This is a genomic window from Rhizobium leguminosarum (assembly GCF_004123835.1).
Classification (GTDB): domain Bacteria; phylum Pseudomonadota; class Alphaproteobacteria; order Rhizobiales; family Rhizobiaceae; genus Rhizobium; species Rhizobium leguminosarum_M.
Genome location: NZ_MZMU01000019.1, coordinates 1 through 227,673, shown reverse-complemented (window position 1 = coordinate 227,673; position 227,673 = coordinate 1). Strand labels below are relative to the sequence as shown.

The window sequence follows — 227,673 nt, the reverse complement described above, 5'->3', positions numbered from 1 at the left end:
CCCGTGAACTTTTATTGTCCTGACGCCGCGGAGCATAATCCGCGGCGTTTGGTTTTGAGCATGACGCCGAAAAGTGTAGGCGTTTTCGGACGACACCGCTTGCCGATCTAGCCGATTTAGAGGATTCCGACCCGCGTCCCCTTTATCGTCAGCACGGTCAGCCGGCCCGTCGCCGAAACCGCAGTGTCGATGCCGATGCGTTGCGGACCGAATGTCGGGATTCGCGCCGGGGTGTGGCCGTGGATCACAAGGACAGGAAGCTGCGGCCCTTCATCCAGGAAGGGCTGACGGATCCACATAAGGTCGCTGTCTTTCTGCCTCTTGAGGTCGATGCCCGGCTTGATGCCCGCATGAACGAAGAGGATCCTTCCCATCCGCAGCATGACCGGCAGCGATTCCAGAAATTGGATATGCCGTTCGGGTATCATGTTGCGAATGACGCGGGCAATTGTTTCGCTTCCGGCCGCCGACTGCAGCAGATGCTCGATATCGATACCGTATGAGTGCAGCGTCTCCGTCCCGGCAAAGCCGAGCCATTCAAGAATGCGCGCCGGTTTGCGATAGAGCTTCACCAGCTCCGCGTCATGATTGCCGCACAGGACGAAACGTTGAAACCCCGGCGGCGGGGTCTTGCTCAGGAACTCCAGCACCGCGCTCGAATCAGGCCCGCGATCGACATAATCGCCGAGCATGACGATGAGCTTCGGCCCCGGAATGCGCGCGGCATCCTCCTCGATGCGGCGATGTGCCTCGACGAGTTCTTTATAACATCCGTGAACATCGCTCATCGCGTAGACTGCAGCGAATTCGCCTTCGGCAAACGTCAGCCGAGCGCGTCTTTTACGGTTGCCGGACAGTATCGGTATCTGTTGTCGCCACGGCGCTAGATAGTTAAACATCGAACCCATTTATGAGACCCGACCGAATGGCGGGTTGTCGGAAATAATCCATCTCTTATCCATCGCTGCAACGGCATGAGGCTCAGTGTCATAAGAATTTGGCCTGATCGCGGCCCCACCGAAGTTGTACCCGAACCTGCCATATTCAGAGTGACATAGTCCTTCGCCGAATGACGGCGAGATCGAACCACTGAGAGTGATGCTCGGATAAAGCTGCGACTCGGCAACGCCGATATTGGCCGTTGCAGCGGCGAGGTCACGCTCCGCCTTGCGGATGTAATCATTCATACTTGGGAGGGTGCTGCGGTTAATAATACGCTATAGTTTGCTATATGACGGTTAATCCGGCGTTAAACCGCCGATTATTGCGTTTCTCGCGACGTTATCGGCTAATATTCCCCAAATGGAGGAGCCACAGGTATCGGATTTCCACAGGCGAGACCTTCGAAAAAGCTGTAAAAATCAACTATAACGAGAGTCATCAGGAAAAAATGAACGTTAAAGAAGATGATGCTTGACGCCCCCGCGGCGCAGCATAATGATGGCGCGTTGCGAGTGTGAATGACATTTCTTGATCAGGAATCTCAGATCCAAAATTGCGGGGTGCAAAGTGGAAACTGCGGTTGATTCGAAACTTATCGAGGCGATCACCTACGACGAAGACAGCCGGCATCTACGGGTCTATCTGACCAACGGTCAGAGGCGAGAATATGAAGGCGTTCCCAAGGGCGTCGTCGTCGGGTTGACGATGGCGGAATCACCGGGAAATTTCTACATGAAGGCAATCAGGGGCAAATATCCTCCTCGCCCCTAATGTCCTATCGATCACGACGATAGGATCGTTGTCCCAGCAAAGATGCGGGACCGGCATTCCCGGTCCCGCAATCATTTTCCCGCCGAGCGGCGGTGCACACGTCAATAACCGCCGAGGAAATCGCGAACCGCATTGATCTCGAGCGGCGCAATCTCGTGACCGCCGGGATGCCAGACCACCCTGATCTCCGCCCCTCGGTTTTTCAGATGTTCGGACAGCGCCTCTGTCATGGAGACGGGCGCGATCGGGTCTCGTTGCCCGGCCGTCATCAGCACCTTTCTTCCCGCGAGCGTCGACTGGGCTTCGGGTTGAAACGGAATGAGCGGGTGCATGAGAACCGCGGCATCGAAGATACCCTTCTCGATCAGGACATTGGCAAGAATATTTGCGCCGTTCGAAAAACCCAGGCCGAGAATATGGGAAGCCTGGTACTCGTCAGCGAATGCCTTGACGTAGGCGGCCATCTTCTCCGTCGCTCGGGAAAGGTCGGCCATGTCGTAGACCCCCTCCCCGGTGCGGCGAAAGAACCGCGCCGCGCCGTGTTCGGAAACATCGCCGCGCGGCGAGAGAATCGTCGCTTCGGGCAGCAGGCGCCGACCGAAGTCGAAAAACTGGTTCTCGTCGCCGCCGGTGCCGTGCAGCACCAGCAGGATGGGTTTATCAGGTGCACCGGCATGCAGCCGGTGCCCATATCCGGTTTCGGTCATATCGCCTCTCCTCACACTTCGAGCGGCTGCAGATGCTGCTCGAGCAGCGCGCGAAGGTGGGCGTGCTGTTGCGGCAGTTTCAGGGCTTCGCCAAGATGGGCCGTATCCTCGTCGCGGTCGAAGCCGGGCTCATTGGTCGCGACCTCGAACAGCACGCCGCCCGGCGTGCGGAAATAGATCGCCCAGAAATAATCGCGGTCGATCACCGGCGTGACCTGATAGCCGGTGTCCATCAGCGCTTTGCGCACTTCGAGTTGCTTCTCGCGGTTTTCGACGGCGAAGGCGACATGGTGGACGGAGCCGGCGCCCGGAAGGGCACGGGCAATGTTTGGCATGGTCTCGAGATCGATGAGATGTGCGCCATTGCCGGAGGGCTTGATCAGCCGCTTGACGCCGTCCCTTTCCTCGGCGACCTCGTAACCCATGAACTTCAGGAGTTCGGCCGTAGCGCCTTCGTCCCTCAGCCGCATGGCGACGGAGTGGAAGCCGCGAATGGCATGATCCTCGTTGATGCCGCCATGTGTCCAGGACTGGCGGGCGTCATCCTTGACCTCGACGAGCGCGAAGCCATCGCCATCGGGGCCGGAGAAGTTCAGCCGTTTTTCGCCGAAACTTTCCTCAGCCTTGAGGCCGTCGACACCAAGCGCGGCAAAGCGATCGCTCCAGAAGCCGAGCGAGCCTTGCGGAACGGAAAACACCGTCGTGCCGACTTCGCCGGTACCGGGACGGCCCTGCGCCATCTTCGGGAACGGGAAATAGGTCATGACCGTGCCGGGCGCACCGGTCTCGTCACCATAATAGAGGTGATAGACATCGGGCGCGTCGAAATTCACCGTCTTCTTGACGCGTCGCAGGCCGAGCGCATTGGTGAAAAACTGGTTGTTGGTGCGGGCATCCTGCGCCATCGACGTGACGTGGTGCAGACCCTTGATCTGATCGAGCATGTCAAACCCCTTTCATACCCGCCGTTGCGGGCTTTCGATGAGGCTAAGATGCGCGCTGAAACTCCCGTAGAACAGACCCGTAGACCAAAACGCATTGTCTTCTTTTAGTGAACGAACGACAAAGTCCGTTCACACCTACGCCCCATGGGGATCGGCCGGCAATTGCCAGTCGATCGGCGCACGTCCGCGCGACTGCAAGAAGGCATTCGCCTTCGAAAAATGCCCGCAGCCAAAAAAACCGTTATGGGCCGAAAGCGGCGAGGGATGCGGCGCCCGGAGCACGAGATGCCGCGTCGTATCGACAAAGGCGGCCTTGCGTTGGGCATAGGAACCCCACAGCATGAAGACTACGGATTCGCATTCATCGTTGACCTTGCGGATGACGGCGTCGGTGAAGCGTTCCCACCCCTTTCCCTGATGAGCAGCCGCCTGCCCTTCCTCGACTGTCAGCACGCTGTTCAGCAGGAGTACGCCCTGCTTTGCCCAATGTTCGAGAAAACCGTGACGTGCCGGCGCTATGCCAAGATCCGTCTCCATCTCCTTGTAGATATTGACCAGGGAGGGCGGTATGCGCACGCCCGGGCGGACACTGAAACACAGCCCATGGGCTTGCCCGAGTCCATGATACGGGTCTTGGCCGAGGATGACGGTCTTGACGTTGGAGATCGGCGTCAGATCGAGGGCGCGGAAATATTCGCTGCCCTTGGGGAAAATCCGCTTGCCGACCTGCTTCTGCGCGACGAGGAAGGATTTGAGCTGTTGCATGTAGGGGCTTGAAAACTCCCCCTCCAGCGCGGCCTTCCAGCTCTCGTCGAGACTGACGGATGTATCGCTCATCTAGGAAAATCCTTCGCATATGACGAAACAACGGACACACGGTTCTAACAAAATCGATCTACGCTGCAATGCCTGCCGGCGCGGCAATGGGTCTACACCTTCAGAATTCGGTGAGAAAAGACTGCGAGAGGCTGTCCGAGGCATCATCGTCCGTATTTAACTATATGATGGCTTTGGTATTTACGCCGGCAGGCGGCCTGAGTAGAACTTTGATCGTGAAATCGGAGCCATGTCTTCCCATGAAATTCGGCACGAGCGGCCTTCGCGGACTTTCAGTCGACCTCAAGGGACGCGCCTCCGCCCTCTACGCCACCGCGTTCGGCAAATATCTGCTGCAGACCGGCAAGGCGCGGGCCGGCGACGTCATTCTGATCGGCCGCGATTTTCGCGATTCAAGCCCTGAAATCTCGGGGAATTGTGCCGGTGCGCTTGCCGCGCTTGGCTTCCGGATCTTCGACTGCGGCACCGTCCCCACACCCGCCCTTGCCCTCTATGGCATCGAGAGCAACGCCGCATGCCTGATGGTTACGGGCTCGCATATTCCGGCGGACCGCAACGGCATCAAATTCTATCGCCCGGATGGCGAGATCGACAAATCGGACGAGGCGGCGATTACCGCATTGGCCGCCGAGATCGAACGAAACGGCGAAACGGTCGTACAAGCACCGGCCGAGACGGAAGACCACGAGGCCGCTTGCCGGCAGCTCTTTTTTGAACGCAATACAGCTCTGCTTCCGCAAGGTGCGCTGTCCGGACTGAAGATCGGCGTCTACCAGCACAGCACCGTCGCTCGCGACTTGCTGGTTGACGTTTTCGCCCATTACGGCGCCGAGATCACCGCTCTCGGACGTTCGGAGGGTTTTATTCCCGTCGACACCGAAGCCGTTTCCGACGAGACGATCACGCTGATGAAGCGCTGGGTGTCCGAGCACAAGTTCGACGCGATCGTCTCGACCGATGGCGACGGCGACCGCCCGCTGGTCGCAGACGAAACCGGTACACCGCTGCGCGGTGACCTTCTCGGCCTTGTGGCAGCCAATTTCCTCGGGGCCGGCACGGTGGTGACACCGGTTACCTCCAATTCGGGCATCGAGGCCGCTGGCTCTTTCGCCGTCAGGCGCACCCGCGTCGGCTCGCCCTTCGTCATCGCGGGCATGGAAGAGGCCGTAGCGGCCGGCGAAGATCAAGTCATGGGCTTTGAAGCCAATGGCGGGCTGTTGACTGCAACCCCATTCGATATCAACGGCAGAGCCGTGCGCGCCCTGCCGACGCGCGATTGTTTTATCCCGATGCTCGCGATCCTGTCGCTCGCTGCCATTCGCAGGCAGCCGCTTTCTGCCGTTGCTGCCTCCTATCACCTGCCCTTTGCCGCGGCCGATCGCCTGGAGAATTTTCCGCTGGAGACGAGTGCCGCGCTGATGGAGCATCTGCGCGCCTCGGAAGATAATCTCTCGGCTTTCCTGCAGCCGATCGGTGACGTGGCGACGAAATCCGACATCGACGGACTTCGCGTGACGCTAAGGGATGGCGGGATCATTCATTTCCGCCCGTCCGGCAATGCGCCGGAAATGCGCTGCTACACGGAGGCCGGCAGCGAAGCTGCAGCCCTGGATCTGCTGAATACAGGGCTCAATCGAATAAGAGACTGGGCAGGTGCCCGGTAACATGCGACGAACAAGCCGTTTATTTCAAGGAACCCGCCTATGACGCAGAAAATCGTTCCCGTGATCATGGCCGGCGGCAAAGGCACGCGGCTCTGGCCGCTTTCCCGTGCCACCGCACCAAAACAATTCATCCAGTTCGTCGGCGACAAGACGCTATTTCAGGAAACTCTCGAACGCGTTTCCGATCCCGAGCTCTATGAAGCCCCGATCGTCGTCACCAATGAAGAATTCCGCTTCCTGGTCGCCGAACAGGCTCGCGAACTCGCCATTCCGCTCGCAGCGGTCCTACTCGAACCGGTCGCCCGCAACACCGCTGCAGCGGTGGCCGCAGCCGCAACGCTTGCCGCCGACCTCTTTGGCAAGCACACCATCATCCAGATGCTCGCCTCGGATCACGAGATCCTTGCCGACAAGAGCTATTTCGATTGCATCCGCATCGCCCGCGATGCCGCCGCCGACGGCAAGCTCGTAACCTTCGGCATCAACCCGACGGAGCCGGCGACGGGCTACGGCTATATCGAGATCGGCGATGCCCTCGAAAACGGTGCACACAAGGTCAAGCGCTTTGTCGAAAAGCCGGCACTTGAGAAGGCCGAGCAGATGCTCGCCGACGGCGGCTTCTACTGGAACTCAGGCATCTTCATGTTCCCGGTGACGGAACTCATCGCCGAACTGCAGGAATATGCGCCCGATGTGCTGAAGGCGGCCAGCAAGGCCGTTTCGAAAGCAAGCCGCGACCTCGATTTCACCCGCCTCGACGCCGACCATTTCGCCAAGAGCCCCGATATCTCCATCGACTACGCGATCATGGAAAAAACGTCCAAGGCCGCCGTTGTCCCCTCGCCGTTCAAATGGTCGGACATGGGTAGCTGGGATGCCGTCTGGAAATCAGGCGCACGCGACGACAACGGCAACGTTGCCGCCGCCAACACTACCGTCGTCAATACCCGCAACTCGCTCGTCATGACCCATGGCGTGCATCTTGCCGTCCAGGGCATGGATGATGTCGCCGTCATCGCCAGCGAAGACGCAGTCTATGTCGGACCGCTCAAAGACAGCCAGAATGTCGGACAATTGGTCAAGATGCTGGCCTCTACGTCCGCCACGGCGAAATTCGCCGAAACCCATCCGACATCTTATCGCCCCTGGGGAGGCTATACCTCCATCTTCAACGGCGATCGTTTCCAGGTGAAGCGCATCTTCGTCACGCCGGGCAAGAAGCTATCGCTGCAAAAACACCACCATCGCTCCGAACACTGGATCGTCGTCAAGGGAACGGCTGAGGTGACGGTCGGCGAGAATGTGCGTATGCTGCGCGAGAACGAAAGCGTCTACATTCCGCTGGGCGAAGTCCACCGCCTCGCCAATCCCGGAAAGATTCTTCTCGAGCTCATCGAGGTTCAGACGGGCTCCTATCTCGGCGAGGACGACATCATCCGTATCGTCGATGAGTTTGGAAGAACGTAAAATCGCAGCCGGAGCGATGGTCGGGCCTTTTCCGGCGCGACCATCCTCGCTGTTGAATTTCCTCTTGGGGTTCTCGTAGAATGGATGTACCGACAGACATGACCGGAGATATCTCCCTGATGCGTACCTTGCCCGTCCTCGCCGGATTTCTTGCAATCATGGTGCCGGGAATGGCGTTTGCCGAAACGGCAAGCATGCGAACCGCACGCGAGTCGGAAATTCGCCAGCACCTGCCCGGTACGTCCGAACTGAAAGAAGCCAAGAACGGCTACGAATATCGCGACGGCAATAAGAATGGCTACAAGATAACCAATGGCCAGGTGTGCGTCCTGTTCCCCAGCAAGAAGACCGATTGCGTCAACGTGAAGACCGACGGCAAGACGTTTCAGATGATCGACAAAAAAGGCGGCCGAACCAGGTTCTGATTTGTAGCCCCGGCAAGATTTCCTTGCCCAGGCAAAGTCATTTTACCGGTGAAGTTTCGCCGGCCTTGTCGAGAACGAAGTCGGCGACCAGGCCCGAATGGTTCGAGCCGAGATTATCATTGAGACGTTTCAGCGATGTCAGACGAAGCGGCGCGCGCGCAAATATGTGGTCGATGGCGATCCCGAGCGCGCCGGCGCCGATCGGCCATGTTGCCGGTTCTGGCGTGATCGTTTTCAGCTTCTGCTCACGCAGGAAAGCTTGGATGCTCGGGGCGATCGCCGAGGAGTTGAAATCACCTGACAGCACCAGAGGGCCGTCGATCGAGCCAAGCGCTTTGCCGAGATCTTCCAATTCAGCCATCTGGAAATCATCGAAGTATGGTTTGGTCAGGTGCGCCGAAACCAGATTGATGGTCTCGCCTCCGAAGTCGACGCTTGCTATAACGAGCCTGTTTTTTCGCAAGCTGCCCATACTTGCGACCTGCCGGCTGACGAACGGGCGTTTGGAGAGCACCAGCGTATCGCATGTATCCTTCCCGGTATCGCAGCCGATATGGTAGGGATAGGCCTTGAACAATTGCTGCAGGTGAAACGTCAGCGGCTTGGCTTCGAGCAGATTGACGACGTCGGCATTCGACGCGATCACCATGTCGGTGATTTCAGTCGAGTTTTTCCAGTTGTCGATCGCGATGTTGAACGACATCAGACGAAAAAGCGGCGGCCTCTGGGTGCCTCTGTCGCCCTCCGAGAACTCGCGCAGCATGATGACGCCGTGAGCGATGAGAAGAAGCGAGGCAAGCAGAAGGATGAAGCTGTAAATCTGTCTCTTGATGGCCAGAATGACGAGGCTGGCGGCGACAAACACGATACCGAGGTGAACCTGAAAGCTGTAGACGAAGGACAGAAGCCAAAAGTTCGTGACATAGCGTAACGACACGATCGCGATAGCAACGGTCAGAAACGCGCAGAGAATCCAATAAATTATATCTCTCATCGATCCTGACCTGCTTGCAGACGGCCGGCCGGCCATAACATGCAAGCAATCATGTTGCAATGCAGCATAACGGCCGAGAGTTGCGGCTGACCGGCAGACGATATCGATAGTCTCGCCCTCATACGGCAAGGCAGCGACGGACAGGCCGCCGACAGTAGGGACAGTGCTGTGGCCTTCTCTTTCAAAGGCCTATCGACTCGGCCTCTTCTTATCTTGTAAGTGGGGTCACTTGATACGGAATCGGCTCTTTGCCGTCGGCAGGGAGCCGAGAAAAGGTGGGAATGCGCTACTTCATTACAGGGACTGCCGGCTTTATCGGTTTTCATCTGGCCAGGCGCCTGCTGCAGGAAGGGCATGACGTCACAGGCTTTGATGGCCTCACTCCCTATTACAACGTCAAGCTCAAGGAGATGCGCCATGCCGCACTCTCCCAGTTTCCGGCCTTCAGACCCGTGATCGCAATGCTTGAGGACCGGCCAGCGCTGGAAGCGGCTGTTCTGGCGGCCAAGCCCGATATCCTGATTCATCTCGCCGCACAGGCCGGCGTGCGCTACAGCCTGGAAAATCCAGAGGCCTATCTTCGTTCGAACGTCGAAGGCTCGTGGAACATCTTGGAAATCGCGCGACGCGTCGAAATCCGCCATCTGATGCTGGCCTCGACATCATCGATCTATGGCGCCAATGCGACCGTCCCCTTTCACGAGACCGATCGCGCCGACGAGCCGCTGACCATCTATGCGGCGACGAAGAAATCGATGGAACTGATGGCGCACAGTTACGCCCATCTTCACAAGATTCCGACCACGGCTTTTCGCTTTTTCACCGTTTATGGCCCATGGGGCCGGCCCGACATGGCGCTGTTCAAATTCACCAAGAACATGCTTGAAGGCCAGCCGATCGAGATCTACGGCGAAGGCAACATGAGCCGTGATTTCACCTATATAGACGATCTCATCGAGGCGATCGTCAGGCTATCGGCGGTCGTCCCGTCCGAGGAAAATCGCCTCGAAAACACGGCTGTCGAAACGCTCTCGCGCCAGGCGCCCTTCCGTGTCGTCAATATTGGCGGAGGCCAGCCGGTCAGCCTGATGGATTTCGTCGAAACGGTGGAAAAGGCGCTCGGCCGTCCTGCAATTCGCAAGATGCTGGCGATGCAGAAGGGTGATGTGCCGCGTACCTTCGCGGCCCCCGATCTGCTCGTCGCGCTGACGGGCTACAAGCCGGATACCACCCTGGAGGTCGGCGTCAAGGCCTTCGTCGACTGGTATCTCGATGTGCGTGGCGAACTCGACGCCTAGCTTATTTGCTGAACTGTTTCCAGTCGATTCTGTCAGCGAAGAAACGTCACCGCGTTCACGACGTTGACCGCCTTTGAAAACACATAGTCGACGACAACGGTAAGGCTCTGCGAATAGGCCTTGAGTCGATAGCCCTCACCCTCGACCGGAGCGGGGCTGCGCAGGACGAGGGGAATGCCGGGGCGCACGAAACCCGCGCGTGTCGTCAACGGAACTTCGGGCGCATGCCCGATGGCGGAGGTGTACATCAGATCGCGGGCAAGGCTGGCGGGGCCCATCGCGAATGCCGGCTCGGCGGCGGCAGTGATGGTCAGGGTCAAGGCGATGGCGGCAAGAATTCTGTGCATGTTGAAGTCCCCGTTTGCGGATCGGCGGGCTTTCGGTTTGCCCGGCTCCAAACGATCGATGCGTCTGTCCACGCTTCGGTCGCTTTCATGAGACCACTCTACACATCAGTATTTTCAGGGCTTTTAAGCGGATCGGTCAAATTTTACGAAATTTGATTTTCTGTCCGGAAGGGCTTGAGTCGCACAAAAAATGAGGCCCCGGCCCGCGGTCCGAGTGCGCAACATCGGCAATGACCTGGATGCTGTATCGCAGTCTACAAAATGCGATCCAGCTTCTTGTTGATATGCAGATTCGGCATCACGCCCGCGCTTTGCGCGGCATGATAGGATTCGCGCGCCGCATCGAACGAGATCGACCACATGATGGCGCTGAGCAGCAGCGCGATAATATAAATCTGAATACGCATCGAACCGGCGATACGGAAAGAGCAAGGCAGTTTTGTGTCAAAACATAGCCACTGGGATCACGAAAAGTGGCGGGCTTTTTTGTTTTGCACCCGGTCGGCACCAGACATATTAGTGTCGTGAAAATTAGCGATATTGTATCGCTACCTGTTAGCAGCCGACCCCGAGGCTTGGTTCCTCTTCCCACCCCGAGAACCCTGAGAGGTCCGTTCTCCACGGGCCTCTTTGCTTTCTCTCCGGTCGTTTTCCAGAACAGCCGAGATCGCCTGATCCGATCGATGCTGAACCGCTGAACGGCACATCTCGATCAAATCCCGCCACGCATCTGCCACGAGCGATGTCACGTTCCTGCCTTGCCTTTGCACCAGCGAAGTTATAAGCCGCCAACTCAGCTGCAAAAAATATATCAATCGATTGACTTACTTTTCTGTCGATGTTATAAAATTGTCATGACCCAAGAACACGACAACGAGCCACCGGCCTCCGCCCGTGCCGAGATCGCGCGTCAGAAGATGCTGTCCGCCGCCCTCGATGTCTTCGGCCGCTATGGCTTCGACGGCGCTTCGACACGCCAACTCGCGGAAGCGGCCGGCGTCAACCTGCAGGCAATCCCCTATTATTTCGGCAGCAAGGAAGGTCTCTACATCGCCACCGCCGAATATCTGATGATGCGGATCAATACGCATGTCGGTGACATGAGGGCGCGCGTCGGCGCGCATCTGCTGGCGCTCGACGCTGCGGGCAAACCGCTTGGTGAAGCGGAGGCTCGCCATTTCCTGACCGAGATTTTACAGACCATGGTGACGCTGTTCGTCGGCAGGGAATCCGAATCCTGGGCGCGCTTCCTGATCCGCGAGCAGATGGAGCCGACCGAAGCCTTCACACGGGTCTATCAGGGCCTCATGCGGCCGATGATCGAGATGGGCCGGCGGCTGATCGGCGCCATCCTTCATGAGGATGCCGCCTCGGAACATGTGCGCCTGCGCACCTTCACCCTTCTCGGCAGCATCCTCGTCTTTCGTGTCGCCCATGCAGCCGTGCTCGCCCAGATGGAGTGGAATGGCGTCGGCCCGGAACAGGTGGAAACCGTGCGGGGCCTTGCCGCAGAGCTGGTCGATGCCATCGGCGCATCGAAAGGAAGTGCAGCATGAAACGCGTCCTTCCCCTCGTCATTCTTCTTCTCGTTGCGGCGGGTGCTGCTGCCTGGTGGTACGGCCTGCCCGAAAAGCTCGGCTGGTTGCCCGAGGCCCGCCGCGAGTTCGTCCTTTACGGCAATGTCGATATCCGCCAGGTCTCGCTCGGTTTCCGTGTCAGCGGCCGCCTCGCCGACCTCCATGCCGACGAAGGCGACGTCGTCAAAACTGGAACGGTTCTGGCAAAGCTCGATGCAGCACCCTATGAATTCGCGGTCCGCTCGGGCGAGGCCAATGTCGCAGCCCTCCAGGCGAAGCTCGACAAGCTCAAGGCCGGTCCGCGGCCGACCGAGATCGCCCAGGCGCGCGCCGCCTATGACGAAAGTGTCGCAGATCTCCGCAATGCCAACCTCGCCTATGACCGCGCCCGCCAATTGCGCCCGCAGGGCACGATTTCCGAGGCAAGCCTTGATCAGGCGACCGCTGCAAGGGCCATGGCCGCCGCACGCTCCGACTCCGCCAACGAGGCGTTGAAACTGCTGCTGGAAGGTTCCCGTGTCGAGGATATCGCCGCTGCCGACGCCCAGCTGAAGGCGGCTCAGGCAACGCTCGCCTCGGCCCGCACCTCGCTAGAGGATACCCAATTGCGCGCGCCAAACGACGGCGTCATCCTCTCCCGTGTGCGGGAGAACGGCGCCATCGTTTCCCCCGCCGACACTGTCTTCGTGTTGTCGCTGACAGAACCCGTCTGGGTGCGCACCTATGTCGCTGAACCCGATCTCGGCCGCATCCATCCCGGCATGAAGGTTGCCGTCACCTCCGATACGGCGCCCGACAAACCCTATGAAGGCACGATCGGCTTCATCTCGCCGGTTGCCGAATTCACTCCGAAATCGGTGGAAACGCCGGAACTGAGGACCGACCTCGTCTATCGCCTGCGGATCGTCATTGACAAACCCGGCCCGGATCTGCGCCAGGGCATGCCGGTCACCGTGCGTTTTCCGACGCCGACGGCAGGCGGACAATGACCGCCCCCGAAACCGGCCCCCAGACAGGTTGGGGCGACAAGCCGCTCGTCCGGATCGACGGCGTCACCAAGCGCTTCGGCGACGTGCCAGCCGCCCTTGACGCCGTCTCCGGCATGATCGGCGGCGGTGCGATCACCGGTCTCGTCGGCCCTGATGGCGCCGGCAAGACGACGCTGATCCGTCTGATGACCGGCCTGATGATGCCCGACACGGGAACGATGGAGGTTCTCGGCTTCGACACGCGCAAGAACCCCGCCGGCATCCAGGCGGCGATCGGCTACATGCCACAGCGCTTCGGTCTCTATGAGGACCTTTCGGTGCAGGAAAATCTCGATCTCTATGCCGATCTACGCGGCCTGCCGAAGAGCGAACGCGCAAGCGCCTTCGACGAGCTGCTCACCTTTACCGACCTCAAGCGTTTCACCGGCAGGCTCGCTGGAAAGCTTTCCGGCGGCATGAAGCAAAAGCTTGGCCTTGCCTGCGCGCTTCTGAAGAAGCCGCGCCTGCTTCTGCTCGACGAGCCGGGCGTCGGCGTTGACCCGATCTCGCGCCGCGACCTTTGGAAGATGGTCGAGAACCTGACGAAGGAAGGCATCGGCGTCCTTTGGTCGACCGCCTATCTCGACGAGGCTGAAGCTTGCGACCATGTGCTGCTTTTGAACCAGGGAAAGCTGCTCTTTTCGGGAAAACCGACTGACATGACCGGCCGCGTCAGCGACCGGGTTTTTCGCGTCTCGGGCATGACAGGGCGCCGCCGGCAGGTGCTTGCCGGGCTTCTGCAGGCCGATGGCGTCATCGACGGCGTGATCCAGGGCGAAGCGATCCGCCTCGTCGCCGCCAAGGACAAGAAACCGGATATCGGCTCGGCCGGCGATGGCGCAACCCTCGCCCCTGCCCCGCCGCGCTTCGAAGATGCTTTTATCGACATGCTGGGTGGTGGTCCTGGCGGCCGCTCGAGGCTGGCCGAGGCGCAAGAACCGACGAAGGGCGATGACGACCGGCCGGTGATCGAGGCCAAGGGGCTGACCAAGCGCTTCGGCGATTTCACCGCTGCCGACAATATCAGCTTCGATATTCGCCGCGGCGAGATCTTCGGCCTGCTCGGCCCGAACGGCGCCGGCAAATCCACCACCTTCAAGATGCTCTGCGGCCTGCTGAAGCCGACCGGCGGCGAAGGCCGCGTTGCCGGTTTCGACCTTCGCCGCGATGCCGCCGAGGCCCGCAACCAGCTTGGCTATATGGCGCAGAAATTCTCGCTCTACGGCGATCTGACCGTCATGCAGAACCTCGAATTCTTCTCCGGCGTCTATGGCCTTCGCGGAAGACACCGGCGCGAGCGCATCGATCTCATGGCCGGCATCTTCGATTTCGGCCGCCATGTCAGCCAGCCGGCCAAGGACCTGCCGCTTGGCCTGAAACAGCGGTTGGCGCTCGCCTGCGCCGTCATGCACGAGCCGCGCGCCCTCTTCCTCGACGAACCGACCTCCGGCGTCGATCCGATCACCCGGCGCGAATTCTGGACGCATATCAACGCGCTGGTCGAAAAAGGCGTCACCGTGCTCGTCACCACGCATTTCATGGACGAGGCCGAATATTGCGACCGCATCTCGCTGATCTATCGCGGCCGCTCGATCGCACTTGGCTCGCCTGACGAATTGAAGGCCAAGGTCGCAACCAGCGAGCTGCCGGACCCGACGATGGAGGACGCCTTCATCGCCCTGGTACAGCAATCCGAGAAGGAGGATGCAGCATGAGCACCTCCTCCGGCCGGATGCGACGTCTCTTGGCCCTCGTGCGCAAGGAAAGTTTTCAGGCGATCCGCGATCCGAGCAGTATCCTCATCGCCTTCGTGCTGCCGCTGATTCTGCTCTTTCTTTTCGGCTACGGCGTCTCGCTCGATACCAGCCGCACCCGCATCGGCCTCGTGACCGAGGAGATGACGCCGCTGACGCAGGATCTGTCGGCCAGTTTCCAGGCCTCGCGCTATTTCGATGTGGCCATCGGCCGCGACCGGCGTCTGTTCGAGGAAGACCTCGTACTCGGCAAGCTGCGCGGCATCGTCGTCATCCCCGCCGATTTCACCACGCGCTACACCGCCGGCAACCGGCCCGGTATCCAGGTGATCGTCGATGGCTCCGAACCGAACACGGCGAATTTTGTGCAGAATTATGCCCAAGGCACTGTTGCCAACTGGGAGCGGCAGAGGCAGGCGGACGTCGCCTCCCACAGTCCCGCCATTTCGGTCGAGCAGCGCTTCTGGTTCAACCCCGAACTGACCAGCCGCAATTTCCTCGTGCCCGGCTCGATCGCCATCGTCATGACGCTGGTCGGCACGCTTCTGACCTCGCTCGTCGTCGCCCGCGAATGGGAGCGGGGCACAATGGAGGCGATGATGGCGACACCGGTGACGGCGGTCGAACTGCTCGCCGGCAAGATCCTGCCCTATTTCCTGCTTGGCCTCACCTCGATGACGCTCTGCGTGCTGCTTGCGGTCTTCCTCTTCGGCGTGCCGTTCCGCGGCTCCGTCGCCGCCCTCTATGCACTGTCGGCCGCCTTCCTGATCCCGGCGCTCGGCCAGGGCCTGTTGATCTCGACGGCCACGAAGAACCAATTCCTTGCCTCGCAGCTGGCGCTGATCTCGGCCTTCCTCCCGGCCTTCCTGCTGTCTGGCTTCCTCTTCGAGATCAATTCCATGCCGACCGTGATCCAGTGGATCACCTTCATCGTGCCGGCGCGCTACCTGATCCCCAGCCTGCAGACGGTGTTCCTGGCCGGCGACATCTGGCCGATGTTTCTGCAGGCGATCGGGGTGATGCTGACGATCGGCGCCATCATGTTCGTGCTGGCGGCCCGCAGCACCAGAAAGAGGATCGGTTGAGATGTGGACAAGGCTCTACGCCCTGATCGTCAAGGAACTGCTCGCCGTCCTGCGTGATCCGAAGGGCCGCGCTATCCTGATCGGCCCGCCGATCGTCCAGCTTCTCGTCTTCTCCTATGCGGCGACGCTCGAAGTCCGCAATGTCGACGTGATGATCCTCAACCGCGACAGCGGTCACTGGGGCCAGGAACTGATCGAGCGTATCGATGGCTCGCCGACCTTCCGGAGAATCGAGATTGCAGGAAGCCAGGCGGAGGTCCGGGTGGCGATCGACAACCAGACGGCCATTGCCGCCGTTGAGATCGGCCCGGACTTTTCCCGCAATATCGAGGCGGGAGCGCCGGCCGACCTGCAGGTGGTGCTCGACGGCCGCCGCTCCAACGCCTCGCAGATCGTCGCGGGCTATCTCTCGCAGATCGGCGCCGCCCTCGCCGCCGAGACGCCGGCCGGCAAACGCGCCGGTGCCGACATCGTCTCGACAGTGCCGCGCAACTGGTTCAACCCGAACCTCACCTATCAATGGTTCATGGTGCCGAACCTGATCGCCAGCATCGCGCTGCTGATCGGCCTCATCGTCACGGCGCTGTCGATCGCTCGCGAGCGCGAGCTCGGCACCTTCGACCAGTTGATGGTCTCGCCGCTGCGCATCCACGAGATCCTGATTGGCAAACTGATCCCGCCGATGATGATCGGCCTCTTCCACATCACCGTCTATGTCCTGGCCGCCGTCTTCCTGTTCGAGGTGCCGCTGCGCGGCTCGCTCTTTCTGCTGTACGGCAGCGCAATCTTCTATCTCGGCTCGGTTGCCGGCCTCGGCCTGTTCATCTCGGCGCTGTCGATGACACAGCAGCAGGCGATCCTCGGCGCCTTCCTGTTCATGGTGCCAGCCATGCTGCTCTCCGGCTTCGCGACGCCGATCGAGAACATGCCGGGCTGGCTGCAGCCGGTAACGCTCGTTAATCCGCTGCGCTACTTCCTGGTGATCGTCAAAGGCGTCTTCCTCAAGGATATTCCGCTGAGCGAGGTGGTGAACCAGACGATCCCGCTGGCGCTGATTGCTGCCGTCACCCTCAGCGCCGCCGCCTGGCTCTTCCGCCGGCGGCTGGAATAATACCTCCCAACCCAGGCTTCAGCCGCCTCACAGAATGTGAACCAGCCTTCCAAAGCGTGACTCTCTCCTGCTGGAACCTCGGATTGGCGCGGTCGTTACCCAAGCGCAACCCCAGCAAAGGAGAAGCAAAATGTACAAGATTCTACTTGTCTCCAGCGCCCTTGCGCTGTCGTCGCTCGCCACCAATGCGCTGGCTGACGGAGCCGTCACCGGTGCAGCCGGTGGCGCCATCACCGGCGCAATCGTCGGCGGCCCCGTGGGTGCTGCCATTGGCGGCGTGGCCGGCGGTGTCGCCGGTGCCGTAGTCGATCCGCCGCCGCGCGAGGTCGTCACCTATGTCCAGCAGCAGCCGGCCCCGACCGCCTCTGTGGTCGTCCAGGAACCAATTGTCGTCGGCAAGCCGCTTCCGGCTGATGTCGTCGTGACGCCGGTGCCTGACAATCCGAAATATGCCTATACGGTCATCAACAATCGCCATGTGATCGTCGAACCCCGCACCCACCGCGTGGTGCAGGTGATTGAATAATCAACCTGCCGAAGCCGCATGCTGCGGCTCGGCTACCTCCGGCCCCGCCCTGGCGGGGCCTTTTTCGTGCCTTTGCGAAAACCCATTATGCTTGTCGCCGGTTAAGCCCTGTAGGCGACGAGCACGGCGCCTCCCGCAATGAGAATGACGCCAAGCCAGTTCGGAAGCGTTAGGCGTTCGCCGAGAAACAGCACCGCATAGACGGACACGAAGACGACGGACAGCTTGTCGATCGGCGCGACGCGGGCGGCATCGCCGAGCTTCAGGGCTCGAAAATAGCAAATCCAGGATGCGCCGGTGGCAAGGCCTGAGAGCACCAGGAAGAGCCAGCTCCTGCTCGACACCGAGGACGGCTCCTGCCAGCTGCCTGAGATATGGACCATCATTCCCGCCGCCAGCAGGATGACGATGGTGCGAATGAAGGTCGCGAAGTCGGAATTCACGTTCTCGACGCCGACTTTGGCAAAAATCGCCGTGAGCGCAGCAAAGCCGGCGGAAAGAAGCGCCCAAAGCGGCCAGCTTGTCAGAAGGCTTTTCATGCGGCTTGCCCTGTTATGCCCCAAACCTACCAGAGGCAGGAAAAACAAGAATATAGAATGCCTTACGAAGATATGCGGCGAGGAAACCGTTCACGACGTTCCTATCGTGAGCGGTTCGATATCTCGGTCAGACCTTCAACTCGCGCCGCTCGCGCTCGGCCACCATCGCAAGGTCGAGCACCTTCTGCAGGTTGGCAGCGTGGCGGAAGTTCGGGTCCGGCTGGATGCCGCTTGCCACGGCCTCGGCAAAACGCTGGTAGTTGGTCGCCACCGGTTCAACCTCGATCTTCGACCAGGTGGCGGTTTCGACATCCTCGCCGAGGCAGCCGTGCAGCTCGGAACCGCTCGGACGATGGATGACCTCGAGGCTGCCCCTCTCGCCATAAATGCGCAGCTTCAACTCGTTCAGATGCCCTGTCGCCCAGCGACTGGCATGGATGACGCCGAGCGCGCCGTTGGCGAAATCGACAGACATCGTGAAGCTGTCATTGGCATCGAGCAGATATTCGCCGATCTGGCCGCCCGGCGCCTTGTTGAAGGTCTTCAGCCGCGCAAAGACGTGGTCGATGTCGGTCGCCGCGCCATAGGCGGCGAAATCCAGAATATGGATGCCGACGTCGCCGAGCACACCGTTCGAACCGTGACCGGTGGAAAGCCGCCACAGCCAGGTCGATTCCGTGCGCCAGTCGCCCCAGGCGCGCGACACGAGCCAGCTCTGGAGATAGGAGGCTTCCACATGTCTGATCGTGCCGAGCTCGCCGGCGAGCACCATCTCACGGGCGCGCTGCAGCGGCGCGACGTTGCGATAGGTGAGGTTGACCATGTTGATGACGCCAGCCTTTTCGGCCGCCTCCGTCATCTCCAGCGCTTTCGCATAGTTCTCCGCCAGCGGCTTCTCGCAGAACACATGCTTGCCCGCGGCAATCAGCGCCATCGTCGTCGGGTGATGGATGCGGTCGGGCGTGACATTTGTTGCCGCATCGAATTCACCCCAGGCGATCGCCTCCTCCAGCGAAAGAAACCGCTTTTCGATGTTGAACTTGTCGGCGAAGGCCGAAAGCCGCTCAGGATCGGTGTCGACGGCACCGACCACTGTCACGCCGTCGATGAGGGGGAAGCGGGCGAGTTGGTTTTTTGCCATCACCCCCGTGCCAAGAACGAGTAGACGCATGGATGCTCCTCAGCGGTAACCGGCTTCGCCGGCCTGGTGCAGTCTCGGGCCGCGTTCGACGATCGGCTCCAGTGCTTTTTCTACCGGGACATTTGGAGCATCGGTAATGCTCGTCAACGACCCCTCAGGGTTATAGGCCCACTTCACGCCGTTGATCAGCACCTTCTGGACATTGACGTCGTGATAGGTCGGATAGGTCTCGTGGCCGGGGCGGAAATAGAAGATGTTACCGGCGCCGCGGCGCCAGGTCAGGCCCGAGCGGAACACTTCACCGCCCTGGAACCAGGAGATGAACACCGTTTCGAGCGGTTCCGGCACCGAGAACTGCTCGCCGTACATTTCTTCGTTCTCAAGCTCGAAATGCTCGCCGATGCCGGCGGCGATCGGATGGCGCTGGTTGATCGTCCACAAACGCTCGCGCTCACCCGCCTCGCGCCATTTCAGCGCGCAGGGCGTGCCCATCAGCCGCTTGAAGATCTTGGAGAAATGGCCGGAATGCAGCACGAGCAGGCCCATGCCTTCCCAGACGCGCTTGGCAACACGCTCGACGACAACGTCGGAGACCGCGCCGTGATCCTTGTGGCCCCACCAGGTCAAGACGTCGGTTTCGGCAAGGCGGGCTTCGCTGAGGCCGTGTTCCGGCTCCTGCAGCGTCGCTGTCGTCGCCGAGATACCGGGATCGGTGTTCAGCGCATTGGCGATCGTCGTGTGCATGCCTTCGGGATAGATCCCCCGGACGACCGCATTGGTTTTCTCGTGGATATTCTCTCCCCAGACGACGGTGCGAATGGCCATGATGTGCTCCTGTAGAACCTGGAAGTATCGATAGGCGGGAAGGCAGGATTCAAAGCGCTTTGGAAAACGTCGCTGGCTGCGCCTCGTCTCCTCCACGTCCAAGGAACACATAGACCTTTGTCAGTATTTTGACAAAGGGGAAAATTTACCGGCCGAAGACGAAAAAACCGCCCGGCAATATCACAGCAATATCAATGAGAAACCGATTTAGAAAATAGATTGACGACCAAAACGCCGGACATGATCAGCCCGAGCCCGACGATTGCCGGCAGGTCGAGGCGCTGCTTGAAGAACACCAAACCGACCGAGGAAATCAGCACAATTCCCAAAGCGCTCCAAATTGCATAAGCGATACCGACGGGGATGCTTTTCAGCGTCAGCGACAGGCAATAGAAGGCGGCCGCATAACAGGCGACGACGAGTGCCGTCGGCCCGATGCGGGTGAACTGCTGCGACAGTTGCAGCGCGGTCGTGCCGATGACCTCAAGCACGATGGCTGCAAACAGCAGCCCGTAGACGGCGGCGTGGCTCATGGCAAATTCCTTTTCGAATTACCTGCCGGTCAGTTCGACAAGGCGATCGATGAGATCCCGCCTCAGAACGCCGTTGATATCATGGCTTTCCAACGTATCTGCGAACCAAAGTCCGTCGGCGGCGAAACGCACGACTTGTGCATCGAGGGAGGAATCGGTGCCGATATATTCCTCGGCCCGCGCCTGCACCCATTGGCGCCAGCGAAGACGCAGCCGGGGTTCGGCAAGAAGCGCGATCGTTACCTGCGTCCAACTCCTGGAATCGTCGGGACGTTCCTTGAGACCGGATACCGCCCTGAGATAGGCGCGGGTGAAGCGGCCCTGCGGCAGCGGATCGCCGCGCATCAGTTCCTCTATATCGGCGTCGAACTTTTCGAGCAGGCTCTCGAACAGGGCATCGAGCAACGCATTCTTCGTTGGGAAGTGATGCAGCAGCCCGCCCTTGCTGACGCTGGACGCGGCGGAAACCGCATCGAGCGTGACGGCCGCCATGCCGTCGCTGGCAGCAAGGCGCGCGGCGACCTCCAGCAACTGCTGGCGCACGAGTACGGGCTGTTTCTTGCGATGATGAGCGTTCGACATGCAGCTAAAAGATACCGTCCGGACGGTTTTGTCAAGAAGAATCGGCCGAACCCCCTGCCGTCTCGGCATTATGCGCGAAATGCCGCGGCACCTTGATGACAGTTGCGATCATTTTCCGCCCGGTGCATGAAGAGGCCGGGGAATGTCGAGTAATGGCGATGGGATCGGGGATGGTTTCGTGACGGAGAAGGTCACCACCTTATATCAGGCGATCGGCGGCGATCCTGTCGTGCGGGTGCTCACCCACCGCTTCTACGGGCTGATGGACACGCTGCCGGAGGCGAGAAACGTGCGCGCCGTGCATCCGCCGAGCCTTGTGGGCAGCGAAGAGAAATTCTACGAATATATGACCGGTTATCTCGGCGGCCCGCCGCTCTATACCGATAAGCGCGGCCATCCGCGCCTGCGCAGCCGCCATTTCGTCGCCGAGATCGGCCCTGTCGAGCGCGACGAATGGCTGCTCTGCTTCCGCCGCGCCATGGACGAGACGATCTCAAGCCAAGCGTTGCGCGATCTCATTTGGGCGCCGGTGGAGCGGCTCGCCTATCACATGCAGAACAAGGAATAGCCGATGCGCCTCAACGACCGTTTCGTGCCGCTGTTTTATCTGTTGTCCGGCCTGTTCGGTTTTGCCGGCGTGGCGCTCGCGGCCGCCGCCGCGCATGGCGGCGGCAATGCCCACCTGCTCGCCTCGGCATCGGCCATGTGCCTTGCCCATGCGCCTGCCTTACTGGCATTGGCGTTCGGCGTTGACAAGATCAAAACCGCCTGGCTGGCCGGTTTGCTGATCGGCATCGGCACGCTGCTCTTTTCAGCCGATCTCGTCTCTCTGCGTTTTGCCGGTTCCGGCTTGTTCCCGATGGCAGCCCCGACCGGCGGGTTCGCCATGATGTTCGGCTGGCTGGCCGTTGCGGCTGGGGCTGTTTTCCGCGTCCGGCCCTGAGGACCAATCCGCGATCAGCGTTGCGGTATGCGGCCGAAACGCAGGAGATTGCCGTGCGGATCGTGAATGTAGAATTCTTCCATGTTCCACGGCCGCACTTCCATGTCGGTCAGCCGCTCGACGCCCCTTTCGCGATATTCCGTGTGAAGGGCACCGATGCCGCCGCCACGAAGATAGACGGAGGTCTTCTCGCAGAGCGCCGCATCCTCGGTGCGCCAGAAGTGCAGTTCCATGTCGTCGCGCCGCAGGATCAGGTAATCCGGTGCGCGATGCACGATCTCGGCAAAGCCGAGCTTGTCGCGATAAAAGGCCAGCGTCTCATCGATATCGAGCGACGGCAGAACCGGCAGAACCTCAATGCGATCAGGCCCGTGGTTCATATCCCATCGACCACATTGAAGCCTTCGAAAACAGGCGGCCCCTTGTAGATCGCCTTGTGATCGCCGGCATTGCGGTGCGCCGCGCGAAAGCTCTCGGACTTCGTCCAGTTCTGAAAATCCACTTCGCTTTTCCAGACCGTGTGCGAGGAATAGAGCGTATAGCCCTCCTCGTCGTTGACCTTGCCGCGCAGCAGGCGGAATTCGACGAAACCGGGCACCTCGGGCAGGCCGGAATCGCGTTTACGCCAGACCGTCTCGAAATCGCCTTCGCTCCCGGTTGCAACCTTGAAGCGGTTCATTGCGATATACATGGAATCTCCTTACGCCTTCCTTTTGCCCGCCCTTGCCACACGCGAGGGAAAGGCGAGAACATTATCGCCGTTTGCCGCCGCCAGGCCAAGCGGTCTTGTTGCCGCTTCTCCGGGCATGCGCGCTTCCCAGGTGGGAAAGAACATCACATTCTGGTAGATCTGCTGGCGTTCGGCATGCTGCTGGAAAAGTTCGTAGAGTTCGGGCACGAGGCCCTCGCCTGTCTGCGCGGCGAGCTTATGCAGGCCGATCATGGTGAAGCCGTCGGGACGCTGGTCGTTCATCGGGAATTGTCTCGTTCGTTCATCGTCTGCAGCGCACGCTCCAGGCTGGACTTGCTGCCGTTGCGAAGCGGGATGAAGGTCTTGCTGAACTTCTTGCAGCCGGTCTTCACACGCAGGCAGGCATCGTGGCTGATACAGTCGATCGGGCAGAACACGCAGTCGACCGAGGGAAGCAGAGTATCGATGCGGGAAACCGCTTCGCGCAGACCGCCATCATGGTGGATGAGCTCAGCGCCGAAATTGCTGGCGATCTGGCGAAGATGCGCCACCTGGCAGTCACGGCCGCCGACATAAAGGAAACTGCGGCCATCCAGTTTGGACCGTCCGAGGGATGCCTGACCAGCGTCCTCGCCCGCGCTATCGCGGACCTCCCGGTTAGAACCCTTCTTGCCCTTGCGAGCCATATGCCACCCGTTCGCTCGTTGATCGTCACACGATTCCTGCGTGTGCGGGTGGACCTTATTAAACTTGATTTTTAGAGTAAAGTATAAAGTTGATTGTTTTTATCATATTTATTTCCTCCCGATCTCGAAGACCTGCGTGAAGCTCATCGAGATTCCGCCTGGAGGCGGACTGAAGGGTGATGCACGCCGCACAGCGTCGGCAGCCGCCTGATCGATCTCCGGAACGCCCGAGCTTCTGGAGATGACAGCAGAGACAAGATTACCGCTTCCAGTGATGGTCAGCCTCACTCCGGCCGTCCCACTAACATTCTTCGGCTCGCGAAGGGCGCGCCGGATGCGTGCACGAACCTTTCCGCCATAGTTGGCGCGGGCAGCTGTGCCTACCCCGTTATTATTGCTGGCGGCTTGCGAATTACGGTCTGACTGGGCTGACGGATCGCCTTCGGCAATGCCGCGCTCCGAATTCTGTTGCTGCTCGCCATTCCTGCCCGCTGCCTTCTGCGGCGGCCGCTTCTTCTCGACCGATTTCGGCTTCTCCTGCGTCGTCACCTTGGGCTTCGGTGTCGGCGTGACAACTTCCTCAGGCTGTTCCGGCTCCGGCTGGACTTCGGCGGTTTCGACAGGCTTCACCTCTTGCGGGGTCTCCGCGACTTCCGGCTGGGTTTCCGCGGGCTGCACTTCGGTCGGTTGGACCGCAGTCGGCTGTACTTCAGGCGAAACCGTATCGACCGGCACCTGCTGCTGTTCGGGAACGACCGTCGACATCGGCTGTGCGACGGACTCCTCCGCCGGCACTTCGGACACCAGGATCTCAGGCTCGACAGCCGCAGCCGTTTCCGGCGAAACACGCGTCACTTCCGGCGCAGGAGGCTGCTGAATGGGATCCTGCGTCTCGACAGGGGCGACCTCGGTCGGCTGCACGGCTTCCGGCTGCACTTCCGCCGTTTCCGTCGGCTGGATCGTCTCAGGCTGCACAGGCTCCGGAATAATTTCCTGCTGCACAGTCGTTTCGGTCTCGCCGGCTGCCGTCTGATCGACATTGAAATCACCGTACATGACGACGCTCATCGCCTGACCGGCTTCTTCGACCGCCTCCTCCGGCGCCTTGAGGAAGGCAATGAGCAATACAGCGGCCAGCGTCGCGTGGAAAATCAGCGAACCAATGCACGTCAGCGCCACCCGTCGCCGCGCCGGTGCCTTCTCGTCTTCCTGCTTTTCCACCGCCGCATCCATCGGCGGCGCGGGAACGGAGGCTATCGGCTCGGCTTCCGGATGATCGGGAAAGGAGGAGATCTGTGCGAAGCGCGAGTAGTGGACCACCGCCTCGCCGGCCGGCTGCCGCTGCACATTGCGCAGGTCGGAAAGCTCGTGGCCGGGATGCATGTTGTTATCGTTCAGACCGCCGTCAGCGTCCGGCTCCCCGATGAGCACCTGTCTCGATCTGGTCTTCGCTGAAATTGCCATTTGTATGCCTCGGACAGCCTGAAACATGTCCGCCGGGAATCATTCCCAGCGTATCTTAGCCCTCGAAGGGAACCGAAATCTGAGAGCGGGTGACGAGACCCTTCATGCATTCGCCCGCCGCCGGACCGTCGCAGACCGGCGTGTCGTTGATGATGATGCGGGTGACCGTCTCGCACTTCACATTCGGCATATCGAACTGGCGCACGCGCTTCTTGCCCTGCGGCAGATCGCGGAAGTCGAGCACGGTGATGCGGTCGACCGCATTCTTGTCGTTGAAAAAGGCGAGCTCGAAGGAGATCTTGTTGATCGGGGTCTGGAGATTGTTCTCGGCGACGAAAGTCATCATGCAGCCCTTTTGCGATGGCGCCAGAGCGTTGAGTTCGACATCCAGCTTGGCGGTTGCCGCATCCTGCGCCTGGCATACACTTGAAACCACCATCACCATGCCGGCCGCAACAGCCGCAAACCTACCCGTCATCATCTTCTCCGCCATTGTCGCGAACCGCCGCAAGGCGGCCTCATATCAGCAATCTCAAAAACTTGACTGTATTAGTCTCCTATTGCGTCTTTAAAAAACTATGAGTAAGAAAGTCAAGATAATTGTCATCACAACCGGGGACCTGATCACCGGCCTCACGGAATTGCCAACCGAAATGATGGTTGAAAAGCCAGATAACTTTAAGCACGTGCCTCTGCAAAGCGAGCCTGCGGCGCAGCACCGGATCGTCGAAAGCACGGATCTTTTCCGCGGCACGAAGGAGATCATGATTAGACACGACGGCTTGGTCTATCGCCTGAAGATCACCCGTCAGGGCAAGCTCATTCTCAATAAGTAGGGTAGGACATGACCGAACAGACAAGACCGGCGCCAGCCGAAATCCGTGCGTTTCGCGCCGAGAAACCGAAGATGCGCGAGCGTGATATCGCCGCCCAGCTGAAGATTTCCGAAGCAGCCCTCGTCGCCGCCGAAACCGGCATCAGCGTGACCCGCATCGATGGCAGTGCGCTGAAGCTTCTCGAGCGCGTCGCCGGCCTCGGCGAAGTGATGGCGCTGTCGCGCAACGAAAGTGCCGTTCACGAGAAGATCGGTGTCTTCGAAAACATCAAGAGCGGCGCGCAGGCCGCGATCGTTCTCGGCGAGAATATCGATCTGCGCATCTTCCCGAGCCGCTGGGAGCATGGTTTCGCCGTATCCAAGAAGGATGGCGATCAGGAGCGCCTCAGCCTGCAATATTTCGACAAGGCGGGCAACGCCGTGCATAAGGTGCACCTGCGTCCGAGCTCGAATGTCGAGGCCTATCACGCGATCGTCGCCGAGTTGAAGCTGGCAGACCAGTCGCAGCAATTTGTCGAGGCTGAGACCCTAAATGCCGTCGATGAAACCGCCGACGTCAGCCGCGACGAATTGCGCGACAACTGGAGCAAGCTCACCGATACGCACGAGTTCTTCGGCATGCTGAAGCGCCTGAAGATCGGCCGCCAGGCGGCCGTGCGCACCGTCGGCGACGACTATGCCTGGAAGCTCGACAACAGCGCCACGGCAGACATGATGCATGCCTCCGTGAAATCCGGCCTGCCGATCATGTGCTTCGTCGCCAATAACGGTATCGTCCAGATCCATTCCGGCCCGATCTTCAACGTGCAGCCGATGGGTCCGTGGATCAATATCATGGACCCGACCTTTCATCTGCATCTGCGCCAGGATCACATCGCCGAGACCTGGGCCGTACGCAAGCCGACCACGGACGGCCACGTCACCTCGCTGGAGGCTTACAATGCCGAAGGCGAGATGATCATCCAGTTCTTCGGCAAGCGGAAGGAAGGTTCCGACGAACGCGCCGAGTGGCGCGAGATCATGGAAAACCTGCCGCGGGCAGCAAGCGTGGCCGCATAAGGATCGCAACGATGACGATGCGTAACAATCTGCGCCGGATCCGCACCTGGGAACTGGCCCTGACGGCGGCGGTCATGGCGCTGCCGCTGATCCCGACGGCGCCGACAGTCGAAGGCTTCGCCTTCATCCGCGCCGCCCACGCTGAGGAAAAGAAGCTCGACACGTCGCGCCTGGTTTCGGTCGGCGGCGACATCACCGAGATCGTCTATGCGCTCGGCGAGGAAAGCCGGCTCATCGCCCGCGACACGACGAGCATGTATCCTGAGGCGGCGCTGAAGCTGCCCAACGTCGGTTACATGCGCGCGCTCTCGCCGGAAGGCATCCTCGCCATGGACCCGACGGCGATCATCGCCGTCGAGGGTTCGGGTCCGCAGGAGGCGCTGACCGTCCTGAAGAATGCCAGCGTGCCTTTCGAGACCGTGCCGAGCGCCTTTACCCGCGACGGCATCATCGCCAAGATCGACCGTGTCGGCACGCTGCTGGGTGTGCCCGACAAGGCGAAGGCGCTTGAGGAAAAGGTCGCGGCCGATCTCGACGCGGCGATCGCCGATGCCGAAAAGCGCCCGGAGGCCGAGCGCAAGCGCGTTCTCTTCATCCTCAGCGCCCAGAACGGCCGGATCATGGCATCGGGCACCGGCACGGCCGCCGATGGCATCGTCAAGCTCGCCGGCGCCATCAACGCCGTCGGCGCATTCCCGGGCTACAAGCCGCTGACGGACGAGGCGATCATCGAAGCCAAGCCCGACATCATCCTGATGATGAACCGCGGCGACGGCGCCGGCACCAAGAACGAGGACCTGCTGGCTCAGCCGGCGATCGCGCTGACGCCGGCAGGCGAGAAAAAAGCGATCATCCGAATGGATGGCATCTACCTGCTCGGCTTCGGCCCGCGCACCGCAGCCGCCGCGCGTGAGCTCAACACGGCGATCTACGGGGGCTGATCATGGCCCTGCCGCAAGCCATGATCGAACAAAGGCGACGATTCCCGATGGCGGACATCCGCGAAATCAGGCAGGCGGGCGACAGGACGCGGCTCGCCTTGCTGGCAATCGCGCTGCTCGTCGTCGGCTCGGTCTTTTCGATGCTGTTTTCGGTGACGACAGGCGCCTCGGATGCCTCGATCCTCGACGTCATCAGCAACATGGCCGGCTCCGAGGCGGCGCTCAGCACGCGTGACCGGATCATCATCTTCGATATCCGCCTGCCCAGGGCGATCCTCGGTTTCCTGATCGGCGCCTCGCTGGCCGTCTCCGGCACGGTGATGCAGGGCCTGTTCCGCAATCCGCTGGCCGATCCCGGCCTCGTCGGCGTCTCCTCCGGCGCAAGCCTCGGCGCGGTCGCGATGATCGTGCTCGGCGGCGGCCTCGCAGCTCCGCTCGAAGCGCTTCTCGGTATCTACGCTCTGCCGGCGGCGGCCTTCGGCGGCGGCCTCGTCACGACGCTGCTGCTCTACAGGATCGCCACCCGTCACGGACAAACCTCGGTGGCGACGATGCTGCTTGCGGGCATCGCGCTCGGCGCCCTCGCCCTCGCCATCACGGGACTGCTGATCTACATGGCCAACGACCAACAGCTGCGCGACCTGACCTTCTGGAGCATGGGCTCGCTTGCCGGCGCCACATGGACGAAGATCGCCGCCGCCAGCCCGATCATCCTCTTGTCCTTCACCGCCCTGCCCTTTATGGCTCGCGGCCTCAATGCCATCACGCTCGGCGAGGCGGCCGCCTTTCATATGGGCGTTCCGGTGCAGCGGCTGAAGAATGTCGCGATCGTCGGTGTCGCCGCGGCGACCGGCGCGTCCGTCGCCGTCAGCGGCGGCATCGGTTTCGTCGGGATCGTCGTACCGCATATCCTGCGCATGGCGATCGGCCCCGACCATCGTTTCCTGCTGCCGGCCGCAGCTCTGCTCGGCGGCTCCCTGCTGATCTTCGCGGATGTCCTGGCGCGCACCCTGGTTGCCCCGGCCGAGCTGCCGATCGGTATCATCACCGCGGCGGTCGGCGGCCCGTTTTTCCTGTGGATCCTGCTGAAGCAAGGTTCGCGCCTTGCCCTGTGAGTGCCCCTGTGAGTGACCCGCGTGAGTGACCCCTATGAGTGACATTGCGATGATCGAAGTTTCCGGCGTCTCCGTGCGCCTTTCCGGCAAGACCATCATCAGCGACGTCACTTTTACGGCAAAGGCCGGCCAGCTGACGGCGATTGCCGGGCCGAACGGCTCCGGCAAGACGACGACAATGAAAGCCATCTCCGGCGAACTTGCCTATGGTGGCTCGGTGCGCATCGGCGGCGAGGAGGTGAAGGGGCTGAAACCCTGGCAGCTTGCCGCCATTCGTGGCGTGCTGCCGCAGGCAAGCACGATCTTCTTTCCCTTTACCGTGCGCGAGATCGTCCGCATGGGCCTGACATCAGGCCTGAACCTCCATCCCGACAAGGCCGAGCAGACGGCGGCCGCAGCGCTTGCCTCCGTCGACTTGACCGGTTTCGAAGGCCGTTTCTATCAGGAACTCTCCGGCGGCGAGCAGCAGCGTGTACAGCTTGCCCGCGTGCTATGCCAGATCGCCGAGCCCATCGTCGACGGCAAGCCCTGCTGGCTGCTGCTCGACGAGCCGGTCTCGAGCCTCGACATCAGCCACCAGTTGACCATCATGACGCTCGCCCGCAATTTCTGCGAACGCGGCGGCGGTGTCATCGCCGTCATGCACGATCTCAACCTGACGGCGCTCTTTGCCGACCGCATCGTGCTGATGAAATCCGGCCGCCTCGCCGCCGCCGGCGGCATCGGTGAAGTGCTGACGAACGAAACGATGCTCTCGGTATTCGGCTGCGCGCTGCGGATCAACCAGGTGCCGGCCGACGGTACACCCTTCGTGCTCGCCCACAGCGCCATTTCCCGCCCCTGACCGCCGCGCGAGCGGAACTTTTGATCGTCCGGTACGTTTCCGGCAGTGATCTGGGTCAATGCCGGGCGATATCATTCATGCAACGGACGGTGGTGACCCTCGTACGAAACAGGCGGGCTTGCGCGCGCCCCAGCCAATGGAGACAGCCATGAGCTATTCTATCTTCCAGTCCGGCCGCAGCCGCCGCAACGGCACCTTCCACAATTTGGAATCCGGCATCGAGGAGCAGGTCGAGGCGCTTCGCGACGAACTCGCGGAACTGACGCGCCTCGTCGGCAAGAGCTCCCGCCACCAGGGCGAAAAAATCCGCAGCCAGGCCGGCGCCGGCTATGAGGAACTTCTCGGCCGCAGCGAGGATCTGCTACGCGAATTGCAGCGCGGCTATGAGCGCGGCGCGACCGAAATGCGCGATACCGTGCGCAAGCATCCGCTGGCAACCATCGGCGCCGCAGCCGTTTTCGGCCTTGCCATCGCCTTCCTCGCCCGGCGCTGAGGAAGCGCGATGCTGTTTTCGATCCTCAGCCTGCTGACGGGCGCAAGCGTGCACCGAACCGTTGCGCGCGCCAAGCGCAATAGCATCTTCATTGCGCTTGCCGTGCTCTTCCTTCTCACCGCCTATGCGCTGGCCGTCACCGCCGGCGCGATCTGGCTCGCCGGCATCTACGGCCCGGTCGGCGCTGCCCTCTTCCTGGCCGCCTGCGCGCTGCTGATCGCCATCATCGCCCTGGTGGCGATGTCGATCATCAACACCCGGGAAGCACGCCGCGCCCGTGAACGCCGTGCTGCGGTGGAATCGCTGGCAACGGTCGGGCTCGGCCTTATCCGCGCCCAGCCGCTCCTGACCGCCGGCGTTCTGGCGGCAATCGTCGCGGCCAATCTGGTGGGCTCGAAGCGCGAGGACTGATTGATCAGACGTGCAGCAAGCGGCTGCCCCTCACCCTAACCCTCTCCCCGTAAAAAACGGGAAGAGGGGACGTGCCTGCGAGAGCGAGGTGGGAACGGTATGGGCGCGGCATTTCCCTTCGCCCCGCTTGCGGGGAGAAGGTGGCGGCAGCCGGATGAGGGGCGGATACACAATCATATCAATGGCATAACAAAGCAAAAAAAGCCGGCGCCCGAAGGCGGCCGGCTTTCCTCCCGGATATAACTCTTGTCAGAACGCGAAAGCCTTCGATGTCAGCGGCGCCGAGGTGGCGTCGGGGCCGAAATCAGCCTCGCCTGATATCTGCAGCAACTCCTGCAACCGCTGACGGGCCCGGTTGACGCGGCTCTTGATGGTGCCCACGGCGCAACCGCAGATTTCGGCCGCCTCCTCGTAGGAAAAACCCGAGGCACCGACGAGGATGATCGCCTCGCGTTGATCCGGCGGCAGCTGGTCGAGCGCCTTCTTGAAGTCCTGCAGATCGAGCGCGCCATATTGCGAAGGGTGCATCGCCATCGATTCGGTGAACAGCCCGTCGCTGTCCTGCACTTCGCGGCCGCTCTTGCGCATCTGGCTGTAGAGTTCGTTGCGCAGGATCGTAAAGAGCCAGGCCTTCATATTGGTGCCCATCTCGAAATGATCCTGTTTGGCCCAGGCTTTCATGATGGTGTCCTGGACGAGATCGTCGGCGCGGTCGTGCCGCCCGATGAGCGAGATTGCGAAGGCGCGAAGACTTGGGAGTGCCGCCAGCAGTTCCCGCTTAAAGCTGGGTTGCGATTTATCTTCCATGCGAGCGATCCTATTCGGCTATCTTGGCAGAAGCCATCATTTCAGCATGGTCGAGCTTTTCGAGAAGGTCGAGAAAACGATCGGGGATCGCCTCATCCTGTGCAGCCGCATAAAGCGACCGCAGCCTGACGCCGATCTGATTGTTCGGGTCCAGGATGTCACTTGCCTGCAGCTCCAGCTTTCGCTGATCGGCTGCTTCTTTCTTGCGTGTAGTCATCAATTCGTCTTCTCGCCGGTTGTCTGTTCGAGGGGCGGGGATGGGATCAATCACGATTTCAACCATCGACATCGAACCTTGCATTGTCGATGTCGCTGGGATTTGCCGCTGCATGGGTCAAAACGCTACGCCCTTTCTTCGTCGGCTGGAACAATGCGGCGCAACGAAAAAAGTTCCTGCCATTCCGGAACTTTTTTATGAAAGCGACGTTAACCGCTCATTGAAGCCAATGCCGGCCTGTATGCAGGAGCCATTAATGACACTTTCTACTCGGATTGCGCCGCACCTTCCTTATCTGCGTCGCTATTCCCGCGCCCTTACCGGCACTCAGACTTCGGGCGACGCTTATGTCGCCGCGGTTCTCGAAGCCATCATCGCCGATCTGTCGATTTTCCCGGATACGGCGAATGACCGGGTCGCACTTTACAAACTGTTCACGCAACTGTTTGGTTCCACCGCAGTCCAGATTCCAGAGCCGACTTCGCCCTATGCCTGGGAGCAACGCGCCACGCTGAACCTTTCCAAGGTTTCGCCGCGCGCCCGTCAGGCCTTCCTGCTCGCCTCCGTGGAGAATTTTCGCGTCGCCGAAATCGCCGAGATCCTGGAAACCGGGGAACAGGATGTCATGCATCTGCTCGACGTAGCGTCGCAGGAGATTTCCCGTCAGGTCGCAACAGATATCATGATCATCGAGGACGAACCGCTGATCGCCATGGATATCGAGCAGATGGTCGAAAGCCTCGGCCATCGCGTCACCGGCATTGCCCGTACGCATGCCGAGGCCGTGGCGCTTTACAACAAGACCAAGCCGAGCATGGTGCTGGCCGACATCCAGCTTGCCGACGGCAGCTCCGGTATCGACGCAGTCAACGACATCCTCAAGACGTCGAGCGTACCGGTGATCTTCATCACCGCTTTCCCGGAACGGCTGTTGACCGGCGAGCGCCCGGAACCGACTTTCCTTGTCACCAAGCCCTTCAATCCCGACATGGTCAAGGCATTGATCAGCCAGGCTCTTTTCTTCAACGAATCGACCAGAGTGGCCGCCTGAGACGCAATTTTCCGGCCTTCGGAACCAAATCGCCAAAGCAGGCGTTCCGGTGCTACCGGGACGCTCCGGTGGCTTTAACGGTTTTTGCAGCGCTTTGTTCTAGAGTTGACAGGCGGTGTCTGGAAGGGCGCTCCCTTCAGCGACGTTCAAGATGTCACAAGGAAAGGCGGCCGAGTGAATACGACTGAACCATTGTCCGGCATGCCTTTCACGTTCGAAGGCAAAGCCGCAATGATGGAACGCGCGCTCGGCAGCGCCGGGATTTCAATCCTCTGCCAAGACGCCCGACTTTCGATCTTCTACGCCGAAAATCTGCCGCCGCATTTTGCAGCGCTCTTTGTGCCTGGCGGCAGCGACGCTGTCCTCTTTGGCGATGCACACGGCCGATATCTAACAGCGCTGAAGCACAAGGTGCTGGAAACCGGCATCCCCAACAATGCCGAGGTCGAGATCGACGTCGACGGCGAAAGGCGCACGTATGAACTGAAGATCCAGCGTACCGGCGAACGTGGCGCACATGGACTTCTGTCCGTCATGGCTGAAGTCACCGAGAGCCGGCATCGTGAAAAAGTTCTGAAATCGCTGCTGCGCGAACTCTCGCACCGCTCCAAGAACCTTCTCGCCATCATACAGGGCATTGCCACGCAGACGGCCCGTAACACGCTCTCTCTCGACAGTTTCCTCCTCAAATTCCGCGGACGGCTGCAATCGCTTTCCAACTCGCAGGACCTGATCACGGATTCGAGCTGGCGCGGCGCCTATCTCTTCGAACTCGCTGAAAAGCAGTTTGCCCCCTATTGGCCGGAGACGGCCGGCTCGATGCCGATCTATGGCATCAACGCTCATCTGACGCCGAATGCCGCCGTGCATCTCGGGCTCGCTCTCCACGAACTCATCGTCAACTCCGCCTCTTTTGGCGCGATTGCCGGCGGCGCCGCCTCCATCACGCTGAATTGCCGCGAATCCATGATCAACGACAGGAAGGCGATCGAAATCGCCTGGGCGGAAGTGCTGCATGATCAGTCGGAAATCCACGAATTCAGCGACAACAGCTTCGGACGCACCGTGCTGGAGCGTGTCGTGCCCTCGTCGGTCAATGGCAGGGCGGAGTTGAACCTCATTCCCGGTCGCATCGAATATCGTTTGACCATTCCGGAAAGCGAATTCGAGATCTTCAAGCGCGTGTGAAAAGCCGGGAGGCAGCCGAAAACGAAAAACAGCCGGTGCGAGGGCGGCGCACCAGCTGTCTTCACTCACCGGGAGGGGACCGTGAGTACGTCCGGACAGTGGGTTGGGGGCGCGCATGTTGGGTCGATGCGATCACCATCCGGATATCGCAATAACGACGACATCAAACTTTGGTTCCCTGCCACCAACAAAAAAATCGACTTTTTTGAATCTTTTTTCGGATGCCTTTCTCCTGCCGCACGCCCAGTCATTTCATCGACGAGGGTCGGGTAAATTCTCCTAACGAAAACAGTGCATTACTTGGGAGGCCAGAAGAGAAAATCGTAAAAATTTTACCGTTTGATAAATTTTTAAACCTGAGTTACGCTTTCCCTCACAGGCCGTTTACCAATAATGAGGGAACTTCAATGGAACGACTGGAAACCGGGATTCATGCCGGCCGGCTTTCACCCGCCGAGTATGAGGCTAATTTTTCCGATCTTCATCCGCGCCTCGACAATCACGAGGCGCTGGTCGCCGCCGACCGCTGTTATTTCTGTTATGACGCGCCATGCATGACGGCCTGTCCCACCTCGATCGACATTCCGCTGTTCATCCGCCAGATTTCGACCGGCAATCCGATCGGTTCGGCAAAGACGATCTTCGACCAGAACATCCTCGGCGGCATGTGTGCCCGCGTCTGTCCCACCGAAGAACTCTGCGAACAGGCCTGTGTGCGCAACACGGCTGAAGAGCGGCCCGTCGAGATCGGCCGCCTGCAGCGTTATGCGACCGATGCCGCCATGCACGCCGGGCGGCAGTTCTATGCCAGGGCCGAACCGAGCGGAAAGACGATCGCCGTCGTCGGCGCAGGCCCAGCCGGACTTGCCGCCGCCCATCGCCTGGCCGTCAACGGCCACTCGGTCGTCATCTATGACGCCAGGGAAAAATCCGGCGGTCTCAACGAATACGGGATCGCCACTTACAAGACCGTCGACGACTTCGCCCAGAAGGAAGTCGATTACGTCCTTTCGATCGGCGGCATCGAGGTTCGGCATGGGCAGCGTCTCGGCCGCGATTTCTCGCTTTCCGATCTGCAGGCGCAATATGACGGCGTCTTCCTCGGTATCGGCCTTGCAGGCGTCAACGCGCTGCGCATCGAGGGCGAAAACCTTGCGGGCGTCGACGATGCCGTCGATTTCATCGCGGCCCTCCGCCAGGCCGAAGACAAAAGCGAAATCGCCATCGGCCGCCGCGTCGTCGTCCTTGGCGGCGGCATGACGGCGATCGACGCTGCCGTGCAGGCAAAGCTGCTCGGCGCCGAGGAGGTGACGATCTGTTACCGTCGTGGCAAGGAACAGATGAACGCCTCCGAATTCGAGCAGGATCTGGCAAGCTCTAAGGGCGTCATCATCCGCCACTGGCTGGCGCCGAAATCGATCCTGTCGCAGGACGGCAAAGTCGCCGCCATCGAGGTGGAATATACGAGGATTCTCGAAGGCCGCCTGGTCGGCGCCGGCGAAACCGGTGTCATTGCCGCCGACCAGATCTTCAAGGCGATCGGCCAGAGCTTTGACGCCTCTAGTCTCGGTTCGCTGCGCATGGAATCCGGCCGCATCGCTGTCGATGACCAAGGCCATACCTCGCTCGACGGCGTCTGGGCCGGCGGCGACTGTGTCTTCGGCGGCGACGATCTCACGGTTTCGGCCGTCGCCCACGGTCGCGACGCCGCTGAATCCATCCATCGTGCCCTCACCGCAGCAGCCGCTCCGGCTGTCGCGGTTGCTTGAAGGGGAGAATGAACAATGGCTGATCTCCGCAATAATTTCGTCGGCATCAAATCCCCGAACCCGTTCTGGCTGGCGTCTGCGCCGCCGACCGACAAGGCCTACAACGTCGAGCGCGCCTTCAAGGCCGGCTGGGGCGGCGTGGTCTGGAAGACGCTGGGCGAGGAAGGCCCGCCCGTCGTCAACGTCAACGGCCCGCGCTACGGCGCGATCTGGGGCGCCGACCGCCGCCTGCTCGGCTTGAACAATATCGAGCTCATCACCGACCGCGACCTCTACACCAACCTGCGCGAAATGAAGCAGGTGAAGATGAACTGGCCGGACCGGGCGCTGATCGCCTCGATCATGGTGCCTTGCGAGGAAGAGGCCTGGAAGGCGATCCTGCCCTTGGTCGAAGAGACCGGCGCCGACGGCATCGAACTCAATTTCGGCTGTCCGCACGGCATGTCCGAGCGCGGCATGGGCTCGGCGGTCGGCCAGGTGCCGGAATATATCGAGATGGTCGTGCGCTGGTGCAAGCAGTACACCCGCATGCCCGTCATCACCAAGCTGACGCCCAACATCACCGATGTCCGCCGCCCCGCCCGCGCCGCCAAGGCCGGCGGTACCGATGCCGTCTCGCTGATCAACACGATCAATTCGATCGTCTCCGTCGATCTCGACAACTTCGCCCCCAACCCGACTGTCGGCGGCAAGGGCAGCCATGGCGGTTATTGCGGCCCGGCGGTAAAGCCGATCGCGCTCAACATGGTGGCCGAGATCGCCCGCGATCCAGAAACCTACGGCCTGCCGATCTCGGGCATCGGCGGCATCACCACCTGGCGCGACGCGGCCGAATTCCTCGTCCTCGGCGCCAGCAACGTCCAGGTCTGCACGGCGGCGATGACCTACGGCTTCAAGATCGTCCAGGAGATGATCACTGGCCTCTCCGACTGGATGGACGAAAAGGGCCACCGCAACCTCGACGACATTACCGGCCGTGCCGTCCCCAACGTCACCGACTGGCAATATCTGAACCTCAACTACATCGCCAAGGCGAAGATCGACCAGGACGCCTGCATCAAATGCGGCCGCTGCTACATCGCCTGCGAGGATACCTCGCACCAGGCGATCACCAACTTCGTCGACGGCGCTCGCCATTTCGAGGTGATGGACGAGGAATGCGTCGGCTGCAATCTCTGCGTCAGCGTCTGCCCCGTCGAGAACTGCATCACCATGGAGCAGCTTCCCGCCGGCACCCTCGACAAGCGCACCGGTCGCGTCGTTGACCCCAACTACGCCAACTGGACGACGCACCCGAACAACCCGATGGCGCGCCAGGCGGCGGAGTAAGAATTCGCAACGCCGCGGAGAAGATCGATCCGCGGCGTCACATCCTGCCGGCAACGTTCGAAGTGCCAAGTCAGTCTAATCACCGAATGACTTCCGATAGGCACTCGGGCTCGTTCCGAGCCGCCTGCGGAAATGATGCCGCATCGTCGCCAGTGTTCCAAAGCCGCTGGCGGCGGCGATGTCGTCGAGCGAAACAGCAAGTTCCTTCTCCAGCAGGTCGCGGGCATGCCGCAGCCGCTCCTTCAGCAGCCATTCGCCGACGCTGAGACCCGTCGTCGCTTCGAAGCGCCGCTGGAAGGTGCGCATGCTCATGCCCGCTCTTTTGGCAAGCAGGCTGATCGGCTGATCTTCGGAAAGGCTCTCGCGCATCCATTCGATCAGCGGGCCCAAGCGGATACCCTCGCGTTCCTCGGGAACCGGTGCATGAATGAACTGCGCCTGTCCGCCTTCGCGGTGCGGCGGCACGACGAGACGTCTTGCCACGCTGTTTGCGGCCTTCGAACCGAAATCGCCGCGCACCACATGCAGGCAGAGATCGATCCCGGCGGCACTCCCCGCCGCCGTCAGTAGGCTACCCTCGTCCATGTAGAGAACGTCGGCATCGAGCGTGATGTCGGGATAACGTGCAGCGATCGAGGCGACATAGCGCCAATGTGTCGTCGCCCTGCGGTTGGCAAGCAGCCCGGATCCGGCAAGAACCGCAACGCCCGAGCAGAGCGACATGATGCGCGCGCCGCGCTGATGCGCTGCCCTGAGCGCTACGGCGAGCGGTGCCGGCACCGTCGCATCGATCGCCCGCCAGCCGGGCACGACGATCAGGTCCGCCTCATCAAGCACCTCCAGTCCCTTGTCGACCGCGACCGTCAGCCCTCCCGCAGCGCGAAGCGGCCCTGGTTCGATGCCGCAGACCGAGAAACGATACCAATCCGCCCCCATCTCCGGGCGTGGCAGGCCGAAGACCTCGTAGGCGATACCGAATTCGAAGGTGCAGAGCCCGTCATAGGCAAGTGCGGCGACCAGCGGTCCTTGGGTCTGCTGCGGCGATGAGTTTGGCATGATCTTTACGCTGTCGGTCATGATGGCCAATTTCGCTCAGCTCTAGCATCGGCGATACCGGGCGGCAACTTCAGAAAAAAGGAAATCACAAATGCCAAGCCCCGTCGCAGAAATCCCCGCCGCAGCCGCTGATATCGCCGCTGCCCATTATGCAGCCAAGCTTACCTTCGAGACCGATTGCTCCGATGTTCACGCCGCCTTTGCGTCGGGCAAGGTCGATTTCGTACTTCTCGACGCGCGCTCGCCAACGCTCTTCGCACAGGCCCATGTTCCCGGCGCCATCAACCTGCCACATGGCAAGATGACGGCGCACCGCATGTCGACCTGGCCCGCCGAAACGCTGTTCGTCGTCTATTGCGCCGGCCCGCATTGCAACGGGGCGGACAAGGCCGCACTTCGCCTCTCCCGTCTCGGCCTGTCCGTGAAGCTGATGATCGGCGGCATGACCGGTTGGGCCGATGAAGGCTTCTCCCTCGAACAGGGCGTTTCCACTGCCGCCTGACGACAGGGCCGCGCGTCTTTTTAGACGCGCGGTGCTGTAACACATTGAATCGCGATCATCAGAACTCGACGACCACTTTGCCGAAAGGCCCGCGATAGAGATGATCGAGCGCCTCAAGGAACTCGTCGAAGGCATAACGCTTGTCGATCACAGGCTTCAGCCCGGTCTGGTCGATTGCCCGCACCAGATCTTCAAGCGCACGGCGGTGGCCGACGGAAATGCCCTGCACAACCGGCGCCTTGAGCAGCAGCGGGCCGGCCGGGCCGGAAACCTCGAACCCCTCGAACACGCCGATGACGGAAATGCGGCCATTGATCGCCACCGCCTTCAACGCCTGGCCGAGATGCGGGCCGCCGACGATCTCGAGCACGTGGTCGGCGCCATAGCCGCCGGTCAACCGATAGAGTTGCTCAACCCAGTCGCCCTCATGGCGGTTGATCGCGTGATCGGCGCCGAGGGCAACGGCGCGTTCGAGCTTCTCTGCGCTGCCCGATGTGATGAAGACCTCCGCGCCATGCGCCTTAGCGATCTGCAGACCGAACAGCGCCACCCCGCCGGTGCCTTGCACCAGCACCTTGTCGCCGGCTTTCAGACCGCCGCGTTCGATCAGTGCGAACCAGGCAGTCAGCCCGGCGCAGGGCAAGGTGCTTGCCTGCGCGGCATCGAGCGTATCGGGCGCGCGTGAATACCATTCCTCCGACAGCACGGTGTATTGGGAGAGGACGCCAGGATAAAAGCCACCGCGCGTCTTATAGGGTGGTGTGCGCGCATCGCCCAACCCGCGTCCGTCGATCCAGTCAGGCGAAAAGGTCGAGATGACCCGATCGCCCGGCTTGAAACGGCTGACCTCGGGTCCGACTGCCTCGACGACCCCCGCCATATCGGAAGCCGGCACGAAGGGAAATTGCAGCGGCAACCCCATGCCGCTCTCCATCACCAGCCGGTCGCGGAAATTGAGCGAGACGGCTTCCGTCCGCACTAGGACGCTATTTCCCGAAACCGGTTCAAGCCTCCGCTCGCCGATCGTCAGCTGGCGGTCCGGCCCAACCGCGTCGATCTGCCATTGCCGTGTTGTCTGCATTGTCTTGCTCCTTGTTCATTGCAGGGAGGACAAGGATATCGTTGAATATTTCGCACCAGTTGCGATATTAATTCTCCAGAATGGTTCCAAGAAGGAAACAAATGGAACAGCTGAAAGGTATCTCGATCTTTGTCGAAGCCGTCGAGGCAGGTGGCTTTTCGGCCGCCGCCGAGCGGCTCCATCTCACGCGTTCGGCGGTCGGCAAGACCATCGCACGGCTGGAACAGCGTCTCGGCGTGCGGCTTTTCAACCGTACGACACGCATGCAGAGCCTTACCGAGGAAGGCCGTTTCTTCTACGAGCGCTGCCTGCGGGCGGTGGAGGAAATTCGCCTCGGGGAAGCCATGCTGGAATCCGGTCGGCGTGACGTGCGCGGCCGACTGCGTATCTCGATGCCTGTGCTTTTCGGCCGCCATTGCATCGCGCCGGTCCTGGCACGCCTGCTCGATGAACATCCGGACCTCGAACTCGACCTTTCCTTCAACGACCGTATCGTCGACCTGCTCGAGGACGGCTTCGATCTTGTCATTCGCAACGGGCCGTTGAAGGACAATCCGGATCTGATGGCCCGGGCAATCGCCCGCCAGCGCATGACCGTCTGCGCATCGCCCGCCTATCTGGAAAAACATGGCGCGCCGCAGACAGTCTTCGATATTCCCCAGCATGAGGGCATCGTCTACAGGCGGGGCGATGACGACAAGGGTTGGATTTTTCCGACTGCGACCGATCCCGGGCGGCGGATGCCGCCAAAGGCGCGACTGCGGCTCGACGACCTCGCTTCGATCTCCGATGCCGCCGTCGCCGGGCGCGGTCTTGCCTGGCTCCCCTGCTGGCTGATCCGCGAGGAGGTGCTTGCAGGCCGGCTCATTCAGGTGTTGAAGCAGGAACCGGCCAATGTCTTCGATGCCCATGCCGTTTGGCTGCGCTCTCCGGTCATGCTGCCGAAGGTGCGGCTCGCGATCGATACACTCGCCGCCGGACTGCCGGCAATGATGGGCTGAAGCGCTCGCCGCGCGTCTGCGAGCGACGAGAAACCCATGTTTTTCCTAGACGTTTCCCTGGAAATCACTCGTTGCCGCAGTATATCCGCTAGTTCACCGTCCGTTGTGGACGGCCGCCATATCACTCGGAATACGGTCAGCATGTCACTTCGCAGCGCCCTCCGCGCACAAACTGCAGATTGCCACGCCGCGGTCGACGCTCTCTTCGGCAGTTTCAACCTCTCACGCACGCAGGATTACAAGGCATTCCTGCGCGCGCATGCCCGGGTCGTACCATCAGTCGAACATGCGCTTGAGAATGGAGGAATCGGCAGTCTGCTGCCAGACTGGCCGGAACGAAGACGTGCGCACCTGCTGGCCGCCGACATCCGGGAACTCGATGATCGATTGCCCGTACCGCTTCCGCAACCGGCATTGCGCTGCGAAGCAGCGGTCTGGGGCGCCGCCTATGTCCTTGAAGGCTCCAAGCTCGGCGGCGTGCTGCTCGCCGAGGCCGTGCCCGACCACTTGCCCAGCAATTACCTGAGCCCGCAAGGCCCGAAGGGCGCCATGCGGCTTTTCATGGATCGTCTTGACGCGAGCAAGGTGGACGACCCCATTCTTGCCGCCGCCGCAGCCCGCGATGTTTTCGAGCTCTTCCTCAAAGCAGGGCAAGCCGAACTGGAAGCCGTCCCATGAGCGGCACGCACGAACCCGTCGATCTCACCAACTGCGACCGTGAGCCCATCCACCAGCTCGGCTCGGTCCAGCCCTTCGGCTTTCTCATGGCGGTATCATCAGATTGGATCGTCATGCGCGCCTCCGCAAATCTGGCGGAGTTTCTCGGAGTGACACAGGCCGAAGCGCTCGGCCGTCCCGTTGTCTCTCTGATCACACCTGAAGCACTCCACGCCATCCGCAACAAGCTTACCACGCTGCGCGGTTCCGACGTCGTCGAGCGCATTTTCGGCATTGCCCTGATGCCCGGTCAAAACAGGTTCGACCTTGCCGTGCACCTGAACGGAGCTGAGGTCATCATCGAAGGCGAGCGCTGCCGGGAAGACAGGCACGACGCCGCCTCACTCTCCATGCGCAGCATGATGTCGCGCCTCGACCACACGGAAACACTGGAAGCTTTCTTCCGTGAAGGTGCAAGACAGGCGCGGGCGCTCACCGGTTTCGATCGGGTCTTGGTCTATCGTTTCGACGAAGGCGGTTCCGGCGAAGTGGTGGCGGAAGCCGCCCGGGCCGGCATCGGCTCCTTTCTCGGGCTGCACTATCCGGCTTCCGACATTCCGGTACAGGCGCGCGCGCTTTATCTGCGCAACCTGTTCCGCATCATTGCCGATGTCGACGCCGTCCCGGTCCCGATCCTGCCGCAGCTCGACGAGCACGGCCAGCCGCTCGACCTCTCCATGTCGGTATTGCGTTCGGTCTCGCCGATCCACATCGAATATTTGAAAAACATGGGCGTTGGCGCTTCACTCTCCATATCGATCGTTGTGGATGGTAGGCTCTGGGGCCTGTTTGCCTGCCATCACTACGGCCCGCGTCTGCCTTCGGCCCAAAGCCGCTCCACCGCCGAACTCTTCGGCCAGATGTTTGCGTCGCGCCTTGAAAGCCGCGAACGGCGACTGGCTCTGGACTACGAGACCAAGGCGCGCCGCATTGCCGACCGGCTTCTCACCTCCGTCGCAGACAATGCGAGCCTGCTCGACGATCCGGCCTGGCTGATCGAGGCGCTCGCCGACGCCATTCCTGCCGACGGGATCGGCGTCTGGATCAACGGCCGGCTGGCCCTTGCCGGCATCGGGCCGAATGAGAGAGGCTTCGCAGCTGTCGTCCGCCATCTCAACCGCAGCGCCGCCGGCCGTGTCTATGCCGTGGACAGGCTCGCGGAAGCCTATCCGGATCTTGAGGTCGACGATGCGGTGGCAGGCATGCTTGCCATCCCGATCTCGCGTTCGCCGCGCGATTATGTCGTGCTTTTCCGTCAGGAATTGGTGCGCACCGTCCGCTGGGGCGGCGACCCGCACAAGCCGGTGGAATACGGGCCGAATGGCCCGAGGCTGACGCCGCGCAAGAGTTTCGAAGCCTGGTCGGAACTGGTGCGCGGCCGCTCCCTTCCTTTCACGGAGGCCGAGCGCCGTGTCGCCGAAACCATCCGCGTCACACTGATCGAGGTGGTGTTGCGCCTCACCGACGAGGTCAGCATGGCGCGCCAGGTGGCAAACGAGCGCCAGGAACTGCTGATTGCCGAGCTGAACCACCGCGTCCGCAACATATTGAGCCTCATCACCGGCATCATCCGGCAGTCACAGGCAACGTCGGTCGGCCTTGGCGACTACATCCGCCAGCTCGAGGGCCGCATCCAGTCGCTCGCCCGCGCCCATGACCAGATCACCCGCGATCACTGGGCACCTGCTTCGCTCCGGCAATTGCTGCTGGCAGAGACCGCCGCCTATCTCGGGAAAAATGCGCAACGCATCCAGATGAGCGGCGAGGACGTGCTGCTGGAACCGCACGCCTTTTCCACCGCCGCCCTTGTTTTCCATGAGCTGATGACCAACAGCGCCAAATATGGCAGCCTTTCCGGCACCCGCAGCGGCACGGTCCAGCTTGGCTGGCATCGCGACGACGAGCGCAATCTGCGCATTGGCTGGCGCGAAAAGGATGGTCCGCCCGTTGTTGAACCCAAACGTCATGGCTTCGGTTCGACGATCATCCGCCGCTCGATCCCCTATGACCTCGGCGGCAAGGCCGAGGTCCGCTACGTCAAGGATGGGCTCGAGGCGGATTTCTGCATTCCGGCGCGACATGTCGTCGGCCCGACGAGCGAACCGTCAAAGCCGGCCCCGGTCGGAGCGGCCGGTCGCAAGACGATTGCCGACGATCAGCCACTCTCCGGCCTGAACGTGCTGCTGGTGGAAAACAACCTGATCATCGCCATGGATGGGGAGGACATCCTGCGCCGGCTCGGCGCCCAGGTGGCAACGGCGCCAAGTGTCACTGAGGCGATGGAAATTCTGGCTGGCCAGTCCTTCGATCTGGCGCTTCTCGATGTCAATCTCGGCGATGAGACGAGTTTCGGGATTGCCGACCGGCTGGCAGCTGACGGCGTGCCCTTCGTTTTTGCCACGGGCTATGGGGAGGGCATCGCCCAGGCAAACAGCCACTCGGACGCGCCCGTGCTACAGAAGCCTTATACGATGGAAGGCATGACGGATATTCTTGCCCGGGTGCCGCTTCCAAGAAGAGGGTAAACCCTCACGCCTCAAGGGGATCCGGTCGCAGGCCGCCGATGAAGAGCTGTTCCAAAAACCGCGCCGCATCCTCGAAGCGCCCTTCGCCCGAATGTTCCTGCCCCAGCACGGCACGCACCTGAACGTCGAAATCCGCGTAATGCTGCGTCGTCGACCAGATGGAGAAGATCAGGTGATAGGGATCGCATGTGACGATCTTGCCTGATTTCGCCCAGGCGCGGATGACCTCCGCCTTCTCGTCGACCAATTCCTTCAGCGGCCCCTTCAGCTCGTCCTCGATATGCGGCGCGCCCTGTAGCACCTCGTTGGCGAAAAGCCGGCTCTCACGCGGAAAATCGCGGGCCATCTCCAGCTTGCGGCGGATGTAGCTGCGGATTTCCGTCTCTGGATTGCCTTCGGCATCGAAGGCCCGCAGCGGCTCAAGCCAGGTGTAGAGCACCCGGTCGATCAGCGCCCGGTGCATGGCTTCCTTGGTGCGGAAATAATAGAGCAGGTTGGGTTTCGACATGCCGGCCACTTCGGCGATCTGGTCGATGGTCGAGCCGCGAAAGCCGCTTGCCGAAAACACGTCGAGGGCCGCTTCCAGGATCTGCTCTTCCTTTTCCTCCTGGATTCGCGTCCGCCTCAGGGTTTTCGCTGCTCTCGGTATGGTCACAGACTGTTATTTCCCCTTGAAATTCAACTTCTTCGCTCAAGTTTTGTTGGAAACGATCCCCGCCGCTTCCTTGAGCAACTGCCCGTATTTTTATCGGCAATTTTCGTGATTTTCGTCTTGAGCCCGGCGGTGGAAGTTGTAATGTTTACCAATCGGTCAAATTATCCGCCAGATGCAAAACAAAGGCAACTGGCGATTTTCCGGCGCTCGACAAAACCAATAAGGCGGCGCAGGAAAGGACCACGGGAACAGGCGGGCATGCGCTTTGCATGACTGCCGCAAACAGGTGAGGGCATACAAAATGGTGGCAGCACCAGGCGAGAACATGCGCGTCAATGGCGACCGTCTCTGGGACAGTCTCATGGAGATGGCGAAGATCGGCCCCGGCATAGCCGGCGGCAACAACCGCCAGACGCTGACGGACGCCGATGCGCAGGGCCGCAGCCTTTTCAAAAAATGGTGCGACGATGCCGGTTTGACCATGGGTGTCGACCGCATGGGCACGATGTTCGCCACCCGCCCCGGTACCGATCCCGATGCTCTGCCCGTCTATGTCGGCTCGCATCTCGACACCCAGCCGACCGGCGGCAAATATGACGGTGTGCTCGGCGTGCTTGCGGCGCTTGAAGTCGTGCGCACGATGAACGATCTCGGCATCAAGACCAAACATCCGATCGTCGTGACCAACTGGACCAACGAGGAAGGGGCGCGTTTTGCCCCTGCCATGCTGGCGTCAGGCGTCTTCGCCGGGGTGCACAGCCTGGACTTTGCCTATAATCGCAGGGACCCTGAGGGCAATCTGTTCGGCGACGAACTGAAGCGCATCGGTTGGGTCGGCGACGAAGAGGTCGGCGCCCGCAAGATGCACGCCTATTTCGAATATCACATCGAGCAGGGACCGATCCTCGAAGCCGAGGAAAAGCAGATCGGCGTCGTCACCCATTGCCAGGGCCTCTGGTGGCTGGAATTCACGCTAACCGGCAAGGAAGCCCACACCGGCTCGACGCCGATGAACCTGCGCGTCAATGCCGGTCTCGCCATGGCCCGCATCCTGGAGATGGTCCAGGGCGTGGCGATGGGCGAACAGCCGGGCGCCGTCGGCGGCGTCGGCCAGGTGTTTTTCTCGCCAAACTCCCGCAACGTGCTGCCGGGCAAGGTCGTCTTCACCGTCGACATCCGCTCGCCCGACAAGGAGAAGCTCGATCGCATGCGGGCAAAGATCGAGGCGAAAGCGCCTGAGATCACCGATGCACTCGGCGTCGGCTGTTCCATCGAGGCGATCGGCCACTTCGAGCCGATCACCTTCGATCCGAAACTGGTCACGTCGGTGCGCGACGCCGCCGAGCGGCTTGGCTACAGCCACATGAACATCATCTCCGGCGCCGGCCACGACGCCTGCTGGGCCGCCAAGGTCGCACCGGCAACGATGGTCATGTGCCCCTGCGTCGGCGGGCTCTCGCACAATGAGGCGGAAGAGATCTCCAAGGAATGGGCGATGGCGGGAGCCGATGTGCTGTTCCATGCGGTGGTCGAGACGGCGGAGATTGTGGTGTGATGGCTAACGTCGCGCCTGCAGCCCCCTCATCCGACCCTTCGGGCCACCTTCTCCCCGCCGGGGAGAAGGGAACGGCGGACGTTGCGGCTTCCCCCTTCTCCCCTCGGGGAGAAGGTGCCCGAAGGGCGGATGAGGGGGCTCCGGGCGCGACGAAAATTATCAAGCAGGATATCCGGAAGCATCGTACCAACAAGACCGACCAGGCCAGGGTTCTTCGCAGCAATGAAACTGAAGAGGAATACCATCTGTGGAGCGACCTGCGCGCACGCCGCCTGAACGGCTACAAATTCGCACGGCAGGTTCCACTCGGTCCATTCATTGTCGATTTCCTCTGTCGTGAACAACGACTGATTGTTGAAGTCGACGGCTTTCAGCATGCCGAAAGCGCGTCCGATCAGCGCCGAACTGAATGGCTCAATGTGAATGGCTATTCCGTCCTGCGCTTCTGGAATCGGGAAATCTCGCGCGAACGTCGCTCAGTACTCGAAACGATTCTAGCCGCCTTGCAGGGCCGGATCGAGATCAGCTCAGAACTGCTCGGCTTCTATTCGCCGGCCCAATCTGCAGACAAGAACGGGGAATGATCATGACCACAGTCATCAAGAACGGCACCATCGTCACCGCCGACCTCACCTACAAGGCGGACGTCAAGATCGACGGCGGCAAGATCATCGAGATTGGTCCGAACCTCTCGGGCGACGAGACGCTGGATGCGACCGGCTGTTATGTCATGCCCGGCGGCATCGATCCGCACACCCACCTCGAAATGCCCTTCATGGGCACCTATTCTTCCGACGATTTCGAGAGCGGCACGCGCGCCGCCCTTTCCGGCGGCACGACGATGGTGGTCGATTTCGCCCTGCCCGCCCCCGGCCAGTCGTTGCTCGAAGCACTGACCATGTGGGACAACAAATCGACCCGCGCCAATTGCGACTATTCCTTCCACATGGCGGTCACATGGTGGAGCGAGCAGGTCTTCAAGGAGATGGAGACCATCGTCCGCGACAAGGGCATCAACACCTTCAAGCACTTCATGGCCTATAAGGGCGCGCTGATGGTCGACGATGACGAGATGTTCGCCTCCTTCCAGCGCTGCGCCGAACTCGGCGCGCTGCCGCTGGTGCACGCCGAAAACGGCGACGTCGTCGCCTCGATGTCCGCCAAGCTGCTGGCCGACGGCAATAACGGCCCCGAGGCGCATGCCTATTCCCGGCCGGCCGAAGTGGAAGGTGAGGCCACCAACCGCGCCATCATGATCGCCGACATGGCCGGCTGCCCGGTCTATATCGTCCACACCTCCTGCGAACAGGCGCACGAGGCGATCCGCCGCGCCCGCGCCAAGGGCATGCGCGTCTACGGCGAACCGCTGATCCAGCACCTGACGCTCGACGAAAGCGAATATTCCAATCCCGACTGGGATCATGCGGCCCGCCGGGTGATGTCGCCGCCCTTCCGCAACAAGCAGCATCAGGATTCACTCTGGGCGGGGCTTGCCTCCGGCTCGCTGCAGGTCGTTGCCACCGACCATTGCGCCTTCACCACGGCGCAGAAGCGCTTCGGGCTCAGTGATTTCACCAAGATCCCGAACGGCACCGGCGGCCTCGAAGACCGCATGCCCATGCTTTGGACCCATGGCGTCAACACCGGGCGGCTGACGATGAACGAATTCGTCGCCGTCACCTCGACCAACATCGCCAAGATCCTCAACATCTATCCGAAGAAGGGCGCGATCCTTGTCGGCGCCGATGCCGACATCGTCGTCTGGGACCCGCAACGTTCCAAGACCATTTCGTCCAAAGCCCAGCAGTCGGCGATCGACTACAACGTCTTCGAAGGCAAGGAAGTAACCGGCCTGCCCCGCTACACGCTGACACGCGGCGTCGTGGCGATCGAGGAAAACACCATCAAGACCCGCGAGGGCCACGGCGAATTTGTCAGGCGCGAGCCGGTCACGGCTGTCAGCAAGGCGCTTTCCCAGTGGAAGGACATCACCGCGCCGCGCAAGGTGACGCGTAGCGGCATTCCGGCAAGCGGCGTATGACGATGGCGCATGACGATACGGCCATCAACCGGGGACCGCTGCCTCTATGCCAATGACCTCACGCCGGTACCAAAGCGTCCAACTCCGGCAGAAGCACGACGCTTTCCTGCTCGTTCGGATCGGTGCGGGCGATGATCGCCGTGCACGGCGTGCTGCTGAGGTTTGCCGGCAGGTGCGGCACACCGGCCGGGATATAGAAAAGTTCGCCGGCATGGACGATGACGTGATGCTCGAGCCGGTCTCCGTACCAGGTATGGGCCTCGCCGGAGAGCATGTAGATCGCCGTCTCGTGCGCCTCGTGCAGATGCGCCTTGGCGCGGACGCCCGGCGGGATCGTCAGGAGGTGCATGCAGATGCCCTTGGCGCCGACCGTCTCGGCGGCGACCCCTTGGAAATAGCTGAGCCCCTGCTTGCCGTCATAGGCATGATTGGGGCGAACGATGTGGCAGGTGGGCTTTGATGTCACGTCCATCCTCATCCTCCATGGAGTGTCTCGCCGATAAAACCGGCAGTAATGATAACACGCAAACCGCGTTCCCGCGGCGAAAACAAGACTGGTCGCATTGATGCAAGCACCCTCCGTCGTATCCGCCAAGGATCTCTGTCTCACCTACCAGGCGAATGACGGCCCGGTGCGTGCACTGAGCAATGTCAATCTCGATGTCCGCAAGGGGGATTTCGTCTCTTTCATCGGTCCCTCGGGCTGCGGCAAGACCACTTTCCTGCGTGTCATCGCCGATCTCGAGAAGAGCACGTCGGGCGAGATCTCAATCAACGGCATGACACCGGAAGAGGCTCGCAAGGCCCGTGCCTATGGCTATGTCTTCCAGGCGCCGGCGCTCTATCCCTGGCGCACCATCGAAAACAACATCGCCCTGCCGCTGGAGATCATGGGGTATTCTAGCGCCGACCGGACGCGGCGCATCGCCGAAGCGCTCGATCTCGTCAGTCTTTCGGGCTTTGAGAAGAAATTCCCCTGGCAGCTTTCCGGCGGCATGCAGCAGCGCGCCTCGATCGCCCGCGCGCTCGCCTTCGACGCCGACCTGCTGTTGATGGACGAGCCCTTCGGCGCCCTGGACGAGATCGTCCGCGACCATCTGAACGAAGAGCTGCTGAAACTCTGGACCCGTACCAACAAAACGATCTGCTTCGTTACCCATTCCATCCCCGAGGCGGTCTATCTCTCGACCAAGATCGTGGTCATGTCTCCGCGCCCGGGCCGCGTGACCGATGTGATCGACTCGACCCTGCCGGCCGAACGCCCGCTCGACATTCGCGAAACCCCCGAGTTCCTGGAAATCGCCCATCGCGTCCGTGAAGGGCTGAGGACGGGGCATAGCCATGAGGTTTAGGCGGTTGAGTTCTAGGGTTACCCGTAGCGGCACGCTCAACGCCAATATCTGGGGGCAGTCGCTGTGAAACCCGACACATTCAAGGACAAGATCGTCCCCGTCACCACAATCCTGCTTGCCCTCGTCGTCATCTGGTATGTCGCCGCCATCCTGATGAACGCGCCGTTCCAGCGCGACATGGACGGCCGCGCCGGGGCCACACCCACCACCCTCGAATTCATCGGCAAGACGCTGGCGCAGCCGAAGCCGATCCTGCCCTCGCCGCATCAGGTGGCGCAGAACGTCTACGAGAACACCTTTCTGCGCAGCCTTTCGAGCAATCGCAGCCTCGTCTATCACAGCTGGGTAACGCTCTCCTCCACCCTGCTCGGATTCGGCTTCGGCATGCTGCTCGGCATCCTTCTCGCCGTGCTGATCGTCCATAACCGCGCCATGGACCGCTCGCTGATGCCCTGGCTGGTGGCGAGCCAGACCATACCGATCCTCGCCATCGCGCCGATGATCGTCATCATCTCCTACAACGTCCTGACCGGCGACAATGCCGTTGCGCATCTGTTGAACCTCGATTCCGACGCCTCGCGCCTCGTCTCCAAGGCGCTGATCTCCACCTACCTCTCCTTCTTTCCGGTCGCCGTCGGCATGGTGAAGGGGTTGCGTTCGCCTGAAATCATGCATCTCGACCTGATGCGCACCTATTATGCCAGCCCGATGCAGACGTTCTGGAAGCTGCGCGTTCCAGCCTCGATCCCATTCCTCTTCACCTCGATGAAGGTCGCGATCGCCGCCAGCCTCGTCGGCGCCATCGTCGGCGAGCTGCCGACGGGTGCTGTCGCCGGCATCGGTTCGAAGCTGCTCGCCGGCTCCTATTATAGCCAGACTATTGATATCTGGGCCGCCCTCGTCGCCGGATCGCTGCTGGCGGGCATCCTGGTTGCGATTGTCGGCGTTGGGGCGAAGATCGTCGACCGCGCCATGGGCGGGAGGCCGGCATGAGACATCTGACCTTCTCCTGGCAAGGCGTGGTCGCCCTCCTCCTCTGCGTCGGGGCGCTGACGGCCCTGCCGCTTCTGGCCGAGGGCGCGGCGCGCCCCCTCACCAACGGCACGGCAAGCCTCATTTTCACCATCGTCATCGCGGCTGCCCTGCTGTCATTCGCACCGCAGCCGCCGGCCTATCGGGCCACCGTACTGTTTATCGGCGCGCATGGTGCCGCCTGGATGCTGCTTTCGGCTCTTTCCGGCAACGAGGGCGCGGCGACGCGGGCTTTCTTCCTGCTGCTCTTCGCCTGCTGGCTGCTTGCCTGGCGATGCGTCACCGAGCTGTCGAAACTGCAGCCCGTCACCACTTTCGGCAAGTCGGCGCTCCAGCTCCTGATCCCGGCGATCTTCGGCGCCTGGATCCTCATTCTCTGGGAGGCGGTCACGCGTGGCGCCGGCGTTCCCTTCATCCTGCTGCCGCCGCCGAGCGCCATCGGCGCGCGGTTCATGGCGTCGCTGCCCATCCTCGGCGCGGACGTCAGGCAGACGATCTTCAAGGCGGTGCTGATCGGTTATACCGTCGGCTGCCTCAGTGGCTTCGTCGTCGCGGTGCTCGCCGACCGCATCGCCTTCCTGCGCCGCGGCCTTCTGCCGATCGGCAACATGGTTTCGGCCCTGCCGATCATCGGGGTCGCCCCTGTCATGGTCATGTGGTTCGGCTTCGACTGGCCGTCGAAGGCCGCCGTCGTCATCATCATGACCTTCTTCCCGATGCTGGTGAATACCGTCGCCGGCCTTGCCGCCTCCGGCAGCATGGAGCGCGACCTGATGCGCACCTATGCCTCCGGCTATTGGCAGACGCTGCTGAAGCTCAGGCTTCCGGCGGCAATGCCCTTCATTTTCAACGCACTGAAGATCAACTCGACGCTGGCGCTGATTGGTGCCATCGTTGCGGAATTCTTCGGAACGCCGATCGTCGGCATGGGCTTCCGCATCTCCACCGAGATCGGCCGCATGAATGTCGACATGGTCTGGGCGGAAATCGCCGTCGCGGCGCTGGCCGGCTCGATCTTCTATGGCATCATCGCCCTGACCGAACGGGCGGTGACGTTCTGGCATCCGTCTATCCGTGGTGGCTAGGCGCGCGCGGGCTCCAGAAAAGAGTCCGGGCATAACTTCAGAGGGTAAGGATAAGAAAATGAGAAAGTTGATGGTTGCAATGATGGCAAGCGCGATGTCGCTTGCATCGGCCCACGCCATGGCCGCCGACAAGGTGGTGCTGCAGCTGAAATGGGTCACGCAGAGCCAGTTCGGCGGTTATTACGTCGCCAAGGACAAGGGCTTCTATAAGGAAGAAGGACTCGATGTCGAGATCAAGCCGGGCGGCCCCGATATCGCCCCCGAGCAGGTAATTGCCGGCGGCGGCGCCGATGTCATCGTCGACTGGATGGGCGGTGCCCTGGTTGCCCGCGAAAAGGGCGTTCCACTCGTCAACATCGCCCAGCCCTATCAGAAGTCGGGCCTGGAAATGGTCTGCCGCAAGGACGGCCCGGTCAAGACCGAAGCCGACTTCAAGGGCCACACGCTCGGCGTCTGGTTCTTCGGCAACGAGTATCCTTTCTTCGCCTGGATGAACAAGCTCGGCCTTTCGACCGAAGGCGGTCCGAACGGCGTCACCGTACTGAAGCAGAGCTTCGACGTGCAGCCGCTCGTCCAGAAGCAGGCCGACTGCATCTCCGTCATGACCTATAACGAATACTGGCAGGCGATCGATGCCGGCTTCAAGCCGGAAGAACTGACGGTCTTCAACTATACTGAAATGGGCAACGACCTGCTCGAAGACGGCCTCTATGCGATGGAAGACAAGTTGAAAGACCCGGCTTTCAAGGAGAAGATGGTCAAGTTCGTCCGCGCTTCGATGAAGGGCTGGAAATATGCCACCGACAATCCCGACGAAGCCGCCGAGATCGTCATGGACAATGGCGGCCAGGACGACAACCATCAGAAGCGCATGATGGGCGAAGTCGCCAAGCTGGTCGGCGACAGCTCCGGCAAGCTGGACGAGGCGCTCTATGCCCGCACGGCAAAGGCGCTGCTCGACCAGAAGATCATCAGCAAGGAGCCGTCGGGCGCCTGGACGCACGACATCACCGACGCCGCTTCCAAATAAATTCGGCAAGATTGCGAAGCGAAACGCGCGGGAAATTTCCCGCGCGTTTCGTCTATTTCTAGAGCATGATGCCGAAAAGTGTACGCGGTTTTCGGACGACATCATGCTCTATTTATTGATTTAGATGCTGATTCAGATTTTTAGGCCAGTCGGCTTACATCATCAGCATCTAGCAACCGAAAAAAGTACCTTGCAACTGTCGCATTTATCGGGCGTCAAACGTCTTAGGGATGAGCGCGATCAATCTTCGTAATGTTGACATAACCTTGCGGTGATTGATTGACGTCGGAATGGTAATTATTATCGCCGAATGGGGAATTGTTTTCTGCCGGACTTGTAGATCGAGCAAATCGATACCACCTACAAGCCGAATTTGCCGGCGAGGGATGAAGACGGCAAAGGATCGGCGGATACCTCTGAGAATGCAGGAAGGGCAGTGGCCTGATCGCGCGCTGAGTGGCAGACGCTCGAGTTCGGCCAACCTTATCATAAGATTGGACGACGACGCATGGCACGCAAGCCGATTGGAATTCTAGGCGCCTCTACTCTTTTTGCAGCGGCACTTGCTGCATCCACCGCATTTTCGCAGGAAGCGCCGGTCGCAAAACCGCAGCAGAACCTGCCGGCGATCGTCGTCACCACGGCGGTGAATCGCACCCTCGTCGACCGTGTCATCGGCACCGGAACGGTCAAGCCCGTCGAGGAAGTCTATATCCAGCCGCAGGTCGAAGGCCTCTCGATTCGCACGCTGAAAGCCGATGTCGGCGACAAGGTTCAGGCCGAAAGCACGCTGGCAACGCTCAACGATGACGCGCTGGTTCTGGAAAAGAGCCAGATGATGGCGACGAAGGCCAAGGGCGAGGCAAGCCTCGCCCAGCTGCGCGCCCAGCTCATCGAGGCGCAGGCCAATGCCGAACAGGCAAGGCAGCAGCAGGCCCGCGCCCAGGAAATGGGCAAGAAGGGCACGGTTTCCACCGCCCAGGTCGAGCAGGCCGATGCGACCGCCGCCGCAGCCAATGCCCGCGTCGTCTCCGCCGAACAGGCGATCGAGGTCTCCGAAGCCGATCTCAAGGTCTTCGACAGCCAGATTGCCGATGCCGATCTGAAGCTGGCGCGCACAGATGTGAAGACACCGGTCGCCGGCACGGTCTCGGCGAAGAACGCAAAGGTCGGCGCCATCGCCGCCGGCAACGGCGATCCACTGTTCACCATCATCCGCGACGGCGATATCGAGCTTGTCGCTGAGGTCGCCGAAAGCGATATTGTCAGGGTCATGGCCGGCCAGAAGGCGACGATTTCGCTTTCCGGCAGCCGTGAGAAGCTTTCCGGCGCCGTACGCCTGGTTTCACCGACCGTCGATCCGGTCACCCGCCTCGGCCTCATTCATATCTCTATCGATGATGACAGCAAGGCGCGTTCCGGCATGTATGGCAGCGCCGAGATCATCGTGCGCGAGACTGAAGGCGTAGCGCTTCCCCTGACCGCGGTACTCACCGGCAACGAAGGCTCCTCCGCCCGCAAAGTCGAGGACGGCGTGGTGAAATTCGCCAAGATAGAGACCGGCATCCAGGACGGCGCCTATGTCGAGGTCATCGATGGATTGAAGACCGGCGACGAAGTCGTGGCCAAGGCGGGCGCTTACGTCCGCGACGGCGACCACATCACGCCGGTGCGTGAACAGCCCCCGGCTTCCAACTAAAGAGACCACCCGATGAATTTTTCAGCCTGGTCCATCCGAAATCCCATCGCGCCGCTGCTGGCCTTCTGCCTGCTGGTGTTCATCGGCATGCAGTCCTTCAACACGCTGCCGATCACACGCTTTCCAAATATCGATGTGCCGCTCGTCTCGATCAGCGTGACGCAGAGCGGCGCTTCGCCGGCCGAACTCGAAATGCAGGTGACGAAGGAGATCGAAGACGCGGTCGCCTCCATCACCGGCATCGACGAAATCCAGTCGACGGTGACCGACGGCAGCTCGCAAACCAACGTCATGTTCCGGATGGAAGTGCCGACCGAACAGGCCGTACAGGACACCAAGGATGCGATCGACCGCATCCGCAGCGATCTTCCGGCGACGGCCGAAGCACCGATCGTCTCCAAGGTCGATGTCGAGGGACAGGCGATCCAGACCTTCGCCGTTTCCTCGCCCGCCATGTCGCTGGAAGAACTTTCCTGGTTCGTCGACGATACGATCAAGCGTTCGCTGCAGGGTCAGGCCGGCATCGGCCGTGTCGACCGTTACGGCGGCGCAGAGCGCGAAGTGCGCATCGAACTCACCCCTGACAAGCTCAATGCCTACGGCATCACCGCTGCGAGCGTGAACCAGCAGCTACGCGGCACCAACATCGACCTCGGCTCAGGCCGCGGCCAGGTGGCGGGCAGCGAACAGGCTATCCGTGTTCTCGGCGACGCCCGCAACGTCGCCGACCTCGCCAACACCACGATCGGCCTGCCGAACGGCCGCTTCGTCAAACTATCCGATCTCGGTGTCATCAAGGACACCTATGAGGAGCCGAAATCCTTCTCGCGCTTCAACGACACTCCGGTCGTTACCTTCGGCGTTTTCCGCTCCAAGGGCGCCAGCGAGGTCAGCGTCGCCGAAACCGTGGCGCAGAACCTCGACAAGGTGCGGGCCGAAAACCCCAATGTGAAGATCGAACTGATCGACGATTCGGTCTATTTCACCTACGGCAACTACGAAGCCGCCATTCATACGCTGCTCGAAGGCGCGCTGCTCGCCGTCATCGTCGTCTTCCTGTTCCTCAGGAACTGGCGCGCGACGCTGATTTCGGCAATCGCCCTACCCTTGTCCGCGATCCCGACCTTCTGGATCATGGACATGATGGGCTTCTCGCTGAACCTCGTCAGCTTCCTCGCCTTGACACTCGCGACCGGCATTCTCGTCGACGATGCGATCGTCGAAATCGAGAACATCGCCCGCCATATCAAGATGGGCAAGACCCCCTATCGGGCGGCGATCGAGGCGGCGGATGAAATCGGCCTTGCCGTCATCGCCACTACCTTCACCATCATCGCCGTCTTCGTGCCCGTTTCCTTCATGCCGGGGATTCCGGGCCAGTACTTCATCCAGTTCGGCCTGACCGTCGCCTTCTCTGTGTTCTTCTCGCTGATGGTGGCGCGCCTTATCACCCCGATGATGGCCGCCTATCTGATGCGCGCCGAAGACGCGATGGAAGACCATCACGACAATGACGGCCTGCTGATGCGCGGCTACACCCGTCTCATACGTGGCACGACCGGACGCTGGTACACGCGTTATGCGACGCTGATTGTCGCGTTCGCTTTCCTGGTCGGCTCCGTTTTGCTGCTGATGCAGGTTCCCGGCAGTTTCCTGCCGCCGGAAGATTCTTCACGCATCGTTCTCTCCGTCGAGCTGCCGCCCAATGCACGGCTTGACGATACCGAGAAGACGACGGATGCGATCTATGACAGGGTCAAGGACATCAATGGCGTCGAAAGCGTCTTCGTCCTCGGCGGCGCATCGCCGAAGGGCGATCTCGAACTGCGTCGTGCGACCATCACGCTGGCACTTGACAAGCTCGACCAATCGCTGGTCAAGAAGGTGGTCAACGACGTGCTCGGCGATATCCCGGTCGTCGGCCCGATGCTGCCGAAAGTGGAAGTCCACGGCCGTGAACGCCCGCAATGGGATATCGAAAAGGAAGTCTTCGCCAAGCTGCGCGACATTCCCGACGTCCGGATCCTGAAGCTCAATGACCGCGGAGAACGGGACCTCTCCTTCAACTTCCTCTCCAAAAACGACAAGGACCTGAACGACGCCGTCGGCATTCTGGAATCCAAGCTCCGCGCCGACCCGCTGCTTGCCAATGTCAGCGCCGACGGCTCCCTGCCCCGCCCGGAACTGCAGGTTCATCCGCGCATGGATGAAGCCGCTCGCCTCGGCATCACGCCGCAGCAGATCTCCGAGACGATCCGCGTCGCCACCATCGGCGATGTCGATGCCGCCCTTGCCAAGATCTCGCTCGACGATCGCCAGATCCCGATCCGGGTCCAGGCTGCGGTCGACATGCGTCGCGATCTCGCGGCCATCCGGACATTGAAGATCCAGACCGCCAGCGGCGGCACCGTTCCGCTCGCGAGCGTCGCCAATATCGACTATTCGGAAGGCGTAAGCTCGATCAAGCGCAACAACCGCTACCGCGTCGTCTCGATCGGTTCGGACCTGCCCCAGGGCGTCGCACTCGACACAGCGTCCGCCCGCTTCCGCGAGATCGTCAATGGGGCCAATATTCCGGCTTCCGTGCGACTTGCAGAAAGCGGCGACACCAAGGTGCAGACCGAGATGCAGCAGAGTTTCGTCAACGCCATGTTGATGGGCCTTCTGCTGGTGCTGACGGTGCTGATCCTGCTCTTCAAGGACGTGATCCAGCCCTTCACCATCCTGTTCTCGCTGCCGCTCGCCATCGGCGGTGTCGCGGCGGGCCTGATCCTCACCAGCAATCCGCTGTCGATGCCCGTCATGATCGGCATCCTGATGCTGATGGGTATCGTCACCAAGAACGCCATCCTGCTCGTCGATTTCGCAATCGAGATGCGCCACCAGGGCATGTCGCGCGTCGAGGCCATGGTCGAAGCCGGCCGCAAACGCGCCCGGCCTATCATCATGACCTCGATCGCCATGTCGGCAGGCATGCTGCCTTCCGCTCTCGGTGTCGGCGAAGGCGGCTCGTTCCGCGCGCCGATGGCGATCGCAGTGATCGGCGGCATCATCGTTTCGACCGTGCTCTCGCTCGTCGTCGTGCCCTCCTTCTTCCTGATCATGGACGACCTCTCCCGCCTGCTCGGCTGGGCTTTCGGCCGCCTGGTCGGCAGGAAGGACAATGAGGAGCTGCCCCTGTCGCGCGAGGATCTCACCCGCGTCACCCGAGAGAACCGCGACGACATCGACTCGCTGGAGGAGCGCCTGACCGCGATCGAAAAGCCGGAAAGCAAACGCAAGACCGCCAACGGCAACGACACCAACGTGCTGCGCCTGCCGCCCTTCGCGGCGGAATAAGCAAAACCCAGGAATTGAACGGGCCGGGAGCGATCTCCCGGCCCGTTTCGTTTTTGCTGTTCACTTCTGGCGATTGACCGAAATCAAACCCGCCGCCATCTCCTTCCCGTATTTTGCCCGGCATGCACATGGAATTGGAAAGACCGGCCATATCAGGAGACCGGGAGATGAACAGGACGCTGTCATTCAACCGCCACGAGGCCGTTGTGCTCGCCAAGGCCGAATTCATGGCCGGGCTCGACCACAACGAGGCTGAAGCCCTGCGCGCCTGCGCCACCGCTCTCCTCTGCGACCCGCACGACGTTCTCTTCGAGGAGGGCGACAAGGCGGCCTATTTCTATTGCGTGCTCAGCGGTTATGTCAGGCTCTATCGTCACAATGGCGACGGCAGACAGGCCGATATCCGCATCTGCGAGCCCGGCGACAGTTTCGCCGAATGCCTGATCCACGCCGACGAAACCTATCGCACCGGCGCGCAGGCGATGGATCATGCCGTGCTGGCGTGCTTCCACATTCCCGAGGTCCGGCTGTTGCTGGACGAGCGGCCGCGGATCGGCAAGGCGATCATGCGCAGCCTGTCGCTGCATCTGATCTCGACGATGGAATGCCTGGCAAGCGACCGCATGCAGACCGCGCCGCAGCGCCTGGCAAACTATCTGCTGACCCATTGCGTCGAGGACGGTGCGGCCGCTTCACTGCGGCTGCCCTTTCCGAAAAATCTGCTTGCCCGCAAGCTCGGTCTCGCGCCGGAGGCGCTTTCGCGCGCCTTCTCGACGCTGAAGACGAAAGGTGTCACGGTCCGCGGCCGGGCGATCGCCATCAGCGACATCACCGTGCTGCGGCAGATCTGACCGTCAGAGCATGATGCCGAAAGGCTCTGTTGCGCAAAACTGTGCAGCGGTTTCGTGACGCGGTTTAGAGCCCGCCCTGCTCCCTGAGGAAGCTGACGATCGAGCTGACGCCGTCGCCGCGCTTCATGTCGGAGAAGACGAAGGGGCGGCTCGCGCGCATGCGCGTCGCATCCCGGTCCATCACCTCGAGATCGGCGCCGACATAGGGCGCCAGATCCTTCTTGTTGATGACAAGCAGGTCCGATCGGGTGATGCCAGGCCCGCCTTTCCGCGGGATTTCCTCGCCCTGGCAGACGGAGATGACATAGATGGTGATATCGGCAAGATCGGGCGAAAAGGTCGCCGCCAGATTGTCGCCGCCGGATTCGATGAAGACGACGTCGAGATCGGGGATTCGCTGGTTGAGGCCGGCGATCGCCTGCAAATTGATCGTCGCATCCTCGCGAATGGCGGTATGCGGGCAGCCGCCTGTCTCGACGCCGACGATGCGGTCCGAAGTCAATGCCTGCATCCGTACCAGCGCCTCGGCATCCTCGGTCGTGTAGATATCGTTGGTGACGACGGCGACGGAATAGTCGTCGCGCATCGCCTTGCAGAGCTTTTCGGTCAGCGCCGTCTTGCCCGAGCCGACCGGCCCGCCAATGCCGACACGCAAAGGTCCGTTTCTTGATTTCATGTGCCTTACTCCAATCCAACCCCGATGATAACGAAGCCGCCCGCCTGCGCCACCGTCAAATGACTTAGAGCGCTTGCTTTTCTTCGAATCACGGAAGCGCTCTATCTCTTTGTTTTCACGCAATTCCGGACGCAAAACCGCTGCGCACTTTTGCTGGAATTGCTCTCGCCGCAGCGATATTTCGGACAATCACGAGCGGAACAGCCGCGTCGCCTGCGTCTCGTGGCGGAGGCTGGCAATATCGGCCTGCACCGTCGCTGAACCCAGATCGTCGAGCGTCGAGGCTGCCGCCCGCCGGGCGACCTCCGCGATATGGTCTTCCAGACCGGCAAGAACGGCGACGCCATCCCTTTGCCCGGCGACACCGAGGCGGATGCCCGATGAAACCGCTTGTGAGGCATAGGCGTGCAGGAAGGCGGCCAGCGCCTTCTCGGGCTCTATGCCATGGGCGCCAGTCACCGCCCCGACCGCAACGGGATAAGCGACCTTGTCAGGTAGCCGCTCGAACACCCCGTCCGGCCAGGCCCGCGCCGCTGCGAGAAAAGCCTCGCCGAGCAGCAACGTTTCCTGATGGCGCTCGCGTGATCCGGCAAGCGCCTCGGCGAGCGCGGCGATCTCGGCAAGGCGTACGGCTTCCACTTGGTGCCTGTGGCTTTCAGCCAGAAGCACCGCATCGTTCCAGACCGAACCGTTGCCGATCAGCGTGCCTGTCCAGGCCGCAAGCGAGGCCGCATCCGCAACGAGCCCGTCGGCAACCGCCCGCTCCAGCCCACCCGAATAGGCAAAGCTGCCGATCGGAAAGGCCGGTGAAAGCCATGCCGTCAGACGCAACAATGCCTGCAGCTCGCGATCCCTGGTCATCAAGGCTCAATCGTGCTTGTGGTCGTGATCATGACCGCGATCGTGGCGGTGCTCATGCTCATGCTCGTAACCATGTTCGTGATCATGGTCATGGCCGTGATCATGCCCGTGGTCGTGATTGTGATCGTGATCATGCCCATGCGAATGCCCGCCTTGGGAATGATAGGCGCCGCGCGCCGGCTGGAACGGCTCGTCGATCTCGAGGACGACGGCGCCGAGGCCCTGCAGCATGGTGCGAATAACATGATCGCGCAGGATGACGATGCGGTCTTCCTCGATCTGGGCCGCAAGATGCCGGTTGCCAAGATGCCAGGCGAGCTCGACCAGATGCGTGCGGTCGCGTCCGCGAACCTCGAAGAGCTTCTCGTCGGCGGCGAGGATCTCGATCAGTTCGCCGTCGTCGCGCACCAACAGGTCGCCATTGGCGAAAAGCACCGGATCCTTGAGATCGAGCATGACCATTTCGCCATTTTCCAGATGCAGCAGCTTGCGGCGCAGATGGCGCAGATCATGCGGCAGCTTGACCTGGGCGATCGGATGGGAGGAAGGGGTTCCGGCGGGAAGATAGGAGGTGACGCGCTGCATGATATGTCCGTTTTGCTGAGAGGACGACCATGCAAAATAGCTCTTCCCGATGCAAGCACCAATGGCCTTTCGTCTAAATCAAAAAATAGAGCATGATGTCGTCCGAAAACCGCAAACACTTTTCGGCATCATGCTCCAGGCCCGGCTTTTATATTCCGTAAGCCTGCATCACATTGTCGCTGTCCGGTCCTCTATTCTCGCCATCGACGCCGTTTTCGACGAGCCCGTGCCAGGCGTGATGCAGACCTTCCCGTTCATGTACGACGCGATTGCGCCCAAGCGCCTTGGCGAGATAGAGCGCCCGGTCGGCGGAGGCATAGACCGCCTGCTTGTTGCGCCCGGCGACCAGATCGGCAACGCCGCCGGAAACAGTGATGCGGATATCGTGCCCCTCAGCCCTGATGGCGCCGCCGGCGATCCGGGCTCGGACGCTTTCGATGCGCTCCATCCGCGCCTCCAGCGGCTCCCCGGAGACGATGACACCGAACTCCTCCCCACCCAGCCGTGCGACGACGGACATCTCATCGAAGGCGGATGTGAGCATGCCCGAAACGGCGACGATAACGGTATCGCCGCAGCCATGGCCGAAACGGTCGTTGATCGCCTTGAAACGGTCGACGTCAAAAATGACCAGGGACGCGTTTCCATCGGTATTCTCAAGCGCCTCGGTAAAGGCGCGCCGGTTGAGCAGCCCGGAAAGCGTATCCGTGCGGCTGAGCTTTTCGAACTCCGCCCGCGAGAGCGCGAGGTCGCGCATGGCAAAGCCGGCAAACAGCGACAGCATGCCGGAAACGGTACCGCCGATCAGCCAGGAAAAGATCGCGCTGAAGCCGATTGCATGGGCGAGCGTCACCGGCAGGAGCCCGAGAAGATCGAGCGACGGCATCGTCAATGCGATAATGACTCCTGAAAGAATAACGGCAAGAAAAGCCATCTTCAAGGCGAAGACATAGACGTTCCTGCGGTATTGAAGATCGCCGAAATCGGCCTGCAGCGAAATCCAGTTCCTCATGAGAATCAACCTTCCTGCTCGGCGTTTCCAGGCATTGATAAGAGCCCAATTGCTGTGGGTGTCTTAATTGACTCGTTAAAATTCGAACGGTTTCGGACGTTTCGGCGGACAGAATTTTTCTAGCAGGGGATGCAGCTTTCCAATCCCTGAATCGAACAGAGCGGAGAGACAGCTAAACATTTGATATAAAAGGGATTTATCAAGCTTTACGATGCGGCTGTTCCAGAATGGCTTAGCTTCAGAAAATACCGGTTTTTCCACCGATTTTTACAACCACATGGAGAGCGCTATTCACAATTCACTTTAAGAGCGGACTGGCCCGACAGCCGCTTCAATTGTAGACAGAAACAGACAATCGCAATGCTTGTGGAAGCGGGTTCCATATGCCGGTTCGAAGCCCAGCCGAGCGCAGGGCAGCGGCAGTCCAGGTGTTGCAGCCGAAGAGGGCGTTGAAGTATCCCCTGGCCTCGAAGAACCGGTCGATCTCGCCGTAACCCGCATCCGGAATCGGCACCACCGCGCCCCCGTCACGGACGAAGCTGTCCGAGATAAAATCGCGCAGCTGCGCCAATTGATCCTCACTGACATTGAATGCCGTAACGGTGGGTTGCGGCTCGGTGATAGGACCGGCAAGGTCCACATGCAGCACTGAACGGTCGATCGTCAGCGCGCGCAACACCGGCAACGGCTTCAGCTCCGCCCATGTGGGCGTTTCCAGATAGAAGGCACGACCGCCCCAGCCGATAATGAGCCACTCCGCGTTCGGATGGCCGAGCGGAAAATCGGTATCGTCGAGGAAGGAAAAGGCAGCCCGCGTTTCCGCGTCGAGCGGAATGGCAATATCGGTATGGATCGGGCCTGACAGCAGCAGAATCCGATGCGTCACCGCCGCAGATGACGCCTTGACCGGGGCAATCAATGGCCGGGGAATGAAGGTTCCGCAAGCCACCGAGAGCACAAGCAGGAATACGATCCGCAGCAACCAGCGGATACCTGTCCTCATCGCAGCCGTCCGTCACACATCCGACGTGGGCCTAGAACAGGAAATAGCGCTGCGCCATCGGCAGCACCGTCGCCGGCTCGCAAGTCAGCAGCTCACCGTTCGCCCTGACCTCGTAGGTCTCGGGATCAACCTCGATCTCGGGTGTCAGGTCGTTGTGGATCATCGACGCCTTGGAGATACCGCCGCGCGTATTCTTCACCGCGACCAGTTCCTTGGCGACGCCGAGCCGGCCCTTCAGGCCGGCATCGAGCGCGGCCTGGCTGACGAAGGTAACGGAGGAATTGGTGAGGCTCTTGCCGTAGGAGGCAAACATCGGCCGGTAATGTACCGGTTGCGGCGTCGGGATCGAGGCGTTCGGATCGCCCATCGGGGCGGCCGCGATCGAGCCACCGAGCAGCACCATATCGGGCTTCACGCCGAAGAAGGCTGGATTCCACAGCACGAGGTCGGCGCGCTTGCCGACTTCGACCGAGCCGATCTCACGGCTGAGACCATGGGCGATCGCCGGGTTGATCGTATATTTGGCAATATAGCGGCGGACACGGAAATTGTCGTTGTCGCCCTTTTCCTCCTTCAGCCGGCCGCGCTGGCGCTTCATCTTGTCGGCCGTCTGCCAGGTGCGGATCGCCACCTCGCCGACACGGCCCATGGCCTGGCTATCGGACGAGATGATCGAGAAAGCGCCGATATCGTGCAGGATGTCTTCCGCCGCGATCGTCTCCTTGCGGATCCGGCTTTCGGCAAAAGCGATATCCTCAGGGATCGACGGCGACAAATGGTGGCAGACCATCAGCATGTCGAGATGCTCGGCGATGGTATTGACCGTATAGGGACGCGTCGGATTGGTCGACGACGGAATGACGTTCGGCTGGCCGCAGATCTTGATGATGTCAGGCGCATGCCCGCCGCCGGCTCCTTCCGTGTGGAAGGCATGGATGGTGCGGCCCTTGATGGCGCCGATCGTATCCTCGACGAAGCCGCTTTCGTTCAGCGTATCGGTGTGGATCATCACCTGCACGTCGTATTCGTCGGCAACCGATAGGCAGCAGTCGATGGCGCCTGGTGTTGTGCCCCAATCCTCGTGCAGCTTCAGAGAGGTGGCGCCGGCCAGCACCATTTCGGTCAGCGCGCCCGGCAGCGAGGCATTGCCCTTGCCGGCAAAGGCGAGGTTCATCGGAAAGGCGTCGGCCGCTTCGATCATGCGCGCGAGATGCCAGGGACCGGGCGTGCAGGTGGTGGCGAGCGTGCCGTGTGCAGGACCGGTGCCGCCGCCAAGCATGCAGGTCATGCCGCTCATCAGCGCTTCCTCGATCTGCTGTGGCGCGATGAAATGGATATGGCTGTCCATGCCGCCAGCGGTGACGATCTTGCCTTCAGCGGCGATCGCCTCCGTGCCGGGGCCGACAATGATGTTGACACCCGGCTGCATGTCGGGATTACCGGCCTTGCCGATCGCAACGATGCGCCCGTCCTTGAGGCCGATATCGGCTTTGTAGATGCCCGAATGATCGACGATCACCGCATTGGTGATGACCGTATCGACCGCGCCATCGGCCCGCGTCACCTGGCTTTGGCCCATGCCGTCGCGGATCACCTTGCCGCCGCCGAACTTCACCTCCTCGCCATAGGTGGTGAAATCCTTCTCGATCTCGATGAAAAGCTCCGTATCGGCAAGGCGCACCTTGTCTCCAGTGGTCGGTCCGAACATGCCGGCATAGGCGGCGCGCGAGATCTTGTAGGGCATATTCTGGTTCTACCTCTGGAGTTCCGAAAAATTGGGAGATTTCGATGCGGCCCTGTCGAAAGTCAGGGTAGTGCGGCAACCGTTTCGCTTGTTGATTTCGCCGATCAGATGGTCAGAAAAATCGCCCGGATATGCGATGAAGCTGCTCAACGATGCCTCCACGGTCGCAGCGTCCTGGACCATTACATTTGACATGTGCAGCAGCCTTGTCATGACCCCGGCAATGATCTCCTTGCTGTATTTCAGCTGCTGCCGAAGTACCCAGATCGTCTCGACAACAACCACATGATTGACGAAGAACGGTTCGCGGTTCCCCACAACGGCATCGCGAACCAGGGCGAACTGGTCCGGCGTGTGGTCCCCCTCGGAAAGATCGGTGAGAAAGATCCTGAGCAGGATATTCGTATCAATCCCCAGCATTCCACGATCCCGTCGCCATTGCACCGCGCGCCTCGGCGATCCATTTTTCAATGTCATCGCCCGAAACCGGTTCGTCGCTCTTCAGAACTCCTATCAAGTCGGCAAGACTTTCTCTCAGCACACGAACCTCGAAAACGCCGTCGGAATTCGCGACGAAATCGATCCGGTCGCCGGCATGAATGTCCAACGACTTGCGCAACCCTGCAGGCAGCGTGATCTGATTTTTGGATGTGACCTTTGCCGATGTCGCCATAACAGGTCTCCTTACCTTTTGTTAAAAATGTAAGGCGTTTTGCCGGATGCCGCAATGTCTGTCCCAAGCCGCCGAAGCCGTCCCTCGTCGATATACCGGTCCACCAGCTGCCGCTCGGCGGCGAACGGATGCCATTCCCAGCCGACATGGCCGAAGCCAGCAAGCATCACCTCGGCCTCGTCATGTCTCTCCAGCACCTCGCCGATCACGATCATGCCGCTGCTCGGCACCACGTATGGCTGAGGATCAAAAGCCGAAATCGCTGCATCGACGGCATCGTGAATCGACTTGCCGATGACGACGTGCGTCTTGCCGGTGTCTGCGCAGAAGGCGCTGAACTCAGCGGTATAGTCGTCGCAGAAATCGTCGAGTTCCGGATGCGAGATGGCAAGCGGCTCCCGCATCGCGGCGAATTTTTCCGGGTCGCGCACGCTCCAGATTTCGCCGGCCGACACGACGCCCGGATGGGCGCGCCACTCACGCGAACCAAGCATCGCCTTTGCCGGCCTGCCGGTGTTGCAGACCGCGACGGCATCCGTGCGGCTGCCGCCGGCGCCATAGGAGCGGCAATCATTGAAGCGGATGACAATATCGGCGGCATCGATGATGCCAGCCCCGCCCTCCTCAATGTCGCCATTGCCGACGATCATGATTTTCCTGATCACCCTAGTTGCTCATCGTATCTTCGAGCTCTTTCAGCTCTTTCGTGCGTTTGTCCGTAATGTTGGCGAGACACCCGGCGACCAGCATCGGCTCCATCGTGCCGCCACGGGCCTGAAATCCAAAGGCGTCGCATTCGGCGTCGCGATAGTCGATCCAGGCGCGCTGCGCCTTGACCAGCGCCTGCTCCGCGCCCTTCATATCGCCATCCAGGTCCTTGTCGATCGCCGCCAGGGCGGCGCGCGTCTTCTTATATTGCGTATTCAGCGCCTTGTCGGCAGTCTCGTGGCGCGCCGCCTCGCAGCCAGTCATGTCCGATTGCGTCTTGGGATTGTTGCAATCGATATCCTGAGCAGAGGCAGCACCTGCCGTCAGCAGCATCGCCGCCCCGACGAGGCAGATATTCAAGCGCATGCACTTCTCCCGAATTTTGTTCTTAAAGCTTGCCCATCACCAGCTGACGGAAACCGTAGACCTCGCGCTTGCCGGAAAGCGGGATCAGCGTCACCAAGCGAGTCTGCCCCGGCTCGAAGCGCACCGCCGTCCCCGCCGGGATATCGAGCCGCTTGCCATGAGCCGCCGCGCGGTCGAAGGAAAGCCCGGCATTGGTCTCGGCGAAGTGATAATGGCTGCCGACCTGCACCGGCCGGTCGCCGGTGTTGGAAACCTCCAGCGTCACCGTCGGCGCACCGGCATTCAGTTCGATGTCGCCGCTTGCGGTCATGATCTCGCCCGGAATCATCTCATTCTCCTTAAGCCGCCTTGGGCGCGCAGCCCTCGGCCTTCAGCACACGTTTCGTCGACCCCGGATTTTTGGCGAGCATCGCTGCCGGCCGGATCGGCCTGGCGACGAGATTGCCACCGCAATTCGGGCAGACACCCTTCAGCACGCCGTCCACACAATCGGCGCAGAAGGTGCATTCATAGGTACAGATCCGTGCTTCTGCGCTGTCAGGCGGCAGATCCTTGTCGCAGCATTCGCAATTGGGCCTCAGCTCCAGCATATCAAGCCCTCACCGGATCGGTTCGTGCACGGTGACGAGCTTGGTCCCATCGGGGAATGTCGCCTCCACCTGCACGTCGTGGATCATCTCGGCAATGCCTTCCATCACCTGGGAGCGGCCGATCACATGGGCGCCGGCTTCCATCAGCTCGGCAACCGGGCGGCCGTCGCGAGCACCTTCGACGACGAAATCGCTGATCAGCGCGATCGCTTCGGGATAGTTCAGCTTGACGCCGCGCTCCAGCCGCCGCCGCGCCACCATCGCCGCCATGGAAATCAACAGCTTGTCTTTTTCTCTCGGAGTGAGGTTCATCGCTTGTCCATCTGCTTGACCGAATGCTTAAGTTCATAGATTCCAGACTTTCGGCACAGGCGCACCATTGCGCAAGGCGGAAATGACGGGGATCAGGATTTTTCTGAGTGAGAAGCCGTCGGCTGCGGCAAGGCGGACGACGAGTTTGCCATTCCAAGCGCTCGCACCGCCCATCGATCCTTCGACGAGCGGCCGGACTTTGCCAAGATAGGCTTCTGAAAGCGGCCCGGCATAAAGCAGCGTCGCAAAGGCCACCTGCCCGCCGAGCACGGCCTGCCGCGCCGCGAGTGCCGCCACGCCTTCGGAAAGTCTGAGTTCCTCGGCATGGATCAGTTGACCCGACCGGCGGATGCGCCAGCGGTCGTGGAACAGCCCTGATACCACCGTCTCACCCATCGCCTTGCGGCCGAGCAACACGGCTTCGACGGCGAGAAATTCGGCATCCTCGTCGAGATCGACATCCAGCCGGCGGAACAGCGAGGCGCGGTCGAAAAGGATCGTCTCCTGCGGCAGCCAGTCCACACGGGCGCCGGCGCCGACCTCGATGCTGGTCGAAACCTCCGCCGTGCCGGCCGAAGCCTTGTAGATCTTCTCGCAAGCCTGGGTGGTGACGTCGATGCGCGTACCGGCGCCGGCAACGACGCTCCAGGCCATGCGGTCACCGCCCGTCAGCCCGCCAGCGGTGTTGATGATGACGGCTTCCATCGAAGCATCGAATGTATCGGGCAGGCGGATCTTCGCTGCCCCCTCCTGATAGAGCTCACGGATGCGCGTGCGGCCATCGAACAGCTTTGCCGCCAGATGCCCACGCCCTTCCGCTCTTTGCGGTCTCGTGCCTGCCGCCGCGATCGTCATATCGTCCCTTTCGGTCGCGCCCCTGGTTTTCATTCAAGCGCGCGGATAGCGGAAAGCAAGCAATTCCTATGCCGCCCCGAGCAGACCCTTGGCGGCGGCGGAAGGTTTTCCAGGCGCCGCACCCTCTGCTGCAAAATGCGGCATCTGCCAGTTAGACAGTCAGACAGTCAGGTGGCGGCGGGCCTCCGGCGTATCCAGCGTCTCGGCAAGCCCTTCATGCACGATTTCGCCGCGGTCCATGATGTAGACATAGTCGGCCAGCTCGCGGCAGAAATCGAGATACTGCTCGACGAGCAGGATCGCCATGCCTGTGGAGTCACGCAGGTAGCGGATCGCCCGGCCGATATCCTTGATGATCGATGGCTGAATGCCCTCGGTCGGCTCGTCGAGCACGAGAATCCTCGGCCGTGTCACCATGGCGCGCCCGATCGCCAGCTGCTGCTGCTGCCCGCCGGAAAGATCGCCGCCGCGACGCGACAACATCGACTTCAGCACCGGGAAGAGACTGAAGATGTCATCGGGGATGTTGCGGTCGCGGCGGCCAAGCGGAGCAAAGCCGGTTTCGAGATTTTCCTTGACGGTGAGCAGCGGGAAGATTTCGCGCCCCTGCGGCACATAGCCGATGCCCTGCTTGGCGCGGGCAAAGGGCGGCAGACCGTTGAGCTTGGTATCGTTGAAGGTGACGGTACCGGCCGACAGCGGATGCTGGCCGGTAACGGCGCGCAGAAGAGAACTCTTCCCCACGCCGTTACGCCCCAGCACGCAGGTGATCTTGCCCATCTCCGCTTTGATCGAGATGCCGCGCAGCGCCTGAGCGGCGCCATAATGCAGGTTTGCGTTTTCGACTGTCAGCATGATGCGACATCCTTGTTTGTCGTGCCTGCGATGCGAGCACCCTCTTCTCCCCCGCGGGGAGAAGTGCCGAGCGCAGCGAGGCGATGAGGGGGGTGAGGAGCAACCGCGACGAGCACCTTGAGCGAAGGCAAAAGGTTATCAGCGGTGTGCCGTGCGGCCCCCTCATCCGACCCTTCGGGCCACCTTCTCCCCGTTGGGGAGAAGAGGGAATATGTCGCTCCCCTTTCGGACCAATCCAGAAACATCGACCGCATCATCACCGCCCCAGATAGTTCTCGATGACCTTCGGATCCGAACTCACAAAATCGATCGATCCCTCTGCCAGCACCGATCCCTCAGCAAGGCAGGTCACCTTGACGCCGAGGTCTCGGATGAAGCCCATGTCGTGTTCGACGACGACGACAGACCGGGTTTTGGCGATATCCTTGAGCAGGATCGCAGTTTCCGCCGTCTCCGCATCGGTCATGCCGGCCACCGGTTCGTCGACGAGCAGGAGCTTCGGCTCCTGCGCCAATAACATGCCGATCTCCAGCCATTGCTTCTGCCCATGCGAGAGATTGGCGGCGAATTCGTCGCGGCGATGCGTCAACCGCACCGTTTCGAGGATCTCCTCGATGCGCGCCTTGTCCTCGCCCGAAAGCCGGTAGAACAGCGTCGAGAACACGCCGCGACGACGGTTCAGCGCCAGCTCCAGATTGTCCCAGACCGTATGGCTTTCGAAGACCGTCGGCTTCTGGAACTTGCGGCCGATGCCGAGCTGGGCGATATCGGCCTCGTCCTTCTTGGTGAGATCGATCGTGCCGTTGAAGAAGACCTCGCCCTCGTCGGGCCTGGTCTTGCCGGTGATGATATCCATCATCGTCGTCTTGCCGGCGCCGTTCGGGCCGATGATGGCGCGAAGCTCGCCGGGTTCTATGACGATCGACAGCGAATTCAGCGCCTTGAAGCCATCGAAGGAAACCGAGACGCCGTTGAGATAAAGCACGCTGGTGGGTTTGACGTCGGGGATCATGGCGCTCACTCCGCTGCCTGGATTTTCGGCTCGATACCGTCTTCCTCAGCCGCCGGTGGTGCCGCCTTGGAGACGACCTTCCGCTTGCCGAGATATTGCGCAATCGTGCCGACGACACCCTTGGGCAGAAACAGCGTGACGGCAACGAAGAGGCCGCCGAGCGCAAACAGCCAGAACTCCGGGAAGAGGCCGGTGAAGATCGTCTTGCCGCCGTTGACGAGGATCGCGCCGATGATCGGGCCGATCAGCGTCGCCCGCCCGCCCACCGCTGTCCAGATGACGACTTCGATCGAATTGGCAGGCGCGAATTCGCCGGGATTGATAATGCCGACCTGCGGCACGTAGAGCGCACCGGCAATACCAGCCATCATCGCCGAGACGACGAAGGTGAAGAGCTTGAAGTGCTCGACGCGGTAACCGAGGAAGCGCGTGCGGCTTTCGGCATCGCGCACGCCGACCAGCACCTTGCCGAACTTCGAGCGCACGATCGCCGAGGCGAGCAGCAGCGATAGAGCAAGGAAGATCGCAGTTGCCGCAAAGAGGACTGCACGCGTGCCGTCAGCCTGGACGTTGAAACCGATAATGTCCTTGAAATCGGTAAGGCCGTTATTGCCGCCGAAGCCCATGTCGTTGCGGAAGAAGGCCAGCAGCAGCGCGTAGGTCATCGCCTGGGTGATGATCGAGAGATAGACGCCGTTGACGCGTGAGCGGAAGGCAAACCAGCCGAAGATGAAGGCGAGCAGGCCGGGCACGACGAGCACCATCAGCGCCGCAAACCAGAAATGGTTGAAGCCGTACCAGAACCAGGGCAGATCCCTCCAGTTCAGGAACACCATGAAGTCGGGCAGGATCGGGTCTCCGTAGCTGCCGCGCGTACCGATCTGGCGCATCAGATACATGCCCATCGCATAGCCGCCGAGCGCAAAGAAGGCACCGTGGCCGAGGGAGAGGATGCCGCAGAAGCCCCAGACGAGATCAAGCGCCAGCGCCAGCAGCGCATAGGTCAGATACTTGCCGAACAGCGACATGATATAAGTCGGCACGTGCAGCGGATGGGTCGGCCCCGTCATCAGGTTCAGGACCGGCACAAGGACCGCGACCAGAAGCAGGAGGGCGATGGCAATGACGATCTTGCGATCGAGTGATCGGAGAAGGAAGGCCGTTATCATGCTTCCACCGCCCTTCCTTTGAGTGCGAAGAGCCCGCGCGGACGCTTCTGGATGAAGAGAATGATGAGAACGAGCACCAGGATCTTGCCGAGCACGGCACCGGCGAAGGGCTCGAGGAACTTGTTGACGACGCCGAGCGACAGAGCGCCGACCAGCGTACCCCAGAGATTGCCGACACCGCCGAAGACGACGACCATGAAGCTGTCGATGATGTAGGATTGACCGAGGTTCGGCGAGACATTGTCGATCTGGCTGAGCGCCACGCCGGCGATGCCGGCAATACCCGAGCCGAGCGCGAAGGTGAAGGCATCGACCCAACCGGTGCGGATGCCCATTGACGACGCCATGCGACGGTTCTGCGTAACGGCACGCATCTGCAGGCCGAAGGCGGACCGCTTGAGCAGCAGGAGCAGCGCCACGAAGACGACCATCGAAAAGACGATGATCCACAGTCGGTTCCAGGTGATGGAGAGCCCGCCGAGATCGAAGACGCCGGACATCCAGCTCGGGTTGCGGACCTCGCGGTTGGTCGGGCCGAAGATGCTGCGCACCGCCTGCTGCAGGATGAGCGACACGCCCCAGGTGGCGAGCAGCGTTTCGAGCGGCCGGCCGTAGAGAAAGCGGATGACGGCGCGCTCGATCACCAGACCGACGAAGCCGGTAAAGACGAAGGCCGCAGGCACGGCAAAGGCCAGCGAATAATCGGCAAGTTCAGGAAAGGCGGAGGTAATGTATTCCTGCACCACATAGGTGGTGTAGGCGCCGATCATCACCATTTCGCCATGCGCCATGTTGATGACGCCCATGACGCCGAAGGTGATGGCAAGGCCGATCGCGGCAAGCAGCAGTACCGAGCCGAGAGACAATCCGTACCAGATGTTCTGGACGATATCCCACAGCGCCAGGCTGCGATTGATGGAGCTGATATCCGCCTGGATCGCCGGCTTCAGGTCGTCAGGCGCGGTTTCGAGTGTGGCCGTGAGGATGGTCAGCGCATCGCGATTGCCGCGCGCCGCGATCGTATCGATCGCAGCCTTCTTGTCTTCGACGCTCGCATCCGTCTTGAGCAGCAGCACTGCGCGCGCCGCTTCCATCGTATTCTTGATCTCAGCGTCCTTTTCGGCCGCAAGCGCCGAGTTCAGCAGGTCGAGATTGGCGGGATCGGCATCTTTCAGCAAGCCCTGCGCCGCGGCAAGCCGCGCGGAACGGTCCGGGCTCATCAGCGTCAACTGGCTGCTGGCGGCGCTGATGACGCCGCGAAGCGCGTTGTTGATCTTGACCTTCGTCATCAGATCCGGATCGACATCGGCAGCGGCTTCGCCGGTGATCGGATCGGAATAGGTCGGTTCGTCATCGGTACCGCCCTGGAGGAGAACCGGGCCGCCATCGGAATTGACGTAGAGAAGGCCGTCGCTCAACTGCTGCAGGATCTGGCTGACATGCGGATCCTTGGAAGCGACCAGCGCCTTGATGGCCACTTCGCGTTCCGGGAAATCGCCGACGCCGAGCGCGTCGATAAGCACGTGGATATCGTCCTGGGCCTGGACTTCGCTCGAGATCATCACGCCCGAAAATGTCAGGCCCGAAAATGTCAGGCAAACCGTGATGAGGAAAATCTTTATGGCGCGATACATCGGCTTTCTCGCCCTTGATAGTGTTGGCCTCGCGGGGCAATCGCTGGGACGGAGCTTCCGCCCGGGATCAAACCCGGACGGAATCCTTCAGGCAATCATCGGATCGGGGTCGTACTCAGGAGCCCTTGCCACCGCACTTGCCCGTAGCAACGTTGAAGTTGCCGCAGGACATCGGCTTGCGCCAATCGGAGATCAGGTCCTTGGAATCGGGCAGGTAATCTGACCATTCGTCGCCGACGACGGCAGGTGTCTGCTGGACGATTTCGAACTGGCCGTCGGCCTGGATTTCACCGATCAGCACCGGCTTGGTGATGTGGTGGTTCGGCATGACGGTCGCATAACCGCCGGAGAGGTTCGGAACGCTGACGCCGATGATTGTGTCGAGAACCTTATCGGTATCGGTCGTGCCGGCAGCCTGGACGGCCTTGACCCATGCGTTGAAGCCGATATAGGCGGCTTCCATCGGGTCGTTCGTCACGCGCTTGTCGTTCTTGGTGAAAGCGTGCCATTCCTTGATGAACTTCTTGTTGGCCGGGCTTTCGACCGATTCGAAGTAGTTCCAGGCAGCGAGATGGCCGACGAGCGGCTTGGTGTCGAGGCCGGCAAGCTCTTCTTCGCCGACCGAGAAGGCGACGACGGGGATGTCGGTTGCCTTGATGCCCTTGTTGCCCAGTTCCTTGTAGAACGGAACGTTGGCATCGCCGTTGATCGTAGAGACGACGGCGGTCTTCTTGCCGGCCGAACCGAATTCCTTGATCTTGGAGACTTCGGTCTGCCAGTCGGAGAAGCCGAACGGCGTGTAGTTGGTCATGATGTCTTCTTTCGGAATACCCTTCGAAATCAGGTATGCCTCGAGAATCTTGTTGGTCGTGCGCGGATAAACGTAGTCCGTACCCTCGAGAACGAAGCGCTTGACGCCTTCTTTTTCCATCAGGTAGTCGACAGCAGGAATGGCCTGCTGGTTCGGAGCAGCACCGGTGTAGAAGATGTTGCGCGAGGACTCTTCGCCTTCATACTGGACCGGGTAGAAGAGGATCGAGTTGGTCTCTTCGAAAACCGGCAGAACGGACTTGCGCGACGAGGACGTCCAGCAACCGAAGACGGCGGCAACCTTGTCCTTCTGGATCAGCTCACGTGCCTTTTCGGCAAACAGCGGCCAGTCGGAAGCCGGGTCGACGACGACGGCCTCGAGCTTCTTGCCCAGAAGGCCGCCCTTCTTGTTCTGCTCGTCGATGAGCATCAGCATGGCGTCCTTGAGCGTGGTCTCGGAGATGGCCATGGTGCCGGAGAGCGAGTGCAGAATGCCGACCTTGATCGTGTCATCGGCGGCAACTGCACCGCCGAAGGCGGCCGACGCCGCCATGACGGCGCCGAGCGCTGCGCCCGTAATAGTGGATTTGAGATTCATCTGGTTGAACTCCCCTCTTCTTGTTCCGCAACAGACCGGAAACGGAGATTAACTGTTGCTTAAAGAACTATCGGGTGCCGCAGCGCGAAAACACATACGTCGATTGACGTAGGCGCGGGGGTCAAACAGGCAGGCCAGGTTGGAAAGGCATCCCCGCAGCAGGGATGCCCATCTCGATGCCGGAAATTATCCGTCGATCGTCAAGGTGACCGACGTCGGGCCGTAGGAGAGGCTCGCCTTGTGGCCGGAAACCGTGAACTTGCCGAAGGTGCCGGTCACGGCACCCGCCTTCAGGATCTCGATCTTCGTTCCGGGCGTCGGGGCATAGCCATCGGCAAGCGTCACGTCCAGGTCGCCGGCCAGCGCCGCCTTGCCCGCGACGACCAGCGTGCCCGCGCCGTTCGCGCCGAGCGCCGGCTTCGCCGTGGCATTGGCGAACTGCTGATAATCGCCGCTCACCCTCAACGGCCTGTCGGCCGCCAGAACGAGCGAACCGCCATTGACCGTCAGCCCGCCACGACCGAAGGCAGAGGGCGAGCCGGCCACCAGCGCGCCCTCTTCCAGAACGGTGCCGCCGGCATAGCTGTTGGCGCCCGAAAGCCCGAGAATGCCGCTGCCGAGCTTCACCAGCTTGCCCTTGCCGGTGATGTCGTTCCGCCAGGTATCGATCGCATTGAAGCCGCCCTTTGCCGCGTCCATCGTCACGGTAACATCCTGCTCGAACGCGCCGTAACCGTCGGCGGCAGCAAACAGGTTGAGGCGGCCGTAACCTTCCGCATCGTCGAGGAGCGGGTAGCCGGAGGTGATCTCCGTCGTCTTCAGCACGTCGCGGCGCTGCTCGCCGTCCAGATAGGGCAGACGCGTTTCGAGAAGCGCTTCGGCACCCTGCGGCACGCGCGCCGGCTGATCGGTCGCATGGATCGTCGGCAGGCCGTAGCTCAGCCGCTGCAGCACGTAAGCGCGATTGGCGTCATGATCGGCGAAACGATCTGTAGCCAGCGGTGCCGCATGGGCGGCGACCTCGAGTGCGCCCGCATCCGCAGCCCCTGATTTGGCGACGAGCCACGCCTGCGCTTGGGCGTAAGCATCGCTCTTCAGCGCCGCATTGTCGGCCTTGTTCAGATTATAGACGACCGTGGCGGTGCCGAGCATCCGGCCGCCCATCACGTCGAGAGGAGAATGCATGCCGGCGAGGATGCGGTCTTCACCCAGTTCGCTGGCGCGCGCGATCATTTCCTGAAAGCGCTGCGGTACGAGATAGGCCATGGCGAGCGCATCCCGCCAGGCTTCCGCCGTATGCCCGCTGGGGAAACCGCCATCCTCGGCCGCCTTACCGCTCTTGGCGGGCTCCAGCGTCGGGACGACTGATACGTCCTGGCTCCAGCGGTAGGGACGCCCATATTTGAAGTAGCGCTTGGCAGGCTCCGTCGAGCCGTCACCGCTTGCGGCATTGATGAAGTCGATTGCAAGGCCCATGTCGGGGTTGGCATCGGTCTTGTTTTCCGTGTCCGGCTTGCTGCCGGCGCCGCGATTATTGCCCTTGTCGTCATATTTGACCGTCGTCGCGTCGGCCGCCACCTCGGTGATCGTGGTGGTCTGCTTCGAGCCGGCCTTCCAGGCATCCGTCAGCGGACCGAGGCCATCGACGATGCTGGCATTCTTGCCGCGCCGATCGTCGAGATAGGCGGCCACCGCCTGATCGGCCGTCCGCGCCCGCGTCGCATTGACGACATAGGCAATGTTGGCGTCATGGACGGCCTGGTTGACGATATGGCCGTCGGTCTTGCTGGCGGGAATGCCGTCCCAATCCGTCTTGGCGACCGCCGGGCAATTGTCCTTGGCCGGGGCTTCGACACCCGCATCGACAAAAGGCGTGCGCGGGGTCCAGACTTCGAGGAAGCCGGAGAGAAGGTGAACGGCAGCGTTGGTGTCCACCGTCGAGAAGCAGGCGTCACCACGCTTGTTGGTGTTTCCGGCCTGCGCATAAGGCGCTTTCGCCGCCGTGACCTGCTCGGCGCTGGCAAGCGATGGCACGGTGGAAAGCAGGCAAACGAGGGCGGTGCTCAGGCGGCAAAGGCTTAAAACAGACATGGTGATACCCGAAATGATTGAACGAACGCCGGGAGAGTTAGAGCCCTTATGTGACAGATCAATTGCAAAAATATTGCCATTCTGTGAACCAGCCGGTGCCCGCCTCTTGCCTTTCCCAACCATCCCGCCAAAACTGCCGGAGAGACGATGAGCCCAACCGGAATGCCGGAAAGGAAGACATGGCAGCGCGCCAACGCATCATTCCGGTGAGACGCGAATATAATCGCTGGGTCGCCAACCAGACGCTGGAAGATTACGCGCTGCGCTTCACTGCCAAGAGCGCCCGCCATTTCTCTTCGCAGCGCATCTCGCAGACGGCGATCGGCGCAATCTCCTTCCTGGCGCTGGAGGCGATCGGCGGCGCAATCACCCTCTCCTACGGCACCACCAACGCCTTTTACGCCATCATCGTCGCCTCGGTCGCCATGCTGGCGATCGGCCTGCCGATCAGCCGCTACGCCATCCGCCACGGCGTCGACATCGATCTGCTGACGCGCGGCGCGGGCTTCGGCTATATCGGCTCGACCATCACCTCGCTGATCTATGCGAGCTTCACCTTCATGCTGTTTGCGATCGAGGCTTCGATCATGTCCGGGGCGTTGGAGCTCACCCTCGGCATCCCGCTCTGGATCGGCTACATCATCAGCGCCGTCATGGTGATCCCGCTGGTGACGCACGGCGTAAGGCTGATCAGCAAGTTCCAGCTGATGACCCAGCCCTTCTGGATCGTGCTGAATATCCTGCCCTTCATCTTCATCGCCCTGCTGGACTGGGAAAAATTCGATCTCTGGCGCGCCTTTGCCGGCATCCATCATGCTTCGGGCCGGCCGGGTACCGTCGCAAGCTTCGATCTGGTGGAGTTCGGTGCCGCCTCCGCCGTCATCCTGGCGCTGATGTCGCAGATCGGCGAACAGGCCGACTTCCTGCGCTTCCTGCCGCCGGATCCGCAGCGCAAGTGGCGCCATCGCCTCGCCGTCTTTCTCGCCGGGCCCGGCTGGGTCATCATCGGCGCACCGAAGCTGCTTGCCGGCTCCTTCCTGGTCGTACTGACCTTCACCTCGGGCGTCCCCCTCGATCGCGCCGCCGACCCGGCGCAAATGTATCTGACCGCCTTCGGCTACATGGTCCCCTGGCACAATGCCGCGCTGCTGTTGATGGCCGCCTTCGTCGTCGTCTCGCAGCTGAAGATCAATGTGATGAACGCCTATGCCGGTTCGCTCGCCTGGTCGAACTTCTTCTCGCGGCTGACCCACAGCCATCCCGGCCGCGTCATCTGGCTGGTCTTCAACGTCGCAATCGCCCTGCTTTTGATGGAACTCGGCATCTACCGGCTGCTGGAGGAGACGCTCGGCATCTTCTCGATCATCGCCATGGCCTGGCTCTGCACGATCTCCGCCGATCTCTTCATCAACAAGCCGCTGGGGCTGGCTCCTCCCGGCATCGAGTTCAAGCGTGCCCACCTCTACGACATCAACCCGGTCGGCCTCGGCGCCATGACGCTGTCGGCGACGGTGTCGCTGATTGCCCATTTCGGCGCCTTCGGGGAGATCGCCGCCTCACTCGCTCCCTATATTACCCTCGTCATCGCGCTGGTCGCCTCGCCTGTCATCGCCTGGGCAACGAAAGGCAAGTTCTATCTCGCCCGCAAGCCGCGCCAGAGCTGGAAGAACCTGACGAACATCACCTGCTCGGTCTGCGAGCATCCGTTCGAGCCGGAGGACATGGCCTGGTGCCCGGCCTATGCCGCGCCGATCTGCTCGCTCTGCTGCTCGCTCGACAGCCGCTGCCACGACATGTGCAAGCCGGCCGCCCGTTTCAACGCGCAGGTCGGCACCGTCGCCAAGGCGCTGCTGCCGGAAGCCATTCTGGGGAAGCTGACGACGCGCCTTGGCCGCTACGGCATCGCCGTCGTTTTGGCATTGACCGCCATCGGCGCAATCCTGGCGATGATTGCCCATCAGGTCGCCTCCGCCTCGCCCGAGACGGGTGAGGTCGTCAACCGCACCATCCTCATCGTCTTCTTCGTCTTCTCGGTGATCTCAGGCGTCGTCTGCTGGTTCTATGTGCTCGCCCATGACAGCCGCGTCGTTGCCGAGGAGGAATCCTCACGCCAGAACACGCTGCTGCTCAAGGAAATCGCCGCCCACAAGAAGACCGACGCCGCCTTGCAGAACGCCAAGGAAACCGCCGAGGCCGCCAACCGCGCCAAGAGCCGCTATGTCGTCGGGCTCAGCCATGAATTACGCACGCCGCTGAACGCCGTGCTCGGCTACGCCCAGATCCTCGAACGAGACGAGACTATCCCGGCGCCGCGCCAATCCTCGATCAAGGTCATCCGCCGCAGCGCCGAACACCTCTCCGGGCTGATCGACGGCCTGCTCGATATTTCCAAGATCGAGGCCGGCCGCCTGCAGGTCTATTCCAACGAGATCAACATCCAGGATTTCCTCGACCAGATCGTCGATATGTTCCGCCCGCAAGCGCAGGCAAAGGGGCTTGCCTTCATCCATGAGCGCTCGCCGGCCTTGCCGCAATTCGTCCGCACCGACGAAAAGCGCCTGCGCCAGATCCTCGTCAACCTGCTCTCCAATGCTATCAAGTTCACTGACGAAGGCAGCGTCACCTTCGATGTCGGCTATCGCAGCCAGGTCGCGACCTTCACCGTTGCCGACACCGGCCGAGGCATCACGGAGAAAGACTTGCCCCGTATCTACGAACCATTCCAACGCGGAGAGGCCGAAAGCGTGCGGCCGATGCCGGGACTCGGCCTCGGCCTCACCATCACCCGGCTTCTGACCAATACGCTCGGCGGCGAGATCTCGGTTTCAAGCGCGAAGGACGAAGGCTCGACCTTCCGCGTCCGGCTGATGCTGTCCGCCGTCATGCGCGCCGTGGCCGCAGCGCCGCAGGAGAAGCGCATCGTCGGTTATGACGGCCCGCGCCGCACTGTTGTCGTCGTCGACGATAACGAGGACCACCGCGAGATGATGCGCGAGATCCTGGCGCCGCTCGATTTCATCGTGCTGACGGCGGCAGGCGGCGGCGAATGCCTGACGCTGATCGAAGGCATTATGCCGGACCTTTTCCTCGTCGATATTCTGATGCCCGGCATGAACGGCTGGCAGCTCGTTTCGCGTCTGCGCGAGGTCGGTCAGATGGCGCCAGTGCTCATGCTTTCAGCCAATATCGGTGATGCCGCCGTTCTCAGCGATAGCGACGACAGCCATAACGACGCGATCGGCAAGCCGGTCGACATCCGCCAGCTGCGCGATAAGCTCGCCCTGCATCTTGGCCTGACATGGATCTATGCCGATGCCGCGCCATCCGTCCCTGTCAAGATCGAAGCGCCGATGTCGAGCCCAGGTGCTGCTCATGTGCAGGAATTGCTGCGGCTCGGCGAGATCGGCTATATCAGAGGCATCGAAGCCAAGCTTTCGGACCTTGCCAAGGTGGAGGCAAATCAGCCATTCACGGAGGAACTTCGCGCCTATGTCGCCGCCTTCGATCTCGCCGGCTTCATGACCTTCCTGCACGACTTTGACGAAAAGGTGGAACCCATTGGCTGAGCCGGCCCTTCCCCGCGACATCGTTCTGCTCGTCGACGACTCAGCCGAAGCAATCGGCTTCATGACCGACGCGCTCGAACAATCCGGCTTCTCCGTGCTGATCGCCACATCGGGCACGGCGGCACTTGGTATCGTCGAGCGCATCACACCCGATCTCATCCTGCTCGACGCAGTCATGCCCAGCATGGACGGCTTCGAGACCTGCCGCCGGCTGAAGGCGAATGCCGCGGTGGCGCAGGTGCCTGTCATCTTCATGACCGGCCTGACCGAGACCGAGCATGTCGTGCACGCGCTGGAATCCGGCGGCGTCGATTATCTCAGCAAGCCGATCAACATCGACGAACTGCGCGCCCGCATCCGCGTCCATCTGCGCAATGCCCGCTCGGCCCAGAGCGCCCGCGTGGCGCTCGACGCAGCCGGCCGCCATCTGCTGGCAGTCAAGGGCGACGGCGCCATCCACTGGTCAACGCCGCAAGCGACACGGCTGGTCAATGCCGCCATGGGCAGCGACGACGGCATGGAAATCGTCGTCCGCCATATCGCCGGCTGGATGCGCGACCGCGTCACCGCGGTGCGCGACGGCATCATCTCAATCGCCCATGCCGGCCAGGCAGCGCTGCAGCTCGCCTTCCTCGGCGCAATCGGCCCTGACGAATATCTCTTCCGCCTCACCGCCGCCAATCAGCGCAGCGACGATGAGGTGCTGCGCCAGCGCTTCTCGCTCACCCAGCGCGAATCCGAAGTGCTGCTCTGGATCGCCAAGGGCAAGGCCAACCGCGACATCGGCGAAATATTGGGACTGTCGGCGCGGACGGTGAACAAACACCTCGAACAGATTTACGTGAAGCTCGGCGTTGAGAACCGCGCCTCGGCCGCCGTGAAAGCCACGCACGTGCTGTACGAGATGTAAGAGGGTGATGGAGGCTCGCTAAGCCACCCGATCCGACACATCCCTGCCCTCGAAAAAAGCGCCGTCACGTTCTCGACCACCTTCATGCCCATGGCCCTCTGCATCTCCTCCGTGGCGCTGCCGAGATGCGGGCGGCGCCTGACGGTCTCCATCCGCCCCAGCGCCTCCGGCACATCAGGTTCCGCCTCGTAGGCAGCCCCGCCCCGTGGATCGTGCAGTTTCCGGTGCCGAAATCGGCCGCCGTCAGCACCCCCTCCAGCGAAGCGAGCTGCCGGGCGCCATAACGCGCCGTCTTCGTGGGATCGATCGATGAGCGATTGCGGCACTGTAGCCAGGCCGGAATTGAAACACCCGCAAAAAGAAAGAAGCCCGGTCGGAACCGGGCTTCGATAATCATGTCCCATAAAGGGGAGCGAGGCTTACATGCCCTGCGGGAAATAGCTGTACTTGCCGTCCGGACCCTTCTTCCATTCGTACATGACGTAGCCAGGAATCTTCGGGTCGCCCTTTTCGTCGAACGAAATGTCGCCGAGAACGGTCGGGAACGGGCCCTTTTCCTTCATGGCCTTGGCAACGGCCTCAGGATCCAGCGAACCGGCAGCCTTGGCGGCCCCGGCGATCGTCTGCATCGCAGCGTAGGAATAGAGCGTGTAGGCTTCCGGATTGAAACCAGCGGCCTTGAACTTTTCGACGAGTTCCTTGTTCGCAGGGTTCGCCGTCGGATCGGGGCCGAAGGTGTTCAGCGTACCGGCGACGGCGTCGCCAGCGATCGAGGCCAGTTCGTTCGAAACGATACCGTCGCCCGAGACCAGCGTCGCCTTCAGGCCTTGGTCAGCCGCCTGGCGGATGATGAGACCGGCTTCGGTGTGCAGACCACCCCAATAGATGATCGAGACGCCGGCTTCCTTCATCTTGGCGATGAGGGCCGAGAAGTCCTTGTCGCCGACATTGATGCCTTCGTATATGACTTCCGTGACGCCAGCGGCATTCATAGCCTTCTTGGTTTCGTCGGCAAGGCCCTGACCGTAGGGGGTCTTGTCGTGAACGACAGCGATCTTGGCGTCCTTGAAGTGATCGGCAAGGTACTTGCCGGCGATGGCACCCTGCTGGTCGTCACGGCCGCAGGTGCGGAACGTGTTCCAGAGGCCCCGCTCCGTAAAGGTCGGGTTCGTCGCGGCCGGAGTGATTTCGAGAATGCCGTTTTCGGCATAGACTTCCGAAGCCGGGATCGAAACGCCCGAGTTGAAGTGGCCGACGACGAACTTGACGCCGTCAGCAGCGAACTTGTTGGCGACCGAAATGCCCTGCTTCGGGTCGGAGACGTCGTCGCCGAGCTCGATCTTGATCTGCTCGCCGTTGATGCCGCCAGCCGCGTTGATGTCGGCGGCTGCCTGCTCGGCACCCTTCTGGAGCTGAGCGCCGAACGCAGCGTTCGGACCAGTCAGCGGACCAGCGACAGCGATGAGAACGTCGGCCCACGCGTTGCCGCTGAAGGCGACCATCGCCGTCAGAGCCACTGCCGACAGAAGAGACTTCTTCATATTATTACTCCCAATTTTTGGGCGGGTTCCGGTCCAAGGCCCAGCGCACTACCCACCATTGACTGCGCCAGGAAAGCTGTTCCACTCGGAAGGCAATTCATGCCTAGTTTCAACGGACTGTCAATGTTTGTCCTTCCACGAAAACGCGGAAGTTTTTTCGTACAGCCAGTAATAGTTGTTAACCATCTGATTGGTGCGGCGGTAGCGGAAGCCGGCCGTCGAGAACACCAGCAGCGTCACGAAGTCGAGGATATAGTAGAAGGCGTTGAGCATCGGCCCATTGAACAGGGCATGATGCAGGAACTGCATCGCCCAGGCGAGCAGAAATGTATAGACGACGACCAGCGGATAGTCGCTCCAGCCCTCGGCGACCGCTCTGCCGGCGCGCCAGGCCGTCCAGAAGCCTAAGAGCAAGACGATGACACGGATCGCCACAAGGGGGCCGGCATCCGCTTCGAAGAAAAGTCCCTGCATGTCAAACTCTCCTTTCGACCTAGTGTCTTCCGCCTTCGAGATAGGCGGCGCGGACCTCGGGATTGGCAAGAAGCTCCTTGCCGGAGCCGCTCATCGTCACCTTGCCGTTCACCATCACGTAAGCGCGGTGCGAAAGCCTGAGGGCGGCGAACGCGTTCTGCTCGACGAGGAAAACGGTCAGCCCCTCCGCCTCGTTGAGCTTCTTGATCGCCTCGAAGATGCCCTTGACGATCAGCGGCGCAAGACCGAGCGAGGGTTCGTCGAGAAGCAGCAGCTTCGGGCGCGCCATCAGCGCGCGGCCGATCGACAGCATCTGCTGCTCGCCGCCCGAAAGTGTTCCACCCCGCTGGGCGTGACGTTCCTTGAGACGCGGGAAGAGCGTGAAGATCTTCTCGACGTCTTCGGCGAAGTGTTTCAGATTGTCGAGGCCGGCACCCATCTGAAGATTTTCCAGAACCGTCATGCGCGGGAAGATGCGGCGGCCTTCCGGCGACTGTGCAATGCGCAGACGGGCGATTTCATGCGTCGGCATGCGGGTGATGTCGCGGCCCTCAAAGACCACCGAACCGGTGCGGGCCTGCGGGCTGCCGCAGATCGTCATCATCAGTGTCGACTTGCCGGCGCCGTTGGCGCCGATCAGGCTGACGATCTCGCCCTTGTTGACGTGGACATCGACGCCGGCCAGCGCCCGGATATTGCCGTAATAGGTTTCGACGCTATTGACCTGAAGGAGCGGTTGACCCGTCATTACTTCATCGCCCATCAGTTTGCGCCTCCTTCGAGCTGCTCGACGGCTGCGATCACCTCTTCCACTTCTTCATCCTCGACACCGAGATAGGCCGCAATGACCCGCGGATCGTTCTTCACGTGATCCGGCGTGCCATCGGAAATCTTCTGACCATATTCGAGGACGACGACGTGGTCGGAGATTTCCATGACCACCGACATGTCGTGCTCGATCAGCAGGATCGACGTTCCGGTTTCGGCGCGAATGCTCTTCAGCAGCGCGTTGAGCGTTGCCGATTCCCGTGGGTTGAGGCCGGCAGCCGGTTCATCCAGGCAAAGCAGCTCCGGGCCGGTGCACATGGCGCGGGCGATTTCGAGACGCCGCTGGGCGCCGTAGGGCAGATCGCCGGCGGGGTCGTCGGCGCGGTCGATCAGATCGGCCTTCTCAAGCCAGAAACGGGCAAGCTCGATCGCCCCGGCCGCTTCCCGCTTATAGGGGCCTACACCGATAAGGCCGAGGATCGTGTAGCCCGATGCCTTCATCAGCTTGTTGTGCTGGGCAACCAGCAGGTTTTCGAGAACGGTCAGGCCGGAGAACAGCCGGATGTTCTGGAAGGTACGCGCTACCTTGGCTTCCCTGGTGATGCGGAAGTCCGGCAGGCGTTCCAGCAGGTATTGCTTGCCGCTCTTCTGGTTGAACGTGATCATGCCCATCGTCGGCTTGTAGAAGCCGGTGATGCAGTTGAAAACTGTGGTCTTGCCGGCGCCGTTCGGTCCGATCAGCGCGGTGATATCGCCGCGCTTGGCTTCGAAGGAGAAGTCGTTGATGGCCATCAGCCCGCCGAACTTCATCGACAGGTGTTCGACCTTGAGAAGAGTGTCGTCAGACATCGTATTCGTTACGGGGCTCATCAACCATGGCCCTCCTTGATGAAGCTTCCGGATATCGCCTTGCGCTCTCTGAGGAAAGCTGTCGGCTCACGCGAGCCGACAAAGCCGCGCGGCTTGAACAGCATGACGACGACCATGGCGAGGCCGAAGATCAACATGCGGTAAAGTTCCGGCGTAAAATCGGGTCCGAAGATGAGTTTTAAGAAGCTCATCTCGCGCAGCAACTCTGTGCCGCCGACCATGACGATGGCGGCGATCGCGATGCCGGTCAACGAACCCATGCCGCCAAGGACGACGATAGCGAGAATGACGGCCGATTCCAGGAAGACGAAGGATTCCGGCGAGACGAAGCCCTGGCGGGCGGCGAAGAACGAGCCGGCGAAACCGGCAAACATCGCGCCCGTCGCAAAGGCGGTGAGCTTGGTCGTCACCGTGTTGATGCCGAGCGAACGGCAGGCGATCTCGTCTTCGCGCAAAGCTTCCCAGGCGCGTCCAATCGGCATGCGGCGCAGCCGGATGGTGACATAGGCCGTCAGCATGCAGAGCATCAGAATGAGATAGAACAGGAAGATCTTGTAGTAGGCCGAGGATATCGGCAGGTGAAAGAGCTTGGCAAAGCCGCCGGCCGTCGCATCGAAGGGAATGCCGAAGAGTGTTGCCTTCGGGATGCTCGAGATACCGAAGGTGCCCTTGGTCACTTCAGTCCAGTTGATGAGAACGAGACGAATGATTTCACCGAAGGCAAGCGTCACGATGGCGAGGTAATCGCCGCGCAAGCGCAGCACCGGGAAGCCGAGAATGACGCCCCAGAGTGCCGCGAAGATGCCCGAAAGCGGCAGCAGCACCCAGAAGGACAGGCCGAAATAGCTCGAAAGCAGCGCGTAGGAATAAGCACCGACGGCATAGAAGGCGACATAGCCGAGGTCGAGCAGGCCGGCGAGACCGACGACGATGTTCAGCCCCCAGGCGAGCATCACATAGATCAGGATCTGGATGCCGAAATTGTCGACATATGTCAGCGAGCCCTGAGGGCCTTTGATCGCCACCACCACCATGGGATAAAGCAGCAGCGCGATCAGCGCGATCTTCAGGAAATGCCGGTGGAAGAAGCTCTTCTCTGTCGAGATGTCGAGCTCGCCCTCGCGCGCCTTGCTGAGCTTGCGGCGGTCGATATTCGGCCTGATGAAAACGACCATGGCGAAGCGGCCGATGGCGGCGACCGCGACGAAGATCGCAAGCAGGCCCCAGCGCTGGACAATGATCAACTCGTTGCTGATGTTCTGATCGGTCTTGAGGCCGACATAGAGAACGAACATGCCGAACGACAGGACGGCGGCGAAAAGAGCTTCGGTAAGGCCTTTGCGGACAAGACCGGCATCGGGCTTGCCTGCAGAATTTTCGATGTTTGCCATGACGTTATACCTTCTCGACTTCCGGCCGCCCGAGGATGCCGGTCGGCTTGAAGATCAACACGAAAGCCAGGATCGCAAAGGTCGCGACGTCCTTGTAGGCGATGGTGAAGTATGCCGACCACAGCGACTCGATAAGGCCGATAAGGAGGCCGCCGAAGACGGCGCCGGGCAACGAACCGATACCGCCGAGAACGGCGGCCGTGAAGGCCTTCACACCAGGCGTGAAGCCGTCGTTAAACGAGGCGACGCCATAATACATCAGGTACATCGTGCCGGCCACGGCCGCGAGTGCCGCACCCATAACGAAAGTGATGGAGATCGTCTGGTCGACGTTGACGCCGAGCAGCGCCGCCATCTTGCGATCCTGCTCAGTGGCGCGCTGGGCACGGCCGAGTGCCGTACGATTGACGATGTACCAGAAGACCGAAAGCAGCACGACCGTGATCACGATGATGATGATCTGCTTCAGCGACACCGAGATGTTGCCGAACTGGTAGACCGAGCTCACCATCGGCGGGATCGGCTTGTTGCGTGGACCCTGCGTCACCTGGATGAAATTGGACAGCGTGATCGACATGCCGATCGCGGTAATCAGCGGCGCCAGGCGGAAGGAACCGCGCAGGGGCCGGTATGCGACGCGCTCGATCGTCCAATTCCACAAACTCGTCATCAGCATCGCAACAACAAGCATCACCAGCAGCAGAACGGCCACCGGGAGACCTGCGAAGATGGATGTGAGGACGAGGAAGACGATAAGAGCGGCGAAACCACCGAGCATGAAGATGTCGCCATGGGCGAAATTGATCATGCCGATAATGCCGTAAACCATCGTATAGCCAATAGCCACAAGGCCATAGATGGATCCGAGCGTCAGCCCGTTTAAGAGCTGCTGGACGAAATACTCCATATGTCGTTTTCCCCTGGATGCGAGCGAAACATGCTGCATCTCTTTTTGGTTCTTCGGTTCCCCGTTTCAGGGAACCTCATAGGGCGAATGCATAGCGGTTTCGTCGAAAATGTGAAGACAAAAAGGATTTACTCCGACAGATTCTTGCGGAAACAGGGTTAACTGGCGCATTTTGAACCAAAATCCACAGAAAAACGGCAGAGCGGGGCCTATTTTTAGCCAGAAACTGCCACTGGGTTAACCATCCGGAGATATCGCCGTCGATTTCCTGCACTGCTTGCTGCGTAAGCTATTCCACAGAATTGGAAGATGGAGCAAATTCCGACCCCAAGGCGGCCGCTTGGACGAATGCCATTTCACGGGTGATGCCGCATCTTCGTCTGACAAGGCTGAAAACTTATGGTAGCATCATCAGGCTGCGTATTGAGGGATGCGGAGCACGACGGGGAACACCATATAAGCTTGAGTATCTGGTTGTGACAGGGATGGTTTGCGGACGAGCGACAGCGGGGTGCTCGCCGCCTGGCGAACGGCAAAAGGACAATGCTGAGGACATTTGAAAAGGCGGCGCTCGAAGCCGGCAAGGCCATCATCACGGTCTTGCGCGAAGGCTTCCCCGTCGCCATGAAGGCGGATGCAAGTCCGGTCACGGTCGCCGACGAGGAGGCCGAACGTATCATCCTCGTTCATCTCGCCAGAGATTATCCCGAAATACCCGTCGTGGCGGAAGAATCGGTCGCCGCCGGCAAGGTGCCCGACATCGCCGGCCGAGGCTTCTTCCTGGTCGACCCTCTCGACGGCACCCGTGAGTTCGTCGACGGACGACAGGAATTCACCGTCAACATCGCCTATATCGAGAACGGCGCCCCGGTGGCCGGCATCGTTTATGCGCCGGCACTGGGGCTTGCCTTCTCTGGAGAACGCGGCCACGCCGAAAGGCTCGTCGTCATGGACGACTTCACGGTTGGCGCACGCAGCGCAATCACGGTGCGCGAACAGCCGGACGACAGGCTGGCGCTTGCAAGCCTTCGTCACAACAGCCCGGAGACCGGAAGCTTCCTCGCCGACCACGCGATCTTCAAATGCACCAATATCGGTTCCTCTCTGAAGTTCTGCTTGCTGGCCGAAGGCAAGGCGGACGTCTATCCGCGTTTCACCCGCACGATGGAATGGGACACAGCCGCTGGCGATGCGGTGCTGCGCGCCGCCGGCGGTTCGACGGTGACGCTGGACGGAACGCCGCTGACCTACGGCAAGACGGGAACGGCGGCCGATTTCGACTTCGCCAACCCGAACTTCATCTCCTGGGGCGGCAGGAAACGCGTCCTCGAACCGGCGTGATCCCCCGCGGGAATCGCTGAATACCGGCAGGCGGCACAATCCTTTGCATCGCCGCCACGCGTCCAGGCGTGCCGCGACGATCCGCGATCGACCTCCGGCCGCCCCCTTACCCGCCAACATCCTCCCCCCTGCGGGTCCGGAAGCGTGTCCACGATCCCATTTCCAGCTGTGAGTGATTCGCGCGATCGGGCCTCACCAAGTAATTCTGGCCGGAAACTCGTCGCTCTGCATCGTTTCCGGACGCTATACCGCCACCCAACTCGCCTTGATTTTGTCACATTCTGACACGGCTTCGACACCCATCGATATCTTCATCAGAAAAATTTCGCCTCGTCTGCCGTTAAGAAATACGCTTGAGAGCCATGGGCCAAGTGTCGAAACGGTACGTCGCCAACCCCCGGCGAACCCCCCCAAAGGCCTAGAAACTTTGACAAAATTTCAATTATTAACGAAATATCATGAGCTTGCCTCAACTTAACGCAAATGCGAAAGATTTGCTGCGATGCGATATTTCTCTGGACACCATTACACAATTGTCGCATTTTTCCGTTTTAGTAGGGTTACCAAGACCTAAGTGCAGCCCTGGTGACAGGGTTAACCATTGATCGCCTATTGCCGCCGCGCCCCCTCGAAGACAACAGAGTACGATCCTTGAGCATCACGGAATTAAACAACAGCATTTCGACAGAGTCCTTCCGGCCGAGCCGCCGCCAGCAGCCGAGCCTGAAGATCCAGACCCCTGTTATCCACAGCGATGCGCCGCAGGCGCCGTTGGTGGATCTGGTCCTGAAGCGGGCGTTCGACATTGTTTCGTCGTTGAGCGCCCTCCTCGTCCTCGCCCCTTTCCTTCTGTTCGTCGCCCTGCTGATCAAGATCGACAGCCCAGGGCCGGTGCTCTTCAAGCAGACCCGCTGGGGCAAGAACTGCAAGGCCATCAAGGTCTACAAGTTCCGTTCCATGCGCACCGACCTCTGCGACGTCTCCGGCGTTGCCCAGACGGTGATGAACGATCCGCGCGTCACTCGCGTTGGTGCCATTCTGCGCCGCACGAATGTCGATGAGTTGCCGCAGCTGCTGAACGTGCTGCTGGGTCACATGTCGGTCGTCGGTCCGCGCTGCCATGCGATCGGCATGCGCGCCGGCGGCGTGCTCTACGAAGAGCTCGTACCGGAATACCATCAGCGCCATGCGATGCGCCCCGGCATGACGGGTCTTGCCCAGATGCGCGGCCTGCGCGGTCCGACCGATCGTCCGGCCAAGGCGCGTGCCCGCATCGCCAGCGATCTCTACTACGTGGGGAATTTTTCGATCTTGATGGACATGCGCATCATTTTCGGAACCGTCGTGTCGGAGCTGACCCGCGGAAAAGGCTTCTAAAGCGCGTCGCGATCTTTCAGATTCGCTCCTCGCGCTTTAGTCTTTTTTTGCGCATGTCGCACAAAAAGCGATGCACTTTGCGCGTGCTTCCCAGCTTTAGCTTTGTGAGAAAGGGCCGGCTGCCTCAGAGCAGCCGGTACCGGAATGCTCTGGCGACCGCCTGCATGCGGCTGACCGAATCGAGCTTGCGCATCGCGCTCTTCAGATAACCCACCACCGTATGCGACGAGAGATCGAGAATGATCGCGATCTTGTCGCTGCTCTTGCCGGCCGCGGGCTACAGCGACGCGCCTCCTTTTTAGACGCGCAAAGGACGCTGTAGCACTTTGACTTGCTGCCTGATTCCTTAAATCGATTCCGATTTAAGGAATCAGGCAGCGTCGCAAGCATTCGATTTCGCGCCGGGTGAACGTCTCCAACGGGCCATCCTCCACGCTCCTGCTACGCGAAACCTTGTCCAGAAGCTCCTAGCAGCTGTAGAGCGGCGCCATCGCCTGCTCTCGCGTGGGCATAGGACAGCTGCCTGAGAAGGCGAAGATGTATTGTTTCAGGTCAGCGTCGTTCAGCGTGAACGCGAACGTATTCTTCAGCCCATGCATCTGAAAGAGCACGTTGAGTTTGCGGTTTTCCTGATTGGCGGCGCTGCCCGCAAACGACCCCTCCTCGCAGAAGATCGGCACGATCGTCCGCTTCATCGCGGTCACGAGTCTGCTGCAATAGAAGAGATCGGCAGCCTCGTAAAAGCCGACAAGGCTTTGCGGCCAATTGCTGATCAACCGGTTTTCGGTGAAAGCCGTGCGGTCGCCCCGCGGGAAAGCCGAGAGCAGATAGAAATCGAAGCCCGCAAGCTTCGCCATCGCGTCGAGCGGTTCCTTGCCGTCGTCGACCGAAACCCCTGTGCCATCGGCCTGCGAAGGCGAAAATGCAGCATCCTCAGCGCAGTCGCCGATTGCGCGCTCACGTCTTTTCATCTTCCTATCCTCGTATGGCCAGCTTCGGCTCGACCTCGCTGCCGGCGGCGAAAAGTTCGCGCCGGGGCATCAGCAAAGACGGTTTCTGCCCGCATCCCGAGGATACGAAGCATCAAAAACACGAACTGGACTGATACAGCGGGAAGAACGGAGACGAAGTCTTGCGCTCATTCTTATGTTGCCGCCCTTATAAGATCGTCCCGGGAAATCAGCTAATATTTATTCCGCATGGCTCCCATGCAGGCGCTACAAATTGACGTAGCGGCAGGCAGCCGCCCCCATCACCGGCCAGGGCGGGCGTCTAAATTTGTTATCAAAGTCTTACGATGGGTTTAGGCAATTTTTAAATGTGGCAGGCTAGAGTGGGGCTCGTGGTCTTGCGTTGTGTAGAGAGTCCAATGACCGAAATGATACGTCCCCGAGTAAAATATGTCATCGGCCCCGATGGCAGCCCCCTGACGATCGCGGATCTTCCGCCGCCCAATACGCGGCGCTGGGTGATTCGCCGGAAGGCAGAGGTTGTCGCGGCTGTCCGCGGTGGCTTGTTGAGCTTGGAAGAGGCCTGCGAGCGTTACACGCTCACGGTCGAAGAATTCCTGTCCTGGCAGTCGTCGATCAACAGCCACGGTCTTGCCGGCCTGCGCACCACGCGCATTCAGCAATATCGTCACTGATCACACCCCAGCATTGACGACATTTATTTCGGGCCGGACGCATCTCCCATGAGGGAATGAAGAAGGCCCGAAATCATTGACGAGGCCGCGTAGCACCAGAGGCCGGGCTGCGTGAAGGCATCCGCCAGCCCCGTCGTCTTCGCCGCCGCAATGACGATCGCGACGAGCAGCACATCCATCATCGACCACTTGGACAGATGCGGTACGACGCGACGATAGAACAGGCTGCCGGCCCCCCCGGCGGCCGTCGCTTCTGCGGTGATCCCCATCGCCTCCACGGTGATGCCGATCATCTTCAGAAACGGGAGCAGGATCGAAACCAGGGCGACGATTGCCGCCAGCAGCCCGTCCCCGCCTTGCCAAAGCGAGACGATGATTTCGATGAGCGACGGCGTTTCGTCGAAGAAATACAGCGTCTCGAAACGGACCAGCGGCAAGACGAGGCCGAGCGCCAGGAAGAACGGCGCAGCCACGAGAAGCACGGGGCGAGCCATCGAAAGCGCACTCATTGCCCTGAACCTCTCATCGATCCGACATTTTGCATGAACACCCTATCTCCTGCCCGTATTGCCTCCACGGCTTGGCACGACCGCGCCGCCATGTCACGGTCCGCTACGACAATATCGGTTATGAGGAAAGACAATGGACATTCGAAGTGAGGAAGGCGTCTCCGGCGGCCGCTATGCGGCCGATGTCGAAGGGCACGAGGCGGAGATGACCTATTCACGCACATCGCCGAAGCTGGTCATCATCGATCACACGGCCGTTCCCGATGCGCTGCGCGGCAAAGGTGTCGGCCAGGCACTGGCGCTCCACGCCGTAGAGGCAGCCCGCACCGGCGGCTGGAAGATCTTCCCGCTCTGCCCATTTTTCAAGGCGCAGGCGCAACGCCATCCGGAATGGAAGGATGTCGTGAATTAATGCATGTCGTCCAAAAACGCACAGCGGGTTTTGGGACAAGGACATGCATAAGACAAATCGTCCCCGCGGGGGACGAATCTCGTTTCGCATGGGAGCGACGCCATAAGGCAAACACCAAAAGCCATGTATAACGGACAGCGCGCCCATCATACATGGCTTCTCAGTGGCGATCCCAGGGCGCCGAAGCCGGCACCCAGCCGTTTCTGTTACGCCCTTGCTCTGGCGCCGCCGTCACGCTCTTCCAGCGCTGTGGCCCTTGCATATTCCGCCTGCATCTCCTCGAGCGCCATTTCCAGCGTCTCTTCCTGCATCTTCAGTTCCTTGATCGAAACCTGCAGGTTGTCGGCCCGCTGACGCGCGGCCTTGGCGAAGGTCGGATAAGCAAAGTGATTCGGGTCGGAAATACCGGACTTCTTTTCCTCGACGACGATCTGGCTCTCCAGATCCTTCGTCATCCGTTCGAATTCGGACATCATCATCTGCAACTGCTGCAACTGACGTCGTTTTTCGTTCACCTGAAATTCCTTCAGGCGAACGAGACTTTCTCGCGACTTCATACGCATTACTCCCGTGATGCGAGACCCCGGCTCAACTTGAAACCGCCCTGCGCGCCGCTTTGACACGGTTTGCTAAAAAATTTCCCGCGATATTAACAAATACCTACCGCTGGTAACCTTTCGTTTACGGGCATCGTTAATGATAGGCCCGATGATTTAAGGGTCGGTAAATGCCGAGGCATGAAGTTCGAACCTTTTCATTGGCGAGTCGGATGAATCACTTAGCGCTGTTTCCTAATGTTAAAGTTGAGGAGCACCTTTTTGAGATTCTTATTGGAAAACAGAGAAATGGAAAAATTGTTTAATAAATTCGATACTCCTTGCCAGAGTGAATTAGAATTTGTTAACCATTTCGTGGCAGCTTTCAAATCACGTAGCGTGTTCGGTATCGTGTAGGGGGCCAGACCACCTTTCGGCGGCGGTAAAGGGGATAATTATGCGGGTACTTCTAATCGAGGATGACAGCGCGACAGCGCAGAGCATCGAGTTGATGCTTAAATCAGAGAGTTTTAATGTTTATACCACCGATCTCGGTGAAGAAGGCGTCGATCTGGGCAAGCTGTATGATTATGATATCATCCTTCTCGATCTGAACCTGCCCGACATGTCCGGATATGAAGTGCTTCGCACTCTCCGACTGTCCAAGGTCAAGACGCCCATCCTTATTCTGTCGGGCATGGCCGGCATCGAAGACAAGGTTCGCGGCCTCGGTTTCGGCGCTGACGACTACATGACCAAGCCGTTCCACAAGGACGAGCTCGTCGCCCGCATCCACGCCATTGTCCGCCGCTCCAAGGGCCACGCCCAGTCGGTCATCATGACCGGCGAGCTGATCGTCAACCTCGATGCCAAGACTGTCGAAGTCGGCGGCCAGCGCGTCCACCTGACGGGCAAGGAATATCAGATGCTGGAGCTGCTTTCGCTCCGCAAGGGCACCACCCTCACCAAGGAAATGTTCCTGAACCACCTCTACGGCGGCATGGACGAGCCGGAACTGAAGATCATCGACGTCTTCATCTGCAAGCTTCGCAAGAAGCTCGCCAACGCTGCCGGCGGCGCCAACTACATCGAGACCGTCTGGGGCCGTGGTTACGTTCTTCGCGAGCCGGACGGTGCCGAATACGCCGAAACCGCCTGATATTTTTTCCGATCCCCTTATCGGATAAACGAAGATCCCGCCTTTTCGGCGGGATTTTTCGTTTCTGCCTGCGCAATAAGAATCCGCCCTCACCTCAGGCCGGATCGACCTGAAACCCTCTGTTCTTTCGATCTAGGAAATAGCGTGGGGCGGCCGAAACCGCTTGCACGCGGCATCATGCTCCAGCGATGCCGATATCGGCGGAAAGAGATCGGCCTGTCAGGCGGCGATCGCGCGGTTTCCGAAAACGGCGGTCAGGATCTTGCGATCGAACGGCTTCAGCAGGAAGTCGGTGGCCCCGGCCCGTTTGCCCGCCATCAGTTTCTTCAGATCCGCCTCGACGACGCAGTAATAGATCTTGACCTCTTTGCCGCCCTCCATGGCACGGATGGCAGCGATGAGGTCGAGGGCGCCTTCCATGCCTGAATCGACGATCAGATATTCCGGCAGCTCCGCCTGGCAGCGCTGCAGCGCCTCGCCGGCGTTGGAGGCCTCGCTGACGAGAAAGTCGAGTTCGGAGAGAATGCGCTTGCCGACCTTGCGGACGATGTCCGAATTATCGGTGATCATGAACCTTTGCATGGCCGCTCCTTTGCCCCCGCATTCGTCGCAGCAAGAGGCCTCTTACAACCCTGGAGAATAGGTCCATCAGGCTAACGAATCGTTACCGGACGAGGCGCCGACACAGGTCCCCGCCCCGAAATCAGGCTGCCGCAGCCACTGCCGTGAACACCAGTTCATCGGCGCTGGCGCTGTGATCAAGCGTCATTCCGCACTCCTGCGCCAGAAGCACGGTGTAATAGGGCTGGATCGAATGGGCATCGATCGCTTCCTCGATAGTGCCGGTCGATATCTCGACGAACTTCGGCGGCAGGCGCATCAACTTGCCTTTGGACGTGAGCTTGAACCTGGCATCGAACTCAGGATTTTCGAGCGTTACCTCGAGCACGCCGCCGCGCGGAATGGCGGAATAGGCAACGAGGAAGAGGTTGAGCAGCAGCTTGACACGGTTCTTGGCGACGATCGCGCGCGGTCCGTTCCAGATCACCTCGGTCTTCTTCTCGGCGACGGCGAAATCCTTGGCTGCACGCTCGGCCTCGCCGGTGTCGATCGAGGCGCCGACGGAACCCGACGCGCCGAAGGCGAGGCGTGCGAATTTCAGGCGGACGGAAGCATTGAGCGCGCTGGTGCGGATCAGGTCCATCGCATCGGCATCGGCGCCGCCTTCATCCAGGAGCTCCAGCCCGTTATTGATCGCGCCGACCGGCGAGATGACATCGTGGCAAACGCGGCTGCAAAGAAGCGCGGCCAGATCCGGGCCGGACAGGGTGAGATTGGGGTTCTTGGACATCATTGTCTCCTGATGGGCGGCAATTTCATTGCGCCCGGAATATGCTTCATCAAAATTGCGCGAAGTTTGCGATCGTACTCGGTGCCATAATGACACCATATTTGGTAAACCGATTGTTAAGATCATCGGCGCAAAATGCACCAATCGCCGCGAGCGGTTGCCCGCTCTCAGCCAAACGACGAACGGATGACACCATGCGCCCTCAATTTCCGCACCGATTCATCGGCTTCTGCAGGTTACTTTCGGCCCTCATCTTCTCCTCGCTGATGGTTGCCGGGCCGGCTGCCGCCCAGGACAACGGCCAGTACACGATGCAGGAAATCGTCGACGCCGGCCACTCCTTCTTCGGCTCCGCCAGCGGCGGACTTGCCAAAGTGGTCGAGAGTGCCTTTCAGAAATACGGCCTGCCGAACGGCTATATCCTCGGACAGGAAGGCGGCGGCGCCTTCATCGCCGGCCTTACCTATGGCGAAGGCCAGTTGAACACCAAAAACGCCGGCGAACATAATCTCTACTGGCAAGGCCCCTCGCTCGGCCTCGATTACGGCGGCCAGGGCTCGCGCGTGATGATGCTGGTCTACGACCTGCCCTCCGTCAACGGCATCTATGCCCGCTTCGGCGGTGTCAGCGGCTCGGCCTATGTGATCGCCGGCTTCGGCATGACGCTGCTCAAGAACAACGACGTGCTGGTCGTGCCGATCCGCACCGGCGTCGGTGCTCGCCTCGGCGTCAATGTCGGCTATCTCAAGATCACCCAGGCGCCGACCTGGAACCCCTTCTGAGGCCGCAAAGCCGCTGGAATCTGCCGCCGTCCCCACCGGCGGCCTTGCCATGCGCGTCACGCGTGCTTAATCATCGCGGCTGACCTCGTATCAACCTTCTTACCGATGGCCGCGCCGTGATCGAATATGCTCTCTTGTTCGGATTGGGCTTCCTGACCGCGGCCTTCCTCGTCTTTCTGGTCTCGCCCGCCGTTCACCGCCGCATCGTCTGGTATACCGAGAACCGGCTGAAAGCGACGATGCCGCTGAGCCCGCAGGAGGTTCGCGCCCAGAAAGACATGGTGCGCGCGCTCTATGCCGCCGAAAACGCCCGCACCGCCCAGGACCTTTTGCGTGAGCGCGAGAAATCCCTGTCGTTCCAGCTTCGCCACGACGCCCTCGCCGTCGATGCCGGCAGGCTTGCAGCCGAGATCGGCGAATTGCAGGCCCAGATCGGCGAGATGCATGTCGAGGCGGCCGACCAGCGCTCGCATCTGCGCAAGGACGAGAACTATATCAGCCAGTTGAAGACCAATCTGCATATTGCCGAGCAGTCCGCTGCCAACAAGGAGAGCGAACTGGCGACGATGCGGACGCGGCTGAACAAGCTCGGTGAACAGGCCGATGGGCTGAGAATAGACCTGGCCGCGCGCGAGACCGAGGCGGAGAGCCTGAAATTCCGTGTCAACGCGCTGCGCGACGAACGCGACACACTGCGCCAGGACGTCAGCCTGCTGCAGAAGCGCGCCAAGGATGCCGAACAGAAACTGACGCAGCAGCAGCATATGGTGATCCGCCTGGAGGATAAGGCCGCCCGCGAGAGCGCTACCGCCACAGAAAAGGAAAACCTGGTCGCTCGCCGCCAGCAGGAGATCGCCAAGTTGAAGGAGCAGTTGAAGGCCGCCAACGCCGAGATCCGCAAGGTCAACCGGGTGCTGCGCGACGCCGGCCTTGCCGGGATGGTCGCGGAGCTGCCGGCGGAAATGACGGCCGAAGACACGACCGCGTCTGCGCTCGACACCGCCGTCGTCACGGCTGAAATCGGCGAAGATGTCCGCAAGCGCAGCGCCGCCCTGGCCGAGCGCCTGCAAAAGGCAAAAGCCGTAGCCGGACGCGATGGTGCGATCCGCGAGGAGATCGCCTCGATCGCAGCCAATATGGTGGCGCTGACCGCCCTGAACGAGGGTCCCTCCTCGCCGATCCGCACGCTGCTCGTCGATGCTGCGGAAAAGAACCCGAACGATCGTGTCAGCCTTGCCGACAGGGTAACCGCGATCCTCGCCGATCCCCCGCGCGCCTGATAGGACGCGCGAGAGGATGTGCGTTAGACCCGGCCCATCGCGGAGGCCATGGAAAACAGCGCGATCCCCGTCGCCGTCGCGGCATTGAGGCTATCGAGTTCCTCCGACTGTGGAATGCGCGCGCTCTGGAACCGCACAAGCAGCGCCTCCGGCAATCCCTCGCCTTCGGTACCGACGACGAGCGCCATGCGCGTCGAGGCCGGAATGGCGCGGATATCGGTCTTGCCGTGCGGTGAAAGCGTCCAGATGGCAAAGCCCCGTTCGGCAAGCGCCACGAGTACATCGAGCGCCTTGCCGCCGCGACGGTGCGGAACGCTCAGCACCGAACCGACCGAGACACGCAGCGCCTTGCGGTAGAGTGGATCACAGGAGGTTTCGTCGAGCAGCACCGCATCCGCCCGGAAGGCGGCCGCATTGCGGAACATCGAGCCGGCGTTGTCGTGATTGGAAATGCCGCAGCCGACGAGCACCAGCGCCCGTTCCGGCAGCGCGTCGAGAAGTGCCGCCTCCCCGCGGTCCTGTCGCCGGCCGAGCGCGAGAACGCCGCGATGCAGATGGAAACCGACGACGCCATCGAGCACATCCGCTCCGGCGACATAGACCGGCACATCGGCCGGAAACCGCTCCAGGATGGGCAGGACGCCCTCGACGCGGTTGCGCAGCAACAGAATTTTCTCGGCGAAAAAGCCGCGGCCCGCCGCATGCGCCTCGGCGAGCATGCGCAGCACGACGGTGCCTTCGGCGATGAAGCGGTTCTCTCGGCCTGTCAGGTCGCGCTCGCGGATCTCGCGGAATTCAGCGACGCGCGGATCGTCGGCGCTGTCGATGTCGATCGGGACGACGGCCATGCCGGCCTCAATTGCCCGTAACAGTGACGTCGGCGACGGTGCGGCCGGTCTTGAGATCGTAGACCAGCGCCTTGTTCTTGCCCTCGACCGTTTCGCCGTAGAACAGAAGCTGCCCTGCCGAAAACGAGGTGGACTGCACCTTGAAGCCGAGCGGCAGGGAAACGGTTGCCGCAAGCGGCGCATCCGAGGGTACGCCGGAGGCGGTAACAGCGGACGCCGTCTCCTTCGGCTCGCTGTGCATCACCTTGTAGACAACCGCGCCGAAGACCGCCATAAGGCTCACGAACATGATGGCGCCGGAAACGATCTGCAGGCGGACCATCTTGCGCCGGACACTTTCCATCGCCGGATCAAGGGGCTTCTCTTCCTGGTCGTCTGGCTCGATTGCTGTCATCTGTGCGTCCCGTTCTAAAAAATACGTCGGAGAAGAAGCGTCTTGAGCGACCCCTTTAAACAAGCAGCCGGCAATAGAAAAGTCCTGACCGCCGATGAAACTGCCGAAGGCCGGTTGGACGCCTGGCTGACGGCGCAGGTCGGCGAGGAATTTTCGCGCAGCCGCATCAAGGCGCTGATCAAGGACGGCCAGGTTTTTCTGCGCGGCGAACCCGTCACCGACCCGCAGCGCAAGGTGCGCACCGGCGACAGTTTCGAACTCACGCTGCCCGAGCCGGAGGACCCGACGCCGCAGGGCGAGGACATCCCGCTCGATATCCTCCATGAGGACGACGACGTCATCGTCATCTCCAAGCCTTCCGGCCTCGTCGTCCATCCCGGCGCCGGCAACTGGACCGGGACGCTGGTCAACGCGCTGATCCACCATTGCAGCGATACGCTCTCCGGCATCGGCGGCGTGCGCCGCCCCGGCATCGTCCACCGTCTCGACAAGGACACGACAGGCGTCATGGTCGTCGCCAAGAACGACATTGCCCATCGCCACCTGTCGCTGCAATTTGCCGACCATGGCCGCACCATGTCGCTGGAGCGGGCCTACCAGGCAGTCGTCTGGGGCCGGCCGCGCACGCTGTCGGGCACGGTCGACGCGCCGCTTGGCCGCGCCACCGGCGACCGCACGCGCCGCGCCGTCAAACGCCCCGACAGTCAGGACGCCGACGAGGCGATCACGCACTACCAGGTGATTGAGCGCTTCCATGAGAAGCCGGACGCCACCGCGTTCGCCTCGCTGGTGGAGTGCCACCTCGAAACCGGCCGCACCCACCAGATCCGTGTCCACATGGCCCATATCGGCCATCCGCTGCTCGGCGACACGGTTTACGGCGCCGGCTTCAAGACCAAGGCCAATCTCCTGCCCGAAGAGATCCGCAATGTCGTCAACGGTTTCGGCCGCCAGGCGCTGCATGCCTTCATGCTGCAGTTCGAGCATCCCCGCACCGGCGAAATCATGCATTTCGAGGTGCCGCTGCCGGATGATATGGTCGAACTGGTCGAAGCGCTGCGGCGATAAAGCCGGGCTCCGAATGCCGCCTGCCCAACTCACACCTGCGTGAGCGGCACCTTGAACCGCCGTTTCGCCACACTTATCTGTATATTGACTTAGTGCGGGCTCGGAGAGAGCCGCACGTCCCGGTTTGCCTTTTTTAACGCGAGGATGCGTTTCCATCGGGAACCGGAATTCACTTTAGGAGGGTGCACTATGGCCCGAAATACCTTGCCGTCCATTACCGCCGGTGAAGCCGGTCTCAATCGTTACCTCGACGAAATCCGCAAGTTCCCGATGCTGGAGCCGCAGCAGGAATACATGCTCGCCAAGCGTTATGCCGAGCATGGCGACCGCGATGCCGCCCACAAGCTCGTCACCAGCCACCTTCGCCTCGTCGCGAAGATCGCGATGGGTTATCGCGGCTACGGCCTGCCGATCGGCGAAGTCGTCTCCGAAGGCAATGTCGGCCTGATGCAGGCCGTCAAGAAATTCGATGCCGAGCGCGGCTTCCGCCTCGCCACCTACGCCATGTGGTGGATCAAGGCCTCGATCCAGGAATATATCCTGCGTTCGTGGTCGCTGGTGAAGATGGGCACGACCGCCAACCAGAAGCGCCTATTCTTCAACCTGCGCCGGCTGAAAGGCCGCATCCAGGCAATCGATGACGGCGACCTGAAGCCGGAGCACGTCTCAGAGATCGCCACCAAGCTGAAGGTCTCGGAGGAGGAGGTCATTTCGATGAACCGCCGCCTCTCCGGCGACGCCTCGCTGAACGCGCCGATCAAGGCGGCCGAAGGTGACGGCGGTCAATGGCAGGATTGGCTGGTGGACGACCATGACAGCCAGGAAGACGTGCTGATCGAACAGGATGAGCTCGACACCCGCCGGCGCATGCTGGCGAAAGCGATGAGCGTGCTGAACGAGCGTGAACGCCGCATCTTTGAGGCTCGCCGCCTCGCCGAGGATCCAGTGACCCTGGAAGACCTTTCGACCGAATTCGACATCAGTCGCGAACGCGTTCGCCAGATCGAGGTCCGCGCCTTCGAAAAGGTGCAGGACGCCGTCCGCAAGGAAGCTCTGGAACGCGCCAAGGCCGTCCGGGTCGTCGAAGCCACGGCATAAACCTGTCGCGTGATACAATTGAAGAAGGCGGGTCCTTGCGGCCCGCCTTTTCTGTTTCATTCATCTTTGTCCGCAGCCTCAGCACCCCCGCCCCGATTCGGGAGCGCTGGTTTTGCGGAAACCGTCACTGGCTCGTCGACACGTCCCCGAGCGCGGTCCATTCCTTGATCGCGGTATTGAAGGCGTCCGTTCCCGTACCGCCCTTCTCCATCGTCAGCAGCGCGCGGCGGCCGTTGCGGTAGGTGATCGGAATATCGATCCAGTTGCGGGTCGACATCAGGTCGAGATTGGCCTTGCGCGCATCAGGATAGTCGTTGAGCGCGATCATGTGGAAATCGTCGGTGATCTTGGCCGGAACCGCGATCAGCGCGTCGCCGCGGTCCTGCTCCGTGCGCTTCATCGAAATGCGCTGGACGCTGTCGATGCTGCCGCCCTCGAAATTCGGCGGCACCGAGAAGACGATCTCGACGAGATGGCTTGCCGGCAGCGACGGATCGGAATTGCGCTTGAAGGTAACGAGAGCCGAGAGATTGCGCTCGGGAACCGTGACATTGCCCTGCACCGTCGCCTCCTGCCGGCCATCCTGGCCGGCCTCGTGCTGCACGCTCCAGACGACCGATCCCTCGATCGCCGTTGGCGAGCTCTGGCCGATGCGCTCCTCATAGAGGAACATCTTTTGCGACGAACCGACAGGCGCGGTCTGCGGCGGCGATGCCACAGGGCCGTTCGACGTCCGCGTGTCGGCGGGTGCCGCATCGCCCTGCGCGCTGGCAGGCGGCGTATCGGCTGCCGCGACATTCTGTTCGGCGACCGATTTTCCTTCCGCGGTCGGCGTTCCCGGCACCGTCGCCGGTCCGCTGTCGACCTCGGTTCCATCGGTCAGCAGCCGCTGGGTGAATTTCGAATTGGTCGCAGCGCCGTCATTGTTCATTGACGCTACCTGCGGGTTCGGCTGCGCCGGCGCCGCGGGCGTATTTTGCGCTCCTGGTGCGGTCGGCTGGGCTGGCGTCACCGCGCCCGGCTGGGCAGGCGTCGCCGCGCCATCCGGCGGCGTTGCCGCCTCGTTCCTGGTCGCCTGCGACGGTGCCGAGCTGACGAGCCCGTCGACCATCGCCACCAGCGCCTCTCTGTTCGTCCAGCCGGCATAGGCACCGCCACCGATCAGGATGAGTGCGAAGATGAGCGTGATCACGGTGCCGATGCCGAAGCGGCGGCGCTTCGGCTCCATACGGAAGCTCTTGCCCTGCAGCTTGGAGGCAACCATCTGATCGATATCCATCGACGGATTGGCGTCATCGTCATCAGCGGCGACAGAGCCGCGGCGGTCGTAGCCGCGCAGCGCTTTCGCCTCTCGCCAGTCCTCGCTCGGTGCGCCGCTAGCAGGCGCCGGCTTGCCGTTGTGGACTTCCGCGAAGATATCGACATCGTCGAAATGAGAGGCAACCGGCGTCTTCTTATTGTTGCCGGCCTCGATCGGCGGCAGATCGTCGAAGGCGGCCGTCTCCCAGGAAAAACTTTCCTTGGCGGCCGGCATGACGGCCGCGGGCGCCACTTTTTCGAGGCTCGATATCACCTCCTCAAAGGCGCGCGCGGAGGCATCGGCAGTAATCGGCGCCGGCGCCGTCTCCGAATATTGCCGGAGTTCCTCTTCCGCCCATTCGGTCTCCGCATCCTTGGGCGCCGGAGCCGGCGTTTCGGCAACGGGCTCGGTCCAGACGGGGTCGAAATGCGCAGCAGCTTCGGCCTGCAACGGCTCCTCGCGGCTGTGCTCGACGAACTCCTGCGAACGATCGAAATCGGCTACGGGCTCCACCAGGCGGTTGGATGCGTGGTCTATGCCGCGGGTGATCGGCTGCAACGGCTCGACGAGCACGTAAGCCTCCTCGACCTCCGGCTCCTCGCTTTCCACCGCCGCAGGTTCGTCCGCAATCTCGTCGGCTTCCAGGGGATGCTGCTCGTCGGCATGCTGTTCGTCGGCTTGCTCGTCGCGATGCCCGGCGGGTGGCGCTTGCCAGCCGTCATGTTCGGCCGGCACGTCTTCGCCAGCGGCGTCGCGCGCCTCGCTGGCATGCCATTCCTCGGCCGGCGCTTCCTCCTCCTGCGAGGGATGCCAGTATGTCTCGGCCGGACCGGATGTCTCCGGCGAAACCGGTGTCTCTGCGAAAACAGGGGTTTCCGCGGGAACGGATGTTTCAGGGGAAACGAGTGTTTCCTGGGAAAGAGGCTCCTCGGTGGTGACCTCTTCCTCAGCCTCCTCCGGCGCGGCGGCTTCCACGTGATCGGGCTCGCCGGCGGCCTCGGCCGCCTGCGGTTCCGCATAGGCTTGGTAGACCGGTTCCTCGACAGCCGTCTCCGGCGCTGACGCCGGTTCGCTTGCGTCGGGAACCGCTTGTTCTTCGAAGGATTCCGACGCGGTGACGGCCGCAACCGGCTCGTCGAGCGGCATCGCCTCGGAGTGTTCGCCTTCCACCTCGCGGATGGCAGCCTCGAGCTTTTCGAGCTGGCGTTGCAGCATGGCTTCCGGCGGACGCGGCTTCATGTTCTCGAGCTGCCGCTGCACTGCGCCGCGGGCACGTTCGTAGACTTTCACCCGCATCTCGGGGGTATTTTCAGCCAGGCCGTCGACGGCCCGCCGAATGACTGCAATAAAATCCGCCATCAGTACTTTCTCAAGAAGTCCGGCACTCTACCGAACCATCCTCCACAGTGACCCGTGAGCTTAATCCTCAAACGGATCGGTCACAAGTATCGTGTCATCCCGCTCCGGGCTGGTGGAAAGGAGCGCGACAGGCGCCCCGATCAGCTCTTCGACCTGGCGAACATATTTGATCGCCTGTGCCGGCAGATCCGCCCAACTGCGGGCGCCGACGGTCGATTCCTTCCATCCCTCCAGGGTGACGTAGATCGGTTCGACCCTAGCTTGCGCTCCCTGGCTTGCGGGAAGATGATCAATCTGTTCGCCGTCGAGCATGTAGCCGACGCAGATCTTCAATTCCTCGAGACCGTCGAGCACGTCGAGCTTGGTCAGGGCTATGCCCGTGATGCCGTTGGTGGCGACCGACTGGCGTACGAGTGCGGCGTCGAACCAGCCGCAGCGGCGCTTACGCCCCGTCACAGTACCGAACTCATGCCCCTTCTCGCCCAGGAACTGGCCAATTTCGTCGGTGAGCTCGGTCGGGAACGGGCCTTCGCCGACGCGCGTCGTATAGGCCTTGGTGATGCCGAGGATATAACCGAGCGAGCCGGGTCCCATGCCTGAACCGGCTGCCGCCTGGCCGGCCACCGTGTTCGAGGAGGTGACGAAGGGATAGGTGCCGTGATCGATATCGAGCAGGCTGCCCTGCGCGCCTTCAAAGAGGATGCGAGCACCCTTGCGGCGCTGCTTGTCGAGGAAAAGCCAGACCGTATCACGGAAAGGCAGCACCCGATCGGCGATCGAGGTCAGCTCGTCCATGATCGCCTGGTGGCTGACTTCGGCAACGCCGAGGCCGCGGCGAAGCGCATTGTGATGCGTCAGAATACGGTCGACCTTGCCGGAAAGACTCTCGAGATCGGCAAGATCCATGACGCGGATGGCGCGGCGGCCGACCTTGTCTTCATAGGCCGGGCCGATGCCGCGGCGCGTCGTGCCGATCTTGGTGCCGCTGTTCGACGCCGCATCCTCGCGCATCGCGTCGAGCTCGCGGTGCAGCGACAGGATGAGCGTCGCATTGTCGGCAATGCGCAGATTGTCAGGCGTAACCGTCACGCCCTGCGCCTCCAGCCGGCCGATCTCGGCGATCAGCGCATGCGGATCGACGACGACGCCGTTGCCGATGACGGCCATCTTGCCCGGGCGCACGACGCCGGACGGCAGCAGCGAGAGCTTATAGCTCGTGCCGTCGATGACGAGCGTATGGCCGGCATTGTGTCCGCCCTGATAGCGCACAACGATATCCGCACGCTCCGAAAGCCAGTCGACAATCTTGCCCTTGCCTTCGTCACCCCATTGCGAACCGACCACGACTACGTTCGTCATCCAACTCTTCCTGTTACCGGCGCGGAACCGCGCACCTGCTCAAACCCGCGCATCTATAAAGCTTTGTTTTTTGGAAAGCGACCCTGTTGTCACAGTAGATTGGGCTTTTTACGTGACAAATCAGCAGCCGACAGGCTATTTCCCATCACAAAACGCCGCTCGGCGATCGCGGAAAGACGGGAAGAACGCTCTTGCAAGCCACGGCCTATATCTGCCTCGTTATCGCCACCCTCTGCTGGGGCGGTAACTCTGTCGCCGGCAAACTCGCGCTCGGGCATATCAGCCCGATGATGCTGACCTTCCTGCGCTGGTTCCTCGCCGTGGCGATGATCGCCGTGATTTCAGTACCGCAACTGCGGAAGGACTGGCCGGTAGTGAGGAAGAACCTGCCGCTTCTCCTCTTCTACGGCGTCATCGGCTACACCCTTTTCAACGCTATGCTTTATTCGGCCGTGCAATATACGACGGCGATCAACGTCGCCATCGAGCAGGCCGGCATCCCGATGCTGATCTTCCTGCTGAATTTCATGTTCTTCCGTACCGGCATCTCGCTGGCGCAATGTCTCGGCTTCGGCATGACGCTGATCGGCATCGCTCTGACCGCCGCGCATGGCGACCTCGCAACGCTGCTGCAACTCAGCCTCAACCGCGGCGACGGGCTGATGCTGATCGCCATTGCCGCCTATTCGGTCTACACGATCTTCCTGCGCTGGAAGCCGCCGCTCGACTGGCGCACGCTGATGGCGGTGCCGGCGCTCGGCGCCATGCTGACCTCGCTGCCGCTGCTCCTTTGGGAGGCGGGCCGCGGTGCCGCGCAGTGGCCGGACCAGGCCGGCTGGGTCATCACTCTCTACACGGCAATCTTCCCCTCGCTGGTGGCGCAGATCCTCTATATCAAGGGCGTCGTGGCCATCGGCGCCAACCGGGCCGGCTTGTTCATCAATCTCGTGCCGGTGTTCGGAACGCTGCTTTCCGTCGCCCTGATCGGCGAGCAGCTGCAGTCCTTCCATGTGATCGCGCTGGTGCTGACCTTGGGCGGCATCGCAATCGCCGAAAAGGGCCGGCCGAAAGCTTCGGCTCCAACCGTGCCCGCCACACCCGTGGATAAAGCCTTTCCTGGTCAGGAAAGGCTTTAACCGAGTTCCAGCGTCGTCACGCCGAAGACGTGCTTCAGCGGGATGGCCGGTGCCGGTCCGCGATACATGCGTGTCGTCTCGAACACCGGTTGAAGGCCGATGCCTTCGGCAAGCGCGACCGCCTCGCGGTTCTCCTCAGGGATATCGATAAATATCGCGGCCCCCTTCGCCTCGGGGATTAACTCGGCAAGCAGCGCCGCGGCGCTGTCGGCATCGTTGGCAAAGAGCGGGCCGATCTTGTAGCCCTCGTAGCAGCGGCGGATCGTGCCGTAGCCGCGGATCTTGTGGCTCTTGCGCACCACCGCCGAACGGCGGCCCTTGCGGCCGGTGCACCAGGCGGCGAGAAAGGCATCCCGCGGCTGCGGAAAGATCGCCGTATCATAACGCTGCAGGCCTTCGAGGCGTGAATCCAGCACCGATTGCGCGACAAGCGTCGAGATAGGCAAGGAAGTAGCGACACCACCGTAACGAATGGTGGAATAGGCGGGTTCGAAGCCGGCCTTGCGGTAGTTGTCCTGCTGTGCGGCGACGCCGTCGAGACCGATCGTGCGGTCTCCCGCGCTGGCGATGCCCGTCGCCCAGATCGCCTTGCCGTAACCCTTGCCGCGAAAATCAGGATGGACGATGTAGAGGCCAAGGAAGGCAAAAGTGTCGCCATATTTGACGACCGAGATCGAACCGACGGGGACTTCACCGATGGAGCCGACGAAAAATCCCGACGGATCGGCCTCGCTGAATGCAAGCGAATCGTCGAGGCCAGGGTTCCAGCCTTCCTGACGCGCCCATTCGAGCACGAGTTCCAGTTCGCCGGGCCGCATCGAACGAACGGCAAATTCCGAATTCATGCAACTTTCCCAGATTGAATGTCCCGCAAGTCAATCCCGGCAACGGCAAAGCAATTGTCAGGCCCCAGTTCCCCGATTGCACCTGCGAACAATGGAGAGCCGCGCTCATGGAATTGACGACGCGTATAATCATTTTTCGATGCAATACAGAAAGCTTCGTTTCCGCATTACCATGAAACAATGCCGTTGCAAGCTCAAGAAAATTACTTGCGCCTCAATTATCTTCCAGCCGTTGCGAATAAAAAGCCGCGCCGAAAAGATATCGCCTGCCAATTTGAAAGACGAGAGAAGCATTCATCCGAAATCACCTCCGCAACGCGGCAAAAAACGGGAGCGACGACCGTCGCCCGCGGAAGGATCACCGGCCGTTCAGTTGCCCATCGCGGTCTTCTGCTTTTCGATTCGGCTCGTCATCGATGAGAAAAGACGGTCCGTCTCGGCCGCCGGTGCGGGATAACCGAACGCATAACCCTGCAGACCGTCGCAGCCGAGCTGCGCCAGCACGACGGCATGCGCCTCGGTCTCGATGCCCTCGGCGATCACCTCGACGTCGAGTGCCTTGGCGATTTCCACGATCGAACCCACCACGCGCCGCTGCTCGGCGGAAGTGACGACCTCGGTGACGAGCTGCCGGTCGATCTTCAGCCGCTTCGGCCGCAGTTTGACGAGGCCGATCAGCGAAGCATGGCCGGATCCGAAGTCGTCGATCTCGATGTCGATGCCCATCTGTTTGATATCGCCGATATGATCGAGCAGTTTTTCGTCGCTGTCGTCGAGGAAAATCGTCTCGACCAGTTCGAAGACGATCACGCCGGGCGGGATATCGAGTCTCCTCAGCTTGTCGAGCAACGCCGGATCGGCAAGGCGCGACGCCGAGATATTGACGGCGATGCGTGGAACCGCAAGGCCGCGCAACAGCCAGAACAGCCTGTCTTCGAGAACGCTTTTGAGGATCGCCGCATCGATCTCCGCCGCAAGTCCGTGCTCGTCGGCGATCTTCAGGAATAGGCCGGGGGCGAGCACGCCCTTCTCGGGATGTTTCCAGCGCGCCAGCGCCTCGAAGCCGATGACCTCCCGCGTCCGGGCGTCGAGCTGCACCTGATAATAGGGAAGGATCTCGCCGCGCTCCAGCCCGAGCTTCAGCTCTTCGGCGAGGCGACGCTTGGCGCGCAGATCCTCCTGCAATTGCCACGTGAAGAATTCGACGCGGTTGCGCCCGAGCTTCTTGGCCTGGTAGAGCGCCAGGTCGGATTCGGCCAGCAGATTGCGCGCCCGCCGATCGCCGCTCCAGGAAACACCGATCGAGGCGCCGGATTGCAGCATCTCCTGGCCGAAGCGGATCTTCTTCCTGAGCCGGCGCTGGACGTCCTCGGTGATCTGCTTCAGCTCAGCGAGATCGGTGAAATTGACCAGCACGATGACGAATTCATCGCCGCCGACACGGGCGACCATGCCATTCGCAGGAATGGCAGCGGTGATGCGAAGGGCCGCGGCTCTGAGCACGGCGTCGCCTGCCGCATGACCGTGGCTGTCGTTGATCTGCTTGAACTGGTCGAGGTCGAGATGCAGCACGCCAAGCGTCGTGATGCTCTTGTCGGCCGGCAGCTCCGCCAGCCGCTTGTCGAGAAGGCGCCGATTCGGCAGGCCGGTGAGATAGTCGTGATCGGCGACATGCTCGATGCGCGCATTGCTTTCTTCCAGCGCCAGCGCCCTCGCCTCGGCCACCACCTTCTGCCGCGCAAGTTCCGCGTTGAGCAATACGTCGGCCGTCACATCCCATTCGGCGCCGATGAAGGAGGGCAGCCCCCCCGCATCGACATAGAAATGCGCGCGCGAACGCAGATGGCGGATTTCGCCGCTCGGCAATACGATCCGGAATTGTGAGTTATAGGCGCCGCGCGTCGCGATCGCCTGCTCGAAGTCGCGTTCCGCCCGCTCGCGATCATCGGGATGGATGGCATTCGACCAAAGCGATGCCGGCACCAGCCGACAGGTCTCGCCGGTCTCGTAGAGACGATGCATCTGCGCATCCCACAAGATCCCGTCCTGCTCGATGCTGTGCTCCCAGACACCGATCCGGGATGCATCGAGAGCGAGTTCGAGCCGACGCAGAAGATCCTGAAACTCGTGTTCGGATCGTGTGGCTTTTTTCTCTGGCAACGCGGTCCCAGCCTTAGAAGCTTGCATAACGGCAATATGGTCTCAAGCCGGCATTAATGAAGCCTTGTCCTGATGACCGAACTAGTGACTAGGTGAACTGTTCGTTACGAACTTTCCCCTTTTGGATCAAAGGACTTGCAGTCTGCGGCAGCTTCAAGATCAGTGGTTGTGCCGCGGCGGGTTTTTTGCGATCTGGCGGAATTCCGTCGCTCCCTCCAGAACCGCGCCGTCCGACAATTGCGTAACCGAGCGGCGATAGATCTGCTGCCATGGCGTCGCATCCGCCGGCACTGGCGGGATGCCATCGCCCTTGCGCCGTTCGATCTCGGCGTCCTCGACCAACATGTCGCAGCGCCCGTGGTTGAAGTCGATGCGGATGATATCGCCGGTACGAAGCCAGGCGAGGCCGCCGCCGGCAGCACTTTCCGGAGAGGCGTTGAGGATCGAGGGACTGTCCGCCGTACCCGATTGGCGGCCGTCGCCGATCGTCGGCAGGCTGCGGATGCCGCGCTTCAGCAGATGATCCGGCGGCTGCATGTTGACGACCTCAGCTGAACCCGGCCAGCCGATCGGTCCGGCGCCGCGGATGACCAGGATGGTATTTTCGTCGATGCCGAGTTCGGGATCGTTGATGCGCTTGTGATAGTCCTCGGAACCGTCGAAGACCACCGCCCTGCCCTCGAAGACGCCTTGGCGCCCGGGTTCCTCAAGATAACGCCGGCGGAAATCCTCCGAGACCACGCTCATCTTCATGATCGCGAAATCGAAGAGATTGCCCTTGAGAACGAGGAAGCCAGCCCGCTCCTTCAGCGGTTCAGCGAACGGCGTGATGACCTCACGGTCACACGCTTCCTTGCCCTCTAGATTCTCGGCCATCGTCCTGCCCGTCACCGTGCGACAGTTGCCATCGAGCTTTCCGGCCTGCAGCAGTTCCCACATGATCGCCGGTGTGCCGCCGGCGCGATGGAAGCGCTCACCGAGATAGGCGCCCGCCGGCTGGACATTGGCCAGCAGCGGGATATCGAAGCCATGCACCTGCCAGTCGTCGGGATAGAGTTCGACGCCGGCGTGCTTCGCCATCGCGGCCAGATGCGGCTGCGCGTTGGTCGAGCCGCCGATCGCCGAATTGGTGCGGATCGCATTCAGGAAAGCCTCGCGCGTCAGGATGTCCGACGGCTTCAGATCCTCGAACACGATTTCGACGGCGCGTCGCCCGGTGCGGTAGGCCATCTGGCCGCGTTCGCGGTAAGCGGCCGGAATGGCGCCACAGCCGGTCAGCGAAAGGCCGAGCGCCTCGGCCAGCGCATTCATCGTCGAAGCGGTGCCCATCGTATTGCAGTGGCCGACGGAAGGCGCAGAATCGAGCGCCGCCTGCAGGAATTCCTCCCGATCGATCTCGCCTGCTGCATATTTCCGCCGCATCCGCCAGATCACCGTGCCGGAACCCGCCAGCTCCCCCTCGTGCCAACCGTCGAGCATCGGGCCGCCGGAGAGCACGATCGCCGGGATATCGACCGTCGAAGCCGCCATGATCGCTGAAGGCGTGGTCTTGTCGCAGCCGGTGGTCAGCACGACACCGTCGAGCGGATAGCCGTAGAGGATTTCGACGAGGCCGAGATAGGCGAGATTGCGGTCGAGTGCGGCCGTCGGCCGCTTGCAATTCTCGAAGATCGGATGTGTCGGAAACTCGATCGGAATGCCGCCGGCATCGCGAATGCCGTCGCGCACGCGCTTGGCAAGCTCGACATGCACCCTGTTGCAGGGCGTAAGATCACTGCCGCTCTGGGCGATCCCGATGATCGGCTTGCCGGAGCGCAGCTCTTCCGGCGTAATGCCGTAATTCATGAAGCGCTCGAGATAGAGCGCTGCCATGTCGATATGATCGGGATTGTCGAACCAGTCCTGCGAACGTAGGCGCCGCTTCGGCGAATGGCTGTCCGTCACTTCTTTCCTCCCGACCGGGCATTCTTCTCTTCGAGATGGAGGAGCAGGCCGCTGTGATCCTTTTCGCCATTGCCATTGGCGACGAATTCGCTGAATTCGGCATGTACCGCCGCAGTCAGCGGCAGCGTCAGTGACAGGGTCTTGGCCGCCTCCATGGCGGCGTTCAAATCCTTCAACTGGTTGCTGGACGAACCGCCTGCGGTAAACTGCCGCTCGACCATGCGCTTGCCGTGCAGTTCGAGGATACGGCTCTCGGCAAAGCCGCCGCGAATGGCGTCCCGGAAGGCCGCCTGCGAGCCGCCGCCCGCTTCGATCAGCATCATCGCTTCGGCGACGGCGCCGATCGTCACCGCGACGATCTGCTGGTTGGCAAGCTTGGCAAGCTGGCCCGCCCCACTTGGACCAACGCGGGTCGCGCGCCCCATCGGCGCAAAGACATCGGCAAGCCCGGCGACCACGTCCTTGTCGCCGCCCGCCATGATCGCGAGGCTACCGGCTTCCGCACCGACGACGCCGCCTGATACCGGCGCATCGACATGATGGATGCCGCGGTCGGCAAGCCTCGCCGAATGGTCGCGGGCGAAATGCGGGGCAATCGAACTCATGTCGATGACGGTAGCGCCAGGCGCCATCGCATCGGCCGCTCCGCGGTCGAATAACACGTCCTTCACCGCCTCGGCGTTGGTCAGCATGGTGATGACGACGTCGGCGCCCGAAACGGCATCCGCCGGCATTTTCGCATAGACCGCGCCGTCTCCCGCAAGCGCCTCGGCCTTGCTGGGATCGCGATTCCAAACGGTGACGGCAAAGCCCGCGCCAAGCAGCCGGCGAGCCATCGGCGCGCCCATCAGGCCGGTGCCGAGAAAGGCGATCCGCCTGCCGTCATGACCTTCTCTCGAACTCGTCATTCAGTCCTCCCAACTGTTGTCCGTCTTTGATAGTCCCCTCGCCCATCGTTGCAAACCGTTTTGCCGGACGTAACGCATTTTTGTCATATGCGCTGCAGGGCGTCGCCCGAAGGCCGCGCACACTTCGGCCTTATGCCCTGAAAACGATACGGGCGAGAACCGAAGTTACCGCCCGATTTACTCGACAAAGGAAGGTTGAATTCCGTTTATTCCGCCGCGAGCCGGATGACCTCCGCCTCTTCTTCCTTGTGTTCGTCCGGCTTGTGCTGGATGAGCGGACGGTTGCCCGTCAGCCGCCGCAGCAGCACGTAGAATACCGGCGTCATGAAGATGCCGAAGAAGGTCACGCCGATCATGCCCGAGAAGACCGCGACACCCATGGCCGCGCGCATTTCCGCGCCGGCGCCGGTAGAGACGACGAGCGGCACGACACCCATGATGAAGGCCAGCGAAGTCATGAGGATCGGGCGAAGGCGAAGGCGGCTGGCCTCGATTGCGGCCTCCCGCGGTGTCCTTCCCTCGAACTCCAGTTCGCGGGCGAATTCCACGATCAGGATCGCGTTCTTCGCTGATAGACCCACAAGCACCACGAGACCGATCTGGGTGAAGATGTTGTTGTCCCCACCGGTGAGCCAGACGCCGGTCAGCGCGGCCAGCACGCCCATCGGCACGATCATGATGATCGCAAGCGGCAGCGTCAGGCTTTCATACTGGGCGGCCAATACCAGGAAGACGAGCAACAGTGCCAGGGGGAAGACGACGATGCTCGAATTGCCGGCCAGGATCTGCTGATAAGTCAGATCCGTCCATTCGAAGTCGATGCCCGCAGGCAGGGTCTCGTGAAGGATCTTCTCGATTGCCGCCTGCGCCTGACCCGACGAGAAGCCCGGTGCCGGACCGCCGTTGATATCGGCGGCAAGGAAGCCGTTGTAGCGGTTCGCCCGTTCCGGACCGGTGCTCGGCTCCACCTTCAAAAGGGCCGAAAGCGGGATCATCTCACCCGATGCCGACCGGACCTTCAACTGGCCGATATCTTCCGGCTGGGCGCGGAATTTCGCATCGGCCTGCACACGGACGCTGTAGGTGCGGCCGAAGGCGTTGAAGTCGTTCACATAGAGCGAGCCGAGATAGATCTGCAGCGTCTGGAAGACGTCGGTGACGGAAACCCCGAGCTGCTCGGCCTTGGCACGGTCGAGATCGGCATAGAGCTGCGGCACGTTGATCTGGAAGCTGGAGAACAGCCCGGCCAGCTCAGGCGTCTGGTAGGCTTTTGCAAGCACGGCCTTGGTCGCCTCGTCGAGCGCCTGGTTGCCGAGGCCGGCACGATCCTCGATCTGCAGCTTAAAACCGCCCGTCGTGCCGAGACCATTGACCGGCGGCGGCGGGAACATGGCGATGAAGGCATCCTGGATGACGCCGAACTTCTGGTTCAGCGCCATGGCGATTGCGCCGCCCGAGAGATCGGGCGTCTTGCGCTCTTCGAAGTCCTTCAGCGTCACGAAGACGATGCCGGCATTCGAGGAGTTGGTGAAGCCGTTGATCGACAGGCCCGGGAAGGCAATCGCATTGGCAACGCCCGGCTGCGCCAGCGCGATGTCGGTCATGCGCTTGATGACGTCTTCCGTGCGGTCGAGGCTTGCGGCATCCGGCAACTGGGCAAAGCCGATCAGATACTGCTTGTCCTGCGACGGCACGAAGCCGCCGGGGACCGTGCTGAACAGGCTGTAGGTCGCACCGACCAGCGCCAGATAGATCACCATGACGATGCTCTTGCGCGACAACAGCCCGCCAACGCCCTTGCCGTAGGCATTCGAGCCCGCGCCGAAGACACGGTTGAAGCCGCGGAAGAACCAGCCGAAGATAGCGTCCATGAACCGCGTCAGCCAGTCCTTCGGCTGATCATGGCTCTTCAGGAGAAGGGCTGCCAGCGCCGGAGACAGCGTGAGCGAGTTGAAGGCCGAGATGACGGTCGATATCGCGATCGTCAGCGCGAACTGGCGGTAGAACTGACCCGACAGACCGGAGATGAAGGCAAGCGGCACGAAGACCGCGACGAGGACCAGCGCGATCGCGACGATCGGACCGGAGACTTCCCTCATCGCCTTGTAGGTGGCAGCCCGCGGCGACAGGCCTTCCTCGATATTGCGCTCGACGTTTTCGACCACCACGATCGCGTCGTCGACGACGATACCGATCGCAAGCACCAGTCCGAACAGACTGAGCGCGTTGATCGAGAAGCCGAAGACATACATGACCGCGAAAGTGCCGATGATCGAGACGGGAACGGCGATCAGCGGGATGATCGAGGCGCGCCACGTCTGCAGGAACAGGATGACGACGAGGACGACGAGCGCGATGGCTTCGAGCAGCGTGTCGATGACCTTCTCGATCGAGGCCCGCACGAATTTCGTCGTATCGTAGACGATCTCGTATTTGACGCCCTCAGGCATGGCGAGCTGCAGCTGATCCATGGTCGCGTTCACATTGTCCGCGATCTCGATCGCGTTCGAACCCGGCGCCTGAAGAACGGCGACGGCGACGGCCGGCTTGCCGTCGAGCAGCGAACGCAGCGTGTAGTCCGCAGCACCGAGCTCGATGCGGGCGACATCGCGAAGGCGGGTGATCTCGCCATTGGCGCCCGTCTTGACGATGATGTTGCCGAACTCCTCGGGCGTGCGCAGGCGGCCCTGGGCATTGACGTTGAGCTGCAGGTCCACACCGGGCTGGCTCGGCGATGCGCCGATGATACCGGCGGCGGCCTGGATGTTCTGGGAACTGATCGCGCTGCTGATGTCGCTGGCGGCAAGATTGTGTTCGGCGGCCTTCTGAGGGTCGATCCAGACACGCATGGAATAGTCGCCGGCGCCGAAGACCTGCACCTGACCGACGCCTGCGATGCGGGCGAGCCGATCCTTGACGTTCAAGGTCGCGTAATTGCGAAGATAGGTGATGTCGTGACTGTTCCCGTCGGAGACGAGGTTGACGACCATGATGAAGTTGGGTGAACTCTTGACCGTCGTGATGCCGAGCGAACGGACTTCCGCCGGCAGGCGCGGTTCGGCCTGCGAAACGCGGTTCTGTACGAGCTGCTGCGCCTTGTCGGGGTCGGTGCCGAGCTTGAAGGTGACGGTGACGTTGAGCACGCCGTCCGATGTCGCTTGGCTGGCCATATAGAGCATGCCTTCGACGCCGTTGATCTGCTCTTCGAGCGGCGTCGCCACCGTTTCGGCGATGACGCTTGGGTTGGCGCCAGGATAGGTGGCGCGCACGACGATCGACGGCGGCACGACCTCCGGATATTCGGAAATCGGCAGCGCGCGCAGGCCGATCAGGCCGGCAACCAGGATGAGGACCGAAAGAACGCCGGCAAAGACCGGGCGGTCGACAAAGAATCTGGAGATGTTCATATCAAAGCCCTCTCCGGGGTGAACATGGATGCAAAGTCCCTCTCCGGCGGTTTGGGAGCCGCCGGCGGGTCGTATCATTTCGAGTATGGCCCTCCCCTCAGGGGAAGGCGAAAGTCTTTACTGCGCGGTCGCGACCTTCTCTTCCATCTGAGGCGCGACGACTGCGCCTGGACGGATGCGCTGCAGACCGTTGACGACGATCTTCTCGCCGACGTTCAGGCCGCCTTCGACCACCCGCTGACCGTCAGTCACTGTGCCGAGCTGGACCTGCCGATAGGCGACCTTGTTCTCGCCATCGACGACGAAGACGAACTTCTTGTCCTGGTCTGTGCCGACGGCGCGGTCACTGATGACGATCTTGTTCTCGGCCTTCGGCTGGCCCATGCGCACCCGCACGAACTGGCCGGGGATGAGACGCCCGCCCGGATTATCGAAGACGGCGCGAACGCCGATCGTGCCGCTGGCCGCATCGACCTCGTTGTCGATCAGTTGCAGCTTGCCCTTGATCGGCGTGCCGCTGTCGGTCAGTGTGCCGACCTCGACCGGGATCTGCTCGACGGGAGGCAGGGCGCTGTCCGTCTGCGGAAGCTGGGCGAGCGCCCGCGTCACCATCTCTTCGCTGGCATTGAAGCTCGCATAGATCGGATCGACCGAAACGAGCGTCGTCAGCGCCGGCGAGGCCGACCCGGCCGCGACGAGGTTACCGGCGGTCACCTCGATCTTGCCGATGCGGCCGGACACTGGAGCCCGCACCTCGGTGTAATCGAGATCGAGCTGAGCCGACTGCAGTGCGGCTTGCGCCGAACGCAGGCCCGCCTGAGCCTCGGCCAGCGCACTCTGGCGCTGATCGAGATCGCTCTGGGAGATGGTGCGGTTGTCGGAAAGCCTGCGGCCGCGATCGAGTTCGGTCTGCGCCAGGCTGACCTTGGCTTCGGCCGAAGCGACCTGGCCTTGCGCCTGCGCCACGCTCGCCTGGTAGGGAGCCGGGTCGATGGTGAAGAGCAGGTCGCCCTGCTTGACCAGCGCCCCTTCGCGGAACGCCACCGAAAGGATGGCGCCGGCGACACGGGAACGCACCTGCACCCGGTCGACCGCTTCGAGACGGCCGGAGAAACTTTCCCAGGCCGTCACGTCGCGCGCCGCGACGACGGCAACCGTCACCGGCACAGCGGGAGCCTGCGCGGGGGCGGAAGCGGCCGTGGCGGTCGTGCTCATCGGCAATTCGAAAAACAATGCAGCGCCGGAAATGGACGCAACAAGGCCTATGCCGGCGCCCATCAGGGCCCAGCGCTTACTTCTGGACGTCATCAGTACTCTCCTTGCGGCTCTAAGCCGCTGAAATATCAGGTCTTCTTCAATGCAATTGCGGTTGAACGCTTACCTCCCGAAGGAAGCTTCCGAAATGGCGGCTGACGTTTTCCTGCCAGTCGGGCGCTCCGTCGGATTTCCCACCATAAATCGAGGGCCAGCCCGTCCCGGCGGGAAGGACATGCTGGCGCACACCGACGCCGGCCTGTTTCAGGCGGACACCGTAACCAATCGTTTCGTCGTGCAGAGGATCGTCCTCCGCGGTGAATATCAGCGCCGGCGCGACGCCTGAAATACGCGAACAGAGGCAAGGCGCCGCATAAGGGTGGCAACCGCCGCCGCTCAGATAGTGGCTCCAACCTTCCGTCCAGCGCTGGCGCATGCCGATGGCTTCAGCCTTGCGGATCGAGGAGGTGCCCATGAAGGGATCGAGCAGCGGCGAAATCAGCACCTGGCCGTCGAGCGCGTCCGGCATTTGGTCGCGCGCCTTCAGCGCCACGCCGGCGGCAACATTGCCGCCCGCCTCTTCGCCGGCGACGAAGAGCAGCGACTTGCGGTCGCCGAGACCGGCGCGTTTGTTGGCGAGATAAGTGAAAACGGAGAAGGAAACTTCCAGCGCCTTTGGAAATAGATTGCCGGAAAGGCTGCTGTAATCGGCGGCAACCACGATGGCGCCGGCCTTGGCGAGGCTCATCGCCACCGGTCGGTCGACGTGTCTGTCGCTATCCAGAAACGCGCCGCCATGCAGGTAAAGCACGATCGGCGGACCCTTGCCGTAATCGGCGCCCTGGTAGATGCGTGCGGAAACGGGGCCGATGGCCACCTTATCCAGCATCATATCTTTCCATTCCACCGTCATGCTTCCGGTCTCTTCTGTGTCGGCGACAAGCAGACAACACCTGCCGCTTGCATTTTGTACAAAAAAGATATTGTTATTCCAACCAAGGAATAAGAAGCTATAACGCGATAACACTGTTCCAGATCTCGAACAATGGTGCAACGCAAACTGCGGATTTGAAACCGATGGATCAGCTCTCGGCAATGCGCGTCTTCATTCGCGTCGTGGAGACGGGCAATTTCACCCGCGCCGCCGACATGCTCGCTATGCCCAAGGCGACGGTGACCAATCTCATCCAGGGCCTGGAAGCGCATCTGCGCACCAAGCTTTTGAATCGGACCACGCGCCGGGTCATGGTGACCACCGACGGCGCGCTTTATTACGAACGCGCCGCCCAGATCATTTCGGAACTCGAGGAGCTCGATGGCAGCCTTTCCAATTCACAGAGCTTGCCGAGCGGACGGCTGCGTGTCGAGATGGCCGGCGCTTTCGCCGATTGGATTGTGGTTCCGGCACTTTGCGATTTCTATCAGCGTTATCCCGATATCCGTATCGACCTCGGTGTCGGCGACCGCACGGTCGATTATCTTGCAGAAAATGTCGATTGCGCGCTGCGGGCCGGCACGCCTGCCGACCAGTCGCTGATTGCGCGGCGCGTCTCCGAAGTCGAGATGATCACCTGTGCTTCGCCGGGCTACATCCAGAAATTCGGCATGCCCGAGCGGCCAGAGGATCTGGAGGCGGATCATTACACCGTCAACTATTTCCGCGCCCAGAACAACCGGACGCTGCCCTTCGAATTTCGCCGGCACAACGAGGTGATCGAGACCAGTCCGCGTTACATCGCCTCGGTCAACGATAGCCGCACCTATCTGACGGCTGCGCTGACAGGCCTCGGCATCGCGCAGGTACCGATCTTCATGGCGCGCGAGCCGATGGCAAAGGGCGAACTTGTCCGCGTGCTGCCAGACTGGCGTCGCGATCCGCTGCCGCTCTATGTCGTCTATCCGCCGAACCGCCACCTCAGCAACAAGGTCCGCGTCTTCGTCGACTGGCTGGTGAAACTTCTGGTCGAGGCAAGACTGAACGACGGTTGAGCGCCAAGACAAATACGGCCCGGAAGGCAGGGGAAACCTTCGACGGGCCGCAATCTGCAACTTTGAACATCAAGCCTGTCGCACCGTAGCAAGAGCGCGGCAGGCTCTGGAGGTTCGCAAAGAGAGCGGCAGGGATTTCCACTCTCTCGCGATAAAGCAGATATACGCACTCCCCGCAGGATTATAAGGGAAAATTCCGCAATCGCGTTCACATATTTGCGATGACGGCTTGGCTCCTGTCTTCCCGCGCGGTCGTTCCCGCGGCGGTGGCGAACCGGGTTTCAATCCCCGACGGCCGGCTTCAGCAAGTCCTCGAGGCCGATGCGGCGGAACAGTTCCGCCCGCACACGGTCGGCGACGCTGTTGACGATCTCCGCGCCGTCCTCGGACGGATCGATATGGACGCGGAATGGCCGGGTGCCAAACGGCTTGCCGACGACATCGACGATGGCCGCGGCAACCGCGCCGGCATCGGCGTCGGCAGGTTCGAGCGCTGCCAGGCCCCGCAGCGCCTGTTCCGGCACACCCTTGTAGGGTCCTTCATTGTATTCGGCGGCGCGGGCCGTATCATCGGGCGAGCCGGAATGGGCAAAATGGTTGGTGCCCTTGGTGAAGGCGCCGGGCACGATGATCGAGGTCTCGATGCCCCAGCGGGTAAGCTCGCCGGCATAGGAGACGGCAAGTGAATTCATCGCCGCCTTAGCGGCGAAATAGGGCGAGAGGTAGGGAGGCGTGCCGCCGCGGCTGCTCGACGACGATACCCACACCACCAGGCCCTTGCCCTGCTTGCGCAGATAGGGGAGTGCCGCGCGGTTGACGCGCTGGGTGGAGAGCACGTTGATGTCGAAGAGCTCGGCGAACTGTTCCGGCGTGAAAGCTTCGGCCGGACCGAAGGACATATGGCCGGCATTGTGAATGATGACATCGAGGCGACCCTCATCGGCGATGATCCTGGCGATACCTGATACAACCGACGCGTCGGAGGCGACATCGAGTTCGACCGAGCGCAGATCGACATTGTTCTCCTTGGCGAATTCAGCCGCATCGGCGACGGCGGCAGCGTTGCGGCTTTCCGTGGCACGCATGCCGGCATAGACGGTGTGGCCGGCCTTGGCGAGCGCACGGGCGGTGAGAGCGCCGAAACCGCTGGAAGCGCCGGTTATGACGATGACTTGCTTGCTCATGATCCTATTCCTTCTGGATTCGATTGGCTGATTGAGGAATGAAAATTTGAATGAGCGGCGGCCGGAAGCCGCCGATTTCGTCAGATCACGCCGCCATTGGCGCGCAGCGTCTGGCCGTTGATCCAGCCGCCGTCCGGGCCGGCGAGGAAGGCAACCGCAGAAGCGATGTCTTCCGGTGTGCCGAGGCGTTCCAGCGGGTTCATTTTCGCCGTACGGGCGATGAGTTCGTCCGACTTGCCGTTAAGGAAAAGCTCGGTGGCGACAGGACCGGGCGCGACGGCGTTGACGGTGATGTTGCGGCCACGCATCTCCTTGGCCATGATCGCCGTCAGCGTTTCCACCGCAGCCTTGGTAGCGGCATAGACGCCGTAGGTTTCGAGCTTCAGGCCAACGACGGATGTCGAAAAGTTGACCACCCGGCCGCCGTCGCGCAGACGCCTGGCTGCCTCGCGCAGCGTATTGAAGGTGCCCTTGAGGTTGACGCTGATCTGGCGATCGAAGTTGGCGTCATCGGCCTCGGCAAGCGAAGAGAGCATCATGATGCCGGCATTGTTGACGAGCACGTCGACGCCGCCGAAAGCGGTCTCCGCTGCATCGAACATGCGGCGGACGGCTTCCGCATCGCTGACATCGGCCTTCGCCGTCAGCGCCTTGCCGCCGGCCTGCTCGATCTTCTTTGCCAGTTCCTCGGCCGGAGCGGCATTGCCAGAGTAATTGATGACGACGGTGAAACCGTCCTTGGCGAGACGCTCGGCGACCGCTGCGCCGATGCCGCGGGACGAGCCGGTCACCAATGCGACCTTGTTTTCGTTGGAAGCCATTATCCTTCTCCTTCATTCTGCGCCGCAGCGCGTTTTCGATGAGGAGAAGATGCGCTCTTTCCTTTTGCGGATAATCAAGCATTATTCGGCATCACTATCCGGAGATGTCGAACAAAAAGATGGACAGATTTGACGCCATGCGGGTGTTTTGCCGTGTCGTGGAACGCCGCAGCTTCACCCTTGCCGCCGAAGACACCGGTCTGCCGCGCTCGACTGTCACCGATGCGGTCAAGGGGCTGGAAGCCCGCCTCGGCGTGCGCCTGCTCCAGCGCACGACGCGCCATGTCAGTCCGACGCTTGATGGCGAAGCCTATTACCAACGCTGCCTGTCGATCCTCGCCGATATCGAGGAAGCTGAAGGCGCTTTTGCCGGCGCCAAGCCGAAGGGCATGCTGCGTGTCGACGTGCATGGCACACTCGCCCGCCATTTCGTGCTGCCGAGCCTGCCGTCCTTCCTGGAGACCTATCCGGAGATCGAATTCTACATGAGCGAGGGCGATCGGCTGGTCGATCTCGTGCGTGAGGGCATCGATTGCGTGCTGCGCGTCGGCACGCCGCAAGACAGCGACATGGTTGCTCGGCGTGTCGCCATGCTCGATGAGGTGACACTCGCCTCCCCCGCCTATATCACCCGCCACGGGCTGCCGCAGCATCCCGACCGGCTTGCCGGCCATCGCATGGTCGGTTTCCACTCCAGCGGCACCGGCAGCCTGCTGCCGCTCGAATTCACCGTCCGCGGCACGGTGCGTGACATCACCATTCCCGCCACCGTCGCGGTCAACGCCGCCGAAAGCTATATTTCAGCGGCAAGGATGGGCCTCGGTATGATCCAGATCCCACGCTATCACGCCGAAGAAGATCTTGCCGCGGGAACGCTGGTCCAGATACTGCAGGATTTTCCGCTGACCCCGACCCCGGTTTCCCTGCTCTACCCCCGCAACCGCCAGCTTTCGCCGCGCGTGCGCGTCTTCATCGACTGGCTGGTGAAGGTCTTTGCTCGACAAAATTCCGAAAACGCGCTTCACTAAATTGCGCCTTGCTAATATGAGCGCCCTCGGAGAGCGGCCATGGCACTCAACGATATCACCGTCTACCAGACGGAAGACGGCTTCGTCGTCGAATTCGGCGGCGAAGGCGAAGACAGCATTGCCGTGACGCTGCGGAGCACACCTGAACTGACCTCGGAAAACGCCGTCTTGCGGGCCAAGGCCCTGCTTGCCGCAGCCATCGAACCTGCCCATAGCGACGGCGCGCGCAGCAAGGACCCTGCTTTGCTTGAAGAAGAGCTGGAGGAGGGTCTGGAAGATTCCTTCCCGGCGAGCGATCCGGTCTCGGTCACCGTCTCCTCCATCCCGATGCGCGATCCGAATGCCGGCCGCTGATGTCTCCGGCCGCAAACATGAAGCTGTTTCGGGGTGACGGCGAGCGCGCTGAATGTTATCTGCGTCGGCCATGACCGATGGTGGAACGATATCGGGTGCGATCGGCACCGGCACGCTCACCGGCGAAAGCCTCAGGAAATTTTTCGAGCGCGATGCTATTACCGTGTCTCGCGACCTGCTCGGCTGCCACCTGACGGTGGATGGCGTCGGCGGACGCATCACCGAGACCGAAGCCTATTTCCCCGACGACGAGGCCTCGCACAGCTTTCGCGGCCCGACCAAGCGCAACGGCGCCATGTACGGCAAGCCGGGCAACGTCTACATCTACCGCATCTACGGCATGTACTGGTGCCTGAATTTCGTCTGCCATCCGGGCTCGGCCGTGCTGATCCGCGCGCTGGAACCGGAAACGGGAATTTCTGCGATGATCGAACGGCGCGGCACCGATATGCTGACAGCGCTCTGCAGCGGCCCCGGCAAGCTCTGCCAGGCGCTCGGCATCGATATCGCGATTAATGACCGGCTGCTTGATCGCCCGCCCTATGCGATTGCGGTGTCGGCACCCGTGCCGATCGTCTCGGGAAAACGCATCGGCATCACGAAAAATTCCGATGCACCATGGCGCTTCGGCGTTCAGGGATCGCGTTATCTCAGCAAGCCGTTCCGCTAGCAATTCCAGGAAAAGTGCGAAGCGGTTTTTCCAGGCAAAGCGCGAAGCGCTTTTGCCGGGAATTGCGTGAACGCCTCGACTTTATTCCATCACCGCGCTGTGGTCGACGGCGGGGGCTGCCTTCGGCTTGCGCAGCAGCAGCACCAGCGGAATGACCGCAAGCGACATCAGCATCAGCAGCTTGAAATCGTCCATATAGGCGATGATCGTCGCTTGCAGCGTGATGATCTCGTTGAGCGAAGCGCGGCCGGCCGCCGTCACCGGGCTGAGCCCCTGCGCAGCCACCGCATTGAAGGCGTGGTTGAACGGCGTCACATAGGCCGCGATCGATTCATGATTGCTCTGCGTGTTCTCGACGATCAGCGCCGACACGATCGAGATGCCGACCGCCGAGCCGATGTTTCGCGACAGGTTGTAGAGACCGGTGCCGTCGCCGCGCATATGGGCGGGCAGCGTGGAAAAAGCGATCGTTGTCAGCGGCACGAACAGAAAGCCAAGGCCGGCGCCCTGGATGAAGCCGACCGAGATGATCGTCCATTGCGAGACGTCGGGTGTCCAGCCGGTCATGTCGTACATCGCCCACGCGGTGAGCCCCAAGCCGAGCGCCAGCAACGCGCGCGTATCGACTTTGCCGACCAGCCGCCCGACGATGAACATGCAGAGCATGGTGCCGAGCCCGCGCGGCCCCATGACGATGCCGGCGGTGATGACGGGATAGCCCATCAGCGTCTGCAGATAGGGCGTCATCAGCGCCAGTGAGGCGAGATAGGTGATGCCGACCACGAAGATGAAGATCATGCTGATCGAGAAATTCTGGTCGAGGAACAGCTTCGGGTTCACGAAGGATTTCTCCGCCGTCAGCGTATGCACGATCAGCAGATAGAAGGCTGAGGCGCAGATCAGCGCCTCGACGACGATCTCGCCCGAGGAGAACCAGTCGAGCTGCTCGCCGCGGTCGAGGAAGAGCTGCAGCGCGGCGATGCCGAGGCTCATCATCCCGAAGCCGAACCAGTCCAGTTTGGCGAGCAGATCCCTCTTGGTCTCGGTGACGAAGACGACGATGCCCATGAAAGCCAGCGCGCCGATCGGCACGTTGATATAAAACACCCAGCGCCAGCTGATATTGTCGGTCAGCCAGCCGCCGATGACAGGCCCAAGCACCGGCCCGACCATGACCGAGACGCCGAAAAGGGCCATGGCCGAGCCGCGCTCCTCGACCGTATAGATGTCCAGGAGGATGCCCTGGGAAAGCGGCACCAGCGATGCCCCGAACAAGCCTTGCAGCAGGCGGAAGGCGACGATCTGGTTCAGCGATTGCGCCAGGCCGCAGAGAACGGAGGCCGCCACGAAGCCGGCGATGGCGACGAGCAGCACGCGTTTGCGGCCGAACTTGGCGGCGAGGAAGCCCGACGGCGGCGTCATGATTGCCGCTGCGACAATATAGGAAGTCAGCACCCAGTTGATCTGGTCGGCAGAGGCCGACACGCTGCCCTGGATATAGGGCAGCGCCACGTTGGCGATCGTCGTGTCCAGCGCCTGCATGATGACGGCGAGGATGACGCAGGCCGTGATCGCACCGCGATTGGCAATCGGCGTCGCCGGAGAAGCGGAAGCGTTACTCATGATCCTTGCCCTGAGGCCGACCCAGAAGCTTGTTGACGAAATCAGGCAGGTCGCGGGCATGGCCGGTCTCGACATCGACCACCGTGCTCATGCCGACGCGCAGCGGCGGCTTGCCGTCGGTGTCCTCGATGCTGACGCGCATCGGAATGCGCTGGACGACCTTCACCCAGTTGCCCGTGGTGTTCTGCGCCGGCAGCAGCGAGAAGCTGGAGCCGGAGGCCGGGCTGATGCTCTCGACCTTGCCCTTCCATGTCACGCCGGGATAGGTGTCGACATAGATCTCGGCCGTCTGGCCGGGCTTGACATAGGTGAGCTCGGTTTCCTTGGGGCTGGCGGCGATCCACAGATGATCGGTGGCAACAAGCGAGAAGGCCTGCTGCGAAGCCTGCAGGTAGGACCCCACCTGCAGCGCGTTGACATTGGTGACGATGCCGTCGAACGGCGCCTTGACGACACTGTGGTCGAGTTCGCGCTGGGCACTGTCGACATTCGACTTGGCCTGCAGGTAGAGCGGGTTTTCCTCGGCCGGCTGGTCGGCATTGCCGCCGAGCTGGGCGAGTGTCGTTGCGGCTTCCGCCTTGGCGACTGCAACCTTCTGCTGCGCGGCTTCCAGATTGTGCTTGGCTTCGTCATAGGCCGACTGCGTCGCGCTGCCGTTGTTGACGAGGTTCTGCTGCCGATCAAACTGATCCTGATAATAGGGCAGGTCGGCTTGCGCCTGCGTGATCTCGGCAAGCGACTGCTGATAGCTGGCCTTGAGATTCATGATCTGATTGCGCTGCGCGCCCAGTTGCGCCTTGGCGCCATCAAGCGCGATCTTGAAAGAATCCGACCGCAGGCTGAAGAGCACCTGTCCCGCCTTGACCGCCTCGTTCTCATGCACATTGATCTGGTCGACGATGCCCGAGACATCGGTAGTGAGCCCGACCATGTCGGCCTGGATATAGGCGTTGTCGGTCGACATCACCTGGCCGCCATTGACGTAATAATAACCGCCGACGACGAGTGCCACCGGCAGCAAGGCAAACAGGATCGGCCGCGTGAGACTGCGCCGGCGGCGGACCTTGTTGCCGCCAGGCGCAGCCACGGCGGCAGCCGGCGCTGAATTGGATGAAGGCGCTTCGGCTACCGTTTCCTGCTGTTTCGCTTCGTTGTCTTCGACAGGAGTCTCGGTCTTGGTCTTGGCATTCGCGTCGGCAACGACGCGGAGGGGGAATTGATCAGCCATCGTTCGTCTCATTCTCGTCAACCGGGCTCCGGCATGCCTGAACCAGGTTCGTCTTCATTATGGATAGGATGTGGAAAAGCTGCTCGCGCTGCTCGACCGAGACGCCTTGAAGCGCTTCCGCGCGGGTGGTGTCGCCGAGCTCGCGCATTTCGGCGAGCAGCGGGTGCGCCTCGTCGCGCATGTAGAGCAGCCAGATGCGCCGGTCCGTCGGGTGCTGGCGGCGCTCGATCAGCCCGCGTTCGGCGAGCTTGTCGAGAATGCGCACCAGCGTGATCGGCTCGACTTCGAGGATTTCGGCAAGGCCGCCTTGATGGATGCCTTCGTTATTCGAGAGATAGGCAAGCGTCTGCCATTGCGACCGGGTCAACCCAAGGCACTTCGCGCGCTGCTCGAACCGCTTGCGCAGCAGCCGTGCGACGTCGTGGAGAAGGAAACCGAGGGTCGGAGTGGCGTTCATGAAAACCTATGACCGTTATTTATAAGCATACTTATAATATCGGTAGATATATTGAGCATGCGCACCGCACAAGAGCATGGACGGCAGATTTCAGCAATGGCGGCTAAAATGCCGCAGACCGGGTCAAGCATATCCTGCAGCTTCTCCTTTCGGCGCTTACAAGCGCCAGACGGTAGCCGCAGCCAAGCTCCGCCCTAATTCTGCGGCAGGAACAGCCTCCGCCGGAGGCGCGCGTTGGGGAGCTCGATGGCGTTCTTCGAAAGCATGCTGACGCTGCTGCTGGTGGCGATCGTCTTTCTGCAATTCTCCAGGAAGTTCCGGATCCCCTATCCGACAATGCTGGCGATCGCGGGCGTCATCGTCGCGGCCGTGCCCTGGGCGCCCGAGGTTTCAATCGATCCCGAGCTTGCGCTGGCGCTGCTGATCGCGCCCGTGCTTTTCGACGCCGCCTATGATCTGCCGCCGAGGACATTGAGACGCAACTGGCTGCCGCTGTTCTCGCTCGCCGCCATCGCCGTGATCGTGACGGCCGCAGCCGTCGCCACCGTCAGCGTGACGATGGCCGGCCTGCCGCTTGCCGCAGCCGTCGCACTCGGCGCCATCGTCGCGCCGCCGGATGCGGCCGCCGCCACCGCCATGCTCGACCGCTTCACCCTGCCGCGCCAGACCTATGTGATCCTGAAGGGTGAAAGCCTCCTGAACGACGCCGTCGCGCTGCTGATCTTCAGCGCCGCGGTGGCAGCCGCCGCAAGTCCCACATTCTTCGCCGGCGCCCTGGCAGAGTTGGCGCTCGCCGTGCCTGGTGGCCTCATCCTCGGTTATCTCTTGGGCCGTCTCTACATGGTCGTCGGCCTGAGGCTCGCCGGCACGCTTGGCGGCACGCTGCTCGAATTCGTCGCCACTTTCGGCACGTGGATCATCGCCGAGCGGCTGCACCTTTCGGCAATTCTGGCGATCGTCGTCTATGCGATGGTGATCGCCCGCTACATGCCCGAGCGGCAGACGGCCCGCCACCGCATTCATTCCTATTCGGTCTGGGAAGCCGCTGTCTTTCTGCTCAACGTGCTCGCCTTCCTGCTGATGGGACTGCAGGCCCGTCAAATCGTCCTCGACCTCGATCCCGGCCGCCTGAATTTCGCGATCACCCTTGCCGTTGCGGTCTTCGTCACCGTCATCGTCGTCCGCCTGGCCTGGGTGCTCTTCTATAACCGCATCATCAACTTTCTCGCCGCGCGCGGACGCACGACGCAAGCCGTTCCGACCTTCGCGACCAGCCTGCTTGCCGGCTGGTGCGGCATGCGCGGCCTCGTCACGCTGGCGACCGCGCTCGCTTTGCCGATCGATTTTCCCGATCGCGATATCATCCTGCTCAGCGCGCTCGCCGTCGTTCTCGGCACGCTCATCGTCCAGGGCCTGACGCTCGGGCCGCTGATCCGTTTCCTGAAATTCGATCCGGACACCTCCCTGGACCGCGACCTCGCCAGAGCCCGCGTCACGTTGATCGATGCGGCCCTTGCCGAGCTCGCTGGCGGCGAGGACAAATCCACCCGCATCCTGCGCGACGTCTACACCTCCGAGCGCGAAATCGCCGCTGACGGGAAACACCCGCGCGAGGTCAGCAGGCTCGACAAGCAGCGCCGCAACGTCATCGTCGCGAAACGCCGCAGATTGGCTGCGATGCGCCGCGCCGGCGAGATCGACGATGATGTCTTTCACATGCTGGAACAGGAACTCGACTGGGCCGAACTCGCCGCCCTGCCGCCCGGCAGAGACGAGATCGTCGAGAGCTGACGCCGTCTGTGACGTTTTGATGGATTCCAGAACCGCAGCCAATTGGCGTTTGCAATTTTTCTCCGCTGCCGTTTATAGTCCAATTCCATAGGGTTACGATTTTTCTGATCGGCATTGCCTGCCGGCCCTCCTTTCCAAGGGATCGGATGCCGGAGAAATCACGGGGGCCAGAGGCCCTCGTTCAAAGCAGCAAGACATGAAAAGCAGCACTTCATCTTAGGTTTGGCGGCAGGGAAATCGACCGTCGAGATTGGAGGACCGGTATGACTTACGCGCTTCGACAGATGGTGGTGCTTGGCTGTATCGCCGCATTCATGCCCCTCCCCGCGCTGGCCCAGAGTGCCCCGCCGGCGCCACCCGTCACCGTCGCCAAGCCGGTCGTTCGCGATGTCGTCGACAGCGACGAGTTTATCGGCCGGTTCGAGCCGGTCGACGAAGTCTCCGTTCGCTCGCGCGTCGGTGGTTACCTGCAGGAAATCCATTTCCAGGACGGCGCATTGGTCAAGCAGGGCGACCTGCTCTTCGTCATCGACCAGCGGCCATTCGTAACCGCGCTCAATCAGGCAAAGGCGACACTCGAATCGGCGCAATCCGCCCTGGTCTTTGCCGATGCGCAATATAAGCGCACGCAATCGCTTGCTTCGAGCGGTAGCCAGTCGGCCCAGACGCTGGATGATCGCCGCCGCGAATTCGATTCGGCTGAGGCCAATGTCCGCGGCGCACAGGCCGCAGCCGACCGCGCCTCTCTCGACATGGAATATACCGAGATCAAGGCGCCGCTCAGCGGCCGCATTGACCGCCGGCTGATTTCGGCCGGCAACCTCGTGCAGACCGACCAGACTGTGCTCACCACGATCGTTTCGCTTGATCCGATCGATTTCTATTTCGACGTCGATGAACGCCGCCTGCTGAATTTCGCCGACACGGCGCGCAAACTGGGCAAGGATCTCCAACAGGGCGGTGGCGGTCTGGATGTCTCCGTCACGATCTCGGATCCCAATGCCAAACCATTCAAGGGAAAGCTCGATTTCGCCGAGAACCGGGTCGACAATGAGAGCGGCACCATTCGTCTGCGTGCCCGCTTCCCCAACCCCGATCTCGTCCTTCAGCCCGGCCTCTTCGGTCGCATACAGGTCGAAGCCTCCAATACCTACCAGGCCATTCTCGTCCCCGACGAGGCAATCGGCTCGGACCAGAATGAGCGCGTCGTCTATGTCGTCGCCGAAGACGGCACGGTGTCGACCAAGCCCGTGAGACCCGGACCGCGTCTCTACGGCTACCGCGTCATACGCGAGGGCCTCGACGGCACCGAGACGATCATCGTCAACGGACTGATGCGCGCCCGGCCGGGCGCAAAGATCACGCCTCAGATGACCGAACTGCCGCAGGAGCGGCAGGACGCTCCGCCGGAAACCGCCGGCGCGGAGAGCGGACAATGAGATTTGCTCATTTTTTCGTGGACCGGCCGATCTTTGCGGCCGTCATCTCGATCCTTTTTCTCGTCGTCGGCAGCATTGCCTACACGCAATTGCCGGTTTCCCAGTATCCCGAGATAGCGCCGCCGACCATCGTCGTGCGCACCTCTTATCCGGGTGCCGACCCGCAGACGATCGCCGATACCGTTTCGACGCCGCTCGAACAACAGATCAACGGCGTCGAAGACATGCTTTATATGTCTTCTTACTCCAGCGCCGACGGCGCCATGTCGCTGACGATCACCTTCAAGCTCGGCACCGATCTCGACAAGGTCCAGGTGCTGGTCCAGAACCGCGTTTCCATCGCCCTTCCCCGTCTTCCCGAGGAAGTCCAGCGGCTTGGCGTCACCACCGACAAAAGCTCACCCGACCTGATGATGGTGGTGCACCTGCTGTCGCCGTCGCATCGCTACGACCAGCTTTACGTCTCGAACTACGCCCGCAACCGCATCCGCGACGTTCTCGTTCGCCTTGACGGCGTCGGCGACGTGCAGCTCTTCGGCGAGCGCCAGTATTCGATGCGAATCTGGCTGGACCCGGAAAAGCTCTCCGCCTACGGGATGACATCCGATGACGTCGTCGCCGCGCTGAGAGACCAGAACGTCCAGGTGTCGGGAGGCAAGATCGGGGCCCCGCCCGTGACCGGCAAGAATGCGTTCGAATATACGGTACGAACGGACGGACGCTTCTCCGACGTGCGCGAATTCCGCTACGTCATTGTCAAATCGACGACATCGGGTCGGCTCGTCCAGTTGCAGGATGTCGCCCGCATCGAGCTCGGCGCACAGGATTACGTCACCAACAGTTATCTCAACAACGATCCCGCGGTTGCTCTCGGCATCTTCGCCCGGCCGGGAACCAACGCCCTGGACACCGCCCATCAGGTCCAGACGATCATGAAGGACCTTTCGCAGAATTTTCCTCAAGGGTTGGAATATCGCATCGTCTACGACACGACCGAATTCATCTCGGACTCGATCACCGAGGTCTATCGAACCATCGCCGAAGCTGCCATCCTGGTGGCGATTGTCGTTCTCGTCTTCCTGCAATCCTGGCGAACCGCGATCATTCCCATCATTGCCATCCCGGTATCGCTGATCGGCACCTTCGCCGTTCTGCTGGCGTTCGGCTTCTCGCTCAACATGCTCACGCTGTTCGGCCTCGTGCTGGCAATCGGTATCGTCGTCGACGACGCGATCGTGGTGGTGGAAAACGTCGAGCGCAATCTGGCGCGCGGGATGACGCCGAAACAGGCGTCCCATGTCACGATGGACGAAGTCGGAACCGCCGTCGTCGCCATCTCCCTGGTGCTGATCGCCGTGTTCGTGCCGACAGCCTTCATTCCAGGCATCTCAGGACAGTTCTACAGGCAGTTCGCGGTCACGATCTCCGTCACCACTGCAATTTCCGCATTGAACTCGCTCACACTGTCGCCCGCGCTGGCAGGCATATTGCTGAAAACCCATGACCATGAAACCAAGCGTACGAATGTCGCATCCCGTCTGGGAAGAGGGCTGGCAGACGGCTTCAATCATGGATTCGATCGGCTGAGTTCCGGCTATTCATGGACCGTTCGGCATCTGGTCAGCAGCTGGATTGGCTTGACAGCCGCGATGGTCACCTTCGTCTGCCTGCTCGGAGCGACCTGGTACATGGGCACGAAAGTTCCCGCGGGCTTTATCCCGACCATGGACCAGGGCTACGCCATCATCGTCATTCAGCTACCGGACGGCGCGTCGCTCGCGCGTACCGATGCCGTCGTCAAACAGGTGGGCGATATCGCCCGCACCGTGCCCGGCGTCGGCAATGCCGTGCAATTTGCCGGCTTCAGCGGGGCCACGTTCACCAATGCCTCGAATGCCGGCGTCGTCTTCGTGCCGTTCAAATCCTTTGCCGAACGTGAAGAAGGTGGCGAGAACGCCAACAAGATCATCGGCGAGCTTTACGGAAAGCTGCAAAGCATCCAGGAAGCCTTCATCATTGCCATTCCACCGCCATCCGTGCGTGGCGTCGGCAATTCCGGCGGCTTCAAGATGCAGATATCCGATCTCGAAAACGCCGATATGACCCGCGTGCTCGGCCTCGCCAGGCAGATGATGGGTGCGGCGGCAACGACCGAGGGGCTGACCGGCGTCTTTACGACATTCTCCGATGCCAGCCCGCAATACTTCCTGGCGATCGACCGCGACAAGGCACGCTTCCTAAATGTGCCGATCCCCAATATCTTCAACGCCCTTTCCATCAATCTCGGCGTCGCCTACGTCAACGATTTCAATGCGTTCGGTCGCGTCTACCAAGTTCGCGCCCAGGCCGACCGGCAATACCGCATGGACCGGGAAGACATACTCGCCCTGAAGGTCCGCTCGGCCACCGGCGCGCTGGTTCCGCTCGGAACCTTGATGGACATCCAGGATGCCAGCGGCCCTGCCCTTGTCCAGCGCTACAACATGTACGTCTCGGTGCCGCTTCAGGGCAATCCGACGCCAGGCACGTCGACGGGCGATGCCATCGCCAAGATGGAAGCGCTGGCGGCGAAGATCCTGCCGCAAGGGACGACCTTCGAATGGACGGAACTCGCCTATCAGGAGACCCACACCGGCAACACCGCCATCTACATCTTCGCCCTGTCCGTCGTCTTCGTCTTCCTGGCGCTGGCGGCACAATATGAAAGCTGGGTTCTGCCGCTCGCGATCATTCTCATCGTCCCGCTTGCGGTGCTCGCGGCGCTGATCGGGGTCTCGCTGAGGGGAATGGACAACAACGTCCTGACGCAGATCGGCCTGATCGTCCTGATCGGTCTTGCGGCCAAGAACGCCATTCTGATCGTCGAGTTCGCCAGGCAGGCCGAAGATGAGGGCAAGTCGCCGGTGGAGGCGGCTATCGAGGCCAGCCATCTTCGCCTGCGCCCAATCCTGATGACCGCGTTCGCCTTCATCTTCGGTGTTCTGCCGCTTGCTATCGCCACCGGCCCCGGCGCCGAAATGCGCCAGTCGCTCGGCACCGCCGTCTTCTCGGGTATGCTCGGCGTGACAATCTTCGGTCTGTTCCTGACGCCGGTCTTCTACGTCGTGCTGCGCGGCTGGCGCCGTAACCGGCCGGTTGAGAAGTTGGTCGAGGCCGTCCCGACCGAGAGAGAGACCGTCTGATCGGCTTCGCGACGAGGCCTGCCCGATGATGAGACGGGAAAGTCAGGTGGAAAACAGATGCACCTCGCCCTGCCACAGGCGGGCGACGGTGAGCTTGCCGCTGCGATAGGCGCGCGTATCGATATTGAGCCGCCTTGGCCGTATGTCGGGTTCATCGTTCGGCGTATGACCGTGAACGACGAGTTTCGGCAACGGCACCCGGCTTTCGAGAAACCGCTGGCGGATGAGGACCAGATCCTCGTCCGTCTGCCTGTCGAGCGGCAGTTTCGGATTGATGCCGGCATGCACGAAAATCACGCTTGGGGTTTCCAGCAGGACAGGCATCGCCCGCATGAAATCGATATGCGTCCGCGGAAGCGACTGGCGGATGAAGGCATCGAGCTTCGCGCCGGAGGGAAAGACCAGCGGTAGATGCTCCGGATCGAGGCCATAGGACTTGAGCAGCTCCGCCGACCCCATCTGCATCCAATCGTCATAGGAGATCCAGCCATCGATATAGTCGAGCATGGCGACTTCGTGATTACCGGCAAGGCAGATGCGGTCGAATCCATCAGGCGGTGGCTCCATGAGGTGGGTGATAACCTGTGACGATTCCGGGCCGCGGTCGATATAGTCGCCGAGCGTGACGATCAGCTTTCGCCCGGGCAGCCGCGCGCCATCACGCAGGATCGCCTCCTCGGCTTTCACAAGCAAATCGTACCGACCGTGAATATCGCCGATCGCATAGGTTGGGATAGCGGCAATATCCAGCGTCAGGCGCGGTCTCGGCTGGCGTGCCATTTTCGAAACCTCGCTGTTGCGAGCACGAGAGTCGCTCATCATGTTTCTCGATCAAGGAAGCCCCACTTCACCCTAAGTAGAGTAAAGGACAAGGCAATCAAGCTGGTAAGAAAAACCAAACCATTTGGGTTTTGTAGAAAAACCGGCCTTATCATTCGAGGACTAATCCCTCACTCCTGTATCCGTTGAGAAAAGAGTGACCGATGGGAACGGTATCGCAGTTTCATGAGAGCCTGAGGCCTCCCGCGCATCGCATCGAAAGCGAAGAGGAGGCGATATCCATGGCCCGCGACCTCGCCGCCGCATTCCGGCATCAGGCGAGCGAACGTGATATCAACCGCATCCTGCCCGTTGCCGAGCTTGATGCGCTGTCGGTATCGGGGCTGACGGCAATCACGGTTCCGCCAGACCATGAAGGGCTGGACGTGTCGAACGCCCTGCTCGCCGAAATCGTTGCAATTATCGCTGAGGGCGATGCATCGATCGGCGAGGCGCTGGAAAGTCATTTTTCCGCGCTGGAAACGCTCCGCACTCAGGCTGCCGAGGATTTGAAGGCATCGCTGTTTGCCCGTGTACTGCTCGGCGACCGCTTCGCGGGCGCCGCCTTCACCGACGGGACCGAACTGACCGCCGAAGGCCCGGGCTACCGCCTGAGTGGGCGCACGCGGCAATCCCCCGGTATTCTATTCGCCGACTGGATCGCAGCTGCCGCCACCGCTCCGCCCAGCCGCCCAGTGACGCTCTACCTCGCACGCGATGAAGAAGGCGTGCAGGTGGTCGACGATTGGGACGGCTTCGGCCAGCGCACCAATGGATCGGCGACGGCGATCGTCGGAACGCTTCATGTCAATGCCGATGCGATTGCGCCTGCTCTCTCCTCCGGACATTCGACCGACATCTCGCTCGGCCTGCTGCTCAAGGCGGGCGTCAGCCTCGGCATCGCCCGGGCCGCATGGAGCGACCTGATGACCGCAATTGGCGATCGCAGCATGACTGTCCTTCCCCAGATCGGCGAACGCGCCATCCGCATCGAAGCAACGGCGGCAGCCTTGGAACGGGCTGGCCGTAAACTCGACATTGCCCAGGTCAATCCTGTGGAGGCCGCGATGGCGGACGCGCATTTCTCCACCTCGGCGGCCGCGATCCTTGCCGGGGAAACGGCGCTTACCACCGCAAACGCGCTGTTCGAACTTGCAGGGGAAACATCGGCCGGCATCGGACTCAATCTCGATCGCCATTGGCGCAATGCCCGCATTCACGCGCTATCGCTGCCGCGGGATAAGCTGGTGCGCACCGCAGGTGAATATAGGTCGACGCCCGGCAGGGTCTAAATCAGCTGGCGGCGGAGATCGGGAATTGTTCCTTGGCGCCGTCGATGCGCCCGCCGTCGGCGACGAACTGCTCGAGGGTCATATTGTCGAGAATGGCGGCGATCGCGTCCCGAACATCGGTCATCGAGCGCCGCACCTGACAGGTTTCCGGATCGGCACAGTCGTCGCAGGCCTCGTAAGCCGTACGGCTGGCGCAGCGGATCGGCGCTAAGGGCCCGTCGAGCGTGCGGATGACATGGCCGATGCGGATTTCGGTTGCCGGCCGCGACAGGGAATAGCCGCCGCCCGGTCCCTTTTTCGAGCGCAGGATGCCGACATTGCGCAGTTCGAGCAGGATCGTGTCGAGAAACTTCTTCGGGATATTGTTGCGGGCCGCGATGTCGTTGATGAAGGCGGTCTCACCCGGCGCCAGCCGCGCCAGGTCGACCAGCGCCTTCAGCCCGTATTTTCCCTTTTTCGTCAGCATCGTCGTCGCCTTGTAGAAATCGCAGTATTTATCCTGCCAATAGCAGGCAAATAGCGTCAAAAGCGTGAACATACAACAAAATAGCTATTATTTATAGCTTGTATCGGCAACGTCCACAGGCTCGCGCGGCAGCCTTGAGAAGGACCGGCCGCCGCGCACCTTGTCAGCCGCCTCAATTAGATCGTCTTCAGCATGCCGCCATCGACGAAATAGGTCGAGCCGATGCAATAGCTCGCACGCTCCGAACTCAGGAAGACGAAGACGTTGGCCAGCTCCTCCGGCGTGCCGAAGCGTTTGGAGGCGGCGTGCTCGTTGGCGACGCTCTGCAGATAGCCTTCCCAGTTGCCGCCGGTTTCCGCCGTCAATTGCTTGGCGGTCTTGATCCAGTCGGGCGTCAGGATCAGGCCGGCATTGACGCAGTTGACGCGGATATTATCCTTGATGAGTTCGGTCGAGAGCGTCTTCGAAAACATCATCAGCGCCGACTTGCTGACATTGTAGATCGGCTCGTACCAGAGCGGCTGGACGGCGCAGATCGAGGCATTGTGCAGGATCACCCCGCCGCCGCGTTCCTTCATCTGCGGCGCGATGCCGCGCGCCAGCCGCACGGCGGCCATCACATGCAGGTCCCAATAGTCCTGCCACTTCTCATCGGGCGCCTCCATCACCGTCTCGTTCGATCCGGTGCCGGCATTGTTGATGAGGATATCGGCGCCGCCTTTTTCGGCCGCCGCCGCAATGATCGCCTCGGTTCCCGCAACCGTCGCCACATCGGCCGCGACAGCGGCGGCGCTGACGCCGTACTTCTCGGCGATACGGGCGGCTTCCGCCTCAAGCCGTTCGCCGCCGCGGGCTGCCAGCACGAGGTCGGCGCCCTCAGCCGCCAGCCCCTCGGCGATCGCCAGCCCGATGCCGACCGACGCACCGGTAATGACGGCAGTCTTACCCTTCAATCCGAGATCCATGTCTTCCTCCGCAAACGGCCGGAGATCCCGGCCTGATGTGCCGAGTGTTTCGCCAATGAACCCGGGCGTCAAGCGCCCGAACACCTCTTGCGGCAGGCGCCGATCTGTCGCATGCCTGCAGCAACAGATGGGAGGAGTTTTCATGCGACGTTATTCAGCCTGCATAGAATGGCTGTTTGCCGAAGAGGGCGACAGCTTTCCCGATCGCATCCGCCGCGCCCATGCGGCCGGCCTGACGAAGATCGAATTCTGGCGCTGGACCGGCAAGGATCTGGATGCGATCGAGGCGGCGCTGAAGGAAACCGGAGTTGCTGTCTCCAGCCTCGTCGCCGAACCGATGATCGCGCTGACCGACACCGCCAACCGGCAGGCCTGGCTGAAAGGCCTTGCCGAATCCGTCACTGTCGCGGAACGTCTCGGCGCGCCGGTGCTGATTGCCCAGGCGGGCGACGATCTCCCAGGCTTGACCCGCCAAGAACAGCGCCGGGCGCTTACCGAAACGCTGAGAGCCGGCGCCGGTATCCTCAAAGGCAGCGGTGTCCGCCTCGGCGTCGAGCCGCTCAACATCCGCATCGACCATGTCGGCTATTTCCTCGATTCAACCCGCGAAGGTCTCGACATCATCGATGACGTCGCCCGCCCGGAGATCGGCATCGTCTACGACATCTATCATTCCGCCGTGATGGACGAGCGCACCGAGGAGGTGCTGAACGGCCGTCTCGACCGTATCATCCACGTCCACGTCGCCGATCACCCTGGCCGCAACGAACCGGGCTCCGGCGATATCGACCTTGCCCGACGCCTCGGCTGGATCTTCGCCAACGGTTACGACGGCGCCGTCGGTCTGGAATACCGGCCGACCAGGCCCGGCGGGGACGCAGTCAAGGCCGCGATTGCTTCGCTCGGCGGTTAAACCTCGGCGGCATCGACGCTTGCCGCTGCCTTGCAGGGTCCGGCCGAGCGGCGCTCGATGATGCGGGAGGCAATCATGATGCGCCGCGCCGGCATGCCGGGCAGGCGTGGATTCTCGATGCGCTCGAGCAAGAGCCGCAGCCCGACCGCCCCGCATTCCTGCCCCTCCATCCTCACCGTCGTCAGCGCCGGCGAGATCTGCGTTGCCGGCGAGTAGTCGCCGAAACCGACGACCGAAATATCGTCGGGGATGCGGTATCCCTGACCGAGCAACTCGGAAACCACGGTCAATGCCAACCCGTCATGGGCGCAGAAAAAAGCCGTCGGCCGGATGCCTTTTTCGGCGAGCGCCCGGAAGGCCGCGCTGAAGCCGTTCTCTTCGTCGAACTGCATAACATGAAGCGCAACGTCAGGATAACGTTCGGCGATTTCGCGGGCGCCGTAGTGCCGCTCCTGGCGCCCCCGCAGGCCCGGCATGCCATAGACGTAAACGATGGACCGATGGCCGAGCCCGACCAGATACTCCAGCACCGCCTGCCCTGCCTCATGGTCGGTGCCACCCACATGGTCGATCTGTTCGAGCGCATCGACCCAGCCGAAACGCACGATCGGAACGCCGGTGGCACTCACCGCCGCCACTGCCTCACGGGCATGCGGACCGACGAGCATCAGCCCGTCGCAGGTGCGCGCCAGCTCTTCCAGCTGTGCGGAATCATGGGTCCAGCGTACGCGCAACGTCATGCCAAGCCGATGAGCCTCGCGCTGCACACCGTTCTGCACCTGCATATAGAGCTCACTGTTGACCGCATCGAGATCGTGAAAGACAACCGCGACCTCGCCTGCAGCACCCTGCCCGGCGGGCTTGGTATAGCCAAGGCGCTGCGCCGTCTCGCGGATCAGTGCGCGCGTTTCCTCGCTGACGCCGCTCTTGCCGGCAAGCGACCGCGATACCGCATATTTCGACAGGCCGACCTCCTTTGCGATGGTCTGCAATGTAACCCGGCCTCTGCTTCCCACGTGGCACCTCGCCGTTCGATTGATGCGACGCTGGCTATATCAACCACGTCGCCAAAGCAAATTTTCGCACTAACGAAAACATAACGCTTTACCTAACAATATCCAAATGTAATCTTTCCCTCATCCCAGCCCGCAGCAAAAAATAATGATAAGGGCACGGATTTTTGGAGGAGATCCCTATGATCAAGCTGAAACGACGTGCGTTTCTGGCCGGGACGTCGGCCGCCCTGATATTGCCGGCCCTGCCGGTTTTCGCCGCTGACTTCAAGGAAGCGGATATCCTGAAAACGAAGGTGTCGAGCGGCACCCTGCCGGCCCTGAAGGACCGGCTTCCTGAAAATCCGCTCGTCGTCAAACCGGTCGAAAGCGTCGGCAAATACGGCGGCGACTGGAACATGGCGCTCGTCGGCGGCGGGTCGCTGTCGATGCTGTTCCGCTATCAAGCCTACGAGCCGCTGCTGCGCTATACGCCCGACTGGTCTGGCGTGACGCTGAATGTCGCCGAGTCCTTTGAGGGCGATGCTGACTCCAAGGTCTATACGATCCGCCTGCGCAAGGGCATGAAATGGTCGGACGGCCATCCCTATACCACCGCCGATATCAAGTTCTGGTACGACACCGTTTTCACCGACAAGCGCGTCGCCTTTGTCGGCCAGGATCATTGGAAGTCCGGCGGCAAGCCGGCCAAGCTGGAGATCGTCGACGAGCAGACCTTCAAGGTCACCTTCGACAAGCCGAACGGCCTGTTCCCGCTGCAGGTCGCCTGGGCAAACAACGACCAGACGACGCGCACGCCGAAACATTATCTCGAGCAGTTCCACATCGACTTCAATCCGAAGGCCGATGAACTCGCCAAGCAACGCGGCTTTGAAAGCTGGATCGCCTCCTTCCAGGCGGCCGCCGGTTTCCAGGATGACAACGCCTTCTTCCTGAACTCCTCGAAGAAGCCCTGCGTGCATGCTTGGATGTTCACCATAGCGCCCGGCGAAAACACCGAGCGCGCCGTTGCCGAGCGCAATCCCTACTATTGGAAGGTCGATACCGAGGGCAACCAGCTGCCCTATATGGACCGCATCGTCTACCAGATGGTCGCCGACCCGCAGGTTCTGCTGCTGAAGGCCATGCAGGGCGAAGTCGACCTGATGGACCAGTATATCGCCACGCCGAACAACAAGTCGGTTCTCTACGATGCGCGTGAGCAGGGCGGCTATGATTTCTACACACTGACCTCGACCGAAGCCAATGTGATGAATTTCATCTTCAACCTGAACCACAATGACGAGACCAAGCGGAAGCTCTTCCGCAACAAGGATTTCCGTGCGGCACTCTCGACCGCGCTCGACCGGCAGTCGCTGATTGATGCGGTGCTTGTTGGTCAGGGGGCGCCCGCCCAGCCGTCGATCAAGAAGGAAGATCCGCTTTACAACGAGCAGCTCGCCACGCAGTTCACGGCCTATGACGTCGACAAGGCGAATGCCATGCTCGACCAGATCGTGCCGAAGCGCGACGACCAGAATTTCCGCCTCGACGAAAAGGGCCGCCGCCTGACGATCATTTTCGAGATCGACCAGGCGCGCGCTGTCTTCCTCGATCTCTTCCAGCTGGTGATCCCGATGTTCCAGGCTGTCGGCATCGATGCCCAAATGCGCTCGATGGACCGTTCGCTCTGGGAGACGCGCGTCCGCCAGGGCCGTGATTTCGATGCCACTGCCCACCAATTCGGCGCAAATGGCGGCGTCGCCGCCATGCTCGACCCGCGCTATTACGTGCCGACCGATGCCAACGCCATGTATGCCCCAGCCTGGCAACTCTGGTATCGCGACCGCGCCAATGCCAATGCCGAAGAACCGCCGGAAAGCACGAAGAACCAGCTTGCGCTATACGACAAGCTGAAGGCGACGTCCGACGCATCAGGCCAGCGCGAGGTCATGAAGCAGATTCTGCAAGGTGCGGCCGACAATTTCTATGTCTTCGGCATCTCGCTGCCGCCCGATGGCTACGGCATCGTCAAGAACAACATGAAGAACATCACGAAGATCATGCCGAACTCCTTCGGCTGGCCGACGCCCGCTCCGACCATGCCGGAGCAGTTCTACAAGGTCTGAAGACCTTTTATCCCAGGAGCCCAGTTAGGCGCCGGCCCCCGCCGGTTGGCGCCGAGGCCCTTCTTTTGCCAATGATTGGATGAAGACGATGCTCGATGCCAGAAAACAGAATACCCACACGCTGAGGACGCCGGACTGGTTCAAGACGGCGACCCGCTGGACCCAGCTGACCTTCGTGGAAGACGATCCGGAGAAATACGACCCGGCCTTCTGGATCGATGTCTTCAAACGGACGAAATCGAACGCGGTCTGCCTCAGCGCCGGCGGCTACATCGCCTATTATCCGAGCGAAGTGCCTTACCATTATGTGAGCAAATATCTCGGCGACAAGGATATCTTCGGCGCACTCGTCGATGCCGCCCGCAAGCTCGACATGCATGTCATGGCCCGCGTCGACCCGCATGCGATCCATGACGATGCCGCCAAAGCCCATCCGGAATGGGTGATGATCAATGCCGACGGCACGCCGCGCCGCCACTGGGCCTATCCCGATGTCTGGGTGACCAATGCCTATGGCGACTACAACACCGTTTTCATGCCTGAGGTAGTCAAGGAGATCGTCCGCAAATACGATATCGACGCGGTCTTCGCCAATCGCTGGCAGGGCCACGGCGTCGATTATAGCGAAGACAGCGCCCGCCGCTTCAAGGACATGTCCGGCCACGCCTTGCCTGTAAAACCCGATGCCGAGGATCCCGCCTGGCAGGCCTGGGTGCAATGGCGCCGCCGCGTGCTCACCGACATGATCGCGCAATGGGACGATGCCGTCAAAGCGATCCGCCCGCATGCGAGCTTCATTCCGAACATGGGCGGCGCGTCCTTGATGGAATTCGACCTCTCGGTCATCGCCAGGCACTGCCCCTTCCTCGTCGTCGACCATCAGGGCCGCAAGGGCCTCGAGCTCGGCTGGTCGGCTGGCCGCAACGGCAAGCGTATCCGAGCCACCTTCCCCGACCGCCCGGTCGTACTGATCACCTCGATCGGCCCGGAGGAGGAATATCGCTGGAAGGACGCCGTCACCTCGGGCGAGGAGATGCAGCTCTGGATCAACGACGGCACCGCCCACGGCCTCTACGCCTGGTTCACCAAGTTCAACGGTGTCGTGCCCGACAAACGCTGGGTCGAGCCGGTGGCCGACGCATTCGGCCTGCAGGCAGCCGTCGAGCCGGTGCTGGAAAGCATGAAGCCGACCTCCGAAATCGCCGTCATAGATCCCTCGACGACGCTGCGCCACTGGGCGCCGGAAGAGCGGCATTCCGCCGAGAAGCACGATCTCGGTCTCTACCACGCCCTCGTTGAAGCCCGCCTGCCCTTCGATCTGCTTTCGGACCAAGTGCTGACCGAGGAAAACCTCGACCGCTTCAAGCTGATCATTCTCGCCAACGCCTCCTGCCTTTCGGATGCGCAGAACGCGGCGATCCGCGCCTATGTCGATCGCGGCGGCAGCGTCATTGCCTCCTACGAGACGTCGCTGCGTGACGAATTCGGCAAGAAGCGTGACGAATTCGGTCTGGCCGACGTGCTCGGCGCCAGATACGTCTCCGGCCCGCGCGGCATCGTCAAGAACACCTATGTCGCCCTTTCCGGCGATCACCCGATCAATCGGGGTTTCGACGGCGCCGAACGCATCATGGGCGGCACCCGCCTGATCCACGCCGAACCGTCGGCCGATGCCAAGACTCCCTTCCTCTACGTCCCCGACTTTCCCGATCTGCCGATGGAAGAGGTCTATCCGCGTGAACACCCGAAAGGTGCTGCCGTCATCGCCCGCGAGACTGGCAAGGGTGGCCGCACGGTCTATATTCCCTGGAACATCGGCGAGATCTTCTGGGAGGTTTTTGCGGTCGACCACGCCCGTCTCATCGCCAACGCCGTCCATTGGGCACTCGGCACGACGCCGCGCGTCACCGTCAAGGGCAAGGGCGTCGTCGATCTGGCGTTGCGCGAAAACGATGAGGGCCTGGCGCTCAGCCTCTTCAACCTCACCAATCCGATGATGATGAAAGGCCCGATCCGCGACAATTACCCTCTGGCAGCGCAGACCGTTTCGGTGGAGATCCCGGAGGGCCGATCGGTGGCGAAGGCCTGGCTCGTCGTTGCCGATCGCGCCGCAAGCTTCAGCTTCGGGAATGGCCGCGCGCAGGTGGAGGTGCCTGGTATCGATCGGCTGGAGGTCCTGCATCTCACCTGGAAATGAGATGACACGCGACGGAGGAGCGCTTTCGGCCTGGAGGGCCGAAGGCGGGTGAAGATCCGGGGGAAGTGCGTCACGGCGTTCCCGACGGGAGGAGAAACGTTTCAATGCTTGGCTATATCTTCAAGCGCGTGCTCTACATGATCCCGACCTTGTTTGGCATGTCGCTGATCTCGTTCCTGATCATCCAGCTGCCGCCGGGTGACTATCTGACGTCGATGATCGCCACCATGAGCGACAGCGGCCAGACCGTCGATCCCGCGCAGATCGAGCGGCTGAAGGAAATCTACGGCTTCGACGATCCCTTCTATATCCAATATCTGAAATGGATCTGGGGCATCGTCAGCCGCGGCGACTTCGGCTACTCCTTCGAGTGGGGCCAGCCCGTTTCCGGGTTGATCTGGGGCCGCATGGGCTCGACGCTGGTGATCTCGCTCTTGAGCCTGCTCTTCGTCTGGATCGTGGCTTTGCCGATCGGCATCTATTCCGCTGTCCGCCGCCACTCCGTCGGCGATCATGTCTTCACATTTCTCGGCTTCATCGGCCTTGCAGTGCCGAACTTCATCCTGGCGCTGACGCTGATGTATGTCGCCTATAAATATCTCGGCCAGAGCGTCGGCGGGCTGATCTCGCCGGAATATGCCGAGGCCCCCTGGAGCCTCGCCAAGGTCGGCGATTTCCTCGCCCATCTCTGGATCCCGATCATCATCATCGGCGCATCCGGAACGGCAGCGATGATCCGCATCTTGCGCGCCAACCTGACCGACGAACTGCACAAGCCCTATGTCATCACCGCCCGCGCCAAGGGACTGCCGGAATACAAGGTGATCCTCAAATATCCGGTCAGAATCGCGCTCAATCCCTTCGTCTCGGCGATCGGCTGGGTGCTGCCGCATCTTGTCTCCGGCGTGACGATCACCGCCATCGTGCTGAACCTTCCGACGGCCGGCCCGCTGCTTTTCCGCGCGCTGATCTCGCAGGACATGTATCTCGCCGGCAGTTTCATCCTGCTTTTGAGCGCGCTGACCCTCGTCGGCATGCTGCTGTCGGATCTGCTGCTGGCGCTGCTCGATCCGCGCATCCGGTTCAATTGAGGGGAATGCGATGAGCACGCACGAAACCTTCGGAGCCCATGCTGGCCCACTTCACACTGTTGCCGATGGTCCCTCGATCAGCCCGCTGAAACAGGGCAAGACCGTCTCGACCGCTGCGATCGGCCCCTGGCGGCTGGTCGCCGGCAAACTGATCCGCCAGAAGGTGGCGATGGTGGCCGGCGCCATCATCCTCTTCCTCTATCTGGTCGGCCTCTTCGCCGAATTTCTGGCGCCCGCTTTGCCGATGACCTCGCGGCCGCAATATACCTATGCCCCGCCGCAGGGCTTCAGCTTTTTCGTCGAAAAACCGGACGGCAGCTCGGAATTCAATTTCCATGTGAAGGGCTACAAGGTTGAGATCGACAAGGTGGCGCTGCGCCGCACCTTCGTCGTCGACGACACCAAGGTCGTGCCGATCGGCTTCTTCGTCAAAGGTGCAGCCTATGACCTCTGGGGCCTGATCCCGATGAACCGGCACCTGATCGGCCCCCTCAACCAGAACGACCCGATGTATCTGCTCGGTGCCGACCGGCTCGGCCGCGACGTCTTCTCGCGCCTCGTCTACGGCACGCGCGTATCCATGTCGATCGGCCTCGTCGGCGTCGCCATGTCGCTGATCCTGGGCGTTGTGCTCGGCTCGATCTCCGGCTTCTACGGCGGCTGGGTGGATACGCTGATCCAGCGCGTGATCGAGGTCGTCAGCGCCATGCCGACCATCCCGCTGTGGCTCGGCCTGGCGGCGGCGATCCCGCTGACATGGTCGCCGGTCAATGTCTATTTCGTCATAACGATCATCGTCTCGCTGCTTGGCTGGACCAGCCTGGCGCGGGAAGTGCGCGGCCGGTTCCTGGCACTGCGCAGCGAGGATTTCGTCGTCGCCGCCCGGCTCGACGGATCGAGCGAAGCGCGGCTGATCTTCCGCCATATCCTGCCGTCGCTGACGAGCCACATCCTTGCGGTCGTCACACTGGCCGTGCCGACCATGATCGTCGCCGAGACCTCGCTTTCCTTCCTCGGCATCGGCCTCAAGCCGCCGGTCGTCAGTTGGGGCGTACTGCTGCAGGACGCCCAGAACATCCGCACCGTCGCCACTGCGCCGTGGCTCCTGATCTGGCCGTCGCTCGCGGTCGTCGTCGCCGTCCTGTCCTTCAATTTCTTCGGCGACGGCCTGCGCGATGCCGCCGACCCCTATGACAATTGAGGAGGAACCCATGACCGATCTTTCCGACGACGTCGTTCTCTCCGTCGAAAACCTCTCGATCGATTTCAGGCTGCGCACCCACATCCTGCACGCCGTCGAAAATGTCAGCTTCGAGCTGAAACGCGGTGAGACGCTCTGCCTCGTCGGCGAAAGCGGCTCCGGCAAGAGCGTCACCGCCCGCTCGCTGCTGCAGATCGTAGACAGCCCCGGCAGCATCGTTTCCGGCCGCATCCTGCTCAGCAATGGCGACGGGATCACCGATATCGCCGCCTTGAAACCGTCGGATCGGGCGATGCGCGCCATCCGCGGCCGCCGCATCGGCCTGATCTTCCAGGAGCCGATGAGTTCACTGTCGCCGGTCCACACCATCGGCTCGCAGATCATCGAGGCGGTGCGCCTGCACAGCAATCTCGACCAGCGCGCCGCCCGCGAAAGGACCGTCGAACTGCTGCGCCAGGTCGAAATTCCGAATCCGGACAAGATGGCCGACCGTTATACCTTCGAATTCTCCGGCGGCATGCGCCAACGCGCCATGATCGCCATGGCGCTTGCCGGCAACCCCGACATTCTCATCGCCGACGAGCCGACGACCGCGCTCGACGTCACCACCCAGGCCGAGATCCTCGACCTGATCAAACGCCTGCAGGTCGAGCGCGGCATGGCCATGCTGCTTATCACCCACGACATGGGGATCGTCGCCGAAGTGGCCGATGATGTCGCCGTCATGCGCTTCGGCCGCATCGTCGAGCGCGGCCCGGTCGATGCGATCTACCACGCCGCCGAACATCCCTATACCCGCCAACTGCTCGCCTCGACAGTCAAGCTCACCCATCATGTCGAAGGCCGGCTGCCCGCCGTGGCGCTGTCGCCGCAGGCGCCGCAACCGATCCTGTCCGTCCGCAATCTCGGCAAGATCTACGGCTGGCACGGCAAGGCCAATACGCTGCGCGCCGTCGACGACGCCAGCTTCGATCTTTATCCCGGCGAAAACCTCGGCATCGTCGGCGAAAGCGGCTCCGGCAAGACGACGCTCGGCCGCCTGATCCTGCGTACCGTCGAGCCGACATCGGGCAGCATCACCTATCGCGGCAGGGACGGCAGCGAGATCGACGTCACCAAGCTGACGAAACGCGAGCTTCGCACCTTCCACCGCGAAGTCCGCCTGGTCTTCCAGGATCCGTTCGCCTCGCTCAATCCGCGCATGACCGTCAAAGAAGTGATCGGCGATCCGCTGATCGTCAACGGGCTGGCCAAGGGCAAGGCGCTGGAGGACCGCGTCGCCGAACTGATGCGCCTCGTCGGCCTCGATCCGATGGGGATGGAGCGCTACCCGCATGCCTTCTCCGGCGGGCAGCGCCAGCGCATCGGCATCGCCCGCGCCCTTGCGCTCGATCCGCGCATCATCATCGCCGACGAGGCGACGTCGGCGCTCGACGTCTCGATCCGCAGCCAGATCCTCGACCTGCTGCTCGATATCCGCCAGCGGCTGAACTTAAGCTTCATCTTCATCTCGCACGACATTTCGGTCGTCCGTTATTTCTGTGATCGCGTCGCCGTCATGCATCGCGGCAAAATCGTCGAACTCGGTGAGGCCGAACAGATCTGCACCGCTCCCGAGGAGGCCTATACCAAGAGCCTCATATCAGCCGTTCCCAATCCCGACCCCCGCGACAAGCGCATGCTACACCGGCATCGTTTCGTCGCGCCCGCCAATATCTGAGGACGATCCCGTGCCGAAATTTTCCGCCAATCTTTCCTTCCTCTATCAGGACTTGCCCTTTCTCGACCGTTTCGCCGCGGCAGCAAGGGACGGCTTCGGCGCGCTGGAATATCTCGGCCCCTATGCCGAGCCGAAGGAGAAGGTCGCCGAAGCGCTGAAGGCGAGCGGCCTGAAACAGGCGCTCTTCAACGTGCCATCCGGCGACTGGGCCGGCGGCGAGCGCGGCATTGCCTGCCTGCCGGACCGCGTAGAGGAGTTCCGCAACGGGGTCGCGCAGGCGCTCGACTATGCCGCAGCGCTCGATTGCCCACAGGTGAATGTCATCTCCGGCCTGGTGCCGAAGGGTGCAGACCTTCAAACGCTGGAAAATGTGCTGGTCGACAATCTGAAATATGCAGCAAAGCGCTGCGCCGACGCCGGCGTCAGGCTGCTGATCGAGCCGATCAATCTGCGCGATATTTCGGGTTTCTTCCTGTCGACGACCGCTCATGCCGACCGCATCCTCGACCGGGTCGGCTCCGACAATCTCCATATCCAGTATGACTTCTACCACATGCAGATCATGCAGGGCGATCTGATGCCCACCTTCACAAGGCTGAAGGAGAAGATCGCCCATGTGCAGATTGCCGACAATCCCGGCCGGGGCGAACCCGGCACCGGCGAGATCAACTACGGCTTCATCCTCTCCGAGCTCGACCGTCTCGGTTACGACGGCTGGGTCGGCTGCGAGTACAAGCCGACATCCGGCACCACCGAGGGCCTCGGCTGGATGAAACCCTATCTGAAGTCAGCGAGAGCAGCATGAACATCGGATTTGTCGGACTCGGCGTCATGGGCCGCCCGATGGCGGAACACCTGATCGACGCCGGCTACACGCTGCATCTGAACCGCGCGAAGGAAGCCTCGGAGCATCTTGTCGACAAGGGCGGCAAAGCCGCCGCAAGCGCCAGGACCTTGGCGCAAGCCTCCGACATCGTTATCCTGATGCTGCCGGATACATCAGATGTCGAGGCGGTGCTGTTCGGCGAAGACGGCGTCGCCTCCGGCCTTTCCGAGGGCAAGCTCGTCATCGACATGAGCTCGATCTCGCCCGTCGCCACCAAGACTTTCGCCAAGCGCATCGAGGCGCTCGGCTGCGATTATCTCGATGCCCCCGTTTCCGGCGGTGAGGTCGGCGCCAAGGCCGCCTCGCTGACGATCATGGTTGGCGGCAAGGAGCACGCCTTCGAACGCGCCAGGCCGCTTTTCGAAAAGATGGGCAAGAACATCACCCATGTCGGCGGCAGCGGCGACGGTCAGACGGCCAAGGTCGCCAACCAGATCATCGTCGGCCTGACGATCGAGGCGGTTGCCGAAGCGCTGCTCTTTGCCAGGAAGGCAGGTGCTGATCCGGCCAAGGTGCGCTCTGCGCTGATGGGCGGCTTTGCCGCTTCGCGCATCCTCGAAGTGCATGGCGAGCGCATGGTCAAGGAAACCTTCGAGCCCGGCTTCCGCATCCGCCTGCACCGCAAGGACATGACGCTTGCCGTCGATGCTGCCCGCGCACTCAATCTGTCGCTGCCGAACACGGCCGCCACGCAACAGCTGATGAATGCCGCGATCGCCAATGGCGACGGCGAACGTGATCATTCCGCCCTCATCCGCACCCTGGAACTCCTCGCCGGAGGACCGCGCTAGATCAACGCATTTTAGAATAGCCGGACGCCACTTCGATTGCCGACTGCCGGAGCCTTCTTTCCGGACGGCGAAGCCATGTCCGGACATCGATAGAGAAGGACAAGAAATGCTCAACAAAGATATCCAACTGCCCTACGGCGCCGTCTATTTCCGCAAGTCGAACCCGCCCGGCGAAGACTGGGAGCGCGACTACGCGACCGCCGGGCAAGACGGCCTCAACATCTTCCGCCACTGGTTCATGTGGAGCGCGATCGAAACCGCCCCCGGCGTCTACGACTGGGAGGAATATGACCGTCAGATGGACCTTGCCGCCGCAAACGGCATCAAGACCGTTATCGCCGAGTTGATCCATGCCGTGCCCGACTGGGCGGTGCGCAAATACGCTCATGCATTGCAGGTCAATGCCGACGGCACCAAACTCGGCTCCTATATGGGTGTGTCGTCGGCAACCGGCGGCTTCTCCAACAATGGTGGCGGCGCCGGCGCCCTGACGCTGAACTGCCCCGAAGTGAAGGAAGCAGCGGGCAAGTTCCTGACCGCGCTCGCCACCCGCTACAAGGATCATCCGGCGATCTATGGCTACGACGTCTGGAATGAGTGCAACTATTCCGCCGATGTCGATTACAGCCCCTATGCCAAGGCTGCCTTTCGCAAATGGCTCGAAAAGAAATACGGCAGCCTGAAGGTCCTGGCCAAGGCGTGGTACCGCTACAGCTATGCCGAATGGGACGATATCGAGCCGCCGGTGCATATGGCGCCCTACCCCGAATGCATCGACTGGCTGCAGTTCAAACGCGACAATTTCTACGACCAGATGCAGTGGCGCATCGACACGATCCGCGCCGTCGACCAGAAGAACACCATCGTTGCCCACGGCATATCCGGCGCAATTCCCAACATGGCGGCCAACGGTTGCGACGACTGGCTCGCCGCCTCCAAGGTCGAGGTCTACGGCTTCACCTGGATCCAGGCCCGCAAGGGCTCGGAAGCCTGGAAGAACTGGTACGGCGTCGACATCAACCGCGCTGCCGCCCGCGGCAAGCCGTTCTGGCATGCCGAGCGCCAGGGCGGCCCGCTCTGGCTGCAGCCGCAGGTGATCAGCCGCGACAAGGAGGATGGCCGCGTCGCCGAGCCCGAGGATATCCGTCTCTGGAGCATGACCTCGCTTGCCGGCGGCGCCCGCGGCGTGATCAATCTGCGCTGGCGCCCGCTGCTCGACGGTCCGCTCTTCGGCGCCTTCGGTTCCTACGGCATGGACGGCTCGCGCACGCCGCGCTCCGACATGGCAAGCGCCATGGCGAAATGGGCCAACGACACGGCGCAGGCTCCCCTCTGGGAGGCAAAGCCGGTGCGCGGCGAGGTCGGCATCCTCGTCGTTCGCGAAACCCAGGAGTTCGATTACCTCCTGAACCACGACCGCAAGGAGAAACCCTATCCCGAAGCCATGTGGGGGGCCTATCGTGCTTTCCTCGAAAATGGCGTGCAGCCGGACTGGGTGCATATAGATGACATCGCGGCCTATGATTTCCTCTATTTCCCCTATCCGATCATGTTCACGTCAGAGCAGGCGAAACGCCTGAAAGCCTGGGTCGAAAACGGCGGCACGCTGATTGCCGAAGCATGCCCCGGCTATTTCGGCGATCGCGGCCATGTCGGCACCGTGCAGCCGAACATGGGTCTCGACGAGGTCTTCGGCGCGCGCGAGGAAGAAGTCGAATTCATGCCCGATATCGGCGACCGCATCCATTTCGATCTCGACGGCGCGGCGGTCGACGGTGGTGGCTTCCTGCAGTCTTATCGGCTGACCGGCGGAACGGGACGCGGCCACTTCACCGACGGCCGTCTTGCCGTCGTCGAAAATGCCTATGGCAAGGGCCGCACGCTGCTGATCGGCACCAATCCCTCCGTCGCCTATTACCGCACGCAGGGTAAGGCGAACGGCGCTTTCTTCGCCGAGCTATTGAGATGGAGCGGGAAGAAGCGTCACGTGACATTGTCGAATGCCGCACTCTTCGCCCGTATCCACAAGGGAGAAAATGGCAGCTTCCTCTGGCTCGTCAACCCGACGAGAACGGCGCAGAAGAGCGAGGTGTCTCTCGCCCGAGGAACGTTTGCGCAGGGTCAGGCCATCTGGCCCGTCGGCCATATCGGCAACGGTAGCATCGAGGTGCCGGCGCGAGATGTGCTGATCCTGCCGCTCGATACCTGAAATTCAGGATCCGGATGAACTATTGCCTTCCGCAAAAGCTTCAAGCTCGGGGTCGAAGTCGACCTCGACGACATTGTTGAAGACGGCGGTGGCAAGCATGATGCCGGCAAAGGCGACGAGATCGACGAGCACCTTGGTCTCGTAGCGCTGTTTCAGCTTCGCCCAGAGTTCGGCGGGAACGGCATTGGAATCGACGACGATTGCCTTGCCGAAGGCGGCAAGCAGCGCTTCCGCCTCGGAAAGCTCCAGTGCGCCCGGATCGAAACCCTTGTTGATCAGCGCCCGGCGAAAGAAGGTGATGGCGATCTTCGATTGCGCCGCCTTCGAGATCGCATGCGAGAAGATCCAGATCTCCCGGTCGCTGACAGCAGGATCGAGCTCGGCTCGCAGCGTGAACCATTCGGCATAGATGCGATGGGCGGCGGGCGAATGCAGCAGCGTCCGCTTCATGTTGGTCATACGCCCGCGCAGCCTGACTTCGTCGTCATGCACCGCACGGATCTCTTCCGAAGCGGTATCGTAGTCGATTTGCGGGAGGTGGCTCATCGGGTCCGTCCTTTGCTTGTGCACAGAAGCTTTCGAGTGCAGTGCGGCAGTACCGCGGCAAATCCGCTTGGCCGCCGCCCGGCTCCCGCTTAGACTGACGAAATCGAAGCGGGAGGCAAGGCATGGGCGACGACCACGAACATCATCATGTCGACTGGCGGGAACATGGCGTCAAGGTCATTCCCGGCAATTCGCTCGATCCGAACACCGCGCAGACGCCGGGCATGAGTCGCGCGACCGCGATCAACAATGCGCGCGCCGGTGCCGAGAAGATCTGGGCTGGCACGGTGACCATCCATGCCAACGCCAAGACCGGCGCCCATCACCACGGCGATCTAGAAAGCATCATCTACGTGGTCAAGGGCAAGGCCCGCATGCGCTGGGGCGAGCATCTGGAATATACCGCCGAGGCCGGTCCCGGCGACTTCATCTACGTTCCGCCCTATGTGCCGCATCAGGAAATCAACGCCAGCCGCGACGAGACGCTGGAATGCGTTCTCGTCCGCTCAGGCCAGGAACCGGTCGTCGTCAACCTCGACATCGAGCCGGTCGAAAAGCCGGAAGACGTCGCGTGGATCGACCCGATCCACCGATAGAGCAATTCACGGTCGAGCAAGCGGCTGACATCCTCAGCCTCCGAACGCTCTGCCAAGATCATCGCAAAGGATCATCGCAGACCGCTTTAGGCGTGGACGGCGCTGGCGCCGTTCATAACAGGGTTCTCGATGATCCGGCCGGTATCGGCGTCATAGAGGTGGATCTGGTCGTAATCGATCGCGATGCCGATCGGATCGCCCGACTTCACCTTCACCGCCTCGGTCAGCGCCACGGCAAAGGGCAGCCCATCGAAATCGGCGTGGACGACGCGGCTTGCGCCGAGCTCTTCGATGAAATCGGCCGTTGCGGTGAGGGCGCCGGGCGCATCCGGGGCGACCAGCCGGGCGGCCTCGGCGCGCATGCCGAGCACGACGCGTTTGCCCTTCAGCGGTGCGGCGCGCTCACGCGGCAGCGCGACCTTGCGGCTTTGATCGTAGACGAAGACGCCCTCGTCATTGATCGTGCCCTCGAGCAGGTTCATCGCCGGCGTGCCGACGAAACCGGCGACGAAGCGCGAGACCGGATGATGATAGACCTCTTCGGGCGTGCCGACCTGCTCTACCCTGCCGCCGTTCATAACCACCAGCCGGTCCGCCAGCGTCATCGCCTCGGTCTGGTCATGCGTGACAAAGATCGAAGTCGCGCCGAGGCGGCGGTGCAGGCGACGGATTTCGGCGCGCATGGCGATGCGCAGCTTGGCGTCGAGGTTCGACAACGGCTCGTCGAAGAGAAACACCTTCGGTTCGCGGATCATCGCGCGGCCCATGGCGACGCGCTGGCGCTGACCGCCGGAAAGAGCGGCGGGCCGGCGTTCGAGGAAGGGTTCGAGGCTGAGCGCCTTGGCGACCTCGCCGATGCGCCGGCTCCGCTCTGCCTTCGAGACGCCGGCCACCTTCAATGCGTAGCCGATATTCTCGGCAACGCTCATATGCGGATAGAGCGCATAGTTCTGGAACACCATGGCGCAGCCGCGCTCGCGCGGTTCCAGCTGGTTGACGACGCGGCCGTCGATGGCGATTTCACCGCCGGTGATTTCCTCGAGGCCGGCGATCATGCGCAGCAGCGTGGACTTGCCGCAGCCGGACGGGCCGAGGATGACGATGAACTCGCCCGACTGGATGTCGAGATCGACGCCGTGAACGACGGGATTCTTGCCGTAGTTTTTCTTCACGCCACGAATGGAGATCGGTGCCAAGGGAATACTCCTTCACTTCTCGGTGGAGATAAGGCCGCGTACGAACCAGCGCTGCATCAGAATGACGAGGATCAATGGCGGCGACATGATGATCAGGGTTCCGGCCATGGCGACGTTCCAGTCGGGCAGGCCGAATTCGGACGGGATGAGGGTCTTGAGCTGCGTCACGGCGATGCCGAAATTCGGATCGGTGGTGATCAGCAGCGGCCAGAGATACTGGTTCCAGGCCCAGACGAACATGATGGTGAACAGCGCGATCATATTCGGGCGCGACAGCGGCAGCAGAATGTCCCAGAAGAACCGGACCGGGCCCGATCCGTCCATCTTCGAGGCCTCGGCCAGTTCGTCCGGAACCGTCAGGTAGAACTGCCGGTAGAGGAAGGTGCCGGTCGCGGTTGCGACCAGCGGCAAAACGAGACCGGGATAGGAATTCAGCAGGCCCCATTCGAGCTTGATCTGGATGCCGGTGATCTGCGCGACGAGCCAGCTTATGCCGGTGACGTCGAGGATCGTCTGGAAAGGCTGCAGCGCGTTGGCGGCAATCGAATAGGTCGGCACGATGCGGACTTCCAGCGGCAGCATCAGTGTGATGAAGATGATCCAGAAAATCACATACCGGCCACGGAAGCGGAAGTAGACGATCGAGAAGGCTGCCATGGAAGACAGCATGACCTTGCCGGCGCCGACCGTTGCGGCGAAGATGATGCTGTGGAACAGCTTGTTGCCGAGATCGGCGCGAACCCAGGCGGTCTCAGCGTTTTCCCAGAAATGCGAGCCCGGCATCAGCGGCAGCGGCACGCGATTGACCGTCTCCAGGTCCAGCGTCGAGGCGATGATGACGATGGCAAAAGGCAGAAGCGCGATCACCATGCCGAGCGCGAGAAGGCTATAGCAGATGAAGTTGAATATCGGCGTGCGTTCGATCATGTCCGCGGCCTCACTTGTAGTGCACGCGCCGCTCGATGAAGCGGAACTGGAAGATGGTGAGAAGAACAACGAGCACCATCAGGATGATGGACTGCGCTGCAGCGCCCGAATAGTCGAGACCTCTGAAGCCGTCGAAATAGATCTTGTAGACCATGAGTTCGGTGGCGCGCGCCGGGCCGCCCTGCGTCATGACGTCGACGATACCGAAGGAATCCTGGAAGCTCTCGGTGATGTTGATGACGAGCAGGAAGAACAGCGTCGGCGTCAGCAAGGGCAGCTGGATATCCCAGATACGGCGCATCGGCCCCGAACCGTCCATGGCGGCGGCCTCGATCAGCGAGCGCGGGATACCTTGCAGCGCCGAGAGAAAGAAGATGAAGTTGTAGCCGATATATTTCCAGGAGAAGGCGACGATGACCGCGATCATCGCGTCCTTGCCGTCGAGCGCGGGGTTCCAGAGGCCGGGCCAGACGTGGTTGATGATCGACAGAAGGCCGGCCTCCGGTGCCAGGATGAAGCGGAAGGCGAGGCCGAGAGCGGGAGCGGCAATCGCGTAAGGCCAGATGAAGACTGACCGGTAGACTTTGTGGCCGCGCAGTTCACGATCCGTCAAAAGCGCCAGGATCAGCGCCAGCCCCATCGCAATGGCCGTCGAGCTGAAGCCGAAGATCATGCTGCGGGTGATCGAGTCCCAATAGATCGGATCGGTGAGCAACTGTCTGAAATTGTCGAAACCGACCCAGGCATTGCCGCCGCCCCATGGCTGCTCGAGCGTGAACGCCCAGTAGAGCGCCTGCGCGCTCGGCCAATAGAAGAAGACGAAGATCAGCAACAGCATCGGAAATGCGAAGAGCAGCCCGATCGTCGTTGAGGAGAAAGTGACACGCTTTTCCATGGGTGGTCGTTTTCGGCCTGATGTGGTTTAGGCGCGGGCGGCGAGTTCGCAGCCGCGACATATGAGAGACTTACAAAGACGCACCCGGCGCGCAAAACGCGGGCCGGGTGCGGCTCATATCAACCGATCAGGGGAGCTGAACGTTCTTGTAGGTCTGCTGGAAGCGACGCAGCAGCGTATTGCCGCGTTCGGCAGCGCTGTCGAGCGAAGCCTGGACATCGGCATTGTTGACGAAGATTGCCTGCAGACCATTGGCGATTTCGGTGCGGACCTGCAGCAGGCCACCGAGGCGGATGCCCTGCGGAGCCGCATCGCCAGCAGGCGATGCGGTCAGGCTCTGAATGGCGAGTTCGCGGCCGGCATAAGGCGCCTTATCGTAAAAGCCCTGCTTCTTCAGATATTCGAAGCCGGAGTTGCGAACCGGGATGTAGCCGGTAACGGTCGACCAGGTAAGAGCTTCTTCCGGCTTTGCGATGAAGTTGAAGAAGGCAGCGGCAGCCTTGTATTCAGCGTCGGAATGGCCCTTCAGAACCCAGAGCGAAGCGCCGCCGACGTAAGAGCTGTGCCGGGTTGCATCGCCGTAGGTCGGGAGCATGGCAACGTCCCAGTTCATGCCTTGCTTGGCGGTGCGGCCAACGTTGCCATGGTCGCCGACCGAGGTCAGGATGACTTGGCAATCGCCAGCGGCAAAGGCTTCGACGAAGGTCTGGCCGACAGCCTTGTTCTTGATGACGGCCAGCTTGTTGTCGTACCAGGACTTGAGGTCCTTGACGTAGCTGACGAGAAGCGGGTTCTTGTTGAACACCAGCTCGGCGTCGAGACCTTCAAAGCCGTTCTTCTTCGTGGCGATCGCTTCGCCGTTTACGGCTTCGAACTGCTCGATGTACTGCCAGACTTCGTTGTTGGAGATGTCAAAGCCGAGCGGGCAAGCATAGCCTGCATCCTTCAGAGTCTTGAGGTCCTCGCCTGCTTCCTTCCAGGTCGCCGGAGCATGATCCTTGCCGATCTTGGCGAAGGCGTCCTTGTTCCAGTAGAGAAGAGCGGTCGAGGAGTTGAAGGGGAAGGAGTACATCTCGCCCTTCGATGTCGCGTAGTAGCCGGAGATACCGGAGAAGTAGTCCTTCCAGTCGACATTGTAGCCCATGTCGGTCATCAGCTTGTTGGCCGGGTAGTAGGCGCCGGAGAGCATGATGTCGAGGGTGCCGGCGTCGGAGACCTGGGCGATGGTCGGCTGCTTGCCGGCGCGGAAGGCAGCAATGGTGTTCTGCAGGGACGCGTCGTAGCTGCCCTGGCTGGTGCAGACGACTTCGTAGTCGGCCTGCGACTGGTTGAAGCGATCGCACTGCTCCTGGACACGCTTTGCGATGTCACCGGAATTGCCGAACCAGAAGTCAATCTTGGTCTTATCGGCGGCGGCAGCGGGACCAGCAAGAAACGCTGTAGCGAGAAGGGCGCCAACGGCGCCGAGAAGCTTGGCTTGCATGAGAACCTCGAACGTAAAAGGGACGCGCACTTTCAGCGCACGCCCTATTAGCTGGTTCAAATTGCCACGGCCAATGAATATTACATGACATGAAATGATCTAAATACAGATGTCACAAAACCTTCACACAACCGTTATTCGCAAATCCCGGAGAAATATTTAGAGAACTTTCAAAGTTTGCTTCAGCATATTGTCAATAAATTACAGATATATTCGAAACAATGGAATTTTAGGGCATATTTAATATTTATTTATATTGTGACAGAGCGCCTTTATTCGGCTGCTTCGGCCCGGCGAAACTTGTAAAAACACCCGCATTTTTGCCATTGCACTGGTGTGCAACCCCAGGGTTCAGGCCTCAGGATTGAATGGAATCCTTCAGGATCGCCGCAAAACGCGGATCGAATGCACGGCTGATCGGTCCGGCGGCAGCGCCAAGCGCCACCGACCAGGGATCGGCCATGCCGGGCTGCAGGCGCGGCAGCGTCCGGCCACGACGTTCGGCGATCGAGGGCAGCAAGGGGCCGATTGCCGCAATCAACCTGTTCACCAGCGCCTCAGGCGCGCTGCCGCAAAGGATCACCGTCTGCGGATCGAACAGCGTCTCGATGAGATGGATGCTCCAGCGCAGGTCCACTGCCGCTGCTTCGACCCAGGCGCGGATGCTTTGATCGCCTCTCAAGGCAAGATCATTGATGCGTGCATGGAGATGAGGATCGGCGGGATCGACGGACAGATGCTGATAGAGCGAGGCCAACGAAGCGCGATGTTCTAGCGGCGTCGATTTGCCGTCGGCAAACAACAACGCCATGCCGATCTCGCCGGCATTGCCGTTGGTGCCGCGGTAGAGCTCGCCATTCAGAATGAGGCCGGCGCCAATGCCATAGCCGACGAAGAGGCAGACGGCGTGGTCGAGGCCATGGGCGGCTCCCACCATGCGCTCGGCGGTCGCCGCCGCCGCCGCATCGTTCTGCAGGCCGACATCGAGCCCGGTGCCGGCTGTCAGCGTTTCCAACAACGGAAATTTCTGCCAGGCCTCCATCATCCACGGATCGTCGCCGCTGCCGGCGACCCCGAAAGGCCCGGGCATGGCGGCGCCAAGGCCGACCAGCCGCTTTTCCGATTGCTGGACGATCCCAGCAAGCTTTGAGCGTACGCCGGCGACGAGATCGAGGATGACCCTCGTCCCGTTCGACGGACCTCCAGGTGGCAGGCCGGCCTCATCACGCACGAGAACGCTGCCGACAAGATCGACGGCGACCGCCCGCGTCACATGCCGGTCGATCTGCAGGCCGATCGCAAAGGCGCCTTCGGGCACGAGACGATAGGGTGTCGCCGGCTGGCCCCTGCCCCTCCTCACCGCCTCTTGCGAACTGACGAGACCGTCGCGCTCGAGTTCCTCGATGATATTGGACACCGTCTGCTTGGTCAGCCGCGTCGCCCGCGCCAGGTCGGCGCGTGAAAGCGCACCGTTGACCCTGAGGGCATCGATCATCACGCGCCGGTTATGGGCGCTGGTGCCTTCGTGATTGGTGCCGCTCTTGGCCCGGATCGGGCGGCTGTCATTCATGTGCAATTCCCTCTTGACTCCAATAGAATGTTGAAGAAGTAATAAGTCAAGACACTTGACTTAATGAGGAACCGGAGAGTTCCAGGGAACGCAGGAGCCGGGCAACGGCTCTGACGACGCTCCGAGACGACAAACCGGCACGCTTTTCGCGCGTGCCCTCTCGAACACCGATGGCGGAGGACCGCCCTCGGCAATGCGTAAATGTCAAAAACTGGAGGCTGCAATGCTGAAATCCTTTAACAAGACGCTTCTCGGTGCGGCCTTGATCGGCGCATCCTTTGCACCGCACGCTTTCGCCGAAACGACGCTGAACGCGCTGTTCATGGCGCAGGCCGCCTATAGTGAGGCCGATGTGCGCGCCATGACCGACGCCTTCGCCAAGGCGAACCCTGATATCAAGGTCAATCTCGAATTCGTTCCCTATGAAGGCCTGCACGACAAGACGGTGCTGGCGCAGGGTTCCGGCGGCGGTTACGACGTCGTCCTCTTCGACGTCATCTGGCCGGCCGAATACGCCACCAACAAGGTCCTGGTCGACGTCTCCTCTCGCGTCACCGACGAGATGAAGAAGGGCGTGCTGCCGGGTGCCTGGACCACCGTGCAATATGACGGCAAATATTACGGCATGCCGTGGATCCTCGACACCAAATATCTGTTCTATAACAAGGAAATCCTCGAAAAGGCCGGCATCAAGGCGCCGCCGAAAACCTGGGACGAGCTAACCGAGCAGGCAAAGACGATCAAGGACAAGGGCCTGCTCGCCACGCCGATCGCCTGGAGCTGGTCGCAAGCCGAAGCCGCGATCTGCGACTACACTACGCTCGTCAGCGCCTATGGCGGCGATTTCCTGAAGGACGGCAAGCCGGCCTTCCAAACCGGCGGCGGCCTCGATGCGCTGAAATACATGGTTGCCAGCTATTCCTCGGGCCTGACCAATCCGAATTCCAAGGAATTCCTGGAAGAGGACGTCCGCAAGGTCTTCGAAAACGGCGATGCCGCCTTCGCGCTGAACTGGACCTACATGTACAACATGGCCAACAATCCGAAGGACAGCAAGGTCGCGGGCAAGGTCGGCGTCGTGCCGGCGCCGGGCATTGCCGGCAAGAGCGAGGCGTCGGCCGTCAACGGCTCGATGGGCCTCGGCATCACCTCGGCCAGCCAGCATCCTGATGAGGCCTGGAAATACATCACCTTCATGACCTCGCAGGCGACGCAGAATGCCTATGCAAAGCTCAGCCTGCCGATCTGGGCGTCGTCCTATGAGGACCCGGCCGTCACCAAGGGCCAGGAAGAGTTGATCTCCGCCGCCAAGATCGGCCTTGCTGCGATGTATCCGCGTCCGACGACGCCGAAATATCAGGAGCTCTCGACCGCGCTGCAGCAGGCGATCCAGGAATCGCTGCTTGGCCAGTCCTCTCCCGAGGACGCGCTGAAGTCGGCCGCCGACAATAGCGGCCTCTGATCAAGCATGAAGACCCGGGCGGCACCTGCCGTCGCCCGGTCTCCAAAACCTATAAGGAAGAAGGGTCGCCTTGATGTCGGGCACTTGGCTGACAACCCGCGCGTGGCTTTTGATGCTGCCGCTTCTCGTGGTCATGATATCCGTCATTGGCTGGCCTCTGATCGATACCGTCGGCCTCTCCTTCACTGACGCCAAGCTTGTCGGCACGGAAGGAAACTTCGTCGGCATCGACAATTACGTGAAGATGATCTCCGGCTCGAATTTCCAGCGCACGCTGATCACCACCGCGTGGTTTGCGATCGTCTCGGTCGCCGCCGAAATGGTGATCGGCGTGCTGGCAGCCCTGCTATTGAACCAGCAGTTTCGCGGCCGCACCGCGCTTCGCGCCCTGATGATCCTGCCCTGGGCGCTGCCGACCGTCGTCAACGCCACGCTCTGGCGGCTGATCTACAATCCGGAGTATGGTGCGCTGAACGCCGCGCTGACCCAACTCGGCCTGCTGGAGGCCTACCGCTCCTGGCTCGGCGAACCGGGCACGGCGCTGGCGGCCCTCATCGTCGCCGATTGCTGGAAGAATTTCCCGCTTGTTGCGCTGATCGCGCTCGCCGCACTCCAGGCCGTGCCGCGCGACATCACCGCCGCCTCGCTGGTCGACGGCGCCGGCGCTTTCGCCCGCTTCCGCTTCGTCATCCTGCCCTATCTCGCCGGTCCATTGATGGTGGCCCTGGTGCTGCGCACGATCGAGGCCTTCAAGGTGTTCGACATCATCTGGGTCATGACCCGCGGCGGTCCGGCCAACAGCACGCGCACCCTGTCGATCCTCGTCTATCAGGAAGCCTTCTCCTTCCAGCGGGCGGGCTTGGGTGCATCGCTGGCGTTGATCGTCACGCTGCTGGTGACGCTGCTTGCTGCCGGCTATGCGGCTCTGGTGCGCAAGACGGCCGGGAGTGCTGCCTGATGGAACGCCAGAGCCCGCTCTTTTCCGCCTTCATCTACCTCTGCGCGCTGCTGCTTGCCGCCGTCATCCTGGCGCCGATCCTGTGGCTATTCATCATGAGCATCTCGCCGGCCGCCGACCTTGCGGCAAAGCCGCTGCGCTGGTGGCCGCAGACGGCGGATTTCTCTCGCTACGGCGTGCTGCTCTCGACGCTCGAAAACAGCGCCGGCGCCGCCTTCACCTCGTCGCTGCGCAACAGCATCGAGGTGGCGGGCATGGCGACGATCGCCGCCATCGCACTCGCCATTCCGGCCGGCTGGGCTGTGTCGCGCACGCCTTCGGTCGGCTGGTCGCTGTCGATGGTGATCGCCACCTACATGCTGCCGCCGGTGGCGCTTGCCGTGCCGCTCTATATGGGCCTCTCCCATCTCGGCATGCTGAACAACGTCTTCGGCCTTGCCCTCGTCTATCTCACCATCCTTGCGCCCTTTACCACCTGGCTGATGAAGTCGGGTTTCGATTCCATCCCGCGCGAGATCGAATCCGCCGCGATGATCGACGGCGCCGGCCTGTTCCAGACGCTCAGGATCATCACGCTGCCGCTGGCGGCCCCCGTGGTGGCGACGTCAAGCCTCTTTGCCTTCCTGCTTGCCTGGGATGAATTCTTCTATGCGCTGCTCTTCACTTCGGACCAGCGCGCCAAGACGCTGACCGTCGCCATTGCCGATCTCGCCGGCGGCCGCGTTTCCGATTACGGACTGATCGCGACGGCAGGCGTGCTCGCCGCCCTGCCTCCGGTGCTGATCGGTCTCGTCATGCAACGCGCCCTGATTTCGGGGCTCACCAGCGGCGGCGTCAAGGGATGAACATGACAGACAAAAGAATCCGGCCGGCCGGACTTATAGCGATCGATCGCGAAATGGCACGCCAGCATGCCGATGCGATCGCCTCCTATGAAGCGGACCGGCCGATGGCCGCCAAGGCCGCTGCATCGCTGAAGCGGACCGGCCGGCTGCTGCTGATCGGCATGGGCGGTTCGCATGCCGTCAACCGGGCAGTCGAGCCGCTCTACCGCGCGCTCGGCATCGATGCCCTCGCCTTGCCGCTGTCCGAGCAACTCGGCCAGCCGCTGCCGATGGCCGGCAGGACAATCTTCGTCACCTCGCAATCCGGCGAAAGTGCTGAGGTCGTGCGCTGGTTCAGCGAGACCGGCGGCACGCAGGAGACCTTCGGCCTGACGCTCGAAGGCGGCTCCTTCCTCGCAAGAACTGCCCCGTCGCTGGTGGGCAGCGGCGGCACCGAGCTTGCCTTCGCCGCGACCCGCAGCCTGACGGTAACCTTCGCCCTGCATCTGGCGATCCTCGCCGCCCTCGGCGAAGATCCTGACGCCGCCCTTGCCGCCCTCAAGACGCCGGAAGACCATGACATCGCCGCCGCCCTCACCGCGCTCGAAAACGTCGCGACCATTGTCACGTCAGGCCGCCGGCTGCAGGGTATCGCCGAGGCGCTCGCGCTCGGATTGACCGAGCTGTCGCGCCGTCCCTGCTTCTCGCTCGAAGGCGGCCAGCTGCGCCACGGTCCGATGGAGATGCTGGGGCCGGAGATCGGCGTTGTGCTGTTTCGAGGCATGGACGAAACCGCCGACCTGGTGACGGCAATGGCAGTGTCCGCCGTCGAGACCGGCGCTCCGGTCATCCTGTTCGACGCATCCGGGCAAGCGCCGGTCGCCGGCGCGGTGACGATCCGCTTTGTTCCGGCAACGGGCCTTGCCGCGATCTTCGCCATGCTGCCGGTCGCCCAGCGGCTGATGATCGCCTTTGCAGATGCCCGCGTGGAGAATGCCGGAACGCCGGTTCGATCCACCAAAATCACCCGGAGCGAATGAATGCGGCCGCTTGCAGTCATCGGCAACGTCAATGTCGACCTGATCCTTGGACCGGCCGCCCCCTGGCCGAAGGCCGGGACGGAAATCATCGTCGACCATGACGAGTTGCGGGTCGGCGGAGCCGCCGGCAACAGCGCGCTCGCCTGGCAAGCGCTCGGCGTCGAATTCGAGATCGCCGCCAATATCGGCAGTGATCAGTTCGGCCGCTGGCTGAGCGAAGCCTTCGGCCACCGTTCCGACAAGTGGCCGGTACGTCCTGAGAAAACGACGCTCTCCGTCGGCATCACCCATCCGGACGGCGAGCGCACCTTCTTCACGACGAGAGGCCACCTGCCGCGTTTCAGCCTGGCAGACGTCTTCGCGGTCATCGAGGGCGCAAGACTGCAGGGCGGCTACGCGCTTCTCTGCGGCTCGTTCCTGACCGACGATCTGACAGAAGAATACGGCAAGTTCTTCGACTGGGCCGACAGCCATGGCATCACCGTCGCGCTCGATACCGGCTGGCCGCTCGACGGCTGGACCGACGAGAATTGCGTAACGACACGCGCCTGGCTCTCCCGCAGCGGTGTCGCGCTGCTGAACGAGGTCGAATCGACGACGCTTGCCGGCATTGCCGATCCGATCGAGGCCGCGCGTCACATCAGGTCGCATATGCCGGCGGGTGCGATCGTCGTCGTCAAACGCGGCCCGGACGGCGCTCTCGCGATCGGGCCGGACGGCAGCTTGGTTTCGATGACGGCACCCGTTGTCGAAGTCATCGATACGATCGGCGCCGGCGATGTCTTCAACGCCGCCTTTCTCGCCGCGCTCGCAAGCGGTGAGCCGCTGGTTTCCTGTCTGATGACGGGAACCGAGGTTGCCTCGCGCGCCATCTCGACTCTTCCCCGCAACTATGGCGGCCCGACATCTCTTCAGGAATCCTTGCGATGAGCGCGCTCGAAATTCAAAACATCCGCAAGACCTATGGCGACGTCGAGACGCTGAAAGGCATCGACATCTCGTTGGAAAGCGGGGAGTTCCTGGTGCTGCTCGGCTCCTCCGGCTGCGGCAAGTCCACGCTGCTGAACATCATCGCCGGCCTTGCCGAGGCGACGAGCGGCGATGTCAGGATCGGCGGCCGCTCGGTGCTCGGCGTGCATCCGAAGGACCGCGACATCGCCATGGTCTTTCAATCCTACGCGCTCTATCCCAATCTGACGGTGCACCGGAACATCGGCTTCGGCCTGGAAATGCGCAAAGTGGCAGCACCCGAGCGCGACAGAGCCGTGCGTGATGCCGCCAAGCTCCTGCAGATCGAAAACCTCCTCGACCGCAAGCCGAGCCAGCTTTCCGGCGGTCAGCGCCAGCGGGTCGCGATCGGCCGAGCGCTGGTGCGCAAGCCTGAGGTATTCCTCTTCGACGAGCCGCTCTCCAACCTTGACGCCAAGCTGCGCATGGAGATGCGCACCGAGATCAAGCGGCTGCATCAGATGCTGAAGACCACGGTCGTCTACGTCACCCATGACCAGATCGAGGCGATGACCCTTGCAAGCCGCATCGCCGTCATGCGCGACGGCCGCATCGAGCAGCTGGGCACGCCGGAGGAGATCTACAACCATCCCGCAACGCTCTATGTCGCGACCTTTGTCGGCGCGCCGCCGATGAACCTGCTGAAGGCGACGGCGCGCGACGGTGGCCTGGCGCTTTCAGGCTCCGATGCGATCCTGCCCCTGCCCGCTCGTTTCCGCGAGACGGCCGGCAATGGCCGCGACCTTATCCTCGGCATCCGTCCCGAGGCGCTTCGCACCGACGGCACTGGCCCGTCGATCCAGGCAACCCTTGAGGTCGCAGAGCTGACCGGCCCGGAACTCGTCGTCACCGCCCTTGCCGGAAATCAGCACCTCATGGCCTGCCTGCCGCCACGCACGCCGATCCGCGACAACGAAAAGCTCACCCTCTTTTTCGACGAGGAGGCAATGCATCTCTTCGACCCGGAAACCGGTCTCAGCTGCGGCCGCTAGAGCATGATGCCGAAAAGTGTGATCGGTTTTCGGACGACATCATGCTCTAACTATATAATGTAGAACAGGATGATTTTAGGCCGACCCGGCCTAAAATCATCCTGTTCTAGAGCATGTCGCGCAAAAGTGTGCAGCGGTTTTGCGACAACGACGTGCGTAAAAACAAGGACCTAAAGCGCGAGGAGCGAATCTGAAAGATCGCGACGCGCTTTAGCGACGGAACGGCTATCCCCCTCAGTTGTTCAATTCGCTGCGTCAGTGGGCTTGCGCTGGTAGACGTGAATATAGTCGACGAGCAGAATGGAAGGATTCGGCGTTTCATCGATCGGCCAACCCGAGCCGAGTGCCAGGTTCACCAGCGGATAGAACGGCATGTGGAATTCCTTCGGCGTGTCGAAGCTCCAGATGAACTGACGGTCGAAGTAGAAGCTCGTTTTATCGGCTTGGATATCGACGCCGTAGGTGTGATATTCGCTGTTCAAAATTCCGTCCTGAACCTTTTGCCAATGGCCGCCGGTGCTGTTCTGGCCGCCCTGGCTCTGACGCCAGATATGAAAGCCCATGCTGAATTCGTAGGGCGCGCGTCCATAATATTCCAGCACGTCGATCTCGGCGGTGTATTTCGACCGGTCGAGCCCGATGAGCCAGAAGGCCGGCCAGACACCCTTGCCCGGCGGCAGCTTCATCTTTGCTTCGAAATAGCCGAACTGCTGCGAGAACCCTTCGCCTTTCGGGTTCACCGACGACAGCAGGCCCGAGCGCCAGGTTCCATCGGCCTCCTTGCGCGCTTCGATCTTCAGAATTCCCTGATCGGTGGTAAACGGAAAGCCGGGGGCCGGATCTGTGAAGCGGGCGTCACCGAAATCGCCGTTCCAGGGCGTATGGGCGATCCAGCGGGAGCTTCTCTCCCCCCAGGCCGAGACGTCGAGACTGTCGAAACTCTCCTCGAACGTCAGCTGGTACGCATCGATGTTGAGCGGTTCCTGGGCCACGCTGGGCTGGCCGGGCAACGCGCCCAAACCAAGAACGATAAGCAAACCCAGAGCCTTAGAAGATATTCCGTAACGCATTCTGCTCCTCCGAAAACGCCAAACCAATCGTTGGGTGACACTTGTCTCAATCATGAGATGAGAACTCCGTTTCGTCGCGGCATGAGCCTTTGGACGACGATGGTCTCGATGCCGTCGGGCCTTCCGACAACCTGCCACACGAGCAGCGCGAAGGCCCAGAAGATCGCCACTGCTGCCCCGCCGCAAAGCGCCAGGCTGACGATCAGGTTGAGGCCGACAGGCATGGCGGCGAGCATCGGCTCCATCCACAGCAGGAAAGCGATCATCGGCAAGCTCGCGGCCAGAGGCCGCAAAAAGGCGTGCAACTGAGCGGCGAACGTCGCACCGATCAGCCGCCGCGTGATGATCAGCGATGCGGCATAGGCGACAAGCACCGCCACGATCCGCGCGCCCAGTGCTCCTGCCACCTGAAAATAGACAATGCCCAGGATGGTGACCGGAACCCTGACGGCGAACTCGGCAAACATCCGGAGAGCGAGATAACGGGTTTTGTTGAGCACCATAGCCAATGGCGGCATCATGTTCGTCGGAAGACCGAGCAGACTGCCGATGCACAACCACTGCAGAATCGGCGCGGCGGATGCCCATTTCTCGCCGACGATGATCCGCACGGCCGGCTCGGCAAGCAAAGCGAGCGCGATGAGGATGGGCGCTGCCACGAAAGTGATGGCGTTCGTCGCCTTCAGATAGGCAGCGATCAGATTGCGACGGTCATCGACGGTCGAGAATGCCGCCATCAGCGGACGCAACAATGGCCCGACGAAGGTCTGGTATGGAATACCCGCGATATTGTCGGCGACGCTGAAGGCGCCGAAAGTCGACAGGCCCGTAAAGCGTGGCAAAAGCAGGCGATCCAGTTGCCAGTTGATCGAACTCAGCAGCTGCGAGACGGTGTTCCAGCTGATCATGTCCTGGAAGTGCTTCCACTCGGAAAGGCTGAACCTCGGTCGCATCGGCGCAAAGATATAGGAGGTGATCGCCGCGGCGGTCGGGCCTGCAACCGCGCCGATTGCCAGTCCCCAATAGCTGCCGGTCGCGACCGCCACCCCGACACCGAACAGCAGTGTCGCCCCTTTGGTGATGAGATCGAGTGCGAATTCGCGTTTGAAATCGAACCGCTGCATGAACAGAACCATGCGCGGGCTGATCACACTGCGCATAGCAGGCGCGATGGAGAGCACGGCGACAAGGGAGAAAAGCCGGGAATCGTCATAGATCAGAGCCATCGGCCAGGAGATGATCATCATCAGCGTGCTGATGGCCACGCCTCGAAGCAGGCTGAGGGTAAGGGCGGTGGCAAACATATCGTCCGAAGGCGACGGCTGGCGCATCAGGGCCTGCGTCAGCGGCAGGTCCAGGATTGTCTCGACGATGATCAGAACCGAGGTCGCGATGGCGACAAGGCCGAAATCCGCCGGGCTCAAAAGCCTTGCGAGGATCAGGAGGCTGACGAAATCGAGCAGTCGCGCCAGGAACTTTCCGCTGATGCTCCAGATACTCGCCGTCGCCGTCCTCTGAGATACGCTTGACATGATCTATTTTCTATTCCTCGTCGACGGTTTCGGTCGCAGCGGCAAGACGGGCAGCTCCACTTCTTCCCGTCAGCCCGGTCGTCTTCCGCAGATGTCGGCGGATCGGTCGCCATGGGTGGTCAGTTGCTGCTCGATCAGGCTGGACAGCCGGTCGCGAAACACGGCAGAAGAGAATTTCAGCGAGTGCGCGCGGATCGCATGCGGATCGATATCGTCCTCCACCTCTTCGAACGCCGCCATCGTTTCCAACAGAGCTTCCGTGGTCTGCTGCGCGAAGCGAAACCCGACCTGCGGCGAGGAAACGGTTTCCCTGGCGCCGCCGGCGTCGAAAGCCAGGACCGGCCGCCCTGATGCCATGGCCTCCACCGGCAGGATGCCGAAATCCTCCGTGCCCGGAAACAAGAGGGCGCGGCATCGCGACAGGTGGTCGCGCAGAACGTTGAAGGGCTGATGGCCGAGGAACTGGACGGTCGGTCCGGCGATCGACTTCAGATAGGCCAATTGATCGCCCTCGCCGATCACGACCAGTTTCCGGCCGGTCTCGGTGCAGGCGCGAACGGCGATATCCGGCCGCTTGTAGGTGGTCAGCTGTCCTGCATAGAGATAGAACTCGCCCTTCCCCTTCCCCACCGCAAAATCGTCGGTCGCAACCGGCGGATGGATGACGATGGATTCCCGGTCGTAGAAGCGGCGGATGCGGCTTGCGACATAATCGGAATTGGCAACGAACACATCGACCCGCGAGGAGGTCGTCACGTCCCAGGCGCGCAGCATCGGTGCGGTGATCGACATCAAAGCGCGACCCACCCAGGGCAGACCATGGCGGTAGACATGGAACTGATCCCAGATGTAGCGCATCGGCGAATGGCAGTAGCAGACATGCAGGGCGTCGGCGCGCGTGATGATGCCCTTGGCGGGTCCGGATTCGCTCGACAGCACGAGATCGTAATCCTGCAGATCGAACTGCTCGAGCGCGAAGGGCATCAGCGGCAACATCTTGGTATAGTGCCGCTTTGCACCGGGGATCTTCTGCAGGAAGGATGTGCGGATGTTCCGCGTCTTCAGAAAATCACTGATGCGATCCCGGTTGCAGACGAGGGTGAAGATGTCGGCCTGCGGAAACATGCGGCACAGCTCTTCGACGACCTTCTCGCCGCCGCGCATCGAAACGAGCCAATAATGCACGATGGCGACGCGAAGCTGCTTGGTATCGCTCGCGCTTCCGGCCTCAGTGACACGTCTTTTCGCCATGACAGGCGCATCGCCGAGAAATGCCCTCGCGTCGGGAAGAGAGGTTGTTGCCTTAAGGGTCAACTCAATACTCCTTGTATCGCCACACCGTCTGTCAGCTGGGGAACCGCATTCGTCGAAATCAGGCTGTGGTATTCGGAAAGAAGCGCGTCGCGCCATTCCTCGTGTGTCGACGCAAGATCCGGCGACAACCGGAAAGCCCGCTCGCTCATGGCGCGGACCTCGTGCCTCGGCATTTGGCTAAATCGCGTCAAAGTATCGGCAAAGGCGCTTTCGTCAGCCGTATCGCAGGCGATCGCCATGCCGGCTCTTTGCATTTCTTCGGCAAGAAAGGCGCTACGCGACATGATGACCGGCAGACCGCTCCTGGCCGCTTCGATAGCGACGAGGCCGAATGGCTCGGGATAGCGAGACGGCATCAACAATGCACGCGCCTTGCGGATGGTCGGGCCGATCTCCGCATGCGACTGCCAGCCGACGGCCCTGACGTGATCTCCCGAAGCCGCAACCAGCGGCATCAGCGGCCCGTCCCCGATCACGCAGAGCCTGACGCCGGCTTTGCGCGTGGCGGCCACGGCGTCCTCTATGCCCTTCTCCTCGTCCAGCCGCCCGATGAAGACGAACTCCTCGTTGGCCTCCGCCTCGATGCGTTTGATGGAGAGCGGAGCGACGGGATTGCGGATCGTCGTCAGTCGTTCGGGCCGATATCCGGCGCCGACGAGAAAGCTTGCCATCTTCTCGTGCAGCAGGATGATGCGGCCGAAATCGGCCTGATCCTTCAGCCGCCGGAGGATATTGGAGCCGCGGGCAACCCGCCACAATTTGTGCGAATAACTTCTCTTGTCGCAGGCCGTCGCAATGCAGCCTCCGCCGAGCGGGCGTCGAAGGCAGACTTCCTGCGCCTGATAGTCGAAGAAGGCGCCGTTGGGGCAGGCCGTGAAGAAATCATGCGCGTGCACCACACATCGTCTGGCGACCGGCATCAACGCCCTGAAAAGCGCCGGAGACAGAATCTGGTGCCAGCCATGCACATGGTAGACGGTATTGGCGGTGTCGTTTGCGGCAATCCAGTTCGCGACCATACGGACGGCGGCGCCATTGTGAATGCCGGTCACGAAAGCCTTCGCACGCTCGGCACTGAGCAGATCGCGACTATTCAGCCCGACCATTAAGACCCCGAGTGCGATGAGATCCGCATTGGCGGCGTCATCCCCGCAAATATAGGTCACGGGGATGTCGAGCCCCCGAAAAAGCTTGGCGGACAGCACCGCCAGCGCCGTCGCACCACCTCTGGCGACCGAATAGTCGTCGATGATGACCACCCGATCGATCTTTGTCGTGCCGGGGCCGGTAAACCGGCCGACGCTCGCGGCGGATCGGAGGGCCTCGGGAAGCGACGGGCGCATCACTTCACCGAAACCGCGCCGTTGGCACAGGCCTCCAACGCCTTGCGGTTGAGGATGCGGATCTTGCCCTGGCCCCCGTCGATGATCTTGCCTTCCCGCAGGCGCCGCAGGCATTGATTGACCTTCTCGCGGGACGCCGGCAGCGTCGCGGCCAGATCATTTTGCGAGATGATCAGTTCGTCGCCGCTGTTTGCCGCATCTTTTCCATAAACAGTGGAGAGCCGCAGCAGCGTGCTGGCCAGCCTCGATTGCAGGCTCGATGCCGCATTCGCAATGATCCGAAGTTCAAGCTCTGAAATACGCGCCAGCGCCCTGGAGAAGACCTTTTCGCGAAAGCAGGGATCGCTGGCGTACATGTCGCGCAGCAGCCGGCCTTCGAAGAAATGCAGTTCGCAGGCGGAACCGGCGCGGTATTCGAGGCTCAATGTCTGCCTGCGCAGAACTTCGAGCTCGCCGATGAGGCCGGATTTCGGAATGATCTCGACGATGAATTCCCTGCCGTCGGGCAGCATCGTGCTTGCGCTGACCACCCCCGAATGAACGCGCGCGAACGTATCGACGAGGACGCCGGCCCCGGCGATGATCTCGCCGCGCCGGAAACGCCGGACGCTCGACCGGCAGGAAAGGAATTCGTCGTCGATGACGATGCGGCTGTTCAGATGAATGCCGCCGTTAGCCGATACCGCCGCCTTGCCGATGCCGGCCCTGCGATCTGATGCGTGTGTCGCCCCATCCATGCGCATAACTCCACTCGATAACCATAGGCAATGCTGCACTGCATCATTTATATTGTCTTAATATGAGAGTCAAATAACATCACGGAGATATGACGCAAAGATAAAGTATATATTTAACTTTAAAACAAAATATACACCGTAAAAGGACTCAAAATCTCAAGGAAGCCAAAAAACCCGCCACGCGATCGAAAATGAATGCCTATTAAAATGGCTTACTGAATAAAAAGCGGCAATAATCGAAATGATGATATCAAAACTGATAGACAAGCATCAGCGGATAATCACCACGAACTAGATTAGATTGTCGTTTTAAATGAATATAAGGCCATCAAGGTGTACTCCGAATTCTCGATTGCCCGTTAGTAGCATAAAGAATTTGTTAAGGATTATGACCTTGGTAACAGACAACCAGAGTGCGGCGCAGCAAACTTTGAACGGTTCTTAATCGGAATGTTTTGGAGACCACCGATGACATGGGAAGCACATAGTTTCGAGGCTTGGTCGCGTGTCGGACGGTCCGCGAAAGGCGGCGATCTCCATTCGTCCCGGCCTCGCGCGGCAGGCAGATCGTCGAAGCGCGCGCTAGACCTTGTCATCGCAGTCACGGCACTGATCCTGCTTTCCCCGCTTCTGTTGATCGTCGCAATGATCGTGAAGATGAGCGACCGCGGCCCGGTCTTCTATTCCCATACGCGCATCGGCGTCGGCGGAGCACCGTTCGGATGCCTCAAGTTTCGCACGATGAAGACCGATGCCAGTGCTCAGCTTGCCGAATTGCTGCAAAACAACCCGGCTGCGCGAAGCGAATGGGAAGAGACACGCAAGCTGAAGGACGATCCGAGGATCACGGCCGTCGGTGATATCCTCAGGCGGTCGAGTATCGACGAGCTTCCTCAACTGATCAATATCGTGCGTGGCGACATGAGCCTCGTCGGCCCCCGACCGATCACGGCCGAGGAATTGCCGCGCTACGGCGAGCATATATGGGCCTACATGGCCGTCCGCCCGGGCCTGACCGGTCACTGGCAGACCAGCGGGCGCAATGATGTCAGCTACGAGTACCGGGTTTCCCTCGACGTTCACTATCTCAACAACTGGTCGCTCGGCCGGGACTTCATCATCATTGCCAAGACCATTCCCGCTCTGTTTTCGCAGCGCGGCTCGTATTGAGCATTCATGGGGAGAGCCGCCGATCATGCCTGGAATCGGAAGACACGCTACTCCCCCGTCCCTCCAAGCTACCACTACTTGGTTACTCCGTGATCTCGCCATTTTGGATTAGGACGACATGACCTCAAGCACGATCTTCAGCGGTGTTTCTCCGATTCTGCCTGCCGCAGCCACCGGCGGGAATTCGCCGCTCACCTTGCGGGATATGCTCTTCTTTCTCAGAATGCGCTGGCTGTGGATTGCGGCGACGACTTTCGCTTTCCTCGTAATGGCAGGGAGCTACGTGCTGACCGCCGAACCGACATTCGTTGCCAACACGCAACTTGTGATCGTCCCCCAGGTCAGCGGCTCCGAAGCACAGAGGGCTTTCGCGGAAGACGCGTTCATCGAGGGACAGTTGGAGATCGCCAAATCCAGCGATGTCGTCGGTGGAACGGTAACGGCACTTGGTCTCGATACCGATCCTAACTTTGTCGATCAGACGCCTTCGCTGCAGGATAGGGCAAAGAACTGGTTGATGGGGGTTTCTTCCGAACCGGATACGGCGTCGCAGGAAGCGGCAGGCCCAGGACCGCGTGACGCACAGCCGCAACAGCAGATCGAGGACGGGCGGATCCATGATCGGGCGGTCGCCACGCTGCTGAATATGATGGGAGTTCGCCGGATCGGGAGTTCGACGATCATCGAGATATCGGCTGCGGCGTCGACCCCGCAGCAGGCCGTCGACATCGCCGACACGCTGGCCAGGCAGTATATCCAGAAGAATATCGCGATGAAGGCCAATGCGTCCCGGCAATACAGCGAATGGCTGACCAGGTTCGTAAGCGAGCAGCAGCGCGGACTGGCCGAAGCTGCCAGTGCCCTGGCCAGCTTCACGAGCAATCCGCGCGATCAGTTCAAGCTTGCGGAGCTGCAGAGCGCGACTGACGCCCGCCGCACCCTTTATGAAAATACCTTGAATCAGCTGACCGAAGCCAAGCAGCGCATCACCTACCCGGTGTCGGATGCCACGATCGTCTCTCGGGCCACCCTGCCTCTTTCGAAAGCCAGACCACGCAGCACGCTCATCATCGCCTTTGCGGCGGCGGTTGGTCTTGGGGTCGGCTTCGCACTCGCCATGATAAGGCACGCCGGCGATCGCCGAATCGTCCGGCCCCATCAGATCGCGGAAGCCGGCGGGCTTCCCTTTGTCACTTTGCTGGCGACATCGAGGACCCGCAATGGTCACTCTGCGCGTTTCCCCGCCGCCGGTACCGGCAGCAGCGGCACCGCAGCCGCCTATCCTGTTATTCCAGGCATGGCGGAGCTGAGCGCGACGGTTGTTGGTCTTCGGCGCAAACGCCGGGTCGTCATTGGAATCGTCGCCGTCAATCCCGGCAGCGGGGCATCGACCATAGCATGCGAACTTGCGGTGCTCTCGTCGATATCAGGAGCGCAGACGCTGCTGATCGATGCGGCTGCGCAGAAATCGTCGCTCAGCAAATCGATCGCGCCCCATAGTTCCAAAGGCCTCGTCGATGTTCTCGACAATGGCGAACTGATCCAGACGGCGGCATTGCCCATCACCCCGACGCTGAAATTCCTACCCCTCGGCAAAGTCGAAGCGGTGACGCCGGCCATTCGCCTCAGTTCCCGCCGCACGCAGTTGAGCTTCGCCGACCTGAAAAAGGAGTTCGACGCCATATTCGTCGACATTTCCGCATTCTCTGCTTCGCCGGATGCCAATGCGATCGCGCCGGAACTGGACGGTGTCCTCGTGGTCACCTCGCACGGGCACACCTCGATCGACGATACCATGCACGTCATCGAGACCCTGCGGAATGTCGGCGCGGAGATCCTCGGCGCAATCATCAACCACGCACCGAAGAGAATACAGTCATGACTTCACCTTCGGCAGAAGCAACCAGGCAGGACAGCCCGATCGGACCGGCGCCTGTTCCTTGCGGCGCTGAAGCCATGGCGGGCCGCGCGCGCCGCCCATTGCGAATGGCTGTCGGGATTGCTTCGGCGGGCCGCCCCTCGATACTCAAGGAGACCGTCGATTATCTCACCGCCCTGCCGGACCAGGCCGAGCGGCTGATCGTCTGCGTGCCCGTGATCGACGATGCCGCCGGCCTCGCCGACCGCCTCGATGTGGAAGTCATCGTCGGCAGCCGTGGCCTGACCTCCCAGCGCAACAGGATCATCCAGGCCGCCGCCGCCGATACGGATATTCTGATCTTCCTGGATGACGACTTCATTCCAGCCGCGACCTTCCTGTCGCGGATGGCGGCTGTCTTTGCGGCAAACCCCGACGTGGCGATCGCCACCGGCGAAGTCCTCGCCGACGGCATCCTCGATGGCGGCCTCAGCATGTCAAAGGCCCTGCAGGTTCTTGAAACTGCGGGCGAAAGGGCTGGGCATGTGGCGGACGTTTATAACGCCTACGGATGCAACATGGCGGTTCGCCTTTCACCCGTTGTCCAGCACGCGCTGGCCTTCGATGAACAGCTGCCGCTCTACGGCTGGCTCGAAGATGTCGATTTCAGCCGGTCCATCGCCCGCTACGGCAGGTCCGTGCGTGTCGAAGGCGCTCGCGGCGTGCATCTCGGCGTCCGATCCGGGCGCCAGCCCGGCCGAAGACTCGGCTATTCGCAAGTTGCCAATCCTGTCTACCTGATCCGGAAGGGCACGATGTCGAAGGGCCGTGCTGTCGCACAGATCGGCCGCAACATCCTGGCGAATACGCGGGGCCTATTATTCAATGACCGCTTGATCGACCGATGGGGACGCTTGAACGGCAATTTGCTGGCGCTATCCGATCTTCTTGTCGGCCGCGCCTCTCCGTCCCGCATCCTGGAATTCGGCAATCCCGCGCCGCGCGAGATGCCTTCGCCGTCGATCGCAACGAAACGGAGATAGCAGACAATGCAGCGCACATCCTTGTCCGGTCGCCTCATCTCCATCGCCCTTGCCTTGCTGGTATTTTCCGGCGTGACCGGCTGGAGCGTCGCCCATGCGGAAAACTACACCCTCGTGCCGGAAGATCAGGTGAGACTGCGTGTCGTCGAATGGCGATCGTCAGATTCCCGGTATGCCAGCTGGGAAGCCCTCGGCGGAACATATACAGTCGACGATGCCGGTAATCTGGCGATTCCGATCGCCGGCCAAGTGCAGGCGATCGGCAAGACGACGGAGCAGGTTTCCGATGCGATCGCCACTGCGCTCTCCGAAAAGGCCGAACTGCCGGGAAAGCCGTTCATCGCCGTGGAAATTGCCCAGCATGCGCCGATCTTCGTAACCGGGACCGTGCAGACCCCCGGGCGCTATGCTTTTGAGGCCGATATGACGGTCATGAAGGCCGTCAGCATCGCCGGCGGCTTCCTTCGGGAGCGCGAGGAAAATACCGTCTTCGAGCGCGACCGGATTCAGGCTGCCGGCGCCTACCGAACGGCCATTCTCAACCGGCGCGATCTTCTGATGCGCCAGGCGCGGTTGCGCGCCGAGATCGCCGGCGAACAGAGTTTCGAGATCCCTGCCGAACTCGCCGGAACACCCGATGTGGACAAGCTGAAGGCGCAGGAATTGAACCTGATGCGGCTGCGACGCGTCGATATCGAAAGCCAGATCGAAGCGGCGAGCGACCTCGCCCGTCTCTACGGCCAGCAGGTCCAATCACTCGAGGCCAAGATCAATTCGCAAAAGCGGCAGATCGACCTTGCGCAAAAGGAACTGGATAATGTCAACAGCCTGGTGAGCAAGGGCCTGGTCAGCAATTCCCGGCAGGTCACGGTCGACCGCGGCGTCGCGGATGCACAAGGCACTCTGATCGATCTCGAGGTCGCCCTGACCACGGCTCGCCAGGGGCTCAGCGAAGCCGATCGCTCGAAGATCAATATCGTCAACCGGCAGAACAGCGAAAACCAGGAGCTGCTCAACCAGGTCAATCTCGCGATCGGCAGGGCGGCAATCGACATTCAGGTGGCCCAGCTCCTGGGCGAACAGGCTGGCTACAGCGCTCAACTCGCCCAGATGAATACGGACATGCCGGGTCTTGGTAGAGCGCAGAAGAACTACAGGATCGTGCGCCGCAACGACGATGGCACTTATCGCAACATCGAGGCGGACGAGACGACCAGCTTGCGGCCGCATGATGTCGTCGAAATCGGCATCGACACGGATCTCCAGACGCCGTCGCCTACGCTGCAGCTGCAGTCCGCGCCACAGCAGCAAAGCTCGGCAGTCCCGCTATCTGATGTAGCAGGCGACAATCAGACGGCTCCCGGCTGGATATCCCAGACGGGATCGAATTAGGGGGCGGTCGTGACCATTAACGACAGCTGGCGGCTTTCGCCTCGGCATTGCGTCGGAAGGTGGATGCCGCTTTTCGGCAAACCCGATGCCTCCGCTGCTCCGTCCGGATCGGGATCTGAAGCATGTCGATAGAACCGATCGGCTTCATCGTTCTGCTACTTGGCCTGCTCAGCATGGTCAACGGGGCGCGTTTTGCGATCACGACCCTTTGCCTGTCGACGCTGCTCGGAGCGGCAGCGGCTCTGCAATTGCCCGCGCTCGGCGGCAGCAGCATCCAGCCAAGCCATCTTCTCGTACTTTTTCTCGTGGTGGCCGCCCTGTTGCGCCCGGCTCAAACACAGGCGACGCTCGCCAGCATGGCCTATCCGGGTCCCGGTTTCTGGTTTGCCGCCTACATCCTGTTTTCGGTGGCATCGTCTTTCTTTTTGCCGCGCATCTTTGCAGGTGCGACCCTCGTCTACTCCTCTGCACGAGACACCACGGGCATGATGTCGACAGTGGCCGCTCCCCTGTCGCCGGGTTCGTCCAATCTCAGCCAGTCTGTCTATCTGCTCGGCGACCTCGCCTGCTTTGCCGTCGTCTCGGGGCTTGCCAGGCTCGGCTATGCCCGTTTCATCGCACTGCAGTTAATCGTCGCCTCGATCGCATGTTTTACCCTGGCATTGATTGATATCGGAACATTCCTGACCGACCAGTCCTACCTGCTCGATGTCATCAGAAACGCGAACTATACGATGCATACGGCCGAGACGATCAGCGGCTTCAAACGCATCGTCGGCCCGTTCCCCGAAGCAAGCACTTATGGCGCAGTCGCATTAGCCTATTTTTCCTTCACGCTTCTGCTCTGGCTGGAGCGCGTCCAAAGCCGTATGGCAGGACTTGCAACGCTTTTCATCGGCCCGACGATCGTCCTCTGCACATCGACAACCGCCTATATTGCCGGCATTTTCGTTGTCTGCATGTTCGTTCTGTTTTGCCTGAAACGACTGATCAGCGGCCCCGCCAAGACCCCGCATGTGACTTTCCTGGTGATCACGCTGTTTTTGATTCCCTGCGTCATCGTCGCACTCAGCCTTGTCCCCGATGCGTGGAATTCCATCGCCGGCCTGATGAGCACCACCTTGTCGGACAAGCTCCAATCGCAATCCGGTGAAGAGCGCACCGCCTGGAATACACTGGCATTGATCGCATTCGTCGATACCGCCACCTTCGGCGCCGGGCTCGGTACGGTTCGGGCCTCGAGTTTTATCGCTGCGTTGCTCTCCAATGTCGGATTGACCGGCACTCTTCTCTTCGCCGCCTTCCTGTACAGCCTTGCGCGGGCCTCCGGCCGGCACATGTCAGGCGATCGGGAGACGCACGCGATCGGAAACGCTGCGGTCATGGCATCCATCGCGCAGGTCGCCTCGGCGGCGATATCGGGGAGCGGCACGGATCTCGGCTTGCTGTTCAGCACCACGGCAGGTCTGGCGGCCGGCTGCCTGGCAACCAATACCTCTCCCCGGCGCGCGACCCGATCGCTCGCTAATCGAACCCCGCTGGAGACATCGACATCTCTGATGAGAGCGCCGATGTTTTCAACACGATGACGCCCGCTTTGGAACTCCGCCACGGCGCGGGATGGCAATCTCGTCGAGCCATCGGCGTGCCCGCATTGGGCCGAAGCCGGCCGGCCGCACCGCATCTTTCAAGGATCGCCTATCAAAGCAGTCCATCGGACAAACGCCGTCCTGCGAGGGCAGTCGCGGAAGGCTATGCTGTAGGTTTTATGTCGACATCAGCCTTGCGGGCGCTCGCTGGTGGTCGCGACGCTATCTGCAACGGAATTGTTTTCGCGCAGCCTGGCACTGCGCCGCAAAAGCCCCGACAGGAACACGCCTGCCAGATAGCCGATTTCCATGAGCACGAGGATGGCGATGCCGGAGAGCATGGCCGCGATCACGGAAGACCCGTCGGCGAAAGCCACGCCGCCGAAGCCGATTGCCACCAGGATTGCAAAAATTGCGAAAGCCCAGGCGCGGATGGAAGCCCCGGCAGCGATCGAAATCACGGCTGCCCCGAGTGTGGTGATCAACATGACAATCCCCCTTCCCTCCACATTCCGACAAGGGTCCCGGCACCAATCGCCGTACCGCGAAACAACATGTCGAAACATAGCCTTTTGACAGGCAAGGCACTCTTCATGGCGAATATCTCAACAATGAAACATACAAAAGCCGCCGACAGCCAGACCCCGCTTCAGCACCAGCGCACCGGATGCTGGCCTATATATACCGAACAGGGCCTTCATATGACAGACCCGTCGGCTCAATTCACAACTGGTCCCTCGCCTCGCAAAGACAATACCGATTCACTTGTATTGCGCACAATCGGAAAGGTGATCACATGAACAACCAGTGCGTCGTCTACGTCACGGATGTCGAATATTCATTTCCGACCATTCTCTCGGCGCTTCAGGCTCGCAAATTCGCAAGCCCTGCGACCGACGTCTGCGTTCTGATGTCGGAACATCTCGACAATTTCGAAGAGCTGAAAGCCCTGCTCGCAAGGAGTGGGGTCATATTGACCGATGCGACCGAAGCGCTGCAGGACTCGCTCGGCAAGCTCGACAGTTCGCATTTCCAGGGACGCATCAGCGTCAGCACGATGGCCAAGCTGGTCCTTTGCGAGATCCTGCCTTCCAACTATACCCAGATCATCTACCTCGATGGGGATACCCAGATCGTCAGCGATCTCGGTGCGTTCGAAAGTGCCACTGTGCCCGAGGGCAGGTTTTTCGCGGCGCGCGATTACACGGCGATCCATGACTTCCTCGACACCGGAAAGGACAGCCACTACTTCAACGCAGGCGTCCTGAAATTCCATCGAAACGGCTGGATCGGGCAGGAGGCGCTCGAGCTTTTTGCTAGAAATCCCGAGGCCTGCGAGGGCAAACACGATCAGGGTGCATTGAATTATGTCTGCGGTTCATCGCTTATCCTGGTATCGAACCGCTGGAACTTTCCCAAACAATTCCTTCATCTGGTGAACATGTCTTCCTTGTCGATCGTCCATTATATGGCGCATCCGAAGCCATGGCATGGAACTTTCTTTCCGTGGACCGATAAGGAAAGCCAAGTATACGTCGATCTGCGCAAGGCACATCCGATTTACAACTCGCTGTATCGCGGAATAAGCTTCGATCGGAAGATGCTGTATAAATACCGGTCGATACGGGCGCGCATCGAGCACGCAATTGAGAAAGAAGGACCCAATCCTAGGGTCCAGAGCCTGCTGGTTGGCGACTACGCCGTATGATGATGTATTGTTGGTCCGACTTGAATGTCCGCGTGACTGAACTCAGCGTCGCCGGTCGAGCCGTGGATTTGCAGACGGAAGCGCAAAGTATTCATCCATTCATTCCAGGAATGGATAATCTTCAGGACAGATTATGAGTTATAGGGCTTCCGCCGCCAGTATCTCGCATTACGTGAAAGCCCGCCTGCGCCGGTCGCTCAAGGCTCGGCAGGTTCGCTATGACCTGCTGCGCAACGGGCTCAAGCAGGCGCGCCACGTCGTCATCTGCGTCATCCGTGACGAGGGGCACCGGTTGGCCTTCTTCCTTCAGTATTATCGCGATCTCGGTTTCGAGCACTTCATCTGTATCGACAACGGCTCGACCGACGGCACGGCCGAGTTGCTGTCCAGCTTCGACGATGTCTCCCTTCTTTCGGCTCATGGTTCCTACAAGGCGGCGAGGTTCGGAAACGACTGGATCAACGAAGTCATCAACCGCCACTGCCGGGAGAAGTGGGTCCTGTATGTCGATGCAGACGAGTTCCTGGTCTATCCGCATTGCGACACACGGCCGATCGATCAATTGACTTCCTATATCGATTCCATGGGCGGCCATTCCCTCCGCTCGGTCATGATCGACATGTACAGCCCGCATCCCGTTCTCGAAAACATATGCGAACCCGGTCGCAACCCGCTCGAGGTCTGCAATCTCTTCGACCGCTCCGGCTATGTGGCGCATTTCGACGAACGCAACTGGACGATATGGATCAAGGGCGGTGTTCGCGGGCGCGTCTATTTCCACGACCGGCTCTGGGACGGCCCCGCGCTCAACAAGATACCCCTCGTCTATGTGGCGGGTGAACGTCTGTTTCTTAAATCATCGCACCAGGTCTGGCCGCTCTCCCTGAATTTGGGCGACATGCGCGGAGCGCTCGGCGTATCCGGCGCCCTTCTGCATTTCAAGTTCCTGTCGACCTTCGTGCACAAGGTCGCCGATGCGGCACACCGGTCCCAACATACGGAAGAATATACCGTATACTCCTCAGGCAAGGACATGGATGACTTCGTCTACGACGATACGGGCACCTACAGAAGCTGGAAGGACCTGTCCGATCACGGGCTCATACAGGGTGAAGGCTGGAAATACTGGAGGAATGCTTCCGAGAGCGAAGTCTAGAGCAATTCCAGGAAAAGTGCGAAGCGGTTTTCCGTCCGGAATTGCGTAAAAACAAAAAGTTAGAGCGGTTCTGCGTTTCCATGAAGAGCTGAACCGCTCTAAGTATGCCACGCCAAAATGCACAGCGATTTTGGGACGACGCGCATGAAGACAAGTGTGCTAATACGCCAACCTGATCTTTCAGCCTGCTTTCTCTGACTATCACTCGCACTGTCATCAAACACAAAACCCGCCGGCGGCGGATTCTGTTGAGGCTTTCTGCCGTTCCGTTTTTTTGTTTATCGCGGCAACGCCTCAGGCGAGAGACGCACCCTCGGCATAAGCCTCCAGCGCCTTCCGATTGAGAATGCGGATTTTGCCCTGTGTCCCGTCGACCACTTTGCTCTCGCGCAAACGCCGCAGGCATTGGTTGACCTTTTCACGCGACGCCGGAAGTGTCGCGGCCAGCTCATGCTGGGAGATGATCAGCTCGTCGCCGCTATTCTGCGCATCCATTCTATACAGGGCAGAAAGACGCAGCAGCGTCCGGGCCAGTCTCTGCCTTAGACTCGATCCGGCATTGGAAATGATCCGCAGTTCGAGTTCGGAAACACGAGCCAGCGCCTTCGACAGGATCTTCACCTGAAACTGCGGATCGTTCGCACATAAGTCCCGCAGCAACCGACCGTCGAAGTAATGCAGTTCGCAGTCCGACGAGGCCCGATATTCCAGGCTGAGAGACTGCTTGCGCAGCACCTCCAATTCGCCGATCAAGCCGCCTTTCGGAACGATTTCCACGATGAACTCTCGTCCATCGGCAAGCGGGGTGCTTGCGCTCACCATTCCGCGCTGTACGCGGGCGAACATGTCAAGGACGACGCCGGCGCCGGCAATAATCTCACCGCGGCGAAACTTTCGAACACTCGAGCGGCAAAACGGGAACTCGTGATCCAAATTCGCCCGGCCGTCGTAAACAATACCTGCAGACCCGCAAGTAACCGCTTCGCTTGTTCGCGCTGCGTTTCCTCTAGCTCTGTTGTCTCTGGTGCTGATCGCCCCGTCCATACGCACAACTCCACACAGACTAAATAACTTATTATCTGGAGCGACATTCGTAATAGGTTAAATTAGAAAGTCAAACAATAATATAATAAAAACTACGTTTTCAAACTATACATTATTATGAATAATCCTCATGTTTATATATCATAAAATTCATATTGAATTCTATCGCAGACAAGTCTTTGGGGCTGCGTGACGATTTTTATACAATTTATGACAATTGCCTACCTGAAGAATACATCTAACAAGTATAACAACAACACCGAATTTTAAAATAAAACTAAATAACATTTCCGATATATAGTCAAAATCAAAGGTAATATTTTTAATATGCGCAAGAATTTCTTTAGAGAATACGGAATTTATTCATGATTATGACCTCGGTCACAGACATCAAACTTGCATTAAAACAAAGCTTTGGCTGTGATTTCTGGAATTCGTCTAACGGAGACGCAGGTGGCGGGAAAAAATCAGGGCATCAACCCAACCGGACCTTGGCGGGATTTCGCGACGGCTCGACAGGAAAGGCGTCCATTCAATTCGTCACAACCCCGTCTGATCAGCAGAATTCTGAAGCGCGCATTGGACATCATCATTGCGGCAAGTTTCTTATTCTTTCTGTCGCCGCTCCTTCTGTCGGCGGCAGTCATCGTCACGCTAAGTGATTGGGGCCCTGTTTTCAATTCTCATCGCAGGATCGGTTATAAGGGAAAAGAGTTTGGTTGCCTCAAGTTTCGGACGACAGGATCCGACGCAACGACCGACGCGCACGTCACGGTCGTCGGCGATATTTTGAGGCGATCGAGCCTCGACAAGCTTCCGCAATTGATTAACGTGTTGCTGGGTCAAATGAGCCTCGTCGGGCCTCGCGCCATTACCAAAGAAGAGCTGCCGCGTTACGGTGAACATGCCTATGCCTACATGGCCTTCCGTCCCGGCCTGACTGGCCATTGGCAAACCAGCGGGCACAACGACGTCAGCTATCGGAATGGAATTTCCCTCGACGTCGAATATTTGTCCAAATGGACGCTCAGGCTGGATTTCGTGATCATGGCAAAAACGCTGTCGGCGCTGCTTTCCCGGCACGCGTTGCTGCCCAAAGTCGATTCCTAAAGGATGTCGCGTAAAACTGTGTTGCGGTTTGCGATAAAGACGCGCGCAAACCAAAGACCAAGGCGCGGCAAGCGAACCTAAAATACTGCGACGCGCTTTAGACACCCTGACATGGCGCAACCGAGCATCCTGCCGCCTCGGTCATGTCATTACCCATGAGGACGCTTGCCCGTGACATGGGAGCGCTCAGTAATGGAGTTCTTTTTCCGGCGCTTTTGAATATGCCACAAGGAGAAGGCGAATAGACCCGCCAGATAGCATATCTCCATCAATACAAGCACTTCGACGCAAGAAACGACCGCCTCCGTCAAGGAGGAACCTTTCAGCATGATCACGCCGCCCAGGGCCGTGACCACCAGAAATGCAAAGATTGCAAAGGCCGAGGCGCGAATGGTCGCTCCGGCGGCGATAGAGACGGCAACCACGACGAGCGTGCTCTTCAGCATTATTCTGTTCCTCTCTTCACACCTCCTTCAAGCCACCGTCAGCCCTCGATGACATGACAAAACCCAAAGTCGAAACGAAGTCCGATCAAAGTATTTTACCTATTGCGGTTAAAATATTGCTAATAGCAGCCCAGCAAGTCGACGGAACAGTGCCGGAAAATATTCGACTATTCATCCGTCGGGGCCGATCTACCGGTTAGACCCAAGAAATCCTTGGATATTACGGACAGAAAGATTTAGGCATTGGAGGCTTATACAGGAGCGAGCAATGCAGCTGCGGCGTTCTCTCGCCGAACTGAAGGTTCCTGAAAAGATGAATTTGGCCATAGGCTTACGCTCGAGCGCATATGCGCTGGCAACGAACAGGTTTATGCTCGTCCGGCAAGCGTGACATCGACCGCATCAAGGTCGCGCAGCAGCCTGCGGAAAATTCGGCCCCTACGATGGACCCGGATATTTATCTGAGGCCATCGGTCAGGCAACAACGAAACAGGGCCGCCGCTATGGCGAGCCCTGCTGATCTCCTTGCCGGTTGAGCACCTGCGATGGAATTGCCAGCCGCGAGGCCGATATCGACAAACCTATTTCGAGACCGCGCCGGCCAGTTGCCGTTTTGCGCCGCGTTGGAGACTGAGGTTTTCCAGCCAGGTGACTTGTTTCCTCAATTTCAACGCCGGCTTTTCGATGAACCTCCACGAGAAGGCTGCAAAGCAAGCGGCAACAATGCTGCAGACGATGCCGTTCAACCACCAGTTATGCGCCCAGGGGCCAAGCGCTACGAACGCCTGTTGGATCGGATAGCCATAGAGGAAGACGCCGTAGGAGTAGTCGGCCCCACGCAGGACGCCGAGCTTGCGGGGCGAGGTAAGACCAAGGAAGACCGTGACATATCCCATGGCCGGAATGGCAATGAAGTCCCCAAAGGAGGTGAACCAGTAGGCCCACAATATCATTGCCACAGAGGCGAGGAAAATTCGGATATCCCACAGAACCTTGTCCTTGTAGAGATAGAAGGTCACCCCGACGAGAAAAGCACAAATGAGCAGATTGCCCGACGCGGTCGTCGGCATAGTTGCCCAGTTGCTTTCATGTTTCCAATATCGTGCGATACCGAAGGCTATGATCAACGCCGGCGTGGCGATAAGGGCAATCACCCGCCGCCTGACCACGCCGAGCAGGAAGAGAACGGCGATCACGGCATAGCACTCAAGCTCGAAGGGCACCGTCCAGAGCTGCCCGTTCACCATTGCGGCGTCAGGATTATCCAGGAATACCCCGGGGAGATTGAAGTGAATGTGCCCTGTGACATTCATCAGATAGGTAAAGAACTGAGGATCGGTGAAATAGTCACGCAGGTCATACTCAGTGTAGATCGCTCCGAGTATAAAGGCAGCCAACAATACCTCTACCGCGAGAGCGGGGTAGATTCGGATAAATCGATTACCGAGAAAGGAGATCAATGTCTTCGATCGTTCAAGACTGCCAGCCACCAGGAACCCGCTCAGGACAAAGAACATGGGCAGCACTGATTTGATAAAAGGACGGAATGGCGATTCCCAGAGAAACAGGTCGTCGCCATAGGTGACGCGGGCCGTGTGTATCCAAAGCACTGAAAAGGCTAACAGTAATCGCATATAGTCGAATCCTGTCGGTCGCCCGTTCGCTAGATCAAGCTTTTCGCCGAGAACCATCTGTGCCCCTTTCAGAAGTATTGACTCGATTTGGAATGGCAAGCCGTTGCCGCAGAGCGGCGGCGGCATCATTGCCGGGTCGGGGCCGCGTGTCAGTGACCACAGGTACATCAGGTAAAAATTGAACGGGAGAGCAGCCCTCTCCCGAAGACGCGTCTCTGACCATCAACCCATGGCCCTGTGCTTCCCGAGGGCCATGCGACGGTCGGAGTTGGAATCCAGGTGATCGGGCGGCGGATTGGATGAGGAGACTATGAAATTTCTGGCCACCCTGTTCTGTATTGTTCTCGCCCTTATCGGATTGGGGCTGATCGGAGGCGGCGCCTGGCTGCTGCGCCTCGGCGGCTCGCCCTATTACGCGATCGTCGGGCTTGCCTATCTGGTTGCGGCACTTCTGATGTGGCGCCGGAAGACGTCAGGCGGGTTCATCGTCCTGCTTGTCGCCGTTTTCACCCTTCCCTGGGCGCTATGGGAGTCGGGTCTCAATTTCTGGGCGCTGTTTGCCCGCTTGATGTCCCCCATCGCGCTGGCGGGCTTTGCCCTTCTCTTTGCACCGTCGCTTTCCCCGTCCGCCAACCGGAAGCTCTTTTATGCCGGCGCCTTGGTGACCGCTCTCATCTTTGTCGCGGGTTTCGGTCTCAGCTTCGTGCCGCATGGGATCATTCGCCCCTCTGCCGACATCACCGCCTATAAAACCGCCAAGGGCGACAACTCTCCCTCCGACTGGACATCCTACGGCCGCACCACGGCAGGAGATCGTTATTCCCCATTCGATCAGATCAACCGCGGCAATGTTTCCAAGCTCGATCTCGCCTGGACATATCGCACCGGAAAGGGCGATGGCGCCGATCAGAACACGCCTCTGCAGATCGGCGATACGGTCTACACCTGCACGCCGACAGATGTGATCGCAGCGCTCGATGCAGATACCGGCAAACCCCGCTGGACTTTCGATCCGAAGGCGACGGCGCCTTATTGGCAACGCTGCCGCGGCATCGGTTACTACAAGATGCCAACGGAAGCCCAGTCCGCCGATGGTCTTTGCAATGAGCGCCTGGTGCAGACGACGATCGATGCCCGTCTCCTGGAGATCGACAGCAAGACTGGCGCGCCCTGCAAGGGCTTCGGAGACAATGGCACCGTGCAGCTTTCCCAAGGCATGGGCGAAGTCAAGATGGGCTATTATTTCCAGACATCGGCGCCGCTGATTGCCCGCAACCTGATCGTCGTCGGAGGCTGGGTCACGGACAATCAGGAGGTCGGCGAACCCTCTGGCGTCATCCGCGCGTTCAATGTCGTCACCGGCGAGCTCGAATGGGCATGGGACCTCGGCAACCCGGAGATCACCAAACTCCCGCCGGAAGGCCAGACTTATACGCGGGCCACGCCCAACATGTGGACGACGGCCGCATTCGACGACAAGCTTGGCCTGATCTATGCACCGCTCGGCAATACCACGCCGGATTATTACGGCGTCAATCGCCCTCCCTTTGCCGATCAATACAACGCGACATTGGTGGCACTCGATGTGACGACGGGTCGGGAGAAATGGAAATTCCAGACCGTGCATCACGATATATGGGACTATGATCTGCCTGCCCAACCGGTCCTGATTGACCTGCCTGATGCCAATGGCGCCACCGTGCCTGCTCTCCTGCAGACCACCAAACGCGGGCAGCTTTTCCTGCTCAACCGTCAGACCGGCGCACCGCTTGCCGAGGTTCAGGAGAAGCCGGTGCCGCAGCACGGCGGCGCGCCGGAGGAGAAGCTGTCTCCGACACAGCCCTATTCCGTCGGCATGCCGACAATCGGTGCGGAGCGCGTGACGGAACAGACGGCCTGGGGCCTGACGATGTTTGATCAGCTGGCCTGCCGCATCGCCTTCCGCAAGATGCGCTATGACGGCGATTTCACCCCGATCGGCACGCAATATGCGATCCAGCAGCCGGGAAATCTGGGCGGCCTCAATTGGGGAAGCGTATCGGTCGATCTGCCCAACAACAGGGTCTTCATGAACGATATCCGCGTCCCCAGTCTCTTCGCACTCATCCCACGCGAGGAGTATGTCGACTTTGCCCTCACCACGACCGCGCACGGCCCCTCCGCCCCGCAGCGCGGTACGCCTTACGCCATGGCCACCGAGATGTGGACATCGAGGCTCCGCGTTCCCTGCACGCAACCGCCCTTCGGCACCGTCACTGCAGTGGATCTGAAGACGCGCAAGATCGCATGGCAGGTTCCGGCCGGCACAGCCGAAGAGCTCGGGCCGTTCAAGATCAAAACCAAGCTGCCTATGCCGATGGGGCTGCCGAGCTACGCCGGCACGTCTGCGACCGCCGGCGGCGTCGTCTTCTTCGCAGGCTTCCAGGACTATTATATCCGTGCCTATGACGCCGAGAACGGTGCCGAGCTCTGGAGATATCCCCTGCCGGTCGGCTCGAGTGCCACGCCCATGACCTACGTCTCACCGAAAACAGGCAAGCAATATGTCCTGATATCGGTTGGCGGCGCACCCTATTCGAAGGACGTCGGCGACTACGTGCTTGCCTTCTCTCTGAAAGACGGAGCTTAGCCGCCGCGGGTATCGCATAAGCTTCATCGACCATCTTCAAGTTTAAGCAACCGGCCACCGGGACCGCTTCTCAGCGAAGGCAATCGGTTTTGGCGGCGTTGCCGGTCACACTGTGTTATTTTGATCCGACGAGGAATTGGGACTTACGAGCGTGACGCGAAAACTGGTGGCGATCCTGGTCGCAGATGTGGTCGGCTACAGCCGCCTCGCCGGTGCGGACGAGGATCGCATCCTGGCGCGGCTGAGAACGCTGCGCAGTGACCTGATCGATCCGACCATTGCCGTGCACAATGGCCGTGTGGTCAAGCGTACCGGTGACGGAAGCCTCATCGAGTTTCGCAGCGTCGTGGACGCCCTGCGCTGCGCGATCGAGGTGCAGACTGCCATGGTCGAGCGCAATATCGGCGTGCCGCCAGAGCATCGCATCGAGTTCCGGGTCGGGATCCATCTGGGAGATGTGGTCGAGGAGAGCGACGGCGATTTGATGGGCGACGGCGTCAATATCGCCGCGCGGTTGGAGGGAATTGCCAAGCCCGGCGCCATCTGTCTCTCCGAAGACGCCTACCGCCAGGTGAGAGCGCGAGTGGATCTTGCCGTGACCGATCTCGGCAAGATCCAGCTCAAGAATATCGCTGAACCGATGCAGGTTTATTCGCTTCAGATCGGAACTCCGCAGCCGAGCCCGGCACGACAGGTACAGCCCGCAATCGAAATGCCGTCAATTCCGGCCGTTCCTGACAAGCCGTCAATCGCCGTACTGGCGTTCAACAACATGAGCGGCGATGCCGAACAGGAGTATTTCTCCGACGGTATCAGCGAGGACATCATCACCGATCTCTCGAAGCTGTCCGAATTGCACGTGATCGCCCGCAACTCATCCTTCGTCTACAAGAATGTAACAGCCTCCGTGCCTGAGATGGCCAAGGCGCTCGGCGTCCGCTATGTCCTTGAGGGTAGCGTACGCAAGGCCGGCAACCGCGTGCGTGTCACCGCCCAATTGATCGACGCGAGCAACGGCGGACATATCTGGGCGAGCCGGTTCGATCGCGACCTCACCGACATTTTCGCGGTTCAGGATGAGCTCACGCAGGAGATCGTGGCCGCGCTCAGGCTGAACCTCACGCATGGCGACCAGGATCGACTAGCCCAAGGGCGCGCACTCAATGTCGACGCCTACGAGTTGTTATTGCGTGGCCGCGAGCAGGCGTCGGCCCATACCCGAACCGGAAACAGAGCCGCCCGCAGCATGGCGGCCGACGCGCTGGCCATCGATCCGCAATATGCGGCCGCCCAGGCACTCATTTCCTTCACCCATGTGCTCGACTACGTCAACGCCTGGAGCAACGATCCGGAAGGGTCGCTGCGGATCGGGATAGATCTCGCGCAGCAGTCCGTGGAGATGGCCGAGGAACAGCCTAACGGCCACTTTGCACTCGGCATGGCTTGCATGTGGAACCGGGAACTGGACCGAGCGCGGGCAGAAGTGCAGCAGGGCCTCGCGCTGCAGCCCAACTCCGCCGAGCTCCTGTTGCTGATGGCCCATATCCAGATATTCTCCGGCGATCCCGCCGGGGCCCTGGAAACACTCGATGCATCGATGCGGCTCGACCCGCACCATCCTGAAATTCTCTTCCAATTTCGCGCCGATGCGCACTTTTCTCTCGGCGAGTACGAACAAGCGATTGTCGCGATCGAGCAGCGGCTCCAACAAAACTCCCAGTCGGAGACCGCCTACGCCCTGCTTGCCTCATGTTATGGGCACCTCGGCCGGCCGGAGGAGAGCCGGCGGGCCTGGGAGAAGGCACTCCGGATCAATCCTGATTTTTCTGTCGAGCGCCGCCGGCGGGTTCTTCCATTCCGAAACCCCGAGGACTTTAACCGCCGTGTGGAAGGGCTACGTAAGGCAGGACTTACAACGGCGGATCTTGGTCCTTGCTGAGGGAACCTGCTGTCGAGCCGATACGGCGAACAGCTCATTTTATGGGCGGACGCGCGAGAAGCCTCTCAGATCACGCCTTCTCCACGGGGAATGCGGCCGGCGAACATGATGCCACTTTGGGCAACTGTAATGGCAACGGCACGGCACCTGCTGTAAGATATCGGTTAGCGGATCGGACACCCGGAAAGAGCTGGTATGGAGCGCCGTCTTGCAGCAGTCCTGATTGCGGATGTGGTCGGTTACAGCCGCCTGAGCGAGATCGACGAAGAGGGAACGCGTATCCGCTTCCACACCGACCTGCACGAGCTCTTCGAACCGAAAATCGCCACGTACCACGGCCGCCTGATCAAGACCATGGGCGACGGGATTCTGGTTGAGTTCCATAGCGTGGTGGATGCTTTGCGCTGCGCCGTCAAAATCCAGCAACAAAAGGCGGAACGCAATGCGGCGCTGCGGCCCGAGCAGCGGATGCTTTTCCGCATCGGCGTCAATCTCGGCGATATCATCGTCGAAGGGGAGGACATTCACGGAGACGGCGTCAACATAGCCGCGCGGCTGGAGAGCCTTGCCCCACCCGGTGGAATTTGCATATCCGGCACCGCATTCGATCACACGGTACACAAGGCTGAGGTCGGCTTCTCGGCTCTCGGTGAGCAGCAACTGAAGAACATAGCCGATCCGGTTCGCGTCTATCGTGTTCTGCTGGACCCCTCTGAGGCAGGCAAGGTCGTCGCCTCTCGTCGGCCGCGCCGCCGGGCGATTATTCTGGCCACGCTTGCAGCGCTGCTGATCGCGACCACCGCGATTGTCTTCGCATGGCCATGGCCGTTTGTGCCGCAACGTCCATCTGTCGCGGTGCTTCCTTTCGCCAATTTGAGCAGCGACGCCGGCCAGGATTATTTCACCGATGGCATTACAGACAGCCTGATTGCCGATCTGACCATGCTTTCGGACCTTGACGTCATCGGTCATAATTCGGTGTTTGCATACAAAGGCAAGCCTCTCGTTTTGGCCGACATCGGACGCGATCTCGGCGTGCGTTTTGTCGTTGAGGGCAGCGTGCAACGGATAGGCGATCAAATCCGCGTCAATGCGCAACTGAGCGATACCGCAAGCGGCGACCACCTATGGGCCAACCGATTTAACCGCGCCGCGGCAGATGTCATGGCTGTGCAGGATGAGCTCAGTCGGCAGATCGCCGAAGCACTCGGCTTGAAACTCACTCAATCCGAGGCGGAGCGGATTACCCGTCCGCCGACCGCCAATCTCGAGGCATATGACTACTACCTTCGTGCCGAGCAGGCGACGCGCACCGGCCGCCGTTCCCGGCTGCTCGAGGCACTGGCGCTCTTTGACAAGGCGGAGGCGCTCGACCCCGGTTTTGCAGAGGCCTTCGCAGCCGACGCGCACGCGACCGCTTATGTCTGGCGAAGCGCGTACGACGACGTTCTCCAGAGCGCGTTGGCGCGAAAAAGGGCCTACGAGAAGGCAAGTCGCGCGCTGGCGCTCGACCCGGCTCTTTCATCGCCATACGCCGTTCTTGCCGTCATGCAAGTCGTGGACCGCCGCTACGAGCAGGCGGTTGCCTCGGCGCAGCAGGCAGTGTCGCTTGGGTCTGCCGATGCCGAAGCTCATATGGCATTGGCATACGTTCAACTGTTCTCCGGTAATCATGCCGAAGCCGGCGCGGCCGTCGAGACGGCGCTCAGGCACGATCCGAACCTCTCTGCCATCAATCGATACACGGCTGGCCTGGTGTTTTATTTGCAGCGCGACTACACGAAGGCCATCGACAGCTTCGAACGCGCGCGCGATGGTTCTCCGGGAAACGGCGATTTCGTTACCCCACTCGCTATGGCCTATGCCCGTGCCGGTCGCCTCGATGCCGCTCGTGCGACTGTCGCCGAAGGACTTCGCTTTCTGGCTGGGCGCGATTCCCTGGCGGCCTGGCGTATCAGCAATGCCCATTTCCGCAACGAGCAGGATTTGGCGTTTATCCTCGATGCCCTACGCGAGGCCGGCCTGCCGGAATGGCCGTTCGGTTTCAAGGGTAATGAGCAGGATCGGCTGCACGGTGACGAAATCGCAAGCGCCGTCATGGGCAAACTCCTCCGGGGCAAGACCGAACCCTCAGGAAGCCCTGCACTCATGCAAATCGAACGCGACGGCAAGGCGGCCTTCCGCGCGGCGACGCAGATGATCACCGGAACGGTTTTCGTCAATGGGGACATGCTCTGCGAGCAGAGCGAAAACGCATTTGGACGAGCCGATTGCGGACCGGTCTACAGACCTGCAAACCTGCCCGCTGAAACCAGCTATGCTTATGTGAACTCCACCAAGGTCTTCTATTTTTCGCCCGTCAAATAGCCGCGCTCCGCTTGCGTTCAGTGATACTGATCCCGCTCGAGATCGGCTGCGACCTTCGGCCAGTTTCTATCGGCTTTCGGCACTGCTTCGGCCACGTGAGCGGCAAACCCCTCCGCCGATCCCTTGTCGTAGATCAGGTAAAGCTTGCCGTCGATGATCTTGAATGCCTCTGGGTCGACGTTGATCGTCACCGATCCGAGAGCCACCTCGCCCGCGCAGTAGCCGCCATACTGAGGGGCATATTTGATCGGCTCGCTGATGAACATTTCGCGGTGTTTGGCATTGGCGAAAAGCCACGGCGTCCCCAGCCATTCGTGGGAGAATTCCTCGGAGCCTTTCACCGCCTTGCCTTCGGTGAAATAGGCTACGGGGTCGTATCCCATGATTGCCACGCCGCCGAAGTACCCCGTGTTTACCGAGTCGTCGGCAAAAGCCCGCGATCCACCGACAGCTGCCAAAGCCAGCAGGAACACCGCCATAGAGCGACCAATTCCTCCCGCACCGCTTCTGGTCCCTGCATACATCTGCGCCTCCTATTCAATCATGGATTTCCATGCACTTTGCGTATTCTTTCTCGCCGATGCGGCTGGCCGGAGGGCAAGGCGCGCCATGCCGCTTGAAAAGTCGCACGATGTCCGTGTTGCCCTTCCAGATCGCCCGTGTGATTGGCGTGTAGCCGTGAAGCTCGGCATGACCGACGTCAGCCCCCTCAGCCAGAAGAAACGTGGCGAGAGCGACGTGATTTTCCTCACCGGCTACCATCAGCGGCGTGACACCCGCTTTATTGGCCGCGTCGTCGAGCGTCGCGCCATGGTGGAGCAGCAGCTTGCTGATCGGCAAGCTGCCGGAAAAGGCTGCGGCATGAAGCGGCGTAAAGCCGCCCGAGTTCCGAGCCATGACGTCGGCACCTTTGCCGATCAGCAATTCAGCTATGGCGAGCTGGGCTCCGAGCGCGGCGTTGATGAGAGGTGTTGCCTCGTCGCGTGCCCGGCTATCGACATCGGCACCGGTAGCCAGAGCCTGCTCGACGGCGGCGGCGTTTCCGGTGGCAACGGCATCGAACAAGGGGCTCTCCGCAGCGGCCATTGTCGCTGTGAAAATCAACGCCGCCGATGCAAGCAGCCTACGCATGGCTCAGCCCCCGAAAGGTTACCAAAGAAAATAGCACAAGCTGCGGGTTTTGGGTAGGCACCGAGGACGGTAGGAGCTTGGACTCTCCTACATCAGGCTGCCGGGTAACGCGTCGGCCAGACAGGATGCTAACGTCTATCGTGACCACCGGGCGATGATTTCGTCGGTATTTGCCAGCGCCTTGCGGACTGCGTTGCGCGCCATGTTCGGTCGCTGCAATCGGATGCTTTTCTCAATATTTTCATGAAGTTTCAGCGCGTATCGCAAATTGTCTTCCTCTCGCGTGACGTGGGCGAAGAGGTGGTTCAGCGCCGATTCGATCAAGACGCCGAGCGGCACCAGCAGATCATTTCCGGAGGCGCGTAAGATCGCGATGTGAAATCGCGTATCGGATTCAGTTCGCTGCTGGAGCGATGTCGCCTGATCCATGTCTTGCAGGGCCTGACTGATCGCATTCATCTGCTCTTCAGTCCGGCGCTCCGCAGCAAGCGCAGTCGCTTCCGGCTCGATCATATGTCTGAGTTCTTGCACGGCCCTCAGAAACGACTCGCGATCGGGAGATGCGGCGTACCAGCCCAAGACATCTCGATCCAGCAGGTTCCAACGCTCCCTGGGTTCGACCCAACTGCCGATTTTGGGGCGGGAAGAAAGCAGGCCCTTGGCCATCAGCATCTTGATCGCTTCGCGCACCGCCGATCGGCTGACGTCAAAGACTTCCGACCATTTTGCCTCATTTGGCAGGATCGTGCCCGGCGGATAGTCGCCGCGCACGATTCGCAGACCGATCTCGCCTGCCAAAGACACATGAACACTCGCCCCAGTCATGCGGGGAGAATTTGGGCGCCTTGTGGTGGCCGAGCGGTCAACCGTCACCACCTCGACCGCAGCCGTTGGCTTTCCCGATTTCTTGTCAGGCATTTATTTCTACTGCCTCAGCATTCTTTCGACTGTCTGCACGTACTATCAAAACAATCGTAATAACGAGGAAGTCGCCTGCGATTGACGCCGGCACAAAGCGCGGAATTCAGGGCGCGTCAAGCCCAGCGGATCTCTCGATCCGTCTCGTGAGAACAGTCGGCGCACCCTTGAACCGGGTGCGCCAAACCGTGAACCTACTTTTGAATGCAGGTGTCGACTGTATCCTTTGTGCACTCATCGAGCCCGGTGAAGACCGGATCTTCAACCGGCTTGCCGGCAATCAGATCCATCATCACCGACGGTGCCTTGTAGCCCATCTCGAACGGTCGTTGGCCAACGAGAGCCGTCACCAGTCCTTCCTTCGCAATGGCGACCTCGTCGCCGATCGTGTCGGCGGCACCAATGACGAAATCGTTGCTGGCGATCTTGTCGGCCATCGGCTTGAACAGGTCGCGATAAGGTTGCGGCGCGCCGAACAATGGCCAGCCACCCATAATACCGAATGCGTCCAAGTCGGGATTGGCCGCGAGGATATCGGTCATTGCCTGAACGCCTTTGGCACCGTCGTCATTGGTGAACACCGGGCAGCCGGCGACCTCGGTCCAGCCACCCTCGCCTTTCAGCTCGGTCAAGCCTTTCTGGCCAGTAAGCGTGTCGCGCATCCCCTGTGCGCGGCGTAGAATATTGTCCGCTCCCGGATTGCCTTCGATCGTGCAGATCTTGCCGCCCTTCGGCTTGCCCTTCTTGATGTATTCGCCGATGCGGGCGCCCATCAGGTAGTTGTCGGTGCCGAGATAGGTCTTGCGCAACGCTGCATCCTCGGCGGCAAGATCGGCATCGAGCGTCATCACCGGAACCGTCGGATTGGCCGTCTTCAGGGTCTGGGCAATGAGCTTTGCATTTGACGGCGATATTGCGATTGCAGCCGTGTCCGCCTTGCCCAACATATCCTGAACGATCTGCGCTTCGCCGGCTTCATCGGATGTCGATGCCGGACCGGTGTAGAAGCATTCGTATTCCGAAGTGGGGTTCTCCTTGTTCCATTTCTGGCAACCTTGATTGATTGCTTCGAAGAACGGATTGTCGAGGCCCTTGACGACGATGACGAGTTGCTTCTTGGCCAGGGCCTGCCCGGCGGTCAGTGCTAAAACTGCGGCTGTAAGTAGTAGTGCCTTCCTCATAGCTTCCTCCCTTGAAACAGACGGACACCGCGTGCCCGCCACACGAAATCAACCCGGATACCAGACGATGCGAGGCTCCTCCTTTGAACGCTCGTATTGCCAGGCCGAGTCGATAAGCATTTCGAGATCGTAATTTGGCTGCCAATCCAGCAGGTATTTCGCCTTGCTGTTGTCCATCCAATTGGAATGGAAGCGGCTCGGTATGTCGACAGAGCCGAGATTGCGCGTGCGCAAGAGATAGGCGGCGACTTCAGCATAGTCGACGGGGCGATCCATGCAGATATTGAAGAGTTGCCGCTCCGCCCGCGGATTGTCGATCGCTGCCAGTATTGCCGATACAAGGTCATCGACATGGACGAAACTGCGCTTCAGTGCACGTCCGTCGGCATCCAAGAGCAGCGGCACCGTACCCATCGCCGCATAGCGCCGTGCCGCTTCTTCCGGGACGAGCGTCTTCCAGTCCGGGCCGCCAAAGACGTCGTCTCCAAAAGACAGCGAATACTTGAAATCGTCCTTTTCCATGATCCAGGGCGCGCGCAGACAACAGCCATTGAGGCCATACTGAATGCCAAACTGCTCCAGCATGACCTCTTCCAGGACTTTGGAGAGCGCATAGCTTCCCGGATAGGCACAATGGCGGGCATTCTCGGTGATCGGGCCGTCGTGGCGATAGTGGAAATGTCCCACACCCGCATCACCACCGATCAGGATGAACTGGCGTGCCGTCACGCTCGTACGGAACTCCTCGAGCAGCCAAAAGAGACCTTTGACCGTGACATCCATGATGTCTTCAGGCGTTTCCTTGCATGTGGCGAGATGCACGACATGGGTAACGTCAACCAGCGCCGCTGCCACGACATCGCGATCGGCGATTGAGCCTTGGAAGACATCGACACGGTCGGTCGCCTCGTACAAACGATTATGACAAAGCGCACGAATACGGGCTTTGGAAAATCTCGGATCGTCAAGCAGCCCAGCAATGAAGCGCCGCCCGACCTTGCCCGTCGCTCCGGTCACAAGGATCAGCATGCCGTTTCTCCCCCATTAATAGCTAATATCTGCGCGCCACTCTCGTCAAATGATATTTGTCTGACAAAACAGATTTTTGCGACAATAAGGTCAATTGCCGGGACAATGAGTTGACGCTGTCGCAGGGTTTTGCGTAAATGCTCCCGATCGCTTTTCGTGGGAGGATACTGGAAAAGCGCACTCGCCGGAGCCTTGCCTCGAAGACAAGCAGGGTTCGGTGCGATGGATAGCCCGCAGGTTTTGGGAGGCGAGGAGGCTGGTGGCGGTTCTTGAGCTCAGCAATGTTTCCAAACATTTCGGTGCCATCCAGGCAGTCAACGATGTTTCGTTTTCGCTCGAGGCGGGGCAGGTTGTCGGCCTCATGGGCGACAACGGGGCTGGCAAGTCCACACTGGTGAAGATGATCGCCGGCAACTTTCGACCGAGCCATGGAACCATGCGGCTCGACGGCGCCGATCTCGTGCTTCATCGGCCGAAGGAAGCGCGCCAGCATGGCATTGAGATCGTTCACCAGGATTTGGCGCTCTGCAACAATCTGACGGCGGCAGCGAACGTCTTCCTCGGACGAGAATTGCGCCGCGGCGTATGGCCTCTTCGCATCCTCGACCACAAGGCCATGTACAAGCGCGCCGGCGAGATATTTCGCGAGCTCAAATCCGAGACGCGGGCGCGCGATCTCGTCAAGCAAATGTCAGGCGGCCAGCGCCAAGCGGTCGCGATCGGCCGCACGATGCTGTCGGAAGCGAAAATCGTATTGATGGACGAGCCGACCGCAGCCATTTCCGTGCGCCAGGTCGCTGAGGTTCTGAATCTGATCCGCCAATTGCGGGACCGGGGCATTGTCGTTGTCCTGATCAGCCACCGCATGCCCGACGTCTTTTCGGTCGCCGACCGTGTGATCGTGATGCGGCGAGGCAGAAAAGTAGCCGACAAGCAGATTGCGGCAAGTTCGCCGGAGGAAGTGACGGGACTGATTACCGGCGCCATCGAACAGGTGTGATCGATGCTATCCGTTGCAACAGGAAGGAAGAAGGTCGACGATGGCGATTACACTTGACCAAACGATCGGACAGAAGCAACGGAGCTGGCTTGCAACGATCATGAGCGGCCAGACATTCTGGGTGCTGATTGCAGTCATTCTCGCCTGCATTTTTCTGTCGATGGCGACGGACTCCTTTGCGACGGCGAAGAACATCTACAACATCACCCGCAACGTCACCTTCGTCGCAATTATCGCGCTCGGCATGACGCTGGTCATCATCACCGGCGGCATCGATTTGTCCGTTGGCTCCGTACTTTGCCTGTGCAGCATGGTGCTGGCGGTCGTCATGCATGCGGGCTACAGTATTGAAGTCGGCATCGCCGCCTCAATCGGTACTGCTCTGTTGGTCGGAGCTTTCAACGGCGTCTTGATTGCCTATCTCGGCTTCCCCCCTTTCGTCGTCACGCTCGGCATGTTGTCGATTGCGCGCAGCCTTGCGATGGTTGCATCAAACAACACTGTGGTTTTTGAGTTCGGACCTGATCACGACAAACTGTTGGCGCTGGGTGGCGGCGCCTGGGTTTTTGGCATCGCCAATCCAGTGCTTTACATGGTCGTGCTGGCACTCATTACCGGTTTCGTGCTGCGCTGGACCAAGTTCGGCCGCTATGTCTTTGCGATCGGCGGCAATGAGCACGCCGCGACACTGACGGGCGTTCCCGTGCCGAGGATCAAGGTCATCGTCTATATGATTTCGGCCCTCTCGGCGGGGGTTGCCGGCATCATTCAAACCGGCTGGCTCGGCGCCGTCACCACAAATATCGGCGCCGGGATGGAACTTCAGGTCATTGCCGCTGCGGTTATCGGCGGCGCCAATCTGGCCGGCGGCGTTGGCACCGCCTTTGGAGCCTTGGTCGGCGCCGCACTCATCGAAATCATCCGCAACAGTCTTGGCCTGCTTGGCATCAACGCGTTCTGGCAGGGCTGCTTTATCGGTGGCGCAATCGTGCTCGCCGTCCTTTTCGACCGGCTTCGCAACTTGCGCCAGGGCGAGTAGACGAACCCGGCTCTTAAGAGACTTCTGCGGGTCGCGCCCGCGCCAAAAGCGGCGGTACGCTCAAGCAGTCCGGCCTTGTTCCGTCCGCTTTGTTGTCTGCCCGTTGCCATTGAAAAAGTGCACCTTCGAGACATCGGCGGTGAGCCCTATTTGGATTCCCGCCTTCATGTCACCACCGTCGTGCAGGACGAGGCAATCGTGCCCGTCCGGCAACTTGACGTGGAGCAGCGTTACCGCCCCGGTATATTCGCAAAGCCCGACGGTCCCGTGCAGCGCCCCGTCTCGAGGCTCCACGACGATCAGATGCTCCGGCCTTATCCCGATGGTCTCGGCGGCGGCATCCGCTGCCGTTGCGCCTGTCAGCAGTGGAGCGATATCTGCCGGGAGCAGATTCATTTTTGGGCTGCCGATGAATTGCGCCACGAAGATATTTGCCGGCCGCTCGTATAGTTCCCGGGGGGAGCCGACCTGCTCGACACGGCCGTCGCGCAGAACCACGATCTTGTCGGCGAGCGTCATCGCTTCGATCTGGTCGTGCGTTACATAGATCATCGTCGTGGAGAGCCGCTTGTGCAGTGCGGCAATTTCAGAGCGCATGTGCACGCGCAACTCTGCATCGAGGTTCGACAGCGGTTCGTCGAACAGGAAGACATCCGGATTTCCGACGATGGCCCGGCCGATCGCTACGCGCTGCCGCTGGCCGCCGGAAAGCTCGCGGGGATAGCGATCGAGCAATGCATCGAGCTTCAGCGTCGCGCTTGCTTCATCGACGCGTTTCTGACGCTCCTGTGCCGGAACTTTGCGGACCTTGAGCCCGAAACCCATATTGTCCCGGACGGTCAGATGCGGATAGAGGGCATAGGATTGGAAGACCATGGCCACGCCGCGTTTCGAAGCCGGCACTTCGTTGACCACCCGGCCGCCAATCGCAAGTTCACCGCCGCTAAGATATTCCAACCCCGAAATCAGCCGCAGCAACGTTGACTTGCCGCAGCCCGACGGACCGACGAATACGACGAACTCGCCCGGATCGATCCTGAGATCGACGCCGCGGATGACCTCGACGGCACCGAAGCGTTTTTCGATGCCTTTAAGCGATACACTGCTCATGAACGAAAATTCCTCATCCCTTCACGCCTGATAGCGCAAAACTTTCGATGATCTGCCGCTGGGCGATCAGATAGACGATCAGGATCGGCACCACGGCAAGGCTGGTAGCGGCAAGCTGCAGGTTCCACAGCGGTAAGCCGTAGCTGTCGTTGAAGTTCGACAAGGCCAAAGGCAGCGTGAACATGTCGAGTGAGCTCAGAAAGATCAGCGGCTCCAGGAACAGGTTCCACGAGAACAGAAAGGTGATGATGGAAACCGCAGCCAGGGCCGGACGTGCCATCGGCAGCGCTATCTTCCACCAAACGCCGAAGCGTGAAAGGCCGTCCATCTTGCCGGCTTCTTCCAGTTCCTTGGGCAGGGCCAGGAAATACTGGCGCATCAGGAACGTTGCCATCACCCCATGAGGGCCGAAGGTAGGCAGCAGGATCAGCGGCCAGTGAGTATCCACCAAACCAAACCAACGCATCAGGAAGAAGTTCGGAATGATCGTCACTTCCTCCGGCACCATGAGCGCCGAGATCAGAAAAAGCATCAGCAGCCCGGCGCCGGCAAACCGCATGCGCGCCAGCGCATAGCCGGCCAGGGACGAGATGAAGAGGGTGAGCGCCGTCACCACGATCGCGATGTAAAGCGAGTTGAAATACTGCCGGGCGAAAGGTTGGTATGTGAACACTTCGACGAAATTCTGCCAGCGCCAGACGCGGGGAATAAGCGTCGGCGCGCCAAATATCTCGGTCACGCTCTTGAAGCCTGCAGACACCATCCAAACGAATGGGAACACAAAAGGAATGGCGGCGATCAGCAGTGCGATCGTCCAGCAGGCCCGGTAGAGAATCTGGATTTGGCGCTGGGTCACTCCGATCCCTTTCTCCGCAGCATCACCTGCACCAGGGTCAGCGCCATGATCATCACAAACATGATCATGGCGAGCGCCGAGGCATATCCAACATTGAAGAACTTGAAGCCCTGCTGGTAGATGTAGAAGGCAAGCACCAGTGTGCCGTTTTCCGGGCCGCCACCGGTCATCTGATATATGTGATCGAAGACCTTGAAAGAGCCGATCGTCGTGATAACCATGATGACCAGCGTGGTCGGCGCCAGCAACGGCCAGGTGATCATGCTGAAAATCTGCCGGCGTGAGGCGCCCTCCAGGCGCGCTGCCTCTTCATAGTCCCGCGGGATCGCCTGCAGCGCCGCAATGTAGAGGATCATGTTGAGGCCGACCATCTTGATGACACGGGTGACGATGACTGCTGCCATTGCCCAGCTCGGTTCACGCAGCCAGTTTGGACCGGTGATCCCGACCAGCGCCAGCACCTGGTTGATGAAACCGCCTTCTCCCTGCAGCAGAAATTTCCATACGATTGCCCAGGCGATGGCCGAGGTGATGACGGGGGCGAAAAACACCGTGCGAAAGAACACGACGCCGAAGAACGGCCGGGAAAGGGCGAGCGCCAAGGCGAGCGCGAGCGCCATGTTGAGCGGCACGAGACCGATCGCGAAAATAACCGAATTGCGTACCACAAGCCAAAAGTCAGGGTTTTCGAGGAGCGCATTTTGAAAATTGGCAAGGCCGACGAAGGTGGCTTGCTGGCTGAGCAGGTTCCATTCGGTCATTGAATAATAGACCACTGCGCAGAGCGGACCGAGGAAGAAGATGAGGAACCCGATGAAGGTAGGGCTGACGAACAGCCACGCCTCCATCATCTCTCTCATCTTCAACGTCAGCCAGGTCTTTTGGCCGGTTCGAATGGAGTTATGAACGGTATCGGCCATCTTCGTTCTGATCAAAGCAGCGGCTGGATTGCCGTGCAGATGCCCTTGATGGCGGCATCGACATCGGCATCCGGCTTCCACAAGGCATCGACGCGAGGCGCCATGGCGGCAAGGATCTGTGGCGCTTTTTCGTTAGCCGAGACCACCCGGCCCTTTTCTATAGCGGCAGCCACATTCTCCATCATCTCGGGCGGCACCAACTTGTTGCCGTTGATGAATGCATCGGCCTGCAGAACGCTCTTACGGGCGGGCGGGAAGAACTGCGCCATGGTGGCGACGTTTTCCTTGTCGGTCATATGCGCCACGAATTCCGCAGCGATTTCCGTATTCTTGCCTTGGGCGAACACAACAAGACTGGCCTGGCCGATAACGGGTGACTCACCACCTGGGCCGGTGGGCAACGGTGCGATGCCCCACTTGAAGCCAGCTTCCGCCATCTTCGAAGCACGGGAAATCTGGTTGACCGTCATCGCCGAATTGCCGGAGAAGTAATCGCCCTGTTCGCCCGGCGGAACGATGGACTTGTCCTTGAAGACCATGTCATGCAGCTGCTTGACCGCTTTGACGGCTTCGGGCTTGTCGAAGCCGCATTCCTTGTTCGACCAGATATCGCCACCATAGGCGCGGATCGGCGGCAGAAGGGCATGGGTCATGCGAGAGGCATAGCCTTCGCCATCCTTGAACTCGAAGCCCCATTTGCCGGGATTGGCTTCCGCGAGCTTCTTGGAGACTTCCTGGAACTTGTCCATGTTCCATTCGCCCTTGGCGGCGAGCGTCAGCGGGTCTTCGAGGCCCGCTTTGTCGAACATGTCTTTGTTGTAGTAGATCATGAAAGGCGAGGTGGAGAACGGAATGCCGTAGACCGTTTCGTCCTTCTGCCAGAGGCCCATGGCCGGCTTCGAGAAATCATCGAAATCATAGCCTTCCGCCGCCTTGAGCGTCGGGCCGAGATCCATCAGAAGATTGGCGTTTTCGAAAGCCGGAGCGGCATCCTCCATCATCCAGGCTATGTCGGGAGCATTGCCGCCGGCGATCTGGAAGGTCAGTTTCTGCGTGTAGTCGCTGACCGGCACGGTCTCGAACTTCACGTTCACGTCGGGATGTGTGGCTTTGAAGCTCTCCGCGATGCCATTCAGCATCTTCAGATGAGCCTCGCTCCCGGTCCAGACCGTCATGCGGAGATCCGTCGCGAAGACGGCAGACGTCGATATGAACAATGTCAACGCGGATGCTGCGATACCTGCTAATGCGGCCTTCATGGTTTCCTCCCTTTTTGGTCGTGGGCAATCAGCTTTCACCGAATGAATGCAACGGCATTCGCCCGGAGTTTGGCTGCAAGCTGCGGCGGATGGCTCCGCCGCCTGATCTCGAAAACCTTGCGGCAGGCCGCTCACCCGGCAGCGTGCGGAAGGCTCCCGGGCGCGTCTCCGATCGACCATCCTCCGTCGACCGGGATATTTGCACCCGTAATGTAGCTGGCAGCATCGCTGCACAAAAAAACAAACGCCCCAACCAGGTCCTGCGGCTGGCCCGGCCTGCCCACAGGGATCTTGGCGGCAACCGCTTTGCGGAACGCCGGGTCGCCGTAGCGCGCGGCATTGGCTTCGATCTCGATCGCACCCGGCGAAACCACATTCAGCGTGACGCCGCGATGGCCGACTTCGCGCGCAATCGACCTGATCGCAGTCAACTGCGCCGCCTTGAGCGACGCATAAACGACCGTTTCCGCCCGCGGCCGCGCCGCCATGATACTGCCTGTGGCGACGACCCTGCCCCAGCCCCGCTCGGCCATCGGTGGAACCAGCTTTGCCGTCAGCGTCAGCAGCGCCGAGAAATTCGATGCCACATGGGCGTTGACATGCGTCTCGTCCAATTCCTGCCAGGGCCGCCGATGTTCGATGGCGGCATTGGCAATGAGGATATCGATCGGGCCGTGTGTTCTGAGCACTTCATCGGCAAAAGCTTGCGTCGCACGTCCGTCAGTGAAGTCTGCTTCCAGCACCGGCGCTGTGCTGCCGGTCGCCCGGGCAACCTCACTCGCACCCTTCTCATTACCGAAATGATGCAGGATCAGTTCCGCTCCATGCTCCGCAAGGCCAAGCGCAACAGCCCGGCCGATGCCGGAACTGGCACCGGTTACCAGCACGCGCCGGCCTTTCAGTGAGAAGCGCGCGGCGCTCATCGCTCGGCATCTTTCAACTTGTCGGCCACCTCGAGCGAGGCAATGTCGGCAGCTTCGAAATGCTCACGGATTTTTTGCTCGGCGAGGTCGGCATCACCAACCGCAATTGCGTCGTAGATCGCGTGATGCCGGTCAATCGTTGCCCGCCAGTCAGCGTCGCTGCGATTGGCGCGACGTGAAAACAATTCCGACACCTCGCGCTGCACGGAACGCATGCTCTCCATGTGCACGCGGATCATGTAATTGCCCGTCGTCACGGCAAGGCCAAGGTGAAACAGGATGTCGGCGGCGGTAAAGCCGGAGGGCTCCTTAACAGAAGCCAGCATGCCCGCCAGGCCCTGCCGCATGATATCCAGACCTTCCGGATCGCGACGTTCGGCGGCGAGCCGGGCAATTCCCGTCTCGACGACGCGGCGCATTTCATTGGCTTCGCGCAGCCGCTTGAGACTGGAACGCACCGCGTAGCCGTAGATCTTGTCCATCGATTCGCCGCTCAGCGCCTTGGCGCGGGCAACCTTGCCTTGTTGGGTGAAGATCAGCCCGGCTGCGGTCAACTGGCGAAGCGCCTCGCGGGCGATCGGCTTCGAGACACCGAACTCCCTGGCGATCTCCCCTTCGGGCGGCAACGGCTCGCCAGGCGAGATGCGCCCATCAAAGAGTGCGGCGGCAATCGCATCGGACACCCCATCCGCCAACCGCGAAGGGTTAGGTGGCTTGGCGGTGAAAACGGGTTTCCTTTCGGGAATTTCACTCATCTCGGTCCTCATATTCGCAAAACTAACATGCGGTTTCCAACTTAGCAACTAGGTTTATCAGTTGCCAAGTCATCAACATCTAGCTAGGAATAGCAGACACGCCCCAAAGCAGCGAGCAAAACTAGAGCAGCGAGCAAAACATTGGGAACGAAAGAGCCGATGGATTCTGTGCAAAGTTCGACCGGACAGGCGATCCTCATTTCAGATGTCATCGCTCATCCGCTCAGCCAGACGCTGCCCAAACCGACCGTCACGTCCTGGGGCACCTATCACAAGGTCTCGATGGTTCTGGTCGAGGTGCGCACCGATGCCGGCATCGTCGGCGTCGGTGAGGTGCTGGCCCGGTTTTCGCCCAAGGCCTATGCGGAACTGATCGAAACCTCGTTAAAGCCATGGCTGATCGGACAGGACGCACGCAATATCGGCGCGCTCTGGCAATCCATGCGGCGCTCGCTGTCAGGCCGCGCCGGCGGCATGCTGATCGAGGCAATCGCCGGCGTCGACATTGCGCTGTGGGACATCATGGGCAAGGCCGCGGGCATGCCGATCGCCAAGCTGCTTGGCGGCATCGGCCGGGAAACGATCGATGTCTATGCCGCCGCCGTAAACTGGGTCGACGATACTGAGGCGGATCGGGAACTGGAGCGCTATATTGGCGAAGGATTCCCGCGCATCAAAGTCAAGATGGCCAATCCCGTCAAGGAAGCCTGCCGGCGCATCGAACGGCTGCGCAAGCGCGCCGGCGACGATATTGAACTCTGTGTCGACGCCAACTGGGCCTATGATCTGGACCAGGCAATCGAAGTCGGCAGGTCACTGTCGGCCAACGGCTATTTCTGGTTCGAGGAGCCGCTGGCGCCGGAAAACGAGCAAGGCTACGAAGAACTTCGCAAGCGCTGCGACGTGCCGCTCGCAGCCGGAGAGAGCAACTTTACCGCCGATCAGGCGCAGCGTCTCGTCGCCAACCGCACTCTTTCAATCCTGCAGCCGGATGTTGCCCGTGCCGGCGGCATATCCGAAACACGGCGCATGGCTGACTATGCCGCCCTCCATGATGTGGGCTACGCCCCGCATATCGGCATGTCCGGCATTATCTGCGAGACGGCCAGCGCGCATCTGGCGGCCGCCCTTCCGAATTTCCGGATGATGGAATGTGAATGCGATCTTAGCCCCTTCAAGCGCGACCTGGCCGATCTGGCGCCCGGCTGCCTGCGCCAGAAGAATGGCCAGCTCGACGTGCCGACACGGCCGGGTCTCGGCATCGAAATCGATTGGGACGCCGTCAAACGGCTCCGCATACAGTGAGGTCAACGCCATAATGACGACATCAGCCCCCTCTTCCCCACCGGACATGATGGAAGCCATGAGGCTCGCCATGCTTCGCGCGGATCCGGCGCTCAGCCGTTTCGATCCTCTGCCGCGTATCCTGTCCTTTGACGATTTTTCGCGCGGGCATTGCGGCTGGTCACAGTTGGTCGGCAATTACGAGGACAGCCTCGACGTCATGCTGCCGGGCTTTGCCCAGCACTCGAGCGCCATGCTCTCAACTCTCGGACATTGGGATGCAGGATCCCACGGCGGCATGGACTCGTCCTATGCGCTAAAGATCGCCACGAAGGCAAAACCCGGTGCGCAGAACGTTGCAATCAAGCGTCACACCTTCCGCAAGCGCGGGCCGATCCGTTTCGAGATTTTCTTCACGTTCAAGCCGGAGGCGACGGAACTGAAACTATCGGAAACCGACGTGCGATCGATCGGTTTTCTGTTCGACCTGCAATGCGGCGACCGGGACGGAGACGGCGAGCGGGTTATGCCACATCTGCGATTTCTCAATGCACTCGACGGCAAGCACCTGCAGAAATGGCAGTACAAACGTGAGACCACGTCCTTCACCGCCATCGGGCGGGAAGACAAGACCGTAAGCCACTATCACCTGGCGCCCGAAGGCTGGCTGGACTTGCCGGATGGTGAACAACGGCTCTGCTACAACGAGATCCCGACGAAGGTGAACTGGAGCTATATGCGCTTCGATTTCGACCTCGCCTCCATGAAGGCGACCGGCTTGCAGTGCAACGACCGGAATTTCGACGTATCCGGCTTCGAGTCGATCCGGATTCCGGCGATGAAAAACCTCTGGTGCATGCTGAACTTCTGCCTGTTCGCCGAGACAGATGTCGCCAAGCGCGCCTTTCTCTACGTCGATTCCATCTGTATTTCAGGGGATTTTTGATGCTTCCCGAAAACATCACGGCGGTGATAACCCGCAATGAGTGCTGGAGCGGCGACGCCGCCAGCGAACCCTATGAGGCCGGCTGGGCGCATGAAGCCGTGTTCTTTATTCGGGCATTAAAGCCTCCCGTCGGCACTGTATCCAAGGGCTGGGTGGAAATCTCGCCTGACGGCATGCACTGGGTTCGGGAAGGAACGGAATTCGTCATGCCGGGCGAACAGGACGGCGTTGCCGTGGCTCGGCTCAACTCCTTCGGCAATTGGCTGCGGGTTGCAACCCGCTTTGCAGATGGCGCTGAATGCACCGTGCTGGTGACCCTTCATCTGAAGGCCTGACTTGAGAAACCGCGGATATCGCTTCCGCGCTGTCTCTTTCCGTCAGCCAAGATAGGCGCCCTGGGCCAGAAGTTCCCTGCGCAAATCCGCGTAGTCGACATGCCGCGGGCTGGCCCTGTTGCCGACCGAAAGTGCGGCGGCAACACCGGCCGCCTGGCCAAGCGCAAAACAGGGCGGCATGACGCGAATGGCGCTGAGCGCCTCATGCGTCGCCGAGACCGCGCGGCCGGATACCAACAGGCCCTCATGAACGCGCGGCAGCATGACCCGGTAAGGTATCTGGTAGATATTGGCCGCATCAAGCCCCTGGCCACCGGTACCGCCGCCCGAGCCCGTGGGGTCGTGAATATCGAGCGGATAGCCGCACAACGCCACGACATCATCGAAGGCGCGGCCGGAATGCAAATCTTGCAGCGTCAGTTCGTAGGCGCCATCGATCCGTCGGGTTTCCCGCACGCCGATCTGGGTTGCCGTGTCCCGCAGCTCCACCTGTTCGAAGCCGGGCAGATTGTCGCGAAAGAAATCGAGCAGCGCCACGGTCTGCTCCCGGCCTTCGACCTCGGCAAGCGAGAGCTCAAGGGCGTCAGCCCCATTGCGGCGCAACACGCGGCCGGTATTGATGCGCCAGACGCCCGGTTCCATGGTCTTGTAAAGGCCGATGCCGCGGCGAGGCGCGGGAAAGCGGCCCTCTGCCGTCGCCTTGGCGACGATCGAGGCGAAGGGCCGAAAGTCCTGCGGATGCGCGCGGATGTAATCCTCCACCACCTGGTCGTCGACGTTCTGTACGCGGAAGAACAATGTCTGCGGCTGGGAAAGGCCGTCGCTTTCCCGGCCCTGACGAGTATGGACTCCGGCATAATGGGCGACATCGCCGTCAGCCGAGCAATCGACGACGACCTTGGCACGAACGCTCCTCAGCCCGCCCTTGCCGGCACAAACAACACCGAGCACCCGCGGATTGTCCGCATCATGGTCATCGACGATGGCATCGACGACCATGGTATGCAGCAACAATTCCACTCCCGCCTCGATGCACATGCGCTGCGCCGCGACCTTCGCCGCCTCAGGCTGGAAAGGGGTCACCTTGTCGTGGCCGTAAACGATGAAGCCGCAATAGGCTGAACCTGCCGGGATCGTACTCGGATGCAGCGCGCCGCCGAGCGCCATCATCCGCTGAACGAATTCTTCGTAGATGCCGCGGATCAGTTGCTGGCTGCCATCGAGCGAATAGGAGGTCATGCAGGGGCCGACCAGGCCCGCCGTGAGGTTGCCGCCGAGGAAGCCGTAGCGCTCCACAAGACGTACCCGCACGCCAAGACGTGCCGCCGCGACCGCTGCCGATAATCCCGATGGTCCGCCCCCGATGACGAGCACATCGACATCATCGAGTTCGGGAATATCGGCCGAATAGGCGTAACGGCGGGCTGTCTGCTGCATACTTTTATCCCCTCGCTGGTCTAGAGCATGATGCCGAAAAGTGTGCGCGGTTTTCGGACGACATCATGCTCTATTTCTTTGATTTAGATCGGGATTCAGATTTCAGGCCGATCGGGCCTAAAGTCATCCTGATTTAGCGGAACATCGATCCGCCATCGACATCGAGCGCGGCACCGTAGGTAAAGCTGGCTGCATCCGAGCACAGGAACATGATTGCCGCCGCCATGTCCTCCGGCCGCCCCATGCGCCGCATCGGCAGATTGCCGGCGATGCGGTCCTTCAGTGACTGGTCGATATGGGAGTGCATCGGGGAATCCGTCGGCCCGGGGTTCAGCGCGTTGATGCGGATCTTTTTGCCCGCAAGTTCCCGCGCCACCGACTTGACCATCGACAGGGTCCCGGCTTTCGATGCCGCATAGGCGGTATCGGCAATCAGCCCGCCGCCGCCATGCACGCCGGCATCCGAGGCGATACAGACGATGTTGCCGCCATCGGGGTTATCGAGCATGCGTTTGACTGCGCCCTGCACGACGAAAAAGGTACCGAGCAGATTAACATCGAGCACGCGGTGCCAATGCGCCCGATCCTGCTCGAAAATACGCTTGGCTGTGATGATCGCCGCACACGTCACGACGTTATCGAGACGCGCGAGATTGGCGTCACAATAATCGAAGGCCTTGTCGATGCTCTCCTGATTGCTGACATCCACCGTCACGGTATGAACAGCCGCGCCGCCATTGCGCAGTTCCGCACCGTAGCGCTTCAGCCCCGCCTCATCACGATCGGCCATGACGACTTCCGCGCCCTTGCCGGCGAAGGCCCTTGCCGTTTCAAGACCCATTCCGCTCGCTGCGCCGGTGATAAGGACGGTTCGGCCAGAAAAACAATCGTCCGAAAAAGTAGCATAAGTCCCAGACATCATCGCAGCATCCTTCATTAGGGCTGCCCAACAACCAGTCAGTAGGCCCGCCTCCGCATTGCTAGCAACGTAGCAACTATGTTATATAGTTGTAAAGTGCAATGTGGAGGCCATACGCTGTCAGGAAGCGGAGTTTCGCGTGGCAAATACTCAGGACGTAGAAACAAACCGATGAGCGCGCTGCTTTCGAGAGTGAGAGAATTGCAGCCGTTTATGGCTTGCCGCGAAACCAACCAAAAGGTGGTGATCGGCAAAACCTCGGGCCATCAGCCGGCGACGTTGCAGGTGCATGGATCGATCGCCAGCATCATGGCTTCGATGGAAACTGTAACGAGCCTTGAGCCGTTTATCGCCGCAGTCCAGATCGATTTCGAAGAGAAGCTGGCGGCGGGGAGATCGACTCGGAGGCCAAACGCAAAAAGCTCCTCGACCGCAATGGTCGAGGAGCTTCGCAAGTTTGTATCTGGTTGCCTGTTTCAGGCTTTGTTGTTTTCAGTCCGGCTTTGTCGGCTACGCCTTCTACGGCCTACTGCTGAGGGGTTAGTTCCTCGACCCACATCTGGAAACGCAAAAAGCCCGCACGAGGCGGGCTTTGTGTATTTGGTTTCGGTTTCAGGATTTGCCCCGTTCGGGGCTTAAAACAGTCCACTGGGCTGTTTTATCGGGCGAGGCCCGAGCGACCGCTCACCCTTCAGGTTATGGTGAGCTTCGCGAACGAGGAGCTACCATCGCCAGGGAAAGCGAAGCTTTTCCGCCGGCAATAAGAAGGTAGTTGCTGATCTTCAAAGAGGGATGGTTGCGGGGGCCTGATCGCACCGAGACTTGTAATGGCTGATTAATGGGCATCCCGTCTCCCGGCTAACTCCAATTGCAGTCCCAGGGAATACCGCGCGCCGCGCGGCGGCAGATAAAGCCGCGACCACAGGAATGCGTGGCCGTTCTGACAGTCCGGCCACGTCCCGTACCGCGCGAGAAGGTCTCACGGGCAGCGACCTGGGCATCGGCGGGGCAGTTCCCAAAGGTTTTCTTACGGGTGTCGGTCGGCGGAGTGATCGCGTTCTGCGGCATGCTTCTCGCCGGCGCCTTAATCTCGACGCAGCGGCCGTCTCGCTCCCGCTGGGTCTTGGCGCAGACGAGCGGACAAATCCGCGCCTTCTGCGTGCGCAGCCGCTGAAGCACATCACCTGAAGGCTCGAGGGCCGCGAGTTCGACCTTACTGCGTTTGACGAACTGATCCAGCGCCCGGCGGCTGCCAGCACCCCAGAGCCCATCCTCGCTGCCCGCTCGGCAACCAACGCGGTTCAACTCCTTCTGGATCGAGCGCACCAAGTCGCGATCCGGCTCTTTGACATCGGGGGTGGTGGTAGCATCGGTGCTCAAGGGTGCAATTGCTACCAACTGTTGCTCCACGGTTGGCTGATCGCTGCTAGCCTGTGCCGGTTGCTGTGCAGTCGCGTTTGCTGCGGCCTCTGCCTTGGCGGCGGCCTGTTCCGTTGCAGTCCTTTCGATGATCCGGATTTTCGCCTTCGCCAGCAAGACGAAGACGCCATTCGGATACTGGTGCAGATAGGCATCGAACACGTCCCTGTCAGTCGACGCCTTGATCGTGTCCCAGAAGGTGAGCTCAGCGGCATTGTCCTTTATGCCGGTCTCGGCCGCTGTCGCCGGGTCCAGCTTTTCCGGCGACCTCAGCACCACCTCGCCAGTGAGCGAGGAATTGTCCCAGGGCACCTGCCTGCCATTCGTCTCTTTCAAGACGTCAAGGCGAACGTCGATCAATTCACGGGTAATATCCCGTCCTGGCTTTCCGAGATGGCGCAAAAGTGCAGCGGTAAAAGGAGAATTCCGACCCACCCCATCCAGCGCGATATTGCCAGGCTGGGTGGCAAAGGCAATGAGAGAGCCGATGCCGCTTCCAACCCTGGCAAGCCCACGGCCGACCGAAGCCGAGCGCGTACCCATAGAGCGCGCAAGATTGACCGCTAGAGGATTGTCGCGGCAAGCATCGAGGAACACCAGATTGACCCGCGTCGTGCGCTCCATGGCGGACAGGATCAGGTTCATCGGCACGGCCTCGAATTCCAGGTCGATGTAGGAAAGAAGCTTCGCATCGACAGGTGCGATATAGTTCTCGCCATTCACCTGCAGGCCATGACCAGCATAATAGAACAGCGCCATGTCGGCACCATCAAGCTTATCGACGAAATCGCGGATCGTACGTCTGACGCCGGCAAGATCGAGATCGTTGCCGACGACAACCACGAAGCCCAGATCTCGCAGCTTAGCCGCCATGTCGCCGGCGTCGTTTTTGGGATTCGGCAATTTCGGCACATGCTGATAGGCAGAATTGCCGATGACCAGTGCCACGCGCTTCTCAGCAAACGCCTGCGAGCACATCAGCATCAGATAAATCGTCAGGGCGATGCGAAGGTATTGCATGTCTCCCCCCGGGCATACCCGTCCATACCCTTTGAAAGGCGCCTGCCGGCTGCCGCGTATAGGCACCAATTGGAAGGGTGCGGCCAATTATCGGTTGTGTCAATGCGTCCGCCCGCCCCTGGCGCGTTAGCGCGGGGACAACAGCAGATCCGCTCTATGGATCAACGATCACGCCCGTTTTCATTCAATTGCAAAACAGGATTGAACAGCGCACAGTGCCCCGCCGCTGAACGTCAGCGTTTTGCGACCTCGTGACCGCATTCTGCTCATAGCAGCCTTCGTTCGCGATGCAGATGAAAGCTTCACCTCTCCAGCCGTTGCTGACATTGCGTCTGGTGTTGTCTTCAAAACCACGGACCCCTTCAATTGCAGCGGGACGACAGTTTGGTGGCAGGTCAGGCTCCGGCTTAATATCTGGTTTCTTGCAGTGCGTTTATCTCGGGTGATTGGGAGGTTTAAAACGCAGGAAGCCCCTGCATGACAGGGGCTTGTGATGGTATCAATGGGAAAAGTTTGGTTGCGGGGGCCTGAAGCCACAGAGACTTGTAACTTCGGCGGAACAGCAGGTGTTATTTGGAAGAAATTTCCCACTACGCCGGAACAAAACGTCGGTACCGACCGGCTCAAGCCATTTGCCTATGGAACAATAAAATCGGTACGGCCCTATCGAAAGCGCGCGCTTCGCAAGCGACCTTCGCCACATCCGGACCGACCCGGTCTTGCTCCGCCGATGACAATAATCTTGTGAAAAATCCGATATTAGGGCACAATTTATGAACGCATCGGAATTTGCGGCGCAATCTCAAACCCGGCCGTCTCGGACCGAGTAACAGTTCGCGTCGGAGGGTCGGCGTCGATGGATCAGGGGTTCTTTCTTCTGTTCGCTACGGTGTCCGTGGCCACCGCTCTGACGGTGGTCCTGGCGCGGAATCCGGTTCACAGCGCATTGGCGCTGATGGCGTGTTTCCTTAATATCTCGGCAATCTTCGTCTTGCTTGAGGCGCCATTGCTCGCAGTCATCCAGATCTTCGTCTACGTCGGCGCGATCATGGTCCTGTTCCTGTTCGTGATCATGATGATCGATGTACGCGAAGCGGTGCTGCAGCGGTTCTTGCCGGGCGGCAACCTGCCGGCTCTGGTGCTGCTCGTCCTGCTTGGGATCGAGATGCTTGTGCTGGTGCTCTGGAGCGACCGGTTTTCGGTCACGGAGCCCGTCGCCGTAGGCGGTGGCGATCAGATCAGGCAACTTAGCACGACACTTTTCGCCGACTATCTCCTGCCGTTTGAAGCTGCGTCCGTCATCCTTCTGGCCGCCCTGGTCGGCGCCATCGTGCTGGCGCGGAAGGAGGGATGATGGTTCCGCTCTGGTGGTATATTGTGCTCGGAGTGGTCCTGTTCCTGATCGGAGCGGCGGGCGTGCTGGTCAGGCGCAATATTCTGGTCGTGCTGATGTCGCTGGAGCTGCTGCTCAACTCGGTCAACATCAATTTCATCGCTTTCGGGCGTTACTACGGCGATTTCCGCGGGCAGATCTTCGCGATCTTCGTCATCGCAATCACGGCGGCGGAAGTTGCCGTCGCCCTCGGTATCCTGGTCGCCCTCGTGAGGAACAAATCCACCCTCAAGGTCGACGAAGTGACCATGATGAAAGGATAGCGGCTTTGGACCCGGTGATATCGATCCGGCCGCTGCTTGCCGTCGCCGTAGCAGGCCTGGCGGCCCTTGCCGTTCTCCTTCTGCACAACCGCGAGAAGCTCCGCGATATCGTCTCGCCGCTCGCTGCAATCGCCATGTTCGCGATTGTCGTCTCGATGGCGCCCACGGTGCTGGCGGGCGGGACGGTCGATTTGCGCCTGTTCGAGATTTTGCAGGGGATAGACTTCGCTTTCCGGGTAGATGCGCTCGGCATGGTATTCGCCACCGTCTCGTCGCTCTTGTGGATCGTGGCGGTGATCTATTCCATCGGCTACATGCGGCACTTGAACGAGCATGCGCAGACCCGATTCTTCGCCTGCTTTGCCACCAGTCTCGCGGCGGCCGTCGGGGGCGCCTTTTCCGCCAATCTGTTCACGCTGGTGATCTTCTACGAGATGCTTAGCCTCGTGACCTATCCGCTTGTTTACCACCACGAGGATGAACAGGGATGGGCGGGCAGCCGCAAGTACCTCGTCTATTTGATGGGCGCGTCGAAAAGCCTGCTTCTCGCCGCGCTGGCGCTGACCTACCACATTGCGGGGTCGTTCGATTTTGTGTCGGGGGGGCTGCTGGTAGGTAGCGATGCTTCTGCCCCGATGCTGACGGTCGTCTATTTCTGCTACCTCTTCGGTTTCGCCAAGGCTGCGGTAATGCCGATGCACGCCTGGCTGCCTGCCGCGATGGTGGCGCCGACACCGGTCAGCGCGCTCCTGCATGCAGTGGCCGTGGTCAAGATGGGCGTGTTCTGCGTGCTGCGTGTGGTATTCCACGTTTTCGGCACGGGGCTGGTGGGCGGGCTGGGGCTGGGCATCGCCACGGCCTATCTGGTCTCCTTCACGATCCTGATGGCGTCCGTCTATGCCCTGACGCGGGACGACCTGAAGGCGAGGCTCGCCTATTCGACGGTCAGCCAGCTCTCCTACATCGTTCTGGGCGCGGTTCTGTTGTCGCCGGTCGCGATGGTCGGCGGCATCATCCACATTGCGGCTCATGCGTTCTCCAAGATCACCCTCTTCTTCTGCGCCGGCTCGATCTTTTGCGCGTCGGGAAAGCGGAATATCAGCGACATGGCCGGCATCGGCCGCAGGCTGCCTTGGACGATGGGAGCTTTTTTCGTCGCCTCGCTGAGCATGATCGGGGTGCCGCCGACCGCGGGCTTCGTCAGCAAGTGGTATCTGGCGCGGGGCTCGGTGGAGGCGGGCGAAATTGCGTTCCTGGTTGTGCTCCTTGCGAGCTCGGTCCTGAACGCAGCTTATTTCCTGCCTGTCAGCTATGTCGCCTTTTTCGGGACGGAAGCGCAGGAGAGCCCGACGACGGTCCGTGAAATTCCGATGATGACGATCCCGCTGGTTGCGACCGCCATCTTGTCGGTGTCGATGGGCATCTTTCCCGGCTATTTCCTCGCCCTGGCGGAAGGAGTTGTCAGATGATCAAGCGTGTCGTCGACTTCTTTGGTGACGAGGAACATGCGAACCAGCGCCGCCGGCTGTTCTATCTGGTGCTCGTTCTGATCGTCATCGCCGACTTTCTGGTCCACCGCGAACACGCCGAATACCTGTGGGACCGCCTGCCGGGCTGGTCGGCCGTCTACGGCTTCTTATCCTGCGCGCTGCTGATTTTCGTTTCCAAGTTCCTCGGCCATCGGGCTGGACTCATGCGGCGCGAGGACTATTATGACTGACTTCGTCCATCCCGCCCTGCTGTTCATTCTCGGCGCCCTGCCGATCCCTTTCCTGAACGGATCGATCCGCAAAGTCTATCTGCTGCTGATCCCGACGCTGGCGATCCTCGCCGTGCTGACGATACAACCGGGAAGCTACGGCGCGACGCAGTTCATCGGGCAGGAAATCCTCATCGCCAAGGTCGACAAGCTGAGCATCGTCTTCGCCACCGTTTTCACCATCATGGCGCTGATCGGAACGGTCTATGCGCTGCACCTGCCTCGCCCCGGCCAGCATGTCGCTGCATTTGTCTACGTCGGCAGCGCCCTCGGCGTCGTGTTCGCCGGCGACTACCTGACGCTCTACCTGTTCTGGGAAGGCATGGCGTTTGCCTCTGCCTATCTGGTCTTCGCCCAAGGCGGCCGACAGGCGATCGCCGCCGGGTTCCGGTATCTCATGGTCCATATCACTGGCGGCGTCGTCCTACTTGGCGGCGTCATTCTCTACGGGGTCTCGACTGGCTCGCTGCGCTTCGGCCCGATCGCAGGCGAGATGGGCGTCGGCGCTTACCTGATCCTTGCCGGGTTCATGCTCAACGCCGCTGTGCCGCCGCTCAACGCCTGGCTGACCGACGCTTACCCGGAGGCGACTGTCACCGGCGCGGTGTTCATGAGCGCCTTCACCACCAAGACCGCCGTCTATGTGCTGGCGCGGGCGTTTCCGGGAACTGAACTTCTCGTTTGGCTCGGCACCGCGATGGCGCTCTACGGCGTCGTCTACGCGGTGCTGGAGAACGACTGCCGACGGCTACTGGCCTATCACATCGTTAGCCAGGTGGGCTACATGGTGGCGGGCGTCGGCATCGGCACCGAGATGGCGGTGAACGGGGCCACCAGTCATGCCTTCGCACATATCCTCTACAAGGCGCTCTTGTTCATGGGTGCTGGGGCGGTGATTTACGTCACCGGCCGGCGCAAGCTCACCGAGCTTGGTGGGCTCTACAAGACCATGCCGGTGACCGTGGCGCTCTACATGGTTGGCGCTTTCGCGATTTCGGCATTTCCATTCTTCTCGGGCTTCGTCACCAAGTCGATGGTGGTGGCCGCCGCCGGACAGGATCACCGCGCGGTGATGGCGCTCGCGCTGACGATGGCGTCGGCGGGGACATTCCTGCACACCGGGCTCAAGCTCCCCTATTACATGTTCTTCGGCACGGACCGGAAGCTGGAGGCGCGGGAGCCGCCCCGCAACATGCTGGTTGCGATGGGCATGGCGGCGGTACTCTGCCTCGCGATCGGGGTGTTCCCCCAGCCGCTTTACGCTCTTCTGCCCTATCCGGTGGACTTCGAACCTTACACCGGCGTCCATGTCACCGAGAGCCTTGGTGTGCTGATGTTCACCGCCTTGGGATTCGTCATGTTCCTCAGGGCGCTCGACCCCGAGAATACGATCAGCATCGACACCGATTGGTTCTACCTCAAGGGCGCACGGGTCTTCATATGGATCGCCGGAAAACCGCTGGCGCGCTACGAAAAGGCGGTGAGCGACGTGTCCGAGACCGCGGCGCTGCCCTTCCTACATGGGGCGGCACGGGCGGGGCTGTGGATCGATCTCACCGCCGTGGACGCCGTCGTGAACGGCGTCGCCCGCTCGATCCAGCGTGGCGGCGGCGCGCTACGGCGGCTCCAGACCGGCGTCGTGACCCATTACGTGCTGGCGATGATCGTCGGTGTGATCGCAGCCACCGTCGTCTTCGCCGTGGCGTGGCGGTAGGGGGGGCGATGGGATTCCCGCTACTCAGTCTCATCGTATTCACGCCCGTCGCCGGGGCAGCGGTTCTGATGTTTCTGCGCAGCGACCATGCGGTGCGATGGACCGCGCTGGGCGTCACCATCCTCGACCTTGTTCTCTGCATCGCCATGCTGGCGAGCTTTGACACCACGACCCACGAGATGCAGTTCACCGAGAGGCGCCTATGGGTGCCCGCGCTCGGGATCACCTATGCGCTTGGTATCGACGGGATAAGCGCGCTCTTCGTGTTCCTGACAGCGCTATTGGGCTCTATCTGCGTGCTCGCCTCGTGGGTCGCGATCGATCGCAAGGTGAAGGAGTTCATGGTCAGTCTGCTCACCATGCAGGCGCTGATGCTGGGGGTGTTCTGCGCGCTCGACCTGTTCCTGTTCTACGTCTTCTGGGAGGCGATGCTGATCCCGATGTACCTGATCATCGGCGTCTGGGGTGGCGAAGGCCGGGTCTATGCGGCGTTCAAGTTCTTCCTCTACACGCTAGCGGGCAGCCTCCTGTTCCTCATCGGTGTCATCGTGCTCTATTTCAACGGCGGCGAGACCTTCGATATCCTCGCGCTGACAGCGCAGGATTTACCGTTCCCGGTCCAGACCTGGCTGTTCTTCGCGTTCCTGATCGCCTTCGCCGTCAAGGTGCCGATGGTGCCGGTCCATACCTGGCTGCCGGACGCCCATGTGCAGGCGCCGACGGCAGGCAGCATCATCCTTGCAGGGGTGCTCCTGAAGATGGGCGCCTACGGGTTCCTGCGGTTCTCGCTGCCGATGCTGCCGGAGGCGTCGGTGTATTATTCGACGCTGATGCTTTCGCTTTCGGCGCTTGCGATCGTCTATGGCGGGTTGCTTGCGCTGGCGCAGGACGACCTGAAGAAGCTGGTGGCCTATTCCAGCATCAGCCACATGGGCTTCGTGACGTTGGGGATTTTTGCGCTGAACCTCCGCGGGCTCGAGGGCGGCATCCTGCAAATGTTCAATCATGGCGTAACGACCGGCGCGTTGTTCCTGTTCGTCGGCCTGATCTACGAGCGGACACATACGCGTAGCATTGCGGATTATGGCGGGCTGATGAAGGCGGCGCCGGTCTATACGGCGTTTCTGGCGCTGTTCACTCTGTCGTCAATGGCGCTGCCGGGGACGAATTCGTTCGTGGGCGAGCTGCTGGTGCTGTCGGGCGGTTTTGCGGCCAACCTGGCCGTCGGCGCGGTCGCCGTTTTGGGTGCATTGCTGGGTGCGGCCTATCTGCTGGGCATGTACAGGAAAGTCGCGCTTGGTCCGGCCAGCGTCGGTGTCCGGTTCAAGATACGCGACGTGAACGCCCGCGAGATGGTCGCGATCCTGCCGCTGGCCGTCTTCGTGCTTTGGGTCGGGCTATATCCGAAACCCTTTCTCAACATCATCGACGTCTCGGTGAAGCATCTGCTGGCGCAGCTGCACGATAAAGGGAGCGGCCAATGACTGCCGCAGCACTTTTCCAGTCGGCTCTCGCAAGCCTGCCCGAGATCGTGGTGATCACCGGCGCCTGCATCCTTTTGATCCTGGGACAGTTTGTGCGAAAGGGACAGGAACATTTCCTTGTCTGGGCTTCCGTCGCGGTCGTGCTGATTGCCGCCTTGGCGACACTCATGCTTTCGGGCGAGGTTCGGCCGGCCTACACGGGCATGTTCATCGCCGATCGCTTCGCGGTCTTCTTCAAGTTCGTGTTCTACCTGGCCACCATCCTGACATTCCTCCTTTCGCGAAAATATGCGGATATCGAGGGGATCGGCAGCAGCGAATACTATGTCCTGCTGCTCTTCGCCCTTTCGGGAATGATGATCATGGCCTCGGCGACCGATCTCCTCTCGATCTATGTGGGCCTCGAACTGATGGTGCTCTGCACCTATGTGCTGACCGGCTTCCTGCGGCGAGAGCGGCGGTCGAACGAAGCGGCGCTGAAATACGTGATCCTTGGCGCGGTCTCTACAGGGATTTTTCTCTACGGCGTTTCGCTGGTCTACGGGCTTACCGGCACGACGCAGCTGGACGGGATGGCTGCGGCGGTGACCGGCGATCCGCTCGATCCCGGATTGCTGCTGGCGGTGGTCTTCATCGTCGCGGGGCTGGTCTTCAAGGTCGGCGCGGTGCCGTTTCATATGTGGGTGCCGGACGTCTACGAAGGCGCGCCGACGACGATCACCGCATTCATGTCGGTAGGCCCTAAGGCGGCGGGGTTTGCGGTGATCCTGCGGGTGTTCCTCAACCCGCTGGTCGCGGCCTCGGACGTCTGGATCATCGTCGCGGTCATTGCGGTGGTGACGATGGCGCTCGGAAGTTTCGTCGCGCTGGTGCAGGATAATTTCAAGCGCCTCCTAGCCTATTCCAGCATTGCCCATGCCGGGTTCGCCCTTTTCGGCGTGGTGGCCGGCGGTGCGGACGGGATCGCCAGCGTGATGCTCTACCTGCTGATCTACTCCCTCATGAATCTCGGTATTTTCGGCGCCGTCATCATGATGCGGAACGGCGATTTCTCAGGCGAGGTCATTGAAGATTACGCGGGTTTCGCCAAGTCGCATCCCGGTCTGGCGCTTCTGATGCTGCTCTATCTGTTCTCGCTGGCCGGCATTCCGCCGACGGCCGGGTTCTTCGCCAAGTTCTACGTGCTGGTCGCGCTGGTCGAGCGAGGTTTCGTCATGCTGGCGGTGATCGCGGTGCTGCTGAGCGCCGTCGCCGCCTATTTTTACATCCGCATAGTCATGGTGATCTACATGCGCGAGCCGGAGAGGACGTTCGAGCCGGCGCTGACGCCCTCGGTACGCACCACGCTCGCCTTCACCGCCTTGGGCACCATCGGCATCGGCCTGTTTCCCGCGTGGTTTCTGAGGTTTGCTCAAAACTCGGTGTTGGCGGCTGAGCGATTGAATTTGCAATGATCTGCCCGACGGAATAAACTCGAAGCTCAAGAAAGGATTACCCAAGCCCTTTCCTGGGGCGACCGCATTACCATCCTGAACAGGGCGGTCGCGGCCTTAGGAAAGCTTTCGGTGGGTAACCGGTGCAGTGCGATATGGCTGCAATGGAATTCTTGCCGGTTCTTTTCATGGTCGCCGGAGTTGTTCTGGTGACAGGGGCGACGCTTTTTGTCTCCTCACTGCTGCGCCCGTCCAATCCCTATCCCGAAAAGAACATGCCCTATGAATGCGGCATGGACCCAGCAGGCGACGCCGCCGGGGGCCGCTTCAGGGTGCAGTTCTTTATTCTCGCGATCCTGTTGGTCGTCTTCGATGTCGAGACAATGTTCCTCTTTCCCTGGGCCGTTGTCCTGAAAGACATCGGGCTCGTCGGTTATGTCGAGATGTTCGTCTTCATAGTGCTGCTTCTTGTGGGCTTCGCCTACGCCTGGCTAAAGGGAGCGCTGGAATGGGAGGCGTAAACAATGCGATCCGCGACAGCGTGCTGTTCACCACGGCCGAGAGCGTTATCAACTGGAGCCGAAAATCGGCGCTGTGGCCCGAGACCTTCGGAATTGCCTGCTGCGCCATCGAGATGATCTCGGCGGGGTGCGCCCGCTATGATCTCGACCGGTTCGGCGTGGTGTTCCGGCCTTCGCCGCGCCAGTCCGACGTGATGATTATCGCCGGCACCGTGACGCGGAAATTCGCTCCCGTCGTGCGCAGGCTCTATGACCAGATGCCGGAGCCGCGCTGGGTTATCGCCATGGGCACCTGCGCTATCTCGGGCGGGGTCTACAACACCTATGCCGTGGTGCAGGGAGCGGAGACCTTCGTGCCGGTGGACGTGCATGTGCCCGGCTGCCCGCCGCGGCCCGAGGCGCTGATGCATGGATTCCTGCTGCTTCAGGAGAAGATCAAAAAATCCCGAGCACTGGCCGGGACTCCTCTGGATCCGGTTGCAGCGTCATGAGTGTGGATACGCCCCTCATCCGCACTACGATCACGGAGCATTTCGGCGAGGCAATCGACGATCTTGGCTTCGCGCATGGTGTACATGCCTTCGCCGCTCCGCCTGACATGATCGTCGAGCTTTGCCGGTTTCTGAAGGAACACCCGGCTCTGTGGTTCGATTTCCTGTCGGACATCTGCGGGGTTGATCATTACCCCGAGGTGCCGCGCTACGAGGCCGTGTACCACCTCTATTCGCTGCCCAACAAATGGCGCGTTCGCATCAAGTGCCGCCTCGCCGATCCGCCACGGGTTCCGTCGGTGACGGGTGTCTGGAGGACCGCCAATTGGCATGAGCGCGAAGCCTGGGACATGTACGGGATAAGGTTCGAAGGCCACCCCGACTTGCGCCGGATCTACATGTGGGAAGGCTTCGAGGGCTTTCCGCAGCGTAAGGATTTCCCGCTGCGGGGCTACAAGGACGAGTTGAACCCCTTTGGCGCCGAAGGTACGCCGCCAACACAACCCGACCTTGCCACCAAGAACATTCCGGGAGGCCGCCCCACGCCGGGAACTTAAAATGACCGAAGTCACGGAACTGAGCAGGCCGCAAGGCGAAGCGCTCGACACCAAGGAGGTGCTTCTCAATCTCGGCCCCCAGCACCCCAGTACGCATGGGGTTCTTCGGCTCGTCCTGGAACTGGACGGCGAGTACGTCAAGCGCGTGGATCCACACATCGGCTATCTCCATCGCGGCACTGAAAAACTGGCGGAGAGCTTCACCTACACGCAGATTTTTCCGCTCACCGACCGGCTCGACTACCTCTGTCCACCGTCGAACAACCTGGCCTTCGCGCTGGCGGTGGAGAAACTCCTCGGCATAGAAGCACCCATCCGGGCGCAGTATATCCGCGTGCTGATGGCCGAGCTGGCACGGATCTCCGGCCATGTCCTGATCACCGGTGCGCTGCCGATGGACCTCGGCGCCATGACCGCCTTGCTTTACGCCATGCGGGAGCGCGAAATGATCATGGACCTCCTGGAAATGATCAGCGGAGCGCGCATGCACACGTCCTTCTGCAGGGTCGGTGGGGTGCGTGAAGACCTGCCTGATGGGTTCCTTCCCAAGATCAGGGAGTTCTGCGACATCTTCCCGAACCGGATCCGCGACTATGAGCGGTTGCTCGAAAACAACCGGGTGTTCCTGAAGCGCACGCAGGGGATCGGCGTGATTTCCGCCGAGGACGCCATCGATCTTGGCCTGAGCGGTCCGAACCTGCGAGCTTCGGGCGTCGACTGGGACATCCGTCGCGACGAGCCCTATGAGATCTATGACCGGCTCGACTTTAACGTCATCACCCGCGACGAGGGCGATTGCTACGCGCGCTGGCAATGCCGGGTCGAAGAGATGCGCGAGAGCGTGCGGATCATCGAGCAATGTCTCGACCAGATGCCCGAGGGGCCGTTCCAGATCGACATGCCGACGATCGCCTTCCCGGTGGACAAGGACAAGGTGCATTGCTCGATGGAAGCACTGATCCAGCATTTCGACCTGTCGGCCTATGGCTTCAAGGTGCCGAAGGGTGAGGTCTATTCTGCGATCGAGGCGCCAAAGGGCGAGCTTGGCTTCTATATTATCAGCGATGGGTCGCCAAAGCCGTTCCGCATGAAGGTGCGGGCCCCCTCGTTCGTCAACCTTCAGGGACTGTTCGGGGTGACCAGTGCCCGCTACCTGGCGGACATGATCGCCGTGCTCGGCAGCCTCGACCCCGTGATGGCGGAGGTGGACAAGTAGCAGGGATTTGAATGCGATGACCATGCACGAAAAGATAAAGGAGGCAGCGGCGCGGTATCCCGACCAGCGCTCTGCGATCATGCCCGCACTTCTGATCGCGCAGAGGGAGCATGGCCATCTGCCTGGCCCGGTGCTGGAAGAGGTCGCCGACATTCTCGGAGTCGAGCGGATCTGGGTCTACGAGTTGGCGACCTTCTACACACTCTTCCATACCGAGCCGGTGGGCATGTTCTACCTGCAGCTCTGTGACAATGTTTCCTGCATGCTGTGCGGAGCCGAGGACCTGCTGAAGCATCTGGAAACGGTGCTGGGGATCAAGAAGGGCGACACCACCCCGGACGGGCTGTTCACGCTTTCCACCGTTGAGTGCCTCGGCGCCTGCGAGATGGCTCCGGTGATGCAGGTCGGCGATGATTACCACGGCACCCTTGATATCGCGCGGATAAACGCACTTTTGGACAGCCTGCGGGCTATGGCGGGGCGGGTCGCGGGCGTCGAGCACGCCTCTGCGCCATCGCCGGGAGAGTAGCGTCATGTTCGAACCGGTTCTTCTCAAGAATGTCGACGTGCCGGACGGTCATTTGCTGTCGACCTACGAGGCCGGCGGCGGATACCAGGCCCTGGCCAAGGTGCTGCGCGAATCCACGCCTGACGAGGTCGTTAACCTCGTCAAACAGTCCAACCTGCGCGGTCGCGGCGGTGCCGGATTCCCCACGGGCATGAAATGGAGTTTCGTGCCGAAGCAGGGCGACAAGCCGAAATATCTTTGCTGCAACGCCGACGAGGGCGAGCCAGGCACCTTCAAGGACCGCATCATCATGGAGCGCGACCCGCATCAGCTCGTCGAGGGGCTGGCGGTCAGTGCCTACGCGATTGGGGCTAAAACCGCCTATGTCTACATCCGCGGAGAATATGTGACGGCGATCCGACGCCTGGAGCAGGCGATCGCCGAGGCTCATGAAAAGGGCTATTTGGGAACGGGCATCCTGGGCTCGAATTTCGATTTCGCCGTCCACATCCACTGCGGCGCAGGCGCCTATATCTGCGGCGAGGAGACTGCGATGCTCGAGTCGCTCGAGGGCAAGCGGGCGCAGCCGCGATTGAAGCCGCCGTTTCCGGCCGTGGCCGGGCTCTACGCCAGCCCGACTGTGATCAACAATGTCGAGACGCTGGCCTGCGTGCCGCATATCGTGGCGCGGGGCGCGGACTGGTTCCGCGGCATCGGCCCAGACAAGAGCCCCGGCCCGAAGCTCTACTGCCTCAGTGGGCAGGTGCGCAAACCCGGCCTCTACGAGTTGCCGATGGGCATACCACTGCGCGCGCTGGTCGAGGAACATGCCGGCGGGGCCTTGCCGGGACGCAAGATCAAGGCGGTGATCCCGGGCGGGGTCTCTGCGCCGGTCATCCCTGAGCACGGGCTGGACGTGAGGATGGATTTTGACTCGCTGGCTGCCGCCGGCTCGATGCTCGGTTCGGCTGGCGTTATCGTGATCGACGATAGCACCTGCATGGTCAAGGTCGCCACCAGGATCATCGAGTTCTTCCACCACGAGTCCTGCGGCAAGTGCACGCCCTGCCGGGAAGGATTGAACTGGGTCGTGAAGGTCCTGCGCCGGGTTGAAGGCGGCGATGGCGCACCCGGCGATCTGGAGCAGCTGGAGATGCTCTGCAAGGGCATTTTCGGCAATACGTTTTGTGCCTTGGGTGACGGTGCAGCGATGGGATTGCGGGCAGCACTCGCGCATTTCCGAGATGAATTCGTCGCCCATGTCGAGGAGCGGAAGTGCCCGTTTCACTGAAGGAGTGTGCTGGATCAGGGTTGTGAGGAAACCATGCTTAAAGTCACGATCGATGGACAAACGCTGGAAGTTGAGGCTGGCTCGACGGTGTTGCAGTCCGCCCTGCGTTTGGGCATCGACATCCCGACCTTCTGCTATATGAAGCGCCTGCCGCCGCTGGCCTCCTGCCGCATGTGTCTGGTGGAGATCGAGGGCCTGCGCCGGCTGCAGCCGTCCTGCGCCACTGCGGTCACCGATGGCATGGTCGTGCGGACGAACACGCCTCTGATCGAGGAAACGCGCTCTTCCATGCTCGACATGCTGCTCGCCAATCACCCCCTCGACTGCCCGATCTGCGACAAGGGCGGCGAATGCGAGCTTCAGGACATGGTAATGGCCTACGGGCCCCGCGAAAGCCAATTCCGCGATGACAAACGTGTGTTCCACTCCGAGGACATTCGTCTAAGCCCGGTCATCATCATGAACGTCAACCGCTGCATCCAGTGCCAGCGCTGCGTCCGGATGTGTGAGGAGGTCGTCGGCGCGGTGGCGCTGGGCACCGTCGAAAAAGGCATGGACACCGCCATCACCGGCTTCGAGGGCAGTCTGGCGAGTTGCGACCAGTGCGGCAATTGCGTCGAGGTCTGCCCGGTCGGCGCGCTGATGAGCTTCCCCTACCGCTACAAGGCGCGCCCCTGGGATCTCACCGAGACTGACACGGTCTGCCCGCACTGCGGCACCGGCTGCCAGCTGACGGTCGGCACGCGCAAGGGAGAGTTCATGCGGGTGCGCTCGAAAGTGGAGCATGGGGTCAACCGCGAAACGCTCTGCGTGCGAGGACGCTTCGGCCTCGATTTCGTCGCAAGCCGGGACCGGATCACGCGGCCAATGATCCGTCAGGATGGCGCCCTGGTTCCGGTTTCCTGGGACGAAGCGGGGGACTATCTGCGCCGGCGGCTGTCGGCCGTCGAGAACATGGCTGCTGGCGGGCTGACCTCGCCGCGTCTGCCCAACGAGGTGCTTTATCAGTTCCAGAAAATGATGCGGACGGTGTTCCGCACAAACAATATTGACTGCTCGTCGCGCTGGTCCACGCCCTTCGATGCGCTCGCTCCGTTGGTGGCAGGCTTTTACAGCCGCGCACCGCTGGAGGACGTGATCGGCAACGACTGTGTACTTGTCGTCGGTGGCAACGTGACCGAGGAAAACCCGGTCACCGAATATCTGTTGCGGGACGGTGCGCGGCGGCGGCAGACCAGGTTGCTCATGCTCTCAGCGCGGCCATCACGTCTGGACGCCGATGCCCGGGTGGTGGTTCGCGTGGCCCCGGGTGGAGAAGCGGCGAGCCTTGCGGCGGTGGTAGCCGAGCTCATGGCGGCGGCCGGCCAGACCTTGCCGGGCGACGCTTTTGCGGGCGCGACAATCGGCAAGGCGGCGGGGGACACCGGCAGCGACGAGCCGCATCGCCTGGCCACCGCGCTCAACGAAGGCCACAGCGTCACCGTGCTGGTCAGCGTCGATCTCCTGAGATCACCCGAAGCGCGCGCGACGCTGCAACAAATCAGCAACCTGCTCAACGTTCTCCGCCTGCTCGGCAAACGCCTGGCGATGCAGTTTCTCTTTGACCGTGCCAACCAGATGGGCGCCTGGGACATGGGAGTACTGCCGGCGGCTCTGCCGGGGCTGCAGGCAGTCACCGATGATGCGGCGCGCACAATGCTTGCACGGAATTGGGGCACCGAAATCCCGTCTGAACCCGGTGCGGATCTCGATGCCATGCTGGAACTCTGCGTTGGCGGGCGGATGGGTGCGCTCTACATTGCCGGAACCGACCCCCTGATCAGCTATCCCGACAGGGATTTCGTGTCACGGGCGCTGGGTGCCGCCGATCTCCTGATCGTGCAGGACGCCTTCCTCACGGATACCGCCGGCCTGGCCGAGGTCGTCCTGCCTGCGGCGGGTTACGGCGAGGAACCCGGCACCTTCACCAACAACGAGGGCCGGACCCAGATGGTCCGCAAATTCCGTGAACCCGCCTTCGAAGCGCGAGGCAATCTGACGATCTTCGACTTCGTCGTCGCACTCCGCAACCAGTCGCTGCGGCCATCGACGCAAGCCGAAATTTTTAACGAGATTGCCCGGCTGGTTCCGGCCTATCAGGGGTTGATGCAGGACGGGCTTGGCGCCAACGGCGCATTCACCACGGCGGTTCCGACGCCACCGGCTGGTGCGTTCTATGCAGCGCCGCCTTCCCCGAAAGCAGCCGACCGGCTCATGCTAATCACCGGAGACTGCCTGTTCCACAACGGATATCTTTCCGAACGGTCGGACATCCTGAACACGGTCGCCAACGATCCCTATGTCGCGATGAGCGCGCAGGATACCGCGGAGCTTGGCCTTTCGGATGGCGATCAGGTAATCGTGCGTTCCGGCCAGGGCGAACTGACGGCGCAGCTCAAGGTCGACAGGCGGTTTCCCAAGGGCCTCGTCGTCGTTCCGGAGAACTATAGAGCCTTGCGTCTCAACAGCCTGCTGCGGCGGGGCGAATATCCATGCGCGGTGGAAGTCCAGAAGGCGCATGCCACTCTTGAGGTCGACCGCCCAGGCCGGATCTGGCGTGGGGTCTGAAGATTTGGGGTCGGGGCACCGCAAGGCTCCGCGGCAAGCTGCCCGCCCCAGCGTCTTCACATCGAGTTGGCGACGTCAGTGATACCTGGTCCCGCATATGTAATCCTGCAGATCCTGCTCCGTGCGCTGCGCTTCGTCGAGCCTGTGTTTAACCACGTCGCCGATGCTGACCACGCCGACAACGTCGCCTCCATCCGTGACCAGCACATGGCGCGTACGCCGCTGGGTCATGATCCCCATCGCGACGGGCAGTAAATCCTGGGTCGAACACGTCGCCACATTGCGGTTCATGATGTCCGCGACCCGCTTTGCCGCCGCCTCGGCCCCGTATTCCGCCACCGCATTGCAGCAGTCCCGCTCCGACAGCGTACCGAGGTATTTGCCGTTCGATCGGCTGACGACGACGAAGCCGATATTGTTGTCTCGAAACAGCCGCAGTACCTCCATCATCGTCTGCTCGGGAGCAACTGCGATGACACCGACACCCTTGTTTTTCATGATTTCACCGACAAACATCTGAGCCTCCTTTCCGAGCGCTTCGGTTTGACAGCTGGCGCGCGTTCATGTTCGCCGGATATTCCGCCACCAGTTGTAGCCCTGCGTCTCTTTCGTCTCGACAAGTACGTCCTTCTTCGCATTCAGGCGCGCGGCAACCACGCCGCCGCCGGTTGCCGCCTTACCCGGCTTGGCGAGCAGATCATCGCGCCCGATCACCAGGTCAGCTGAGGAAAAACTCGAGAATTCGTATTGTTGGCCAAGCGCGATCGCGTCCGCCGGGCAGGCGTCCTCGCACAGCCCGCAGAACAGGCAGCGGGCTGTGTCGATCTCGAATTTCGCCGGGTGTCGGTTGCCCTTCTCGTCCTCGTACGGGACGACTTCGATGCAGTCGCAGGGACAGATCCGCGCGCAGAGTTCGCAGGCCACGCACTTGATCTCGCCCTCTTCATCGCGCGTCAGGAAGTGATGCCCGCGATAGCGGGAGTAGGGCAACCACTTTTCCTTGTCCGGATACTGCATGGTCACGGATCTGGAGAACATGTAGCCGAAGGTCAAGGCCAAGGCGCTCGCCAGATCGGCAAAGAACGCCCAACCAATCCATGTTCCAACTCTGTCCTGCGCGCGCGACATCGCCGCCTCGCTACGGAGCCGCTACGGCCCCCAAAAGTACACCGGTTATAATTATGTTCGCCATCGACAGAGGAAGCAAGACTTTCCATCCGATCGCCATCAATTGGTCGTAGCGGTAGCGGGGGAAAGTGAAGCGGAACCAGATAAACACATAGACGAAGAATGCGACCTTGAGCACAAACCACAGGAGCGGTGGCAAGGGGATCAGTACTCCATTCCAGCCGCCGAAGAACAGGATCACCACCAGGACCGACACCAGCAGCACGATGGCATATTCGCTGACCATGAAGAAAGCAAAGCGGATACCGCTGTATTCGGTATGGAACCCGGCCCCCAGATCGCCTTCCGCTTCCGCCAAGTCGAAGGGGATCCGCTGCGCTTCGGCGAGGCCAGCGACGAAGAACACGAAGAAGCCGACCGGTTGATAGACGATGTTCCAGACATCAGCTTGTGCCCGCACGATGTCGAGTAGGCTCATCGATTGCGCCAGCATGACCACGCCGATGACCGCGAACCCCATCGGGATCTCGTAGCTGATCATCTGCGCGCAGGTCCTGAGGCTGCCCAGGACGGCGTATTTACTGTTGGCGGCCCAGCCACCGAAGATGACGCCATAAACCTCGATCCCGATCACCGAGAAAACGAAAAGGAGCGCCACATTCATGTTGGAGACGTAGAGCGTGATCTCGTGGCCGAGGACCGAGACAGTTTCGCCGAAGGGGATCGCGACGAACACCACAAAGGGCGGGGCGAGCGCCAGGATTGGCGCAAGTTTGAACAGGAACCGGTCGGCCTCGGCCGGGATGTGATCCTCTTTGGTCAGGAGCTTGATTCCGTCCGCCACCGGCTGCAACAGCCCGTGCCATCCCACGCGCATCGGCCCCATCCGCTGCTGCATGTGCCCGGCGATCTTGCGTTCCAGCCAGGTTAGCGGCAAGGGTAGCAACAGCAGGATCGCAATCAGGAACGCGACCTTCAAGACGATCAGGCCAAGGGCGACGATAAGTTCCATGATCCCGGCTACTTATTCATCGGGTTGAAGCGCGCGACCGGACTTTGGCTCCGGCTATACAATGAGCACTGCGCACACTTGTCAGACTACATGGTACAACGGCGACGCACCTCATACAATGCCGTCGCAGTTATGTCGTCGCTGGCTATGATGTGTCCGGGCTCAGGACATTTTGAGACGAGTGGTTCGCTGCGCAAGATGAAAGCTTCGCGTTTCCGCCGGTTGCACCGCGCCATCTTGCGTATCAAAAACCGCCGAGGCTCTCATCGCTGCCGGATGAAAGTTCCGTGGCAGGTCAGCTGGCGTCCGGGGAGCTGGACACCCAGCAGAAACGCAAAAAGCTCCTCGACGGTTATGTCGAGGAGCTTTCTGTCAAGCGACTTGCATGGGTAAATTTGCAAGTATCGTTGGTTGCGGTTTCAGGATTTGTTGTTTTCTGTCCCGCTGCGCTTCGCCTTCTTGCAGGCCCCTGAAGAGGCGTTAGCTCCTCGACCCGTTACGAGATACGACAAAGCCCGCACGAGGCGGGCTTTTTGCGTATTGTCTATTTGGAAGATTTGGTTGCGGGGGCAGGATTTGAACCTGCGGCCTTCAGGTTATGAGCCTGACGAGCTACCGGGCTGCTCCACCCCGCGCCAGCGCAAATCCTTGGGATTTGCTGCAGTATTATAACACGAAAGGCCGCTTTGTGAGCGGCCCTTTGTTTCGGCTTTGGGCCGTTGGTTTTGTTCTGAGAAGATTGTTTTATATAAGTTGCGCTTTGCAGACCTGGCAGCGACCTACTCTCCCGCGTCTTAAGACGAAGTACCATGGGCGCAGGGGCGTTTCACGGCCGTGTTCGGAAAGGGAACGGGTGCAGCCACCCCGCCATAACCACCAGGTCGGC

The 227,673-nt window shown here is 61.1% G+C and carries 212 protein-coding genes, 1 tRNA gene, 1 rRNA gene and 3 pseudogenes; 106 read left to right on the top strand and 111 right to left on the bottom strand.

Going from position 1 to position 227,673, the window contains the following annotated elements; genetic code table 11:
- Positions 1-116 precede the first annotated feature (116 nt).
- Positions 117-908 carry a metallophosphoesterase gene (locus B5P46_RS27975; protein ID WP_129421565.1) on the bottom strand — a complete coding sequence of 264 codons (792 nt, stop codon included), beginning with the start codon at positions 906-908 and terminating at the stop codon, positions 117-119.
- 159 nt (positions 909-1,067) lie between these two features.
- Positions 1,068-1,175, bottom strand: a pseudogene (locus tag B5P46_RS35585) (TolC family protein); the annotation flags it as partial.
- Between the two features lie 295 nt (positions 1,176-1,470).
- Here B5P46_RS35585 and B5P46_RS27965 point away from each other — a divergent pair.
- Entirely contained in the window at positions 1,471-1,713 is a 243-nt protein-coding gene (locus B5P46_RS27965; RefSeq protein WP_003542164.1) for a KTSC domain-containing protein, read from the top strand.
- 101 nt (positions 1,714-1,814) lie between these two features.
- Here the strand turns inward: B5P46_RS27965 and B5P46_RS27960 are convergent, their stop codons facing one another.
- From B5P46_RS27960 to ung, 3 genes are all read right to left on the bottom strand, one after another.
- Positions 1,815-2,420, bottom strand: coding sequence for an alpha/beta hydrolase (locus B5P46_RS27960; RefSeq protein ID WP_129421564.1), 606 nt, complete (start codon positions 2,418-2,420; stop codon positions 1,815-1,817).
- A gap of 11 nt (positions 2,421-2,431) precedes the next feature.
- Entirely contained in the window at positions 2,432-3,364 is a 933-nt protein-coding gene (locus tag B5P46_RS27955; protein WP_129421563.1) for a VOC family protein, read from the bottom strand.
- Positions 3,365-3,499: 135 nt separating this feature from the next.
- Positions 3,500-4,201 (bottom strand): uracil-DNA glycosylase, encoded by a 702-nt coding sequence (gene ung / locus B5P46_RS27950; RefSeq protein WP_129421562.1) that lies wholly within the window; start codon positions 4,199-4,201, stop codon positions 3,500-3,502.
- Between the two features lie 239 nt (positions 4,202-4,440).
- Between ung and B5P46_RS34725 the strand changes: the two genes are divergently transcribed.
- The 3 genes from B5P46_RS34725 to B5P46_RS27940 all read left to right on the top strand — a co-directional run bounded on the left by B5P46_RS34725 (position 4,441) and on the right by B5P46_RS27940 (position 7,757).
- Positions 4,441-5,865, top strand: coding sequence for a phosphomannomutase (locus B5P46_RS34725; RefSeq protein ID WP_206735415.1), 1,425 nt, complete (start codon positions 4,441-4,443; stop codon positions 5,863-5,865).
- Between the two features lie 39 nt (positions 5,866-5,904).
- Complete coding sequence (locus B5P46_RS34720) at positions 5,905-7,332, top strand: mannose-1-phosphate guanylyltransferase/mannose-6-phosphate isomerase (RefSeq protein WP_206735414.1); 1,428 nt, start codon at positions 5,905-5,907, stop codon at positions 7,330-7,332.
- Between the two features lie 119 nt (positions 7,333-7,451).
- Positions 7,452-7,757 (top strand): hypothetical protein, encoded by a 306-nt coding sequence (locus B5P46_RS27940; protein WP_129421683.1) that lies wholly within the window; start codon positions 7,452-7,454, stop codon positions 7,755-7,757.
- 37 nt (positions 7,758-7,794) lie between these two features.
- Here the strand turns inward: B5P46_RS27940 and B5P46_RS27935 are convergent, their stop codons facing one another.
- On the bottom strand, positions 7,795-8,751 hold the full coding sequence (locus B5P46_RS27935; RefSeq protein ID WP_129421561.1) for an endonuclease/exonuclease/phosphatase family protein: 957 nt from the start codon (positions 8,749-8,751) through the stop codon (positions 7,795-7,797).
- Between the two features lie 281 nt (positions 8,752-9,032).
- Between B5P46_RS27935 and B5P46_RS27930 the strand changes: the two genes are divergently transcribed.
- Positions 9,033-10,049, top strand: coding sequence for an NAD-dependent epimerase (locus B5P46_RS27930; RefSeq protein ID WP_129421560.1), 1,017 nt, complete (start codon positions 9,033-9,035; stop codon positions 10,047-10,049).
- Positions 10,050-10,081: 32 nt separating this feature from the next.
- Here the strand turns inward: B5P46_RS27930 and B5P46_RS27925 are convergent, their stop codons facing one another.
- Together B5P46_RS27925 and B5P46_RS34615 are read right to left on the bottom strand one after the other, a co-directional pair.
- Positions 10,082-10,468: a hypothetical protein gene (locus B5P46_RS27925; RefSeq protein ID WP_129421559.1), complete on the bottom strand. Its 387-nt coding sequence runs from the start codon at positions 10,466-10,468 to the stop codon at positions 10,082-10,084.
- A gap of 182 nt (positions 10,469-10,650) precedes the next feature.
- The gene (locus B5P46_RS34615; RefSeq protein WP_003542181.1) at positions 10,651-10,803 is read right to left on the bottom strand and encodes a hypothetical protein; all 153 of its coding nucleotides are present in this window, start codon (positions 10,801-10,803) and stop codon (positions 10,651-10,653) included.
- 447 nt (positions 10,804-11,250) lie between these two features.
- On the opposite strand from B5P46_RS34615, the gene B5P46_RS27920 reads away from it, so the two are divergent.
- The 6 genes from B5P46_RS27920 to B5P46_RS27895 all read left to right on the top strand — a co-directional run bounded on the left by B5P46_RS27920 (position 11,251) and on the right by B5P46_RS27895 (position 17,477).
- Entirely contained in the window at positions 11,251-11,952 is a 702-nt protein-coding gene (locus B5P46_RS27920; RefSeq protein WP_129421558.1) for a CerR family C-terminal domain-containing protein, read from the top strand.
- Positions 11,949-12,962, top strand: a complete 1,014-nt coding sequence (gene hlyD / locus B5P46_RS27915; RefSeq protein WP_129421557.1) for a secretion protein HlyD — start codon at positions 11,949-11,951, stop codon at positions 12,960-12,962. The genes B5P46_RS27920 and hlyD overlap by 4 nt, the downstream gene beginning before the upstream one ends.
- A complete protein-coding gene (locus B5P46_RS27910) occupies positions 12,959-14,716 on the top strand; it encodes an ATP-binding cassette domain-containing protein (protein WP_129421556.1) in 1,758 nt (585 codons plus the stop codon). Before hlyD ends, B5P46_RS27910 begins: the two co-directional genes overlap by 4 nt.
- Complete coding sequence (locus tag B5P46_RS27905) at positions 14,713-15,840, top strand: ABC transporter permease (RefSeq protein WP_129421555.1); 1,128 nt, start codon at positions 14,713-14,715, stop codon at positions 15,838-15,840. The genes B5P46_RS27910 and B5P46_RS27905 overlap by 4 nt, the downstream gene beginning before the upstream one ends.
- A 1-nt stretch (position 15,841) precedes the next feature.
- Positions 15,842-16,951 carry an ABC transporter permease gene (locus B5P46_RS27900; RefSeq protein WP_129421554.1) on the top strand — a complete coding sequence of 370 codons (1,110 nt, stop codon included), beginning with the start codon at positions 15,842-15,844 and terminating at the stop codon, positions 16,949-16,951.
- A 130-nt stretch (positions 16,952-17,081) separates the two neighbouring features.
- Complete coding sequence (locus B5P46_RS27895; protein WP_129421553.1) at positions 17,082-17,477, top strand: DUF1236 domain-containing protein; 396 nt, start codon at positions 17,082-17,084, stop codon at positions 17,475-17,477.
- 101 nt (positions 17,478-17,578) lie between these two features.
- On the opposite strand, the gene B5P46_RS27890 is transcribed toward B5P46_RS27895, so the two are convergent.
- From B5P46_RS27890 to B5P46_RS27870, 5 genes are all read right to left on the bottom strand, one after another.
- The gene (locus B5P46_RS27890) at positions 17,579-18,016 is read right to left on the bottom strand and encodes an EamA family transporter (RefSeq protein WP_129421552.1); all 438 of its coding nucleotides are present in this window, start codon (positions 18,014-18,016) and stop codon (positions 17,579-17,581) included.
- Positions 18,017-18,143: 127 nt separating this feature from the next.
- The gene (locus B5P46_RS27885) at positions 18,144-19,187 is read right to left on the bottom strand and encodes a Gfo/Idh/MocA family protein (RefSeq protein WP_129421551.1); all 1,044 of its coding nucleotides are present in this window, start codon (positions 19,185-19,187) and stop codon (positions 18,144-18,146) included.
- 9 nt (positions 19,188-19,196) lie between these two features.
- Positions 19,197-19,982, bottom strand: coding sequence for a ThuA domain-containing protein (locus tag B5P46_RS27880; RefSeq protein ID WP_129421550.1), 786 nt, complete (start codon positions 19,980-19,982; stop codon positions 19,197-19,199).
- A gap of 191 nt (positions 19,983-20,173) precedes the next feature.
- Positions 20,174-20,515, bottom strand: coding sequence for an SMR family transporter (locus tag B5P46_RS27875; RefSeq protein WP_129421549.1), 342 nt, complete (start codon positions 20,513-20,515; stop codon positions 20,174-20,176).
- 18 nt (positions 20,516-20,533) lie between these two features.
- The gene (locus tag B5P46_RS27870; protein WP_003542198.1) at positions 20,534-21,097 is read right to left on the bottom strand and encodes a TetR/AcrR family transcriptional regulator; all 564 of its coding nucleotides are present in this window, start codon (positions 21,095-21,097) and stop codon (positions 20,534-20,536) included.
- A gap of 178 nt (positions 21,098-21,275) precedes the next feature.
- On the opposite strand from B5P46_RS27870, the gene B5P46_RS27865 reads away from it, so the two are divergent.
- Both B5P46_RS27865 and B5P46_RS27860 read left to right on the top strand, forming a co-directional pair.
- Entirely contained in the window at positions 21,276-21,665 is a 390-nt protein-coding gene (locus B5P46_RS27865; RefSeq protein WP_129421682.1) for a group II truncated hemoglobin, read from the top strand.
- Between the two features lie 3 nt (positions 21,666-21,668).
- Positions 21,669-22,040 (top strand): DUF423 domain-containing protein, encoded by a 372-nt coding sequence (locus B5P46_RS27860; protein WP_129421548.1) that lies wholly within the window; start codon positions 21,669-21,671, stop codon positions 22,038-22,040.
- Between the two features lie 14 nt (positions 22,041-22,054).
- On the opposite strand, the gene B5P46_RS27855 is transcribed toward B5P46_RS27860, so the two are convergent.
- From B5P46_RS27855 to B5P46_RS27830, 6 genes are all read right to left on the bottom strand, one after another.
- Positions 22,055-22,420 carry a bleomycin resistance protein gene (locus B5P46_RS27855; RefSeq protein WP_129421547.1) on the bottom strand — a complete coding sequence of 122 codons (366 nt, stop codon included), beginning with the start codon at positions 22,418-22,420 and terminating at the stop codon, positions 22,055-22,057.
- The gene (locus B5P46_RS27850; RefSeq protein ID WP_129421546.1) at positions 22,417-22,731 is read right to left on the bottom strand and encodes an antibiotic biosynthesis monooxygenase family protein; all 315 of its coding nucleotides are present in this window, start codon (positions 22,729-22,731) and stop codon (positions 22,417-22,419) included. The genes B5P46_RS27855 and B5P46_RS27850 overlap by 4 nt, the downstream gene beginning before the upstream one ends.
- Positions 22,732-22,740: 9 nt before the next feature.
- On the bottom strand, positions 22,741-23,013 hold the full coding sequence (locus B5P46_RS27845) for a hypothetical protein (RefSeq protein ID WP_129421545.1): 273 nt from the start codon (positions 23,011-23,013) through the stop codon (positions 22,741-22,743).
- The gene (locus tag B5P46_RS27840) at positions 23,010-23,417 is read right to left on the bottom strand and encodes a DUF2325 domain-containing protein (RefSeq protein ID WP_017961700.1); all 408 of its coding nucleotides are present in this window, start codon (positions 23,415-23,417) and stop codon (positions 23,010-23,012) included. The genes B5P46_RS27845 and B5P46_RS27840 overlap by 4 nt, the downstream gene beginning before the upstream one ends.
- 108 nt (positions 23,418-23,525) lie before the next feature.
- Positions 23,526-24,881 carry a TonB family protein gene (locus B5P46_RS27835; protein WP_129421544.1) on the bottom strand — a complete coding sequence of 452 codons (1,356 nt, stop codon included), beginning with the start codon at positions 24,879-24,881 and terminating at the stop codon, positions 23,526-23,528.
- Positions 24,882-24,936: 55 nt separating this feature from the next.
- On the bottom strand, positions 24,937-25,359 hold the full coding sequence (locus B5P46_RS27830; protein WP_129421681.1) for a hypothetical protein: 423 nt from the start codon (positions 25,357-25,359) through the stop codon (positions 24,937-24,939).
- Positions 25,360-25,534: 175 nt separating this feature from the next.
- Between B5P46_RS27830 and hemP the strand changes: the two genes are divergently transcribed.
- The 7 genes from hemP (at position 25,535) to B5P46_RS27795 (ending at position 30,579) form a co-directional block, all read left to right on the top strand.
- On the top strand, positions 25,535-25,717 hold the full coding sequence (gene hemP, locus B5P46_RS27825) for a hemin uptake protein HemP (RefSeq protein WP_129421680.1): 183 nt from the start codon (positions 25,535-25,537) through the stop codon (positions 25,715-25,717).
- Between the two features lie 8 nt (positions 25,718-25,725).
- Entirely contained in the window at positions 25,726-26,775 is a 1,050-nt protein-coding gene (locus tag B5P46_RS27820; RefSeq protein ID WP_129421543.1) for a hemin-degrading factor, read from the top strand.
- 11 nt (positions 26,776-26,786) lie between these two features.
- Entirely contained in the window at positions 26,787-27,716 is a 930-nt protein-coding gene (locus B5P46_RS27815; RefSeq protein WP_129421542.1) for a heme/hemin ABC transporter substrate-binding protein, read from the top strand.
- 2 nt (positions 27,717-27,718) lie between these two features.
- The gene (locus B5P46_RS27810; RefSeq protein WP_129421541.1) at positions 27,719-28,831 is read left to right on the top strand and encodes a FecCD family ABC transporter permease; all 1,113 of its coding nucleotides are present in this window, start codon (positions 27,719-27,721) and stop codon (positions 28,829-28,831) included.
- Between the two features lie 49 nt (positions 28,832-28,880).
- Positions 28,881-29,675, top strand: coding sequence for a heme ABC transporter ATP-binding protein (locus B5P46_RS27805; protein ID WP_129421679.1), 795 nt, complete (start codon positions 28,881-28,883; stop codon positions 29,673-29,675).
- A 148-nt stretch (positions 29,676-29,823) separates the two neighbouring features.
- On the top strand, positions 29,824-30,168 hold the full coding sequence (locus B5P46_RS27800; RefSeq protein WP_129421540.1) for a DUF883 family protein: 345 nt from the start codon (positions 29,824-29,826) through the stop codon (positions 30,166-30,168).
- 9 nt (positions 30,169-30,177) lie between these two features.
- Complete coding sequence (locus B5P46_RS27795) at positions 30,178-30,579, top strand: hypothetical protein (protein ID WP_129421539.1); 402 nt, start codon at positions 30,178-30,180, stop codon at positions 30,577-30,579.
- 249 nt (positions 30,580-30,828) lie between these two features.
- Here B5P46_RS27795 and B5P46_RS27790 read toward each other — a convergent pair whose 3' ends face one another.
- Positions 30,829-31,386 carry an RNA polymerase sigma factor gene (locus tag B5P46_RS27790; protein WP_003542247.1) on the bottom strand — a complete coding sequence of 186 codons (558 nt, stop codon included), beginning with the start codon at positions 31,384-31,386 and terminating at the stop codon, positions 30,829-30,831.
- Positions 31,387-31,396: 10 nt separating this feature from the next.
- The gene (locus B5P46_RS27785) at positions 31,397-31,603 is read right to left on the bottom strand and encodes a NepR family anti-sigma factor (protein WP_129421678.1); all 207 of its coding nucleotides are present in this window, start codon (positions 31,601-31,603) and stop codon (positions 31,397-31,399) included.
- 256 nt (positions 31,604-31,859) lie between these two features.
- Here B5P46_RS27785 and B5P46_RS27780 point away from each other — a divergent pair, with 256 nt between their 5' ends.
- The 4 genes from B5P46_RS27780 (at position 31,860) to preA (ending at position 36,940) form a co-directional block, all read left to right on the top strand.
- Positions 31,860-32,654 carry a response regulator gene (locus B5P46_RS27780; RefSeq protein WP_129421538.1) on the top strand — a complete coding sequence of 265 codons (795 nt, stop codon included), beginning with the start codon at positions 31,860-31,862 and terminating at the stop codon, positions 32,652-32,654.
- 192 nt (positions 32,655-32,846) lie between these two features.
- Positions 32,847-33,842 carry a sensor histidine kinase gene (locus B5P46_RS27775; protein ID WP_206735418.1) on the top strand — a complete coding sequence of 332 codons (996 nt, stop codon included), beginning with the start codon at positions 32,847-32,849 and terminating at the stop codon, positions 33,840-33,842.
- Between the two features lie 407 nt (positions 33,843-34,249).
- Positions 34,250-35,611, top strand: coding sequence for an NAD(P)-dependent oxidoreductase (locus B5P46_RS27770; RefSeq protein ID WP_129421537.1), 1,362 nt, complete (start codon positions 34,250-34,252; stop codon positions 35,609-35,611).
- 15 nt (positions 35,612-35,626) lie between these two features.
- The gene (preA, locus tag B5P46_RS27765; protein WP_129421536.1) at positions 35,627-36,940 is read left to right on the top strand and encodes an NAD-dependent dihydropyrimidine dehydrogenase subunit PreA; all 1,314 of its coding nucleotides are present in this window, start codon (positions 35,627-35,629) and stop codon (positions 36,938-36,940) included.
- Between the two features lie 75 nt (positions 36,941-37,015).
- On the opposite strand, the gene ftrA is transcribed toward preA, so the two are convergent.
- A complete protein-coding gene (gene ftrA, locus B5P46_RS27760; protein ID WP_129421535.1) occupies positions 37,016-38,017 on the bottom strand; it encodes a transcriptional regulator FtrA in 1,002 nt (333 codons plus the stop codon).
- A gap of 70 nt (positions 38,018-38,087) precedes the next feature.
- On the opposite strand from ftrA, the gene B5P46_RS27755 reads away from it, so the two are divergent.
- Positions 38,088-38,498, top strand: coding sequence for a rhodanese-like domain-containing protein (locus B5P46_RS27755; RefSeq protein WP_129421534.1), 411 nt, complete (start codon positions 38,088-38,090; stop codon positions 38,496-38,498).
- 58 nt (positions 38,499-38,556) lie between these two features.
- Here B5P46_RS27755 and B5P46_RS27750 read toward each other — a convergent pair whose 3' ends face one another.
- Positions 38,557-39,579 carry a zinc-dependent alcohol dehydrogenase family protein gene (locus B5P46_RS27750; protein WP_129421533.1) on the bottom strand — a complete coding sequence of 341 codons (1,023 nt, stop codon included), beginning with the start codon at positions 39,577-39,579 and terminating at the stop codon, positions 38,557-38,559.
- A gap of 101 nt (positions 39,580-39,680) precedes the next feature.
- Between B5P46_RS27750 and B5P46_RS27745 the strand changes: the two genes are divergently transcribed.
- From B5P46_RS27745 to B5P46_RS27735, 3 genes are all read left to right on the top strand, one after another.
- Positions 39,681-40,580, top strand: a complete 900-nt coding sequence (locus B5P46_RS27745; RefSeq protein ID WP_129421532.1) for a LysR family transcriptional regulator — start codon at positions 39,681-39,683, stop codon at positions 40,578-40,580.
- 141 nt (positions 40,581-40,721) lie between these two features.
- Entirely contained in the window at positions 40,722-41,258 is a 537-nt protein-coding gene (locus B5P46_RS27740) for a biliverdin-producing heme oxygenase (protein WP_129421531.1), read from the top strand.
- Positions 41,255-43,822, top strand: a complete 2,568-nt coding sequence (locus B5P46_RS27735) for an HWE histidine kinase domain-containing protein (RefSeq protein WP_129421530.1) — start codon at positions 41,255-41,257, stop codon at positions 43,820-43,822. The genes B5P46_RS27740 and B5P46_RS27735 overlap by 4 nt, the downstream gene beginning before the upstream one ends.
- Before the next feature lie 4 nt (positions 43,823-43,826).
- Here B5P46_RS27735 and B5P46_RS27730 read toward each other — a convergent pair whose 3' ends face one another.
- A complete protein-coding gene (locus B5P46_RS27730) occupies positions 43,827-44,477 on the bottom strand; it encodes a TetR family transcriptional regulator C-terminal domain-containing protein (protein ID WP_129421529.1) in 651 nt (216 codons plus the stop codon).
- Between the two features lie 301 nt (positions 44,478-44,778).
- Between B5P46_RS27730 and B5P46_RS27725 the strand changes: the two genes are divergently transcribed.
- The 3 genes from B5P46_RS27725 to hydA are packed head-to-tail and all read left to right on the top strand — an operon-like array spanning position 44,779 to position 48,073.
- The gene (locus B5P46_RS27725) at positions 44,779-46,032 is read left to right on the top strand and encodes a Zn-dependent hydrolase (protein WP_129421528.1); all 1,254 of its coding nucleotides are present in this window, start codon (positions 44,779-44,781) and stop codon (positions 46,030-46,032) included.
- Positions 46,032-46,616, top strand: coding sequence for an endonuclease domain-containing protein (locus tag B5P46_RS27720; RefSeq protein WP_129421527.1), 585 nt, complete (start codon positions 46,032-46,034; stop codon positions 46,614-46,616). The genes B5P46_RS27725 and B5P46_RS27720 overlap by 1 nt, the downstream gene beginning before the upstream one ends.
- A 2-nt stretch (positions 46,617-46,618) precedes the next feature.
- Positions 46,619-48,073 carry a dihydropyrimidinase gene (gene hydA / locus B5P46_RS27715; RefSeq protein WP_129421526.1) on the top strand — a complete coding sequence of 485 codons (1,455 nt, stop codon included), beginning with the start codon at positions 46,619-46,621 and terminating at the stop codon, positions 48,071-48,073.
- Between the two features lie 58 nt (positions 48,074-48,131).
- Here hydA and B5P46_RS27710 read toward each other — a convergent pair whose 3' ends face one another.
- On the bottom strand, positions 48,132-48,545 hold the full coding sequence (locus B5P46_RS27710; protein WP_003542280.1) for a cupin domain-containing protein: 414 nt from the start codon (positions 48,543-48,545) through the stop codon (positions 48,132-48,134).
- 94 nt (positions 48,546-48,639) lie between these two features.
- Between B5P46_RS27710 and B5P46_RS27705 the strand changes: the two genes are divergently transcribed.
- From B5P46_RS27705 to B5P46_RS27675, 7 genes are all read left to right on the top strand, one after another.
- Positions 48,640-49,425, top strand: a complete 786-nt coding sequence (locus tag B5P46_RS27705) for an ABC transporter ATP-binding protein (RefSeq protein WP_129421525.1) — start codon at positions 48,640-48,642, stop codon at positions 49,423-49,425.
- A 63-nt stretch (positions 49,426-49,488) separates the two neighbouring features.
- Complete coding sequence (locus B5P46_RS27700) at positions 49,489-50,418, top strand: ABC transporter permease (RefSeq protein WP_129421524.1); 930 nt, start codon at positions 49,489-49,491, stop codon at positions 50,416-50,418.
- On the top strand, positions 50,415-51,542 hold the full coding sequence (locus B5P46_RS27695; protein ID WP_129421523.1) for an ABC transporter permease: 1,128 nt from the start codon (positions 50,415-50,417) through the stop codon (positions 51,540-51,542). The genes B5P46_RS27700 and B5P46_RS27695 overlap by 4 nt, the downstream gene beginning before the upstream one ends.
- A gap of 58 nt (positions 51,543-51,600) precedes the next feature.
- Complete coding sequence (locus B5P46_RS27690; protein ID WP_027663876.1) at positions 51,601-52,572, top strand: ABC transporter substrate-binding protein; 972 nt, start codon at positions 51,601-51,603, stop codon at positions 52,570-52,572.
- 508 nt (positions 52,573-53,080) lie between these two features.
- Positions 53,081-54,271: an efflux RND transporter periplasmic adaptor subunit gene (locus B5P46_RS27685; protein WP_129421522.1), complete on the top strand. Its 1,191-nt coding sequence runs from the start codon at positions 53,081-53,083 to the stop codon at positions 54,269-54,271.
- Positions 54,272-54,283: 12 nt separating this feature from the next.
- On the top strand, positions 54,284-57,610 hold the full coding sequence (locus tag B5P46_RS27680) for an efflux RND transporter permease subunit (protein ID WP_129421521.1): 3,327 nt from the start codon (positions 54,284-54,286) through the stop codon (positions 57,608-57,610).
- 167 nt (positions 57,611-57,777) lie between these two features.
- A complete protein-coding gene (locus B5P46_RS27675; RefSeq protein WP_129421520.1) occupies positions 57,778-58,461 on the top strand; it encodes a Crp/Fnr family transcriptional regulator in 684 nt (227 codons plus the stop codon).
- A gap of 64 nt (positions 58,462-58,525) precedes the next feature.
- Here the strand turns inward: B5P46_RS27675 and ureG are convergent, their stop codons facing one another.
- The 20 genes from ureG to B5P46_RS27570 form a co-directional block, all read right to left on the bottom strand.
- The gene (ureG, locus tag B5P46_RS27670) at positions 58,526-59,137 is read right to left on the bottom strand and encodes an urease accessory protein UreG (protein ID WP_003542294.1); all 612 of its coding nucleotides are present in this window, start codon (positions 59,135-59,137) and stop codon (positions 58,526-58,528) included.
- 189 nt (positions 59,138-59,326) lie between these two features.
- Positions 59,327-59,998, bottom strand: coding sequence for an urease accessory protein UreF (locus B5P46_RS27665; protein WP_129421519.1), 672 nt, complete (start codon positions 59,996-59,998; stop codon positions 59,327-59,329).
- Positions 59,999-60,004: 6 nt separating this feature from the next.
- Positions 60,005-60,583, bottom strand: coding sequence for an urease accessory protein UreE (ureE, locus tag B5P46_RS27660; protein WP_129421518.1), 579 nt, complete (start codon positions 60,581-60,583; stop codon positions 60,005-60,007).
- Between the two features lie 148 nt (positions 60,584-60,731).
- Positions 60,732-61,595 (bottom strand): GGDEF domain-containing protein, encoded by an 864-nt coding sequence (locus B5P46_RS27655; protein WP_129421517.1) that lies wholly within the window; start codon positions 61,593-61,595, stop codon positions 60,732-60,734.
- A gap of 331 nt (positions 61,596-61,926) precedes the next feature.
- Complete coding sequence (locus B5P46_RS27650) at positions 61,927-62,598, bottom strand: TIGR02117 family protein (protein ID WP_129421516.1); 672 nt, start codon at positions 62,596-62,598, stop codon at positions 61,927-61,929.
- A 31-nt stretch (positions 62,599-62,629) separates the two neighbouring features.
- Positions 62,630-64,342, bottom strand: coding sequence for an urease subunit alpha (ureC, locus tag B5P46_RS27645; RefSeq protein WP_018493805.1), 1,713 nt, complete (start codon positions 64,340-64,342; stop codon positions 62,630-62,632).
- Positions 64,343-64,351: 9 nt separating this feature from the next.
- Complete coding sequence (locus tag B5P46_RS27640) at positions 64,352-64,762, bottom strand: PIN domain-containing protein (protein ID WP_164986558.1); 411 nt, start codon at positions 64,760-64,762, stop codon at positions 64,352-64,354.
- On the bottom strand, positions 64,749-65,015 hold the full coding sequence (locus B5P46_RS27635) for an AbrB/MazE/SpoVT family DNA-binding domain-containing protein (protein ID WP_033179990.1): 267 nt from the start codon (positions 65,013-65,015) through the stop codon (positions 64,749-64,751). The genes B5P46_RS27640 and B5P46_RS27635 overlap by 14 nt, the downstream gene beginning before the upstream one ends.
- A gap of 11 nt (positions 65,016-65,026) precedes the next feature.
- Entirely contained in the window at positions 65,027-65,665 is a 639-nt protein-coding gene (locus B5P46_RS27630; protein WP_129421676.1) for a Urease operon accessory protein, read from the bottom strand.
- A 16-nt stretch (positions 65,666-65,681) separates the two neighbouring features.
- Positions 65,682-66,089 carry a lysozyme inhibitor LprI family protein gene (locus B5P46_RS27625; RefSeq protein ID WP_129421514.1) on the bottom strand — a complete coding sequence of 136 codons (408 nt, stop codon included), beginning with the start codon at positions 66,087-66,089 and terminating at the stop codon, positions 65,682-65,684.
- A gap of 22 nt (positions 66,090-66,111) precedes the next feature.
- Positions 66,112-66,417: an urease subunit beta gene (locus tag B5P46_RS27620; protein ID WP_129421513.1), complete on the bottom strand. Its 306-nt coding sequence runs from the start codon at positions 66,415-66,417 to the stop codon at positions 66,112-66,114.
- Positions 66,418-66,427: 10 nt separating this feature from the next.
- Positions 66,428-66,679, bottom strand: coding sequence for a DUF1272 domain-containing protein (locus tag B5P46_RS27615; protein ID WP_129421512.1), 252 nt, complete (start codon positions 66,677-66,679; stop codon positions 66,428-66,430).
- Positions 66,680-66,688: 9 nt separating this feature from the next.
- Entirely contained in the window at positions 66,689-66,991 is a 303-nt protein-coding gene (locus B5P46_RS27610; RefSeq protein WP_003542318.1) for an urease subunit gamma, read from the bottom strand.
- A 33-nt stretch (positions 66,992-67,024) separates the two neighbouring features.
- The gene (locus tag B5P46_RS27605) at positions 67,025-67,846 is read right to left on the bottom strand and encodes an urease accessory protein UreD (RefSeq protein ID WP_129421675.1); all 822 of its coding nucleotides are present in this window, start codon (positions 67,844-67,846) and stop codon (positions 67,025-67,027) included.
- 159 nt (positions 67,847-68,005) lie between these two features.
- On the bottom strand, positions 68,006-68,701 hold the full coding sequence (urtE, locus tag B5P46_RS27600; protein ID WP_003542323.1) for an urea ABC transporter ATP-binding subunit UrtE: 696 nt from the start codon (positions 68,699-68,701) through the stop codon (positions 68,006-68,008).
- 256 nt (positions 68,702-68,957) lie between these two features.
- Positions 68,958-69,713, bottom strand: a complete 756-nt coding sequence (gene urtD, locus B5P46_RS27590) for an urea ABC transporter ATP-binding protein UrtD (protein ID WP_026158829.1) — start codon at positions 69,711-69,713, stop codon at positions 68,958-68,960.
- Positions 69,714-69,718: 5 nt separating this feature from the next.
- Entirely contained in the window at positions 69,719-70,882 is a 1,164-nt protein-coding gene (urtC, locus tag B5P46_RS27585) for an urea ABC transporter permease subunit UrtC (RefSeq protein WP_129421511.1), read from the bottom strand.
- Positions 70,879-72,516 carry an urea ABC transporter permease subunit UrtB gene (gene urtB / locus B5P46_RS27580; protein ID WP_129421510.1) on the bottom strand — a complete coding sequence of 546 codons (1,638 nt, stop codon included), beginning with the start codon at positions 72,514-72,516 and terminating at the stop codon, positions 70,879-70,881. The genes urtC and urtB overlap by 4 nt, the downstream gene beginning before the upstream one ends.
- Before the next feature lie 115 nt (positions 72,517-72,631).
- The gene (urtA, locus tag B5P46_RS27575) at positions 72,632-73,924 is read right to left on the bottom strand and encodes an urea ABC transporter substrate-binding protein (RefSeq protein WP_129421509.1); all 1,293 of its coding nucleotides are present in this window, start codon (positions 73,922-73,924) and stop codon (positions 72,632-72,634) included.
- A 186-nt stretch (positions 73,925-74,110) separates the two neighbouring features.
- Positions 74,111-76,015: an acid phosphatase gene (locus B5P46_RS27570; RefSeq protein ID WP_129421508.1), complete on the bottom strand. Its 1,905-nt coding sequence runs from the start codon at positions 76,013-76,015 to the stop codon at positions 74,111-74,113.
- 179 nt (positions 76,016-76,194) lie between these two features.
- On the opposite strand from B5P46_RS27570, the gene B5P46_RS27565 reads away from it, so the two are divergent.
- A complete protein-coding gene (locus B5P46_RS27565) occupies positions 76,195-79,581 on the top strand; it encodes a hybrid sensor histidine kinase/response regulator (protein WP_129421507.1) in 3,387 nt (1,128 codons plus the stop codon).
- Positions 79,574-80,491, top strand: coding sequence for a response regulator transcription factor (locus B5P46_RS27560; protein WP_129421506.1), 918 nt, complete (start codon positions 79,574-79,576; stop codon positions 80,489-80,491). Before B5P46_RS27565 ends, B5P46_RS27560 begins: the two co-directional genes overlap by 8 nt.
- A gap of 18 nt (positions 80,492-80,509) precedes the next feature.
- On the opposite strand, the pseudogene B5P46_RS35175 reads toward B5P46_RS27560, so the two are convergent.
- From B5P46_RS35175 to B5P46_RS27525, 7 genes and pseudogenes are all read right to left on the bottom strand, one after another.
- Positions 80,510-80,810, bottom strand: a pseudogene (locus B5P46_RS35175) (D-glycerate dehydrogenase); the annotation flags it as partial.
- 100 nt (positions 80,811-80,910) lie between these two features.
- Positions 80,911-82,032: a branched-chain amino acid ABC transporter substrate-binding protein gene (locus B5P46_RS27550; protein ID WP_017989237.1), complete on the bottom strand. Its 1,122-nt coding sequence runs from the start codon at positions 82,030-82,032 to the stop codon at positions 80,911-80,913.
- A 120-nt stretch (positions 82,033-82,152) separates the two neighbouring features.
- Positions 82,153-82,506, bottom strand: a complete 354-nt coding sequence (locus B5P46_RS27545; RefSeq protein ID WP_065281031.1) for a DUF6867 family protein — start codon at positions 82,504-82,506, stop codon at positions 82,153-82,155.
- 19 nt (positions 82,507-82,525) lie between these two features.
- Positions 82,526-83,269 (bottom strand): ABC transporter ATP-binding protein, encoded by a 744-nt coding sequence (locus B5P46_RS27540; protein ID WP_018243304.1) that lies wholly within the window; start codon positions 83,267-83,269, stop codon positions 82,526-82,528.
- Entirely contained in the window at positions 83,269-84,144 is an 876-nt protein-coding gene (locus tag B5P46_RS27535) for an ABC transporter ATP-binding protein (RefSeq protein WP_018446887.1), read from the bottom strand. Before B5P46_RS27535 ends, B5P46_RS27540 begins: the two co-directional genes overlap by 1 nt.
- Complete coding sequence (livM, locus tag B5P46_RS27530; protein WP_129421505.1) at positions 84,144-85,535, bottom strand: high-affinity branched-chain amino acid ABC transporter permease LivM; 1,392 nt, start codon at positions 85,533-85,535, stop codon at positions 84,144-84,146. The genes B5P46_RS27535 and livM overlap by 1 nt, the downstream gene beginning before the upstream one ends.
- 4 nt (positions 85,536-85,539) lie before the next feature.
- Positions 85,540-86,442, bottom strand: a complete 903-nt coding sequence (locus tag B5P46_RS27525) for a branched-chain amino acid ABC transporter permease (RefSeq protein WP_129421504.1) — start codon at positions 86,440-86,442, stop codon at positions 85,540-85,542.
- A gap of 543 nt (positions 86,443-86,985) precedes the next feature.
- Between B5P46_RS27525 and cysQ the strand changes: the two genes are divergently transcribed.
- Positions 86,986-87,783: a 3'(2'),5'-bisphosphate nucleotidase CysQ gene (gene cysQ / locus B5P46_RS27515; RefSeq protein WP_129421503.1), complete on the top strand. Its 798-nt coding sequence runs from the start codon at positions 86,986-86,988 to the stop codon at positions 87,781-87,783.
- 651 nt (positions 87,784-88,434) lie between these two features.
- Positions 88,435-89,160 carry a sugar transferase gene (locus B5P46_RS27510; protein WP_026158830.1) on the top strand — a complete coding sequence of 242 codons (726 nt, stop codon included), beginning with the start codon at positions 88,435-88,437 and terminating at the stop codon, positions 89,158-89,160.
- A gap of 124 nt (positions 89,161-89,284) precedes the next feature.
- Here B5P46_RS27510 and B5P46_RS35580 read toward each other — a convergent pair.
- Positions 89,285-90,131 (bottom strand): annotated as a pseudogene (locus tag B5P46_RS35580) (LuxR C-terminal-related transcriptional regulator).
- A 398-nt stretch (positions 90,132-90,529) separates the two neighbouring features.
- On the opposite strand from B5P46_RS35580, the gene B5P46_RS27495 reads away from it, so the two are divergent.
- Positions 90,530-90,805, top strand: a complete 276-nt coding sequence (locus tag B5P46_RS27495; RefSeq protein ID WP_007533628.1) for a DUF1153 domain-containing protein — start codon at positions 90,530-90,532, stop codon at positions 90,803-90,805.
- Between the two features lie 23 nt (positions 90,806-90,828).
- On the opposite strand, the gene B5P46_RS27490 is transcribed toward B5P46_RS27495, so the two are convergent.
- Entirely contained in the window at positions 90,829-91,314 is a 486-nt protein-coding gene (locus tag B5P46_RS27490) for a paraquat-inducible protein A (RefSeq protein WP_129421502.1), read from the bottom strand.
- 133 nt (positions 91,315-91,447) lie between these two features.
- On the opposite strand from B5P46_RS27490, the gene B5P46_RS27485 reads away from it, so the two are divergent.
- The gene (locus B5P46_RS27485) at positions 91,448-91,726 is read left to right on the top strand and encodes a GNAT family N-acetyltransferase (protein ID WP_129421501.1); all 279 of its coding nucleotides are present in this window, start codon (positions 91,448-91,450) and stop codon (positions 91,724-91,726) included.
- A 206-nt stretch (positions 91,727-91,932) separates the two neighbouring features.
- Here B5P46_RS27485 and B5P46_RS27480 read toward each other — a convergent pair whose 3' ends face one another.
- Positions 91,933-92,283, bottom strand: a complete 351-nt coding sequence (locus B5P46_RS27480; protein ID WP_003542353.1) for a hypothetical protein — start codon at positions 92,281-92,283, stop codon at positions 91,933-91,935.
- Positions 92,284-92,719: 436 nt separating this feature from the next.
- Here B5P46_RS27480 and ctrA point away from each other — a divergent pair, with 436 nt between their 5' ends.
- Positions 92,720-93,421, top strand: coding sequence for a response regulator transcription factor CtrA (gene ctrA / locus B5P46_RS27475; RefSeq protein WP_003542362.1), 702 nt, complete (start codon positions 92,720-92,722; stop codon positions 93,419-93,421).
- 219 nt (positions 93,422-93,640) lie between these two features.
- Here the strand turns inward: ctrA and B5P46_RS27470 are convergent, their stop codons facing one another.
- Both B5P46_RS27470 and chpT read right to left on the bottom strand, forming a co-directional pair.
- Entirely contained in the window at positions 93,641-94,003 is a 363-nt protein-coding gene (locus B5P46_RS27470; RefSeq protein ID WP_003542364.1) for a response regulator, read from the bottom strand.
- A gap of 121 nt (positions 94,004-94,124) precedes the next feature.
- Positions 94,125-94,772: a histidine phosphotransferase ChpT gene (chpT, locus tag B5P46_RS27465; protein ID WP_129421674.1), complete on the bottom strand. Its 648-nt coding sequence runs from the start codon at positions 94,770-94,772 to the stop codon at positions 94,125-94,127.
- Between the two features lie 194 nt (positions 94,773-94,966).
- Here chpT and B5P46_RS27460 point away from each other — a divergent pair, with 194 nt between their 5' ends.
- Both B5P46_RS27460 and B5P46_RS27455 read left to right on the top strand, forming a co-directional pair.
- Positions 94,967-95,554 (top strand): DUF1134 domain-containing protein, encoded by a 588-nt coding sequence (locus tag B5P46_RS27460; protein ID WP_003542368.1) that lies wholly within the window; start codon positions 94,967-94,969, stop codon positions 95,552-95,554.
- A 116-nt stretch (positions 95,555-95,670) separates the two neighbouring features.
- A complete protein-coding gene (locus B5P46_RS27455; RefSeq protein ID WP_129421500.1) occupies positions 95,671-96,834 on the top strand; it encodes a hypothetical protein in 1,164 nt (387 codons plus the stop codon).
- A 23-nt stretch (positions 96,835-96,857) separates the two neighbouring features.
- Here B5P46_RS27455 and B5P46_RS27450 read toward each other — a convergent pair whose 3' ends face one another.
- Complete coding sequence (locus tag B5P46_RS27450; protein ID WP_129421499.1) at positions 96,858-97,682, bottom strand: TrmH family RNA methyltransferase; 825 nt, start codon at positions 97,680-97,682, stop codon at positions 96,858-96,860.
- A gap of 7 nt (positions 97,683-97,689) precedes the next feature.
- Complete coding sequence (locus tag B5P46_RS27445; protein ID WP_129421498.1) at positions 97,690-98,076, bottom strand: hypothetical protein; 387 nt, start codon at positions 98,074-98,076, stop codon at positions 97,690-97,692.
- 42 nt (positions 98,077-98,118) lie between these two features.
- Between B5P46_RS27445 and B5P46_RS27440 the strand changes: the two genes are divergently transcribed.
- Both B5P46_RS27440 and rpoH read left to right on the top strand, forming a co-directional pair.
- Positions 98,119-99,144, top strand: coding sequence for an RluA family pseudouridine synthase (locus B5P46_RS27440; protein WP_129421497.1), 1,026 nt, complete (start codon positions 98,119-98,121; stop codon positions 99,142-99,144).
- A gap of 189 nt (positions 99,145-99,333) precedes the next feature.
- Positions 99,334-100,242, top strand: coding sequence for an RNA polymerase sigma factor RpoH (gene rpoH, locus B5P46_RS27435; protein WP_003561986.1), 909 nt, complete (start codon positions 99,334-99,336; stop codon positions 100,240-100,242).
- 124 nt (positions 100,243-100,366) lie between these two features.
- On the opposite strand, the gene B5P46_RS27430 is transcribed toward rpoH, so the two are convergent.
- Both B5P46_RS27430 and B5P46_RS27425 read right to left on the bottom strand, forming a co-directional pair.
- Positions 100,367-102,901: a hypothetical protein gene (locus tag B5P46_RS27430; RefSeq protein ID WP_129421496.1), complete on the bottom strand. Its 2,535-nt coding sequence runs from the start codon at positions 102,899-102,901 to the stop codon at positions 100,367-100,369.
- Between the two features lie 60 nt (positions 102,902-102,961).
- Positions 102,962-104,260, bottom strand: a complete 1,299-nt coding sequence (locus B5P46_RS27425; RefSeq protein WP_129421495.1) for an adenylosuccinate synthase — start codon at positions 104,258-104,260, stop codon at positions 102,962-102,964.
- Between the two features lie 191 nt (positions 104,261-104,451).
- Here B5P46_RS27425 and B5P46_RS27420 point away from each other — a divergent pair, with 191 nt between their 5' ends.
- Entirely contained in the window at positions 104,452-105,396 is a 945-nt protein-coding gene (locus tag B5P46_RS27420; protein ID WP_129421494.1) for a DMT family transporter, read from the top strand.
- Here the strand turns inward: B5P46_RS27420 and B5P46_RS27415 are convergent.
- The 7 genes from B5P46_RS27415 to B5P46_RS27385 form a co-directional block, all read right to left on the bottom strand.
- On the bottom strand, positions 105,393-106,241 hold the full coding sequence (locus tag B5P46_RS27415; RefSeq protein WP_129421493.1) for a GNAT family N-acetyltransferase: 849 nt from the start codon (positions 106,239-106,241) through the stop codon (positions 105,393-105,395). The two genes, B5P46_RS27420 and B5P46_RS27415, sit on opposite strands and share 4 nt — an antisense overlap.
- A 369-nt stretch (positions 106,242-106,610) precedes the next feature.
- On the bottom strand, positions 106,611-108,428 hold the full coding sequence (locus B5P46_RS27410) for a putative bifunctional diguanylate cyclase/phosphodiesterase (RefSeq protein ID WP_129421492.1): 1,818 nt from the start codon (positions 108,426-108,428) through the stop codon (positions 106,611-106,613).
- 132 nt (positions 108,429-108,560) lie between these two features.
- Entirely contained in the window at positions 108,561-110,345 is a 1,785-nt protein-coding gene (locus B5P46_RS27405) for an IlvD/Edd family dehydratase (protein WP_129421491.1), read from the bottom strand.
- Complete coding sequence (locus tag B5P46_RS27400; protein WP_129421490.1) at positions 110,342-111,253, bottom strand: NAD(P)-dependent oxidoreductase; 912 nt, start codon at positions 111,251-111,253, stop codon at positions 110,342-110,344. The genes B5P46_RS27405 and B5P46_RS27400 overlap by 4 nt, the downstream gene beginning before the upstream one ends.
- Positions 111,254-111,459: 206 nt before the next feature.
- Positions 111,460-114,660 carry an efflux RND transporter permease subunit gene (locus B5P46_RS27395; RefSeq protein WP_129421489.1) on the bottom strand — a complete coding sequence of 1,067 codons (3,201 nt, stop codon included), beginning with the start codon at positions 114,658-114,660 and terminating at the stop codon, positions 111,460-111,462.
- Between the two features lie 117 nt (positions 114,661-114,777).
- On the bottom strand, positions 114,778-115,968 hold the full coding sequence (locus B5P46_RS27390) for an efflux RND transporter periplasmic adaptor subunit (protein ID WP_129421488.1): 1,191 nt from the start codon (positions 115,966-115,968) through the stop codon (positions 114,778-114,780).
- A gap of 46 nt (positions 115,969-116,014) precedes the next feature.
- On the bottom strand, positions 116,015-116,827 hold the full coding sequence (locus B5P46_RS27385; RefSeq protein WP_129421487.1) for an alpha/beta hydrolase fold domain-containing protein: 813 nt from the start codon (positions 116,825-116,827) through the stop codon (positions 116,015-116,017).
- 164 nt (positions 116,828-116,991) lie between these two features.
- On the opposite strand from B5P46_RS27385, the gene B5P46_RS27380 reads away from it, so the two are divergent.
- Positions 116,992-117,903: a LysR family transcriptional regulator gene (locus B5P46_RS27380; protein ID WP_129421486.1), complete on the top strand. Its 912-nt coding sequence runs from the start codon at positions 116,992-116,994 to the stop codon at positions 117,901-117,903.
- 281 nt (positions 117,904-118,184) lie between these two features.
- Here B5P46_RS27380 and B5P46_RS27375 read toward each other — a convergent pair whose 3' ends face one another.
- Together B5P46_RS27375 and B5P46_RS27370 are read right to left on the bottom strand one after the other, a co-directional pair.
- Positions 118,185-119,087: an SDR family oxidoreductase gene (locus tag B5P46_RS27375; protein ID WP_129421485.1), complete on the bottom strand. Its 903-nt coding sequence runs from the start codon at positions 119,085-119,087 to the stop codon at positions 118,185-118,187.
- A gap of 80 nt (positions 119,088-119,167) precedes the next feature.
- Complete coding sequence (locus B5P46_RS27370) at positions 119,168-119,908, bottom strand: SDR family oxidoreductase (protein WP_129421484.1); 741 nt, start codon at positions 119,906-119,908, stop codon at positions 119,168-119,170.
- Between the two features lie 119 nt (positions 119,909-120,027).
- On the opposite strand from B5P46_RS27370, the gene B5P46_RS27365 reads away from it, so the two are divergent.
- Genes B5P46_RS27365 through B5P46_RS27355 form a run of 3 tightly spaced genes read left to right on the top strand, consistent with a single transcriptional unit; the run spans position 120,028 to position 121,960 of the window.
- The gene (locus B5P46_RS27365; RefSeq protein WP_129421483.1) at positions 120,028-120,936 is read left to right on the top strand and encodes a LysR family transcriptional regulator; all 909 of its coding nucleotides are present in this window, start codon (positions 120,028-120,030) and stop codon (positions 120,934-120,936) included.
- 39 nt (positions 120,937-120,975) lie between these two features.
- The gene (locus tag B5P46_RS27360) at positions 120,976-121,290 is read left to right on the top strand and encodes a hypothetical protein (RefSeq protein ID WP_129421482.1); all 315 of its coding nucleotides are present in this window, start codon (positions 120,976-120,978) and stop codon (positions 121,288-121,290) included.
- A gap of 52 nt (positions 121,291-121,342) precedes the next feature.
- Positions 121,343-121,960 (top strand): DNA-3-methyladenine glycosylase, encoded by a 618-nt coding sequence (locus tag B5P46_RS27355; protein ID WP_129421481.1) that lies wholly within the window; start codon positions 121,343-121,345, stop codon positions 121,958-121,960.
- 81 nt (positions 121,961-122,041) lie between these two features.
- On the opposite strand, the gene B5P46_RS27350 is transcribed toward B5P46_RS27355, so the two are convergent.
- From B5P46_RS27350 to B5P46_RS27340, 3 genes are read right to left on the bottom strand one after another with little or no spacing between them, the layout of a single operon-like run.
- Positions 122,042-123,583, bottom strand: coding sequence for a DHA2 family efflux MFS transporter permease subunit (locus B5P46_RS27350; RefSeq protein WP_129421480.1), 1,542 nt, complete (start codon positions 123,581-123,583; stop codon positions 122,042-122,044).
- Positions 123,576-124,811: an HlyD family secretion protein gene (locus B5P46_RS27345; protein ID WP_129421479.1), complete on the bottom strand. Its 1,236-nt coding sequence runs from the start codon at positions 124,809-124,811 to the stop codon at positions 123,576-123,578. The genes B5P46_RS27350 and B5P46_RS27345 overlap by 8 nt, the downstream gene beginning before the upstream one ends.
- Positions 124,804-125,268, bottom strand: a complete 465-nt coding sequence (locus tag B5P46_RS27340; protein WP_129421478.1) for a MarR family winged helix-turn-helix transcriptional regulator — start codon at positions 125,266-125,268, stop codon at positions 124,804-124,806. Before B5P46_RS27340 ends, B5P46_RS27345 begins: the two co-directional genes overlap by 8 nt.
- 246 nt (positions 125,269-125,514) lie before the next feature.
- Between B5P46_RS27340 and B5P46_RS27335 the strand changes: the two genes are divergently transcribed.
- The 3 genes from B5P46_RS27335 (at position 125,515) to B5P46_RS27325 (ending at position 131,680) form a co-directional block, all read left to right on the top strand.
- Positions 125,515-127,059: a cation:proton antiporter gene (locus B5P46_RS27335; RefSeq protein ID WP_129421477.1), complete on the top strand. Its 1,545-nt coding sequence runs from the start codon at positions 125,515-125,517 to the stop codon at positions 127,057-127,059.
- Positions 127,060-127,322: 263 nt separating this feature from the next.
- Complete coding sequence (locus B5P46_RS27330; protein WP_129421476.1) at positions 127,323-128,498, top strand: efflux RND transporter periplasmic adaptor subunit; 1,176 nt, start codon at positions 127,323-127,325, stop codon at positions 128,496-128,498.
- A complete protein-coding gene (locus tag B5P46_RS27325; protein ID WP_129421475.1) occupies positions 128,495-131,680 on the top strand; it encodes an efflux RND transporter permease subunit in 3,186 nt (1,061 codons plus the stop codon). Before B5P46_RS27330 ends, B5P46_RS27325 begins: the two co-directional genes overlap by 4 nt.
- A 42-nt stretch (positions 131,681-131,722) precedes the next feature.
- Here B5P46_RS27325 and B5P46_RS27320 read toward each other — a convergent pair whose 3' ends face one another.
- Positions 131,723-132,499, bottom strand: a complete 777-nt coding sequence (locus B5P46_RS27320) for a metallophosphoesterase family protein (RefSeq protein ID WP_206735413.1) — start codon at positions 132,497-132,499, stop codon at positions 131,723-131,725.
- Between the two features lie 164 nt (positions 132,500-132,663).
- Between B5P46_RS27320 and B5P46_RS27315 the strand changes: the two genes are divergently transcribed.
- Positions 132,664-133,791 carry a monooxygenase gene (locus B5P46_RS27315; protein WP_129421473.1) on the top strand — a complete coding sequence of 376 codons (1,128 nt, stop codon included), beginning with the start codon at positions 132,664-132,666 and terminating at the stop codon, positions 133,789-133,791.
- 1 nt (position 133,792) lies between these two features.
- On the opposite strand, the gene B5P46_RS27310 is transcribed toward B5P46_RS27315, so the two are convergent.
- Together B5P46_RS27310 and B5P46_RS27305 are read right to left on the bottom strand one after the other, a co-directional pair.
- Positions 133,793-134,257, bottom strand: coding sequence for an RrF2 family transcriptional regulator (locus B5P46_RS27310; RefSeq protein WP_003542434.1), 465 nt, complete (start codon positions 134,255-134,257; stop codon positions 133,793-133,795).
- Between the two features lie 176 nt (positions 134,258-134,433).
- Positions 134,434-135,222: an SDR family NAD(P)-dependent oxidoreductase gene (locus B5P46_RS27305; protein ID WP_129421472.1), complete on the bottom strand. Its 789-nt coding sequence runs from the start codon at positions 135,220-135,222 to the stop codon at positions 134,434-134,436.
- A 142-nt stretch (positions 135,223-135,364) separates the two neighbouring features.
- Here B5P46_RS27305 and B5P46_RS27300 point away from each other — a divergent pair, with 142 nt between their 5' ends.
- On the top strand, positions 135,365-136,135 hold the full coding sequence (locus tag B5P46_RS27300) for a TIM barrel protein (RefSeq protein WP_129421471.1): 771 nt from the start codon (positions 135,365-135,367) through the stop codon (positions 136,133-136,135).
- On the opposite strand, the gene B5P46_RS27295 is transcribed toward B5P46_RS27300, so the two are convergent.
- Positions 136,132-137,151 carry a LacI family DNA-binding transcriptional regulator gene (locus tag B5P46_RS27295; RefSeq protein WP_129421470.1) on the bottom strand — a complete coding sequence of 340 codons (1,020 nt, stop codon included), beginning with the start codon at positions 137,149-137,151 and terminating at the stop codon, positions 136,132-136,134. The genes B5P46_RS27300 and B5P46_RS27295 overlap by 4 nt on opposite strands.
- Positions 137,152-137,330: 179 nt before the next feature.
- On the opposite strand from B5P46_RS27295, the gene B5P46_RS27290 reads away from it, so the two are divergent.
- From B5P46_RS27290 to B5P46_RS27255, 8 genes are all read left to right on the top strand, one after another.
- On the top strand, positions 137,331-139,256 hold the full coding sequence (locus B5P46_RS27290; protein ID WP_129421469.1) for an ABC transporter substrate-binding protein: 1,926 nt from the start codon (positions 137,331-137,333) through the stop codon (positions 139,254-139,256).
- A gap of 88 nt (positions 139,257-139,344) precedes the next feature.
- Complete coding sequence (locus tag B5P46_RS27285; RefSeq protein ID WP_129421468.1) at positions 139,345-141,453, top strand: family 10 glycosylhydrolase; 2,109 nt, start codon at positions 139,345-139,347, stop codon at positions 141,451-141,453.
- A 104-nt stretch (positions 141,454-141,557) separates the two neighbouring features.
- Positions 141,558-142,544 (top strand): ABC transporter permease, encoded by a 987-nt coding sequence (locus B5P46_RS27280; RefSeq protein WP_129421467.1) that lies wholly within the window; start codon positions 141,558-141,560, stop codon positions 142,542-142,544.
- Positions 142,545-142,554: 10 nt separating this feature from the next.
- On the top strand, positions 142,555-143,745 hold the full coding sequence (locus B5P46_RS27275) for an ABC transporter permease (RefSeq protein WP_027663820.1): 1,191 nt from the start codon (positions 142,555-142,557) through the stop codon (positions 143,743-143,745).
- Between the two features lie 10 nt (positions 143,746-143,755).
- On the top strand, positions 143,756-145,465 hold the full coding sequence (locus tag B5P46_RS27270; protein WP_129421466.1) for an ABC transporter ATP-binding protein: 1,710 nt from the start codon (positions 143,756-143,758) through the stop codon (positions 145,463-145,465).
- A gap of 10 nt (positions 145,466-145,475) precedes the next feature.
- Positions 145,476-146,270, top strand: a complete 795-nt coding sequence (gene otnI / locus B5P46_RS27265; RefSeq protein WP_129421465.1) for a 2-oxo-tetronate isomerase — start codon at positions 145,476-145,478, stop codon at positions 146,268-146,270.
- Positions 146,267-147,142 (top strand): 2-hydroxy-3-oxopropionate reductase, encoded by an 876-nt coding sequence (locus B5P46_RS27260; protein ID WP_129421464.1) that lies wholly within the window; start codon positions 146,267-146,269, stop codon positions 147,140-147,142. Before otnI ends, B5P46_RS27260 begins: the two co-directional genes overlap by 4 nt.
- Before the next feature lie 106 nt (positions 147,143-147,248).
- On the top strand, positions 147,249-149,351 hold the full coding sequence (locus B5P46_RS27255) for a beta-galactosidase (RefSeq protein ID WP_129421463.1): 2,103 nt from the start codon (positions 147,249-147,251) through the stop codon (positions 149,349-149,351).
- A 3-nt stretch (positions 149,352-149,354) separates the two neighbouring features.
- Here B5P46_RS27255 and B5P46_RS27250 read toward each other — a convergent pair whose 3' ends face one another.
- A complete protein-coding gene (locus tag B5P46_RS27250; protein WP_129421462.1) occupies positions 149,355-149,897 on the bottom strand; it encodes a hypothetical protein in 543 nt (180 codons plus the stop codon).
- A gap of 122 nt (positions 149,898-150,019) precedes the next feature.
- Between B5P46_RS27250 and B5P46_RS27245 the strand changes: the two genes are divergently transcribed.
- Positions 150,020-150,493: a cupin domain-containing protein gene (locus tag B5P46_RS27245; protein WP_011653244.1), complete on the top strand. Its 474-nt coding sequence runs from the start codon at positions 150,020-150,022 to the stop codon at positions 150,491-150,493.
- Between the two features lie 86 nt (positions 150,494-150,579).
- On the opposite strand, the gene B5P46_RS27240 is transcribed toward B5P46_RS27245, so the two are convergent.
- The 5 genes from B5P46_RS27240 to B5P46_RS27220 form a co-directional block, all read right to left on the bottom strand.
- Positions 150,580-151,689, bottom strand: a complete 1,110-nt coding sequence (locus tag B5P46_RS27240; RefSeq protein WP_129421461.1) for a sn-glycerol-3-phosphate import ATP-binding protein UgpC — start codon at positions 151,687-151,689, stop codon at positions 150,580-150,582.
- 12 nt (positions 151,690-151,701) lie between these two features.
- Positions 151,702-152,616 carry an ABC transporter permease subunit gene (locus B5P46_RS27235; protein ID WP_129421460.1) on the bottom strand — a complete coding sequence of 305 codons (915 nt, stop codon included), beginning with the start codon at positions 152,614-152,616 and terminating at the stop codon, positions 151,702-151,704.
- A gap of 10 nt (positions 152,617-152,626) precedes the next feature.
- A complete protein-coding gene (locus tag B5P46_RS27230; protein WP_129421459.1) occupies positions 152,627-153,511 on the bottom strand; it encodes a carbohydrate ABC transporter permease in 885 nt (294 codons plus the stop codon).
- A gap of 127 nt (positions 153,512-153,638) precedes the next feature.
- Positions 153,639-154,994, bottom strand: coding sequence for an extracellular solute-binding protein (locus B5P46_RS27225; RefSeq protein WP_129421458.1), 1,356 nt, complete (start codon positions 154,992-154,994; stop codon positions 153,639-153,641).
- A gap of 358 nt (positions 154,995-155,352) precedes the next feature.
- Positions 155,353-156,564, bottom strand: a complete 1,212-nt coding sequence (locus B5P46_RS27220) for an ROK family transcriptional regulator (protein ID WP_129421457.1) — start codon at positions 156,562-156,564, stop codon at positions 155,353-155,355.
- Positions 156,565-156,787: 223 nt separating this feature from the next.
- On the opposite strand from B5P46_RS27220, the gene B5P46_RS27215 reads away from it, so the two are divergent.
- The 6 genes from B5P46_RS27215 (at position 156,788) to B5P46_RS27190 (ending at position 162,848) form a co-directional block, all read left to right on the top strand.
- The gene (locus tag B5P46_RS27215; RefSeq protein WP_129421456.1) at positions 156,788-158,026 is read left to right on the top strand and encodes an extracellular solute-binding protein; all 1,239 of its coding nucleotides are present in this window, start codon (positions 156,788-156,790) and stop codon (positions 158,024-158,026) included.
- 73 nt (positions 158,027-158,099) lie between these two features.
- Entirely contained in the window at positions 158,100-158,984 is an 885-nt protein-coding gene (locus B5P46_RS27210) for a carbohydrate ABC transporter permease (protein ID WP_129421455.1), read from the top strand.
- Positions 158,984-159,829: a carbohydrate ABC transporter permease gene (locus B5P46_RS27205; protein ID WP_129421454.1), complete on the top strand. Its 846-nt coding sequence runs from the start codon at positions 158,984-158,986 to the stop codon at positions 159,827-159,829. The genes B5P46_RS27210 and B5P46_RS27205 overlap by 1 nt, the downstream gene beginning before the upstream one ends.
- A complete protein-coding gene (locus tag B5P46_RS27200; protein ID WP_129421453.1) occupies positions 159,826-160,848 on the top strand; it encodes an SIS domain-containing protein in 1,023 nt (340 codons plus the stop codon). The genes B5P46_RS27205 and B5P46_RS27200 overlap by 4 nt, the downstream gene beginning before the upstream one ends.
- Positions 160,849-161,778, top strand: coding sequence for a PfkB family carbohydrate kinase (locus tag B5P46_RS27195; RefSeq protein ID WP_129421452.1), 930 nt, complete (start codon positions 160,849-160,851; stop codon positions 161,776-161,778).
- Positions 161,775-162,848 (top strand): ABC transporter ATP-binding protein, encoded by a 1,074-nt coding sequence (locus tag B5P46_RS27190; RefSeq protein WP_129421451.1) that lies wholly within the window; start codon positions 161,775-161,777, stop codon positions 162,846-162,848. The genes B5P46_RS27195 and B5P46_RS27190 overlap by 4 nt, the downstream gene beginning before the upstream one ends.
- 242 nt (positions 162,849-163,090) lie before the next feature.
- Here the strand turns inward: B5P46_RS27190 and B5P46_RS27185 are convergent, their stop codons facing one another.
- The 5 genes from B5P46_RS27185 to B5P46_RS27165 form a co-directional block, all read right to left on the bottom strand.
- Positions 163,091-163,918, bottom strand: coding sequence for a glycoside hydrolase family 16 protein (locus B5P46_RS27185; RefSeq protein ID WP_129421450.1), 828 nt, complete (start codon positions 163,916-163,918; stop codon positions 163,091-163,093).
- 50 nt (positions 163,919-163,968) lie between these two features.
- Positions 163,969-165,450 (bottom strand): lipopolysaccharide biosynthesis protein, encoded by a 1,482-nt coding sequence (locus B5P46_RS27180; RefSeq protein ID WP_129421449.1) that lies wholly within the window; start codon positions 165,448-165,450, stop codon positions 163,969-163,971.
- 69 nt (positions 165,451-165,519) lie between these two features.
- Positions 165,520-166,764, bottom strand: a complete 1,245-nt coding sequence (locus B5P46_RS27175; RefSeq protein WP_129421448.1) for a glycosyltransferase family 4 protein — start codon at positions 166,762-166,764, stop codon at positions 165,520-165,522.
- On the bottom strand, positions 166,761-168,110 hold the full coding sequence (locus tag B5P46_RS27170; protein ID WP_206735412.1) for a glycosyltransferase family 4 protein: 1,350 nt from the start codon (positions 168,108-168,110) through the stop codon (positions 166,761-166,763). The genes B5P46_RS27175 and B5P46_RS27170 overlap by 4 nt, the downstream gene beginning before the upstream one ends.
- Complete coding sequence (locus B5P46_RS27165) at positions 168,107-168,844, bottom strand: Crp/Fnr family transcriptional regulator (RefSeq protein WP_129421446.1); 738 nt, start codon at positions 168,842-168,844, stop codon at positions 168,107-168,109. The genes B5P46_RS27170 and B5P46_RS27165 overlap by 4 nt, the downstream gene beginning before the upstream one ends.
- Before the next feature lie 468 nt (positions 168,845-169,312).
- On the opposite strand from B5P46_RS27165, the gene B5P46_RS27160 reads away from it, so the two are divergent.
- From B5P46_RS27160 to B5P46_RS27140, 5 genes are all read left to right on the top strand, one after another.
- Positions 169,313-170,014 carry a sugar transferase gene (locus B5P46_RS27160; RefSeq protein WP_129421445.1) on the top strand — a complete coding sequence of 234 codons (702 nt, stop codon included), beginning with the start codon at positions 169,313-169,315 and terminating at the stop codon, positions 170,012-170,014.
- Between the two features lie 118 nt (positions 170,015-170,132).
- Positions 170,133-171,896, top strand: coding sequence for a polysaccharide biosynthesis tyrosine autokinase (locus B5P46_RS27155; RefSeq protein ID WP_129421444.1), 1,764 nt, complete (start codon positions 170,133-170,135; stop codon positions 171,894-171,896).
- On the top strand, positions 171,893-172,915 hold the full coding sequence (locus B5P46_RS27150) for a glycosyltransferase family 2 protein (protein WP_206735411.1): 1,023 nt from the start codon (positions 171,893-171,895) through the stop codon (positions 172,913-172,915). The genes B5P46_RS27155 and B5P46_RS27150 overlap by 4 nt, the downstream gene beginning before the upstream one ends.
- Positions 172,916-172,921: 6 nt before the next feature.
- Positions 172,922-174,307 (top strand): polysaccharide biosynthesis/export family protein, encoded by a 1,386-nt coding sequence (locus B5P46_RS27145; protein ID WP_129421443.1) that lies wholly within the window; start codon positions 172,922-172,924, stop codon positions 174,305-174,307.
- 122 nt (positions 174,308-174,429) lie between these two features.
- The gene (locus tag B5P46_RS27140) at positions 174,430-175,896 is read left to right on the top strand and encodes a hypothetical protein (RefSeq protein ID WP_129421442.1); all 1,467 of its coding nucleotides are present in this window, start codon (positions 174,430-174,432) and stop codon (positions 175,894-175,896) included.
- A gap of 188 nt (positions 175,897-176,084) precedes the next feature.
- On the opposite strand, the gene B5P46_RS27135 is transcribed toward B5P46_RS27140, so the two are convergent.
- Positions 176,085-176,384, bottom strand: a complete 300-nt coding sequence (locus tag B5P46_RS27135) for a hypothetical protein (RefSeq protein ID WP_129421441.1) — start codon at positions 176,382-176,384, stop codon at positions 176,085-176,087.
- 308 nt (positions 176,385-176,692) lie between these two features.
- Here B5P46_RS27135 and B5P46_RS27130 point away from each other — a divergent pair, with 308 nt between their 5' ends.
- Positions 176,693-177,604 (top strand): glycosyltransferase family 8 protein, encoded by a 912-nt coding sequence (locus tag B5P46_RS27130; RefSeq protein ID WP_129421440.1) that lies wholly within the window; start codon positions 176,693-176,695, stop codon positions 177,602-177,604.
- A gap of 133 nt (positions 177,605-177,737) precedes the next feature.
- Positions 177,738-178,760, top strand: coding sequence for a glycosyltransferase family 2 protein (locus B5P46_RS27125; RefSeq protein ID WP_129421439.1), 1,023 nt, complete (start codon positions 177,738-177,740; stop codon positions 178,758-178,760).
- A gap of 294 nt (positions 178,761-179,054) precedes the next feature.
- Here B5P46_RS27125 and B5P46_RS27120 read toward each other — a convergent pair whose 3' ends face one another.
- Positions 179,055-179,804, bottom strand: a complete 750-nt coding sequence (locus tag B5P46_RS27120; RefSeq protein WP_129421438.1) for a Crp/Fnr family transcriptional regulator — start codon at positions 179,802-179,804, stop codon at positions 179,055-179,057.
- A 453-nt stretch (positions 179,805-180,257) separates the two neighbouring features.
- Here B5P46_RS27120 and B5P46_RS27115 point away from each other — a divergent pair, with 453 nt between their 5' ends.
- On the top strand, positions 180,258-180,914 hold the full coding sequence (locus B5P46_RS27115) for a sugar transferase (RefSeq protein WP_129421437.1): 657 nt from the start codon (positions 180,258-180,260) through the stop codon (positions 180,912-180,914).
- A 149-nt stretch (positions 180,915-181,063) separates the two neighbouring features.
- Here B5P46_RS27115 and B5P46_RS27110 read toward each other — a convergent pair whose 3' ends face one another.
- Positions 181,064-181,360: a hypothetical protein gene (locus tag B5P46_RS27110; protein ID WP_129421436.1), complete on the bottom strand. Its 297-nt coding sequence runs from the start codon at positions 181,358-181,360 to the stop codon at positions 181,064-181,066.
- Positions 181,361-181,941: 581 nt separating this feature from the next.
- Positions 181,942-183,162 (bottom strand): acyltransferase family protein, encoded by a 1,221-nt coding sequence (locus tag B5P46_RS27105; RefSeq protein ID WP_206735409.1) that lies wholly within the window; start codon positions 183,160-183,162, stop codon positions 181,942-181,944.
- Positions 183,163-183,304: 142 nt separating this feature from the next.
- On the opposite strand from B5P46_RS27105, the gene B5P46_RS27100 reads away from it, so the two are divergent.
- The 3 genes from B5P46_RS27100 to B5P46_RS27090 all read left to right on the top strand — a co-directional run bounded on the left by B5P46_RS27100 (position 183,305) and on the right by B5P46_RS27090 (position 189,929).
- A complete protein-coding gene (locus B5P46_RS27100; protein ID WP_129421435.1) occupies positions 183,305-185,623 on the top strand; it encodes a membrane-bound PQQ-dependent dehydrogenase, glucose/quinate/shikimate family in 2,319 nt (772 codons plus the stop codon).
- 151 nt (positions 185,624-185,774) lie between these two features.
- Entirely contained in the window at positions 185,775-187,562 is a 1,788-nt protein-coding gene (locus B5P46_RS27095; RefSeq protein WP_129421434.1) for an adenylate/guanylate cyclase domain-containing protein, read from the top strand.
- Between the two features lie 195 nt (positions 187,563-187,757).
- Positions 187,758-189,929, top strand: coding sequence for an adenylate/guanylate cyclase domain-containing protein (locus B5P46_RS27090; protein ID WP_164986557.1), 2,172 nt, complete (start codon positions 187,758-187,760; stop codon positions 189,927-189,929).
- A 17-nt stretch (positions 189,930-189,946) separates the two neighbouring features.
- Here the strand turns inward: B5P46_RS27090 and B5P46_RS27085 are convergent, their stop codons facing one another.
- The 5 genes from B5P46_RS27085 to B5P46_RS27065 all read right to left on the bottom strand — a co-directional run bounded on the left by B5P46_RS27085 (position 189,947) and on the right by B5P46_RS27065 (position 194,188).
- Positions 189,947-190,453 (bottom strand): YHS domain-containing (seleno)protein, encoded by a 507-nt coding sequence (locus tag B5P46_RS27085; RefSeq protein ID WP_129421432.1) that lies wholly within the window; start codon positions 190,451-190,453, stop codon positions 189,947-189,949.
- A gap of 13 nt (positions 190,454-190,466) precedes the next feature.
- Positions 190,467-191,060 (bottom strand): ankyrin repeat domain-containing protein, encoded by a 594-nt coding sequence (locus tag B5P46_RS27080; RefSeq protein ID WP_129421431.1) that lies wholly within the window; start codon positions 191,058-191,060, stop codon positions 190,467-190,469.
- Positions 191,061-191,195: 135 nt separating this feature from the next.
- The gene (locus B5P46_RS27075) at positions 191,196-191,978 is read right to left on the bottom strand and encodes a FadR/GntR family transcriptional regulator (RefSeq protein WP_129421430.1); all 783 of its coding nucleotides are present in this window, start codon (positions 191,976-191,978) and stop codon (positions 191,196-191,198) included.
- Between the two features lie 194 nt (positions 191,979-192,172).
- Entirely contained in the window at positions 192,173-193,159 is a 987-nt protein-coding gene (locus B5P46_RS27070; protein WP_017961839.1) for a substrate-binding domain-containing protein, read from the bottom strand.
- A gap of 48 nt (positions 193,160-193,207) precedes the next feature.
- Entirely contained in the window at positions 193,208-194,188 is a 981-nt protein-coding gene (locus tag B5P46_RS27065; protein ID WP_129421429.1) for an NAD-dependent epimerase/dehydratase family protein, read from the bottom strand.
- Positions 194,189-194,447: 259 nt separating this feature from the next.
- Between B5P46_RS27065 and B5P46_RS27060 the strand changes: the two genes are divergently transcribed.
- Positions 194,448-195,188, top strand: coding sequence for an ATP-binding cassette domain-containing protein (locus B5P46_RS27060; RefSeq protein WP_017961841.1), 741 nt, complete (start codon positions 194,448-194,450; stop codon positions 195,186-195,188).
- A 40-nt stretch (positions 195,189-195,228) separates the two neighbouring features.
- A complete protein-coding gene (locus tag B5P46_RS27055; RefSeq protein WP_017961842.1) occupies positions 195,229-196,227 on the top strand; it encodes an ABC transporter permease in 999 nt (332 codons plus the stop codon).
- A 60-nt stretch (positions 196,228-196,287) separates the two neighbouring features.
- On the opposite strand, the gene B5P46_RS27050 is transcribed toward B5P46_RS27055, so the two are convergent.
- The 6 genes from B5P46_RS27050 to B5P46_RS27025 form a co-directional block, all read right to left on the bottom strand.
- Entirely contained in the window at positions 196,288-197,337 is a 1,050-nt protein-coding gene (locus B5P46_RS27050) for an ABC transporter ATP-binding protein (protein ID WP_129421428.1), read from the bottom strand.
- A 13-nt stretch (positions 197,338-197,350) separates the two neighbouring features.
- Entirely contained in the window at positions 197,351-198,193 is an 843-nt protein-coding gene (locus B5P46_RS27045; protein ID WP_129421427.1) for a carbohydrate ABC transporter permease, read from the bottom strand.
- Positions 198,190-199,113, bottom strand: coding sequence for a carbohydrate ABC transporter permease (locus tag B5P46_RS27040; protein WP_129421426.1), 924 nt, complete (start codon positions 199,111-199,113; stop codon positions 198,190-198,192). Before B5P46_RS27040 ends, B5P46_RS27045 begins: the two co-directional genes overlap by 4 nt.
- A gap of 11 nt (positions 199,114-199,124) precedes the next feature.
- Positions 199,125-200,372, bottom strand: coding sequence for an ABC transporter substrate-binding protein (locus tag B5P46_RS27035; RefSeq protein ID WP_129421425.1), 1,248 nt, complete (start codon positions 200,370-200,372; stop codon positions 199,125-199,127).
- A gap of 131 nt (positions 200,373-200,503) precedes the next feature.
- A complete protein-coding gene (locus B5P46_RS27030) occupies positions 200,504-201,295 on the bottom strand; it encodes an SDR family NAD(P)-dependent oxidoreductase (RefSeq protein ID WP_129421424.1) in 792 nt (263 codons plus the stop codon).
- The gene (locus B5P46_RS27025; protein ID WP_129421423.1) at positions 201,292-202,050 is read right to left on the bottom strand and encodes a FadR/GntR family transcriptional regulator; all 759 of its coding nucleotides are present in this window, start codon (positions 202,048-202,050) and stop codon (positions 201,292-201,294) included. The genes B5P46_RS27030 and B5P46_RS27025 overlap by 4 nt, the downstream gene beginning before the upstream one ends.
- A gap of 159 nt (positions 202,051-202,209) precedes the next feature.
- On the opposite strand from B5P46_RS27025, the gene B5P46_RS27020 reads away from it, so the two are divergent.
- From B5P46_RS27020 to B5P46_RS27010, 3 genes are read left to right on the top strand one after another with little or no spacing between them, the layout of a single operon-like run.
- On the top strand, positions 202,210-203,355 hold the full coding sequence (locus B5P46_RS27020) for a mandelate racemase/muconate lactonizing enzyme family protein (protein WP_129421422.1): 1,146 nt from the start codon (positions 202,210-202,212) through the stop codon (positions 203,353-203,355).
- Positions 203,356-203,413: 58 nt separating this feature from the next.
- On the top strand, positions 203,414-204,280 hold the full coding sequence (locus B5P46_RS27015; protein ID WP_017995038.1) for a DUF6772 family protein: 867 nt from the start codon (positions 203,414-203,416) through the stop codon (positions 204,278-204,280).
- Complete coding sequence (locus B5P46_RS27010) at positions 204,280-204,615, top strand: hypothetical protein (protein ID WP_129421421.1); 336 nt, start codon at positions 204,280-204,282, stop codon at positions 204,613-204,615. Before B5P46_RS27015 ends, B5P46_RS27010 begins: the two co-directional genes overlap by 1 nt.
- A 42-nt stretch (positions 204,616-204,657) precedes the next feature.
- Here B5P46_RS27010 and B5P46_RS27005 read toward each other — a convergent pair whose 3' ends face one another.
- Together B5P46_RS27005 and B5P46_RS27000 are read right to left on the bottom strand one after the other, a co-directional pair.
- The gene (locus tag B5P46_RS27005; protein ID WP_129421420.1) at positions 204,658-206,052 is read right to left on the bottom strand and encodes an FAD-dependent oxidoreductase; all 1,395 of its coding nucleotides are present in this window, start codon (positions 206,050-206,052) and stop codon (positions 204,658-204,660) included.
- A gap of 133 nt (positions 206,053-206,185) precedes the next feature.
- Positions 206,186-206,989: an SDR family NAD(P)-dependent oxidoreductase gene (locus tag B5P46_RS27000; RefSeq protein ID WP_129421419.1), complete on the bottom strand. Its 804-nt coding sequence runs from the start codon at positions 206,987-206,989 to the stop codon at positions 206,186-206,188.
- A gap of 153 nt (positions 206,990-207,142) precedes the next feature.
- On the opposite strand from B5P46_RS27000, the gene B5P46_RS26995 reads away from it, so the two are divergent.
- Positions 207,143-207,610, top strand: a complete 468-nt coding sequence (locus B5P46_RS26995) for a hypothetical protein (RefSeq protein WP_129421418.1) — start codon at positions 207,143-207,145, stop codon at positions 207,608-207,610.
- Between the two features lie 219 nt (positions 207,611-207,829).
- Here B5P46_RS26995 and B5P46_RS26990 read toward each other — a convergent pair whose 3' ends face one another.
- The gene (locus tag B5P46_RS26990) at positions 207,830-209,497 is read right to left on the bottom strand and encodes a caspase family protein (protein WP_245456303.1); all 1,668 of its coding nucleotides are present in this window, start codon (positions 209,495-209,497) and stop codon (positions 207,830-207,832) included.
- Positions 209,498-210,266: 769 nt separating this feature from the next.
- On the opposite strand from B5P46_RS26990, the gene B5P46_RS26985 reads away from it, so the two are divergent.
- The 14 genes from B5P46_RS26985 (at position 210,267) to nuoG (ending at position 224,647) form a co-directional block, all read left to right on the top strand.
- Positions 210,267-210,764: an NADH-quinone oxidoreductase subunit J family protein gene (locus B5P46_RS26985; RefSeq protein ID WP_129421417.1), complete on the top strand. Its 498-nt coding sequence runs from the start codon at positions 210,267-210,269 to the stop codon at positions 210,762-210,764.
- Positions 210,764-211,066 carry an NADH-quinone oxidoreductase subunit NuoK gene (gene nuoK / locus B5P46_RS26980; RefSeq protein ID WP_129421670.1) on the top strand — a complete coding sequence of 101 codons (303 nt, stop codon included), beginning with the start codon at positions 210,764-210,766 and terminating at the stop codon, positions 211,064-211,066. Before B5P46_RS26985 ends, nuoK begins: the two co-directional genes overlap by 1 nt.
- 5 nt (positions 211,067-211,071) lie before the next feature.
- Positions 211,072-212,535, top strand: a complete 1,464-nt coding sequence (locus B5P46_RS26975) for a monovalent cation/H+ antiporter subunit D family protein (RefSeq protein ID WP_129421416.1) — start codon at positions 211,072-211,074, stop codon at positions 212,533-212,535.
- Entirely contained in the window at positions 212,532-212,786 is a 255-nt protein-coding gene (locus B5P46_RS26970) for a hypothetical protein (RefSeq protein WP_129421415.1), read from the top strand. Before B5P46_RS26975 ends, B5P46_RS26970 begins: the two co-directional genes overlap by 4 nt.
- Positions 212,779-214,539 (top strand): Na(+)/H(+) antiporter subunit D, encoded by a 1,761-nt coding sequence (locus tag B5P46_RS26965; protein ID WP_129421414.1) that lies wholly within the window; start codon positions 212,779-212,781, stop codon positions 214,537-214,539. Before B5P46_RS26970 ends, B5P46_RS26965 begins: the two co-directional genes overlap by 8 nt.
- Positions 214,540-214,547: 8 nt before the next feature.
- Positions 214,548-216,023: an NADH-quinone oxidoreductase subunit M gene (locus tag B5P46_RS26960; RefSeq protein ID WP_129421413.1), complete on the top strand. Its 1,476-nt coding sequence runs from the start codon at positions 214,548-214,550 to the stop codon at positions 216,021-216,023.
- Positions 216,020-217,477: an NADH-quinone oxidoreductase subunit N gene (locus tag B5P46_RS26955; RefSeq protein WP_129421412.1), complete on the top strand. Its 1,458-nt coding sequence runs from the start codon at positions 216,020-216,022 to the stop codon at positions 217,475-217,477. Before B5P46_RS26960 ends, B5P46_RS26955 begins: the two co-directional genes overlap by 4 nt.
- 134 nt (positions 217,478-217,611) lie before the next feature.
- Positions 217,612-217,977 (top strand): NADH-quinone oxidoreductase subunit A, encoded by a 366-nt coding sequence (locus B5P46_RS26950; protein WP_129421411.1) that lies wholly within the window; start codon positions 217,612-217,614, stop codon positions 217,975-217,977.
- Positions 217,965-218,468: a NuoB/complex I 20 kDa subunit family protein gene (locus B5P46_RS26945; protein ID WP_129421410.1), complete on the top strand. Its 504-nt coding sequence runs from the start codon at positions 217,965-217,967 to the stop codon at positions 218,466-218,468. The genes B5P46_RS26950 and B5P46_RS26945 overlap by 13 nt, the downstream gene beginning before the upstream one ends.
- Complete coding sequence (locus B5P46_RS26940) at positions 218,465-219,025, top strand: NADH-quinone oxidoreductase subunit C (RefSeq protein ID WP_129421409.1); 561 nt, start codon at positions 218,465-218,467, stop codon at positions 219,023-219,025. The genes B5P46_RS26945 and B5P46_RS26940 overlap by 4 nt, the downstream gene beginning before the upstream one ends.
- Before the next feature lies 1 nt (position 219,026).
- Positions 219,027-220,241: an NADH dehydrogenase (quinone) subunit D gene (gene nuoD, locus B5P46_RS26935; protein ID WP_129421408.1), complete on the top strand. Its 1,215-nt coding sequence runs from the start codon at positions 219,027-219,029 to the stop codon at positions 220,239-220,241.
- Between the two features lie 16 nt (positions 220,242-220,257).
- Positions 220,258-220,770: an NADH-quinone oxidoreductase subunit NuoE gene (gene nuoE, locus B5P46_RS26930; protein WP_129421407.1), complete on the top strand. Its 513-nt coding sequence runs from the start codon at positions 220,258-220,260 to the stop codon at positions 220,768-220,770.
- A gap of 4 nt (positions 220,771-220,774) precedes the next feature.
- The gene (gene nuoF / locus B5P46_RS26925) at positions 220,775-222,040 is read left to right on the top strand and encodes an NADH-quinone oxidoreductase subunit NuoF (protein WP_129421406.1); all 1,266 of its coding nucleotides are present in this window, start codon (positions 220,775-220,777) and stop codon (positions 222,038-222,040) included.
- Positions 222,041-222,073: 33 nt separating this feature from the next.
- Positions 222,074-224,647, top strand: a complete 2,574-nt coding sequence (gene nuoG, locus B5P46_RS26920) for an NADH-quinone oxidoreductase subunit NuoG (RefSeq protein WP_129421405.1) — start codon at positions 222,074-222,076, stop codon at positions 224,645-224,647.
- A 75-nt stretch (positions 224,648-224,722) separates the two neighbouring features.
- On the opposite strand, the gene B5P46_RS26915 is transcribed toward nuoG, so the two are convergent.
- Genes B5P46_RS26915 through nuoH form a run of 3 tightly spaced genes read right to left on the bottom strand, consistent with a single transcriptional unit; the run spans position 224,723 to position 226,787 of the window.
- Complete coding sequence (locus B5P46_RS26915; RefSeq protein ID WP_129421404.1) at positions 224,723-225,163, bottom strand: CBS domain-containing protein; 441 nt, start codon at positions 225,161-225,163, stop codon at positions 224,723-224,725.
- A gap of 45 nt (positions 225,164-225,208) precedes the next feature.
- On the bottom strand, positions 225,209-225,775 hold the full coding sequence (locus B5P46_RS26910; RefSeq protein ID WP_129421403.1) for an NADH-quinone oxidoreductase subunit I: 567 nt from the start codon (positions 225,773-225,775) through the stop codon (positions 225,209-225,211).
- A 10-nt stretch (positions 225,776-225,785) separates the two neighbouring features.
- Positions 225,786-226,787 carry an NADH-quinone oxidoreductase subunit NuoH gene (gene nuoH, locus B5P46_RS26905; RefSeq protein ID WP_129421402.1) on the bottom strand — a complete coding sequence of 334 codons (1,002 nt, stop codon included), beginning with the start codon at positions 226,785-226,787 and terminating at the stop codon, positions 225,786-225,788.
- Positions 226,788-227,074: 287 nt separating this feature from the next.
- On the opposite strand from nuoH, the gene B5P46_RS26900 reads away from it, so the two are divergent.
- Positions 227,075-227,260: a hypothetical protein gene (locus tag B5P46_RS26900; protein ID WP_129421401.1), complete on the top strand. Its 186-nt coding sequence runs from the start codon at positions 227,075-227,077 to the stop codon at positions 227,258-227,260.
- A gap of 85 nt (positions 227,261-227,345) precedes the next feature.
- On the opposite strand, the gene B5P46_RS26895 is transcribed toward B5P46_RS26900, so the two are convergent.
- Both B5P46_RS26895 and rrf read right to left on the bottom strand, forming a co-directional pair.
- Positions 227,346-227,422: transfer RNA gene (locus tag B5P46_RS26895), tRNA-Met, on the bottom strand.
- A gap of 131 nt (positions 227,423-227,553) precedes the next feature.
- Positions 227,554-227,668: ribosomal RNA gene (gene rrf / locus B5P46_RS26890) — 5S ribosomal RNA — on the bottom strand.
- Between the last annotated feature and the right edge of the window lie 5 nt (positions 227,669-227,673).

What these genes read in the sequence shown, in the direction of transcription:
- nuoK (WP_129421670.1), top strand. Translation starts at nt 210,764, where the DNA reads ATGGTTCCGCTCTGGTGGTATATTGTGCTCGGAGTGGTCCTGTTCCTG.
- B5P46_RS27875 (WP_129421549.1), bottom strand. Translation starts at nt 20,515, where the DNA reads ATGAGCCACGCCGCCGTCTACGGGCTGCTGTTTGCAGCCATCGTGCTT.
- B5P46_RS27325 (WP_129421475.1), top strand. Translation starts at nt 128,495, where the DNA reads ATGAGATTTGCTCATTTTTTCGTGGACCGGCCGATCTTTGCGGCCGTC.
- nuoF (WP_129421406.1), top strand. Translation starts at nt 220,775, where the DNA reads ATGTTCGAACCGGTTCTTCTCAAGAATGTCGACGTGCCGGACGGTCAT.
- B5P46_RS27260 (WP_129421464.1), top strand. Translation starts at nt 146,267, where the DNA reads ATGAACATCGGATTTGTCGGACTCGGCGTCATGGGCCGCCCGATGGCG.
- B5P46_RS27065 (WP_129421429.1), bottom strand. Translation starts at nt 194,188, where the DNA reads ATGCTGATCCTTGTGACCGGAGCGACGGGCAAGGTCGGGCGGCGCTTC.
- B5P46_RS27015 (WP_017995038.1), top strand. Translation starts at nt 203,414, where the DNA reads ATGAGGCTCGCCATGCTTCGCGCGGATCCGGCGCTCAGCCGTTTCGAT.
- B5P46_RS26945 (WP_129421410.1), top strand. Translation starts at nt 217,965, where the DNA reads ATGGGAGGCGTAAACAATGCGATCCGCGACAGCGTGCTGTTCACCACG.
- B5P46_RS27040 (WP_129421426.1), bottom strand. Translation starts at nt 199,113, where the DNA reads ATGGCCGATACCGTTCATAACTCCATTCGAACCGGCCAAAAGACCTGG.
- B5P46_RS27635 (WP_033179990.1), bottom strand. Translation starts at nt 65,015, where the DNA reads ATGGCGACATCGGCAAAGGTCACATCCAAAAATCAGATCACGCTGCCT.
- B5P46_RS26965 (WP_129421414.1), top strand. Translation starts at nt 212,779, where the DNA reads ATGACTGACTTCGTCCATCCCGCCCTGCTGTTCATTCTCGGCGCCCTG.
- B5P46_RS27220 (WP_129421457.1), bottom strand. Translation starts at nt 156,564, where the DNA reads ATGAATGACAGCCGCCCGATCCGGGCCAAGAGCGGCACCAATCACGAA.
- B5P46_RS27755 (WP_129421534.1), top strand. Translation starts at nt 38,088, where the DNA reads ATGCCAAGCCCCGTCGCAGAAATCCCCGCCGCAGCCGCTGATATCGCC.
- B5P46_RS27480 (WP_003542353.1), bottom strand. Translation starts at nt 92,283, where the DNA reads ATGAAGTCGCGAGAAAGTCTCGTTCGCCTGAAGGAATTTCAGGTGAAC.
- B5P46_RS27250 (WP_129421462.1), bottom strand. Translation starts at nt 149,897, where the DNA reads ATGAGCCACCTCCCGCAAATCGACTACGATACCGCTTCGGAAGAGATC.
- B5P46_RS27725 (WP_129421528.1), top strand. Translation starts at nt 44,779, where the DNA reads ATGGTGGCAGCACCAGGCGAGAACATGCGCGTCAATGGCGACCGTCTC.
- B5P46_RS27380 (WP_129421486.1), top strand. Translation starts at nt 116,992, where the DNA reads ATGGATCAGCTCTCGGCAATGCGCGTCTTCATTCGCGTCGTGGAGACG.
- B5P46_RS27810 (WP_129421541.1), top strand. Translation starts at nt 27,719, where the DNA reads ATGGCCCTGCCGCAAGCCATGATCGAACAAAGGCGACGATTCCCGATG.
- B5P46_RS27835 (WP_129421544.1), bottom strand. Translation starts at nt 24,881, where the DNA reads ATGGCAATTTCAGCGAAGACCAGATCGAGACAGGTGCTCATCGGGGAG.
- B5P46_RS27625 (WP_129421514.1), bottom strand. Translation starts at nt 66,089, where the DNA reads ATGCGCTTGAATATCTGCCTCGTCGGGGCGGCGATGCTGCTGACGGCA.
- chpT (WP_129421674.1), bottom strand. Translation starts at nt 94,772, where the DNA reads ATGTCCAAGAACCCCAATCTCACCCTGTCCGGCCCGGATCTGGCCGCG.
- B5P46_RS26910 (WP_129421403.1), bottom strand. Translation starts at nt 225,775, where the DNA reads ATGTCGCGCGCGCAGGACAGAGTTGGAACATGGATTGGTTGGGCGTTC.
- B5P46_RS27135 (WP_129421441.1), bottom strand. Translation starts at nt 176,384, where the DNA reads ATGTTGATCACCACACTCGGGGCAGCCGTGATTTCGATCGCTGCCGGG.
- B5P46_RS27895 (WP_129421553.1), top strand. Translation starts at nt 17,082, where the DNA reads ATGTACAAGATTCTACTTGTCTCCAGCGCCCTTGCGCTGTCGTCGCTC.
- B5P46_RS27050 (WP_129421428.1), bottom strand. Translation starts at nt 197,337, where the DNA reads ATGAGCAGTGTATCGCTTAAAGGCATCGAAAAACGCTTCGGTGCCGTC.
- B5P46_RS27425 (WP_129421495.1), bottom strand. Translation starts at nt 104,260, where the DNA reads ATGACGAACGTAGTCGTGGTCGGTTCGCAATGGGGTGACGAAGGCAAG.
- hydA (WP_129421526.1), top strand. Translation starts at nt 46,619, where the DNA reads ATGACCACAGTCATCAAGAACGGCACCATCGTCACCGCCGACCTCACC.
- urtD (WP_026158829.1), bottom strand. Translation starts at nt 69,713, where the DNA reads ATGATCCCCGACGTCAAACCCACCAGCGTGCTTTATCTCAACGGCGTC.
- B5P46_RS27735 (WP_129421530.1), top strand. Translation starts at nt 41,255, where the DNA reads ATGAGCGGCACGCACGAACCCGTCGATCTCACCAACTGCGACCGTGAG.
- B5P46_RS27935 (WP_129421561.1), bottom strand. Translation starts at nt 8,751, where the DNA reads ATGAGAGATATAATTTATTGGATTCTCTGCGCGTTTCTGACCGTTGCT.
- B5P46_RS27780 (WP_129421538.1), top strand. Translation starts at nt 31,860, where the DNA reads ATGACACTTTCTACTCGGATTGCGCCGCACCTTCCTTATCTGCGTCGC.
- B5P46_RS27140 (WP_129421442.1), top strand. Translation starts at nt 174,430, where the DNA reads ATGTCGATAGAACCGATCGGCTTCATCGTTCTGCTACTTGGCCTGCTC.
- B5P46_RS27375 (WP_129421485.1), bottom strand. Translation starts at nt 119,087, where the DNA reads ATGAGCAAGCAAGTCATCGTCATAACCGGCGCTTCCAGCGGTTTCGGC.
- B5P46_RS27285 (WP_129421468.1), top strand. Translation starts at nt 139,345, where the DNA reads ATGCTCGATGCCAGAAAACAGAATACCCACACGCTGAGGACGCCGGAC.
- B5P46_RS27010 (WP_129421421.1), top strand. Translation starts at nt 204,280, where the DNA reads ATGCTTCCCGAAAACATCACGGCGGTGATAACCCGCAATGAGTGCTGG.
- ctrA (WP_003542362.1), top strand. Translation starts at nt 92,720, where the DNA reads ATGCGGGTACTTCTAATCGAGGATGACAGCGCGACAGCGCAGAGCATC.
- urtC (WP_129421511.1), bottom strand. Translation starts at nt 70,882, where the DNA reads ATGATAACGGCCTTCCTTCTCCGATCACTCGATCGCAAGATCGTCATT.
- B5P46_RS27385 (WP_129421487.1), bottom strand. Translation starts at nt 116,827, where the DNA reads ATGACGGTGGAATGGAAAGATATGATGCTGGATAAGGTGGCCATCGGC.
- B5P46_RS27145 (WP_129421443.1), top strand. Translation starts at nt 172,922, where the DNA reads ATGCAGCGCACATCCTTGTCCGGTCGCCTCATCTCCATCGCCCTTGCC.
- B5P46_RS27130 (WP_129421440.1), top strand. Translation starts at nt 176,693, where the DNA reads ATGAACAACCAGTGCGTCGTCTACGTCACGGATGTCGAATATTCATTT.
- B5P46_RS34720 (WP_206735414.1), top strand. Translation starts at nt 5,905, where the DNA reads ATGACGCAGAAAATCGTTCCCGTGATCATGGCCGGCGGCAAAGGCACG.
- B5P46_RS27745 (WP_129421532.1), top strand. Translation starts at nt 39,681, where the DNA reads ATGGAACAGCTGAAAGGTATCTCGATCTTTGTCGAAGCCGTCGAGGCA.
- B5P46_RS27270 (WP_129421466.1), top strand. Translation starts at nt 143,756, where the DNA reads ATGACCGATCTTTCCGACGACGTCGTTCTCTCCGTCGAAAACCTCTCG.
- ung (WP_129421562.1), bottom strand. Translation starts at nt 4,201, where the DNA reads ATGAGCGATACATCCGTCAGTCTCGACGAGAGCTGGAAGGCCGCGCTG.
- B5P46_RS27310 (WP_003542434.1), bottom strand. Translation starts at nt 134,257, where the DNA reads ATGCTGACGAAAAAGGGAAAATACGGGCTGAAGGCGCTGGTCGACCTG.
- B5P46_RS27845 (WP_129421545.1), bottom strand. Translation starts at nt 23,013, where the DNA reads ATGAACGACCAGCGTCCCGACGGCTTCACCATGATCGGCCTGCATAAG.
- B5P46_RS26915 (WP_129421404.1), bottom strand. Translation starts at nt 225,163, where the DNA reads ATGTTTGTCGGTGAAATCATGAAAAACAAGGGTGTCGGTGTCATCGCA.
- ureC (WP_018493805.1), bottom strand. Translation starts at nt 64,342, where the DNA reads ATGCCCTACAAGATCTCGCGCGCCGCCTATGCCGGCATGTTCGGACCG.
- B5P46_RS27525 (WP_129421504.1), bottom strand. Translation starts at nt 86,442, where the DNA reads ATGGAGTATTTCGTCCAGCAGCTCTTAAACGGGCTGACGCTCGGATCC.
- B5P46_RS27815 (WP_129421542.1), top strand. Translation starts at nt 26,787, where the DNA reads ATGACGATGCGTAACAATCTGCGCCGGATCCGCACCTGGGAACTGGCC.
- nuoH (WP_129421402.1), bottom strand. Translation starts at nt 226,787, where the DNA reads ATGGAACTTATCGTCGCCCTTGGCCTGATCGTCTTGAAGGTCGCGTTC.
- B5P46_RS27790 (WP_003542247.1), bottom strand. Translation starts at nt 31,386, where the DNA reads ATGGAAGATAAATCGCAACCCAGCTTTAAGCGGGAACTGCTGGCGGCA.
- B5P46_RS27410 (WP_129421492.1), bottom strand. Translation starts at nt 108,428, where the DNA reads ATGCAAGCTTCTAAGGCTGGGACCGCGTTGCCAGAGAAAAAAGCCACA.
- B5P46_RS27355 (WP_129421481.1), top strand. Translation starts at nt 121,343, where the DNA reads ATGTTATCTGCGTCGGCCATGACCGATGGTGGAACGATATCGGGTGCG.
- B5P46_RS27615 (WP_129421512.1), bottom strand. Translation starts at nt 66,679, where the DNA reads ATGCTGGAGCTGAGGCCCAATTGCGAATGCTGCGACAAGGATCTGCCG.
- B5P46_RS27885 (WP_129421551.1), bottom strand. Translation starts at nt 19,187, where the DNA reads ATGCGTCTACTCGTTCTTGGCACGGGGGTGATGGCAAAAAACCAACTC.
- B5P46_RS27910 (WP_129421556.1), top strand. Translation starts at nt 12,959, where the DNA reads ATGACCGCCCCCGAAACCGGCCCCCAGACAGGTTGGGGCGACAAGCCG.
- livM (WP_129421505.1), bottom strand. Translation starts at nt 85,535, where the DNA reads ATGGCAAACATCGAAAATTCTGCAGGCAAGCCCGATGCCGGTCTTGTC.
- B5P46_RS27150 (WP_206735411.1), top strand. Translation starts at nt 171,893, where the DNA reads ATGACTTCACCTTCGGCAGAAGCAACCAGGCAGGACAGCCCGATCGGA.
- B5P46_RS27850 (WP_129421546.1), bottom strand. Translation starts at nt 22,731, where the DNA reads ATGTATATCGCAATGAACCGCTTCAAGGTTGCAACCGGGAGCGAAGGC.
- B5P46_RS27540 (WP_018243304.1), bottom strand. Translation starts at nt 83,269, where the DNA reads ATGGGCGATGAAGTAATGACGGGTCAACCGCTCCTTCAGGTCAATAGC.
- B5P46_RS27110 (WP_129421436.1), bottom strand. Translation starts at nt 181,360, where the DNA reads ATGCTGAAGAGCACGCTCGTCGTGGTTGCCGTCTCTATCGCCGCCGGA.
- B5P46_RS27225 (WP_129421458.1), bottom strand. Translation starts at nt 154,994, where the DNA reads ATGCAAGCCAAGCTTCTCGGCGCCGTTGGCGCCCTTCTCGCTACAGCG.
- B5P46_RS34725 (WP_206735415.1), top strand. Translation starts at nt 4,441, where the DNA reads ATGAAATTCGGCACGAGCGGCCTTCGCGGACTTTCAGTCGACCTCAAG.
- B5P46_RS27975 (WP_129421565.1), bottom strand. Translation starts at nt 908, where the DNA reads ATGGGTTCGATGTTTAACTATCTAGCGCCGTGGCGACAACAGATACCG.
- B5P46_RS27860 (WP_129421548.1), top strand. Translation starts at nt 21,669, where the DNA reads ATGCGCCTCAACGACCGTTTCGTGCCGCTGTTTTATCTGTTGTCCGGC.
- B5P46_RS27570 (WP_129421508.1), bottom strand. Translation starts at nt 76,015, where the DNA reads ATGTCTGTTTTAAGCCTTTGCCGCCTGAGCACCGCCCTCGTTTGCCTG.
- B5P46_RS27320 (WP_206735413.1), bottom strand. Translation starts at nt 132,499, where the DNA reads ATGAGCGACTCTCGTGCTCGCAACAGCGAGGTTTCGAAAATGGCACGC.
- B5P46_RS27030 (WP_129421424.1), bottom strand. Translation starts at nt 201,295, where the DNA reads ATGAGCGCCGCGCGCTTCTCACTGAAAGGCCGGCGCGTGCTGGTAACC.
- B5P46_RS27305 (WP_129421472.1), bottom strand. Translation starts at nt 135,222, where the DNA reads ATGGATCTCGGATTGAAGGGTAAGACTGCCGTCATTACCGGTGCGTCG.
- B5P46_RS27200 (WP_129421453.1), top strand. Translation starts at nt 159,826, where the DNA reads ATGAACATGACAGACAAAAGAATCCGGCCGGCCGGACTTATAGCGATC.
- B5P46_RS27070 (WP_017961839.1), bottom strand. Translation starts at nt 193,159, where the DNA reads ATGAGGAAGGCACTACTACTTACAGCCGCAGTTTTAGCACTGACCGCC.
- B5P46_RS27345 (WP_129421479.1), bottom strand. Translation starts at nt 124,811, where the DNA reads ATGGCTGATCAATTCCCCCTCCGCGTCGTTGCCGACGCGAATGCCAAG.
- B5P46_RS27685 (WP_129421522.1), top strand. Translation starts at nt 53,081, where the DNA reads ATGGCACGCAAGCCGATTGGAATTCTAGGCGCCTCTACTCTTTTTGCA.
- B5P46_RS27210 (WP_129421455.1), top strand. Translation starts at nt 158,100, where the DNA reads ATGTCGGGCACTTGGCTGACAACCCGCGCGTGGCTTTTGATGCTGCCG.
- B5P46_RS27930 (WP_129421560.1), top strand. Translation starts at nt 9,033, where the DNA reads ATGCGCTACTTCATTACAGGGACTGCCGGCTTTATCGGTTTTCATCTG.
- B5P46_RS34615 (WP_003542181.1), bottom strand. Translation starts at nt 10,803, where the DNA reads ATGCGTATTCAGATTTATATTATCGCGCTGCTGCTCAGCGCCATCATG.
- B5P46_RS27330 (WP_129421476.1), top strand. Translation starts at nt 127,323, where the DNA reads ATGACTTACGCGCTTCGACAGATGGTGGTGCTTGGCTGTATCGCCGCA.
- B5P46_RS27460 (WP_003542368.1), top strand. Translation starts at nt 94,967, where the DNA reads ATGCGCCCTCAATTTCCGCACCGATTCATCGGCTTCTGCAGGTTACTT.
- B5P46_RS27390 (WP_129421488.1), bottom strand. Translation starts at nt 115,968, where the DNA reads ATGACGTCCAGAAGTAAGCGCTGGGCCCTGATGGGCGCCGGCATAGGC.
- ureG (WP_003542294.1), bottom strand. Translation starts at nt 59,137, where the DNA reads ATGAAATCAAGAAACGGACCTTTGCGTGTCGGCATTGGCGGGCCGGTC.
- B5P46_RS27610 (WP_003542318.1), bottom strand. Translation starts at nt 66,991, where the DNA reads ATGAACCTCACTCCGAGAGAAAAAGACAAGCTGTTGATTTCCATGGCG.
- B5P46_RS26955 (WP_129421412.1), top strand. Translation starts at nt 216,020, where the DNA reads ATGACTGCCGCAGCACTTTTCCAGTCGGCTCTCGCAAGCCTGCCCGAG.
- B5P46_RS27485 (WP_129421501.1), top strand. Translation starts at nt 91,448, where the DNA reads ATGGACATTCGAAGTGAGGAAGGCGTCTCCGGCGGCCGCTATGCGGCC.
- urtE (WP_003542323.1), bottom strand. Translation starts at nt 68,701, where the DNA reads ATGCTGACAGTCGAAAACGCAAACCTGCATTATGGCGCCGCTCAGGCG.
- B5P46_RS27920 (WP_129421558.1), top strand. Translation starts at nt 11,251, where the DNA reads ATGACCCAAGAACACGACAACGAGCCACCGGCCTCCGCCCGTGCCGAG.
- B5P46_RS27905 (WP_129421555.1), top strand. Translation starts at nt 14,713, where the DNA reads ATGAGCACCTCCTCCGGCCGGATGCGACGTCTCTTGGCCCTCGTGCGC.
- B5P46_RS27020 (WP_129421422.1), top strand. Translation starts at nt 202,210, where the DNA reads ATGGATTCTGTGCAAAGTTCGACCGGACAGGCGATCCTCATTTCAGAT.
- B5P46_RS27035 (WP_129421425.1), bottom strand. Translation starts at nt 200,372, where the DNA reads ATGAAGGCCGCATTAGCAGGTATCGCAGCATCCGCGTTGACATTGTTC.
- B5P46_RS27105 (WP_206735409.1), bottom strand. Translation starts at nt 183,162, where the DNA reads ATGTACCTGTGGTCACTGACACGCGGCCCCGACCCGGCAATGATGCCG.
- B5P46_RS27155 (WP_129421444.1), top strand. Translation starts at nt 170,133, where the DNA reads ATGACCTCAAGCACGATCTTCAGCGGTGTTTCTCCGATTCTGCCTGCC.
- B5P46_RS27665 (WP_129421519.1), bottom strand. Translation starts at nt 59,998, where the DNA reads ATGACCAGGGATCGCGAGCTGCAGGCATTGTTGCGTCTGACGGCATGG.
- B5P46_RS27820 (WP_129421543.1), top strand. Translation starts at nt 25,726, where the DNA reads ATGACCGAACAGACAAGACCGGCGCCAGCCGAAATCCGTGCGTTTCGC.
- B5P46_RS27125 (WP_129421439.1), top strand. Translation starts at nt 177,738, where the DNA reads ATGAGTTATAGGGCTTCCGCCGCCAGTATCTCGCATTACGTGAAAGCC.
- B5P46_RS27365 (WP_129421483.1), top strand. Translation starts at nt 120,028, where the DNA reads ATGGACAGATTTGACGCCATGCGGGTGTTTTGCCGTGTCGTGGAACGC.
- B5P46_RS27165 (WP_129421446.1), bottom strand. Translation starts at nt 168,844, where the DNA reads ATGGATGGGGCGACACACGCATCAGATCGCAGGGCCGGCATCGGCAAG.
- B5P46_RS27075 (WP_129421430.1), bottom strand. Translation starts at nt 191,978, where the DNA reads ATGCCTGACAAGAAATCGGGAAAGCCAACGGCTGCGGTCGAGGTGGTG.
- hlyD (WP_129421557.1), top strand. Translation starts at nt 11,949, where the DNA reads ATGAAACGCGTCCTTCCCCTCGTCATTCTTCTTCTCGTTGCGGCGGGT.
- B5P46_RS27960 (WP_129421564.1), bottom strand. Translation starts at nt 2,420, where the DNA reads ATGACCGAAACCGGATATGGGCACCGGCTGCATGCCGGTGCACCTGAT.
- B5P46_RS27000 (WP_129421419.1), bottom strand. Translation starts at nt 206,989, where the DNA reads ATGAAGGATGCTGCGATGATGTCTGGGACTTATGCTACTTTTTCGGAC.
- B5P46_RS27090 (WP_164986557.1), top strand. Translation starts at nt 187,758, where the DNA reads ATGGAGCGCCGTCTTGCAGCAGTCCTGATTGCGGATGTGGTCGGTTAC.
- B5P46_RS27720 (WP_129421527.1), top strand. Translation starts at nt 46,032, where the DNA reads ATGGCTAACGTCGCGCCTGCAGCCCCCTCATCCGACCCTTCGGGCCAC.
- urtA (WP_129421509.1), bottom strand. Translation starts at nt 73,924, where the DNA reads ATGAATCTCAAATCCACTATTACGGGCGCAGCGCTCGGCGCCGTCATG.
- rpoH (WP_003561986.1), top strand. Translation starts at nt 99,334, where the DNA reads ATGGCCCGAAATACCTTGCCGTCCATTACCGCCGGTGAAGCCGGTCTC.
- ureE (WP_129421518.1), bottom strand. Translation starts at nt 60,583, where the DNA reads ATGCAGCGCGTCACCTCCTATCTTCCCGCCGGAACCCCTTCCTCCCAT.
- urtB (WP_129421510.1), bottom strand. Translation starts at nt 72,516, where the DNA reads ATGTATCGCGCCATAAAGATTTTCCTCATCACGGTTTGCCTGACATTT.
- B5P46_RS27695 (WP_129421523.1), top strand. Translation starts at nt 50,415, where the DNA reads ATGAGACATCTGACCTTCTCCTGGCAAGGCGTGGTCGCCCTCCTCCTC.
- B5P46_RS27955 (WP_129421563.1), bottom strand. Translation starts at nt 3,364, where the DNA reads ATGCTCGATCAGATCAAGGGTCTGCACCACGTCACGTCGATGGCGCAG.
- B5P46_RS27400 (WP_129421490.1), bottom strand. Translation starts at nt 111,253, where the DNA reads ATGACGAGTTCGAGAGAAGGTCATGACGGCAGGCGGATCGCCTTTCTC.
- nuoE (WP_129421407.1), top strand. Translation starts at nt 220,258, where the DNA reads ATGACCATGCACGAAAAGATAAAGGAGGCAGCGGCGCGGTATCCCGAC.
- B5P46_RS27315 (WP_129421473.1), top strand. Translation starts at nt 132,664, where the DNA reads ATGGGAACGGTATCGCAGTTTCATGAGAGCCTGAGGCCTCCCGCGCAT.
- B5P46_RS27185 (WP_129421450.1), bottom strand. Translation starts at nt 163,918, where the DNA reads ATGCGTTACGGAATATCTTCTAAGGCTCTGGGTTTGCTTATCGTTCTT.
- B5P46_RS27180 (WP_129421449.1), bottom strand. Translation starts at nt 165,450, where the DNA reads ATGTCAAGCGTATCTCAGAGGACGGCGACGGCGAGTATCTGGAGCATC.
- B5P46_RS26995 (WP_129421418.1), top strand. Translation starts at nt 207,143, where the DNA reads ATGAGCGCGCTGCTTTCGAGAGTGAGAGAATTGCAGCCGTTTATGGCT.
- B5P46_RS27340 (WP_129421478.1), bottom strand. Translation starts at nt 125,268, where the DNA reads ATGAACGCCACTCCGACCCTCGGTTTCCTTCTCCACGACGTCGCACGG.
- B5P46_RS27890 (WP_129421552.1), bottom strand. Translation starts at nt 18,016, where the DNA reads ATGAAAAGCCTTCTGACAAGCTGGCCGCTTTGGGCGCTTCTTTCCGCC.
- B5P46_RS27550 (WP_017989237.1), bottom strand. Translation starts at nt 82,032, where the DNA reads ATGAAGAAGTCTCTTCTGTCGGCAGTGGCTCTGACGGCGATGGTCGCC.
- B5P46_RS27805 (WP_129421679.1), top strand. Translation starts at nt 28,881, where the DNA reads ATGATCGAAGTTTCCGGCGTCTCCGTGCGCCTTTCCGGCAAGACCATC.
- nuoG (WP_129421405.1), top strand. Translation starts at nt 222,074, where the DNA reads ATGCTTAAAGTCACGATCGATGGACAAACGCTGGAAGTTGAGGCTGGC.
- B5P46_RS27565 (WP_129421507.1), top strand. Translation starts at nt 76,195, where the DNA reads ATGGCAGCGCGCCAACGCATCATTCCGGTGAGACGCGAATATAATCGC.
- B5P46_RS27370 (WP_129421484.1), bottom strand. Translation starts at nt 119,908, where the DNA reads ATGGCTTCCAACGAAAACAAGGTCGCATTGGTGACCGGCTCGTCCCGC.
- B5P46_RS27025 (WP_129421423.1), bottom strand. Translation starts at nt 202,050, where the DNA reads ATGAGTGAAATTCCCGAAAGGAAACCCGTTTTCACCGCCAAGCCACCT.
- B5P46_RS27085 (WP_129421432.1), bottom strand. Translation starts at nt 190,453, where the DNA reads ATGTATGCAGGGACCAGAAGCGGTGCGGGAGGAATTGGTCGCTCTATG.
- B5P46_RS26970 (WP_129421415.1), top strand. Translation starts at nt 212,532, where the DNA reads ATGATCAAGCGTGTCGTCGACTTCTTTGGTGACGAGGAACATGCGAAC.
- B5P46_RS27770 (WP_129421537.1), top strand. Translation starts at nt 34,250, where the DNA reads ATGGAACGACTGGAAACCGGGATTCATGCCGGCCGGCTTTCACCCGCC.
- B5P46_RS27655 (WP_129421517.1), bottom strand. Translation starts at nt 61,595, where the DNA reads ATGAGGAACTGGATTTCGCTGCAGGCCGATTTCGGCGATCTTCAATAC.
- preA (WP_129421536.1), top strand. Translation starts at nt 35,627, where the DNA reads ATGGCTGATCTCCGCAATAATTTCGTCGGCATCAAATCCCCGAACCCG.
- B5P46_RS27335 (WP_129421477.1), top strand. Translation starts at nt 125,515, where the DNA reads ATGGCGTTCTTCGAAAGCATGCTGACGCTGCTGCTGGTGGCGATCGTC.
- B5P46_RS27005 (WP_129421420.1), bottom strand. Translation starts at nt 206,052, where the DNA reads ATGCAGCAGACAGCCCGCCGTTACGCCTATTCGGCCGATATTCCCGAA.
- B5P46_RS27870 (WP_003542198.1), bottom strand. Translation starts at nt 21,097, where the DNA reads ATGTCGAACGCTCATCATCGCAAGAAACAGCCCGTACTCGTGCGCCAG.
- B5P46_RS26940 (WP_129421409.1), top strand. Translation starts at nt 218,465, where the DNA reads ATGAGTGTGGATACGCCCCTCATCCGCACTACGATCACGGAGCATTTC.
- B5P46_RS27450 (WP_129421499.1), bottom strand. Translation starts at nt 97,682, where the DNA reads ATGGCCGTCGTCCCGATCGACATCGACAGCGCCGACGATCCGCGCGTC.
- hemP (WP_129421680.1), top strand. Translation starts at nt 25,535, where the DNA reads ATGATGGTTGAAAAGCCAGATAACTTTAAGCACGTGCCTCTGCAAAGC.
- B5P46_RS27630 (WP_129421676.1), bottom strand. Translation starts at nt 65,665, where the DNA reads ATGATCGTCGGCAATGGCGACATTGAGGAGGGCGGGGCTGGCATCATC.
- B5P46_RS27840 (WP_017961700.1), bottom strand. Translation starts at nt 23,417, where the DNA reads ATGGCTCGCAAGGGCAAGAAGGGTTCTAACCGGGAGGTCCGCGATAGC.
- B5P46_RS27680 (WP_129421521.1), top strand. Translation starts at nt 54,284, where the DNA reads ATGAATTTTTCAGCCTGGTCCATCCGAAATCCCATCGCGCCGCTGCTG.
- B5P46_RS27205 (WP_129421454.1), top strand. Translation starts at nt 158,984, where the DNA reads ATGGAACGCCAGAGCCCGCTCTTTTCCGCCTTCATCTACCTCTGCGCG.
- B5P46_RS27900 (WP_129421554.1), top strand. Translation starts at nt 15,842, where the DNA reads ATGTGGACAAGGCTCTACGCCCTGATCGTCAAGGAACTGCTCGCCGTC.
- B5P46_RS27245 (WP_011653244.1), top strand. Translation starts at nt 150,020, where the DNA reads ATGGGCGACGACCACGAACATCATCATGTCGACTGGCGGGAACATGGC.
- B5P46_RS27605 (WP_129421675.1), bottom strand. Translation starts at nt 67,846, where the DNA reads ATGACGATCGCGGCGGCAGGCACGAGACCGCAAAGAGCGGAAGGGCGT.
- B5P46_RS27215 (WP_129421456.1), top strand. Translation starts at nt 156,788, where the DNA reads ATGCTGAAATCCTTTAACAAGACGCTTCTCGGTGCGGCCTTGATCGGC.
- B5P46_RS27055 (WP_017961842.1), top strand. Translation starts at nt 195,229, where the DNA reads ATGGCGATTACACTTGACCAAACGATCGGACAGAAGCAACGGAGCTGG.
- B5P46_RS27620 (WP_129421513.1), bottom strand. Translation starts at nt 66,417, where the DNA reads ATGATTCCGGGCGAGATCATGACCGCAAGCGGCGACATCGAACTGAAT.
- B5P46_RS27275 (WP_027663820.1), top strand. Translation starts at nt 142,555, where the DNA reads ATGAGCACGCACGAAACCTTCGGAGCCCATGCTGGCCCACTTCACACT.
- B5P46_RS27545 (WP_065281031.1), bottom strand. Translation starts at nt 82,506, where the DNA reads ATGCAGGGACTTTTCTTCGAAGCGGATGCCGGCCCCCTTGTGGCGATC.
- B5P46_RS27740 (WP_129421531.1), top strand. Translation starts at nt 40,722, where the DNA reads ATGTCACTTCGCAGCGCCCTCCGCGCACAAACTGCAGATTGCCACGCC.
- B5P46_RS27675 (WP_129421520.1), top strand. Translation starts at nt 57,778, where the DNA reads ATGAACAGGACGCTGTCATTCAACCGCCACGAGGCCGTTGTGCTCGCC.
- B5P46_RS27350 (WP_129421480.1), bottom strand. Translation starts at nt 123,583, where the DNA reads ATGAGTAACGCTTCCGCTTCTCCGGCGACGCCGATTGCCAATCGCGGT.
- B5P46_RS27640 (WP_164986558.1), bottom strand. Translation starts at nt 64,762, where the DNA reads ATGCTGGGGATTGATACGAATATCCTGCTCAGGATCTTTCTCACCGAT.
- B5P46_RS27750 (WP_129421533.1), bottom strand. Translation starts at nt 39,579, where the DNA reads ATGCAGACAACACGGCAATGGCAGATCGACGCGGTTGGGCCGGACCGC.
- B5P46_RS27080 (WP_129421431.1), bottom strand. Translation starts at nt 191,060, where the DNA reads ATGCGTAGGCTGCTTGCATCGGCGGCGTTGATTTTCACAGCGACAATG.
- B5P46_RS27800 (WP_129421540.1), top strand. Translation starts at nt 29,824, where the DNA reads ATGAGCTATTCTATCTTCCAGTCCGGCCGCAGCCGCCGCAACGGCACC.
- B5P46_RS27855 (WP_129421547.1), bottom strand. Translation starts at nt 22,420, where the DNA reads ATGAACCACGGGCCTGATCGCATTGAGGTTCTGCCGGTTCTGCCGTCG.
- B5P46_RS27490 (WP_129421502.1), bottom strand. Translation starts at nt 91,314, where the DNA reads ATGAGTGCGCTTTCGATGGCTCGCCCCGTGCTTCTCGTGGCTGCGCCG.
- B5P46_RS27235 (WP_129421460.1), bottom strand. Translation starts at nt 152,616, where the DNA reads ATGATCGAACGCACGCCGATATTCAACTTCATCTGCTATAGCCTTCTC.
- B5P46_RS27190 (WP_129421451.1), top strand. Translation starts at nt 161,775, where the DNA reads ATGAGCGCGCTCGAAATTCAAAACATCCGCAAGACCTATGGCGACGTC.
- B5P46_RS27710 (WP_003542280.1), bottom strand. Translation starts at nt 48,545, where the DNA reads ATGGACGTGACATCAAAGCCCACCTGCCACATCGTTCGCCCCAATCAT.
- B5P46_RS27290 (WP_129421469.1), top strand. Translation starts at nt 137,331, where the DNA reads ATGATCAAGCTGAAACGACGTGCGTTTCTGGCCGGGACGTCGGCCGCC.
- B5P46_RS27445 (WP_129421498.1), bottom strand. Translation starts at nt 98,076, where the DNA reads ATGACAGCAATCGAGCCAGACGACCAGGAAGAGAAGCCCCTTGATCCG.
- nuoD (WP_129421408.1), top strand. Translation starts at nt 219,027, where the DNA reads ATGACCGAAGTCACGGAACTGAGCAGGCCGCAAGGCGAAGCGCTCGAC.
- B5P46_RS27100 (WP_129421435.1), top strand. Translation starts at nt 183,305, where the DNA reads ATGAAATTTCTGGCCACCCTGTTCTGTATTGTTCTCGCCCTTATCGGA.
- B5P46_RS27940 (WP_129421683.1), top strand. Translation starts at nt 7,452, where the DNA reads ATGCGTACCTTGCCCGTCCTCGCCGGATTTCTTGCAATCATGGTGCCG.
- B5P46_RS27795 (WP_129421539.1), top strand. Translation starts at nt 30,178, where the DNA reads ATGCTGTTTTCGATCCTCAGCCTGCTGACGGGCGCAAGCGTGCACCGA.
- B5P46_RS27255 (WP_129421463.1), top strand. Translation starts at nt 147,249, where the DNA reads ATGCTCAACAAAGATATCCAACTGCCCTACGGCGCCGTCTATTTCCGC.
- B5P46_RS27230 (WP_129421459.1), bottom strand. Translation starts at nt 153,511, where the DNA reads ATGGAAAAGCGTGTCACTTTCTCCTCAACGACGATCGGGCTGCTCTTC.
- B5P46_RS27280 (WP_129421467.1), top strand. Translation starts at nt 141,558, where the DNA reads ATGCTTGGCTATATCTTCAAGCGCGTGCTCTACATGATCCCGACCTTG.
- B5P46_RS27880 (WP_129421550.1), bottom strand. Translation starts at nt 19,982, where the DNA reads ATGGCCATTCGCACCGTCGTCTGGGGAGAGAATATCCACGAGAAAACC.
- B5P46_RS27120 (WP_129421438.1), bottom strand. Translation starts at nt 179,804, where the DNA reads ATGGACGGGGCGATCAGCACCAGAGACAACAGAGCTAGAGGAAACGCA.
- B5P46_RS27395 (WP_129421489.1), bottom strand. Translation starts at nt 114,660, where the DNA reads ATGAACATCTCCAGATTCTTTGTCGACCGCCCGGTCTTTGCCGGCGTT.
- B5P46_RS27705 (WP_129421525.1), top strand. Translation starts at nt 48,640, where the DNA reads ATGCAAGCACCCTCCGTCGTATCCGCCAAGGATCTCTGTCTCACCTAC.
- B5P46_RS27195 (WP_129421452.1), top strand. Translation starts at nt 160,849, where the DNA reads ATGCGGCCGCTTGCAGTCATCGGCAACGTCAATGTCGACCTGATCCTT.
- B5P46_RS26950 (WP_129421411.1), top strand. Translation starts at nt 217,612, where the DNA reads ATGGCTGCAATGGAATTCTTGCCGGTTCTTTTCATGGTCGCCGGAGTT.
- cysQ (WP_129421503.1), top strand. Translation starts at nt 86,986, where the DNA reads ATGCTGAGGACATTTGAAAAGGCGGCGCTCGAAGCCGGCAAGGCCATC.
- B5P46_RS26960 (WP_129421413.1), top strand. Translation starts at nt 214,548, where the DNA reads ATGGGATTCCCGCTACTCAGTCTCATCGTATTCACGCCCGTCGCCGGG.
- B5P46_RS27535 (WP_018446887.1), bottom strand. Translation starts at nt 84,144, where the DNA reads ATGAGCCCCGTAACGAATACGATGTCTGACGACACTCTTCTCAAGGTC.
- B5P46_RS27830 (WP_129421681.1), bottom strand. Translation starts at nt 25,359, where the DNA reads ATGACGGGTAGGTTTGCGGCTGTTGCGGCCGGCATGGTGATGGTGGTT.
- B5P46_RS27160 (WP_129421445.1), top strand. Translation starts at nt 169,313, where the DNA reads ATGACATGGGAAGCACATAGTTTCGAGGCTTGGTCGCGTGTCGGACGG.
- B5P46_RS27470 (WP_003542364.1), bottom strand. Translation starts at nt 94,003, where the DNA reads ATGCAAAGGTTCATGATCACCGATAATTCGGACATCGTCCGCAAGGTC.
- B5P46_RS26985 (WP_129421417.1), top strand. Translation starts at nt 210,267, where the DNA reads ATGGATCAGGGGTTCTTTCTTCTGTTCGCTACGGTGTCCGTGGCCACC.
- B5P46_RS27785 (WP_129421678.1), bottom strand. Translation starts at nt 31,603, where the DNA reads ATGACTACACGCAAGAAAGAAGCAGCCGATCAGCGAAAGCTGGAGCTG.
- B5P46_RS27650 (WP_129421516.1), bottom strand. Translation starts at nt 62,598, where the DNA reads ATGAGGACAGGTATCCGCTGGTTGCTGCGGATCGTATTCCTGCTTGTG.
- ftrA (WP_129421535.1), bottom strand. Translation starts at nt 38,017, where the DNA reads ATGACCGACAGCGTAAAGATCATGCCAAACTCATCGCCGCAGCAGACC.
- B5P46_RS27360 (WP_129421482.1), top strand. Translation starts at nt 120,976, where the DNA reads ATGGCACTCAACGATATCACCGTCTACCAGACGGAAGACGGCTTCGTC.
- B5P46_RS27415 (WP_129421493.1), bottom strand. Translation starts at nt 106,241, where the DNA reads ATGAATTCGGAATTTGCCGTTCGTTCGATGCGGCCCGGCGAACTGGAA.
- B5P46_RS27495 (WP_007533628.1), top strand. Translation starts at nt 90,530, where the DNA reads ATGACCGAAATGATACGTCCCCGAGTAAAATATGTCATCGGCCCCGAT.
- B5P46_RS27300 (WP_129421471.1), top strand. Translation starts at nt 135,365, where the DNA reads ATGCGACGTTATTCAGCCTGCATAGAATGGCTGTTTGCCGAAGAGGGC.
- B5P46_RS27430 (WP_129421496.1), bottom strand. Translation starts at nt 102,901, where the DNA reads ATGGCGGATTTTATTGCAGTCATTCGGCGGGCCGTCGACGGCCTGGCT.
- B5P46_RS27690 (WP_027663876.1), top strand. Translation starts at nt 51,601, where the DNA reads ATGAGAAAGTTGATGGTTGCAATGATGGCAAGCGCGATGTCGCTTGCA.